This window comes from Streptomyces sp. NPDC048361, from assembly GCF_040651795.1.
GTDB lineage: Bacteria > Actinomycetota > Actinomycetes > Streptomycetales > Streptomycetaceae > Streptomyces.
The window spans coordinates 1-193,510 of the sequence record NZ_JBEZKW010000001.1; the positions used below are offsets into that span (position 1 = coordinate 1).

A 193,510-nucleotide genomic window follows, 5' to 3' on the forward strand; every position below is an offset into this window, starting at 1 on the left:
CGCTCGTCCTCAAGCGCCGGACGGGCTGAAAGGGTGCTCGTCCTCGAACGCCGGGGTGGGCTGAAGGGTGCTCGCCCCTGACGCGCCGGGTGGGGTGAAAGGGGGCTCGCCCCTGACGCGCCGGGTGGGGTGAAAGGGTGCTCGCCCCTGACGCGCCGGGTGGGGTGAAAGGGCGCTCGCCCTTGACGCGCCGGGTGGGGTGAAAGGGCGCTCGCGGGGTGGGGGCGGAGCCCCCGAAGGGCCTCCCCGGTACCGAGTGTCAGTCGGAGGTGGCACGCTTGTCCCGTGACCGAGATTGACGCAAAGATTGATGCTCTCGTCCCCGCCTGGCTCCACCTCCCCGACATCGCGGAGATGCTGGACGTGGAGGTGACGCGCGTACGGCAGCTGGTCAAGGAGGGCCAGCTCATCGCCGTACGCCGTGGTGAGAACAGGACCCTGCAGGTGCCCGCCGCCTTCATCGACACCGACAAGGTGGTCAAGGGCCTCACCGGAACCCTGACGCTCCTGAGGGACGACGGTTTCTCCGACGCGGAGATGCTGGAGTGGCTTTTCACTCCGGACCCGTCCCTGCCCGGCACCCCCGCGCAGGCCCTCAGCGAGAACCGCGGCACGGAGGTGAAGCGCCGCGCCCAGGCGCTCGCCCTGTAGCTGAGTAACCGAGTAACCGAGTAACCGAGCAACCGCATGACCGCGTAACCGCGGGCGAGCCCATCCGACGTTGCCCACGGCCCGCGGGTGTACGGTCCGGTCCACCCGGTCCGCACACCCGCGCCCGGCCCGCGGCACAGCGGGAACGAACACGAACGACCATTACGGGGGACCTTCCATGCCCACGGCCCGTGAGCAGCTCGCCGACGCCCGGCTCTACCTGTGCACCGACGCGCGCAGGCGCCAGGGCGACCTGCCGGAGTTCCTGGACGCCGTCCTGTCCTCGGGCGTGGACATCGTTCAGCTGCGGGACAAGGGCATGGAGGCCGCCGAGGAGCTGGACCACCTGGCCGTCTTCGCCGACGCGTGCCGCAGGCACGGCAAGCTCCTCTCGGTCAACGACCGGGCCGACGTGGCCCACGCCATCGGCGCCGACGTGCTGCACCTCGGCCAGGGCGACCTGCCGGTGCCGGCCGCCCGGGCGATCCTGGGCGCCGACGTGCTGATCGGCCGCTCCACGCACGCCGACGCGGAGGCCGCAGCGGCCTCCGCGGAGCCGGGCGTCGACTACTTCTGCACGGGCCCCTGCTGGCCCACCCCCACCAAGCCGGGCCGCCACGCGCCCGGCCTCGACCTGGTGCGATACACCGCCTCCCTCGGCACCGACCGCCCCTGGTTCGCCATCGGCGGGATCGACGCGGGCAACCTGGACGAGGTCCTGGACGCCGGCGCGGACCGTGTCGTCGTCGTCCGCGCGATCACCGAGGCGTCCGACCCGGCGGCGGCCGCCGCCGACCTGGCCAAGCGGGTCCGCGAGCGGATCGGCTAGCCGCGGCGGCGAGGTCCCCCGGCCTCCACCGGCGGGAGCCTCATCGGCCCCCGCGAAGGCCGCCCCGTGTCCGAGGAGTGGACGGAAATCCGACTATTCGGACAATTTACCCCTGTTCTGTTGGGGGACCGTGCACCCCTGGCTAACCTGCAAGTATGGCCCTTGGCACAGCTTCCACCAGGACTGATCGCGCACGAACCGTGCGCGACATGCTCGCGACCGGCGAGACCACCTACTCCTTCGAGTTCTACGCGCCCAAGACCGAGAAGGGCGACCGGAACCTCTGGAACGCGCTGCGCCGGGTCGAAGCGGTCGCCCCCGACTTCGTCTCCGTGACGTACGGAGCCGGCGGCACCACCCGCACCGGTACCGTCGAGGCCACCCAGCAGATCGCCGAGGACACCACCCTCACCCCGGTCGCCCACCTCACCGCCGTCGGGCACTCCATCGCCGAACTGCGCCACGCGGTGGGCCAGTACGCCGACGCGGGGATCCGCAACATCCTCGCGGTGCGCGGCGACCCGAAGGAAGACCCGATGGGGGAGTGGGTCAAACACCCGCAGGGTGTGACCTACGCGGCCGAACTGGTCTCGCTCATCCGGGAGTCCGGAGACTTCTGCGTCGGCGTCGCCGCCTTCCCCGAGATGCACCCCCGCTCCACCGACTGGGACTCCGACATCCGGAACTTCGTGGACAAGTGCCGCGCGGGCGCCGACTACGCCATCACGCAGATGTTCTTCGAGCCCACGAACTACGCTCGCCTGCGCGACCGCGTCGCGGCGGCCGGCTGCGAGACGCCGATCATTCCCGAGGTCATGCCCGTGACCAGCGTGAAGCAGCTGAACCGACTGCCCCAGCTCAGCAACGCCGTCTTCCCGGCGGACCTGAGGGACCGGATGCTGGCGGCCAAGGACGATCCGGCCGCTGTACGCTCCATGGGCATCGAGTTCGCCACTGAGTTCTGCTCACGGCTGCTCGCCGATGGCGTTCCCGGGTTGCACTTCATTACCCTCAACAACTCCACGGCGACGCTCGAAATCTACGAGAATCTCGGTCTGCACCAGCAGGCGTAGCCGGAAACCGGTACCCGGGGCGGGGGACAGCCGCACCCGGGGCAGGAGAAGAGGGGCGTACATGGGCTGGACGGTCCTCTACATCGCGTTCACGTTCGTCGCGCTGTGGCTGCTCGGCGAAGTGCTGCTCCAGTACAAGGCGCGGCTGCGCTGGCGGCTGCTGGCCTTCACGGGGTTCCTCGGCGTGGTCCTCGGCGTCATGATGTCGTCGGTCCTCGTGATCATCCTGGGTGCGATCGCCTTCGGCGTCGGCCAGGTGTACGTGACGCTCTCCTTCCGGCGCGGCTTCTCCACCGGCTGGGCGCTGGGCGGCAGGCCGGGCGCGAGCCGCCGGCGCAGGGCGGCCCGCAAGGGCGCCCCCGCCGCGGAGCCGGTCCTCGAAGTCACCGGCCTCCAGTACGAGGACGGCACCGGGCCGGACGGCACCGGGCCGGACGGGACCGAGGGCCCCAACGGTGCGGCGCCGCACGGCGATTCGGTCTACGAGCCGCAGCCCATGCCCGACGACACCGGGCGGTACGGCATCTACACCTCGGCGCAGCAGACACAGGCTCCGGCGCAGGGTGAACCGCAGTACGGCGCGTACGACCCGCAGCAGCCCTACGCCGACCCGTACACCGATCCCTATGCCCCGCAGTACGGCGAGAGCGGCGCAGGGCAGCAGCAGTACGCCGCCTACTCCGACCCGTACATCGGCAACAGCGGCCAGGCGTACGGCACCTACGACGGCTACGACAGCTTCGGCGGGCAGCAGCAGCCCTACCCCGACCCGCTCACCGCGCAGTACGGCACCGACACCCCGCCCGGCGGCGTCTGGGTGCCGCAGCAGCGCGACGGGGAGCAGGCGTACGCACCGTACGAGCAGCAGGCCCAGCAGCCCCCGCAGGCGTACGACCCCAACCACCCGAACTACACGTATGACCCGGCCCACCCGGATCTGCCGCCCTACCAGCCCGAGCAGCAGCAGAACTACCGCTACTAGCCTCGCTGCAGGCGCCCGCTGCCACCCCGCAGCCACCCCGCAGCCACGCCCGCCGCGACCGGGGCCGGGACTCACTGCGAGCCCCGGAAGTCCTCCCCCTCGACGATCAGGCCGGCCACCAGCGCGCCGGACATCCCCGCGTGGGCGAGCCCGCCGCCCGGGTGGGACCAACCGCCCGCCAGGTGGAGCCCCGGCAGACCGGTGGTGTTGGCGGGGTGCAGATGTGCGCCCTCGCCGCCGGCGAGCGACGGCGCCGGCACCGAACCGCCCTCCGCGCCGGTCGCCTCGGCCACCTGTACCGGGGTGCGGACCTCGTGCCACAGCAGGCGGTCCCGCAGGCCGGGCACGGCCCGTGCGGCGGCCCCGATCAGCTCGTCCGCGTACCGCCCGGCCAGCGCCCCGTCGCTCCAGTCGACCGGGCCGTGCGGGGCGACGGTCGCCGTCAGGGTCACCGCCTCGTGAGCGTCGTCCGGCCGCACCGCCGGGTCGTCGGGGCGCAGCACCGTGACCGTGGGCGCGGCGATGTGCGGGCCCGCGAAGGCCGCGCGGGCCTCGGCCGTGGCGTCCGCCGAGTGCACCACCGTGCGGTGCGCGGTGTCCGACGGGCGCGCGCCGCGCAACGCGAGCAGCACCGTGAGCCGGCTCGGCCGGGCCGCGCCGCCCGGGCGGACCGTGCCCGGCGCCCACAACTCCCGGCCGGGCAGCATCCGTTGGAGGGCGCGCGGATCCGCGCCGCACACCACCCCGTCCGCCTTCACGACCGTGCCGTCCGCCAGCCCGACGCCCGCCGCACGGCCGTCCTTCTCCGCTACCAGCGTCACCTCGGCGTCGAAGACGAACGCGACCTTCCTGGCCAGGCAGCGCTCGTACAGCGCGCGCGCCAACTCCCGCATGCCGCCGCGCACATACCAACTGCCGAAGGTCTGCTCCATGTACGGCAGCACGGCCGCTGCGGCCGGGGCCGTGCCCGGGTCGAGGCCGTACTCCAGGGCGTAGCTCTCCAGGAGCGCGCCGAGCCGGCCGCCGCCGAGCTCGCGGGCGGCGATCTCGCCGAGCGTGGTGGCCCGGCGGGGCGAGCGGAGCAGACGGCGCTGCTCAAGAGCGGGGTAGGGCTCGCGGGTCAGCACCTCCCAGTTGGGCCACAGCGGCTCTTCTAGAAGCGGCCGGCGCGTGCGGTCCCAGGTCTCCCTCGCCCGGCCGAGGAACGCGCCCCAGCGCTCGCCGGAGCCGTCGCCCAGGGCGGCGTCGAGCGCGGAGACCACGCCGGCGCGCGAGGCGTTGGGCAGCGAGGCCTCGCTGCCGTCGGCGAAGAGGTGGCGCGACGCCGGGTCCACCGGGGCGAGCTCCACGCAGCTCTCCAGTGGCTCCTTGCCGGTCTTCACGAACAGGTCGCGATAGACGGCGGGAAGCCGCAGCAGAGCGGGGCCGGTGTCGAACACGAACCCGTCCCGCTCGAACCGCCCCAGGGCGCCGCCGTACGTCGACGAACGCTCGTACACCGTCACCCGGTGGCCTGCAACGGCCAGCCGGGCGGCAGCCGCCATGGCGCCCGCGCCGGCGCCGATCACCGCAATCCGTGCCATGTCGGCGACTTTATCCGCCGCCACTGACATCTCACTCCGGCGGCCGTACCACCCCGGCCGCGGCCAGCCGCTTCTCCTCACGGCGCTGCGCCCTGCGCCGCCGGAAACGACGGATCTTGCGCCAGAGCACGACGAGTATCACGACCCCGAGCACGAGCAGCGTGCCCGCGATCACGGCCGCCGCGACCGGATGGAAGATCGCAAAACTGATGATCCCGGCGACGCCCAGGTCCTCCGCCGTGCTCAACGCGATGTTGCTGAACGGCTCGGGCGAGGTGTTCACCGCCATCCGCGTGCCGGCCTTCACGAGATGGCTCACCAGCGCGGTGGAACCACCCACCGCCCCGGCGGCGAGAACCGAGAGCGAACCACTCTGCCCGGCGAGCAGCGCGCCGACCACGGCGCCCGCGACGGGCCGGATCACCGTGTGCACGGAGTCCCAGACGGAGTCGACGTACGGAATCTTGTCCGCGACCGCCTCGCAGAGGAACAGCACCCCGGCGACGATCAGCACATCGGGCCGCTGCAACGCCTCGGGCACGTCGTCGGTGAGCCCGGTAGCCCCGAAGATCCCGAGCAGCAGAACCACGGCATAGGCATTGACACCACTGGCCCAGCCACTGGTGAAGACGAGCGGAAGTACGGACACGCCCCAGATCGTAGCCAGTCCCGGCCGCGTGGCTCTGAGGCCGCGTACGGACATCTGAGTACGCGTACTCAGATCGCGAGATGAGTAGCTGAGCGGATGGGTTCCCACCTGGGGAGACGGGAGAGTGGAGACCACGGAAGGGGCGCGGCGCCGGTACCGCCGGCACGGGGCGGCGGAATCGGCGCGGCTCCCCTGACGTGACGGGGATCGGGGGAGACCGGGGGGACGTACGGGGGAAGCGCCGGACCGGCGTGGTTCAGGGGGGACTGAACCGCGCCGGCCCGGCGTGCTTTTCCGGGCGGGTCCGGCCGGTGCGGGTCCGTCAGCGGCCGCCCACGCGGCCGTGGAGGAGCCTTGACAGCGCCGCGTGGACGTCGTCGAGGGAGCGTTCGCTCTGGAACGCCTGCCAGTCGAGCGCGGCCACCAGGACCATGCCGACCAGGGCCGCGGCCGTGAGCGGGATGTCGATCTCCTCGCTCAGTTCGCCCGCCGCCACCGCGTCCCGCAGCACCCCCTCCACGACGGCCACCGCGTCCTGACGCACCACCAGGAGGGTCGACTGCCAGGCGCGGTTGGTGCGCCACAGTTCGGCGACGTACAGCTGGGTGAAGGCCGGGTAGCGGTGGATGAAGCCCAGACCGGCCCGGATCATCGCGTCCAGGGCCTCGATCTTGGTGCCGCCCCGCTCGTCGGTCTCGTCCGCCGCCGCCTGCAACGACGCGGTCAGCAGACCCACGCCATGGCGCAGCAGCTCCTCGAAGAGCTCGGTCTTGCTCTTGAAGTTGTAGTAGACCGTGCCCTTGGCGACCCCGGCCCGCTCGGCGATCTCGTCGACCGTGGTGGCCGAGAAGCCCTGCTCGGCGATGAGGGTCACGGCGGCCTCGTACAGCTTCTGCCGGGTCGCCTGGCGTCTGGTGCTGCTGCTTTCCATGGCGTCGATTCTCACAGGCTCAGCTCGGGGTGCAGCCGGTCGAGCGACCACACCTGCTTGTGCCGGGCGGACAGCGCGGTCAGCGCGAGGGCGCCCGCGGTGAAGGCCGCCAGGACCGCGCAGCCCTGCCACACCACGCCCAGGTCGCCGCCGGTGATGAGCCTGCGCAGGCCGTCCACGACGTAACTCATCGGCAGATACGGGTGGATGGCGTTGAAGAACGCCGGGCTCGTCTGCACGGGGTAGGTGCCGCCCGCCGACGTCAGCTGGAGCATCAGGACGGCGAGCACCAGGATGCGCCCGGCCGCACCGAACTTGGCGTTGAGCCACTGGACGATCGCCGCGAAGCAGCAGGTGGTCAGCGCCAGATAGCCCAGCGTCCCCGCGGTCCGCTGCATTTCGAGCCCGAGCCCGAAGTGCAGCACCGCCATCAGCGCGGCGACCTGGAGCACCCCGACCGCCGCCACCGGCAGCCAGCCCGCGAACGCGATCCGCCAGGCCGAGGCGCCGGCGGCCAGCGCGCGCCGGTTGAGCGGCTGGATCAGCATGTACGCCACCATCGCGCCCACCCACAGGGAGAGCGGGATGAAGTACGGGGCGAAGCCGGTGCCGTAGTTGGGCGCCTTGTGCATCGCCTGCGAGGCGAGCTTGACCGGATCGGCCATCACCTCGGTGCGCTGGTCGCGCTGCTGCTTGTCGTAGTCCGGGATCTTCCCTACGCCGTCGTGCAGACCGTTCGACAGCTGGACGGACCCGTCGGAGAGCTTGACGATGCCGCCGTCGAGCGTGCCCGCGCCGGTCTTCAGCTTGCCGACGCCCGCGTCGAGGTCGGTGGAGCCGGTCTTGGCGGTGCCCAGGCCGGTGTGGATGTCGGCCGCGCCCTTGGCGACGTCGTGCGCGCCCTTGTTGAGCTTGTTGACGTCGGCGACCTTCTTCTCCAGGTCGCTGGAGAGGTGCGGCGCCTTCGCGCTCAGGTCGCGGGCCTTGGTCTGGAGGTCTGCAAGGCTCTTGTCGAGCTTCTTGAAGTCACCCCCCTGGTCCTTGACGAGATTGTTGACGTCCGCGGTAAGGGTCGCGCCGGTGGCCATCGCCTTCTTGGCCTCCTTCAGCTTCGGACAGACCTGGCCCTCGGTGGATGTGTCCACACAGAGTTGCTGATAGAGGGTGTCCAGGTCCTGGGAGGCCTTGCGGGTGCCGGCTGCCGCGGCGGGCGCCAGGTCGATGATGTGCGTGAGCTGGTCGCGCACCGGCTGGATCGAGTCCGCGAGCAGCTTCGCCGCGTCGCCGACCGTCTTGCCGTTGTCCTTGAGGTACGGACGTACCTGGCCGGCCACGCCGTTCACCTGGTCGGCGAGTTGCTGGGTGCCGTCGGCGACCTGCTGGGCGCCGCTCGCCAGGGTGCCCGCGCCGGTGTCGAGCTTGGAGATGCCGCCGGCCAGCTTGCCACTGCCGTTCTTGGCGTCCTTGAGGCCGGAGGCCAGCTGCTGGGAACCGTCCTTGGCCTTGTCGAGCCCGTCCTTGAGGTCGCCCGCCCCCTTGGCGGCCTTCTCGGTCTGGTCGTGGAGGTCACCGAACGAGATGAAGATCTTGTCGAGGAACGACCGCGACGCCTTGGAGGAGGCCGCGGCGCGCACCTCGGAGAAGACCGAGCGCGAGATCGACCCGACGATGTAGTTGTTGGCGTCGTTGGTCCGCACCTGGAGCGCGCCCGTCTCGGGGGAGTCGCCGGAGCTGGACGCGATCCTCTTACTGAAGTCGGCGGGCACGGTCAGGGACAGGTAGTACGTGCCCTTCTCCAGGCCCTCGCGCGCCTCGGCGTCGCTGACCTCGTGCCACTCGAAGGTCTTGCTGTCGCGCAGCTTCGCGCTGAGGTCGTCACCGGCGTGCAGCTTCTGCCCGGCGGCCTCGGCGCCCTTGTCGTCGTTGACCAGGGCGACCGGGATCCGGTCGAGCCGGCCGTAGGGGTCCCAGAACGAGCACAGGTACAGCGCGCCGTAGAGGAGCGGCAGCAGAAGCAGCGCGACCAGGGCGGCCCGCGGCATCCTGCCCCTGCCGAACCGCTTCAGCTCAAGCGCTGCCAGTCGTGGCGAACGCATCGGCCGCCCCCTCCTCGCTCGTGGCCCCGTCCTCGGCGCCGGCCTGTGTCGTCGTCACGGTGGTGTCGGCCTCGGCGGGTGCGTCACCGCACACCGCGAGCACGGTGGTGCCGCCGTCGGCTATGGAGCGCAGCAGCGCCCAGGCGGCGGCGCGTTCGGCCTCCGAGAGCTTCATGTCGGTGTCGTCCACCGCGAGCAGCCGGGGCCGCTGGATCATCGCGAGGGCCACCGTGAGCCGCAGCGCCTCAAGGCGCTCCAGATCCCGTACGGAGGTGCGGTCGCCCTTCGGCAGCGAGGCGAGGTCGAGCCCGGCCGCGGCGAGCGCCTCGTCGATCAGGGCGCGGGACTCGGCCCGGCGCCGCGCCGGGGAGCGGAACAAAGCCCGCACCGAGCCGTCGTAGCGGCGCTGGAGCATCACACGCTCACGCAGGTGCTCGGCGACGGTGAGGGCGGGGTCGAGTTCGCTGACGCCGGGCACCTGGCCCAGCGCGCTGATCCGGCGTACGGCGGCCATCTTGCGGGGCAGTTGGAGGTCGCCCACCCTGGCCCAGCCCTCGGCGGGCTTCATACGGCCGGTGAGGGCGAGCAGCAGGCAGGTGCGGCCGGAGCCGGAGGGCCCGGTGACCGCGACGAGCGAGCCGGGCGCCGCGTCGACGGCGACGCCCCTGAAGGCCCAGCCGCGCGGCCCCTTGAGTCCGAACCCCTCGGCGCGGATCGCCGCGCCGGTCGCTGTCGCTTCCGGTGCGCCGGTTGTCATCGCCGCGTCGGGTCCTGCCGGTGCACCGGTCGTTGTCGCCGTGTCGGTCGCCGTCGCTGCGTCGGTCGTTGCCGCCGCGCCGGTTGTTGTCGAGTGCGGGCTGTCCACATTCCCCCCTGCTCTCGCGTCCCCCGGACCGCATCACCCGGTCCCTTTTGAACTGACTGGTCAGTACAAAAGATAGCCGTACCGGCAACCCGAGGCAAAGCAGCAGGTCAGAGGGGGATTCGGGGGTAATTGTCAGTGGTGCCCCTCACGATGGGCACATACGGCCACAGTGCCGTCACAGACGACAGGAGGTTCGTCATGGCCAGCTCCCACGCAGCAGCTGTACCCCGGCGCCGCGCAAGCAGCCCTGCCCCCTCACTGAACGGTGCCGCGAACGACGTCCACCCCGTCCTGCGCCGGGCCGGCGCACCGCCCGCGGCGCTCGACCTGCTCGCCCAGGCGCGCGGCGGCCTCGACGAGGCGGCGATCCTCGACGCCCCCAACGAGCGGTACGCGACGGCCCATCTGGCCGCCCTGCGCACCGCGGCCGCCGTCCTCGCCGCCCGCGGCCGCCCTGAAGCCGGCCCGCGCCGCCGGCAGCGCATCCGCAGCGCCTGGGACGTGCTCCCGGAGATAGCGCCCGAACTGACGGAGTGGAGCGCCCTGTTCGCCTCGGGGGCGGACCGGCGGGCCCGCGCCGAAGCCGGCATCCAGGGAGCGGCCACCCGGCGGGACGCGGACGATCTGCTCCGGGACGCGGCGATGTTCCTGCGCCTGGTCGAGCGGCTGCTCGTCCTCCAGCCCGTGCTGCCCCAGCCCAGGCCGCGCGAGCCGGAGGAGGAACGCGGGGGTGACCGGGGAAGGCAATAGGGTGGACGGGTCTTCACCCTTCCCACGCCGCGTCCGCGGCGGCACCGCGCCAAGGAGTCAACTGCCGTGTCGGACCCCATGCGCCCCCGCGCCTCCCTTCGTACCGCCGTGGTCTGGGAGGTCCTCAAGGAAGCGCTCGACCGCCGGGTCAAGGCGACCGGGCGCGAGGCCCTTGACGTCCTGGACACCGGTGGCGGCTCCGGCAACTTCGCGGTGCCGCTGGCCACCCTCGGTCACCGCGTCACCGTCGTCGACCCCAGCCCCAACGCGCTCTTCGCCCTGGAGCGCAGGGCCGCGGAGGCCGGGGTGGCCGAGCGGGTGCAGGGCGTCCAGGGTGACGTGCTCGGCCTCTTCGACGTGGTCGAGCGCGGCGGCTACGACGCGGTGCTGTGCCACGGCGTCCTGGAGTACGTCGAGGACCCGGCGGAAGGCGTACGCAACGCGGTGGACGCGCTGCGCCCGGAAGGCGCGCTCAGCCTGCTCGCGGCGGGGCTCGGCGGCGCGGTGCTCTCGCGCGCCCTCGCCGGACACTTCACCGAGGCTCGGCACGCGCTCTCCGACCCGGCCGGCCGCTGGGGCGCGGGCGACCCGGTCCCGCACCGGTTCACCGCGGAGCAGCTCATCGAGCTCGTCGGGGCGGCCGGAGCGAGGGCCGGGGCGGTGCATGGCGTGCGGGTCTTCGCCGACCTGGTCCCCGGCGTCCTGGTGGACACCGAGCCGGGAGCCCTCGACGCACTCCTCAAGCTGGAGGCCGCCGCCGCCGAACTGCCCGCCTTCCACGCGGTCGCCACCCAGCTGCACGTACTGGGTGAGAAGCGCGGCTGACCCCGTACCGGCTCTCCTCGGCTCGTCCCGGCGGGCTGATCAGGGGCGCTGTGCCGCATGGAGTACGCCACAGGCCCCCCGATCGGCGGCTTTGCCCCGTATGATCGGGGGACACCGTCCGGCATGACGGATCGACTCTTGGGGAATTGAATCTCCACAGCCGAGCCGCCGTGGCGGCCCGGCTGGTGAATTGGCGTAGAGGGCGGGTTTCACGGGGGCGATTCCCTGCCTATCCTGAAGGGGCCGCATCCGGTCGCCCCCCGCGACCGACGAGTAGGAGGACTCCGTGCCGCTCTCGGAGCACGAGCAGCGCATGCTCGAGCAGATGGAGCGAGCGCTGTACGCCGAAGATCCCAAGTTCGCGACAGCGCTTGAGGGAAGCGGGCTGCGTACGTACACCCGGCGACGGGTCTACCAAGCGGTCGCCGGCTTCCTGGTGGGTATCGCGCTCCTCATGGCAGGAATGGTCGCGCAGCAGATCTGGATCAGTGTGGTGGGGTTCCTCGTCATGCTCGGATGTGCGGTGCTCGCGGTGACCGGGTGGCGCAAGGCGCCGCGGCCCGGTGAACAGGCCCGCGGAGTGGGTTCCGCCGTGGCTCGGCCGGCTCGGCGCTCCGTCATGGACCGGATTGAGCAGCGCTGGCAGCGGCGGCGCGACGAGAGGCGCTAGCCGCACCCCGCTCCGACCCGAACGACCCGAACCAAGGGGCGGCCACCAGTCGAGGTGGCCGCCCCTCGGCATGCGCCGGACGGACTGAGGATGCCGATGCTGGGCACCCCACCAAGGCCGGCCCACCTAGGGGCGCGGGGAACTGCGCGACCAGCCCTCCACGGTCCGCGCCTTGGAGACGGGCCCCTGGGGCTCCGCCCCCAGACCCCGGTTCGCGCCTGAACGGCGCTCGTCCTCAATCTCCCCAAGGCCTTAAGGGCCAGGGGGACCCCCATGACGGGCTGACTATGCCCATGCGGGCCGGCACCGAGTACCTCGGGGGCGCGGGGAACTGCGCGACCAGCCACGCCCGGCCCGCACCCGCAAGCGAACCCGCGATGCTCAGCCCCCCGACACCGGTTCCGGCGGAGCCGGCTCGTGGCGGGGCCGCATCCGCGCGCGCAGGGTTCGGGCCCGCCCGGCGACACCCTCCCGCACCCGCCCCCAGCGGAGCGACACCGCCCAGATCACCCGGACAGCTGAGCGCGGCGCGAGATTCGCTCGCAGGGTTTCCCAGCGGGTCGCCTGCGCGCGCAACCCGGCCGTCACCCGGGCCACGTCGTCCACCAGGCCGGGTGTGGGCCGCGGGTCCGGGGCGTAGAGGACCTGTTCGACCGCGCCCGCCGCCCGGTGCACGGATGCGGCGGCCGCCCCGTCGAGGCGGCCGAGCAGGATCACCCGCGTCGCCGCCTTGCGGGGCGTCAGGGAGTCGTCGGGCGGGATGCCGTGGTCCCAGGCCGTGTCGGTGATCTCCTGCCAGACCGCGAGCGTACGGGCCACCGCGTCGGCCGGGGTGCGGCCGCCGGAGCCGAGCCGCCCGGCCCGCACCCGCCTGCGCCATAGCAGCGGCAGGAACGGCAGGACGAGCAGCGCGGCCACGCCCAGGACCGTACCGATGAGGGCCGGGGCCGAGGGCCCGCTGTCCGTCGGGCCCGCCACGGCCGCCGCAGCGCTGGGGCCGCAGTCGCCGAGCCGCCGTGCGCTCGGCGGGCAGGAGTCGGCTGCGGAGGGCGCGGCCGACGGCTCGGCCTGGGCGCTCTTCGCCGGCTGGGCCGGGCTGCTCGGGGTGCCCGCCGGGGTCTCCTGCCGGGTGTAGTCGGGTGCGCTGCCCCGCGTGGGCGTCGGCTCGAACCGCGTCCAGCCCACGCCCTCGAAGTACAGCTCGGGCCAGGCGTGCGCGTCGCGCAGCCCCACCGACATCGTGCCGTCCGACCGCGGCTCACCGGGGGTGAAGCCCACCGCGACCCGGGCGGGGATGCCCAGGGTGCGGGCCATCGCGGCCATCGAGAACGAGAAGTGGACGCAGAACCCCTGCTTCTCCTTGAGGAAGTTGGCTATGGCCTCGGTGCCGCTGCCCGACGAGACGTGCGTGTTGTAGGTGAAGCCACCCGTGGTGGAGAACCAGTCCTGGAGCTTGACCGCCCGCTCGTAGTTGTTGGCGGCCCCGTTCGTGACCTGCCGCGCGGTGGCGCCCACCACCGAAGGCAGCGAGTCCGGGACGCGGGTGTACTCCTTGAGGAGGCTCGCGGGCGGCGCCGGGGCCCCGGCCAACTGGGCCGCCGTCGGGCGCACCTGGAGGCTGGAGACGGTGTACCGCGCGCCCCGCGTCGTCTGCTTGCGGTCGCCCACCAGGGTCCGGCCCACCGGCTCGAACCGCCAGTCGCCCTTGATCTTCACCTGGGTCGCGGGGAACGGCATCGGCAGCCAGCTCTGCGCGTACCAGCCGGCCGCCGAGATGCTCGTCTGGATTTCGGTGGTGCCGACCGCGGGGCTGAGCCCGTCCGGCGGGGGCAGCGGATCGGGCACGTCCTTGATGTGCCGCTCCGAGGACTTCCAGGATGCTCCGTCGAACTCGTCGAGCGCGACGATCCGCAGATACATCTCCTCGGTGTCCTGCGCGTTGGTGTTGTACCGCATCACCTCGCGGTCCTCGGGCTGGTTCAGGCTGTTCTGCAGCGACACCAGCGGGTTGACCGCGGAGATGGTCCCGCCGACCCCGTCCCCGCCCGCGCCGTTCACGCCCGGGCCGAGCAGCCCGCTGTCCAGGGCGGGCAGCATCGCCGGGATCACCAGCGCGATGCCGAGCGCGAGCGCCCCGATGCGCCGACCGGTACGGACCGGAGCGAGCGGCGCCGCGTTCTCGAACAGGCCCTCCCTCGGCCGGCTCGGCCGCGCCGAGCCGCTGAAGACCCGCCCCCACTGCGACAACCGGTCGCGGCCCTCGGCGAGCAGGAGCAGCAGATAGCCGGCGGCCGCGAACACGAACCAGAGCCAGCTCGCGCCGCCCGGGGAGAGCCCGGCGGCCACCGAGTACAGGGCGAGCAGCGGCAGACCGGCCGGCGCGGCGCTGCGGAACGTCACCGCGAGCGCGTCCACCGCGAGCCCGATGATCAGCACCCCGCCGACCATCATCAGCCGGATGCCGGGGGTCGCGGGCGCCGGTATCGCGTACTGCCCGACATCCGAACTGCCCTGCTGGAGCAGTGCGTTGAGCTGGGCGAAGGCGTCGGGCCCCGGCAGCACTCCGGCGATCGCCTGCTGCCGGGCGAACACCAGGGTGAGCGTCATGAGCGCCACCACGGCCTGGGCGAGCACGGTGAGCGGCCGGGCCAGCGGCACCCGCCGCGCCAGCGCCCCGACCGCGCTCACGATCGCGAGGAGGAAGGCGGCCTGGACGATCCAGAGCGCCGGGTCGACCAGCGGCAGCATCGAGCACGACGCCATCACCGTGGCCGCGTAGGCGCACAGCGCCAGCCGTCCGCGCCCGCTCATGACCATCCCCCTGCCGTGCCGGCCGCGCCACCGTGCGCCGCTCCCGCGTTCGTACGTTCCCGGCCCGCGAGCCGCCACAGGTCGGCGAGGAGAGCACCGGGCCGCACCGCGAGCGCCGTCCAGCCGCCCTCGCGCAGCAGCCGCAACGACTCCTCGACCGGGCCGGGCTCCGCTGTGTCGTGCGTCCACTCGCCGCTGTCGAGCACGAAGGCGACGGCCGCGCCGCTGCGCCGCCGCATCTTCGCCGCGACCGCCGCCTGCTCCTCGTCGAGGTCGCCGAAGAAGCCGACGAGCAGCCCCTCGTTGCCGCCGCGCAACACGTCGTACGCACGGGACAGACCGCCGCCGTCGGAGTGGTCGACGACCGCGAGGGTGTCCATCATCAGGCCCGCCGCGTCCGACGAGTCCTGGCCGGAGCCCGCGAAACCACCCGAGCCCTCGCCGGGCACCGAGGTGCCGGTGTCGGTCAACAGCCGGACGGAGAAGCCCCGTTCCAGCATGTGCACCAGGGCGGAGGCAGCGCCCGAGACCGCCCACTCGAAGGCCGAGTCGGGACCGGCGCCGGCGTACGCGATGGACCGGGTGTCGAGCAGCACGGTGCACCTGGCCCGCTGCGGCTGCTCCTCTCGGCGCACCATCAGCTCGCCGTAGCGCGCGGTGGAGCGCCAGTGCACCCGGCGCAGATCGTCGCCGTGCCGGTAGCCGCGCGGAATGACGTCGTCCTCGCCGGCGAGCGCGAGCGAGCGGTGCCGCCCGTCGCCGTACCCGGCGGCCTCGCCGGACAGCCGCACCGGCGGCAGGGGTTCGGTGCGCGGGATGACGGTGAGCGTGTCGTACGCGCTGAAGGCGCGGGTCAGCTCGCACATACCGAACGGGTCGGTGAGGCGCAGCTGGAGCGGGCCGAGCGGATAGCGCCCCCGCAGGTCGGAGCGGACCCGGTAGGACACCTCGCGTTTGCCGCCCGCCTCGACCCGGTCGAGTACGAAGCGGGGGCGCGGCCCGAGCACGTACGGCACCCGGTCCTGGAGCATGAGCAGGCCGGTGGGCAGCCGCGAGATGTTGTCGATCCGCAGCTGGACACGGGCCTCGGAGCCGGCCGTGACCCGGCCGGGGGAGAGCCGGCGGCTGCCGGCCACGCGGTAGCGGGTGCGGTAGAGCACCACCGTGCAGACCACCGGCAGCACGGCGAGCAGCAGCCCGACCCGCAGCAGGTCCTCCTGGCCGAGGACGAAGGCGCAGATCGCGGCGGCCACGCCGGCCGCGAGGAAGGAGCGGCCGCGGGTGGTCAGGCCGGAAAGGGCGGCCCAGAGGCCGCCCTTGGTCTGCTCGTCGGCGGACTCGGCGGGGAGCTCCCCGGCCGCCATCACAGCCGCCGGGCGCCGGGCGGCTGCCGGCCGTACAGCGGGTTGCCGGCCTGCGGGACGGGCGTGTGCCCAAGGATCTCCAGGACGACCTGCTCGGCGGTGCGCCGGTTGAGCTGGGCCTGCGCGGTGGGCAGCAGCCGGTGTGCGAGGACGGCCACGGCGAGCGCCTGGACGTCGTCGGGCAGCGCGTACTCCCGCCCGCTGAGGGCGGCGGACGCCTTCGCGGCGCGCAGCAGATGGAGCGTGGCGCGCGGCGAGGCGCCGAGTCTGAGGTCCGGGTGGCTGCGGGTCGCGCCGACCAGCTGCACCGCGTACCGCCGCACCGCGTCGGCCACGTGCACGGCGCGGACCGCGTCGATCAGCTTCACGATCTCGTGGGCGTGCGCCACCGGCTGGAGGTCGTCGAGCGGGGAGACGGCGCCGTGCACGTCGAGCATCTTGAGCTCGGCCTCGGCGCTGGGATAGCCCATCGAGACCCGGGCCATGAACCGGTCGCGCTGGGCTTCGGGGAGGGGGTAGGTGCCCTCCATCTCCACCGGGTTCTGGGTGGCGACCACCATGAAGGGGCTGGGCAGTTCGTAGGTCTGCCCGTCGATGGTGACCTGCCGCTCCTCCATCGACTCAAGGAGCGCGGACTGCGTCTTGGGCGAGGCGCGGTTGATCTCGTCGCCGATCACGATCTGCGCGAAGATCGCGCCCGGTTTGAACTCGAAGTCCCGCCGCTGCTGGTCGTAGATCGACACACCGGTGATGTCCGACGGCAGCAGGTCGGGCGTGAACTGGATGCGCCGCACCGAGCAGTCGATGGACCTGGCCAGTGTTTTGGCCAGCATGGTCTTGCCCACGCCGGGCACGTCCTCGATGAGGAGGTGCCCTTCCGCGAGCAGTACGGTCAGCGAAAGCCGTACGACCTCGGGCTTGCCCTCGATCACGCTCTCCACCGACTCACGGACTCGCTCCGCTGTGGCGGTCAGATCGTTGAGGCTCGCTCGATCGTCATAGGTCGTCACCCGGCCCTCCTCGGCCCTTTCATCCGGGCCGATGCGCAGCAAACGGCCCGGCCCACCCCGACATACGGACACCACGGCCGAACGGTTCGGTCCGATGTCACATCCGCATTCTCGTTGCCGTTGCCGCGTCGTGTCACTTGCCTGTGGACAACCGAGGGGGATCCATGGTGAGTTGTCCCCCTATTTCCGTTCCTGGGCTGCTCCTGAAGCGCTCAGTCGGCCGGGTCGACCTCGCGCAACAGCCCCGTCGACACATCGAAGACGAAGCCCCGCACATCGTCGACGTGCGGCAGGAACGGCGAGGTCCGCACCCGCTGCATGGACTGGCGTACGTCCTGGTCGGCGTCGCGGAACGACTCCACGGCCCAGGCCGGACGCTGGCCGACCTCGACCTCCAGGTCGTGCCGGAACTCCTCGGTGAGCGACTCCATGCCGCATCCGGTGTGGTGCACCAGCATGACGCTGGTGGTTCCGAGCGCGCGCTGGCTGATGGTGAGGGAGCGGATCACGTCGTCGGTGACCACGCCGCCCGCGTTGCGGATGGTGTGGCAGTCGCCGAGTTCGAGCCCGAGTGCGGCGTGCAGGTCGAGCCGGGCGTCCATGCAGGCCACAACGGCGACGTGCAGGACGGGGCGGGCGTCCATGCCGGGATTGCCGAAGGCGGCGGCGTACCGGCGGTTCGCCTCGACCAGCCGGTCGGTCACCGTACCGCCGCTGCGGACGGTGAGGTGCGGACGAGGGGCGGGAGCCTCTGCGGGTATGTGCGCAGGAGTCGACATGTATACGACGGTAGCCGCCGCCGATCTCCCCGTCGCGCCCCGCGGGCGGAAAAAGAGCGTCAACCCGGGCGCCTGTGAGGTACCCCACAGGCCTCACACGGTCTCACCCGAACGAGTGAAAAAAGTGCCTGGCGGCGCGCTGAAGGGTTGATTGACCCGAAGGACGAGTGGACTAAAGTGGCGCGAAGTGGGAGGCGTGACACACGGTCTCCCCGTTTGCGCAACCCCAGCTTCCGGGAAGCACGGCCTCCCGGACCATACGTTTACCCCGCGTGCGCGGCGCACGTACGGCTCGGCCTCCTCCCGCCCTCCGGTCGGCTGACGCCCCTCCACCGGCGCCAGCGGTTCGTCCCCACGGCGGGGCAGAGCGGCCCGGCACGTATGCGCGACGGTGCGCCGGATCCTTGAGAGGGCGGCTTTGAGCCAGCGACACGTCCCGGTGATGCTCCAGCGATGCTTGGACATGTTGGCCCCGGCCCTGACCGAGCCGGGTGCCGTCGTCGTCGACTGCACCCTCGGCCTCGGCGGCCACAGCGAGGCCCTGCTCACCCAGTTCCCCGAAGCGCGCCTGATCGCCCTCGACCGCGACAAGGAGGCCCTGCGTCTCTCCGGCGAGCGCCTCGCCCCCTTCGGGGAGCGCGCCACCCTGGTCCACGCCGTCTACGACGAACTCCCCGAGGTCCTGGAACGGCTCGGCACCCCGCGCGTCCAAGGCGTCCTGTTCGACCTCGGCGTCTCCTCCATGCAGCTCGACGAGGCCGATCGCGGCTTCGCCTACGCCCAGGACGCGCCCCTGGACATGCGCATGGACCAGTCGACCGGCATGAGCGCGGCCGAGGTGCTCAACACCTACCCGCCCGGTGAACTCGTGCGGATCCTGCGGGCGTACGGCGAGGAGAAGCAGGCCAAGCGGATCGTCTCGGCGATCGTCCGCGAGCGCGAGAAGGAGCCGTTCACCAACAGCGCCCGGCTCGTCGAGCTGATCCGCGACGCGCTGCCGCAGGCCGCCAAGCGCACCGGAGGCAACCCCTCCAAGCGCACCTTCCAGGCGCTGCGCATCGAGGTCAACGGCGAACTCGCCAGCGTGGAGCGGGCGATCCCCGCCGCCGTCGAGGCCATCGCGGTCGGCGGCCGGGTCGCCGTGCTCTCCTACCAGTCGCTCGAAGACCGCATCGTCAAGCAGGTGTTCGCGGCCGGCGCCGCCAACACCGCACCGCCCGGCCTTCCGGTGGTGCCCGAGCGCTACCAGCCGCGGCTCAAGCTCCTCACCCGCGGCGCCGAACTGCCCACGGAGGAGGAGGTCGCCGAGAACCGGCGCGCGGCCCCCGCCCGGCTCCGAGGGGTCCAGCGGATCAGGGAGGACGTGTGAGCAAACCGGCCGGGCAGCTGCGCGGCACGGCCGCGCGGCTCGGCAGGCTGATGCCGGCGCAGGGCCCCAACAGCGCCGCCCGCACCCCGTTCGTCCTCCTCGTCGTCGCGCTGCTCGGCGGCGGCCTCATCACCCTCCTGGTGCTGAACTCCGCCCTCAACGCGGGCTCGTTCAAGCTCAGCGAATACCGCAGACAGACCACCGAGCTCACTGACGAACAGCAGGCGCTCCAGCAGGACGTCGACGATCTGTCCGCACCCGACGCCCTGGCCCGCCGGGCCGGCGACCTCGGCATGGTCCCCGGCGGTACCCCCGTCTTCCTCGGCCCCGACGGCACCGTCAAGGGCGTCCCCGCCCTCGCGGGCGAGCCCTCGCCCGCCGAGGCCGCCGAGCCGTCGCCGCTGCCGGCGGCACAGAACCAGGCTCCCGCGCCCCAGCCCAAGCGCCACACCCCGGCCGTCCGGCCCCACAAGCCCGCGAAGAGCTCCCCGACCCCCGGCAGGTGACGCAGTGAGCCCCAAGGAACCCCCGCGCCGCCGGGTGCCCGCGCCGGCCCGCCCCCGGCCGCCCGCCCGCCGGCCCGCCGCGAAGAAGTTCAAACTCGGCAGCCACCGGCCCCGCCTGCGCCTGGTCAGCCTCGGACTCACCCTGGTCATGCTGGCCTTCGTCGTACGCCTGCTCCAGGTGCAGGCCGTCGACGCCAGCGCGTACGCGGCCAAGGCCGACAAGAACCGGTACGCCAGCTACGCGCTGCCCGCCGAACGCGGCAAGATCACCGACCGGGCCGGCATCGCGCTCGCCACCAGCGTCGACGCCTACGACATCACCGCCGACCCCACCCTCTTCACCCCCGAGGCGACCAAGATCCCGGACGCCGCGGATCAGGCGGCCGCGCTGCTCGCGCCGCTGGTCGGCAAGGGCCAGGCGCAGCTCGCCAAGAAGCTCAAGACCCCCAAGACCCGTTACGTGGTGCTCGCCCGCCGGCAGACCCCGCAGGTCTGGAACCAGATCAAGGACCTGAAGAAGGTCTTCACGGAGAAGGCCGCCACCGACCGCGCCAAGGGCGGCCCCGGTGCCAATGTGCTGGCCGGTGTGCTCAACGAGTCCAGCACCAAGCGGGTCTACCCCAACGGCGATCTGGCCGCCGGGATACTGGGCTACGTCAACGCCGAGGGCAAGGGCGGCGGCGGCCTGGAGTCGGCCCTGAACAAGGAGCTGGCCGGCACCGACGGCAAGATCTCCTACGCGCAGTCCGGCGGCCGCCGCGTCCCCACCGCCGGCACCCACGAGACGCCTGCCGTGCCCGGCTCCGACGTCGAACTCACCATCGACCGGGACATCCAGTGGATGGCGCAGAAGGCCATCTCCGACCAGGTCGCCGAGTCCCACGCCGACCGCGGCTACGTCATAGTGCAACGCTCCGACACCGGTGAGGTCCTGGCCATGGCCAACGCGCCGGGCTTCGACCCCAACAACATCGCCCAGGCCAACGCCGCCACCATGGGCAACGCGGCGCTCCAGGACGCCTTCGAGCCGGGATCGACCGCCAAGGTGATGTCCATGGCCGCGGTCCTGGAGGAGGGCGTCGCCACGCCCGAGACCCATGTGGTGGTGCCCAACCGGCTCCAGCGCGGCGACCGCCTCTTCAAGGACGACGTCGACCACGCCACCTGGAACCTGACGCTCAACGGCGTGCTCGCCAAGTCCAGCAACATCGGCACCATCCTCGCCGTCGAGCAGCTCGGCAAGACCGACGCCCAGGCCGACAACGTGCTCTACTCCTACCTGCGCAAGTTCGGCATCGGCTCGCCCAGCGGCCTCGGCTTCCCCGGCGAGACCCCCGGCATCCTCGCCCCGGCGAACAAGTGGTCCACCTCGCAGCAGTACACGGTCCGCTTCGGCCAGGGCCTCTCGCTCAACGCGATGCAGGCGGCCTCGGTGTACTCGACCATCGCCAACGGTGGCGTACGCGTCGAGCCGACCCTGGTGCGCGGCACCAAGGGGCCGGACGGGCGGTTCACGCCGGCGTCCGCGCCCAAGCAGACCCGGGTGGTGAGCGAGAAGACCGCCAAGACCCTCGCCCAGATGCTCGAATCCGTCGTCGGTGACGCCGAGGGCACCGGCACCAAGGCCGCCATCCCCGGCTACCGGGTCGCGGGCAAGACCGGTACCGCCAACCGTGTCGACCCCAAGACCGGCACCTACAAGGGCTACACCGCCTCCTTCGCGGGCTTCGCCCCCGCCGACAACCCCAAGATCACCGTCTACTGCGCCATCCAGAACCCCACCAAGGGCAGCTACTTCGGCGGCCAGATCTGCGGCCCCATCTACAAGCAGGTCATGGAGTTCGCCCTCAAGACCCTCCAGATCCCGCCGAGCGGCGCCCAGCCGCCCAACCTGCCCGTCACCTTCGGCGGCAACGACTGAAATCCGGAAGCCTCAGTGACAACCATCACCCAGGGCCCTGGGAACCAGGACGGGACCCAGGACGACGTGCCCCCCTCTTTTGGCGACCCGGCCGGTCCGCCCGGTACGCTCACCGCCGTGCCACACGCTGATCAGTACCGAACCGCCCCGAAGGACGCCCCCGCGAAGCAGCCGGGAGCGCCCCGACCGGAACAGGCCCGTCCGACCTCGCTCGGGGCGCTGGCCCAGCGCCTGGGGACGAGCGACCCCGGACCTGGAGAGGTCACCGGCATCACGCACGACTCCCGGGCGGTACGCCCCGGAGACCTGTACGCCGCGCTGCCGGGCGCCAACACGCACGGCGCGGACTTCGCCGCCCAGGCCGCGAGCCTCGGCGCGGTCGCCGTCCTCACCGACCCGGCCGGCCGGGAACGCGCCGCCGCGACCGGCCTGCCGGTCCTGGTCGCCGGCGACCCGCGGGGCCGGATGGGCGAACTCGCGGCCGAGATCTACGGCCACCCCGGCCGCGACCTCCTCCAGCTCGGTATCACCGGGACCTCCGGCAAGACGACGACCGCCTACCTCGTCGAGGGCGGACTGCGCGGCGCCGGACACGCGACCGGCCTGATCGGCACGGTCGAGATGCGCATCGGTGACGAACGCATCAAGTCCGAGCGCACCACCCCCGAAGCCACCGATCTCCAGGCCCTGTTCGCGGTCATGCGCGAGCGCGGCGTCGACTCGGTCGCCATGGAGGTCTCCAGCCACGCCCTCGTGCTCGGCCGGGTCGACGGCTGCGTCTTCGACGTCGCCGTCTTCAACAACCTCAGCCCGGAGCACATGGAGTTCCACTCCGGCATGGAGGACTACTTCCAGGCCAAGGCGCAGCTGTTCACGCCGCAGCGCGCCAAGCGCGGCGTCGTCAACTTCGACGACGAGTACGGCCGGCGCCTCGTGAAGGAGGCCGGCATCGAGATCACCACGTTCTCCGCCGAGGGCCACCCCGACGCCGACTGGCGGGCCGAGAACGTCGAGATCCGCCAGGACAGCAGCACCTTCACCGTGGTCGCGCCGGGCGGCGAGCGGATCTCCGCCACCGCCCCGCTGCCCGGCCCGTTCAACGTGGCGAACACCCTCGCCGCGATCGTCACCCTCGCCATCGCGGGCGTCGACCCGCAGAAGGCCGCCGACGGCGTGGCCGCCGTCCCCGGCGTGCCGGGCCGCCTGGAGCGGGTCGACGCGGGCCAGCCCTACCTCGCCGTCGTCGACTACGCCCACAAGACGGACGCCGTCGAATCGGTTCTGCGTTCGCTGCGCAAGGTCACCGAAGGCAAACTGCACATCGTGCTCGGCTGTGGCGGCGACCGCGACACCACCAAGCGGGCCCCGATGGGCGCCGCCGCGGCCCGCCTCGCCGACACCGCCGTACTGACCTCCGACAACCCCCGCTCCGAGGACCCCCTCGCGATCCTCGCCGCGATGCTGGCGGGCGCCGCCGAAGTGCCGGCCCACGAGCGCGGCGAAGTCCAGGTCTTCGAGGACCGCGCCGCCGCCATCGCGTCGGCCGTCGCCCGAGCCGAGCCCGGCGACACCGTGCTCGTCGCGGGCAAGGGCCATGAACAGGGCCAGGACATCCACGGAGTGGTACGCCCCTTCGATGACCGCCTGGTGCTCCGCGCCGCCATCCAGAAAAGTCAGGGATGAAGTTGTGATCGCCCTCTCCCTCGCCGAGATCGCCGCCATCGTCGGCGGGCAGCCGCACGACATACCGGATCCGTCCCGCACGGTCACCGGCCCCGTCGTCATCGACTCCCGCCAGGTGGCGGCCGGTTCGCTCTTCGTGGCCTTCGCGGGTGAAAACGTCGACGGCCACGACTACGCCGAGCGCGCCTTCGCCGCGGGCGCCGTCGCGGTCCTCGCCGCCCGGCCCGTCGGCGTGCCCACGATCGTCGTCGACGACGTGCAGGCCGCCCTCGGCGCGCTCGCCCGTGACGTCGTACGCCGCCTCGGCACCGAAGTCGTCGCGCTCACCGGCTCGTCGGGCAAGACATCGACCAAGGACCTGATCGCGCAGGTGCTCCAGCGCCACGCGCCGACGGTCTTCACGCCGGGCTCCCTCAACAACGAGATCGGTCTGCCGCTGACCGCGCTCACCGCCACCGCCGAGACCAGGCACCTGGTCCTGGAGATGGGTGCGCGCGGGGTCGGTCACATCCGCTACCTCACCGGTCTGACCCCGCCCACGATCGGTCTCGTCCTCAACGTCGGATCCGCCCACATCGGCGAGTTCGGCGGCAAGGAGCAAATCGCCCTGGCCAAGGGCGAGTTGGTGGAGTCGCTGCCCGAGTCGGGCTGCGCCGTCCTGAACGCGGACGACCCGCTGGTACGGGCCATGGCGTCCCGCACCAAGGCGCCCGTGCTGCTCTTCGGTGAGGCCGCCGACGCCGACGTACGCGCCGAGAATGTCCGGCTCACAGACGCCGGACAGCCTTCCTTCAGCCTTCACACACCCTCCGGGTGCGGTGATGTGACGTTGCGCCTGTACGGTGAGCACCACGTGTCGAACGCGCTCGCCGCGGCCGCCGTCGCCCATGAGCTGGGCATGTCCGCAGACGAGATCGCCCGCGCGCTCTCCGAGGCGGGCTCCCTCTCCCGCTGGCGTATGGAGGTCACCGAGCGTCCGGACGGTGTGACGGTCGTCAACGACGCCTACAACGCGAACCCCGAATCCATGCGAGCCGCTCTCCGCGCGCTCGCGGCCATGGGCCGGGCCTCACGGGCCACGGGGGGAAGGACGTGGGCGGTGCTCGGTCCGATGGCCGAGTTGGGTGACGAGTCGCTCGCCGAGCACGACGCGGTCGGACGGCTCGCCGTCCGGCTCAACGTCAGCAAGCTCGTGGCAGTCGGGGGCCGGGAGGCGTCCTGGCTGCAACTGGGCGCATATAACGAGGGTTCGTGGGGTGAGGAGTCGGTGCACGTGTCCGACGCACAGGCGGCCGTCGACCTGCTGCGCAGTGAACTGCGCCCGGGAGACGTCGTGCTGGTGAAGGCATCCAGGTCGATCGGTCTGGAACGGGTGGCGCTCGCGCTGCTCGATGGCGCCGCCGAGGGTGAGGTCGCCGCCCGATGAGGCAGATCCTCTTCGCGGGAGCCATCGGTCTCTTCCTGACCCTGGTCGGAACCCCGCTGCTCATCAAGCTGCTCGCCCGCAAGGGCTACGGCCAGTTCATCCGGGACGACGGGCCGCGCGGCCACGCCGGGAAGAAGGGCACACCCACCATGGGTGGCATCGCCTTCATCCTGGCCACGCTGATCGCGTACGCCCTGACCAAGGTGATCACCAGTGAGGACCCGACGTTCTCGGGCCTGTTGGTGCTCTTCCTGACGGCCGGCATGGGCATGGTCGGCTTCCTCGACGACTACATCAAGATCGTCAAGCAGCGTTCGCTGGGCCTGCGGGCCAAGGCGAAGATGGCCGGACAGCTGATCGTCGGCATCGCCTTCGCGGTGCTCGCGCTCCAGTTCGCGGACAACCGGGGCAACACCCCGGCCTCCACCAAGCTGTCGTTCATCAACGACTTCGGCTGGTCGGTGGGACCGGTCATCTTCGTGGTGTGGGCGCTGTTCATGATCCTCGCCATGTCGAACGGCGTGAACCTGACGGACGGTCTGGACGGCCTGGCCACCGGCGCCTCCGTGATGGTCTTCGGCGCGTACACCTTCATCGGCCTGTGGCAGTTCCAGGAGTCCTGCGCCAACGCGCAGACCCTGACCAACCCCAACGCCTGCTTCGAGGTACGAGATCCGCTCGACCTGGCCGTCGTCGCCTCGGCCCTGATGGGCTCCTGCTTCGGCTTCCTGTGGTGGAACACCTCGCCCGCCAAGATCTTCATGGGCGACACCGGCTCGCTCGCGCTCGGCGGCGCCCTCGCGGGCCTCGCGATCTGCTCCCGCACGGAGTTCCTCATCGCGCTCCTCGGCGGCCTGTTCGTACTGATCACGATGTCCGTGGTCATCCAGGTCGGCTCGTTCAAGATGACCGGCAAGCGCGTCTTCCGCATGGCGCCACTCCAGCACCACTTCGAACTCAAGGGGTGGTCCGAAGTCCTTGTCGTGGTCCGGTTCTGGATCATCCAGGGCATGTGCGTGATCGTGGGTCTGGGTCTCTTCTACGCGGGATGGGCAGCCGACAAGTGAGCACCACCTGGCAGGGCAAGCGTGTGACGGTGGCCGGACTCGGCGTCTCCGGCATGCCGGTGGCCCGGGTCCTGAACGGACTCGGCGCCGTCGTCACGGCGGTCAACGAGGGCGCCGACGAACGCTCGCGCAGCCAGGCCGCTGAGCTGGAGGCGCAGGGCATCACCGTGCGCCTCGGCGACGGCGACACCCTGCCCGAAGGCACCGAACTCGTCGTCACCACCCCCGGCTGGCGGCCCGACAAGCCGCTGTTCAGGGCGGCCGCCGAGGCGGGCGTGCCCGTCTGGGGAGACGTGGAGCTGGCCTGGCGCCTGCGCGACCTGGACGGCCGCACGCCGGCCCCCTGGCTCGCGGTGACCGGCACCAACGGCAAGACCACCACCACCCGCATGCTCGCCTCCATCCTGGAAGCGGCAGGCCTGCGCACCGCCGCCGTCGGCAACATCGGCGTCTCGCTGCTCGACGTGGTCCTCGGCGAGCAGGAGTACGACGTCCTCGCCGTCGAGCTCTCCAGCTACCAGCTGCACTGGGCGCCCTCGCTGCGCGCCCACTCCGCCGCCGTGCTCAACCTGGCGCCGGACCACCTCGACTGGCACGGCTCCATGGAGGCGTACGCCGCCGACAAGGGCCGCATCTACGAGGGCAACACCGTGGCCTGCGTCTACAACGCCGAGGACAAGGCGACCGAGCACCTGGTGCGCGAGGCCGACGTGGCGGAGGGCTGCCGGGCGATCGGCTTCACCCTCGCCACCCCTGGCCCCTCCCAGGTCGGCGTCGTCGACGGCATCCTCGTCGACCGGGCCTTCGTCCAGAACCGGCAGAAGAACGCCCAGGAGCTCGCCGAGGTCGCCGACGTCAATCCGCCGGCCCCGCACAACATCGCCAACGCGCTCGCCGCCGCGGCCCTCGCGCGCGCCTTCGGCGTCGAGCCCAAGGCCGTACGCGACGGACTGCGCGCCTTCCGCCCCGACGCGCACCGCATCGAACACGTCGCGGACGTCGCCGAAGTCGCCTACATCGACGACTCCAAGGCCACCAACACCCATGCCGCCGAGGCCTCCTTGGCCTCGTACGACCCGATCGTCTGGATCGCCGGAGGACTCGCCAAGGGCGCCTCCTTCGACGAGCTCGTCCAGCGCTCCGCCAAGCGGCTGCGCGGCGTCGTCCTGATCGGCGCCGAGCGCCACCTCATCGCCGAAGCCCTGGCGCGACACGCCCCCGAGGTCCCGGTGGTCGACCTCGGCCGGACCGACACTGGGGCGATGTCGGCGGCGGTCCGCGAGGCGGCGGGGCTCGCCCGGCCGGGGGACACCGTCCTGTTGGCCCCGGCCTGCGCCTCGATGGACATGTTCGCGAACTACAACAAGCGCGGCGAGGCCTTCGCGGAAGCGGTCCACGACCTCACCGCAGGGCGCGCCTAGCCGGACCACCCGTTCCGCGGACCGGCCGGCGCCGGGCACGACTGGAGGGGACAGCACACATGGCGGCCGATGTTCTTGGCGGCTCGGGACACCCCGCGCGCGGGGTGTCCGCACGCGCCGGTCTCCTCCTGCGCAGCCGTACCGCGGGCCCCGTGCGGCGCCCGGCCGTCCGCGGCGGCTCCGCCGGCACCCCAAGGCGCTCCGGGCCCCGCGGCCCCCGGCGCCTGGTGGAGCAGGCCAGGAGGGCCTGGGACCGGCCCCTGACGGCGTACTACCTCATTCTCGGCAGCGCCCTGCTCATCACCGTGCTCGGCCTCGTGATGGTCTACTCCGCCTCGATGATCAAGGCGCTGGAACTGTCGCTGCCGGGCTCGTACTTCTTCCGCAAACAGTTCCTCGCCGCCCTCATCGGCGGCGGCCTGATGATCGCCGCGGCCCGGATGCCCGCCAAACTCCACCGGGCGCTCGCCTACCCGATACTGGCCGGCACGGTCTTCCTGCTGATCCTGGTGCAGGTCCCCGGGATAGGGAAATCGGTCAACGGCAACCAGAACTGGATCTACCTGGGCGGGCCCTTCCAGCTCCAGCCCAGTGAGTTCGCCAAGCTCGCCCTGCTCCTGTGGGGCGCCGACCTGCTCGCACGCAAACAGGACAAGCGGCTGCTCACCGAGTGGAAGCACATGCTGGTGCCGCTGGTCCCGGTCGCCTTCCTGCTCCTCGGCCTGATCATGCTCGGTGGTGACATGGGCACCACGATCGTCCTGACCGCGATCCTGTTCGGGCTGCTCTGGCTGGCCGGCGCCCCCACCCGGCTCTTCGCGGGGGTGCTCGCGGTCGCGGGCACGCTCGCCGCGCTCTTCATCAAGATCAGCCCGCACCGGATGGGCCGGCTCAACTGCATCGGCGCCACCGACCCCGGCCCGCAGGACCAGTGCTGGCAGGCGGTGCACGGAATCTACGCGCTCGCCTCGGGCGGCTGGTTCGGATCCGGCCTGGGTGCGAGTGTGGAGAAATGGGGTCAACTCCCCGAGCCCCACACCGACTTCATCTTCGCCGTGACCGGCGAGGAACTGGGTCTGGCGGGGACGCTGTCGGTCGTCGCCCTCTTCGCGGCTCTAGGCTATGCGGGTATCCGCGTGGCCGGACGCACGGAGGACCCCTTCGTGAGGTACGCCGCGGGAGGTGTGACCACCTGGATCGTGGCCCAGGCCGTGATCAACATCGGTGCGGTGCTCGGCCTGCTGCCGATCGCCGGTGTCCCGCTCCCGCTGTTCTCCTACGGAGGGTCCGCGCTGCTGCCGACCATGTTCGCCGTGGGGCTGCTGATCGCGTTCGCGCGGGACGACCCCGCGGCGCGGGCGGCGCTTGCCATGCGGCAGCCTCGGGTGAGTTGGAAGTCGATGAGACGGCGCGTCAAGAAGCGTCCGTCCGGAGAGCGGTGAATTTCGGTGCATGTCGTACTCGCCGGTGGGGGGACCGCCGGCCACATCGAGCCCGCGCTCGCCCTCGCGGATGCCCTGCGCAGGCAGGACCCCACCGTGGGGATCACGGCACTCGGTACCGAGAAGGGTCTGGAGACCCGGCTCGTACCCGAACGCGGCTATGAGCTCGCGCTCATCCCGGCCGTCCCGCTGCCGCGCAAACCCACCCCCGAACTGATCACCGTCCCCGGGCGGCTGCGCGGCACCATCAAGGCCGCCGAGCAGATCCTGGAGCGCACCAAGGCCGACTGTGTCGTCGGCTTCGGCGGCTATGTGGCGCTGCCCGGCTACCTTGCGGCCAAGCGGCTCGGGGTGCCGATCGTGGTCCACGAGGCCAACGCCCGGCCCGGCCTGGCCAACAAGATCGGCTCGCGGTACGCGGCCGGGGTGGCCGTCGCGACCCCGGACAGCAAGCTGCGCAACTCCCGCTACATCGGGATCCCGCTGCGCTACTCCATCGCCACCCTCGACCGGGCCCGGGTCCGCCCCGAGGCGCGCGCCGCGTTCGGCCTCGACCCCGGTCTGCCGACGCTGCTCGTCTCCGGCGGCTCGCAGGGCGCACGCCGCCTCAACGAGGTGATCCAGCAGGCCGCCCCCGTACTCCAGCGCTCCGGCATCCAGATCCTGCACGCGGTCGGCCCGAAGAACGAACTGCCGCGTGTCGAGCACATGCCCGGGATGCCGCCGTACGTCCCGGTACCGTACGTGGACCGGATGGACCTCGCGTACGCCGCGGCCGACATGATGCTCTGCCGCGCGGGCGCGATGACCGTCGCCGAACTCTCCGCCGTCGGGCTGCCCGCCGCCTACGTACCGCTGCCGATCGGCAACGGCGAACAGCGGCTCAACGCCCAGCCGGTGGTCAAGGCCGGCGGCGGCCTGCTCGTCGACGACGCCGAACTCACCCCCGAGTGGGTGCAGGGCAATGTCCTGCCGGTGCTCGCCGACCCGCACCGCCTGTACGAGATGTCGCGCTCCGCCGCCGAGTTCGGGCGCCGCGACGCCGACCAGCTCCTCGTGCAGATGGTGTACGAGGCCATCGCAGGACGCTGATCAACTGACGGAAGGCAGGGACCGTGGCCGGACAGGCGACCGCTCAGCGCGGTGGCGGACAGAACGCGCAGGCGAACTCCGCGAAGTCCGCCCGGTCCGGCCCCCGCCCCGGGCGCGGCGGCCGGCTCCGGCTGCCCCGCCGGCGCGGACTGATCCTGCTCGCCGCCGCGGCGGCCCTGCTCGGGGCCGGCGTCATCTGGATCCTGTACGGCTCTTCCTGGCTCCGCGCCGAGCATGTGAAGACCACCGGGACGCGGGTTCTGACCACGGCCGAGGTCGAATCGGTCGCCGCGGTGCCGGTCGGTTCACCGCTGATTTCCGTCGACACGGGTGCGATTGAGGCGCGACTGCGCCAGAAGCTGCCCCGCATCGACTCCGTCGAGGTCGTCCGTTCATGGCCGCACGGAATCGGTCTCAAAGTGACCGAACGCCGGCCCGTCCTGGTCATGAAGCACGGCGCGAAGTTCGACGAAGTGGACGCGAAGGGTGTGCGTTTCGCCACGGACGCGCAGCCCCTGAAAGGTGTTCCCCAGCTCGAATTGACGGCCTCCCAGTCCCCGAGTCTGCGCCGCTTCGGCGCCGACCGGCTGGTCCTCTCGGCGGTCCGTGTCACGGGCGAACTCCCGGCCGCCGTCGCCCAGGAGACGCGCTCCGTGAAGGTCTCCTCCTTCGACTCCGTCACGCTGGAGTTGAGCGGCGGGCGGAGCGTCCGGTGGGGAAGCGAGGAGGAGGGCGAGCTGAAGGGACGTACCCTCAGTGCACTGATGAAAGCCCGTCCCAAGTCCGTCCACTTCGATGTGAGCGCCCCCACCGCGCCTGCGGTATCGGGTAGTTGACGGACAAATGCGCTGGCCAGCACCCTGGTTGGTCAGCGACACGGGTGATCACATAGGGTGAAAAGAAAAACGGGAGGTTCGGCGTGTTCGTTGAACGTGCGCCACTTGTCGACTTAGTGTCCTGTTCGGAAGAGTCCAGCGAACAGACACACTGGTAACCCTAAACTTCAGCGTTAGGGTTCGGGTCGGCGATACGGACCGTCCCAATCGGCATTCGTCGTCACCTTGCGGCACCCGCGAAGTGACGACCCGTAACTCGAGGCGAGAGGCCTTCGACGTGGCAGCACCGCAGAACTACCTCGCAGTCATCAAGGTCATCGGTGTCGGCGGCGGTGGTGTCAATGCCATCAACCGAATGATCGAGGTCGGTCTCAAGGGCGTCGAGTTCATCGCGATCAACACGGACGCGCAAGCACTGTTGATGAGCGACGCCGACGTCAAGCTCGACGTCGGCCGTGAACTCACCCGCGGCCTCGGGGCCGGAGCCAACCCGGCAGTCGGACGCAAGGCGGCAGAGGACCACCGTGAGGAGATCGAGGAGGTCCTCAAGGGGGCCGACATGGTCTTCGTCACCGCGGGCGAAGGCGGCGGCACCGGCACCGGCGGCGCCCCCGTCGTCGCCAACATCGCCCGCTCGCTCGGCGCCCTGACGATCGGCGTGGTCACCCGCCCGTTCACCTTCGAGGGCCGGCGCCGGGCGAACCAGGCGGAGGACGGCATCGCCGAGCTCCGCGAAGAGGTCGACACCCTCATCGTCATCCCCAATGACCGGCTGCTGTCCATCTCGGACCGCCAGGTCAGCGTGCTCGACGCCTTCAAGTCCGCCGACCAGGTGCTGCTCAGCGGCGTCCAGGGCATCACGGACCTGATCACCACGCCGGGCCTCATCAACCTCGACTTCGCCGACGTCAAGTCGGTCATGTCGGAAGCCGGTTCGGCGCTCATGGGCATCGGCTCGGCCCGCGGCGACGACCGCGCGGTGGCCGCCGCCGAGATGGCGATCTCCTCGCCGCTGCTCGAAGCGTCCATCGACGGCGCCCGCGGCGTGCTGCTCTCCATCTCCGGCGGCTCCGACCTCGGTCTCTTCGAGATCAACGAGGCGGCCCAGCTGGTCAGCGAGGCCGCCCACCCCGAGGCCAACATCATCTTCGGCGCGGTCATCGACGACGCCCTCGGCGACGAGGTACGGGTCACCGTCATCGCGGCCGGTTTCGACGGCGGACAGCCTCCGGCCCGCCGGGACACCGTGCTCGGCGCCGCCTCCACCAAGCGCGACGAGCCCGCTCCTTCGCGCCCGTCCGAGGTCTCCCGTCCGCTCGGCGGTCTCAATACGGTGCCCACCCGCGAGGAGCCCCCGGCCCCGCCGGCCCCGGTCGAGCCCGTCCCGGTCAACGAGGCCCCGGCCCCGTCGGCCATCCCGACGGCGCGTCCCTACCCGGACAGCCAGGCCGAGGAGCTGGACGTGCCGGACTTCCTCAAGTGAGCGACGTCCAGTGAGCGAAGCGTTTCGAAACGAACGTTCGAAGTGATACGAGAGCAGGGCACTGTGAGCGGCGCGCACTTCGCCTTCACCGACCGGTGGGGCGGGGTGAGCGCCGTTCCGTACGAGGAGCTCAACCTCGGCGGTGCGGTGGGCGACGAGCCCGCATCGGTCCGCACCAACCGTGAACTCGCCGCCAAGGAGCTGGGGCTCGACCCGGCCCGGGTGGTCTGGATGAACCAGGTGCACGGGCGTGAGGTCGCCGTCGTAGAGGGCCCCTTCGCCCCGGGCGACCCGGCCGCGGTGGACGCGGTGGTGACGAGCCGCCGGGGAACCGCGCTCGCCGTACTGACCGCGGACTGCACGCCGGTCCTGCTCGCGGACCCGGTGGCGGGGATCGCGGGCGCCGCCCACGCGGGCCGGCCCGGCATGGTGGCGGGCGTGGTGCCCGCCGCGGTCGAGGCGATGGTCTCGCTCGGCGCGGATCCGGCCCGGATCGTCGCCCGTACCGGACCCGCCGTCTGCGGACGCTGTTACGAAGTGCCCGAGCGGATGCGGGCCGAGGTCGCCGCGGTCGAGCCGGCCGCCTGGTCGGAGACCAGCTGGGGCACCCCGGCCGTCGACGTCACCGCCGCGGTGCTCGCGCAGCTCGCCGCCCTCGGCATCACCGACACCGAGGCCTCGCCGATCTGCACGCTCGAATCGCTCGACCACTTCTCGTACCGCCGCGACCGCACTACGGGGCGGCTCGCCGGATATGTCTGGCTGGACTGACGACTCATGACGGATCGCAAGACCGAACTCGCCTCGAACCTGGCCCGGGTGGAGGAACGTATCGCTTCCGCCTGCGCCGCGGCCGGGCGCGAGCGCGCGGACGTGACCCTCATCGTGGTCACCAAGACCTACCCGGCGAGCGATGTGCGCCTGCTGCACGAACTGGGCGTGCGCGAGGTCGCGGAGAACCGTGACCAGGACGCGGCCCCCAAGGCGGCGGCCTGTGTCGACCTCGATCTGACCTGGCACTTCGTGGGCCAGCTCCAGACCAACAAGGTTCGTTCCGTGGCGAGTTATGCCGATATGGTGCAGTCGGTCGACCGGGACAGGCTGATCGCCTCGCTCTCCACGGCGGCGGTCCGCGCCGAACGCGAGCTCGGCTGCCTCATCCAGGTCGCCCTGGACGCGGAGTCGGGTGAGCGCGGTGAGCGCGGCGGCGTCGCTCCGGACGGAATCGAGGAGTTGGCGGCGCTCGTCGCCGAGGCGCCCGGGCTCCGGCTCGACGGTCTGATGACGGTCGCGCCGCTGGCCGGCGAGTACGCCGGAAGGCAACGGGCCGCCTTCGAGCGGCTGCTGGAATTCTCATCCCGCCTGCGCGCGGACCATCCGGCTGCGAACATGGTGTCAGCAGGGATGAGTGCGGACCTCGAAGAGGCCGTTGCGGCCGGAGCGACACATGTACGCGTCGGAACGGCGGTACTCGGAGACCGACCCCGGCTCGGGTAACGTCGCCAAGCAAGTCGGACCACAGCAGAAAATATGGTCATTCCCACTCTTCGGTGGGCAGACCGCGTGGATCGTGGGCCCTTGACGACGCTGCCACTCGGCGACAGGAGCGATCCACCACAGAGCGGAGGAATCTGAGCATGGCCGGCGCGATGCGCAAGATGGCGGTCTACCTCGGCCTCGTGGAGGACGATGGGTACGACGGCCGGGGGTTCGACCCCGACGACGATTTCGAACCCGAGCCCGAACCGGAGCGCGACCGTCGGCGGCACCAGCCCCCGCACCAGGTTCCGCTCCAGGACGAACGGGACGAACCGGTACGAGTAACTCAGCCTCCAGCGCCGAGAGAACCGGTTCAGCTACCGGTAGAAAGCGGACGACCGGCGCGAATTGCACCCGTGGCGTCCATCACACCTGAACGCCCGAGCCTGGAGAAGAACGCACCGGTGATCATGCCCAAGGTCGTGTCCGAGCGGGAGCCGTACCGCATCACCACGCTGCACCCGCGGACCTACAACGAGGCCCGTACCATCGGGGAACACTTCCGCGAGGGCACCCCGGTGATCATGAACCTCACGGAGATGGACGACACCGACGCGAAGCGACTTGTCGACTTTGCCGCCGGTCTCGTCTTCGGTCTGCACGGCAGTATTGAACGCGTGACGCAGAAGGTGTTCCTGCTGTCTCCTGCTAACGTCGATGTCACGGCGGAGGACAAGGCCCGCATCGCAGAGGGCGGATTCTTCAACCAGAGCTGAGAACACGACACCGGGAACGAACCGGCCGACACCAGGCCGGAGCTTTGAAGCAAGGGGAGAGGGAAGCGCGAGATGGGCGTCGCACTACAGGTGGTCTACATCGCGCTGATGTGCTTCCTCATCGTGCTGATCTTCCGGCTCGTCATGGACTACGTCTTCCAGTTCGCCCGTTCATGGCAACCCGGTAAGGCGATGGTGGTCGTTCTTGAGGCCACCTACACTGTCACCGATCCACCGCTCAAGCTTCTGCGGCGGTTCATTCCGCCGCTGCGTCTCGGGGGCGTGGCACTCGACCTGTCCTTCTTCGTTCTGATGATCATCGTCTACATCCTGATCAGCATCGTGGTCAGGTTGTGAACGATTCGGTCCTGCCGACTGCCGACGACTACGTAGAGGTGAAGAAGAGATGCCGCTGACCCCCGAGGACGTGCGGAACAAGCAGTTCACGACGGTCCGCCTCCGAGAAGGCTATGACGAGGACGAGGTCGATGCCTTCCTCGACGAGGTCGAGTCGGAGCTGACCCGACTGCTCCGTGAGAACGAGGATCTGCGCGCCAAGCTGGCTGCCGCCACTCGCGCCGCCGCGCAGAACCAGCAGCAGCAGGGCATGCGCAAGCCGGAGCAGCAGCAGGACGGCCGAGGCCCGGGCGCCCCCGTCCCCGCGGCCATATCCGGTCCGCCGCAGGTCCAGCAGCAGCCGCAGATGGGTCCGCCCCAGCTGCCGAGCGGTGCGCCGCAGCTGCCGGCCGGTCCCGGTGGCCACGGCCCGCAGGGCCAGCACGGCCAGGGCCCCATGGGTCAGGGCCCCATGGGTCAGGGTCCGATGGGCCAGGGCCCCATGGGTCAGGGTCCGATGGGGCAGAACCCGATGGGCCAGAACCACCAGAACCAGATGGGCCAGAACCAGCTGGGTCAGGGCCCCATGGGTCAGAACCAGCTCGGCCAGGGCCCCATGGGCCAGCAGATGGGCGGCCCCATGGGCGGCCACGGTCCGCAGATGGGACAGCCGGCCCAGGCGCCCGGTGGCGACAGCGCCGCCCGTGTGCTCTCCCTCGCGCAGCAGACCGCCGACCAGGCGATCGCGGAGGCCCGTTCCGAGGCCAACAAGATCGTCGGCGAGGCCCGGTCCCGCGCCGAGGGTCTGGAGCGCGACGCCCGTGCCAAGGCGGACGCCCTGGAGCGGGACGCGCAGGAGAAGCACCGCGTCGCGATGGGCTCCCTGGAGTCCGCCCGCGCCACGCTCGAGCGCAAGGTCGAGGACCTGCGGGGCTTCGAGCGCGAGTACCGTACGCGTCTGAAGTCCTACCTGGAGTCGCAGCTGCGCCAGCTGGAGACCCAGGCCGACGACTCGCTCGCGCCGCCGCGCACCCCGGCGACGGCCTCGCTGCCGCCGGCTCCGCAGATGAGCGGCTCCATGGCGTCGGCCGGTGCCGGTTCGATGGGGCACCAGATGGGTGGCCAGCCGTCCATGGGCGGCGGCCAGCAGTCCATGCCGAGCGCGCCGTCCTACGGTGGCCAGCAGCAGATGTCGCCGGCGATGACCCAGCCGATGGCTCCGGTGCGGCCGCAGGGGCCCTCGCCCATGCAGCAGGCGCCGTCGCCGATGCGCGGGTTCCTGATCGACGAGGACGACAACTGACGGGCTCTACGCGCGTGCGCCGCGCGTAGCCGTCGGCAGGCTGCAAGGGCCGGTACCGGGTTTCTCCCGGTACCGGCCCTTCGCCGTGCCGGGCCGGCGGCTGTCGGGGGCGCGGCCCCCGGGGCCGGCGGGCGGCTGTCCGGGGATGCCCCCGACCCCGGGTTTCGGTTGGCGACGCGCACAGGTGCGTATCGGGAGCAGGCCGGGCCCGAGCCGTGACCGGTGTTCAGGCATCGCTCCGGCGGCAGAACGTCGCCTGCAGCAGATCGGTGAAGATGCCGATGGGGTCGTCCCAACCGCCATCGCTCCAGTCGCCGTTGACGTTGGTGGTGACCATCTGTCCGCCGTCGCGAGCGCCGTACGCGTAGGACCACGATCCGAAGAGCGCACCCCCCATGCCCCAGACCGTTTCCCCGCAGGGCAGTCTCACTGAGGAAACGCCGAGGCCGTAGGCGGCCTCGGGGATCCAGTCGCGGGTGGGCACGGTGGTGAACATGGCGCGTTGCTGGTCCGGTGGCAGTATCCGGCCTCCCAGCAGGGCGCGGAAGAACCGGTTGAGGTCACCGGTGGTGGAGATCATGCCGCCGGCTGCCCAGAACATGGATGAATCGAGTTCGGTCGCGTCGTGGACCGGCGCGTCGGGGTCGGTCCGGAACAGCTTCGTGTAGTGCCGGGAGTGCGGTCCGTGAATCGTCGGGTCACTGCCGCGCGGCAGGTACGTACCGGTAAGGCCCCAGGGGCGGGAGATCCGCTCGGTGATCTCCTCGGCAAGCGCGCGGCCGGTGACCCGCTCGATGATCATGCCTGCGAGGACGTAGTTGGTGTTGGAGTACGCCCAGTCCGAACCCGGCGCGAAGGCGGGCGGGTGGGCCAGGGCGATCTGCACCAGCGACTCGGGCGGATGTGTCTCGTAACGGTTCAGCGCTTCCTGGTCGTCGGTGTAGTTGAAGACCCCGCTGGTGTGGTTGAGCAGCATCCTGACGTTCACCCCGGCACTGTCGTCGTGACCGCCATGGACCATGCCGGGCAGCCACTGTTCCGCGGTGTCATCGAGGCTCAGCCTGCCTTCCGCCGCCAGTTGCAGCACGACGGTGGCCACGAACGTCTTGCTGATGCTGCCGATGCGGAACCGGTCCCGCTGTGAACGGCTGCGGCCGGTTCGGGTGTCGGCCACTCCCGCGGTCCCGAACCACTGCCGGTCGCCGTCGTGTATCTCGGCGAGAATGCCGGGAAGGCCGCCTTGAGTCACAGCGTGCTGAAGTAAGCGCCGGACCGCTTCGTGGCCCCCGGCCCCCGAGGCCGGCGCGGAAGCGGATGTCGCGTCCTGCGCGCTGGCCGGCTCGGCGCCCCGCCGGTCGTTGTCCGTATGCGCGCTGTGCTGGTGCATGTGGTCCCCCTTGGCGTAGGTGAGCCGTGGATGACCGCTCGGCCCCTGCCCACGGCGTGATGCACTGCCCACCCGCTCTCACGGGGGGCGTAGTACCCGGCTCGGCGTGCGATCCATCGCGCCCGCCTCAGTGCTCACTGCACATCACGGCCAGGGCACGGCCGCCGGGCGAACCGGCTGGGTCAGCTGATTCCGGTGTCACCGATCCGGCTGGTGAGCGTCTGCCGTACGCGGTCCGCCAGCGCGGCCGGATCGATCCCGGCCAAGGCGAGAGCACGTGGCACGGTGCCGGCCTGAGCCTCCAGGATCCCGAGCAGCAGATGCGCTGACCGCAGGTCCTTCTTGCGGGCGGAGGCGAAGCTCCGCTCCAGGGCGAGTCTGGCGGACGCACCCATCCTGGGCTGCTGGGCAGTGCGGCCCGGCCGGAGCGGGCCATAGGCGGCCGGATCCACTCCCACCACGCTCAGGCTGTGCTCGAACTCCCGGTCCAGTGCGGCGCGGACAGCGGCGCGATCGAGCCCGGCCGAGGCCAGAACCTGCTGAGCGGCGGACCCGTGATCGGCGGCGAGCGACAACAGGAGATGGTGCGCGCCGAACGTCGCCGACCCATCCTCTCGGGCTTCGTCCGTCGCCCGCACGATGACCGCATGCAGGTACGTGTCAAACGCGCTCATCACCGCGCCTCCTCAGCTTGACGCCGGCGGCGATGAGCCGCTTGGCGTGCTTCTTGTGGACGGCTTGGCGGGTGACACCGAGCGCTTCGGAGACCTGCGGCCAGCTCCAGCCCGCCCGCATGGCCTGCTCGACGGCGGCGTCCTCCAGTTGATCGGCAAGGCGACGCAACGCCACGACAGCCGCCAGCGCGTCAGCGGGCTCGGATGGAAGGGAAGGTTCGCCGACAGACATGCAAGCAACTGTAGTTGACTGAGCACGATAGTCAACCCGAGTTGCTCAGGTGTGGGGAGGGTCGGGGGTGGGCCCGCGCGGAGACCTCTTCGACCCCGGGTGGTCTCGGGAAGGGCCGGGCGGGGGACAACAAAGCGGCCCACTCCCCGGCCTGGGGAGTGGGCCGCTCGGGCGAGGTGGGCTACACCTTGCGGAGGCGGAACGTCAGGGACAGGGGCTCGTCCGTGAAGGGCGCCCCGAAGGTGTCGTCACCTTCGCCGGACGCGTAGTCCGTCGCCAGAACCTCGTCCGCGATGAGCGAGGCATGGCCCGTCAGGGCCGAGGAGACCTCCGCGTCCGCCGACGACCACCGCACCGCGATCCGGTCCGCCACATCGAGCCCGCTGTTCTTGCGCGCCTCCTGGATCAGCCGGATCGCGTCACGGGCCAGGCCCGCCAGCCGCAGCTCCGGAGTGATCTCCAGGTCGAGGGCGACCGTCGCACCGGAGTCGGACGCCACCGACCAGCCCTCGCGCGGCGTCTCGGTGATGATGACCTCGTCGGGGGCGAGCGATACGGACTCGCCGTCGACCTCGACCGTCGCCGTGCCCGTGTCGCGCAGGGAGGCCGAAAGGGCCGCCGCGTCGGCCGCGGCCACGGCCTTGGCCACGTCCTGCACGCCCTTGCCGAACCGCTTGCCGAGCGCCCGGAAGTTCGCCTTGGCCGTGGTGTCGACCAGCGAGCCGCCCACCTCGGAGAGGGAGGCGAGCGACGACACGTTCAGTTCTTCCGTGATCTGCGCGTGCAGCTCGGGCGAGAGGGCCTCGAAGCCCGCCACCGCGATCAGGGCCCGCGACAGCGGCTGGCGCGTCTTGACGCCCGACTCCGCGCGCGTGGCGCGGCCCAGCTCGACCAGGCGGCGTACCAGCGTCATCTGCCCCGAAAGCGCCGGGTCGATCGCCGACGTGTCCGCCTTCGGCCAGGTCGAGAGGTGGACGGACTCCGGGGCGTCCGGCGTCACCGGCACCACCATGTCCTGCCAGACCCGCTCGGCGATGAACGGCGTCAGCGGCGCCATCAGCCGGGTGACCGTCTCGACCACGTCGTGCAGGGTGCGCAGCGCGGCCTTGTCGCCCTGCCAGAAGCGGCGGCGCGAACGGCGTACGTACCAGTTGGAGAGGTCGTCGACGAAGGACGACAGGGCCTTGCCCGCCTTCTGCGTGTCGTACGCCTCCAGAGCCGAAGTGACCTGCTCGACCAGCGAGTTGAGCTCACCGAGCAGCCAGCGGTCGAGGACCGTGCGGTCGGCCGGGGCCGGGTCCGCGGCGCTCGGCGCCCAGCTGGACGTGCGGGCGTACAGGGCCTGGAAGGCGACCGTGTTCCAGTAGGTCAGGAGGGTCTTGCGCACCACCTCCTGGATCGTGCCGTGGCCGACCCGGCGGGCGGCCCACGGGGAGCCGCCGGCCGCCATGAACCAGCGCACCGCGTCCGCGCCGTGCTGGTCCATCAGCGGGATCGGGTCCAGGGTGTTGCCGAGGTGCTTGGACATCTTGCGGCCGTCCTCGGCGAGGATGTGGCCCAGGCACACCACGTTTTCGTACGACGACTTGTCGAAGACCAGGGTGCCGACCGCCATCAGCGTGTAGAACCAGCCGCGGGTCTGGTCGATGGCCTCGGAGATGAACTGCGCCGGGTAGCGGCTCTCGAACAGCTCCTTGTTCTGGTGCGGGTAGCCGTACTGCGCGAACGGCATCGAACCCGAGTCGTACCAGGCGTCGATGACCTCGGGCACGCGTACCGCTTCGAGCGAGCAGCCCTCGGCGGTGCAGGTGAAGGTCACCTCGTCGATGTACGGGCGGTGCGGGTCGAGCGCCGACTGGTCGGCGCCGGTCAGCTCGGTCAGCTCCGCGCGCGAGCCGACGCATGTGAGGTGGTTGTCCTCGCAGCGCCAGATGGGCAGCGGGGTGCCCCAGTACCGGTTGCGGGAGAGCGCCCAGTCGATGTTGTTCTTCAGCCAGTCGCCGAAGCGGCCCTCCTTGACCGAGTCGGGGAACCAGTTGGTCTTCTCGTTCTCCCGCAGCATCGCGTCCTTGACGGCGGTGGTGCGGATGTACCAGGACGGCTGCGCGTAGTAGAGCAGCGCGGTGTGGCAGCGCCAGCAGTGCGGGTAGCTGTGCTCGTACGGGACGTGACGGAAGAGGAGGCCGCGCTCCAGCAGGTCCTCGGTCAGCTTCTCGTCGGCCTTCTTGAAGAAGACGCCGCCGACCAGCGGCACGTCCTCCTCGAAGGTGCCGTCGGGGCGGACCGGGTTCACGACCGGAAGGCCGTACGCCTTGCAGACCAGGAGGTCGTCGGCGCCGAACGCGGGGGACTGGTGGACCAGACCCGTACCGTCCTCGGTCGTCACGTACTCGGCGTTGACGACGTAGTGGGCCTCGGCAGGGAACTCGACGAGCTCGAAGGGCCGCTGGTAGCTCCAGCGCTCCATCTCGGCGCCGGTGAAGCGCTGACCGGTCACCGTCCAGCCCTCGCCGAGCGCCTTCTCCAGGAGCGGCTCGGCGACGACCAGCTTCTCCTCGCCGTCGGTCGCGACGACGTAGGTGACCTCGGGATGGGCCGCGACCGCCGTGTTGGACACCAGGGTCCACGGGGTCGTCGTCCACACCAGGAGGGCCGCCTCGCCGGCGAGCGGGCCGCCGGTGAGCGGGAAGCGGACGAAGACCGAGGGGTCGACGACCGTCTCGTAGCCCTGCGCCAGCTCGTGGTCGGAGAGGCCGGTGCCGCAGCGCGGGCACCAGGGGGCGACACGGTGGTCCTGGACGAGGAGGCCCTTGGTGAAGATCTCCTTCAGGGACCACCACACGGACTCGACGTACTGCGGGTCCATCGTGCGGTAGGCGTCGTCCAGGTCGACCCAGTACCCCATGCGCGTGGTGAGGTCGGCGAAGGCGTCGGTGTGGCGGGTCACGGACTCGCGGCACTTGGCGTTGAACTCGGCGATGCCGTACGCCTCGATGTCCTTCTTGCCGGTGAAGCCGAGCTCCTTCTCGACCGCGAGCTCGACGGGCAGGCCGTGGCAGTCCCAGCCGGCCTTGCGGGCCACGTGGTAGCCCTGCATCGTGCGGAAGCGGGGGAAGACGTCCTTGAAGACGCGGGCCTCGATGTGGTGGGCGCCCGGCATGCCGTTGGCGGTGGGCGGGCCCTCGTAGAAGACCCACTCCGGGCGGCCCTCGGACTGTTCGAGGCTCTTGGCGAAGACCTTGGACTGCTCCCAGAAGTCGAGCACGGCGTGCTCCAGGGCGGGCAGGTCTACCTGGGCGGGCACCTGGCGGTACTGCGACATCCGTTCATCCTCCGGCGGATCGTCGTGCGGCTCCGTCGAAGGGACGAGAGCGGGCCCACGTGGGGCGCTCCCGCGGTACCACCCTCCTTGGCGGTGTGCGGAACACCGCCCCCTCATTGGGGCGCGAAGCCGGTTCTACTGAACCCCTGGCGATGAATCGCTGTACGGAGTCGTTCTTCCGGCGGCTCGGGGGTGATCTTCACCGCGCGCTCACCTCCGGGCTCACACCGTCCCCGGATCGCTCTTGGCTGCGTACGCCGCTACTCGTCCCGTCCACGCCTCTCGCTGGGGCCAGTGTACGGGGCCCGGAGAACGGCGGCCCACCGGATTTGGGGCGGGCCGGTCGGGGGTGGCGCGTGACCCGAATGGCCATACGGGCCGCGGCGGGCCCGGGCCCCGCCCGTACGGCGGATTCGCCGGGCCGGGAGCTGGGCACAACCGATGCAGGTTCGCCGCGCGGCCGGTCCGGGGCGGGGCGAACCGGCGGCGTGCCCCGTTGCCGCGGGCCTGGAGTCGATTTATCGTCCCAGCACGATTCGCGAGCAAGATCACAATATGTGAAGGGGCCGCGGCCATGGTGGCGAAGAAGACCGCCGGAGAGACCACAACGGCGTCCAGGAAAGCCGCCGCCGCCGAGAAGACGGCGGCCAAGAAGACGGCAGCCTCGAAGGCGGCGACGACGAAGACGGCCGCCAGGAAGACGGCCGCCACGAGATCAGCGGCCACGAAGGAGTCGGTCACGAAAACGGCGGCCGCGAAGGAGCTGGTCACGAAAACGGCGGCCCCGAAGGAGCCGGTCACGAAGGCGGCGGCCAAGAACGCCGCCAAGAAGAGTTCGGCCAGGAAGGCCGTCGCCAAGAAGACCACGGCCGGCAAGGCAACCGGGACGGCGTCCGCCGCGTCCGACAAGGCGACCGACAAGACGGTGCCGGCGAAGTCGGCCGGGGCGGGCGCCGAGAAGGCCGCGACCGCGGCCGAGGGGGCGGCTGCGGCCGCGGAAGAGACGGGAGCCAACAAGGTGGTTGCGAAGAAGACTGCGGGAGGGGCGACGGCGGCAAGGACCGCCGCGGCGTCGGCGGTGCCGACGGCCCGTGCTGTGGCCACGGCCACCCCGGGCGAGCTTCCGGTCCGGCCGGGCGAGGACCCGTGGACGCCGGAGGAGGTCGCCGAGGCCCGCAACGAGCTGTCCGGCGAGGTGCTGCGGCTGCGCACCGAGATCGAGTCGTCGGAGGCGGCGCTGGCCGGCCTGATGCGCGACTCGGGTGACGGCGCGGGCGACGACGACGCCGACACCGGCACCAAGAACATCACCCGCGAGCACGAGATGGCGCTCGCGGCCAACGCGCGCGAGACCCTGGAACAGACCGAGCACGCCCTGGAACGGCTCGACGCCGGGACGTACGGCTACTGCGAGGCCTGCGGGAAACCGATCGGCAAGGCACGGATGCAGGCGTTCCCGCGCGCCACGCTGTGCGTGGAGGACAAGCAGAAGCAGGAACGGCGGGGCTGACCCCGCACAGGTGTGCCGTACCCTCGTGCTCAGTCAGGCACCTAGCGGTTGAGGGACTCACGTGGCAGAGGCGGAGCGCATCATCGGTACGCCGGATGCGGAAGGGGCCGACGAACAGGCGGCCCCTTCCGAGCAGCCGAAGGGCAAGCGGAAGATCGCCGTGCTGTTCGCGGTGGCGGCCTTCGCCTACCTTCTGGACCTCGGCAGCAAGATGCTCGTGGTGGCCAGGCTCGAACACCACGAGCCGATCAAGCTCATCGGCGATCTGCTGCAGCTGAACGCGATCAGGAACGCGGGCGCCGCCTTCGGGATCGGCGAGGCCTTCACGGTGATCTTCACGATCATCGCGGCGACCGTGATCGTGGTGATCGCCCGGCTCGCGCGCAAGCTCCGCAGCGTGCCCTGGGCGATCGCCCTCGGCCTGCTGCTCGGCGGTGCGCTCGGCAACCTCACCGACCGCGTCTTCCGCTCGCCCGGCATCTTCAAGGGCGAGGTCGTCGACTTCATCGCGCCCCAGGGCTTCGCGGTCTTCAACCTCGCGGACTCGGCGATCGTCTGCGGCGGCATCCTCATCGTGATCCTCTCCTTCCGCGGCCTCGACCCGGACGGCACCGTCCACAAGGACTGAGCCCGCCCAGGGGCCGCTGCGGGGGATGCCCCGGGGCCAGCCGGGGGCCGGCGCGGGGGATGCCGCGGGGCCCGCCCAGGTGCCCGCCCGCCGGACGCGCGGCGGGTGACGCCGGTGCGGCAAGGCATACTCGACGGGTGAGTACGATTCCCGAGATCCGCACCCTGCCCGTTCCCGACGGCCTCGAAGGCGAGCGCGTCGACGCCGCCATCTCCCGCATGTTCGGGTTTTCCCGTACCAAGGCGGCCGAGCTCGCCGCGGCGGGGAAGGTGCAGGTCGACGGCGCCGTGGTCGGCAAGTCCGAGCGGGTGCACGGCGGGGCGTGGCTGGAGGTCGAGATGCCGCAGGCGGCCGCCCCCGTACAGATCGTCGCCGAGCCCGTCGAGGGCATGGAGATCGTCCACGACGACGACGACATTGTCGTGATCATGAAGCCGGTGGGCGTCGCGGCCCACCCGAGCCCCGGCTGGACCGGCACCACCGTCATCGGCGGCCTCGCCGCGGCCGGCTACCGCATCTCCACCTCCGGCGCCGCCGAGCGCCAGGGCATCGTGCACCGCCTCGACGTCGGCACCTCCGGCCTCATGGTCGTCGCCAAGTCCGAGCGCGCCTACACCTCGCTCAAGGCCCAGTTCCGCGAGCGCGTGGTCGACAAGCGCTACCACGCCCTGGTGCAGGGCCACCCGGACCCGATGAGCGGCACCATCGACGCCCCGATCGGGCGCCACCCCACCCACGACTACAAGTGGGCCGTGATCGCCGAGGGCAAGGCGTCCGTCACGCACTACGACCTGATCGAGGCCTTCCGCGCGGCCTCCCTGCTCGACATCAAGCTGGAGACGGGCCGCACCCACCAGATCCGCGTCCACATGTCGGCCCACCGCCACCCCTGCGTCGGCGACCTCACCTACGGCGCCGACCCCACCGTCGCCAAGCGCCTCAAGCTGACCCGCCAGTGGCTGCACGCGGTGCGCCTCGGCTTCGAGCACCCCTCGGACGGCCAGTGGGTCGAGTTCGAGAGCGTCTACCCGGCCGATCTGCAGTACGCCCTGGACGCGATCCGGGCCGAGAGCGAGTGACCGCCTTCACCGTCCGCGTCGCCGAGGAGCCGGCCGACCGCGAGGCCTGCTTCGCGGTGCGCAACGAGGTCTTCGTCGTCGAGCAGCGGGTCCCCGAGGACGTGGAGTACGACACGTACGACGCGATCGCGCTGCACGTCCTTGCGGTGGGAGCCGACGGCCCGCTCGGCACCGGGCGGCTCCTGCACGGCTCCGGGGCGCGGGCCAAGACAGGTGACCCGGGCGTCGGCTCGCTCGGCCGGCTCGCCGTCACCGCGGCGGCCCGCGGCCTCGGCGTGGGCGCCGCCCTGGTGCGCGCCATCGAGGCCGCGGCCTTCGAGCGCGGCCTGACCGCGGTCGACCTGCACGCGCAGACGCATGCACTCGGCTTCTACGAGCGGCTCGGTTACGAGGCGTACGGCCCGGAGTTCCCCGACGCGGGCATCCCGCACCGGGCGATGCGGCGAGCGCTGCCCTAGGGGGTGCCTGGCGGTTTTTCGGAGGCCGCCCCTGGCTCAGCTGGGCCCGCCCCCCGGCACCGCCGCCCGGGCCCTTTGCGCCCCGATGGGCGGTTCGGCCCGGTTGCGTGGCACGCTTGAGGTCTTGATCGTCAAGGCCGTCCAGGCCCGGACCGCCCGGAGGGCATCCCGTGGACCAGCTCGCCCTGCTGCTCGTGCTCCTACTCGGCGCGGTGGTGACGGTCCCGTTGGGGGAGCGCCTCGGGCTGCCCGCCCCGGTGCTCATGACGCTCGGCGGGATCGCCATGGCGCTCCTGCCGTTCGTGCCCAACGTGGAGATCGAGCCGGAGTTCATCCTGCCGCTCGTGCTGCCGCCGCTGCTCTACGCGTCCGTACAGCGCACCTCCTGGCGGCAGTTCACCGCCAACCTCCGGCCGATCTTCCTGCTCGCCGTCGCCCTCGTCTTCGTGACCACCGCCGCGGTCGCCGCCGTCGCCAGCTCCATCGTCCCGGGCCTGCCGATCGCCGCCGCGGTCGCGCTCGGCGCACTCGTGGCGCCGCCCGACCCGGTCGCCGCGACCGCGGTGGCGGGCTCGCTCGGCCTTCCGCGCCGCCTGGTGTCGATCCTGGAGGGCGAGGGCCTGTTCAACGACGTCACCGCGATCGTGCTCTACCACGTGGCCATCACCGCGGCCGTGACCGGGAGCTTCTCCTGGGCGTCGGCGGCGGGCAAACTCGTGCTCTCCGCCGTGGTCGCCGTCGTCGTGGGTCTCGCGCTCGGCTGGCTCGCCAACAAGCTGATGGGGCTGCTCGGCGACCCCACGCTGCAGATCGGCCTCACGCTCCTCGTGCCGTTCGTCGGCTATGTCCTGGCCGAGGAGTTCGGCGGCTCGGGCGTCCTCGCTGTCCTGACGGTGGCGCTCTTCCTCGCCGAGCACACGATGGACGCCGACGACGTGCAGGGCCGGCTCGCCGGAGCCACGTTCTGGCAGATCGTCGACACCCTGGTGACCGGCGTCGCCTTCGGCCTGATCGGGCTCGAACTCCACAACGTGTTCGGCACGGCGACCGGCAGCGAATCGCACATGTTCGGCTGGGCGGCGGCCGTGGTCGGCGTCGTCGTGGGCGTACGGCTGCTGTGGCTGCTCCCGGCGACCTGGCTCGCCAAACGGCTGCACACCAAGCGTGACTACGACGAGGAGATCCCCACGTCGTGGCGGGAGACCATCGTCATGTGGTGGGCCGGGATGCGCGGCGTGGCCTCGGTAGCCCTCGCCCTCGCCATCCCGCTGAAGACGGAGGACGGTGCCCCCTTCCCCGGCCGCGACGAGATCATCTTCATCGCCTTCGCCGTGATCATGACCACCCTGGTCTTCCAGGGACTCACGTTGCCCTGGCTGGTCAAGAGGCTCGGCGTGCGCGCCGACACGGACGCCGAGCGCGTCCTGGAGCGGGACCTGGCGATCCGCGCCGCGAAGGCCGCCAAGCGGCGCCTGAAGGAGATCCAGGACGTCGAGGAGCTGCCCGAGGAGGTCATGGAGCAGCTGCACCGCAGGGCGTACGACGTCGGCGCGAAGATCAGCCCCGACATGGTCGACGAGGAGCGGCGCGCGTCGTACGCGAAGCGGGTGGAGCGGATCCGGGCCGTGCAGCGCATCCAGCGCGAGATGATGTCCGCCGCCCGGCACGAGGTGCTCTCCGCGCGCAATGAGCCGGGCGCGGACCCGGAGATCGTCGACCGGGTGCTGCGCCAGCTGGACGTCCGCAGCCTGCGCTGACCGGCGAGCGCTGGGCCCGCCCCGCGCGGGCTAGCGGCGCTCGTCCTCGATCGCCGGGTGGTCCCGGGGCGTCGGGGGCTGAGCCTCGGTGGTGATCCTCGGCAGCGCGTACGGGTGCTCCTCGTACAGCCAGGCCACCAGCTGCTCGCGGACCGTGACGCGGACCGTCCAGATGTCGTCCGCGTCCTTGGCCGTGACGACCGCACGCACCTGGATCGTGGTCGGCGTCGTGTCGGTCACCGCGAGCGAGAAGTCCCGGCCGTCCCACGCCGGGCACTCCTTGAGGATCAGGGCGAGCCGTTCGCGCATCAGGGGGATCGGCGCCGAGTGGTCCAGGTGGAAATAGACGGTTCCGGTCATCTGGACACCGCCGCGCGACCAGTTCTGGAACGGCTTGCTGGTGAAGTACGACACCGGCATGGTCAGGCGGCGCTCGTCCCAGGTGCGCACCGACAGATAGGTCAGCGTGATCTCCTCGACGACGCCCCACTCGCCCTCGACCACCACGGTGTCGCCGATCCGCACCACGTCGCCGAAGGCGATCTGCAACCCGGCGAAGAGGTTGCCGAGGGTGGACTGGGCCGCCACACCGGCGACGACGCCCACGATGCCCGCCGAGGCCAGCAGGGACGCCCCGGCCGCCCGCATCGCCGGGAAGGTGAGCAGCATCGCCGCGATCGCCACCACGATGACGATGGCGCTGACCACCCGCTGGATGAGCGTGACCTGGGTACGGACCCGGCGGACCCGGGCGGGGTCGCGCGTGGAGGCCGCGTACCGGGTGTAGGAGGACTCCACGACGGCCGTGGCGATCCGCACCACGAGCCAGGAACTCGCGCCGATCAGGATCAGGGTGAGGAACTGGCCGAGACCCGCTTCGTGATCCTGCACGGGCTTCCATTTGATCTCGTCGTAGGAGCCGCGCAGGATCGCGGTGAGCATGACGAGGTTGAGCGGTATGCGGCAGCGGCGCAGGAGGCCCCACAGCGGGGTCTCGCGGTCCCGGGCGTCGGCCCGGCGCAGCAGTCGGTCGGCAAGCCATCCCACAACGAGCGCGAGGACGACCGAGCCGCCGATGACGATCAACGGACGCAGTACGTTCTCCATGCCCCCGACCGTAACTGGCACGATGGCCTCATGAACATCATGCTTTTCCATTCGGTCTACGGTCCGCGTCCCGCCGTACAGGAGGCGGCACAGCGGTTGCGGGCCGCCGGCCACCAGGTGCACGTCCCCGACCTGTACGAAGGCCGCACCGTGGAGACCGTCGAGGAGGGGCGCGACATCAAGGAGAAGATCGGCAAGGACGAACTCCTGAAACGGGCGATTCTGGCCGCCGCCCCCTACTCGGAGCGAGGGCTCGTCTACGCGGGGTTCTCGCTCGGCGGGTCCATCGCGCAGACCTTGGCGCTCGGCGACGCCAAGGCCCGCGGGCTGCTGCTGTTCCACGGCACATCGGACATGGCAGAGAACACGGCCGTGGACGAGCTGCCCGTCCAGCTGCACGTCGCCGACCCCGACCCGTTCGAGTCGGGGGACTGGCTCAACTCCTGGTACCTGCAGATGCAGCGGGCCGGCGCGGACGTGGAGATCTACCGCTATCCGGGCGCCGGCCACCTCTACACCGACCCGCAGCTGCCGGACTACGACGAGGCGGCGGCGGAGCAGACCTGGCGCACGGCGCTCGGCTTCCTCGACGGGCTCGACGGCTAGCCGCCGGCCGGAGAAACCCCGAACGGGCAGTGCGGACCCGGAGGTTCGCACTGCCCGTTCGCGTGTGACCCGCGCGTGTGACCCGCGCGTGTTGCTCACGCGGGCGGCCCGCTCGTCGGCGGGCCGCCGTGATCAGCCGTTGAGCGCCTTGTCGATGGCCGTCGCGTACGTCGCCGCGTCCATCGGGGCGTTGTCCGACTGGCCGTCGGTGATCTTCTTGCCGTCCATCTTCAGCGTGGGCGTGCCCTGGACGCCGCTGCTGTCGAACTTGTCCGACATGGTCAGCGCCCACTTGTCGTAGGTGCCGTCCTTCACGGCCTTCTGGAAGCCCGCGTTGCCCTTGAGGGCCGGGACGGTGCCCGCGATCGTGATCAGATAATTGCGGTCCTTGAACTTGTCCTCGGTCTCCTCGGGGTGGTACTTCGCCGAGTAGAGCGCCGACTTGTAGTCGAGGAACGCCTCGGGGCTGACGTTCAGTGCCGCGCCGAGCGCGCTCAGGGCGGTCTTCGAGCCGACGCCCGGGCTGCCCTTGTCGATGAACGTCGCGCCGATGAACTGGATCTTGTACTTGCCCGCGTCGACGTCCTTCTTGATCGTCGGGCCGACGGTCTGCTCGAACTGCGAGCAGATCGGGCAGCGCGGGTCCTCGTACATTTCGAGGGTCTTCTTGGCGTCCGCCTTGCCGATGACGACGGTCGTGCCGTCCTTGCCCGAGCTGTTGGCGGGCTTCACCAGCGTCTTGTCCTTGGCGGCCGTCCACGCGGAGGGCTTCATGGCCTCCTTGATCAGGTAGCCGGCACCGCCCATGACGGCGAGGGCGGCGACCACGGACACGGCCACGATGACCTGGCGGCGCGCCTTGGCCTTCTTCGCCTCGCGCTCGCGCTCCGCTCGCAGTCGGTCGCGGGCGGCAGCCTTGTTGGCCTGGCTGTTGCGGGAACTCATGATGTCTTTTCTCCGGATGGCAGGTGGGGATGGGGCGGGGGAGTGCGCTGCTGTGCTCAGACCGGGCCGAGCGACCAGCAGGGCGGTCCCCTTCCTGCCACGGAGTGCACCAGGAGCCGGGTGCGCGAGGGGCCGGGGCGGTGGTGCGCGGGCCGCGCGGGCCTGCGGGGGCCGCCGGTCACGGCGCGCACCACGGCGACCGCGACGAGCAGCGGCCGGAAGGTGCGGGCGCCGACCGTGCGCACCAGCCGGGCCAGCGCCGCCTCGCCGCGCCGCAGCCACAGGGCGGCGAGCATGCCGACGCCCAGATGGGCCCCGAGCAGCAGCCAGGGCACGGCGGGCCCGGGGTGGGTGAGCAGAGTGGCCGCGTTGGCCGGGGCGGGCACCGCCCCGAGCGTGCCGCCGCCGCACAGCACGTCGACGCCCACCGCGCGCAGGGCGCCCGCGACGGGGCCGCCCGCCGGGCCGTAACAGACGTGCTGGCCCGTGGTGAACAGGGTGTCGGCAGCCAGTTCGAGCGGGACCAGGGTCCCCGCGATCGCCCAGAACCCGCGCTCGCGGCCGGCCAGGGCGTATGCGATGACGAACACCGCGCAGCCGGCGCCCGCCACCAGGCAGAGCGGCAGTGCGACTCGTGAGAGCAGCACGTGGGACGCGGCGGAGAGCGTCACGACGAGCGCCGTGAAAAGCGCCGCGCGTGCCGCTCTGAGCTGCGTCCCGGATATGTCCATCGCGGGTGAGTGTGCCATGCCCTGCTGTATGCCGCCCCTAAGAGTTCGGTGAGACCGGCGGGCCCGGCGGGATACGGCCGTCGCGACCGGCCGCCGGGTCCCCGAACTCGCCTGCCGTGCCCCGGGTCACGGCTCCCGGGTCACAGCCCCGGGATGCGGCCGTTGCGGAACAGGTCGACGAAGATCTGGTGATCCGCACGGGCCCGCGCCCCGTAGGAGTGCGCGAACTCGACGAGCAGCTCAGCGAAGCCGTCCTCGTCGGCGGCGATCGCCGCGTCGATGGCGCGCTCCGTGGAGAAGGGCACCAGCTCGGAGTGGCCGCTCTCGTCGTCCGCCGCCGCGTGCATGGTGGCGGTGGCCCGGCCGAGGTCGGCGACGACCGCCGCGATCTCGTCCGGGTCGTCGATGTCCGACCAGTCGAGGTCCACCGCGTACGGCGAGACCTCGGCGACCAGCTGGCCCGCACCGTCCAGCTCGGTCCAGCCGAGCCAGGGATCGGCCGCGGCCTGCAACGCCCGCTGCGAGATCACCGTGCGGTGCCCCTCGTGCTGGAAGTAGCCGCGCACCGCCGGGTCCGTGATGTGCCGCGAGACGGCCGGGGTCTGCGCCTGCTTGATGTAGATCACCACATCGTTCTCCAGGGCGTCGCTGTGCCCTTCGAGCAGGATGTTGTACGAGGGAAGACCGGCCGAGCCGATCCCGATGCCGCGCCGCCCCACGACGTCCTTGACGCGGTAGGAGTCCGGGCGCACCAGGCTCTCCTCGGGCAGCGTCTCCAGATAGCCGTCGAAGGCCGCGAGCACCTTGTACCGGGTCGCCGCGTCCAGCTCGATCGAGCCGTCGTCCTCGGTGAACCGGCGCTCGTACTCCCGGATCTCGGTCATCGAGTCGAGCAGCGCGAACCGGGTCCGTGCGCGGGCGTCGCGCAGCGCGCCGAGCAGCGGGCCCTCCGCCGTGTCCAGGGTGAAGGGCGGGACCTCGTCCTCCTTGGCGCCCGAGGCGAGCGCGTGGATGCGGTCGCGGTAGGCGGCGGCGCAGACGCGCACCAGGGAGGTGATCTGCTCGTCGCCGAGCGCCTTGGTGTAGCCGATCAGCGCCAGCGAGGCCGCGAGCCGCTTCAGGTCCCAGGTGAAGGGGCCCACGTACGCCTCGTCGAAGTCGTTGACGTTGAAGATCAGCCGGCCGTTGGCGTCCATGTACGTGCCGAAGTTCTCGGCGTGCAGATCGCCGTGGATCCAGACCCGGCCGGTGCGCTCGTCCAGGTAGGGGCCGCCGTGCCGCTCCTTCTCCAGGTCGGAGTAGAACAGGCAGGCGGTGCCCCGGTAGAAGGCGAACGCGGAGCCGGCCATCTTGCGGAACTTGACCCGGAAGGCGGCCGGGTCGGCGGCCAGGAGCCGGCCGAACGCGGTCTCGAAAACGGCGAGTATCTCTTCGCCGCGGGTCTGCGCGCTGGGCTGCGGGGCCGACATCGCTGGGTGCCTCCTGGTGCGTACTGCCTGGATCACGTGCGGAACGGGGTGTGCTGCCCCTTCCAACGCGCGACCGTACCGCCAAGTGCCCGCACGCCGCGCGCTCCGTCACCGCCCGTCGCCGAGCGGTCTCGCGCGCCGGTTCCTCCTCGGTTGTCGGTCCGGCGACGTAGACTCCGAGGCTGTCCCACCCGCTTCGCCAACCCCCCTTGCCGCTGGAGGCCCCACCCGTGACTGGCACGTCCAAGACACCGTTCACGCACCTTCACGTCCACACCCAGTACTCGCTGCTGGACGGTGCCGCGCGGCTCAAGGACATGTTCGAGGCCTGCAACGAGATGGGCATGACGCACATCGCCATGTCCGACCACGGCAACCTGCACGGCGCCTACGACTTCTTCCATTCGGCGAAGAAGGCGGGCGTCACCCCGATCATCGGCATCGAGGCGTACGTCGCCCCCGAGTCGCGGCGCAACAAGCGCAAGATCCAGTGGGGCCAGCCGCACCAGAAGCGCGACGACGTGTCCGGTTCGGGTGGATACACGCATAAAACGATCTGGGCGGCGAACAAGACCGGTCTGCACAATCTCTTCCGTCTCTCCTCCGACGCCTACGCCGAGGGCTGGCTGCAGAAGTGGCCCCGGATGGACAAGGAGACGATCGCGCAGTGGTCGGAGGGGCTCATCGCCTCCACCGGCTGCCCCTCGGGCGAGGTCCAGACGCGGCTCAGGCTCGGCCAGTTCGACGAGGCGGTGAAGGCGGCCTCCGACTACAAGGACATCTTCGGCGAGGGCCGGTACTTCCTGGAGTTGATGGACCACGGCATCGAGATCGAACGCCGGGTCCGCGACGGTCTGTTGGAGATCGGCAAGAAGCTCGGCATCCCGCCGCTGGTCACCAACGACTCGCACTACACCTACGCCCACGAGGCGACCGCGCACGACGCGCTGCTGTGCATCCAGACCGGCAAGAACCTCTCGGACCCGGACCGCTTCCGCTTCGACGGCACGGGCTACTACCTCAAGTCCACCGACGAGATGTACGCCATCGACTCCTCGGACGCCTGGCAGCAGGGGTGCGCCAACACCCTGCTCGTCGCCGAGCAGATCGACACGAGCGGCATGTTCGAGGCGAAGAACCTCATGCCGAAGTTCGAGATCCCGGACGGCTACACCGAGGTCACCTGGTTCCAGGAGGAAGTCCGGGTCGGCATGGAGCGCCGCTATCCGGGAGGTGTCCCCGAAGACCGCCAGAAGCAGGCGGAGTACGAGATGGACATCATCATCCAGATGGGGTTCCCGGGATACTTCCTGGTCGTCGCCGACTTCATCATGTGGGCCAAGAACAACGGCATCGCGGTGGGCCCCGGCCGTGGTTCGGCGGCCGGTTCGATCGTCGCGTACGCGATGGGCATCACCGACCTCGACCCGATCACGCACGGCCTGATCTTCGAGCGGTTCCTCAACCCCGAGCGTGTCTCCATGCCCGATGTCGACATCGACTTCGACGAGCGCAGGCGCGTCGAGGTGATCCGGTATGTGACGGAGAAGTACGGCTCCGACAAGGTCGCCATGATCGGCACCTACGGAAAGATCAAGGCGAAGAACGCCATCAAGGACTCCGCGCGCGTCCTCGGCTACCCGTACGCGATGGGCGACCGCCTCACCAAGGCGATGCCCGCCGACGTCCTCGGCAAGGGCATCGACCTCTCCGGCATCACCGACCCCAAGCACCCGCGCTACAGCGAGGCCGGCGAGATCCGGGGGATGTACGAGAACGAGCCCGACGTCAAGAAGGTCATCGACACCGCCAAGGGCGTAGAGGGCCTGGTCCGGCAGATGGGCGTGCACGCGGCCGGCGTCATCATGTCCAGCGAGCCGATCGTCGACCACGCGCCGATCTGGGTCCGGCACACCGACGGCGTGACCATCACCCAGTGGGACTACCCGCAGTGCGAGTCGCTCGGCCTGCTGAAGATGGACTTCCTGGGCCTGCGCAACCTGACCATCATGGACGACGCCGTCAAGATGGTGAAGGCCAACAAGGGCGTCGACCTGGAGATGCTCTCGCTCCCGCTCGACGACCCCAAGACCTTCGAACTGCTCTGCCGCGGTGACACCCTCGGCGTCTTCCAGTTCGACGGCGGCCCCATGCGCTCGCTGCTGCGCCAGATGCAGCCCGACAACTTCGAGGACATTTCCGCCGTCTCGGCCCTGTACCGGCCGGGCCCGATGGGCATGAACTCGCACACGAACTACGCCGAGCGCAAGAACGGCCGCCAGGAGATCACCCCGATCCACCCGGAGCTGGAGGAGCCGCTCAAGGAGACCCTGGGCCTCACCTACGGCCTCATCGTCTACCAGGAGCAGGTCCAGAAGGCCGCCCAGATCATCGCCGGCTACTCGCTGGGCGAGGCCGACATCCTGCGCCGTGTGATGGGCAAGAAGAAGCCCGAGGAGCTGGCGAAGAACTTCGTCCTTTTCCAGGGCGGCGCCAAGAAGAAGGGCTACTCGGACGCGGCGATCCAGGCCCTGTGGGACGTGCTGGTCCCGTTCGCCGGATACGCGTTCAACAAGGCGCACTCCTCGGCGTACGGCCTGGTCACCTACTGGACCGCCTACCTCAAGGCCAACTACCCGGCCGAGTACATGGCGGCGCTGCTCACCTCGGTCAAGGACGACAAGGACAAGTCGGCCGTCTACCTCAACGAGTGCCGGCGCATGGGCATCAAGGTGCTGCCGCCCAACGTCAACGAGTCGGTGCACAACTTCGCCGCCCAGGGTGACGACGTGATCCTCTTCGGCCTCGAAGCGGTCCGCAACGTCGGCACCAACGTGGTGGAGTCGATCATCCGGTCGCGCAAGACCAAGGGGAAGTTCAGCTCCTTCCCCGACTACCTCGACAAGGTCGAGGTGGTCGCCTGCAACAAGCGCACCACGGAATCGCTCATCAAAGCGGGCGCCTTCGACACCATGGGCCACACCCGCAAGGGCCTCACCGCACAGTTCGAGCCCATGATCGACAATGTGGTGCAGGTCAAGCGCAAGGAGGCCGAGGGACAGTTCGACCTCTTCGGCGGCATGGACGAGGACAACGCCGAGCCGGGCTTCGGGCTCGACGTCGAGTTCGGCGACGTGGAGTGGGAGAAGTCGTACCTGCTGGCCCAGGAGCGCGAGATGCTCGGCCTGTACGTCTCCGACCACCCGCTCTTCGGCCTGGAGCACGTCCTGTCCGACAAGGCCGACGCGGGCATCGGCCAGCTGACCGGCGGTGACTATTCGGACGGCTCGATCGTCACCATCGGCGGCATCATCTCGGGCCTCCAGCGCAAGATGACCAAGCAGGGCAACGCCTGGGCGATCGCCACCGTCGAGGACCTGGCCGGCTCCATCGAGTGCATGTTCTTCCCGGCCACCTACCAACTGGTGTCGACGCAGCTGGTCGAGGACGCCGTGGTGTTCGTCAAGGGCCGCCTCGACAAGCGCGAGGACATCCCGCGGCTGGTCGCGATGGAGCTGATGGTCCCCGACCTCTCGTCGGCGGGCACCAACGCCCCGGTCGTCCTGACCATCCCGACCGTCAAGGTCACCCCGCCGATGGTCAGCAGGCTCGGCGAGATCCTGGGCCACCACCGGGGCAACACCGAGGTGCGGATCAAGCTCCAGGGCCCGCGCTCGACGACCGTGCTCCGGCTCGACCGGCACCGGGTCCAGGCCGATCCGGCCCTCTTCGGTGACCTGAAGGTGCTGCTCGGCCCGTCCTGTCTGGCCGGCTGAGCCCCGGCGCACCGCAGGCAGCTCCGCATGCACGAGAATGGGACGCACCCCTCGGGGCGCGTCCCCTTCCCGTACGCGGACAGGTCAGTTGTGACCGAAGCGCCGCTGGTGCTTACGGGCAACATCCGCCGGGCTGCCCTGGCCCTGCGACTGCGGCATGGCCTGCGATTCGAAGGCAGTGGACTTGGACTCCTCGTGACCGCGCTCGGCGGCGGTGGAGCGGTCCTGCTGACTGCCCGACTTGCGGTTCTTGTTCTTGGCCATGGTGCTGCCTCCTGTGGGGGACTCGGGGCCAGGGCCGCTGCCAGACTCACACAAAAGGACAAAGGTCGCATTTCGGATCATTACCGTGCGTGACGGAGGGGTGACGCTCCAATCCGCCACGCCGATGATCGAGTTCCGGTGCTCAACCCCCGCACGGTCGGGCAGACTCGAAGGAAACCCGAAGTTCGTTCGCTGATCCCCCGCACCCCGCTCCAGAATTCTTTTTCTTCGGCTTTTCCGTTCCCGAAAGAGGGTGGAACGCATGGACCGCTGCGTCGTCCTGGTGGACGCCGGCTACCTGCTCGGTGCCGCCGCGAGTCTGCTCGCCGGAGAACCGGCCCGTTCCCGCATCACCGTCGACCACGCCGCCCTGATCCAGGGGCTGCGCGAGCGCGCCGAGGCCGATACCCAGCAACCGCTCCTGCGTATCTACTGGTTCGACGGCGCCCCCGACCGGGTCCCGCAGCCCGAGCACCGTCGGCTGCGCGTGATGCCCAGGGTGACGGTCCGCCTCGGCGCCCTGACCCGCAGCGACGGCCGCTGGGCGCAGAAGGGCGTGGACGCGGCGATGCACGCCGAGCTGACCGAACTCGCCCGCAACCGCGCCTGCTCCGACGTGGTCCTGGTGACCGGCGACGGCGATCTGCTGCCGGGCCTGATGTCCGCCAAGGAACACGGCGTCGCCGTACACCTGTGGGCCGTGCAGGCCGCCGACGGCGACTACAACCAGTCCGAGGACCTCGTCGCCGAGGCCGATGAGCGCCGGGTCCTCGACCGTGCCTGGATCACTCGCGCGGTCCGCGCCAGGGACCTCACCGGCATCTGCGCCCCCGCCCCCGCTCCCCGCCCCGAGATCGCCGCGATCCTCTCCGCCCCGCTGCCCGAATCGGCGCTCGCCGCCTCCGCCGAGCGGGCCGCCGAAGCCCAGGCCGCCGCCGGGCGCAACGGGGTGGCGACGCCCGCCGACGCGCCCGGCGAGAACGGCGCCGCGGTGCCCACCCCGGGCGGCGCCAAGGGCGTACCGACGCCGAAGGACCTGGCTTCGCTGCGCGGCCCCGGCAGCGCCCCCGCAGCCCCCGCGCCCGCCTCCGCTACCCTGCGCTGGTCCTCCGACAAGGGCTGGGTGGAGCGGCCCGGCTCCGCACTCGGCGAATCCCCCGAGACGGCCTCCCTGCCCACGCTCGCCCAGCTCACCAGCGCCGAGCAGCGCTGGGCCGACCGCGAAGAGGACATCACCACCGTCGGCGGCGACCCCTACGAAGTGGGCCAGGTCTTCGCGCGCCGCTGGATGGAACGGCTCCCCGAGCCCACCCACGTGCAGAAGCTGTCCACCATGTACCCGCGCATCCCGCACCGCATCGACGGTGAACTCCTGCGCTACGCCGCCCGGTTCGGCCTCCTCGCGCACAAGGACGACCAGATCGACGAGCACGACCGGTACGCGATCCGGGCCGGGTTCTGGCGCGAGATCGACGTACGGGCGGCCGCCGAGCGCCAGCCCGCCGGCGAGTAGCCCGCACCACCGGGGCGGTTCGGGGCCGCCCCCGGGGCAGGGCCGGTCCCTGGACCCCTTAGGCTCGTTCTCCGTGAGTACCGGCACAGCAGCGGCACGGGCCGGCACCGTTTGCACGGTGCGGGGCCTGGTCAAGACGTACCCCGCGGCCCGGGGCGGCCGAGGTGCGCCCGGTACGCCCGAGGTCCGGGCCACCGACGGGATCAGCCTGGATGTGCGGCGCGGCGAGATCTTCGGCCTGCTCGGCCCCAACGGCGCCGGAAAATCCACCCTCGTACGCCAGCTGACCGGATTGATGCGGCCCGACGCCGGCTCGGTCGACGTGCTCGGCCACGACCTGGTCCGCCACCCCGAACGCGCGGCCCGCCTCATCGCCTACCTCGGCCAGGAGTCCACCGCCCTGGACGAGCTGACCGTCGCGCTCGCCGCCGAGACCACCGGCCGGCTGCGCGGGCTCACCCTGCGCGAGGCCCGCGCCGAACGCGACGCCGTCCTCGCCGAGCTGGGCCTCGACGAGATCGCCGGACGCCCGCTCAAGAAGCTCTCCGGCGGCCAGCGGCGCCTGGCCTGTTTCGCCGCCGCCCTCGTCGGCGAGCGCCCCGTCCTCGTCCTCGACGAGCCCACCACCGGCATGGACCCGGTGGCCCGGCGCGCCGTGTGGGCGGCCGTCGACCGGCGCCGGGCCGAACGCGGCGCCACCGTCGTCCTCGTCACCCACAACGTCATCGAGGCGGAGACCGTGCTCGACCGGGTCGCCGTCATCGAACGCGGCAAGGTCATCGCCTGCGACACCCCGGCCGGGCTCAAGGCCCGCGTCGCCGACGAGGTGCGGGTCGAGCTGGTGTGGCGCGACCGCGCCCCCGTCGAGGTCCCCGAGGTCGCGGCGCTGCGCGCATCCGCCCAGGAGTCCGGCCGGCGCTGGACGCTGCGGCTCACTCCCGAGCGGGCCCGCGCCGCCGTCGCCACCGTCACCGGCGGCCCCGCCTTCGCCGCCCTCGACGACTTCACCCTGGCCACGCCGAGCCTGGAAGACGTCTACCTCGCCCTCGGCGGCCGCACGGAAGGGCTGGTGAAGGCGTGAGCGCCATTCCTCTGGAGAGCACCGTCGAGACGGTCGGCGGCCGCGCCCCGGCCAGCGGTACCGCCGAGCGCCCCGAGTCCGTCGACGCCGCCCCGCTCGCGCCCCGCGCCCGGCTCTTCCCGGCGCTCGCCGCCGTCTACCGCGCCCAGCTCTCACGGGCCCGGGTCTCCCGCATCCCGCTCCTGTTCGTCGCCACCTTCCAGTCCGTCGGCATCATGATCCTCATGCGGGGTGTCGTGGACGGTGGCAGCGAGGCCCGCGCGGTGGTCGCCGGATCGAGCGTGCTCGTCGTCGCCTTCGTCGCGCTCAACCTGCTCGCCCAGTACTTCGGCCGGCTGCGCGCCGACGGCGGCCTCGACCACTACGCGACGCTGCCCGTGCCGCCCGCCTCCGTGGTCCTCGGCACCGCCGCCGCGTACGCCTCCTTCACCGTGCCCGGCACCGCCGTCACCGCCGTTTTCGGCTGCCTCCTGTTCGGCCTCCCGATGGGGCACCTGTGGATCCTGGCCGCGGTGATCCCGCTCGCCGGAGCCGCTCTCTCCGGACTCGGCGCGGCCCTCGGGCTTCTCGCGCCCCGCCAGGAACTCGCCACGCTCTTCGGCCAGTTGGGCATGTCGGCGGCGCTGCTGCTCGGCGTCCTGCCGGCCGGCCGGCTGCCTGGGCCCATCGCGTACGCCCGTGACCTGCTGCCCTCCACCTACGGCGTGGAGGCCTTCGCGCACAGCTTCGACGCCCACCCCGACTGGGGTCTGGTCGGGCTCGACCTCGGGGTGTGCGCAGCCGTCGGCGTCGTCTCGCTCGCCGTGGCGGCGTGGGCCTACCGCCGGGCAGCGGTCCGGTGAGGCGGCGCACAGACACGCCTGGCACGATGTCAGGGTGACCGCACCTCTGACACCGCCCCATCAGCAGCCCCCGGGCGACGACCCGTGGCAGACGCCCGCCGGGGGAGCCCACCTCGGAACCGTCGAGGAGGCGCCCACCATGAAGAAGGACGTGCGGGACGCGGTGATCGTCGCCGTCGCGGTGACGGTGGCCGGGGTGGCGCTCGGGCTGCTGTGGCTGTGGCTCGCGCCGAGGGTGCCGCTCATCGCCGACGACAAGGCCGTCTTCCTCAAGGATACCGAGGGGGAGGAGGCGATCGGCGGAGACGGAACGTTCATCCTGATCGCGCTCGGACTTGGCGCGCTGAGCGCCGCCGCGGTCTTCCTGTTCCGCCGCACGGGCGGGATCGCCCTGGTCGCCGGGCTCGCCGTCGGCAGCCTGCTCGGCTCCGTCCTGGCCTGGCGCCTGGGCATCTGGCTCGGGCCCAACCAGGACGTGGTGGCCGCGGCGAAGGCGGCCGGCAAGGGCGTCACCTTCGACGCCCCGCTCAAGCTCGACGCCAAGGGCGCGCTGCTCGCCTGGCCGATCGCCGCGATGGCCGTCCATCTGGGCCTCACGGCCCTGTTCGCGCCCCGCGACCCCGAACCGGCATGGCAGGTCCCCCCGCTGGACGCGGACCCGCAGGGCCCGGGCTCCTCAGGACTCTGAGAGCCCCTGCACGCGGCCGGCCCGCTGAAGCGCTGCACGCGGCCGGCCGGGCAGCCCCCGAGAGCCCCTTGCCAGCCCCCTGTCGAAATCCCCTACCCGCGCCCGATCGGCGCGAGCAGCGCCCCCGTGAGGGCCGCAAGGTCCGCGGGGGACAGCTCGACCTCCAGGCCGCGCCGGCCCGCCGAGACACAGATCGTGGCGTGCGCGGAGGCCGAGTCGTCCAGGACCGTACGGAGCTTCTTGCGCTGGCCGAGCGGCGAGATGCCGCCGCGTACGTAACCCGTGGTGCGCTCGGCGGCCGCAGGGTCGGCCATCGCGGCCCGCTTGCCGCCGACCGCCGAGGCGAGCGCCTTGAGATCGAGCGAGCCCGCGACCGGGACCACCGCCACCGTCAGCTCGCCGTCCACGTCGGCGACCAGCGTCTTGAACACCCGCTCCGCGCTCACCCCGAGCGCCTGCGCCGCCTCCTCGCCGTACGAGGCGGAAGCCGGGTCGTGCTCATAGGCGTGCACGGTGAACGCGGTGCCCGCGGCCGTCAGGGCCACCGTCGCCGGGGTGCCCGCGCTCTGCTGCTTCTTCTTGGCCAAGGCGGCCCTCCCCTGGGTCAGTTGGCGCTCGGTCAGTTGGGGCTGGTCGGGGTGCGCGTCAGGTCCACCGCGGGCAGCGAGGGCAGATGGCGGATGACCGCGGTCTCCGCGCGCAGCAGCTGGAGTTCCTCGCGCAGCCGGGTCGCGGTGTCGGGCGCCTGGAGCAGGCGCTGCTTGGCCGGGACGTCGAGCACCGCGGCCGCGGCGACCAGGAAGGACACCACCGACGGCTCGTCGGGCAGGTCGGCAGTGCCGGCGAGCGAGCGCTCACGGGCGCCCGCGAGCCGCTTCTGGTACGAGCGGAACGCCCGCAGGACGCCCTCGGCGAGCGCGCCCGCCTCCTCGCCCGGCTCCTCGGGCACCTCCTCGTACTCGGCCGTCAGATACGGCCCGCTCGCGTCGACCGACAGGATGCGGATGCGGGTCGTGCCGGTGGCCAGCACCTCGAAGCTGCCGTCGGAGCGCTCCCGGATGGTGGCCGCGTCCGCGATGCAGCCCACCCGGTGGAAGGCCTGGATCGGGTCGGCGCCGAAGCCGGCCGCGGGGCCCTTGTCGGCCTGGGCGGTCTGGTCGGGAAGCCCGGGGGCGGTCGGGGCGACCTCCCGCCCGTCCCGGATCGCCACGACGGCGAAGCGGCGCGGCTCGTCGCCGGCCGCGCCCTCGGGCCCGGGGAGGCCGGATGCGTCGGTGCCGGTCTTCAGCAGATCGCGCATCATGGCGCGATAGCGCTCCTCGAAGATGTTCAGCGGCAGGACGAGCCCGGGGAACAGGACCGAGTTGAGCGGGAAGAGGGGGAGGCGTGCGGTGGTCACAACGCTCAAGCGTAATGGCCGTCGGACCGGGCGCGTCCGGGCTTCTGCCGCTCCCGCCCCCATGGCATGCCCGCGGCGACCTCACAGCGCACGAACTCGCGCAGTTCCAGGAACTGGCCCAGCGGATCCGCGGCCAGATGCAGCCAGGGGAAAGACGTCGCATACGGCCCGATACGCCGGAATTCCTCCAGCGTCTCCGGCCAGCGCCTGCGGACGACGAGGACGTAGGCGAGCAGATTGCGCACCTCGGCCGGCCACGGGTCGCCCGGCTCGTAGGCGGCGGACAGCTCGATGCCGAGGTCGGCCGCCGCGTCGATCCGCTCGTACGGAACGCTGTGCCCGCCGCCCCCCACCATGTACGCGAAGGCGGCCCGGGCCGGCAGCGCGCGGATCAGGGAGCCCGGCAGCGAGTCCTCGGCGGCCCGCTCGGCGAAGTCGAAGCACTCGCGGTGCGAGCCGTACCACTGGGCCGAGAGGTACTGGAGCGCCGCCACATGACAGCCGTAGTGGTGCGAGGAACGCCGTATGGCCTCGCCCCACAACTCCTCGAAGACCGTGTGCGAGGCATGGGTGCCGCGGGCGTGGTCGAGGGCGATCCGCCACGGCACCGGGTCGGCGGGGTCGCCGTCGGCCGCCGAGAGGATCAGGGGCGCGATGTCGCGCAGCCGCTCGGCGCGCGCGGGCGAGCCCCACGCCTCGACGATCGCCAGCTCCGCCTTCACGAGCAGCGCGTCCGGGTCGCGGGGCGCGGCGGCCAGCCAGTCGGCGAGCCACTCCGGTCTGTTCACCGCGAACGCCGCGAGCCGCACCGTGTAGCGGTCGCGGTTCTCCCACTCGGCCAGCTCCCGGGTGGTGGCGAGGAGCTTCGCCGCCGCCTCGTACCCACCGAGCGCGGCGGAGACCAGTGCGGGGGCGAGCCGGGCGTCAGGTGCGTCGAGCAGCACATCCTGGCCGTCGAAGAGCCCGGCCGCGGGAAGGCCGTGGGGCCGCCCCGGCTCGAAGGGAGCCGAAAGCTTGGTCACGTGCCTGGCCCGCCGTGCGGTGCGGATCAGCGCGGATACGAAAGTCATGGTGTGGACCATTGAAATCCGCAGGTGGGGGTGGCGCCAGGGGGCCACTGTGAAGCTTTCGTATCGGTGGTGAGGGTTGTACGACGCGGGGTCAAGGCCCGGCAAATTCAGCCACCTCGCGCCCCACGGGGAACGGGTGAAGACCTCGGGCACAGCCCGCGAAAACGCCGCGGACGGGGACTGGTCGCCCTCGTCCGCCCCAGCTCCCGCACGGCTCCGGGCTCACCTGCGCCGCAGCAGCCGCGAGGCGCCCGCCGCCACGGTCGTCGCCAGAATCCAGCCAAGCAGGATCAGCAGGGTGGCCGCCCACTGCCAGGCCCCGGAGAGCCGCCAGTAGCCGTCCTGGCCCAGGTTGACCACCGGGATGAGCAGATCCAGGGCGTAGAGCGCCGCGTTCCAGTCGGGGTGTTCGTCGGCCTTGATCGGCCGGGGGTCGTAGTGCGAGAAGGCGAGGGTGCCGGCCGCCCACAGGACCGCCATCCACAGCGCGGCCCGGCCCGGCCGGTAGCCGTACGCCACCGTCAGGTCCTGGAGCACGCCCCATGCCTTCCCGGCCAGCGGCAGCGTCTCGCGGCGCCTGCGCTGCTTGGCGAGCAGCACCTCGCGGGCGTCCGCGTCCTCGCCGCTGCCCCGCAGCACGCCCGCGAGCCGCTCATAGGGCTCGGGCCCGTACTCCGGCGTCGCCGCGGTCACCCACTCCAGGCGCTGGGCCAGCGTGAACGTGCCGATCGGGATGAGGTTCTCGTAGGCGAAGCCGTTCATGGTGAGGTGGCCGGGCCCCGGCCAGCTGTCCGCCATGTCGACCAGGTTGACGACCCGCGCCCCGGAGAGCACCACCTTGCCGCGCTCGGCGCGCTGCCCGGTGAAGCGCAGCTCCGGAGTCTGGATGCGGCGCAGCGACAGTTCCTGCGCGTCGCTCAGCACGATGCGGGACTGCGCCAGGTCCACGGCGTCCCCGAACCGCCCGTCGTCCAGGCGGAGCCCGCCCCGGCATTCGAACGGCTGAATAAGGGTGCCCCGCACCGGCGTGTTGGTGTAGTTCGTTCCGTACGACGAGCCGTAGGGCGTCCCGTACGGCGGGGTGGTGCCCGCCTCGTTGCCGCTGGGATAGACGGCCGCGGAGGTCAGGTACAGGGTGCGCTCGACGGTCAACTGGGGCGCGTTGAGCGCCCGCCCGCCGTCCGGGTTGATCAGCCTGCTGCCGCGCAGGCTCAGCGTCACCCCGACCTTCGCGGCGCGCAGACTCACCTCGCCGTACGACTCGATGAGGTCGGCCTGGAGGTCCTGGGCGACCAGGAGCCCGTCCGCCGCGATCGAGCGGCCGTTGCGGTCGGCGTGCACCACGGCCTGGCTGAGCAGCAGGTCGGTGCCGATGTGCGCGTCGGTCAGGCGGATGCCGCCCGCGATCCGGCAGCGCGCCAGATGAAGGTCGCCCTCGGTGGTCAGCCGGGCCGCCTCGACCCGGGGAAGCGCGCAGCTCACCATGCGTACGGTGGTGAAGTGGGCCTCGGGCAGCAGGAGTTCGTTCTCGAACCGGCAGTTGTTCAGCTCCACGTACGGGGTGATCCTGCCGCCCGACAGATTGAGCGTGCCGGTGATCTGCACCCCGGTGAGCTTGAGCGCGGCGACCCGGCCCGGCAGCGCGGGCGGCCCGCTCAGCAGGAGCAGCGCCACGACCCTGGCCCGCACACTGCGCCCGGGACCCCAGGGGCGTACCGCGAACGGGTCGTCACGGACCGGGTTGCGGGTGCGCAGATCGTACGTACTGCCGTTGCGGAAGGCCTGCCACATGCCCAGCTCCGCCGGGCTGAGCCAGTCCGGTGCCTCCCCGAGATCGGGCGCTTCGGTCAATGCCGTCCCCCTCGCCGTCCACCCTGACAGGAGGAACGCTAGTGGCCGGGGGTGACAGCGGGTGACGCCCGTGGCGCGTATCAGCCACTGATACAGGCGTCCAGTCCACTGGAGCGGTCTGAGAGAATTGAATACGTGATCTCCCGAATCGATCTGCGCGGCACCACCCTCCCCGAGGGTGGCGCCCTGCGCGACCTGCTGCCCCGTGCCGAGTTCGACGTGGAAGCCGCCCTGGACAAGGTGCGGCCCATCTGCGAGGACGTGCACCATCGTGGCACGGCGGCGCTGATCGAGTACGCGGAGAAGTTCGACGGTGTGCGCCTCGATCGGGTGCGAGTGCCGGCCGAGGCGCTCAAGGAAGCCCTCGCCGAGCTCGACCCGCGGGTCAGGGCCGCCCTGGAGGAGTCCATCCGGCGCGCCAGGATCGTCCACGGGGAGCAGCGCCGCGCTCCCCACACCACCCAGGTGGTGCCCGGTGGTTCCGTGACCGAGAAGTGGGTGCCGGTCGAGCGCGTGGGCCTGTACGCGCCGGGCGGCCGCTCGGTCTACCCGTCCTCCGTGATCATGAATGTGGTCCCGGCCCAGGAGGCCGGGGTCGGCTCGATCGCGCTCGCCTCCCCGCCGCAGGCCGACTTCGACGGCTTGCCGCACCCCACGATTCTGGCGGCCTGTGCGCTGCTCGGCGTCGACGAGGTGTACGCGGTGGGCGGCGCCCAGGCCGTCGCGATGTTCGCGTACGGCACCGAGGGTCCGGACGGGTGCGCCCCGGCCAACATGGTCACGGGCCCCGGCAACATCTGGGTCGCTGCCGCCAAGCGGTACTTCACCGGACGCATCGGCATCGACACCGAGGCCGGACCGACCGAGATCGCCGTCCTCGCCGACGACACCGCCGACCCGGTGCACGTCGCCGCCGACCTGATCAGCCAGGCGGAGCACGACCCGCTGGCGGCCGCCGTCCTGGTCACCGACTCCCTCGCGCTCGCCGAAGCCGTCGAGAAGGAGCTGGAGCCGCAGGTCGCCGCGACCAAGCACATCGAGGACCGGGTCAAGCCCGCCCTCGCCGGGCGCCAGTCCGCGATCGTCCTCGTCGACTCCCTGGAGGACGGCCTCAAGGTCGTCGACGCGTACGGCGCCGAGCACCTGGAGATCCAGACCGCCGACGCCGCCGCCGTGGCCGACCGGGTCACCAACGCCGGCGCGATCTTCGTCGGACCCTGGGCCCCGGTCTCGCTCGGCGACTACTGCGCGGGCTCCAACCACGTGCTGCCCACCGGCGGCTGCGCCTGCCACTCCTCGGGCCTGTCCGTGCAGTCCTTCCTGCGCGGCATCCACATCGTCGACTACACCCGCGACGCGCTCGCCGAGGTCACCCACCACGTGGTGACCCTCGCCGAGGCCGAGGACCTGCCCGCGCACGGCGCGGCCCTGAAGGCCCGCTTCGGATGGAAGGTGCCGAGCGCATGACCGACACCGACCGCACGACGAAGGCCGACCGCATGGCGAACGCCGACCGCGTGACGAACGCCGACCGCGTGACTGGCATCGACGACCTCCCCGTACGCGACGAGCTGCGCGGCAAGTCCCCATACGGCGCGCCCCAGTTGGACACCCCCGTCCAGCTGAACACCAACGAGAACCCGTACCCGCTGCCCGAGCCGCTCGTCGCGCGGATCGCGGAGCGGGTCGCCGAGGCGGCCCGGGGCCTCAACCGCTACCCGGACCGCGACGCGGTGGAGCTGCGCACCGAACTGGCGCGCTACCTCACCCGCACCGGCAAGCACCCGGTCGCCACCGGGAACGTGTGGGCGGCCAACGGCTCCAACGAGGTCATCCAGCAGCTGCTCCAGACCTTCGGCGGCCCCGGCCGCACCGCGATCGGTTTCGAGCCCTCGTACTCGATGCACGCCCTGATCGCCCGGGGCACCGGCACCGGCTGGATCTCGGGACCGCGCAACGAGGACTTCACCATCGACCTCGCCGCGGCCGAGCAGGCCATCGCCGAGCACACCCCGGACGTCGTCTTCATCACCTCGCCCAACAACCCGACCGGCACCGCGGTCGCCGCCGAGACGGTCCTCGCGCTGTACGAGACGGCCCAGGCGGCGAAGCCGTCGATGGTGATCGTGGACGAGGCGTACGTGGAGTTCAGCCACCGCGACTCGCTGCTCCCGCTCATCGAGGGCCGCCCGAACCTGGTGGTCTCGCGGACCATGTCCAAGGCGTTCGGCGCCGCCGGGCTGCGCCTCGGCTACCTCGCCGCGCACCCCGCGGTGGTCGACGCCGTGCAGCTCGTGCGGCTGCCGTACCACCTGTCGGCGGTCACCCAGGCGACCGCGCTCGCGGCCCTGGAGCACACGGACACGCTGCTCGGCTACGTCGAGCAGCTGAAGGCCGAGCGGGACCGGCTCGTCACCGAGCTGCGCGCGATCGGCTACGAGGTGACCGAGTCGGACGCCAACTTCGTCCAGTTCGGCCGCTTCGACGACAGCCACACCGCGTGGCAGCGGATCCTCGACCGGGGTGTCCTGGTCCGGGACAACGGAGTGCCGGGATGGCTGCGGGTCACCGCGGGCACCCCGGCCGAGAACGACGCGTTCCTCGACGCGGTCCGTCAACTCAAGAAGGAGCAGAGCGCATGAGCCGCGTTGGCAGGGTGGAACGCACCACCAAGGAGACGTCCGTCCTCGTCGAGATCGACCTCGACGGCAGCGGAAAGGTCGATGTGGCGACCGGGGTCGGCTTCTACGACCACATGCTCGACCAGCTCGGCCGCCACGGCCTGTTCGACCTCACGGTCAAGACCGACGGCGACCTGCACATCGACACCCACCACACCATCGAGGACACCGCGCTCGCGCTCGGCGCCGCCTTCAAGCAGGCCCTTGGCGACAAGGTCGGCATCTACCGGTTCGGCAACTGCACCGTGCCGCTCGACGAGTCGCTCGCCCAGGTGACCGTCGACCTGTCGGGCCGCCCCTACCTCGTGCACACCGAGCCCGAGAACATGGCGCCGATGATCGGTGAGTACGACACCACCATGACCCGGCACATCTTCGAGTCCTTCGTGGCCCAGGCGCAGGTCGCGCTGCACATTCACGTACCGTACGGACGCAACGCGCACCACATCGTGGAGTGCCAGTTCAAGGCGCTCGCCCGGGCTCTGCGCTATGCCTCCGAGCGTGACCCGCGCGCTGCCGGAATCCTTCCTTCCACCAAGGGTGCTCTGTAACGCATGACCGGTCTCAACACCATCCTGATCGTGCTCGGCCTCTTCCTGATCGGCGGAATCATCTCCTTCGTCAAGCAGGGGATGCCGAAGAGCCTGATCGTGGTCCTGTCCTTCGGCGCCGTGATGTGCCTGGCCGCCGGCATCCTGCGACTGGACGTCTGGTCATGAGCGCACCCGCCAGGAAGGTCGTCGTCTTCGACTACGGGTTCGGCAACGTCCGCTCCGCCGAGCGGGCCCTGGCCCACGTCGGCGCGGACGTGGAGATCACCCGCGACTACGACCGGGCGATGAACGCCGACGGGCTGCTCGTGCCCGGCGTCGGTGCCTTCTCCGCCTGCATGCAGGGGCTGCGCGACGCCCGCGGCGACTGGATCGTGGGCCGCAGGCTCTCCGGCGGCCGCCCGGTCATGGGCATCTGCGTCGGCATGCAGATCCTCTTCGAGCGCGGCATCGAGCACGGCGTCGAGACCGAGGGCCTCGACGAGTGGCCCGGCGTCGTCGAGCCGCTGAACGCGCCGGTCGTGCCGCACATGGGCTGGAACACCGTCAAGTCGCCCGAGGACAGCGAGCTCTTCGCCGGCCTGGACGCCGAGGCCCGTTTCTACTTCGTGCACTCCTACGCCGTACGCGACTGGAGCCTCGAAGTGACCAACCCCAAGATCCGTGCTCCCAGGGTCAGTTGGGCCACCCACGGCGAGCCGTTCGTGGCCGCGGTGGAGAACGGCGCCCTGTGGGCCACCCAGTTCCACCCCGAGAAGTCCGGCGACGCCGGAGCCCAGCTGCTCACCAACTGGATCGGAACCCTGTGATGGCCCCCACGCTCGAACTCCTCCCCGCCGTCGACGTCCGCGACGGCCAGGCCGTACGCCTCGTCCACGGCGAGTCCGGCTCCGAGACGTCCTACGGCTCGCCCCTCCAGGCGGCCCTCGCCTGGCAGCGCTCCGGCGCCGAGTGGCTCCACCTGGTCGACCTGGACGCGGCGTTCGGCACCGGTGACAATCGCGCGCTGATCGCCGAGGTCGCCGGGAGCCTCGCGGGTGACGGCATCAAGGTCGAGCTGTCCGGCGGCATCCGTGACGACGCCTCCCTGGCGGCCGCCCTCGCCACCGGCTGCACCCGCGTCAACCTCGGCACCGCGGCGCTTGAGACCCCCGAGTGGGTCGCCAAGGTCATCGCCGAGCACGGCGACCAGATCGCGGTCGGCCTCGACGTGCGCGGCACCACGCTGCGCGGCCGCGGCTGGACCCGCGACGGCGGCGACCTGTACGAGACCCTGGCCCGCCTGGACGCCGAGGGCTGCGCGCGGTACGTCGTCACCGACATCGCCAAGGACGGCACGCTGACCGGCCCCAACCTGGAGCTCCTGAGGAACGTCTGCGCGGCCACCGACAAGCCGGTCGTGGCCTCCGGCGGTGTCTCCTCCCTGGACGACCTGCGCGCGATCTCCGAGCTGGTCCCGCTCGGGGTCGAGGGCGCGATCGTCGGCAAGGCCCTGTACGCGAAGGCCTTCACGCTGGAAGAGGCGCTCAAGGCGGTGGCGGCATGAGCGACGAGCTCCGCAGGACCTCCTCCGGCGACGCCTTCGACGAGCGCTTCGGCTCCTCGCGCGTCGTGGAGCTCCCGGGCGGCCTCGTCCTGGTCGGCGGCTGCACGTCGACGGTCAACGGCCGCATCGACGACTCCGGCCCCTACCAGCAGGCGGTCACCGCGTTCGGCGTCGCCATCAAGGCGCTGGAGTCCGTGGGGCTCGGCCGCCAGGACGTGGTGCGCACCCGGATGTACATCTCCCACGCCCGCGACGTCGACGAGGTGGGCCGCGCCCACAAGGAACTCTTCCACGACGTACGACCCGCCACCACGATGCTGATCGTGTCGGGCTTCGTCGACCCGAGCCTGGTCGTCGAGGTCGAGGTCGAGGCGTACCGGGCAGGTGCGGCCGCATGACGCTCGCGGTACGCGTGATCCCCTGCCTGGACGTGGACAACGGCCGCGTCGTCAAGGGCGTCAACTTCCAGAACCTGCGCGACGCCGGCGACCCGGTCGAGATGGCCAAGCTGTACGACGCCGAGGGCGCGGACGAGCTGACGTTCCTGGACATCACGGCGTCCTCGGGCAACCGCGAGACCACCTACGACGTGGTGCGGCGCACGGCGGAGCAGGTCTTCATCCCGCTCACCGTCGGCGGCGGCGTCCGCAGCGCCGACGACGTGGACAAGCTGCTCCGGGCGGGCGCGGACAAGGTGGGGGTGAACACGGCCGCCATCGCACGCCCCGACCTGATCCGCGAGATCGCCGAACGCTTCGGCCGCCAGGTGCTCGTCCTCTCGGTCGACGCCCGCCGCACGGAGTCCGGCTCCTTCGAGGTCACGACGCACGGCGGCCGCAAGGGCACCGGCATCGACGCCGTCGAATGGGCGCACCGCGCGGCCGAGTTGGGGGCGGGCGAGATCCTGCTCAACTCGATGGACGCGGACGGCACGAAGGACGGCTACGACACCGAGATGATCGCGGCGGTCCGCCGCCACGTCACGGTCCCGGTGATCGCCTCGGGCGGCGCGGGCCGCCTGGACCACTTCCCGCCGGCCATCGAGGCAGGCGCGGACGCGGTCCTGGCCGCGTCGGTCTTCCACTTCGGCGACCTGCGCATCGCGGAGGTCAAGAACACCCTGAGAGAAGCGGGCCACCCAGTCCGCTGACCCGGCACCGACTCGCGGACAAGGGCCCGGAGCGACGCTCCGGGCCCTTGTTCATCCGAGGATGCACAGCTTTTATTGCGCAAATATAGTTGCGCAACTTTTCTTTCCTGTCTACGGTGAGTCACATGGCAGACAAGGGCATCCGCAGGATCACCGACGTCGACACGCTCAAGGCGTTCGGCCACCCCTTGCGTATGCGGCTCTACCGCGCGCTCTACATCGCCCGCACGGCCACCGCCTCCCAGTTGGCCGACCAGGTCGACGAGGCGGTCTCCCTCGTCAGCTATCACCTGCGCAAGCTCGCGGATCATGGCCTCATCGAGGAGGCCGAGCCCCAGGGCAGCGACGGGCGCGAGCGGTGGTGGCAATTGGCGTCGGAGAGAATCAGCTACCGCCACGAGGACTTCAGGGACGCCCCCGAGAAGTTGGCGGCCCACACCTCCGTCACCCGTCTCCTGGTCGAGCAGCGCATGGACCTCTACCGCGCCTACCTCGACGAGATGTCCGCCTGGAGCACCGAGTGGACCGGCGCCTCGTTCAGCAGCGAGCACTCCCTCCGCCTGACCCCGGCCGAACTCGCCTATCTTGAGGGTGAGTTGGACGCCGTACTCAAGAAGTACAAGGAGCGCGGCGACGCCGCGACGGCGGACGGCGACACCGAGGATCGCGACAACGTCTCGGTCCACCTGTACGGCTTCCCCTTCCGCGTCTGAGGCTCCGAGAGGTTCGCCGTGACCACCCCCACCCTCATACCGCCCGCGCCTGCCCCCGCCCGCCCGGCCCACCGCGACGGCAACGTCCTGCGCTGGCTCGCCGCGTATACCTTCTCGCTCGTCGGCGACAGCGTGTACTACATGGCGCTGGCCTGGGCCGCCGCCCGCTCGGGGAGCGCCGGGCAGGCCGGACTGGTGCTCGCCGTCGGCGCCGTGCCCAGGGCGTTGCTCATGCTGGGCGGGGGAGTGATCGCCGACCGGTTCGGGCCGCGCCGGGTCGTCATCGGCAGCGACGCCCTGCGCAGCGTGATCATCCTGGGGATGGCCGGGGCGCTGCTCGTCACCGGGTCACACCTGTGGCTCCTGATCGTGCTCGCCCTGGTCTTCGGCGCCGTGGACGCGGTGCTGCTCCCCGCGCTCGGCGCGCTGCCGCCCAGGATCACCGGGCCCGGCGAGCTCGCCAGGGTGCAGGGGCTCAAGGGTCTCGCCTCGCGGGTCGCCAATATCGGCGGGGCGCCCATCGGCGGGCTCGCCGTGGCCCTCGGCGGCACCGCGGCCACCTTCGCGGTGGCCGGCGTCTTGTTCGCCGTCTCGACCGCGCTGCTCGTACGGGTCCGTATCGCCCGGCTGGACGGCGAGGGACAGAAGACGAAGGACCGGGCGCTGCGCGAACTCTCCGACGGGCTGCGCTACATCCGCGGCCACCGGCTGCTCGCCCCTCTGATGCTGGTCATCGCCGTCGGTGAACTGGGCTTCGCGGCCCCGCTCAACATCGGCCTGGCGCTGCTCGCGAAGGAGCGGGCCTGGGGCGCGTCCGGCATGGGCTGGATCGTGGCGGCGTTCGGCGCGGGCGCGGGGGCCGCGTCCCTGCTGCTCTCCGTGCGCGGCCGCGTCCCGCGTGCCGGGCTCGTCCTGCCGCTGGCCCTGCTCGGCGGCACCACGGCCATCGCGGGCCTCGCGTACGCCCCCTCGGTCGTCTTCGCCGCCGTCGCCGGAGTCGTCATCGGTCTGCTCGCCGGGCTGAGCGGCGCCCTGTGCGGAGCGCTGATGCAGACCGCCACGGAGCCGGCCTATCTGGGTCGGGTCACCGCGGTGGCCTCCCTGTTCACGATGGGCATCGCGCCACTCGGCTACCCTCTGGCGGGCGCCGCGATCGGCGCCTGGGGCACCGGGCCGGTCTTCCTGGCCAGCGCGGGCGTCTGCGCGTCGGGCGCGCTGATCGGCCTGGCCTCACGCCACCTGCGCCGCGCGGAACTCCCGAGCTGAGCGCCCGGACCCGGCGGAGCCGGGGCCCGCGCCCGGATGCCCCCGCCGAACCCCCGCGACGCGCCCCCGGGGTGGGATGCCGCGCCGAATCCCCGCGACGCGAACCCCGCCGGGCCCCCGGGGTGACATGCCGCGCCGAGGCCTCGCGACGCGGCCCCGGGGCCGGGCCCGTCTCAGATGCCGAGTTTCGCTTCGATCGCCCGCGTCGCCGCTTCCTTCTCGCCCTCGATCTCGACCCGCGCCGCGTCCTGGCGTCCGTACGCGAAGAGCATCAGCTCGCCCGGGTCGCCGGTGACCGTCACCACCGGGGTGCCCCGGTGCGCGACCGCCGTCTGTCCGTCCGGGCGGCGCAGCACGATGCCCACCGGGGCCTTGCGGCCCATCACCCGGGCCGCCTTCTCCAGACGGGCCCACAGCGCGTCCGAGAAGACCGGGTCGAGCACGCGGGGCGTCCAGTCGGGCTGGGCCCGGCGTACGTCCTCGGCGTGGACGTAGAACTCCACCGCGTTGGCACCCTCGTCGATCTGTTTGAGGCTGTACGGCGAGAACTTCGGCGGACCGGTGCGGATGAGCTGGATCAGTTCCTCGAAGGGCTTCCCGGCGAACTCCGCCTGCACCCGGTCGAGGCGGTTCTTGAGCGCGCCGATCAGGATCCCGCCCGCCGCGTCGAGGCGCCGTTCGCGCACCACGACATGGGCCGCGAGCTCGCGGGCCGTCCAGCCCTCGCACAGGGTCGGAGCCTCGGGGCCCGCCGCCTCCAACAGGTCGGCGAGCAGAAGCCGTTCACGCTTGGCATGGGTCGACATGTCCGCCAGCGTACGGCGGCGGGAGTCGTCCGGACAGTGGACGCACCGTCCGGACGCCCCGCGGGCCACGGCAGAATGGGAACATGACCAGCAATCTCGACCCCGCCATCGCCGCCCGCCTCAAGCGCGGCGCGGATGGTCTGGTCCCGGCCATCGCCCAGCAGTACGACACCGGTGAGGTGCTCATGCTCGGCTGGATGGACGACGAGGCCCTGCACCGCACCCTGACCACCGGCCGCTGCACCTACTGGTCGCGCAGCCGCCAGGAGTACTGGGTCAAGGGCGACACCTCCGGGCACGTCCAGCACGTGAAGTCGGTCGCCCTGGACTGCGACGCGGACACCGTCCTGGTCAAGGTCGACCAGGTGGGCGCGGCCTGTCACACCGGGGACCGCACCTGTTTCGACGCCGACGTACTCGACCTCGGGAAGTAGCCAGCAGTCATGGACCTCGACACCTTCCGCAAGCTCGCCGTCGACCGCCGCGTCATCCCCGTCCACCGCCGCCTCCTCGCGGACGGCGACACCCCGGTCGGCCTCTACCGCAAGCTCGCCGCAGAGCGTCCGGGCACCTTCCTGCTGGAGTCGGCGGAGAACGGGCGTACCTGGTCGCGGTACTCCTTCGTCGGCGTACGCTCCGCCGCCACCCTCACCGTGCGTGACGGCGAGGCCCACTGGATCGGAACGGCCCCCGTCGGTGTCCCCACTTCGGGTGATCCTCTGGCCGCCCTGAAGGCGACCGTCGAAGCGCTGCACACCCCGCGCGACCTGGTCGCCGGGATGCCGCCGTTCACCGGCGGCATGGTCGGCTACCTCGGCTACGACATCGTGCGCCGCCTGGAGAAGATCGGCGAGCACGGCGGCGACGACCTGAAGCTCCCCGAGCTGACCATGCTGCTCACCTCCGACCTCGCGGTGCTCGACCACTGGGACGGCTCGGTCCTGCTCATCGCCAACGCGATCAACCACAACCACCTGGACACCGGGGTGGACGAGGCGTACGCGGACGCCGTGGCCCGGCTCGACGCGATGGAGGCCGACCTCGCGAAGCCCACCGAGTACGCGCCGGTCGCGCTGCCCGCGTCCGAGCTGCCCGAGTACACCGCGCAGTGGGGCGGCGCCCAGTACCAGGGCGCCGTCGAGGACATCAAGGAGCGCATCCGGGCCGGCGAGGCCTTCCAGGTGGTGCCCTCGCAGCGCTTCGAAACCCCGTGCAGCGCAAGCGCGTTGGACGTGTACCGGGTGCTGCGGGCGACCAACCCGTCGCCGTACATGTACCTGTTCCGCTTCGAGGGCTTCGACGTCGTCGGATCGAGCCCCGAGGCGCTCGTCAAGGTCGAGGACGGCCGGGCGATGGTCCACCCGATCGCCGGGACCCGGCCGCGCGGCGCCACCCCGCAGCGCGACCAGGCGCTCGCCGACGAGCTGCTCGCCGACCCCAAGGAGCGCGCCGAGCACCTCATGCTCGTCGACCTCGGCCGCAACGACCTGGGCCGGGTCTGCGAACCCGGCTCGGTGGAGGTCGTGGACTTCATGTCGATCGAGCGGTACTCCCATGTGATGCACATCGTGTCGACCGTGACCGGCCGGGTCGCCGAGGGACGCACCGCGTTCGACGTCCTGACGGCCTGCTTCCCGGCCGGCACGCTCTCCGGGGCCCCCAAGCCGCGCGCGATGCAGATCATCGAGGAGCTGGAGCCCAGCCGCCGCGGACTCTACGGCGGGTGCGTCGGCTACCTCGACTTCGCCGGGGACTCCGACACCGCGATCGCGATCCGTACCGCCCTGCTGCGGGACGGTACGGCGTACGTGCAGGCCGGAGCCGGCGTGGTCGCCGACTCCGACCCGGTCGCGGAGGACGACGAGTGCCGCAACAAGGCGGCCGCCGTCCTGCGCGCGGTCAACACGGCCAACCGCCTCGGCGTCCGGGCTTGAGCCCAGGGCGCCGATTGGGCCGGTCGGGGCCGGTTCAGCCGGTGAACGCGGCGGTTCCGTTCGGGGTGCCGAGCCCCGAAGGACCGTCGTAGCCGCTGCCTCCCTTGCACAGGTAGGCCGGGGAGCAGCTGCCGTTGGAGCCGCTCGTCACATCGTTGAGCGAACCGGTGTGGGCGTACGGGAACGAGGCAGGCGTGGAGCCAGACGACGGGGTGCCCGCGAGCGCGTACACCGCGGCGATCAGCGGCGAGGAGGCGCTGGTGCCGCCGAACACCTCCCAGCCCGGGTCGCCGCCGTAGGTGTCGTACACCGCGACACCGGTGGCCGGGTCGGCGACCGCGGAGACGTCCGCGACGGTCCGCCTCAAGCAGCCGGTGTCCTTCTGCCAGCTCGGCTTCGCGTCGTAGGCAGAGCAGCCGGAACCGGCGCCGCTCCACACGCTCTCGCTCCAACCGCGGCTGTTGGAAGCCGTCTTGAGCGAGGTGCCGCCGACCGCGGTGACATAGCGGGAGGCCGCCGGGTACTCGGTGCCGTAGCCGCCGTCACCGGAGCTCACCGTGATGGCGACGCCCGGGTGGTTGAAGTACTGGCTGTCGTACGAGGAGTCGGCGGAGGACTCGCCGCCGCCGTAGCTGTTGGAGACGTACTTCGCGCCGAGCGAGACCGCCGTGTTCACGGCCGTGCCCAGGTTGGCCATCGAGGCGGACTTGGCCTCGACGAGCAGGATCTTGCAGTTGGGACAGGCCGCGCTGACCATGTCGAGGTCGAGGGATATCTCCTCGGCCCAGCCGGCGTTCGCGCTCGGCAGCGTCGACGTTCCCGTCTGGCCGACCTTCTTGAAGCAGCCGTTGGCGGTGGTGCACGCCGGAAGCCCGTACTGCGAACGGTACGTGGCGAGGTCGGCGGCGGCGTTGGGGTCGTCGTACGCGTCGACGATCGCCACCGTCCGGCCCGAACCGGCCGTCGAGGAGGGCAACTTGTACGCGGACTGGAGCGAGGACGGGCCGAGACCGGACGGCGCGGCTGCGGCCGTCAGATCGCGCTCGGTGTGCGCCGACGCGAGCGTACCGCCGGTCACCTTCAGGGCCTTGCAGGCCATGACGTCCTTGTGCGTGGGGGCCGCACAGGAGCGGACGGTGGTGACGTGCGCCGCGGTCGTCGCGACGGAGGGGCTGGTGGCCGCCTGGGCGAGGGGAGTTGCCAGGGCGAGCGCTGCCGCGGCCAGCGTGGCGGCCAGGGCGGTGGGGGAGAGGGTTCTGCGCAACTTACTGCCTCCGTGAGGTGGGTGTACCAGGAGTCGTGCGGGTGCGCTGTGCCGACCGTTCCGCGTGGTGCGCGGTACGACCGGCGGTGAACCTAGGCTGACTGGGGCATGCCAACAAGAAGCACGCCGGAATCTCTATCGCCGCTTTGCCTTCGAGGGCCGTTCGGGGACAGTTCCCGGGAGGTTCGGGGGAATCCGATGGCCGTTCGATGGCCGATCGCTTGCCCGCTCTTGGTTGCCCGGAGCACCCAGCCGCGCTTGCGTGCAGCCCCGCGCGGGCGGGGTGCGGGCCCCCGTCTGCGGCGTCGGCGGCCCCTCCCTGCCCCTCCCTGCCCCTCCTCGCGCTGCCCGCCCCCGCTCGCCCCGCGCGGCGCCCCCGGCCGGTGTGTGCGGCCCGTCAGGGGAGGCGGCATCGGCCCCCGGGTGCGGCGCCGGGTGGGACGCAGGCGATAGTGGAGTACGTGAGTGCCGCATCCGTACCCAAGACCCGTGCCGAAGCCGCCGCGCCGTCCGCCCGTGGCGGTGGCCTCCGCAGCCTGGCCGCCGCACTGCTCGGGGGCGCCGTCGGCGCCGCCGTCGTCCTCATGGCCTCCAGCCAGACCTGGACGCACGGCAACGCGTCCGTCGGCGGCGGCGCACTGCCCCTGGAGGCCACCGGCGGTGACGTCACCGGCGTGCCCTCCGCCCTCGCGATCGTGGGCCTCGCCGCACTCGTCGCGGTCTTCGCGGTGCGCGGCGCCGGCCGCATCCTGGTTTCCGTACTGCTGACGCTCAGCGGCGCGGGCGCCGCGGTGACCGCCTGGCTCGGAGCCGGCGACAGCGCCGCCCTCGACGAGAAGGCCGCCAAGGCCAGTGGCGACGCCGCTGCCACCGTGGGCGCCCTCACGCACACCGGCTGGCCCTATGTCGCCGTCGCGGGCGGCGCCCTGCTGCTGCTGGCCGGGCTGCTCGCCCTGCGCTTCGGCGCGGTCTGGCCCGCGATGGGCGGCCGCTACGAGCGTGACGGCGCCCCCCGTCCGCGTAAGGCGCGCACCGTTCCCGACCCCGAGCGGCCCGAGGAACTCTGGAAGGCGCTCGACCGCGGCGAGGACCCCACGCGCGAGAGCTGACCCCCGCACTCAGCCACCCTCGGCGGTGCGGGACAATGGCAGCGAGCGTCGGGTCCGACGACAGCGGCAGCGCCGACAACATCACGGAAACACCTACGAGGAGCAACCCCCATGGCGAAGAGCGGCCACGGCCACACCCCGGCAGCATGGACCGGTGTCATCATTGCCTTCATCGGATTCTGTGTGACCTGCGTCTTCATAGTGGCCGCCAACCCGGTGGGCTTCTGGGCCGGCATCGCACTCCTCGGCATCGCCGCGGTCGTGGGCGGGATCATGAAGATGGTGGGCCTCGGTACGCCGAAGGACACCCCGGAGATCCAGCGCATGCGCGAGGACGCCGCCGCCAAGGTCCGCGCCCGCCTCGAAGCGCAGGCCGGCTGAGCCGAGAGCCATCCTTGCGAGGCGCAGCCCCACCGGGCTGCGCCTTTCGACGTGAACGGGGACAATCACCGAGTGGACGCAGCCCAGTCGAACCCCGGCCCGTCGCCGACGAACCCCGCCCCGGCCGGGACGCACCCAGGTCCGGCCCCGGCGCACCCCGGCCCGGCTTCGATGCACCCCGGCCCCGCCCAGCCGCACCCGGCAGGTGCGTCGGGCACTCCCGCCCGCACGACGGCCAACCCCGCCCGCAGGCTCCTGGTGCCGCTCGGCACCCTCGCCGCGGTGGGCTCCGCCTTCGCGTACGTGGGCCTGGTCGACCCGAACCACCCCGGCCACTACCCGGTCTGCCCGCTGTTCGCCCTCACCGGCGTCTACTGCCCGGGCTGCGGCGGGCTGCGCAGCGCGCACGACTTCATCACCGGGCATCTCGCCGCGGCGCTCGGCGCCAACGCGCTCGCCGTCGCCGGCTATCTGGTCTTCGCCGTGTGCTGGGTCCTGTGGGCGGTGCGCTCGGCCCGCGGGCTGCCCCTGCGGATCTCGCTCAGCGACCGGCAGTGGTGGATCGTCGGATCCGTCGTGCTGATCTTCTCCGTGGTCCGGAATCTGCCGTTCGGCTCGGCGCTCGCGCCATGACCTTCGCGGAGAAACCGCAGGTCGCGTCCCACGTGCTGGGATGGGAGTCAACCGGATGTGATCCCTTGGCCCCGGTACGGATACCATCGACATGGCTGACCGTGACCGTTCCGTACGGTCATCCTCGTCCTGACCGACATCACCGTCCCGGAAGGGGGCCGCTCGCGTGAGTGTGCTCGACGAGATCATCGAAGGCGTCCGCGCCGACCTCGCAGAGCGGCAGGCGCGTGTCAGCCTCGACGAGCTGAAGGAGCGCGCCGAGAACGCGCCCCCGGCCCGTGACGGGGTAGCGGCCCTGCGCGGCGACGGCGTGACGGTCATCTGCGAGGTCAAGCGCTCCAGCCCTTCCAAGGGTGCGCTCGCCGCCATCGCGGACCCTGCCGCGCTCGCCGCCGACTACGAGGCGGGCGGCGCGTCCGTCATCTCCGTCCTCACCGAGGAGCGCCGCTTCGGCGGCTCGCTCGCCGATCTGGAAGCCGTGCGCGCCAAGGTCGACATCCCGATCCTGCGCAAGGACTTCATCGTCACGGCCTACCAGCTGTGGGAGGCCCGCGCCCACGGCGCCGACCTCGCGCTGCTCATCGTGGCCGCCCTCGACCAGCCGGCCCTCGTGTCGCTGATCGAGCGCGCCGAATCGATCGGCCTCACCCCGCTGGTCGAGGTGCACGACGAGGACGAGGTCGAGCGGGCGGTCGACGCCGGCGCCAAGATCATCGGTGTCAACGCGCGCAACCTGAAGGACCTCAAGGTCGACCGCACCACGTTCGAGCGGGTCGCCCCGGAGATCCCGAACCACATCGTGAAGATCGCCGAGTCCGGCGTCCGCGGCCCGCACGACCTCATCGCGTACGCCAACGCCGGCGCCGACGCCGTGCTCGTGGGCGAGTCCCTGGTCACCGGCAAGGACCCCCGCGCGGCCGTCGCCGACCTCGTCGCCGCCGGCGCCCACCCCGCGCTGCGCCACGGCCGGAGCTGACCTCCATGTCCATCGCCGTCCGCCTCGCCCCCGGCTGCCGCCCCCGCGGCTGCCGCGCTCCGGCGCGCCGGGTGCACGGACGGCGCGTGCGGTACGTGATCGGCTCGGAGCCCGGCCAGGTCAACGGCATGCGATGGCGCGGCGGCCCGAGCGCCGCCTGAGCAGCGCCCCGCACGGGGCGTACCGAACCGCGCGACCGGCCACGACGGCCGGTGATCGCGCGTTCACCTCCTCACCTGCGGCGCCTGGGCGCATTCCGCCAACCAGCCAACCCAGGACCCGGGGCCGCGACGCCCCAGCGAGGTATCCGCATGTCCCACGAGCACGAGTTCTTCGTACCCGACCCGGACGGTCAAGTCCCCAGCGCCAAGGGCTACTTCGGCGCGTACGGCGGCAAGTTCATCCCCGAGGCGCTGGTCGCCGCGGTCGACGAGGTGGCCGTCGAGTACGAGAAGGCCAAGCACGACCCCGCCTTCGCGGCCGAGCTCAACGAGCTGATGGTCAACTACACCGGCCGCCCGAGCGCGCTGACCGAGGTGCCCCGGTTCGCCGAACACGCGGGCGGCGCCCGGGTGTTCCTCAAGCGCGAGGACCTCAACCACACCGGCTCGCACAAGATCAACAACGTCCTTGGCCAGGCGCTGCTCACCAAGCGCATGGGCAAGACCCGCGTCATCGCCGAGACCGGCGCCGGCCAGCACGGCGTCGCCACCGCGACCGCCTGCGCCCTGTTCGGCCTCGAATGCACCATCTACATGGGCGAGATCGACACCCGGCGCCAGGCGCTCAACGTCGCCCGCATGCGGATGCTCGGCGCCGAGGTCATCCCGGTCGCCTCCGGCAGCCGCACCCTCAAGGACGCCATCAACGAGGCGTTCCGCGACTGGGTCGCCAACGTCGACCGCACCCACTACCTCTTCGGCACGGTCGCGGGACCGCACCCCTTCCCCGCGATGGTCCGCGACTTCCACCGCGTGATCGGCGTCGAGGCCCGCCGCCAGATCCTGGAGCGCGCCGGCCGCCTTCCCGACGCGGCGGTCGCCTGCGTCGGCGGCGGCTCCAACGCCATCGGACTCTTCCACGCCTTCATCCCCGACGCCTCCGTACGCCTCATCGGCTGCGAGCCCGCCGGCCACGGCGTGGAGACCGGCGAGCACGCGGCGACCCTGACCGTGGGCGAGCCCGGCATCCTGCACGGCTCGCGCAGTTACGTCCTCCAGGACGAGGAGGGCCAGATCACCGAGCCCTACTCGATCTCGGCGGGCCTGGACTACCCGGGCATCGGCCCCGAGCACTCCTACCTCAAGGACATCGGGCGCGGCGAGTACCGCGCGGTCACCGACGACGCGGCGATGCAGGCCCTGCGGCTCCTTTCGCGCACCGAGGGCATCATCCCGGCGATCGAGTCGGCACACGCGCTCGCGGGCGCGCTCGACGTGGGCAAGGAACTCGGCAAGGACGGACTGATCGTGATCAACCTGTCCGGCCGGGGCGACAAGGACATGGACACGGCCGCACGCTACTTCGGCCTGTACGGCACCGACGCCGAGGTGGCCGCCGACGCCGCGGGCCTCGCCGAGATCGAGGGAGACGCCAAGTGAGCGGCAACGTGACCCTGCTGGACGCCACCCTGGCCACGGCGAAGGCTGAGGACCGGGCGGCCCTCATCGCCTACCTGCCGGCCGGCTTCCCGACCGTCGACGGCGCCATCGACGCGGTCAAGGCCGTCTTCGAGGGCGGCGCCGACATCGTCGAGGTGGGTCTGCCGCACAGCGACCCGGTCCTCGACGGCCCCGTCATCCAGACCGCCGACGACATCGCCCTCAAGGGCGGGGTGAAGATCGCCGACGTGCTGCGCACCGTCCGCGAGGCCCATGCCGCCACCGGCAAGCCGGTCCTGGTCATGACGTACTGGAACCCCGTCGACCGCTACGGCGTGGAGCGCTTCACCGCCGAGCTCGCCGAAGCCGGCGGCGCGGGCTGCATCCTGCCCGACCTGCCGGTCGAGGAGTCCGGCGTATGGCGCGAGCACGCCGAGAAGCACGGCCTCGGCACGGTCTTCGTCGTCGCCCCCAGCAGCAGGGACGAGCGCCTCGCCACGATCACGGCGGCCGGCTCCGGCTTCGTGTACGCGGCCTCCCTGATGGGCGTCACGGGCACCCGGGAGTCGGTCGGCGCCTCGGCCGAGAACCTGGTGGGCCGTACCCGCGCCACCACGAAGCTCCCGGTCTGTGTCGGCCTCGGCGTCTCCAACGCCGTCCAGGCCAAGGAGGTCGCGGCCTTCGCCGACGGCGTGATCGTGGGCTCCGCCTTCGTCAAGCGCATGCTCGACGCCCCCGACCACGCCGCGGGTCTCGTCGCCGTACGGGAACTGGCGGCCGAGCTCGCCGAAGGCGTTCGCCGGGCGCGGTAGAGCGCTCATCGCACAGCTCACCCGTACGGGTGGAAGTGGGACCGGGGGGGCACGAGCGTGCCTCCCCGGTTCGTTGCTGCGGGTGTGAGTGACAAGAACCCCGAAGCGAAAAGGGCCGCGCGCGACCGGCTCATCAAGGAACGCGAGCAGCAGAAGGCGGGCGAGCGGCGCCGCCGGCAGCTGATCGTGGCGGGCGCCGTGGTGGGCGTGCTCGCCCTGGCCGCGGTGGTCGGCGTGATCGCCGCCAACGCGGGCGGCGGTGACAGCGCCAAGGACAGCAGCACCAGCGGGCCGGCGGTCGCGCCCACCGGAGCCGACGGCAAGGACAAGCTCGCCATCCCCGTCGGCGCGGCCGACGCGCCGTCCACCCTCACGGTGTGGGAGGACTTCCGCTGCCCGGCCTGCGCCGCGTTCGAGAACGGCTTCAGGGCCACCATCCACGAGCTGGAGAAGAGCGGCCAGATCCGCGTCGAGTACCACCTGGCCACGCTCATCGACGACAAGACCCGCGGCGGCGGCTCGCTCCACGCGGCCAACGCGGCGGGCTGCGCGCAGGACGCGGGGAAGTTCACCGCGTACCACGACGTCCTCTACACCAACCAGCCCGACGAGACGGACGACGCGTACGCCGACAACAACAAGCTCCTCGACCTGGCCAAGAAGGTCCCGGGCCTGACCACCCCCGCCTTCACCTCCTGCGTCGAGAACGGCACGCACAACAGCTGGGTCGTGAAGTCCAACGAGGCGTTCCAGGCGGGCAAGTTCAACGGCACACCCACGGTGCAGCTCAACGGCGTGTCCGTCTTCCCGATGAAGGGCAGCGAGCAGATCACCCCGGCCAACCTGAAGAAGTGGGTCGCCCAGGCCAACAAGGGCAAGCCCGCAGGCAAGGCCACGGCTCCCGCGTCCTGAACCTCGGGGTCTCCCGTTACTCATAAGTTGCCGGGCGGGTTGCCGCAGTGCCCGCCCGGCACGGTAGCGTCGACCCTGCCATGAACCTTGCCTTCATCCCCAGCCCGTCGACCGGGGTGCTCCACCTCGGGCCGATCCCGCTGCGCGGCTACGCCTTCTGCATCATCATCGGTGTCTTCGTCGCCGTCTGGTACGGCAACAAGAGGTGGATCGCCCGCGGCGGCCGCTCCGGCACCGTCGCCGACATCGCCGTGTGGGCGGTGCCCTTCGGTCTCGTGGGCGGACGGCTCTACCACGTCATCACCGACTACCAGCTGTACTTCAGCGACGGTGAGGACTGGGTCAACGCCTTCAAGATCTGGGAGGGCGGCCTCGGCATCTGGGGCGCGGTCGCGCTCGGCGCGGTCGGCGCCTGGATCGGCTGCCGCCGCCGGGGCATCCCGCTGCCGGCCTGGGCCGACGCCCTCGCCCCCGGCCTCGCCTTCGCGCAGGCCATCGGGCGCTGGGGCAACTGGTTCAACCAGGAGCTGTACGGCCGCCCGACCGACGTGCCCTGGGCGCTGAAGATCAGCGAGGGCCCGAACCGGATCGCCGGCACCTACCACCCGACGTTCCTGTACGAGTCCCTGTGGTGCCTCGGCGCCGGCTTCCTGATCATCTGGGCCGACCGCCGCTTCAAGCTGGGCCACGGCCGGGCGTTCGCGCTGTACGTCGCCACGTACTGCGTGGGCCGGTTCTGGATCGAGTACATGAGGGTCGACGAGGCCCACCACATCCTTGGTCTCCGCCTCAACGACTGGACGGCCGGCGGGGTCTTCCTGCTCGCGGTCGCCTACATCGTGATCTCGACGAAGCTGCGGCCGGGCCGCGAGGAGATCGTGGAGCCGGGCGCGCAGGACGAGGACGAGCCGGTGTCCCTGGACAAGTCCTCCGGCGAGGCCGAGCCCGAGCCCTCGGACGGATCCGCCGAGCCGAAGAAGGCCGCCGAGGCGAAGAACGCCGCCGAGCCGACCGACCGCCCGAAGGCGGAGTCGGTGGCCGTGGAGCCGGAGCCGGAGAAGGCCTGACCGGACAGGCGCCGGGGGCGCGTCAGCCCCTCCGGCGTTCGAGGAGCGGGGGCTCGGGGTCAGGGCCCCCGCGATACAGGGCACCAGAACCACCCCGGCCGGCCCCGAAGAACAGCCCACCGCCGGACGGCTATCCGTCGATCTCCGACCGGTACGGCATCGACGTAGCCGCGCCCGGCCGCTGGACGGAGAGCGCGGCCGCCGTCGACGCCCAGGTGAGCGCCTCGGTCATCGGGCGTCCCTCGGCCAGAGCCACCGCGAGGGCGCCCACGAAGGTGTCGCCCGCACCGGTCGTGTCCACGGCGGTGACCGGCGGGGCGAGCACCGCCACCGGCTCGGGCTGGGACCGGGACGCGTACAGACATCCCCGAGCGCCGAGTGTGATCACAACTTCGGGCACCTGCGCGAGGAGTGCCCGAGCGGCCCGCTCGGGATCGCCCGAGATGCCGGTCAGTGTCGCCGCCTCGTGCTGGTTGGGCACCAACAGGTCGGTGACGGCGAGGAGTTCGGCCGGCAGAGGCTGTGCGGGGGCCGGGGTGAGGATCGTACGGACGCCATTGCGCCGGGCCGTTTCGGCGCCTTCGAGGACCGCGCTCATCGGCAGCTCCAGCTGGAGCAGGAGTGACTGGGCCTCGGCGATCAGCGCACGGTCGGCGTGGCTGAGCGAGGTGAGCGAGCCGTTGGCGCCGGGGATGACGACGATCGCGTTGCCGCCGTCGCCGTCCACCACGATGTGCGCGGTGCCCGAGGGGCCCTCGGTGGTGCGCAGCAGGTCGATGTCGATGCCCGCGTGTTCCAGCGTGCCGCGCAGCCGGCCGCCGAACTCGTCCGTGCCGACCGCGCCGATCATCGCGACCTCCGCGCCGGCCCGGGCGGCGGCGACCGCCTGGTTGGCGCCCTTCCCGCCGGGAACGGTGCGGAACTCGTGTCCCGTGACGGTCTCGCCGCTGCGGGGCGCGGTCGTGACGTAGGCGACGAGGTCCATGTTGGTGCTGCCGAGCACGGTGATCCGGGTCATGCCGGGATTGTCTCCCGAGGGCGGCCGGTTCGGTGACCGCGCACCTCCCGGCGCGTTCGGCGCAGACCGCCCGAAAACGACCTCGTAACGGGCCCCGACCACCCCCGCAGCCAGGCCTTCCTTACTGAGCGCAGCCTTACTGAGTAAGGCCTTGCTTGCTGGCGCGGCCCTTACGTCGAGCGTAGTTTCGACGGTGTTGAGGGGGCGCGGGACGAGCTGGTGCCCGCTGCTGAGTACAAGGGGATAGCCGTGTCCATCATCGTTACCGACGCCACGCTGCACGAGGCGCACCGCGACAACCACACCCACCGCGATGTCAACGGTGGCTGGCTGCGCCCGGCCGTGTTCGGCGCGATGGACGGTCTCGTCTCCAACCTGGCCCTGATGACGGGTGTCGCCGGCGGGGCCGTCTCGCACCAGACCATCGTCATCACGGGACTCGCGGGCCTCGCGGCCGGCGCCTTCTCGATGGCGGCCGGCGAATACACCTCGGTGGCCTCCCAGCGTGAGCTCGTCGAGGCCGAACTCGACATCGAGCGGCGGGAGTTGCGCAAGCACCCGGCCGACGAGGAGCGCGAGCTCGCCGAGCTGTACATGTCGCGCGGCGTCGAGCCGGACCTCGCCCGCGAGGTGGCACGGCAGCTGTCGCAGGACCCCGAGCAGGCGCTGGAGATCCACGCCCGCGAAGAGCTGGGCATCGACCCCTCCGACCTGCCCTCGCCCACCGTGGCCGCGGTGTCCTCGTTCGCCTCCTTCGCGCTCGGCGCGCTGCTGCCGCTGCTGCCCTACCTGCTCGGCGCGAGCGCGCTGTGGCCGGCGGTGCTGCTCGCCCTGTTCGGCCTCTTCGGGTGCGGCGCGGTGGTCGCGAAGGTGACGGCCCGCTCGTGGTGGTTCAGCGGCACGCGCCAGCTGGTCCTCGGCGGTGTCGCGGCCGCCCTGACCTTCGGGCTCGGCCACCTCTTCGGCGCGGCCATCGGCTGACGCCGCCGAACCCGCCGGGACCTCGCACGGGGCGGAGCCGATCGGCTCCGCCCCGTGTGACATTCGTCCTGCCCGCTTGCGGGCCCCGCGCCGTAGAATGGCGGAGTATGCAGAGGCTCACATAACTAATCGTTACTCGGCGGTTTCGAATCTTTTTCCGCCGGGCATAGGCCGTACACACCCATAACCGCACTCCTGTGCGTCCCCGCGAGCAAGGAAGCTCGCACCCGGGTGTCCGCATGCTGGAATGAACTATCCGGTTCCCGAGATACGTTCCATCATGTAACCTGCACGAAATTTCGCAGAGGGCCAACGTCGTCCCTCGGCTTTGAACATGCCACGACGACGACGGGAGAGCCGATGCGTTCCGACGCCTGGTCGCCCATGGACGGTCGCCCCGCCCAGCAGGGGATGTACGACCCCCGTAACGAGCACGACGCCTGTGGCGTCGGGTTCGTGGCCACCCTCACCGGTGTTGCCAGCCATGAGCTGGTCGAGCAGGCGCTGACCGTACTGCGCAATCTGGAACACCGCGGTGCCACCGGCTCCGAGCCCGACTCCGGGGACGGCGCCGGCATCCTGCTCCAGGTCCCGGACGCGTTCCTGCGCGAGGTCACCGACTTCGAGCTCCCCGAGGCCGGCTCCTACGCCGTCGGTATCGCCTTCCTGCCTCTGGAGGAGACCGCCGAAGCCGTCTCACGGATCGAGACGATCGCCGGCGAAGAGGGCCTCACGGTCCTGGGATGGCGTGAGGTCCCCGTCACCCCCGCACTCCTCGGCAACGGCGCCCGCGCCACCATGCCCGCCTTCCGCCAGCTGTTCGTCGGCGACGGCGGCTCGGCCGGTATCGCGCTCGACCGCAAGGCCTTCGTGCTGCGCAAGCGCGCCGAGCGGGAGGCCGGTGTCTACTTCCCGTCGCTCTCCGCCCGGACCATCGTCTACAAGGGCATGCTGACCACCGGCCAGCTGGAGCCGTTCTTCCCGGACCTCTCCGACCGCCGCTGCGCCACCGCCGTCGCCCTCGTGCACTCGCGGTTCTCCACCAACACCTTCCCCAGCTGGCCGCTGGCCCACCCGTACCGCTTCGTCGCGCACAACGGCGAGATCAACACGGTCAAGGGCAACCGCAACTGGATGGTGGCCCGCGAGTCCCAGCTCGCCTCGAACCTCTTCAACTCCGGCGCCGGCAAGATCGACCGGATCTTCCCCGTCTGCACGCCGGACGCCTCCGACTCCGCGTCCTTCGACGAGGTACTCGAACTCCTCCACCTCGGCGGACGCTCGCTGCCCCACTCGGTCCTGATGATGGTCCCCGAAGCGTGGGAGAACCACGAGTCGATGGACCCGGCACGCCGCGCCTTCTACCAGTTCCACGCCACGATGATGGAGCCCTGGGACGGCCCGGCCTGCGTCACCTTCACCGACGGCGTCCAGGTCGGCGCGGTCCTCGACCGCAACGGTCTGCGCCCCGGCCGCTACTGGGTGACCGACGACGGCCTCGTCGTCCTCTCCTCCGAGGTCGGCGTCCTCGACATCGACCCCGCGAAGGTCGTCCGCAAGGGCCGCCTCCAGCCCGGCAAGATGTTCCTCGTCGACACCGCCGAGCACCGCATCATCGAGGACGACGAGATCAAGGCGTCCCTCGCCGCCGAGAACCCGTACCAGGAGTGGCTGGAAGCCGGCGAGATCGAGCTGGAGGACCTGCCCGAGCGTGAGCACATCGTGCACACCCACGCCTCGGTCACCCGCCGCCAGCAGACCTTCGGCTACACCGAGGAAGAGCTCCGCGTCATCCTCGCGCCGATGGCCCGCACCGCCGGCGAGCCGCTCGGCTCCATGGGCACCGACTCGCCGATCGCCGCGCTGTCCGCGCGCCCCCGGCTGCTCTTCGACTACTTCACGCAGCTGTTCGCGCAGGTCACCAACCCGCCGCTGGACGCGATCCGCGAAGAGCTCGTCACCAGCCTGCGCTCCACGCTCGGCCCCCAGGGCAACCTCCTGGAGCCCACCGCGGCCTCCTGCCGCAGCGTCACGCTGCCCTTCCCGGTCATCGACAACGATGAGCTGGCGAAGCTGATACACATCAACGCCGACGGCGACATGCCGGGCATGAAGGCCGCCACGCTCTCCGGTCTGTACCGGGTCTCCGGCGGTGGCGACGCGCTCGCCGCCCGCATCGAGGCCATCTGCCAGGAGACGGACGCCGCGATCGAGGCCGGCGCCCGCATGATCGTCCTGTCCGACCGGCACTCCGACGCCGAGCACGCGCCGATCCCCTCGCTGCTGCTCACCGCCGCCGTCCACCACCACCTCATCCGCACCAAGCAGCGCACCCAGGTGGGTCTGCTCGTCGAGGCCGGTGACGTCCGCGAGGTCCACCACGTCGCGCTGCTCATCGGGTACGGCGCCGCCGCGGTCAACCCGTACCTCGCGATGGAGTCCGTCGAGGACCTGGTCCGCGCCGGGACGTTCATCGAGGGCCTGGAGCCCGAGCAGGCCATCCGCAACCTGATCTACGCGCTCGGCAAGGGTGTCCTGAAGGTCATGTCCAAGATGGGCATCTCCACGGTCGCCTCCTACCGCGGCGCCCAGGTCTTCGAGGCCGTCGGTCTCGAAGAGGCCTTCGTGCAGAAGTACTTCATCGGTACCGCCACCAAGATCGGCGGGGCCGGGCTCGACGTCGTCGCCAAGGAGGTCGCCGCCCGCCACGCCAAGGCCTACCCGGCCTCCGGCGTCCCCTCGGCGCACCGCGCCCTGGAAATCGGCGGCGAGTACCAGTGGCGCCGCGAGGGCGAGCCGCACCTGTTCGACCCGGAGACGGTCTTCCGCCTCCAGCACGCCACCCGCACCAAGCGGTACGACATCTTCAAGCAGTACACCGGCCGCGTGAACGAGCAGTCCGAGCGGTTGATGACGCTGCGCGGCCTGTTCGGCTTCACCTCGCAGCGCGAGCCGATCCCGCTCGACGAGGTCGAGCCCGTCTCCGAGATCGTCAAGCGCTTCTCCACCGGCGCCATGTCGTACGGCTCCATCTCGCGCGAGGCGCACGAGACGCTGGCCATCGCCATGAACCAGCTGGGCGGCAAGTCCAACACCGGTGAGGGCGGCGAGGACGCGGACCGCCTGTACGACCCGGCGCGCCGCTCCTCCATCAAGCAGGTCGCCTCCGGCCGCTTCGGTGTGACCAGCGAGTACCTGGTCAACGCGGACGACATCCAGATCAAGATGGCGCAGGGCGCCAAGCCCGGCGAGGGCGGCCAGCTGCCCGGCCACAAGGTGTACCCGTGGGTCGCCAAGACCCGGCACTCCACCCCGGGCGTCGGCCTCATCTCGCCGCCGCCGCACCACGACATCTACTCCATCGAGGACCTGGCTCAGCTGATCCACGACCTCAAGAACGCCAACCCGGCCGCGCGCATCCACGTGAAGCTCGTGTCCGAGGTCGGCGTCGGGACCGTCGCCGCGGGTGTCTCCAAGGCGCACGCGGACGTCGTCCTCATCTCCGGCCACGACGGCGGAACGGGCGCATCCCCGCTCACCAGCCTCAAGCACGCGGGCGGCCCCTGGGAGCTCGGCCTCGCCGAGACCCAGCAGACCCTGCTGCTCAACGGTCTGCGCGACCGCATCGTCGTGCAGACCGACGGCCAGCTCAAGACCGGCCGCGACGTGATCATCGCCGCGCTGCTCGGTGCCGAGGAGTTCGGTTTCGCGACCGCGCCGCTCGTCGTCTCCGGCTGCGTCATGATGCGCGTCTGTCACCTGGACACCTGCCCGGTCGGCATCGCCACCCAGAACCCGGTCCTGCGCGACCGCTTCTCGGGCAAGCCCGAATTCGTCGTGAACTTCTTCGAGTTCATCGCCGAAGAGGTCCGCGAGATCCTCGCCGAGCTCGGCTTCCGTACGATCGAGGAGGCCGTCGGCCACGCCGAACTCCTCGACACCGACCGGGCCGTCACCCACTGGAAGGCCCAGGGCCTCGACCTCGCGCCGCTGTTCTACGTGCCCGAGCTGCCCGAGGGCGCCGTACGCCACGCGGTGATCGAGCAGGACCACGGCCTGGCGAAGGCGCTCGACAACGAGCTCATCAAGCTCGCCGCCGACGCCCTCGAAGCCGAGACCCCCGAGGCCGCCCAGCCGGTCCGCGCGCAGATCGCGATCCGCAACATCAACCGGACCGTGGGCACCATGCTCGGTCACGCGGTGACGAAGAAGTTCGGCGGTGCGGGCCTGCCCGACGACACCATCGACATCACCTTCACCGGCTCGGCGGGCCAGTCCTTCGGCGCGTTCCTGCCGCGCGGCGTGACCCTGCGCCTGGAGGGCGACGCCAACGACTACGTCGGCAAGGGCCTCTCCGGCGGTCGCGTCATCGTCCGCCCGGACCGCGGCGCCGACCACCTCGCCGAGTACTCGACGATCGCGGGCAACACCATCGCGTACGGTGCGACCGGCGGCGAGCTCTTCCTGCGCGGCCGCACCGGCGAGCGCTTCTGCGTCCGCAACTCCGGTGCCACCGTCGTCTCGGAAGGCGTGGGCGACCACGGCTGCGAGTACATGACCGGCGGCAACGCGGTGGTCCTCGGCGAGACGGGGCGCAACTTCGCGGCCGGCATGTCCGGCGGCATCGCGTACGTCATCGACCTGGACCGGGACAACGTCAACTCCGGGAACCTGGGCGCCATCGAGGCCCTCAGCGACACCGACAAGCAGTGGCTGCACGACGTCGTGCGCCGCCACTTCGAGGAGACCGCGTCCACGGTCGCCGAGAAGCTGCTCGCCGACTGGTCCGTAAACGTGGACCGCTTCAGCAAGATCATCCCGACCACGTACAAGGCAGTGCTCGCCGCCAAGGACGCCGCTGAGCTCGCCGGTCTCTCCGAGCAGGAGACCACCGAGAAGATGATGGAGGCGGCGACCAATGGCTGACCCCAAGGGCTTCCTGACCACCGGCCGCGAGGTCGCCAAGACCCGCCCGGTGGACGAGCGCCTCAAGGACTGGAACGAGGTCTACGTCCCCGGTTCGCTGCTGCCGATCATCAGCAAGCAGGCCGGGCGCTGCATGGACTGCGGCATCCCGTTCTGCCACAACGGCTGTCCGCTCGGGAACCTGATCCCCGAGTGGAACGACTACGCCTACCGCGAGGACTGGCAGGCCGCCTCCGAGCGCCTGCACGCCACCAACAACTTCCCGGAGTTCACCGGGCGGCTGTGCCCGGCGCCCTGCGAGTCGGCGTGCGTGCTCGGCATCAACCAGCCGGCCGTCACCATCAAGAACGTCGAAGTCTCCATCATCGACAAGGCGTGGGACACGGGCGACGTCCGGCCGCAGGCGCCGGAGCGTCTCTCCGGCAAGACCGTCGCGGTCATCGGCTCGGGCCCGGCGGGCCTGGCCGCCGCCCAGCAGCTGACCCGGGCGGGGCACACGGTCGCCGTGTACGAGCGGGCCGACCGCATCGGCGGCCTGCTGCGCTACGGCATCCCCGAGTTCAAGATGGAGAAGGTGCACATCAACCGCCGCATCGAGCAGATGCGCGCGGAGGGCACCAAGTTCCGTACCGAGGTGGAGATCGGCCGTGACATCGACGCGGCGAAGCTGCGCAAGCGCTACGACGCGGTCGTCATCGCGGCCGGCGCCACCGTCTCGCGCGACCTGCCGGTCCCGGGCCGCGAGCTGAACGGCATCCACTTCGCGATGGAGTACCTGCCGCTCTCGAACAAGGTGCAGGAGGGCGACTTCGTCACTCCGCCGATCACCGCCGAGGGAAAGCACGTCGTGGTCATCGGCGGCGGCGATACGGGTGCGGACTGCGTGGGCACCGCGCACCGTCAGGGCGCGGCCTCCGTCACCCAGCTGGAGATCATGCCGAGGCCGGGCGACGAGCGGAACCCGGGCCAGCCCTGGCCGACGTTCCCCATGCTCTACAAGGTGACCTCCGCGCACGAGGAGGGCGGCGAGCGGGTCTACTCCGTCTCGACCACCCACTTCGAGGGCGACGAGGACGGCAACGTGCAGTCGCTGCACCTCACCGAGGTCGAGTTCATCGACGGCAAGCTGACCCCGAAGCCCGGCACGGAGCGGTCGATCCCCGCGCAGCTGGTCACCCTCGCCATGGGCTTCACCGGCACCGACCAGGCCAACGGCCTCGTCCAGCAGTTCGGCCTCGAACTGGACGCGCGCGGCAACGTGGCCCGTGACGCGGAGTTCGCGACCAACGTCGACGGTGTGTTCGTCGCCGGTGACGCGGGCCGCGGCCAGTCCCTGATCGTCTGGGCGATCGCCGAAGGCCGTTCCGCGGCCCGCGGTGTCGACCGCTACCTGACCGGCGCGAGCGACCTGCCCGCCCCGATCCGCCCCACGGACCGCGCTCTGATGGTCTGACCCCACATCGTCCCGCACAACGACGTGCGGAACTGACCGGCGCCCGCCCCACTGTCCCCGACCGGACGACTGGGCGGGCGTCGCGGCATGTCCGGCCGGTCCGCGCCCCATGTATTGACTATTAGTCAATAACGCTGCACCCTCGGGACGAGCCGCCGTCCGCCGTCGGGAGGTCCCGTGAGCAACGAAGCGCTGTCGCACCTGAGTACGGAACTGGGGGCGCCGCCACCCCCCTCGCTGGCCCATCTGGCAGACCATCAACTAATGGTCCTGGCCACCGCGTTGAGCAAGGAACGCGAGCGCCGCGCCGCCGGACTCGGCGAGGCCGCCGAAGCCGCCCTGGGCCTGGTGCCCGCCCTCGCCCGCGGCCCCGTGCGCCGCATCCTCTTCAAGTGAGGCCGGTGACCCGCATGGACACCCGAGACAGGCTCCGTACCCGCGCCGAGACCGACAAGCTCGCGGCCCTGCTCGACATGGCCCCCGAAGAGCTGGGTTTCCTCGCGACGCTGCCCGCCGACGACGTACGCACCCTGCGCGAACAGGCCGCCGCCTCGCTGTTCGACGGCGCCCCCGACATGCTGGACCGCATCGCCCGCGCCACCAAGCTCGTCCCCGCCGCAGTCGCCGCCGCCATCTCGCAGAAGGCCCTCGGCCCCCGGCTCGCCGCAGCCGTGGCGGGCCGCCTGGAACCTGCCCGGGCAGCCGACATCATCGACAAGCTCCCGGTCGCCTTCACCGCCGCGTCCTGCGCCCACCTGGACCCGCGCCGCATCGCGGGCATCGTCGACCGACTCGACGAGCACCTGCTCGTACGGATCTCGGTCGCCCTCGCCGAACGCGGCGACCACCTCACGATGGGCCGCTTCGTCGGCCACCTGCGCGACTCGGCGCTCACCCGCATTCTGCCGCAGGTCGCCGACGCGGTGGTGCTGCGTACCGGGTACGCCATGGACCAGCCCCAACGACTGGGCAGAGTCATCGAGTTGATGGGCGAGGAACGCCTGGCCCGGGTCATCGCCTCGGCCGCCGACGGCCTGTGGCCGCAGGCTTTGGCGATCGCCGGCATGGCACCGCCCGAGCAACGCGCCCGCATCGCTACCCTGACCGCCCGCCAGCCGGCGGCCCGTCTGGACACCCTGGTGCGCACGGTGGCCGAGCAGAACCTGTGGGAGTCCCTCCTGCCGCTGGTGGCCCTGCTGTCGGACGAAGACCGCCGCGCCCTGGCCCAACTGCCGTCCCTGGGTGACCCGGAGACCGTCACCGGCATCGTCCCCGCGGTCGTGGCGACAGCCCTGTGGGCGGATTTCCTCCCCTTGGTGGAACTGCTCCCCGGCCCGTCCCGCCAGGCGATCGCGAACGCGGCGGCCACCCTGACCGACACCGAACTGGACGCTCTGGCCCGCGAGGTGGACAAGCAGAACCTGTGGGACCTGGTCCTGCCCCTGGTCGAGCTGATGGACGACCCGTCCAAGGAACGCATCTTCGCCCTGCCGTCCTTCCAGGACCAGGATGTGGTCTGAGCGGGCGAACATGGCCGCGGCGATGGCAGAGTGGTGACGACATGACGAGGAGGCAGTCGGGTCCTGACTGCTCATCAAAGGGGTGTCGCCACATGAGTGTTGAGTTCGTCATCACCGCGTTCATCATCGTCGTCTCGCCGGGAACGGGAGCCGTCTACACCATCGGCACGGGCCTGACGCGGGGGTTCCGCATGTCGGTCGTGGCGGCGTTCGGCTGCACCCTCGGCATCGTGCCGCACCTCGCCGCCGCGATCGCGGGTCTCGCCGCCGTCCTGCACACCAGCGCCGTGGCCTTCGCGAGCTTCAAATGGGCCGGCGTCGCCTATCTGCTCTTCCTGGCCTGGCAGACCTTGCGCGAGAAGGGCGCCATGAAGATCGAGGCCGAGAGCGGGACCGAGCCGCAGGAGCGCTCGTCGGCACAGATCACCTGGACCGCCGTCCTGATCAACTTCCTCAACCCGAAGCTGTCCATGTTCTTCCTGGCGTTCCTGCCCCAGTTCGTCCCCGCGGGCAGCACCGACTCCCTGCCGCGCATGCTCGAACTCTCCGCCGTCTTCATGCTCATGACGTTCATCGTGTTCGTGGTCTACGGAGCCTTCGCGGCCGGCGTGCGCGACCACATCGTCTCCCGCCCCAAGGTCATGGCCTGGATGCGCCGTACCTTCGCCGTGGCCTTCGTGGGCCTCGGCCTGAAACTGGCCGACGCGAGCCGCTGACCAGCACCCGCACCCACCACCCGCGTGGTGGCGTACCCTCGTCACCCACGCCCCCCGACCCTCGGACGCCGAGCCAACGGAGACGAGCGCCGCATGCCCGCACTGTCCCTCCAGCGCGTGGAGGAGCGTGCCCCCGCGCTCGTGTCCCTCTACAAGAGCGCCGCGGAGTCCCTGGAAAAGCACGGGCTCGACGACGAGACCGCCGCCGTCCACCTCGTCGTCGACCACCCCGGGTCCGACCCGCACAGCCACCAGTTCGACTTCCTGCGCAGGCTGGACGAGCCGGCCGTCCCCGCATACCGGCGCGTCGACAACGCGGGGTACTTCGCCGCCGGAGGCGAACCGCGCCGGATGACCGACGCCCAGCTGTACGACCGGCTGCCCGGCGAGTTCCCGAACCGGCTGCGATCGGCGCGCGTGGCGGGGATCGTACGGTGAAGGTGTTGCGGGCCGCCGACCGGGTGGCCGTGCCCTGGAAGAACGGCGGCGGGGTGACCCGCGGCGTCGCCGCGCACCCCGAGGGCGCCGGGACCGCCGACTTCGCGTGGCGCGTCAGCCTCGCCGACGTCGTCGAGGACGGCCCGTTCTCCGGCTTCCCCGGCGTCGACCGGATCCTCACCGTCGTCGAAGGCACCGGAATGGACCTCACGGTGGACGGCCGACGCCGCCTGGTGGACCAGCGGTTCGTGCCCCAGCACTTCACCGGCGACGCTCCCACCGACTGCCGGCTTCTCGCCGGCCCCGTGGTCAACTTCAACGTGATGTACCGACGAGGCCACCCCGCGCCCTCGGTCGCCGTCGTGCGGGGCGAGCTGCGCGTCGACGGACCGGCCCTGATCGTCGCCCTCGACGCCCCCGCCCGCGCAGGCGGCGTGCACCTCGCTCCGTACGACGCGGTGCTCACCGGCGAGGGAAGCACACCCGTGCGCGCCGAGGGACACACAGCCGTCGTCACTGTTCCACTTCTGCCATCCGCACCGACGAGACCCGGTATCTGAGGTTTCCTGGGAGCCATGGCGACGGGAGAGACGTCGTGACGACGAAGGAGAACGCGTGACAGGCGAGCACACACCCACCACCGCCATGGGCTGGACGCGGTTCAGGGAGACCGAGACCGCGTTCGCGTCCGCCGTCCAGGCGCGGTTCGCGCAGTACAAGCACCATGTCCTGGCGACCCTGCGCAAGGACGGCTCGCCCCGGGTGACCGGGATCGAGGTGGAGTTCCAGGGCGGCGAGCTGTGGCTCGGCATGATGGCGGGCTCGATGAAGGCCCACGACCTGCGCCGCGACCCGCGCTTCGCGGTGCAGGCCAACCCCGGCCCGGACGCCGAGATGGCCGACGGTGACGTGCGGATCAGCGGGCGCGCCGTGGAGGTCACCGACCCCGCGGTGATGGCACGGTTCGCCTCGCTCGTGGAGCCACCCGAGCCGTTCCACCTCTTCCGCGCCGAGCTGACCGAGGTCGTGCGCACCGGCGTCGAGAACGACGAACTGGTCGTACGGGTATGGCGGCCCGGCGCCGCCCTGCGCACCCTGCGGCGCGGCAACGGCGACGACGGAGTCCGCGAGGACGCCTGAGCCGTCACAGGCCCGCGGGCTAGAGTCGCCTGGTCATGCAACGCATGTGAGGATCCAGGGGAGTTCATGAACAGCGAACACGACAGCGGCGCGGTCACTCTTGTCACCGGCGGGGCGACCGGCATCGGCGCCGCCACCGTCGGACGGCTCATCGGCGCCGGCCACCGGGTCGCCGTCACCGGCCGCGACCAAGGCAGGCTCGACTCCTTCGCGACCGAACTGGGCGTGGGGGACCGGCTGTTGGCTGTGGCCGCCGACCCCACCGACTTCGCGTCGATCGGCGCGGCGGTCCAGGCGACGGTCAAGACGTTCGGACGGCTCGACCACGTCGTCGCCAACGCCGGGTTCTCCACCCACGACAACCTCGCCGACGGCGACCCCGAGCACTGGCGCGAGATGCTCCTGGTCAACGTGCTCGGCCCCGCCGTCCTGGTGAAGGCGGCGCTGCCCGCGCTCACCGAGAGCGGTGGCCGCGTCGTGATGGTGGGCAGCACCGCGGGGATCAAGAACACCCCGGGGAACATGTACTCGGTCAGCAAGTCCGCGCTGACCTCGCTCGCCGAGAACACCCGTGTCCTGGTCACGGGCTCCGGCGTGGGTGTGACGCTCATCGCGCCGGGCCGCGTGGACACCCCCTTCTGGTCGAGCCACCCCACCGGCGTCGTCCCCGGCGGCCCCGCGATGACCCCCGACCACATCGCCGAGGCCATCGTCTGGGCGCTCGCACAGCCCGCCGGGGTCGAGGTCAACCAGGTGGTGATCCGCCCCACCGGCCAGGTCCACTGAGGCCCCGCCCGTGAGGACCGGCGCCGGGCCCTTGGGGGCTCATCCCGCCAGGACCAGAGCCCTGCACTCGCCGGGCGTACCCCAGGCGTCCCTGAGCGGCCGCGCCTTGCGCAGCCAGAGCGACAGATCGAGTTCCTGGGTGTAGCCCACCGCGCCGTGCAGTTGCAGCGCGGCGCGGGCGGCGGCGTACGCGGCCTCACCGGCGGTCACCTTCGCGGCGGCCACATCGCCCGGAGTCAGCGAGAGCGCGGCCCCGTAGAGGAGCGGCCGGGCGAACTCCACCGCGACCAGCGTGTCCGCGAGCCGGTGCTTGACCGCCTGGAAGGAGCCGATGGGCGCCCCGAACTGGGTACGCTGCTTGACGTACGCCACCGTCCGGTCGAGCAGGGCCCGGGCGAGCCCGAGACACTGCGCGGCCGCCGCGAGCCGCGCCCACAGGGTGGCGTACGCGACGGCCTCGTCCAACTCGGCTGCGGACGCGAGGAGTTCACCCCCGGGCAGCGGACGGGACAGGCGCCGTGCCGGATCGGCGGAGACCTGGACCGGGCCGTGCCCGGGGGCGAGCCGCAGCTCTGGGCCCGGCTGGTCCGACTGCTCCGACTGCTCCGACTGGTCCGACTGGTCCGACTGGTCTGTCTGCTCCGACTGGTCTGTCTGGTCCGACTGGCCCGGCCGGGCCGAGTGCCCCGACTCACCCGAGCGGCTCGCACGGTCCGATACGACGAGGACGGCGTCGGCGGCGTCCGCGTCGAGCGCGTAGGGGCGCGCCCCGGGGAACAGCACGCTCGCCATGCAGGCCCCCGACACGACCGGGGGCAGCAGCCGCTTGGCCGGCCCCGGCTCGCCGAGCTCTGCCAGGCGGGTGAGCAGGGCGGCCGCCGCCACCGTCTCCACGAACGGCCCCGGCGCCGCGTGCCGCCCCAACTCCAGGCAGGCCAGGGTAAGTTCGACCGGCCTCGGCCCGACACCGTCGTACGCATCGGGCGCCACCAGCGCGAAGATCCCGGCGTCGGCGGCGCGGGACCACAGGGCCCGGCCGGGCCCCGGGTCCCCCGCACCCCAGGCCCGTACGGCAGACGGCGTGTCGGCGGCGGTCAGCATCGCGTCGAGGGAGCGCGTGAAGTCGAGTTGTTCCGAGGTGAGCAGGAACCTCATCGGCGGCCCTTCGGGAGGCCGAGCAGGCGCTCGGCGATGATGTCGCGCTGGATCTCGTTGGTCCCCGCGTAGATGGGGCCGGCCAGCGAGAAGACGTAGTTCTCCGCCCAACTCCCGTGCGCGGGCGCCTCGTCGGCGTCGTCGGACAACTCGCCGTACGGCCCGAGCAGATCGAGCGCGCACTCGTGCAGGGCGATGTCGTACCCCGACCAGAACACCTTGTTCAGGCTGGACTCGGCGCCGATGGGCTCTCCCGCGGCGAAGCGGGAGGCGTTGGCCGCCGTGAAGAGCTGATAGGCGCGCGCCCCGATCACCGCGTCCGCGACCCGGTCGCGCAGCGCGGTGTCCGCGGGGTCGCCCGCCGTGCGCCACAGTTCCACGAGCCGCGCGGCCGAGGCGAGGAAACGGCCGGGGGAGCGCAGCATCAGACCGCGCTCGTTGCCGGTCGTCGACATGGCGATCCGCCAGCCCGCCCCAGCCTCGCCGATGAGGTCCTCATCGGGCACGAAGACGTCGTCGAGGAAGAGCTCGGCGAAGGCGGGTTTGCCGTCGAGGCGGCCGATGGGGCGGACCGTCACACCGGGCGCCCGCAGGTCGAACATCAGATAGGTGAGACCGTGGTGCGGCTTGGCCGCCGCCGGGTCCGTACGGAAGATGCCGAAGGCGCGGTCGGCGAACGCGGCCCGCGACGACCAGGTCTTCTGCCCCGAGAGCAGCCAACCCCCCTCCGTACGCACGGCCTTGGAGCGCAGGGACGCGAGATCGGACCCCGCCTCCGGCTCGGACCAGGCCTGCGCCCAGATCGTCGCGCCGCTCGCCATGTCCGGCAGGATGCGGGCGCGCTGTTCGGGCGTGGCGTGATCGAACAGGGTGGGCGCCAGCAAGTTGATGCCGTTCTGCGAGACACGTCCGGGCCCGTCCGCCGCGAAGTACTCCTCCTCGAAGATGAGCCACTGGAAGATGTCGGCGCCCCGGCCCCCGTACTCCTCGGGCCACGACACCACCGACCAGCGGTCACCGGCCAGCAGCGCCTCCCACTCCCGGTGCGCGGCGAAGCCTGCCGCGGTCTCCAGGGAGGGGAGCGGCGTGGTGGGGACGTGCGCGGCGAGCCAGGCGCGCGCCTCGGCGCGGAAGGCCTCCTGGCCGGGCGTGGGATCCAGGTCCATGGGTGCGGCACACCATCCTTCCCTAACAAGTGTTTGGTAGGTTAACGTGGCGCCGTGACGGACAACAAGGCTCAGTACGTGCCGGGCCACGGCCTCCTCGACGGCCGCACCGCCGTCGTCACCGCGGCGGCCGGCGCCGGGATCGGCGGGGCCACCGCCCGCAGGCTCCTCGAAGAGGGCGCCCGCATCGTCATCGGCGACACCCACACCCGCCGTCTGAAAGAAGCCGAGCAGACCCTCGCCGCCGAGTTCGGCGCGCACCGCGTCGCCGCGCTGCCCTGCGACGTGACAGACGAAGACCAGGTCGCCAGCCTCTTCGCGCTCGCCGCCCGCGAACACGGCGGCCTCGACATCGTGGTCAACAACGCGGGCCTCGGCGGCACTTGCTCCCTCGTCGACATGAGCGACGAAGCGTGGGCCAAGGTCCTCGACGTCACCCTGAACGGCACGTTCCGCTGCACCCGGGCGGCCCTGCGCGCCTTCAAGGAGACCGGCCGCGACGGCGTGATCGTCAACAACGCCTCCGTCGTCGGCTGGCGCGCCCAGGCAGGCCAGGCCCATTACGCCGCCGCGAAGGCCGGCGTCATGGCGCTCACCCGGTGCGCGGCCGTCGAGGCCGCCGCATACGGGGTGCGCGTCAACGCGGTCGCGCCCAGCCTCGCCATGCACCCGCACCTGGTGAAGGTGACCTCCGCCGAACTCCTCGAAGAGCTCACCGCACGTGAGGCGTTCGGCCGCCACGCCGAACCCTGGGAGGTCGCCAACGTCATCGTCTTCCTGGCCAGCCGCTACTCCTCGTATCTGACCGGCGAGGTCGTCTCCGTCAGCAGCCAGCATGCCTAGGATCTCCCGGCCGGACGAGTCCGGCATGCCCAGCACGTCCGGCATGCCCAGCACGCCAGGTGTGATCCCGGCGAGAGGCCCCGGCCGGAGCAGCACAATGGACGAGTGCCGACGAACCAGAAGAAGACGCAGGTGACCGCCGCGCCCGAGCGGCGGCGTGAACTCCTCGCCACCGCCGCCGAGGTGTTCGCCTCCCAGGGGTACAACGCCACCACGGTCCGCCGGATCGCCGACGAGGCGGGGCTGCTCGCGGGCAGCCTCTACTACCACTTCGACTCCAAGGAGTCGATGCTCGACGAGATCCTCTCGACCTTCCTGAACGAGCTCTGGGAGGGGTACGACGCCGTGCTCGCCGCCCAGCTCGGCCCACGGGAGACCATCGAGGCCCTGGTCACCGAGTCCTTCCGGGAGATCGACCGGCACCGCGCCGCCGTCGCGATCTACCAGAAGGAGTCCCGGCACCTGGCCGCGCAGCCCCGCTTCCACTACCTGGCCGACTCGCAGCAGAAGTTCGAGAAGGCATGGCTGGGCACGCTGGAGCGCGGGGTCGCGGCCCGGGTCTTCCGCGCCGACCTGGACATCCGCCTCACCTACCGCTTCGTGCGCGACACGGTGTGGGTGGCCGCGTCCTGGTACCGCCCCGGCGGCTTGCACAGCCCGGAGGAGATCGCCCGCCAGTACCTCTCGATGGTCCTGGACGGAATCGCCGTACGCGCATAACGCGCATAACGCGCATTCGTACAAGGGGAGTTGGCATGGCCGAGGCCTACATAGTCGAAGCGGTACGCACCCCGGTGGGCCGGCGGGGCGGCGGGCTCGCCGGCGTCCACCCCGCCGACCTGGGCGCCCATGTACTCAAGGCCCTCGTCGAGCGCAGCGGGATCGATCCGGCCGCCGTCGAGGACGTCGTCTTCGGCTGCCTCGACACGGTCGGCCCGCAGGCCGGCGACATCGCCCGCACCTCCTGGCTGGCGGCCGGCCTGCCCGAAGAGGTCCCCGGCGTCACCGTCGACCGCCAGTGCGGCTCGTCCCAGCAGGCTCTCCACTTCGCCGCGCAGGGCGTGCTCTCCGGCACCCAGGACCTGGTCGTGGCCGGCGGCACCCAGAACATGTCGATGATCCCCATCGCCTTCGCCTCCCGGCAGGCCGCAGAGCCGCTCGGCCTGACCGACGGCCCCTTCCTCGGCAGCGAGGGATGGCGCGCCCGCTACGGCGACGCACCCGTCAACCAGTTCCACGGGGCGCAGCTCATCGCCGAGAAGTGGGCCATCACGCGCCGCGACATGGAGGAGTTCGCCCTGCGCTCGCACCAGCGGGCCATCCGTGCCATCGACGAGGGTCGCTTCGCGCGCGAGACCGTGGCCTGCGGCGACGTCACCACCGACGAGGGCCCGCGCCGGGACACCACCCTCGCCAAGATGGCCGGCCTCAAGCCGGTCATGGAGGGCGGCACGATCACCGCGGCCTGCTCGTCGCAGGTCTCCGACGGCGCGGCCGCCCTGCTCATCGCATCCGAACGTGCCGTCGCCGAACACGGCCTGACCCCGCGCGCCCGCATCCACCACCTGTCGGTACGCGGCGAGGACCCGATCCGCATGCTGTCCGCGCCGATCCCCGCGACCGCGTACGCCCTGAAGAAGGCCGGCATGACCATCGACGACATCGACCTCGTCGAGATCAATGAGGCCTTCGCGCCGGTCGCGCTCGCCTGGCTGAAGGAGACCGGCGCCGACCCCGCCCGAGTCAATGTCAACGGCGGCGCGATCGCACTCGGCCACCCGCTCGGCGCGACGGGCGCGAAGCTGATGACGACGCTCCTGCACGAGCTGGAGCGCACGGGTGGGCGGTACGGCCTCCAGACGATGTGCGAGGGCGGTGGCCAGGCCAACGTGACCATCGTCGAGCGGCTCTGCTGAGAGGACCACCGTCGAGCGGCCAGCGACGTACCTATGGGTGAGTGGGCGCGACGTACCCGTCGGCGAGGGCTCTGAGGGGGAATGACAGTCACCACCGGGGGGCGCGGGTGTAACACGGCCCACAAAGACGCCCCGCACAGGGGCGTGCTATCGTGGTGGCTGTTGCAGTTTTGGTACCCATATACTTTATGTGCGCCTGACGGGAATGATCCTCAGGCGCATTATTTGTTTCCGGGGTTTCTCCGGATGGGCTCAATGCGGCGACGAGGAATCCGTAAATCCGCGGATTTCCGGAACTGCCCCTGTCTTAGGAGAAATGACATGGCTACTGGCACCGTGAAGTGGTTCAACTCGGAAAAGGGCTTCGGCTTCATCGAGCAGGACGGCGGCGGCCCCGACGTCTTCGCCCACTACTCCAACATCGCCTCCTCCGGCTTCCGTGAGCTCCTTGAGGGCCAGAAGGTCTCCTTCGAGGTCACCCAGGGCCAGAAGGGCCTGCAGGCGGAGAACATTCTCCCCGCCTAATCGCCGACGAGGCGTATTTTGCAGCCGCGGAATTAGCGGCTCGCGAATTTCGCAGCCGGGGCCCGCACCCTCAGGTGCGGGTCCCGGCTTGTGCTGTCTTGTCCCAGGAGGCAAAACCGTATGACGCGCACGACCAGCAAGCGCTTCGGCGCAGGTTCCGGTGCCGCCGCCGGCTCACGTTCCGGTTCCGGTGCCCGCCAGGGGTCCGGACGGCCCGCAGCGAAGTCCCCCAAGCCCGCCAAGTCCGCCAAGGGCAGGAGCACGGGCGCTCCGCAGGGCGAATTCAAGCTGCCGGAAACCCTCACCCCCGCGCTGCCCGCCGTCGAGGCCTTCGCCGACCTGGACATGCCTGCCGCGCTCCTCAAGACGCTCGACGCGCAGGGCGTGACCGAGCCGTTCCCGATCCAGGGCGCCACCCTTCCGAACTCGCTGGCCGGCCGCGACATCCTCGGCCGAGGCCGCACCGGCTCCGGCAAGACCCTCGCCTTCGGCCTCGCCCTGCTCGCCCGCACCGCGGGCCGGCGCGCCGAGCCCACCGCGCCCCTCGCGCTCGTCCTGGTCCCCACCCGGGAACTGGCCCAGCAGGTCACCGATGCGCTCACGCCGTACGCGACCGCGGTCAACCTCCGCCTCACCACCGTCGTCGGCGGGCTCTCCCTCACCAAGCAGGCCAACGCGCTGCGCCGCGGCGCCGAGGTCGTCGTGGCGACGCCGGGCCGGCTCAAGGACCTCATAGAGCGAGGTGACTGCTCGCTGGAGAACGTGGGCATCACCGTCCTCGACGAGGCCGACCAGATGGCCGACATGGGCTTCATGCCGCAGGTCACCGCGCTCCTCAAGCAGGTCGAACCGGACGGGCAGCGGATGCTGTTCTCGGCGACCCTCGACGCCAACATCGACCGCCTGGTCCGGATGTTCCTCACCGACCCGGTGGTGCACTCCGTCGACCCGTCGGCCGGCGCGGTCACCACGATGGAACACCACGTGCTGTACGTGATGGACGAGACCGACAAGAAGGCCGTCACCACGCGGATCGCCGCGCGCGACGGCCGCGTGATCATGTTCCTGGACACCAAGCGCTCCGTGGACCGGCTGGTCAAGCGGCTCCTGGCGAGCGGTGTGCGGGCGGCCGGGCTGCACGGCGGACGTTCCCAGCCGCAGCGCAACCGCACGCTCGACCAGTTCAAGAACGGGCATGTCACGGCGCTCGTCGCGACGAACGTGGCGGCTCGCGGCATTCACGTCGACGACCTCGACCTCGTCGTCAACGTCGACCCGCCGACCGACCACAAGGACTACCTCCACCGCGGTGGGCGCACCGCGCGTGCGGGCGAGTCGGGCAGTGTCGTCACGCTGGTCCTGCCGGACGAGAAGCGCGAGATGACCCAGCTCATGTCGTTCGCGGGGATCCGCCCCCGCACGGCGGAGATCAAGTCGAGCTCCGATGAGCTCGTACGCCTCACGGGCGCGCGCGAGCCGTCGGGCGTGCCGGTGGTCATCGAGATCCCGGCCCAGCCGGAACCCAAGCGGGCCGCGTCCGGCGGCGGCCGCAGCCGGGGCCGCCGCGGCGGCCAGGGCACCCGCGGCACGGCCCCGGCCGCCACGCCCCGCGCTCAGTCCGCCACGCCCCGTGCTCAGTCCGCCACGCCCCGCGCTCAGTCCGCCACGCCCCGCGCTCAGTCCGCCACGCCCCGCGCTCAGTCCGCCGCGTCCCGCACACAGGGCGCCGGCGGCCGTACCCAGGGTGGCGCTGCCCGTTCGCAGGGCGGTGCCGCTCGCACGCAGGCGGGCGCATCGCGTACGCAGGGTGGTGCTGCTGCTCGCACGCAGGGCGGCGCGGGCCGTACCCAGGGCACGCGGACCCAGGGCTCCGGCCAGGGCGGCCGGGGCGCATCGTCTCGCTCCCCCCAGGCCGGCCGAGGCCGCGGCCAGTCCGGCACGGGGCGGTCGGGGGCCTGAGCTTTTCCGCGCAGCCCTCCGTCTCGTCACTCAACGGGTTTGGGCGGTCTCGTACTGAGGGTTAGGGTGCCCAGCGCATGCTGATCATCAGGGGGGACCGCACGTGAGCGACGACAAGCTGCCCGAACCGTCTCAACTGCCGCTCACGCCCGAGGAGTTGGACAAACACCACGCTCCCTGGGCGGCCGGCACGACGGTAGCGCCTTCTGCTGACAGTTACGCCGATCCGTTGGCCGTCCGGCCGCTACAGCCGAACCCGGTTCAGCAACCGTCTCCGTTCCTGAAGCCGGCTCCTCAGGCCGGACGGCGCCAGGAAGGCGAGCGGCTGAAGATCGAGCCGTCAATCCTGACGGGGGCCGCGGGAAGGGCGGACGAGATCCATACCGCATTCACCAAACCCGCCGCAGCGCTGGAAGCCCCGGCGCTGGCCGCAGCCTCGGCCATGGAGGGCTGGGAGACGGCGTTGGCACTGAAGACCGCTCACACACACTGGGAGACCCAGGCCGGCACGGTGGCCGGCTGGCTTGCGCAGATCGCGGCGAGTCTGCGCGCGGGGGCTAAGGACTACACCAAGACCGATGCGGCCATTGATGAGGCCTTCAGGGGTGTCAAGAGTCCTCGATCGCCGTTCGAGAGGTACTGATGTCTTCGTTCTACCAGGAGATACTGGACACTGATCTCGGGCCGCTCCATAAGCTCGCCACTCAGTGGCGTACCTCGCACCGCGAGATCGGGAAACTCGGCAAGCGAGTCCATGACGAGATACTCCAGCCGTTGCGGAACAAGGGGTACTGGGAGGGTGCCGCGGCCCCCTACGCGTGGCGCATGATCGACGACATCGAGCGCCAACTCGAAAACGCCACCAAGGTCGCGGCGGCCGTGGTGGGCGTGTTGGACGACGCTCTGGGCGAGTTGGAGTCGGTGCGAGCGGATCTGCACGCCGCGATCGGCCGGGCGAGCGCCTCGGGGCTTCACGTCGCTGCCGACGGGACCGTATCCACGACGGTGGTCCATGGGCAGTGCATACCCATCGACAAGGACTCCGATGAGGACAAGGCGATCCAGAACGCTCAGCGCGAGCTCGTGGACATCGTGAAACGAGGGATTGCCGCCGACCAGAACCTGTCGTTCAGCCTCATGTCGGACATAGGAGTCGACCCGTGGTTCAACGGCAATCCCCAGCACAGCAACATCGACACCACCAACACCATCGGCTATGACGAGTACAACGCCCTCAACCGAGCGATGCAGGGCAAGTCGCCCTATCCCGTGGCCTCCAAGGACGATCCATACGACCTGGGTTTCGGATGGCTTCTGGGCGAGGGTCCGCGGGAGCGGGACTACAACGCCGGGGACACCATGACGGAACTGATCCGTGCGAGCGAGAGCATGGAGCAGCTCCGGGCCGACACGGCCGATCAGTGGCGCAAGGAGGGGAACGCCCAGGGGACCGTGCAGTACTCCATCTCCGCCGGCGGGAAGGTAGGCGCCCTCGAGAAGCTGATCACGACGGACCTTCCGGCGATTGCGACCGATGACCCGAAGCACCTCGGCGAGGCGTTCGTCGGATCCTATTCGCTGGACTATCAGATTCGCGGGCAGGACCCCGACGGTTCTCTGGTCGTGCAGTACAAGTTGAAGAACGCGACCAGCAATGAATCCTTCCTGCACTACATCGGCTACTACGACTGGCTCAAGAAGACCAATCGAGATGAGGGTGTTCTCTCTACCGTGCGCCAGGAAATCACTTGGACCGAGCGCATCCCGGCCGGCAGAAAGTAAAGCTATGAGCTGCTCTCTGCGTATGGCCGCGATAGCTGCGACCCTCCCATTGTTGGCTCTCGGGCTTACGGGCTGCGGGGCGACCGAGCGCTGTGTCCCGGCGGGGAGTTCGGCCGTGGGCACCGGGGATCTGGCCGGGACGTACCGGGGGGTTTACGAGGCGCGGGGAGCCGTTCTCACGCTGTCGTCCGTCCCGGGGTGGAGCGGGGGCACCCTCACGGTCGAGGGCTGGCCCACGGGCTCGACTTACCGTGCGGAGCTGGGCAAGACGTTCAAGGGCTCCGGCACGTGGGAGCTCGACGCCGGGTCCCAGGGCGGTCCGCTGGTCCGGCTCTCCTTCACGCAGCCGCACGACTGGATCTCGGGTGACACGGTCGATCGGCTCGCGATCGCGGCGGATTCGTCGAGGACGGTGCTGTACGAGAACTCCGACCCGGACACATGCCCCGACTTCCGCCTGGACCGCCCCTGACACCCCGGCTCCGCGGCGGTGGGCGGGGGCGGAGGCTGCGGCTCCGGGGCACCTACTAGGGGCGCGGGGAACTGCGCGGATGCCCCAGCACGGTCTGCACTCGAAGTCCGGGGGTTCCTGGGGCTCCGCCCAAGACCCCGGGGGATGCCCCACCCCACCCCACCCCTTCCCGAAACCCTCCGGGGGCGGGAAAGGGGGCTGGGGTTCAGGACCTGGGGCTCTGCCCCAGGCCCCGTTCGCGCCCGAAAGGCGCTCGTTCTGCCGAGATCAAGCGCGCCCTGCCTAGGATGAGGGATGCCAATGCCGGGGCCCTGGCAAGGGGGAGGGACGCCAGTGCCGGGCGTCCTGGCAAGGTTGACCTAGCCAGGGGCGCGGGGAACTGCGCGGGCGGGTACCCGCGGGCCGTGATCTGTTGTCGGGCTCAGGGGACCAGGTGGGTGCGGAGGGCCGTCAGGTCCTTCAGGGTCAGACCCAGGCCCCGCGTGAGGTAGCCGTACAGGTCGCCGTACTGGGAAGAGAGTTGGGCGAGTGCCGCGTTCAAGTAGTCGCTCCGGACCTCCTGGAGCGGGATCAGCAGGTCCGGGTTCTGCATGATCCCCGCCTGCTTCAGCCCCGCCCGCACCCCCGCGTCCGCCGCCGCGCGGAACCCGTTGGACGCCAGATAGTCCTGCTCCGCCGTCGCCGCCGGGACCCCCACCGCGCGCAGGAGCACGTAACTCTCCCACCCCGTACGGTCCTTGCCCGACGTGCAGTGGAAGAGCACCGGCCCCCGGGACGTCGCCAAGTCCTTCAGCGTCGCCCCGAACTGGACCCGCGCCGCCGGATCGGAAACGAAGGCCTGGTACTCGGTGCGCATCAGCGCCTCCGCCCTGCCGTGACCCAGCATCACGTCCTGCGTCGCCGGATCCTTGGACCCGATCGCGGACAGCATCTGCGCGTACAGGCCGCTGTCGGTGACCGGGCGGGACGTCGGGGCCGCCCCGGCCGGCAGCCGGTCGGGGCCGTCGTACTGGAGCTCAAGCGGCACCCGGAAGTCGACCACCTCGCGCAGGCCGAGCCGCGCCAGCGTCGAGAGGTCCGGGTCCGTCGCCTTGTTCAGGGCGTCGGCGCGGTAGGCGAGGCCGTAGCGGACCTGGGCGCCGTCGTAGGTCCGGTACCCGCCCAGGTCACGTACGTTCACCGCGCCCTGGAGCACGACCTGGTGGATGGGGGAGACGGACCGTTGGGACGCGCCCGCGCGGGGTGGCGCCGACGCCGACGTTGACGCCGACGCGTTCGCCGCCGCGGGCAGGAGGCCCACCGTCAGGCCGGCGACGGCGACCGCCGCGATCGCCACGGAACTGGCACGTGTCACCGGCTGACGGTGGAGGCGGGGGCGGGGGTGAGGCTTCATGGGTCAGCAACTCCCTGCTGGAAAAGGGGGGTTCACTCCACCGACGGCAGAGCGCCGAGCACCTGCGCCGCCTCGGCCATCACCCGGGTGACGAGTTCCCCGCAACTGGGGAGGTCCTCGATCACCCCGGCGACCTGGCCCGAGGCCATCACTCCGAGATCCGTACGACCCTCGACCATGGACGCCCTCAGCAGCATCGGGGTGTTCGCCGCCAGCAGGGTCTGACTCCAGGTCAGGTTCTTGCCGTGTTTCATTGCCAGGCCGTCCCGGACGAGTTGGGCCCAGCTCAGACCGGAGATCTTCCGGAAACCCGAGGCCCGGCGTATCGCGTGGGTCAGCGCCCGGACGCGACCCGCCGTCTCCAGGGTCGTGACGAGGTCCGTGCGGAGCATGCGGTGCGGCAGTCCGTCCACGGCCGTGGTCACCGTGACGTCCTTCACCGTGGCCTTCAGGTACGCGGCCTTCACCGCGTCGGGGACCGTCGAGTCGGAGGTCAGCAGGAAACGGGTGCCCATGGCCACGCCCGCCGCGCCGTAGGCGAGCGCCGCCACCAGGCCCCGCCCGTCGTGGAAACCGCCCGCCGCGATCACCGGAATGTCCACGGCGTCGACGACCTGCGGCAGCAGCACGGTGGTCGCCACCTCGCCCGTGTGGCCGCCGCCCTCGCCGCCCTGCACGATCACCGCGTCCGCGCCCCACGCCGCGACTTTCTCGGCGTGCCGCCTGGCGCCGATGGACGGGATCACGACGACGCCCGCGTCCTTCAGCTCGGCGATGAGTTCGCGGGACGGGGCGAGCGCGAAGGACGCCACCCGCACCCCCTCGTCGATGATGATCCGCACCCGCTCGCGGGCATCGGCGGCGTCCGCCCGCAGATTGACCCCGAACGGCGCCGCGGTACGGGACGCGACCTCCCGGACCGCGCGCCTCAGCTCGGGAACCGTCATCGTGGCGGACGCCAGGATGCCGAGGGCGCCCGCGTTCGCGGTGGCCGAGACCAGGCGGGGGCCGGCCACCCAGCCCATGCCGGTCTGCACGATCGGATGCCGGACGCCCACCAGCTCGGTCAGCGCCGTTTCGATGCGGGGCCCATTGCGTGGCTCGATAGGTGGCTCGACACGAGGCCCATTGCGTAGCTTGATAACCGCCTCATTGCATGGCTCGATACGTGGCTCGATGCCTGGCTCGACAGGTGGCTCCATCCCTCTACGGGGGCCGACACCGGCGGGCTCTGCGTGCTGCCCGGCGTCGGGCCCCGCGGGGTCGGGCGTCACGGCCTGACCTCGCGTTCGCGCAACCCGTCCGGGTCGATGACCTCGCGGATCAGGCGCAGCTCGTCGGCGGTGGGCTCGCGGGTGCACATCGGTTCGTCGAGGCCGTACAGCTCGAACGCCGTCGCCCCGCGCACCTCCTCGACCGTGACCCCGGGATGCAGCGACACCAGCCGCATGGCGTGGTCCGGTGTCGCGAAGTCGAAGACGCCGAGATCGCTCACCACGCGGGGGATGCGGTGGAAGCGGGTCGCCGAGGGGCCGGCGGCCGCCGCGCTGTCGTAGCCGACGCCGCAGACCATGTCGACCTTCGGCACGAAGACCCGGGTCGAGTGCTTCGGCACCCAGTAACTCACCGGATTGTTCAGGGTGTTGACGGGCGCGCCGCGCACCCCGAGGAGCTGGCGGGCCGGCCGGGACCAGTCGCCGATGCAGGAGATGTTCTGGTTGCCGAACCGGTCGATCTGGCTCGCGCCCATCATGACGTGCCGCCGGCCACCGGTCACCATGGTCAGATGCCGGCGGTAGGGCAACCACCCCTCGGGTTCGCCGTCGAGCCCGACGAGCATCGCCTCGCCGTCGGTGAGCAGCAGGTCGGGCGAGAAGGTGCGCCGGGCGAGGCGGGCGCCGATCGAGGGGATCAGGCCCATGGGACTCGCGAGGACCTCCCCGTTGTCGCGCCAGGCCTCGGCGCAGGCGATCACGCAGTACTCGGCGCGCGTCACCCGCGCGGCGCTGATCGTCATGGCCGCTCCTCGTCGTGCCAGTTCTCCACCGCCGACTGGTAGGACTTCTCGTCGGGGCCGGCCAGGAAGCGTGCGGCGAACTCGGCCCAGGGGGTGGTCGCGTACAGCTTCTGGAAGGGCTCGTCCCGGCCGTAGTCGGGGGCGCAGGAGGTGAAGTGGGCGCCGCCCGGGCACTCCACGACGCCGGTGACCGTGTGCCGTCCGACGAGCAGGGACTGCGGCACGGCGCCCTCGAAGCCGTCCGCGATCCGCTCGCACGAGAGGTACGCGCTGTCGGCGGCCTCGCAGAACAGGTCGTCGAAGTACGGGTCGGGGCCGAGGTACTGGCCGTTGCCGAGCCGGTCGGCGCGGTTGAGGTGGACGAGCGCCGCGTCCATGCGCAGGGCCGGCATCGCGACGAACGTCTCGCCGTCCTCGTACGGTGAAGTGACCGTACGCAGTGCCGGGTTGACCCGCATCACGTCCGAGCCGATGCCGGCACGGACCGGCAGGAACGGCAGCCGGTTCGCGGCGGCGTGCAGGCCCCACATGAACATCGCCTCGTCGATCTCCATCAGCTCGAACGCGGCCGCCTGGCGGGCCGCGCGGAAGTGCGGCTCAAGGGGGACCGAATCGAGGGTGACGAAGGGCGCGACCAGCTTGCGGATCCGGCCTGCGGCGGCGAGCAGGCCCACATCGGGGCCGCCGTACGAGATCACCGTGAGGTCGGTGACGGGGGAGCGCAGCAGGGCCCGCACCAGGGCCATGGGTTTGCGGCGCGCGCCCCAGCCGCCGATGCCGAGGGTCATGCCGCTGCTCAGGCGCGCGACGACGTCCTCGGGCGTCATGGTCTTGTCGGTCACCGCTGTCCCTCCTCGCTGGACGTCCTGTCGGTTTCCGCCGCGGCGGCCCCCGGCGGCGTCCCGAACGTGTCGCGCACGCGGTCCGCGACGCCGCTGAGGGCCGCCTCGAAGGTGAAGCCCTGCTCGAAGCGGTAGCTGCGGCGTACGTCGACGGGGTCGATGCCGTTGATGGCGGCCTTGGCGAGCCGGATCAGCGTGCCGTTTTTACGGGCGATCTCCTGCGCCAACTCCATGGCCGCGCACAGCAGTTGGTCCCGCGGAACGACCTTCCACACCGAGCCGTGGGCGTGCAGCTCGGCGGCGGTCGCGGTGCGCGAGGTGTAGTAGAGGGCGCGCATGAGGTGCTGGGGGACCAGGCGGGCCAGGTGGGTGGCGGCGCCCAGCGCGCCCCGGTCGAGTTCGGGCAGGCCGAAGACGGCGTCCTCGCTCGCCACGATCGCGTCCGCGTTGCCGGCCAGGCCGATCCCGCCCCCGAGGCAGAACCCGCCGACCGCCGCCACCACCGGCACCTCGCACTCGTACACCGCGGCGAACGCCTCGTAGCAGCCGCGGTTCGCGCCGATGAGGGACGTGTGGCCGGGGTCGCGCTGCATCTCCTTGATGTCGACGCCCGCGTTGAAGCCGCGGCCCTCGGCGGCGAGCACCACGCAGCGGGTCCCGGGTTCGCGACCGGCGGCGCGCACCGCGTCGGCGAGCTCGTACCAGCCTTTGACGGGCAGGGCGTTGACGGGCGGGAAGTCGACCGTGACGAGGCAGATCCCGTCGGCGGGGCTTGAGGTGGAGACACCCATGGGCGGATCAGCTACCTTTCCACCAAACATTTGTTAGGTGAGGAAGGTAGCGCGGATGGAGCTGACCGGGAAGGCAGTCGTCGTCACCGGTGGCACCCGGGGCGTGGGCGCGGGGATCGCGAAGGCGTTCCTCGGGGCGGGCGCCGACGTCGTCGTGTGCGCCCGCAGACCGCCCGACCAGCCGGTCGAACGCGACGGCCGCACCGCCGCGTTCCGCCCCCTCGACCTGCGCGAACCCGACGCCGTACGGAACTTCTTCGCGGAGGTCGCCGCCGACTACGGGCATCTTGACGTCCTGGTCAACAACGCGGGCGGCACCCCCTACCGGCTGCTGGGCGAGGGCGAGGCGGAGCGCCACGAACGGGTCGTCGAGCTGAACCTGGCGGCCCCCCTGCGGGCCTCCCTCGCGGCCCGTCCGTACCTGCGGGACGCACACGGGTCGGTCGTGATGATCGGGAGCGTCAGCGGGGTGCGGCCCTCGCCGGGGACGGCCGCGTACGGCGCCGCGAAGGCGGGCCTGGAGAGCCTCGCCCGCTCGATGGCGGTCGAGTGGGCACCCGAAATGCGCGTCAACACGCTGGTCCTCGGCATGGTCCGCACCGAACTGAGCGACCTGCACTACGGCGACGCGGAAGGCGTCGCGCGGGTCGGGGAGACCGTGCCGCTCGGCCGGCTCGCCGAGCCCGGGGAGATCGGGGCGGCCGCCGTCTTCCTCGCCTCCGCGAACGCGTCCTACATCAGCGGCGCGTCCCTCCTCGTCCACGGCGGCGGCGAACGCCCCGCGTTCCTGGATGCGGCAACGGTCGACCGACGTGCCAACAAGCCCGAAGGAGACGGAAGATGAACGGATTGTGCGAAGGGCGGGTCGTGCTCGTGACCGGCGCGGGACGGGGGCTCGGGCGCGCCCACGCGCTGGCCTTCGCCGAACAGGGCGCGCGGGTCGTCGTCAACGACCTGGGCGTGGGCCCCGACGGGGCGGGATCCTCGCGCGGCCCGGCCCAGGAGGTGGTGGAGGAGATCCGCGCGGCCGGCGGCGAGGCGGTGGCACACGGCGGCGACATCGCCACGACCCAGGGCGCCGCCTCGCTGATCGCTACCGCCCTCGACGCGTTCGGCGCGCTGCACACCCTGGTCAACAACGCGGGGTTCCTGCGCGACCGGACACTGGTCAACCTGGACGAGGACGACTGGGACGCCGTCATGCGGGTCCACCTCAAGGGCCACTTCCTGCCCCTGCGGCACGCCGCAGCGCACTGGCGCGCCGAGGCCAAGGCGGGCCGCGAGATCGCCGCGCGCGTCGTCAACACCGGCTCCGGAGCGGGCCTGTTGGGCTCGGTCGGGCAGGGCAACTACAGCGCCGCGAAGGCCGGCATCGTGGGCCTGACCCTGGTGGCGGCGGCCGAAATGGGCCGGTACGGCGTCCAGGTCAACGCGATCGCCCCGGCGGCCCGCACCCGGATGACCGAGGGAACCTTCGCGGAGGCGATGGCCGCGCCCAAGGACGCGGGCGCCTTCGACGCGATGGCCCCCGAGAACGTCTCGCCCCTGGTGGTGTGGCTGGGTTCGGCCGCGAGCGAGGGCGTCACCGGCCGGGTCTTCGAGGCGGAGGCGGGCCGCATCACCGTCATGGAAGGCTGGCGGCCCGGCCCGACCAGCGACAAGGGCGCCCGCTGGACGCCGCGCGAGGCGGGAGAGGCAGCCCTGAAACTCCTCGCGCAGGCCGAGGCTCCGGGGGTGGTGTACGGGTCACGGTAGGGGAGCCCGGCGTTCCCGGGTTGCGTACGGCTTAACCCGCCGTGGCCCTTCCATTACACAGAGGGCGGGCCGGGTTAACAGGTAGAAAAATCAACCGAGTTGGCGTTGACGGCCGCCACTCTACGCGCGTCATCATGGTGCGCATGAGCATCCCCCCACGCTTCAAAGCCATCAGCGGCGCCCTCGCCGTGGCCGCCGCTCTCCTCGCAGGCCCCACCGCCGCCACCGCATCGGCCACCCCCACGGCCCACCTCACCACCGCCTCCGCGTCCATCAAGTCGGTCGGCAGCGTCTGCTATTCGGCGCTGCCCTCCCAGGCCCACGACACCCTCGACCTCATCGCCCGGGGCGGCCCGTTCCCGTACTCCCAGGACGGCGTCGTCTTTCAGAACCGCGAGGGTGTCCTGCCGAAGCAGAGCAGCGCCTACTACCACGAGTACACGGTGATCACCCCGGGCGCGCCGACGCGCGGCACCCGCCGGATCATCACGGGCGAGCGGTCCCAGGAGGACTACTACACCGCCGACCACTACGTCACGTTCCGCCTGGTCGACTTCGTCTGCTGAACCGGCAGTTCCCGCGGGGCGTGCCGACGACCCCACGACCAGGTCCGCCCCGCCCCGCCCTGCGGGGTGGGGCGGACCTTCACGCGGACCCGGCCGCGCGGCCGGGACCGATGGCTCACTCCTCGCCCAACCGCCGGCCCAGCGCGCCGCCCGCCGTCGAGTTGTGCACCGTGAACGCCACCGTGCCCGGCAGATAGCGGTCCTCGGACCACTCCACCGGGGTGCCCGCCGGGTCGGTGGAGCGGCGGCGTTCCCGCAGGAGCGCGTCGCCGGGCCGGCAGCCGAGCAGCGCCGCGTCGTCCGCGTCCGCGTGACCCACGTCGATGGTGTGCTGCGCGTCCGTGAACAGGACGCCGTGCAGCTCCAATTGGCGCGAGTGCGACACCTCGTCGACCGCCATGGCGGCCACCAGACGCCCGACCCGCACCGGGTACGTCGAGCGTTCCACCATCACCGGCGCGCCCGACAAGGTGCGTACGCGACGGACCCGGAACACGGCGCTCCCGCAGGGCAGTTGGAGATGGTGGGCCTCCTCCTCCGTGGCCTCGGCCGGTTCCACCGCCACCGTGCGGCCCCCCGGCTCCTCGCCGAGTGAGCGGGCCCAACGGGCGAAGGAGCGCAGCTCCGAGAAGCTCTGCAACCGGGCCGCGCCGCCGAGCACCACCCGGCGGGCGCCGCGCCGCGACGTCACCAGGCCGTCCGCGCGCAACGACGCCAGAGCCTGGCGGACCGTGCCCCGGGACACGCCGTAGCGACGGGCGAGTTGGTCCTCGGCGGGCAGCCGCGCACCCGAGCCGTACTCACCCGCCGCTATCGCGGTCCGCAGATCCCCGGCCACTTTCCGGTAGAGCGGCGACTTGCTGGACACCCCGGCCCCCTCAACTGCCGATCAGCGAGCGGAGCATGGTCAGGTCCGCCTCCTCCAGACTAGCCACCACTGTGCGGCCCTCGGCGGGCGCGATGGGCTCCACCGACGGCACCGCGAGCACCACACAGCCCGCCGCCTCCGCCGACGCCACACCCGTCGCGGTGTCCTCGACCGCGACACAGCGCGCCGGGTCCGCGCCGAGCGCCGCGGCCGCCGCCAGATACGGATCGGGCGCCGGCTTGGTGCGCGCGGTGTCCTCGGCCCCGTACACGGCGTCGAAGCGGTGGCCGTCGAGCGATGTCGCCACCCTGTGCACGATCGCGCGCGGCGACGCCGACACCAGAGCGGTCGGCACCCCCGACTCCCGCAGCGCGCGCAGCAGTTGCAGCGCGCCGGGGCGCGGCTCGGCGCCGTCCGCGAGGCGCGCCGTGAAGCCGGCGCCCAGCTCCGCCGCCACCTCCTCACGCGGGGCGCCGAGCGACACGTACAGCAGTGATGCGGTGTCCTGCACCGAGCGGCCGTACACCGAGCGGCGCTCGTCACCCACCAGCGGGTGCCCGTGGCGGGCCGCGACCTGCTCCACCACCTCCACCCACGCCTCCTCGGTGTCGACGAGGGTGCCGTCCATGTCGAACAGGACCGCCCGCAGCCCGCTCACGCCGCCTCACCGGCCGCGAGTACGGGGCGCGGCTGCGGGCGCACGGTGACACTCGCGCCCGCGCCGAACGACCCCGCGGCGTGCGAGGGCAGGTCGGCCTTGACCTCGGTGCCGTCCGCGAGACGCACGCTCAGCCGGGTGCTGGCGCCGTGGAAGGCCGAGGCCGTCACCGTGTCGGGCCCGCCCTCCGTCACCTCCAGAGCCTCCGGCCGCAGGAGGAACACCGAGCCCTCGGCCGGTCCGTCGACCGGCAGGCGCACTCCGAGCACCTCGGCGAGACCGTCGGAGGCGATCGTGCCGGGCACGCGGTTCATCGTCCCCACGAACGACGCCACGAACGCGGTCGCCGGACGGTCGTACAACTCGGCCGGGGCCGCGCACTGTTCGAGCCGTCCGCCGCGCATCACCGCGACCTTGTCGGCCATGGAGAGGGCCTCCTCCTGGTCGTGGGTGACGAAGACGGTGGTGATGCCGAGCTCCAGCTGGAGGCGGCGGATCTCCTCACGCAGCTGCACGCGGACCTTGGCGTCGAGGGCGGAAAGCGGCTCGTCCAGGAGCAGCAGCCTCGGCTGGAGGGCCAGCGCGCGGGCGAGCGCGACGCGCTGCTGCTGGCCGCCGGAGAGCTGGTGCGGGAACCGGCCGCCATGCTCGGGCAGGCCCACCAGTTCCATCAACTCCGCCGCGCGAGCCCGGCGTTGGGGCGCGGCGACCTTGCGCATCCGCATGCCGAACGCCACGTTGTCGGCCGCGTTGAGATGCGGGAAGAGGCTGTAGGACTGGAAGACCATTCCGGTGTCGCGCCGGTTGGCCGGCACCGGCACGATGTCCTCGCCGTCGAGCAGCACCTCGCCCGCATCGGGCCGCTCGAACCCCGCGAGGACCCGCAGGGCGGTGGTCTTGCCGCAGCCCGACGGGCCCAGCAGCGCCAGGAGTTCACCCGGCGCGACGTCGAGGTCGAGCCCGTCGAGGGCCACGGCGGACCCGAAGGTGCGGCGCAGGCCCCGGATGGTGAGGGCGGTGCCGGTGCGCGGCGGTGCGATGGTCGTCATCAGACGGCTTCCTTCTTACGAAACGTACGCGTCATACCACTGCCGCGAGCCGAACCGCCGCCGCGGTTGCCGCGGCTCCCGCGGGTGCGGGCGAGGCCGGTCACCACGAGCAGCAGCCCCCAGGTGAGCAGCAGACTGAGCAGCGAAACCGCCACCGACAGCTGGGCGTTGGCGCCGGATGCCTGCACGATCCACACCGCGAACGGCTGGAACCCGAGCAGCGAGGCCACCGTGAACTCGCCGAGCACCAGGGCGAGCGCCAGGAACGAGGCGTTGAGCAGCGCGGTGCGCAGATTGGGCAGGACGACCGCGAACAGCGCCCGCGGCCAGGACGCGCCGAGATCGCGGGCCGCCTCCACCAGGGTGCGCACATCGACGGCCCGCAGCCCCGCGTCGAGGGAGCGGTACACGAACGGCAGCGCCATCACGACATACGCGAAGACCAGGACCAGCGGGAACGACGGGTTCTGGATCGCGACGAACGTCTGGTACAGCGGGGTCGTCTCCAGATGGTCGGGGCCCCACTTGAGGACCGTGCCCAACCCCGCGACGAGCGCGACCGGCGGCACCACCAGCGGCAGTGTGCACACCACTTCGAGGACCGCCCGCAGCCGTCCCGAACCGGACAGCCGTACCGCGAGCGCGGCCGGCACCGTCAGGAGCAGGGCGAGCGCCACCGTCGCCAGGGCCAGGCCCATCGACCGGAGGAGGGCCCCGGTGAACCCGTCGGCGCCGAAGATCTGCGTGTACGAGTCCAGGGTGAAGCCCTGCCCCGGCACATCCACCGTGAACACGAGCGAGGCGAGCAGCGGCACCGCGAAATAGGCGCCGGCGACGAGCAGGACCGCGCCGCGCCAGGGGCGCAGCGGATGCGTCAGGCGAGCCATCGGGCGCTCCTTCGCTGAAGCGGCAGATGCACGGCCATCACCAGGAGGGCGACGATCACCATGTCGAGGCTGAGCGCGAGCGCCACGTTCTCCTGGCCGACCAGGACGTTGCCGGAGAGCGCGTCCGCGATCTGCAGGGTGACGAGCGGCACCGAACTCCCCACCATCGAGGCGGCCGTCGCGTACGCGGCGAACGCGCTGCCGAAGAGCAGCACGAAGCCGCCGAGCAGGGTGGGAAGCAGCACCGGGATCCCGACGTGACGCCAGTACTGCCAGACGCTCGCCCCGCTGTTCTGGGCCGCCTCGCGCCACTGTGGGCGCAGCCCGTCCAGGGCCGGCGCCACGGTGAGCACCATCAGCGGAACGAGGAAGTACAGATAGGTCAGGGCCAGGCCCCAGAAGCTGTAGAGGCTCCAGCCGTGATCGGCGAGGCCCAGTTCGGTGGTGAGGACGCCCGCGTTGCCGAGGGTGGCGACGAAGGCGAACGCGAGCGGGACACCGCCGAAGTTGGCGAGTACCCCCGACGCGGTGAGCACGGCCTCGCGCAGCGCCTTGCCGCGCGAGGTGACGACGGCTTGCGCGAGCAGCAGGCCGAGCACGGCCGCGATGGCGGCGGTGGTGGCGGACAGCTTCACGCTGCCGAGCAGCGCGGTCCAGTACGCGCCGTGCACGGACTGCCTCATGTTGCCCAGGCCGTACGAGCCGTCGACGGACAGCGCGCCGTTCAGCATGGCGAGGGCCGGCAGGCCGAAGGCGAGCGCGACGAAGGCGAGCAGCGGGACGGCGGCGAGCCAGGCGCCGGGGCGGCTGCGGCCCCGGCGTTCCTTCGGCCGCTCAACTGCCGCTGCTGCGACGGGTGTTGAGGTGGTGGTGGCGACAGTCATGACGGTGTGATCAGCCCGAGATCGCCTTGGCCCAGCCATTGGCCAGAACCGTCTTGGCCTTGGTGTTCTGCGCCTCGGTGGGGAAGGTGGGGGTGCCGGCGACCTGCGGCAGCTTGCCGGCGGCGGCCTTGTCGAGCGTGCCGTCCTTGTCCATGGCCGGCATGAGCGCCGGACGGGCGTACCCCTTCAGCCACAGGTTCTGGCCCTCGGCGGAGTACAGGTACTCCTGCCACAGGCGGGCGGCCGCCGGGTGCGGGGCGTCCTTGTTGACGGCCTGCGAGTAGTACTGGGCGTAGACGCCGTCGGAGGGGACCGCGGTCTTCCAGTCGAGGCCCTTGCCCTTGAACTGGTCGGCGTAGCCGGCGTTCAGGTAGTCCCAGTCGATCGAGATCGGGGTCTCACCCTTCTCGACCGTGGCCGGGGTCGACTCCACCGGGTTGTAGTTGCCGGCCTTCTTCAGCTTGGCGAAGAAGTCGAGACCGGGCTGGATGTCGTCGAGCGAACCGCCGTTGGCGAGGGACGCCGCGTACACCCCGGCGAAGGCCGAACCGGACTTGGTGGGGTTGCCGTTGAGCGCGACCTGGCCCTTGTACTCGGGCTTGAGGAGATCGGCGAAGGTCGTCGGGCACACCTTGACACGCCCCGCGTCGCAGCCGATGGAGACGTAGCCGCCGTAGTCGTTGAACCAGCGGCCCTGAGCGTCCTTCTGCGCCGCGGGGATCTTGTCGAAGCCCTCGACCTTGTACGGGGCGGTCAGGCCCTGGTCGCCCGCGGACTGCGCGAAGGAGGAGCCGAGGTCGAGGACGTCGGGGGCGCGGTCCTGGCCCTTGCGGGTCTTGACCGCGTTGATCTCGTCGGCGCTGGAGCCGTCGGGGTTGTCGACGGCGACCTTGATGCCGTACTTCTTCGTGAAGCCGTCGATGAGGGCGCCGTAGTTCGCCCAGTCGCGCGGGATGGCTATCGCGTTGAGCGCGCCCTCCTTCTTGGCGGCGGCGATCAGCGCGTCCATGCCGCCGGCGTCCTTCGCGGAGGTGGCGGCCGCGGGGCTCTTGCCGCCCTTGCCGCCGTCGGCCGCGCTGGTGGAGGCGTCGGACTTGGCGCCGCAGGCGGCGAGGGCGAACGCGGAGGTGGCCAGGGTGATGGCGAGGGCGGCGGTGCGCATGCGTGGGGCGATCACGGGGGCTCCAAGTTGTACGGACAACTGTTGTACAGACAACTCCATTACGGAGGGGGTGGGTGTCGGACCGGTGAACGGCGGGCAGCCGGGGCGATGCGGTTGCCGTACGGATCCGGTCAGCGCATTCGAGCCATCCCTTTCCACCTGCCCGCCCGTGCGGCTACTTGAGGGTGCAGCTCCCTGGGGCTCCGCCCCGGACCCCGTTCGCGCCTGAAGGGCGCTCTTCGCCGGACGGGCTGAGGCTGCCCATGCGGGCCCGCACCGAGTAGTCAGGGGCGCGGGGAACTGCGCGGGACGTGGGCACGGTCTGCGGACGAAAGCGGGTTCCAGGGGCGCGGAAAACTGCGCGGGATGGCCGTACAGCCCGCCCCCCCACGGGCCTACGTGTCGCAGTCGAGGACCGCCCCGCACACCCCGCACCGCACCCGGACCTGTCCCCGCACCCCCACCCGGATCCGCTGGCAGCAGGTCGGGCAGGGGAAGGACACCCGCAATCCGGCGGGGCCGGGCTCGAAGGAGTAGAGGGGGGTGGGGGAGCCGGGCGCGGCCGGGGCGGTGCCGTGCTCCTGGGCGTACCGGCGGTCCTTCGCGTAGCGGCGCCGCCCCGCCCACCCCGCCGCCGCCAGCGGGGGCTGCCGCGTGTCCCGCCCCGCGAGACCCGCGCCCGCCGTGTACGCGGGGTACGCCTGCGGGCTGGTGAACCAGGGCGAGGCATCCTCGCCGAACAGCGCGGCCCGCTTGGCCAGGACGTACCCGAACTCCTCCGGCGTGAGATAGCCCAGCTTCTGGCTGGAGACCCCGTCCTCACGGAACGCGTCGAGCAGCAGCCAGCCCGCACCCAGGTACGTCGTCGCCGTGTCGGTGAGGATCTCGTTGTCGCGCGTTCCGGGGAACGTCAGGTCCAGGCGGTGCAGCAGCACATGGGTGATCTCGTGCGCGAGCGCCGCCCCGATGTCCCTGCGGTGGGTACGGAAGCGGTCGTTCAGCTCGATGAAGTACTCCGGCCCCGCGGCCAGTTCGACGTTCGCGGCGTGCTGCATCTCGCGGAAGCCCACGATCATCCGGGCCTCGGGAAGGCGCAGATGCTGCACCAGCGCGCGGGCCACCCGCTGGGCGCCCAGGTGCAGGTCGTCGTGGTCGGCGAAGGCGACATCCGCGGGGGCCACGCTGACCGCGTACGCCTGGAGCCCCTCGTAGGACAGCCGCTTGTGCAGCGCGGTGATGGCCGCGCGCACCGTGGCGAGATGCGGATAGCCGTGCACGACCGGGCTCGACGCGCCCACGCAGTCACCCCCGTTCCGAACCGCGGACCGGCTTCCACTGTAAGCGCGCCGGGCCGCCGCCGGACCCTCGCCGGCCGCCACCGAGTCCGCCCCCGCTCTGGCCGGAAAGTGGCCCTTGTGAGGGGCGGGGGAGCCTCCCCATAATCCCCGCAACGCATTGACGCGCCCATGACAGAACCAGCTCCGTGATCCCGTCAGCGCGCTCGTCCGTGTGGACCGACAGCCAACCCCCCACGAGAGGCAGTCAGTTGAAGAAGATCATGCGAGCGCTGCGCAGATGCCTGGCCGTCACGGCCGTCCTCGCCGCCGCGGTCAGCCTGCCCGCCACCGACGCCTTCGCCTCGCCCTCCCCCGTCGCCCCGCTCGGCCCGTCGGCCTCGCCGCAGCCGGTGGTCGGCGGCACCCGGGCCGCGCAGGGCGAGTTCCCGTTCATGGTCCGGCTCTCCATGGGGTGCGGCGGCGCGCTCTACACCCAGCAGATCGTCCTGACCGCCGCCCACTGCGTCGACGGCAGCGGCACCAACACCTCGATCACCGCCACCGGCGGCGTCGTCGACCTGCAGAGCTCCAGCGCGGTCAAGGTCAAGTCCACCAAGGTGCTCCAGGCCCCCGGCTACAACGGCAAGGGCAAGGACTGGGCGCTGATCAAGCTCGCCAAGCCCATCAACCAGCCCACCCTCAAGATCGCCACCACCACCGCGTACAACAGCGGCATCTTCACCATCGCCGGCTGGGGTGCTCGCAGTGAGGGCGGCGGCCAGCAGCGCTACCTCTACAAGGCGACCGTCCCCTTCGTCTCCGACGCCCAGTGCCAGCAGGCATACGGCAGCGACCTCGTCCCGAGCGACGAGATCTGCGCCGGCTATGTCGCCCAGGGCGGCGTCGACACCTGCCAGGGTGACTCCGGCGGCCCCATGTTCCGCAAGGACGACGCGGGCGCCTGGATCCAGGTCGGCATCGTCAGCTGGGGCAACGGATGCGCCGAGCCCGGCTACCCCGGCGTCTACTCCGAGGTCTCGACCTTCGCCTCCGCCATAGCCCAGGCCGCCGCGACGCTGTAGCGCCCCACATCTCACCCGGGGCCCGCGCCCCGGCCCGGCCGGGCGCCGCGCGTTTGCGAACGCCCGGCCAAACCTGCTCAGATAGGGGCATGTCGATCAGAGTGGTCATCGCGGACGACCAGGAAATGGTCAGGACCGGCTTCCGCATGATCCTGGAGAGCAGGGACGACATCGAGGTCGTCGCCGACGTCGTCGACGGGAACGCCGCCCTCGAAGCCGTCGAGCGCCTCCAGCCCGACGTACTGCTCCTCGACATCCGCATGCCCGGCCTGGACGGACTGGAGGTCACCCGTCGCCTGGCCGGCCGCGACCGGCCCCACATCGTCATCTGCACCACCTTCGACCTCGACGAATACGTCCACGCCGCCCTGCACGGCGGCGCCTCCGGCTTCCTCCTCAAGGACGCGAGCCCCGAAATGCTCGTCGAAGCGGTACGCGCCGCGGCCGCCGGGGACTCGCTCGTCTCGCCCGCGATCACCGTGCGCCTCCTGAAGGAACTGGCATCGGCCCGCCCCGCGGGCGGCGTACGCACCCCCGTCGAGCCGCTCACCGAACGCGAACGCGACGTGGTGCGCTGCCTGGCCCGCGGCGCCACCAACGCCGAGATCGCCGGCGAGCTGTACGTCTCGCTGTCCACCGTCAAGACCCACCTCGCCAACGTCCAGGGCAAACTCGGCGCGCGCAACCGCGTGGAGATCGCCGCCTGGGCCTGGGAGAGCGGACTAGCCGCGAACGCGGCGTGAGCCGCGCATGAGCCCCGTACGCAGCTGGGTCCGGCGCCATCCGCGGGCCGCGGCCGCCGCCCGCCCGCTGCTCGCCGCCGTCCTCGTCGCCCTCGTCACCTACGAAGGTGTGGCGCTGGCCCGCCAGCCCACCCGGCCGCACGCCATCGTGTGGTGCGCCGGCGTCGCGGTCTGCCTGTGCGCGGTGCCCTGGCCGAGGATCCCGCTCGTGCCGCGGGCCTGGACCGCGGCCGCCCTCACCTGGACCGCGACCGTCCTGCTCCTCCTCGACCGGCCCGAGATCGTCTGGGGTATGGGTGAGGCGATCGCGCTCCTGGTCCTGCTCTCCTCCGTCCTCCTCTACGCGCCCGCCCGCACCGCGGCGCTCCTCGGGCCGGTCCTCGGCCTCGGCTGCGTGGCCGTACCGGTGCGCGACGCCGACCCCGGCCGGTTCACCCTGCTCTTCGCCGTCCTCGCGGTCGTGGTCAGCGCGTACTCGCTGCTCATGCGCGCCCAGTCCGGCCAGCGGATCCGCGACCTCCAGGCCGTCCGCACCGCCGAACGCCTCGAACTCGCCCGCGAGCTCCATGATTTGGTCGCCCACCATGTCACCGGCATCGTCGTGCAGGCGCAGGCCGCCCGCTTCACCGCCGTCTCGGGGGAGCGTGCCGCGGAGTCCTTCGCACGCATCGAGGAGGCAGGCAGCGAGGCGCTCGGCGCGATGCGCCGTCTGGTACGGGTGCTGCGCGAGGGTGACCCGAAGACCGAGCCGGTGGCCGGCATCGCCCAGATCCGCGAACTCACCACCCGCTTCTCCCAGGCGGGGCCCCCGGCCGTCCTCCACGTGGAGCCCGGCCTGGAGGAACGCCTGCCGGGCGACGCGGCCGCCCTCGCCCACCGGGTGGTGCGCGAATCCCTCACGAACGTGCGCAAGCACGCGGCGGACGCGACGGTGGTGCGGGTCGCTCTTCGCGCCACTGCGGGCGGCCTCGACGTGCGCGTCATGGACGACGGCTCGCACGCCGTCCCCCTCACCGAACAGGCCCGCGGCGGCGGCTTCGGTCTCGCCGGCCTGACGGAGCGGGTGTCCGCGATGGGGGGCGAGCTTGCGGCGGGGCCGGGGGAGGGGGGCTGGCAGGTGACCATGCGCCTCCCCTTGCACCCCCTGTAGCCCCGGCCCATATCGCGCAGTTCCCCGCGCCCCTGGCGGTGTCGGACCTCGGCAGTGTGGCCGATCGAGGCCACCTCAGCCCATCCTGGGGGGTCCTCCCTGGCCCTTATGGCCTTGGGGGGTTTGAGGGCGAGCGCCCTGAAGGCGCGAACGGGGGCTGGGGCGGAGCCCCAGCAACCCCGCTCTCGTCTGCGGACCGTGCCCGCGTCCCGCGCAGTTCCCCGCGCCCCCAGGTGGGTCGGCCTTGGCGGAATGCCCAGCAGAGGCGACCCCAGCCCGTCATGGGTGTGGGGCGGAGCCCCAGGGAGGCGAGGTCGGGGAACCGTTAGTCCAAGACGTACCCCCGCTTTGTCCATGGGCACACCCGCATCCAGCGGAACAACGTGGTGCGCACCCAACGCCCCCACGACAAGGAGCGCGCGCGTGAACCCCGAACAGCACGGCCCGAACCGGAGGACCGTCGTCGCGGTCACCGCCCTCACCGGAGCCGGCGCAGCCCTCGGCATCCCCTCACCGGCACGCGCCGCCGGCCAGAACGCCGGGGAGACAATCCTGCGCTCCGCCGGCCTCGACGTCCGCGTCGCCACCACCTTCCCCCGCATCGTGGCGTACACCGACCGCGCCACCGGCGCCGTCCTCCACGGCCAGGAGGACACCGTCACCGAGGTGCTCATCGACGGCACCCCCCACACCCCCCGGGTGACGTCGCGCCCGGCCCGCGACCGCATCACGTACACCCTCTCCTTCGACGGCGGCACCCGCATCACCGCCGAGATCCGCGCCGACGGACACCGCGTCGACTGGCGCGTCACCCGCATCGACGACACCCCGGCCCTGCGCGTCGGCACCCTCCAGATCCCCGGCCTCGCCCTGCTGTCCGTCCGCAGCGACCAGCCCGGAGTCCAACTCCTCGCCGCCCAGCTCCAGTTGGACAAGGCCAAGAGCGGTGACACCCTCGTCGCGCCCACCGCCACGACCGCCCCCGACGCCCAGCCCATCGGCTGCGCCTACGCCGTCCTCGCCCACCACACGCTCGGCGGCGCCATCGAGACCAACACCGTCTACGACAACCCCGCCGGCACCCCCGGCGCCACCTGGGAGAACGGCCGGCTGTGGCGCCAGACGCTGCGACGGGACGGCTACGTCAAGACACAGCTCGCCCCGGGCCAGTGGACGTACCGCGCCGCGACCGCGCCCACCGGCGCCACCGAGCCCCTGCCGTACGCCACCGTCATCGTCACCGGCGACCGCAACAACGACGGCGTCGTCGACTGGCAGGACGCCGCCATCGCGTTCCGCGACATCATGGTCGAGCCGCTCGGCGCCGACGCCCAGCACCTGCGGGTCGTCCCGCACATCCCCTACAACTTCGCCTCGCAGGCCACCAACCCGTTCCTCGCCACCCTCGACAACGTCAAGCGCATCTCGCTCGCCACCGACGGGCTGCGCCAGTACACCCTGCTCAAGGGTTACCAGTCGGAGGGCCACGACTCCGCCCACCCCGACTACGCAGGCAACTACAACAAGCGCGCCGGCGGCCTCACCGACCTCAACTCCCTTGTGCGTGAAGGCAAGAAGTGGAACAGCGACTTCGCCGTCCACGTCAACGCCACCGAGTCCTACCCCGTCGCCCACGCCTTCTCCGACACCCTCGTCGACAAGAACAACCCGCAGTGGGACTGGCTCGACCAGTCCTACCGCATCGACCAGCGCCGCGACCTGGTCTCCGGCGACATCATCAAGCGCTTCGCCGACCTGCGCCACGACACCGACCCCGCACTCGACGGCCTCTACATCGACGTGTTCCGCGAATCGGGCTGGACCTCCGACCGGCTCCAGCGCGCCCTGCGCGACCAGGGCTGGCTCGTCGCCTCCGAATGGGGCCACGGCCTGGAGCGCTCCTCCCTGTGGTCGCACTGGGCCAACGAGACGGATTACGGCCCCGACACCTCGCGCGGCATCAACTCCCAGCTCATCCGCTTCATCCGGCACCACCAGAAGGACGTCTTCGCCAACAAGTGGCCCACCCTGCTCGGCCACGCCCACATGGGCAACTTCGAGGGCTGGACCGGCAAGACGGACTGGCAGGCGTTCTACGACCTGATCTGGACCGAGTCGCTGCCCGCGAAGTACCTTCAGGCCCACCCCATCGAACGGTGGACCGAGCACGAGGTCACCTTCGCCGGCCCGGCCGGCACCTCGGTCAGCGACGCCACCGGCGCGCGCCGCATCACCACCGACGGCCGTCTCGTCTACGACGCCGGCACCTACCTCCTGCCGTGGGAGCCCCGCAACGCCACCGACCCGGCGAAGCTCTACCACTACAACCCGGCCGGTGGCACGACCAGTTGGCGTCTGCCGCGCGGCTGGTCCGGCCTGCGTACGGTGGTCCTCCACCGGCTCACCGACCAGGGCCGGGTGTACGTAGCCGACCTCCCCGTCCGCGCGGGCGGCGTGACGATCCCCGACGCGGACCCCGGACAGCCCTACGTCGTCCACCGCACCCGGCCCCGCACCCAAGGCGACCCGGCCTGGGGCCGGTTCACCCCGGTGCACGATCCCGGATTCAACTCCGGGACGCTCCACGGATGGCAGGTGACCGGCGCCGCGAAGGTCGCCCGCAACCCGCTCGGCGACTACGAACTCGTCCTGCCCGGCGGCGACGCGGCCACCGTCGGCCAGCGCCTCGCCCGCCTCGCACCCGGCACGTACCGCGCATCGGTGCAGGTCGAGGTCGGCGAGAAGGCGGGGGAGCGGCGCCTGGCCGCACTCGACATCCGTACCGCCGACGGCGTCACCGCCACCAACTGGACCGACACCTCCACCGCCGTCAACTACGTGGCCGCCGACCGCAAGCACGACACCCGCTTCCAGCGCATGACCGTCCCCTTCACGGTGCCGGCGGGCGGCGGCCCCGTCACCCTCACGCTGCGGGCCGGCGCGGGCGCGGCCCGGATCCGCTTCGACTCCGTACGCGTCGTACCGGCCGAGCCGACCGCCAAGCCCGGCACGATCGCGTACGAGGACTTCCAAAGCGTGCCGTCCGGCTGGGGCCCCTTCGTCAAGGGCGACGCGGGCGGCTCCACCGACCCCCGCACCCACATCGCGCAGCGGCACGCCCCGTTCACCCAGCGGGGCTGGAACGGCAAGGTGATCGACGACGTCGTCGACGGTACGGAGTCGCTGAAGTCGCGCGGCGAGAACGACGGGTTGGTGTACCGCACGGTCGACCACACCGTGCGCTTCGTGGCGGGGCGGCGCTACCGGGTGTCCTTCCGGTACGAGAACGAGAAGGCCGGGCAGTACGCGTGGATCACCGGGGTCGACGAGCCGGCACCGCATGAGCTGAGCCGGGTCGCGCTGCCGGTCGCGACGGAGCCGGCGGTGTTCAGCTACGAGTTCACCGCGCCGGCGGTGGGGGTGGCCTGGGTCGGCCTGAGGAAGGTCGGGGACGACGGGGTGGCCGAATTCACCCTGGACACGTTCGAGGTACGCGAGCTGTAGGCGCCCCGGGGCGGACCCCCAGCCAACCCTGGGGCTCCGCCCCGGACCCCGTCCGCGCCTGAAAGGCGCTCGTCCTCAAACTCCCCCAACCGCACAGAAGCAAGCCGCGCCCGCAAGGAACGTCGCCGGGCTCAGCCGGCCAGCGTCACCTCGCCCACCCCCTCCGCGCCCGCAAGCTCAAGCACCCACACCTCGTTGCCCTCCGCCCGCAGCACCGCCCCCGGCACGTACAGCGCCCGCTGCGGCCCCACCCCCCAGTAGCGCCCCACACAGAACCCGTTCACCCACACGAACCCCCGCCCCCACCCGGGCAGCCGCAGCCACGCGAACCAGTCCCCGCCCACCCCGCCCACCCCGGGCTCCCCGGCCGGCAGGTCGAGCCGGCCCCGGTGCAGACCGGTCGTACCGGGCGGCGGCACCACCTCGCCCAAGGGGAGCTTCTCCACCGCCCCCGGGACGGAGAACGCGTCCAAGCGCAGACCCCGCGCCCGCACGCCGTGCAGATACTGCCGCTCGTGCAGCACTCCGCCCGTGATCCCCTTCGTCTCCCCGCCGCGCGGCCCGTAGTTGACCCGGCCCAGTGACTCCACCCACAGCTCGACCGCCGCCCCGCCCGGCACCGGATCCGCCAGCGTCGCGTCCTCGCCGTCCAGGACCCCCGCGTGCACCCCGTCGACGTACACCGTCGCCACATCACGCAACCCCAGCACACCCAGCGGGTACGGCTGCCGTCCCGTGGGGACGTCCACGCGGTAGCGGACCACGCCCCGGTCGACGTCGAGCTCCTCGAACGTGGGCGGCACCGGCGACTCGCTCTCCTCGCCCCCCAGCACGTCCATCACATCGGAAAGGGAGGACCAGGCCTCCCAGGTCGCCGCGGACGAACCTCTCAACGGACGTGGCTCCGGCGGCAGTTGAGGGAGTGCGGCAGCCCCGTCCGCCTGGTGCGCCGCGAGCACCTCGCGAAAGCGCCAGAACTTCTCCGTGGGCCGGCCCGCCTCGTCGATCGGCGCGTCATAGTCGTACGACGTCGCCGTCGGCTCCAGCGCCCCCACATGCAGCTCCCCGGCCCGGTTCGCACCCGACCAGCCCGCGAAGTTGGTCCCGCCGTGCACCATGTACAGGTTGACCGACGCCCCGCACTCCAGGATCTCGCGCAGCGTCGCCGCCGCGTCGCCCGCGTCCCGCACCACATGCTCCGCACCCCAGTGGTCGAACCAGCCGCACCAGAACTCCATGCACATCAACGGCCCCGAGGGCTGATGGCGGCGCAACACCTCGAAGGCCTCGCGCGCCCCGCTGCCGAAGTTCGCCGTGGCGAGGACACCCGGCAGCGAGCCCCCCGTCAGCATGTGGTCCTCGGGGCCGTCCGAGGTGAACAGCGGCACCGTGATCCCGCAGTCGTGCAGCAGATCGGCGAGATGACGCAAGTAGCCCCGGTCGGTGCCGTAACTGCCGTACTCGTTCTCCACCTGCACCATCACCACCGGACCACCCCGGTCGATCTGCCGCTCGGCGACCTGGGGGAGCAGCGCGTGGAACCACCGGTTCACATGCACCAGATACTCCGGATCGTCCGTACGCGCCCGGCGCCCCAGCCGGCCCGTCAGCCAGTGCGGAAGCCCGCCGTTCTCCCACTCGGCGCAGATGTAGGGCCCCGGCCGCACGATCGCCCACAGGCCCGCCTCCCGCGCCGCGTCCAGGAACCGGCCGAGCGCCCCCACGTCCCGGTAATGGCCGAGGAACGGCTCGTGCAGGTTCCACGGCACATACGTCTCGACACAGTTCAGGCCCATCGCCCGCAGCATCGCGAGGCGGTGCCCCCACTGCGCCTCGTGCACCCGGAAATAGTGCAGCGCCCCCGAGAGGAGCCGCACCGGCCGCCCGTCGAGCAGAAAGTCCGCGTCCCCCACCGTGAAGTCGGCCACCGCTCAGCCCCGCCCATCTCTCTCGATCGCTACGCGGGCCACTCTCGCCCCCTGGCGCGGCACGGGTCCATGGACAAAGATCGGCGCTGATTGGACACAAGGGGGACCGGCAGAGAGCGGAAAGCGGCATGTATCACACCTGGATGCGGTATTTCACCCCGAGTCCGGCCCACCACCGCCTCGGCCTGGTCTGCCTCGGCGTGGGACTGCAACACGGCACGCTGCCCACCGTCGGACCCCGCACCCTCGACCACCACGTCGCCGTCGTCATCGGCGCCGGCGGCGGCTGGTTCCGCGGCCCCGACGGCCGCCGCGTCCCCGTCACCGCACCCGCCCTGATCTGGCTCACCCCCGGCGTGCCCCACCACTACGGCGCCGACCCCGTCACCGGCTGGGACGAATCCTTCGTCGACTTCGCCGGCCCCGCCACCACCACGTACACCGAACTCGGCTACATCGACCCCGACCGGCCCGTCGTCCCCCTCAGCGACACCGTCGGGGCGCACGCCGCCGTCGGCCGCATCGCCAGGGCCGCCCGCCGCGGCAACCCCCTCCTGGAAGTCGAAACCGCTGCAGCCGTTCACGAACTGCTCGTCGCACTGCGCCGCTCCCGCGCCGACGTCGCACCCGACGGCGACCCCGTACTCGACTCCCTCGCCCGCGACGCCTTCCAGCCCCTGTCCGTCGCCGAACACGCCGCCCGCCACGGCATGACCCCCGCCGAGCTGCGCACCGCCGTGCGCAGAGCCGCCGGATGCAGCCCCAAGGACTACCTCCTCGGCATCCGCCTCGGCCGCGCCAAAGAACTCCTCGCCGCCACCGAACTCCCCGTCGCCGCCATCGCCCGCCGCATCGGATACGACGACCCCGCCTACTTCTCCCGCCTCTTCACCCGCCGTGTCGGCATCGCACCCGTACGCTTCCGCGAGCAACAGGGCCGAGCCGTCCCCGGCGGCTGGAGCAGCCGGATCCCGGATCCTGAACACCCGCCGACCATCGTCGGCCACGCCACGTAAGCTCGCTGACCATGACCACGATCGACCCCTCCGTGCAAGCAGAGCTCTCCCGGCTCCGCGACAGCATCGACAACATCGACGCCGCCGTCGTGCACATGCTGGCCGAACGCTTCAAATGCACCCAGCAGGTCGGCCACCTCAAGGCCGAGCACCGGCTCCCCCCGGCCGACCCCTCTCGCGAAGCCGAACAGATCGCCCGCCTGCGCCGCCTCGCCGAAAGCGCCAAACTCGACCCCGCCTTCGCCGAGAAACTCCTCAATTTCATCATCGCCGAGGTCATCCGCCACCACGAGACCATCGCCAACTCCAGCTGACCGCACGGGCGTTCACGGAGTCGATCGGCCGGGCAGGCAGCCCGGCCGCCCCTCGTACTTCGTACGAGCGAAACGACGCACGCTTCGAGGCCGCGACGCACACGCGCCGCTACCGTGGAAGCCATGACCACCAGAGTCCCCATTCGTCAGCTCCAGCAGCACGCGAGCGAACTCATCGAACGAGTCGCCGCCGGCGAAAGAGTCGAAATCACGCGCAACGGCCGGCTCGTCGCGGTCCTCGGCCCACCGGACCCCGAGCAACGGGTCATGGAGGACCTCGAACGCACCGGCACCGTGGACCCGGACAACGCGGCCTCAGCACGCGGCCTCGCCGACTGGCAACCCCTACCGGCCCGGACCGGGCAGCCCGGCCCGCTCTCCGCAGTGCTGCACTCCCTGCGCGACGAGGAAGAACGATGATCTACCTCGACTCGTGCGCCCTGCTCAAACTGCTGCTTCCCGAACCCGAGACACCGGCGCTGCGCACCTTCTTGACCGCACACGCAGCCGAGGGCCACGTGACGTCGGCACTCACCCAGACCGAGGTCGCCCGCACCCTGGTACGCGCCGCCGCCGACCCCGAACTTGGCGACGCCGCCGAGGAGATGCTGGACCGAGTGCTACGCATCCGCCTCACCGATCAGATCCTGCGAGCCGCCGGCCAATTCCCGCAACGGCATCTGCGCAGCCCGGACGCGATCCACTTGGCCTGCGCCGAACACCTCGAACATGCGCTGACCGCGTTCGTCACGTATGACAAGAGGCTCGCCGCGGCAGCCGCCGAACGAGACCTCCCCGTCCGGGCTCCCGGCGCCTGACGCCCCCGGCCCCACCCCCGAGGCGCCGGCGCGCAGAGAGTGCCCACGCCCATCCGCGCACCGGACGACGACGCCAAAGCCCCGAACCCCCACCCCGGCCCGTCCGCACGCTGGGCGCCCCCGCCCGCATCAGGCAGCATGGGCCCATGTCCGTACTGACGCGCGACGAAGCGCAGACCCGAGCCCTCCTCCTCGACGTCCAGCGATATGCGATCGAGCTCGATCTCACCACCGGCGACGACACGTTCGACTCCCGCACCACCCTCCACTTCACCACCCGCGCCGCCGGGGACACCTTCGTCGAGCTCAAACCCGCCACCCTGCGCTCGGCCACCCTCGACGGCGCCCCCCTCGACCCCGAAACCCTCGTCGAGAACCGGCTCCCGCTGACCGCCCTCACCGCCGGCCCGCACGAACTGCACATCGACGCCGCCATGGCGTACTCCCACACCGGCGAAGGACTGCACCGCTTCACCGACCCCGCCGACGCCGAGACATACGTCTACACCCAGCTCTTCATGGACGACGTCCAGCGCGTCTTCGCCGCCTTCGACCAGCCCGACCTCAAAGCCGTCATCGACCTCACCGTCACCGCCCCCGACACCTGGACCGTCCTCGCCAACGGCATCACCACCCAGCAGGACGACGGCCGCTGGAAAGCCACCACCACCCCCCTCATCTCCACCTACCTCGTCGCCGTCGCCGCAGGCCCCTGGCACTCCGTGACCACCCAACACGCCGGCCTCCCCTTCGGCCTGCACTGCCGCCGCTCCCTCGCACCCCACCTCGACGCCGACGCCGACGAACTCTTCGAGATCACCCGGCAGTGCTACGACCGCTACCACGAGAAGTTCGACGAGCCCTACCCCTTCGACTCCTACGACCAGGCGTTCGTCCCCGAATTCAACGCCGGCGCCATGGAAAACCCCGGCCTCGTCACCTTCCGCGACGAATTCGTCTACCGCTCCGCCGTCACCGACACCCAGCGCCAGATCCGCGCCATGGTCATCGCCCACGAGATGGCCCACATGTGGTTCGGCGACCTCGTCACCCTCCAATGGTGGGACGACATCTGGCTCAACGAGTCCTTCGCCGAATACATGGGCTACCAGACCCTCAACGAAGTCGCCCTCGGGGGCCCTGCGGGGTGGACCCCCAGGTGGAGGGGCGCCGACACCTGGGTCGAATTCGCCATCACCCGCAAATCCTGGGGCTACGACGCCGACCAGCGGCCCTCCACCCACCCCGTCGCCCCCGCACCCGACGCCGTCCCCGACACCGCCTCCGCCCTCCTCAACTTCGACGGCATCTCCTACGCCAAGGGCGCCTCCGCCCTACGCCAACTCGTCGCCTGGCTCGGCGAGAAGGACTTCCTCGCAGGCATCAACACCCACTTCGCCCGTCACAAATTCGCCAACGCCACCCTCGCCGACTTCATCGACTCCCTCGCGAGCGCCACCGACCGCGACGTCCACGCCTGGGCCGAACAATGGCTCGGCACCACCGGAGTCGACACCCTCACTCCCACCGTGGCCGAAAGCGACGGACAGTGGCACCTCACCACCACCCGCCAAGGACACCGCCCCCACCGCCTCACCGTCGGCACCTACGACCGCGACCCCCACGACGGCCGCACCCTCGTCCTGCGCGACCGGTTCGACATCGACGTCCCGCACACCGCCCCCGTCACCCGACCCGGCCCGCGTCCCGCCCTGCTGGTCCTCAACGACCAGGACCTCTCCTACGCCAAGGTCCGCCTCGACGAAACCTCCACCGAAGCCGCCCTGCGCTCCCTGTCCGGCGTCCCCGACGCCCTCACCCGCGCCGTCCTGTGGAACACCCTGCGCGACATGGTCCGCGACGGCGAACTCGCACCCAGCGACTACCTGGAAACCGCTCGCGCCCACCTCTGCGACGAAACCGACCTCGCCATCGTCCAAGGCGTCCTGACCTTCGCCGCCACCCACATCACCGACCGCTACCTCACCCCCACCGACCGCCCCGCCGCCCTCACCCTCCTCACCGACCTCACCCGCGACCTGATCCGCCGCACCGAAGACGGCACCCACCCCGGCCTGCGCCTCATCGCCGTACGCCACTTCATCGACGCCGCCACCCAACCCGACACCCTGCGCGCCTGGCTCCAGGACGGCCACGTACCCGGCGGCCCCGAACTCGACCCCGAACTGCGCTGGCGCATCCTCACCCGCCTCGCCGTACTCGGCGCCACCGACGACAAGGAAATCGCCGCCCACCTCGCCGACGACCCCAGCGCCACCGGCGAAGAAGGCGCCGCCCGCTGCCGCGCCGCCCTCCCCACCCCCACCGCCAAGGAAACCGCCTGGAACGCCATGTTCCACAGCGACACCCTCTCCAACTACCTCTTCACCGCCACCGCCCAAGGCTTCTGGCAACCCGAACAGGCCGACCTCCTCAAGCCCTACATCGCCCGCTACTACGAGGACACCGTCCCCTTCGCCACCCGCCGGGGCCCCGCCATGGCCCAGGCCGCCGGCCAGTACGCCTTCCCGCTGCCCGCCGTCGACGAAGAAGCCCTGCGCCTGGGCGAGACCTGCCTGACCCGCGACGACCTCACACCCGCCCTGCGCCGCCGCCTCGCCGACCAGGTCGACGACCTGCGCCGAGCCCTGCGCGTCCGCGGCTGACCACCGGGCCCGTGCGGATCACCGCGCTGAGCGGGCCTTACGCCCCGCCTCGCGGGCCGGGCGCGACACCTCGCGAGCCTTACGCCCTACCTCGCGGGCCGGGCCGCGACACCGGGCGCCCGGGCCCGCGATACGGGGCGGCCCGGTCCGCGATACGGGGTGGGCCGGTCCGCGATACGGGGTGGGCCGGGCGCCGCACCTCGCGCGCCGGGCGCCGCACCGCGCGGGCGGACCCGCCATACCAGCAACCACCCACCCCAACTCGCCCCCACCGCAAGGCAATACCACTTTCGGGTTGAGATCGTTGTTCACAGCGGCTTCACCGGCCGGCACAGGACCACGCTGGTGAAGTCGCTGCCCACACCCCCGAAGGAACCCCATGCACCATCCGCCCCTCGCCGGAGGCACCGCAGGGCCCGCAGCCCTGCGCCCCCTCCTCGACGTCGTACTCGACGCCCTCGAACAAGGGGCGAAAACCCGAGGCGGCCCGCTCCCCGCAGGCGGACCCCAAACCGTCACCGACCGCCTCCACCACGCCACCCACCCCCTCCTGCCCGCCCACGGCACCGGCGCCGAAGAAGCCCTCACCACCGTCGTACGCGCCCTCGCCGAAGGCACCGCCGACCCCGCCGAACCCCTCTGCGCCGCCCACCTCCACACCCCGCCACTCGCCCTCGCGGCCGCCGCCGACCTCGCCGCGTCCGCACTCAACCCCTCCCTCGACTCCTGGGACCAGGCCCCCGCCGCCTCCGCCCTCGAAGCCCTCCTCACCCGCACCATCGCCCAAGAGATCTGGCCCCACGGCGACGCCCTCATCACCACCGGCGGCACCGAGTCCAACCAACTCGCCCTCCTCCTCGCCCGCGAAGACCACGACCACGTGCACATCGTGTGCGGCGCCCACACCCACCACTCCATCCAGCGAGCCGCCTGGCTCCTCGGCCTGCCCCGGCCCATCGTCGTCCCCGCCCCCACCGGCACCACCGACCCCGCCGCCCTCGACACCGCCCTCACCACCCTCGACGGGACCGCGCTCGTCGTCGCCACGGCCGGCACCACCGACACCGGCGCCATCGACGACCTCCCCGCCATCGCCGCCCTCTGCGCCCGCCACCACGCCCGCCTCCACGTGGACGCCGCCTACGGCGGACCCCTCCTCTTCAGCGAACGCCACCGCCCCCAACTCGCCGGCCTCCACCACGCCGACACCGTCACCCTCGACCTGCACAAACTCGGCTGGCAACCCGTAGCCGCCGGCCTCCTCGCCGTCGCCGACCCCACCCACCTCGCACCCCTCGCCCACACCGCCGACTACCTCAACGCCGACGACGACACCCACCACGGCCTACCCGACCTCCTCGGCCGCTCCCTGCGCACCACCCGCCGCCCCGACGCCCTCAAAATCGCCGTCACCCTGCGCGCCCTCGGCCGCGACGGTCTCGCCCACCTCATCGACCGCGTCTGCGCCCACGCCACCCAACTCGCCCAACTCATCACCCAGCAACCCGAATTGGAGCTCTACCGCGCCCCCACCATCTCCACCGTCCTCTTCCGCCCCCGCCACGCCCCCGACGCCACCGTCGCCCACATCCGCCGCACCCTGCTCACCCACGGCACCGCCGTCCTCGGCCGCGCCCACGCGGAGGGCCGCCTCTGGCTCAAAGCCACCCTCCTCAACCCCCACCTCACCCACGACGACCTCACCACCCTCCTCACCACCACCCTCGAAGCCCTCGAAGCGACCTCTTTCGAAGCCACCGCAGCCGCCCCTATCGAAACCACCCCCACCCCACCCCCCACGGAAGGCGCCCCGCAATGACATCGCACCCCGAAGACCAACCCCACGACGTCGTCGGCATCGGCATCGGCCCCTTCAACCTCTCCCTCGCCGCCCTCGCCCACGGCGTACCCGGCGGACTCGACACCGTCTTCTACGAACAGCGCCCCGCCTTCCACTGGCACCCCGGCATCCTCATCGAAGGCACCACCCTCCAAGTCCCCTTCCTCGCCGACCTCGTCACCCTCGCCGACCCCACCAACCCCTGGACCTTCCTCAACTACCTCAAGCATCACGGACGGCTCTTCCCGTTCTACTTCGCCGAAAAGTTCCACATCCAGCGCACCGAATACGACGCCTACTGCCGCTGGGTCAGCGAAAACCTCACCAACCTCCACTTCTCCCACCAAGTCGACGCCGTCCGCTGGAACGCCGAACGCGCCCTCTTCGAAATCGACTACACCCACCTCGACCTCAACGGCGAAGCCCAAGCCCTCGGCCGCGCCCACACCCGCCACCTCGCCATCGGCATCGGCACCCAACCCCACGTACCCGAACCACTCAAACCCCTCGTCGACGCCCCCACCGTCCCCGTCCTGCACTCCTCCGACTACCTCGACCACCGCGCACGCCTGCTCACCGCCGACCACATCACCGTCATCGGCTCAGGCCAATCAGGCGCCGAAGTCTTCCTCGACCTCCTGCGCAACCGCCCCCAAGGCGCCGAGAAACTCACCTGGCTCACCCGCACCGAAGCCTTCGCGCCCATGGAGTACTCCAAGCTCGGCCTCGAACACTTCACCCCCGACTACACCCACTACTTCCACGCCCTGCCCGAAGCCGTACGCGACCAGCTCCTGCCCCGCCAATGGCAACTGCACAAGGGCATCGACGCCGACACCATGGCCGCCATCCACGACGAGCTCTACCGCCGCACCCAGCACGGCGGCTGGCCCGACATCACCATGACCCCCGGCGTGAGCGTACGGACCGCCGGCCGCGTCGCCACCACCAAAGTCGAGCTCCACCTCGAACACACCCAGCAAGGCGCCCGCTCCCGCCTCACCACCGACGCCGTCGTCCTCGCCACCGGCTACCGCGAACGCCCCCTCGGCCGCATCCTCGCCGGACTCGACCCCTACATGCGCTACGACGCCTCCGAACGGCCCCGCGTCGACGCCGAGTTCAAACTCGTACTCGACCCCTCCGTCACCGGACACGTCCACGTCCAGAACGCCGAACAGCACACCCACGGCGTCGGCGCCCCCGACCTCGGCCTCGCCGCCTGGCGCAGCGCCACCATCCTCAACTCCCTCACCGGCAAAGAGCCCTACCCGCAGCCGGCCCGTACCGCCTTCACCACCTTCGGGCTCGACAAAAAAAACCAGGCCCGCCCGGCACACCACCCGGGGGACCTGGTTCCACTCGTCGAACAGCCGTGACGTTTCGCCTACCGACGGCACAGAACCCGATCGCACTCACCGACAGCACAGAACACCGACGGCACAGAGCACCGACGGCACAGAACGCCGACCGCTCAGAACGCCGACCGTTCAGAACGCCGACCGCTCAGAACACCGGACGGCTCACACGGCCGACCGCTCAGAACACCGCGACACCGTTCTGCGTCAGCTTCCAGTCCACCGAAGCGAACTCCGCCTGATCGATGACACCCTTCGCCTTCACCCACGCGATCATCGTGTTACGGATCTCGTCGGAGTTCGCCCACAGCTGCTTGGCGGTGGCCACCCCGGGGAAGTTGCCGCCACCATTGGCCCGGTAATTGTTCACCGCGAGCACGAACTGCGCCGCATCGTCCAACGGCTTCCCGTCGAACATCACCTTCGACACCCGCGAACCCGCCGGCTTCGCGATGTCCACCTCGTACGACACACCACTGACCACGTCGTAGTTGTAGTCCGGCGTATTGTTCGCGTTCGTGATCTTCGCCGGGTCCACCGCACCCGTCGTCTGCACGTAATAGTTGGCCGAGAACTCGATGTACGCCCGTACCTGAGCGCCCGTCAGAAGCCGTGCCTCCAAGGTGTTCTCGTACACATAAAGACCCGCGACATCCTTGATCGTCACCTTGCCCGCAGGGATGACCGCCGACCGCGAGAAACACGCCGCCTGCGACAACACCGGCAGCGACGCATACGCCGTGGACGCCAGCGCCGCCTTCACCGTCTCCGCCTGAATGTGGTTGATCAGATCGATGATCGGCACATCCTTGAACGGAGCCTGATCCGACTTCATCTCCGCCGTGTTGGTGCCCACCACCTGATTCACATACGCCACGACCTTGTCGTGCTCCGCCTTCACCAGGCGCTTCACCACCGGGTCCTCGGCCACCGCGTTGGCGTTGCGCACATCCGCCGTCACCGACGCGACATGCCAGCGGCCCCGCGAGAACTCCAGCTCGAAGTCGAAGACACTCAGCCGCATCCCCCACATGTACGGCTCGGACAGCACCACCGACTTACCGGTCTCCTTGTTGACCACCGTCCGCGACGCCACCTCCTTGTGCGTGTGACCCACCAGAATCGCGTCGATCCCCGGCACCTGCTCCGCCACCAACGACGACGCGTTCTCCGGATACGGCAGCGCGTCCCCGTACGACGTACCCCCGTCAAGACCCGAGTGGTCCGTACAGATCACCACGTCACACCCGAGCGCCCGCAGCTTCGGCACATAGATCTTCGCCTGCTCCACCAGACCCGGGAACGTCATCTTGCCCTGCACGTTCGCCTTGTCCCAGATCGCGATCCCCGGGTTGGTCAGCCCCAGGATCCCCACCTTCACATCCGGCCCGTGCGGCACCTTCAACCGCCGCACCGTGTACGGAGGAAACGCCGGCTTCAACGTCTTCGCGTCCAGAGCGTTCGCACCCAGCAGCGGGAAGTCCAACTGGTCCTGGAAGGCGCGCAGCGTCGGAATGCCATAGTTGAACTCGTGGTTGCCGAGCGCCGCCGCGTCGTAGCGCATGTGGTTCATCGCCAACGCCATCGGGTGCTCGGGCCCGCGCTTGCCACCGGACCCCGTGATCGGCTCCACCCGCGCGTAGTAGTACGACAGCTGAGTGCCCTGGATGATGTCACCCGCGTCGATCAACAGCGTGTTGTGACGGCCCTTCTCCTTACGGACCTGATCCACCAGCGTCGAGATCTTCGCCAGACCCACATCGTTGTGCGCCGCGTCGTCGTACTCCGCGTCCGTGAAGTAGTCCCAGTTGAAGACATGGCCGTGCAGATCCGTCGTCCCCATCACCGAGAACGCGTACCGCTTCGGCTCACGCCCGTGACCATGACCCAGATCCTGGCCCTGCGGCGCGGCCTCGGCGGGCGACGCGACACCCCCGGCCACGGCCACACCGGCACCGGCGGCGGCCGTAGAGCCAAGGAACGTCCTGCGGTTCAGCGGCATGCTCTCTCCCTGAAGTCGTGTGACGCGCGTAGAAGTTGAGCGGACGGCGACGCGCGTAGACCCACGGATTCTGACGCACAACCCCCCCCCGCAACACCCACAGAAGGTTGCGATCTGATGACCGGCCCCTGACAGAACACCCCCCTGCCGGGCACCGCCCACCCCTGCCGGGTTACCCCGCGCGCCCCCTGCCGGGCATCGCCCGCCCATGCCCCGCCCAAGCCCCCCGTCCACACCCCCGCCAATGCCACAGTGGACCCATGACCGACACCCAGCCCTACGGAACCCCCGACCAACCCCGCCTCGCCGTCCACGGCGAAGCCCACCTCGAAGTCGACCCCGAACTCGCCGGCATCACCATCACCATCACCACCCGCGGCACCGACCGCCGCGCCACCCTCGACGACCTCACCCGCCGCAACACCCACGTCATCGACCTCATCAAGACCTACGGCACCGCCATCGACACACTCGAAACCGGCGCCTTCACCCTCACCCCCCAACTCACCCGCCACGGCCGCGGCGAACGCGTCCGCACCTACCACGGCAACGTCCGCATCACCACCCAACTCACCGACTTCACCGCACTCGGCGAACTCACCACCCGCCTCGCCGACCTCGAACTCACCCGCGTCGACGGCCCCTGGTGGTCCCTGCGCCACGACTCACCCGCATACAGCGACGTACGCCGCCGCGCCGTCCAACAAGCCGTCACACGCGCCCGCGAATACGCCGACGCCCTCGACACCACCCTCGCCGCCCTCGTCGAACTCTCCGACCCCGGCGCCGACAACCCCGCACCCGGCTACAGCGGCCCCTTCGGCGGCTCCCGGTCCTTCGCCGCACCCGCACCCGGTGGCGCCCCCGAACCCACCCCCGCCCTCGACCTCGAACCCCAACGCCAAACCCTCCACGCCCGCGTCAACGCCCGCTTCATCATGACCCCGCCCAGCCTCTGAAGCGCAGACGCAACCCCCGGCACGAACACACCCGGGGGCGCGCCGAACTGCTCATCGGAGCGCCCCCACGCACACTTCAATACTTGTCAACCACCCTTCACCCAAAGGTTGTTGAGCAGTAACCCACGACCGAATACCTACCCGACGGTAAGCCCCTAGGCTCACACCATGCGCCGAGCCAAAATCGTCTGCACCCTAGGGCCCGCCACCGACACATACGACCAGATCAAAGCCCTGGTCGAAGCCGGAATGGACGTAGCCCGCTTCAACCTCAGCCACGGCACCTACGCCGAACACGAAGAGCGCTACCACCACGTCCGCAAAGCCTCCGACGAAACCGGCCACAACGTCGGCATCCTCGCCGACCTTCAAGGCCCGAAGATCCGCCTCGGCCGCTTCACCGAAGGCCCCGTACTCCTTGAACGCGGCGACGAATTCACCATCACCGTCGAACCCGACACCCAAGGCGACCGCCACCTCTGCGGCACCACCTACCCCGGCCTCGCCACCGACGTCACCACCGGCGAACGCATCCTCGTCGACGACGGCAAAGTCACCCTCCAAGTCACCCGCGTCGACGGACCCCACGTCCACACCCTCGTCATCGAAGGAGGCATGGTCTCCGACCACAAAGGCCTCAACCTCCCCGGCGTCGCCGTCTCCGTCCCCGCCCTCTCCGACAAAGACCAAGAAGACCTCCGCTGGGCCCTGCGCACCGGCGCCGACATCATCGCCCTCTCCTTCGTCCGCACCGGCCGCGACATCGAAGACGTCCACCGCATCATGGACGAAGAAGGCCGACGCCTCCCCGTCATCGCCAAAATCGAAAAACCCCAAGCCGTCGACAACATCGACGACATCGTCGCCGCCTTCGACGGCATCATGGTCGCCCGCGGCGACCTCGGCGTCGAAATGCCCCTGGAACAAGTCCCCATCGTCCAAAAGCGCGCCATCAAACTGGCGAAACGCAACGCCAAGCCGGTCATCGTCGCCACCCAGATGCTCGACTCGATGATCGACAACGCCCGCCCCACCCGAGCCGAAGCCAGCGACGTCGCCAACGCCATCATCGACGGCACCGACGCCGTCATGCTCTCCGGCGAGACCAGCATCGGCAAACACCCCATCGAAACCGTCAAAACGATGGGCCGCATCGTCGAAGCGGCAGAAGAAGACGTCCTCGCCAAGGGCCTCCCACCCCTCACCGACCGCAACAAACCCCGCACCCAAGGTGGCGCCGTCGCCCGAGCCGCCGCCGAAATGGGCGACTTCCTCGGTGCCAAATTCCTCGTCGCCTTCACCCAATCCGGCGACACCGTCAAACGCCTGTCCCGCTACCGCTCCCCGATCCCTCTCCTCGCCTTCACCCCGGTCCCGGCCACCCGCTCCCAGCTCAACCTCACCTGGGGCGTGGAGACTTACCTTGGCCCGCACGTCGAATCCACCGACGAGATGGTCGCGCAGGTCGACGAGATGCTGCTCAAGTTCGGCCGCTGCCAGAAGGGCGACGTGGTCGTCATCACGGCGGGCTCCCCACCGGGAGTGGCCGGCTCGACGAACCTGGTCCGCGTCCACCACATCGGCGAGGACGACAGCCCCAAGTAACCCTGGGCCACGGCCCCTTGCGCCACCCCTTGCAGGGGGCCCCGCGTCAGTACTTTGGGCCTATGTGCTCGTCCATCAAGGTGACGGAGTTCCCCTTCGCGACGGATATGTTGTACGGCTTGCCTTGGCGAGTGCAGTGGCGCCACTCGATGCCCAGCCGGTCAAGGGTGTCCGTGTACAGCTGCCGGATGTCATCGGACACATTGGTGAACCAGTAGCGCGGGTACTCGTAGCGCTTCTTCTCTCCGCCGACGATGCGAGTGGTCCAGTTGTTGGCGCGACAGCCGTCGGAATGGATGAGACCGCGGACGAACTCCCAGGGGTGGGCGTCGACGATGGCCTGCTGCCAGGGTTCGAGTGCGATGCGGCGCTCGTGCTTCTTGCCGGGGCCGTGCTGAGGGAACATGCAAGTCCAGTGCTGTGAAAAGGACTTGACCTCCACGCATCCCTGCCGCTGTCTTCTGTTCGTGCGGGGCAACGGCATCACCGAACGCATCGCCTGTTCCGCGGCATCGATCAGACCGGTCTGGGCGGCGTTGCAGAAAATGGACAGGTGGTGCTGCTTGGGCTTGGAGATGATGTGCCCGTCACCCAGGTAGAGGCCCAGCAAATAGGCGTACGCCACGTGATTGAAGGTGCGGTCCGTGCAGCGCGGGCAATCAGTGGGCAGCTCATAGATCTCGCCCCTGCGTCGGCGGTCCTCGTGGCGCCACCAGCCGACCGTGCCGCGGGGCACATCGAGATGCTCGGCCACCGCTCTGTTGGTCATGCCTTGCCGCAGCAGCGTGAGAGCTTTCTGTCGCATGTCTGTGCCGTGAAGGTCCATACGAATAACCCTGGGTGGCCGACCGTTGCTCTGGGTAGCAAAAGGCGGAGGATCACCCGAAGGTGATCCTCCGCCTTGCAGAGTGCCCGGTGTGGGATTCGAACCCACATGCCGTTAGGCACGGTGGTTTGAGCACCGCGAGTCTGACCAGTTCCTCCAACCGGGCAAGCACTCGGGAGTCTACCGGGTCGAAGGAGCGGGTTGCAGCTAGGTAGGCTCTTGGCAGCAGTAGCTGCCCCGCACCGAGGAGCCCCCGTGACCGCCCCCGAGTCGCCCCAGCCCGTCGCAGACGACGACGCGTCGCACGTCCCCCCGCTGACGACCCGTGTCGTCATCGCTGAGGACGAGGCCCTCATCCGCCTCGATCTCAAGGAGATGCTCGAAGAAGAGGGCTACGCGGTCGTGGGTGAGGCCGGTGACGGGCAGCGGGCCGTCGAGCTCGCCCGTGAGCACCGGCCGGATCTGGTGATCCTGGATGTGAAGATGCCGGTCCTGGATGGGATCTCGGCGGCGGAGCTGATCGCGAAGGAGTCGATCGCTCCGGTGCTGATGCTGACGGCGTTCAGTCAGCGGGATCTGGTGGAGCGGGCGCGGGATGCCGGTGCGATGGCGTATCTGGTGAAGCCGTTCTCGAAGAGCGATGTGGTGCCGGCGATCGAGATGGCGGTGTCGCGGTTTACGGAGTTGAAGGCGCTGGAGCGGGAGGTCGCGGACCTGTCGCAGCGTTTGGAGACGCGGAAGTTGGTGGACCGGGCGAAGTCGGTGTTGCAGACGCAGTACGGGTTGTCGGAGCCGGCGGCGTTCCGGTGGATTCAGAAGACGTCGATGGATCGGCGGATGTCGATGCAGCAGGTGGCTGAGGCGGTTATTGAGGACGCCGAGGAGAAGAAGGCGGCGAAGGGGGAGTAGCCCCGCTGTCTTACGCGTACGTGAGTGGCCCGCACCCTGGCGAATCCGGGTGCGGGCCACTCTTGCATTTCCCGGGGCTCAGTCTTCGCCGAGGTAGGCCTTGCGCACTGATTCGTCGTGGAGGAGGTCCTGTCCGGTTCCGGAGAGGACTATTTTGCCGATTTCCATGACGTGTCCTTGGTCGGCGAGGGAGAGCGCGGCTTGGGCGTTCTGTTCGACGAGGAGGATGGTGGTGCCTTGGGCTTTGAGTTCGGTGATGGTGGCCATGATTTTCTGCATCATGATGGGGGAGAGGCCCATGGAGGGTTCGTCCAGCATGAGGAGTTTGGGCTGGGACATGAGGGCGCGGCCCATGGCGAGCATTTGTTGTTCGCCGCCGGAGAGGGTGCCTGCGGCTTGCTTTCGGCGTTCTCCGAGGATGGGGAAGAGGTCGTAGGCGCGCTGAATGTCTTTTTCGATGCCGGCTTTGTCGTCGCGGAGGTAGGCGCCGAGGCGGAGGTTGTCTTCAATGGTCATGCGGGGGAAGATGTGGCGGCCTTCGGGGGAGTGGGCCATGCCGAGGGCGACGATTTTGTGTGCGGGGACGTTTTTGAGGGGTTTGCCGTCGAATTTGATCTGTCCGGCGAGGGGTTCCAGGAGTCCTGAGAGTGTGCGCAGGGTGGTGGTTTTTCCGGCGCCGTTGGTGCCGATGAGGGTGACGACTTGGCCTGCTTCGACGCTGAAGGAGATGCCTTTGACGGCTTCGATTTTGCCGTAGGCGACCCGGAGGTCCTCGACTTCGAGGAGTGCGGTCACGGGGTGTCTCCTTCGGTGCGGGTGGTGCTCTGCGCCGTTTCGGCTGCTTCTACTTCGGCGATTTCCTCGTCTCCGGGTGCGCCTTCGAAGGGGGTGCCGAGGTAGGCGGCGATGACGCGTTCGTCGGCCTGGACGGTTTCGGGGGTGCCTTCGAGGAGTTTCTGTCCTTGGACGAGGACGGAGACGCGGTCGCAGAGGTTCATGATGAACCGCATGTCGTGTTCGATGACGAGGACGGCGATGCCTTGGTCGCGGATGGCGAAGATGAGTTCTTCGGCGGCGCGGGTTTCTTGGGGGTTCATGCCGGCGGTGGGCTCGTCGAGGAGGAGGAGTCCGGGTTCGCTGGCGAGTGCGCGGGCGATTTCGAGCTTGCGTTGTTCGCCGTAGGGGAGGTTGCGGGAGAGGTGGTCGGCTTTTGCGGCGAGTCCGGTGAACTCGAGGAGTTCCATGGCTCGTTCGCGGGATGCGTCTTCGGCTTTTTTGAATCCGGGGAGGCGTAGGAGTGCGGACCAGAGGCCTTCTTTGGTGCGGGTGTGGCGGCCGACGAGGACGTTTTCCAGGACGGTCATGTTGGGGAAGAGGCGGATGTTCTGGAAGGTGCGTGCGACGCCGGCTTGGGTGACGAGGTGGGGTTTGGGGGGGAGGGTGGTGCCTTTGTAGGTGACTTTTCCTTCGGTGGGGATGTACAGGCCGGTGAGGCAGTTGAAGAAGGTGGTTTTGCCTGCGCCGTTGGGTCCGATGAGGCCGACGATTTCGCCGCTGCTGACGGTGAGGTCGACGTTTTGTACGGCGGTGAGTCCGCCGAAGCGCATGGTGACGCCGCTGGCGTGGAGGACGGTGTCGGTGGTGGTGGTCATGGTGGTCACGCCCCCGCCTTGGTGACGCCGACGGGTGTGTCGGTGAGGGTGGTGTCTGGTGTGTCGAGTTGGCCGGTCTCGTGGAATTCGAGCTTTTTCCTGCGGTCGGCGACGATGCCTTCGGGGCGCAGGCGCATGAGGACGATGAGGGCGACTCCGAAGAGGAGGAGCTGGTAGTCCTGCATGAATTGGAGTTTGGCCGGGATGAGGTAGAGCAGGGCGGCGCCGATGAGGGGTCCGCTCATGGTTCCCATGCCGCCGAGGATGACGGCGGCGAGGAGGAAGGCGGAGTTGGGGGGTACGGAGCCGGCGAATTGGTACTGCTCGGGGGTGACGGTGCTGGTGAGGTGGCCTTGTACGGTGCCGGCGAGTCCGGCAAGGGTGGCGCCGAGTGCGAAGGCGATGAGTTTGACGCGGAAGCCGTTGATGCCCATGGCGGTGGCGGCGGTTTCGTCTTCGCGGATGGCGACCCAGGCGCGGCCGATGCGGGAGTCGGCGCTGCGTCGGAAGACGGTGACGACGATGAGGGTGATGACGAGCATCAGGAGGTAGTAGTTGCCGGGTTTGCCGAGGGTGAAGCCGGCGATGTCGTGGCTGATGCCGAGGTCGTATCCGAAGATCGTGATGTCGGGGATGGCGGGGATGCCGCGGGAGCCGTTGGTGACGTTGGGTCCGCTGTTCCCGTTGAGGTTGTTCATGGTGATGCGGAAGATTTCGCCGAAGCCGAGGGTGACGATGGCGAGGTAGTCGCCGCGTAGGCGCAGGGTGGGGGCGCCGATGAGGACGCCGAAGATGAGGGATGCGCCGGCGCCGACGAGGATGGCGGCCCAGAAGGGGAAGTGGACGCCGAGGCTTGAGGTGCTTGCGCCGGAGACGAGGGCTGCGGCGTAGGCGCCGACGCCGAGGAAGGCGACGTAGCCGAGGTCGAGGAGGCCGGCGAGGCCGACGACGACGTTGAGGCCGAGGGCGACGGTGGCGAAGATGAGGATGTTGGCGCCGATGAGGGCGTATTCGTCGCTGGATTGTGTGAAGGGGAAGCAGATCGCGGCGACGAAGGCGGCGCTGAGGGTGATGGTGCGGTGGTGTGCGGTGAGTTGGGAGAGGCGGGTGAGGAGGCCTGCTTGGGTGATGGCGGCGAACGTGAATACGGCGGTGATGAGGAAGCCGATGAACAGTTCGGTGTAGGCGGTGTCGATGCCGTATGCGAAGACGTAGAGGCCGATGGCGAAGGCGGCGACGATGATGAGGATGCCGGCCCAGTCGGGGATGGTGCGGCTCTTGGGCAGGGGCCGGGTGTTGCGGCCGAGCCTGAGTGCACGGTATGCCGCGTAGATGGCGATTCCTACGATGATGGCCAGGAACCAGTTCCACTTGGGAAGGCTGTCTTTGGTGCGTCGTTCGAGGGGCTGGCTGAGTGCTCCGATGAGGGTGAGCAGGCTGGCGGCTGCGGCGAGGTAGCCGCCGGGTTCGAGGTTGACGACGCCGCCGAGTTCGTCGGCGATGGCGATGAGGGTGTACCAGGTGGCGCCCAGTGTGCCGAGCGCGAGCAGTGCCGTCGGGTTGTTGCTTTGGGTGGGGTTGAGCCAGCGCAGCCCGGGGAGTTGGTAGCCGGTGAGGGCGTACAGCAGAGTGAGGGTTGCGCCGAGCAGGGTGAGGACTTGCAGGCCGCCGGGGTAGCCGGTGACGGTGAGGTCGCCGGGGAAGTCGCTGGTCCAGGTCCAGGCGAGGAACGTGGAGATGATGGTGAGCGCGGCGCCGGCGGTGGTGAGGGCGCGCGCGGTGGTCGCGGGGAGCGCGATGAGGGGGGTGGTTTCGCTGGTGTTGGTCATGGTGTTCACGCCCTGTCCGCGACGCGTTCGCCGAGCAGGCCTTGGGGTCGCACGAGGAGGACGACGATGAGGAGGACGAAGGCCCATACGTCCTTCCAGGCGCCGCCGCCGAAGAGTTCCATGCTGGGGATGTTGCCGACGTAGCCGACGGCGAGTGCTTCGGCGAGGCCGAGGACGATGCCGCCGAGCATGGCTCCGTAGATGTTGCCGATGCCGCCGAGTACGGCTGCGGTGAAGGCTTTGAGGCCCATGATGAAGCCCATGCGGAAGCCGACTTGGCCGTTGTGGAGGCCGTAGCCGACGGCGGCGACGGCGGCGAACGCGGCGCCGATGGCGAAGGCCATGACGATGATGCGGTCGGTGTTGATGCCCATGAGTTTGGCGGTGTCGGGGTCCTGGGCGGTGGCCTGCATGCCGCGGCCGGTGCGGGTCTTGTTGACGTAGATGCCGAGGGCGATCATGCAGACGGGGGCGGCGATGAGGATGAAGAGGTCGCCGCGTTGGATGTTGGCGCCGAGGACGTGGAAGGGGCTGCCGTCGAACTGGGGGAAGGAGCGGTCCTTCTTGGCGTCGGGGTACCACTTCCATACGGCCTGCTGGAGGGCGAGGGAGAGGCCGATCGCGGTGATGAGCGGGGCGAGGCGGGGTGCGTTGCGCAGGGGCCGGTAGGCGAAGCGCTCTGCTGCGGTGGCCACGAGCACGGAGACGATGACGCCGCCGATGATCATGAGCGGGATGGCGGCGAGGAGCGAGAAGCCTGAGGGGAGTGCGAGGAAGACGGTGAGAGCCCCGAAGCCCCCGACCATGAATATCTCGCCGTGGGCGAAGTTGATGAGCTGGACAATGCCGTAGACCATCGTGTAGCCGATCGCGATGAGTCCGTACATCGCGCCGAGGATGAGTCCATTGGCCAGCTGTTGCGGCAGTTCGTGCACCGCGGGGCCTCCGTGAATGTGAGCGGATATGGCACCGCGCGGGAGCGCTGGTGGCGCTCCCGCGCGGTCCTTGGGTTGCGGCGTGGCGGGATTCGCCGGGTTACGGCTTGTAGGCCTCGCTGAGCTCGGGCTTCCAGGCGCCGTCGGTGACCTTGTAGGCGGTCATCATGGTGTTGGTGGTGTCGCCGTATTCGTCGAAGGAGACGGGGCCGGTGACTCCGTCGAACTTGACCTTGCCGACGGCGTCGAGGACCTTGGCGCGCAGGTCGCTGTCGGGGAGCTTGCCGTTGTTGGCGGTGACGACGTCCTTGACGGCCTGGATGATGGCCCAGGTGGCGTCGTAGGTGCCGCCCCCGTAGGCCTCGTAGGCGTCCTTGTAGTTGGCGGCCTTGTAGTTCGCGATGAAGTTCTTCGCGGAGTCGAGCTGTTCGACGGGCTTGCCGACGGAGGTGGCGAGGTCGCCGGTGGCCTTCTTGTTGAGCTTGATGAAGTCGGCGCTGTAGATGCCGTCGCCGCCCATGAGCGGGATGTTGGTGCCGCTGTCCTTGAGCTGCTGGGACAGGGGGCCGGCGGCGGGGTATTCGCCGCCGTAGTAGAGGGCCTTGGCGCCGGTGGTCTTGACCTTGGCGACGATGGCGTTGAAGTCGCGGTCGTCGGGGTTGATGTGGTCGCTTCCGACGATCTTGCCGCCGAGCTTGGTGAAGGTGTCCTTGAAGGACGCGGCGAGGCCGGCGCCGTAGGTCTTCTGGTCGTCGATGAGGTAGACCGAGTTGATCTTGGCGTTGTTGAACAGGTACTTGGCGGCGAAGGCGCCCTGGACCTGGTCGGTGGTGGCGGTGCGGAAGAAGGTCTTGTAGGGGCGCTTCTTCGTGCCGGTCTTCCAGCCGTCGCCCTGGGTCAGCTCGGTGCCCGTGTTGGCGGGGGATATCTGGGTGAGGCCGGCGTCGTTGAGCGGTTTCTGCATGGACTGCGAGACGCTGGAGTTCAGGGGGCCGACGACGCCGACGACGGTTTTGTCGCCGATGAACTTGGTGGCGTTCTGCTGGCCGACGGAGGGCTGGGCCTGGTCGTCGAGCGGCTGGGTCTTGAACTCGACGCCGGGGACGAGGTTCTGCTTGTTGGCCGTCTGGGCGGCGAGGTCGGCGGAGTTCTTGATGCCGAGGCCGAGGGCGGACAGGTCACCCGTGAGGGGTGCGTCGACGCCTATGACGACGGTCTGCTTCTTGCCGCTGCTGTCGTCGCCGCCTTTGTCGCGCGAGCCGCAGGCGGTGAGGGTGAGTGCGCCTGTGGTGAGCACTGTGGTGAGGATGAGCAAGGAACGGTGTCGCACGATGGGTCCTTTCCCTGGCGCGGCCTCCTCGTGAGTGAGGTGCCGTGTCGTTCGCCGGGCCGTACTGGGTGGTAAGGGCCGTGCAGCAGTCGCACCCGGCGGCGCGGTGACTGGCCGTGACTCTAAGCGCAGCTGGGGAGGGTGGGGAGCGGCCGGGACAGGATGTGACTTTCTTGTTATGCCAAGGCCAAACCTTGATGGCACAGTGCGGACAATTTGTACATTTCAGGACTCTGGGATTTCTCGCATGATGAGAACGCCCAGTTCCGCTAAGGGGCTTGAGGGGATCATGGTGCTGACATGGCGCCGGGTGTCCGGAAGGCGGTCGCTGGCCGGGAAGGGGGCGTCCGGCGGCCGGAACGCGCTCTTTCCGCCCCGGCTCGCCGTTACACAGCGTTACGCCGATCCGGACGGGGTGGGCAGTTTCGTCTGGGCCCAAGGGTCCGTCGTGGGGGCGCCGTTGCGATAGCGCTCGGCGCAACCGCGCTGCGCACGCTCCTCGATGAGCCGGTCACCTGCGGCGCTGCCGTGCGCGGCGCGCTCCTGGCGTGCGGCGGCCAGCGTGGCCAGGAGGATCTCGTTCTGCCCGTCGGACAGCCCCTTCTCCTGATAGTCGAGGCCGGAGCCCTGGCCCTCGTCCAGCTCCTGCTGCGCCCAGTAGGTGATCAGATGGGTGCAGAGTTCAGCGGGTGAAGTGACGTGTGGGGAGGGGGAGTTGGACGGCGACGCGGCCTCGGGGGTGACGCCGCGCGGGGAGGGGGCGCCGGTGGTCGAGCAGCCCGCCAGGGCGAGGGATGCGGCGAGCGCCGCCACCAGGGTCAGCCCTGCTCGTGCCCGTGGCCGCGCTCGGCTCCTCATGACACGACGGTAGGACGCGGGCCGGGACGTGACAATGGCCGGTGAGCCATCAACTCACCGGCCACTAAACGGAGTTGGGGGATCCGGTGCGCGGATGCGACGCCTCGTCCCGGTCCGGTGAAGGGTCAGCCCTTGAGGCCCTCGGCGTCGCGCAGCAGGCACGTCAGCCGGGCCGAGCAGACTCGCTTGTCCTGTTCGTCGGTGATGACGATCTCGTACGTGGCCGTCGAGCGGCCGCGGTGCACGGGGGTGGCGACGCCGGTGACCAGGCCGCTCTTCACGCCGCGGTGGTGGGTGCAGTTCAGGTCCACCCCGACGGCGACCTTGGTGAGGCCGCCGTGCAGCATCGAGCCGACCGAGCCGAGCGTTTCGGCCAGGACGGCGGAGGCGCCGCCGTGCAGGAGTCCGTACGGCTGGGTGTTGCCCTCGACGGGCATGGTGCCCACGACGCGCTCCGCGGAGGCCTCGATGATCTGCACGCCCATGCGGGTGCCCAGATGGCCGGCGGAGAACATCGCATGCAGGTCGACGCCGAGGGCCGCGTACTCGTCGACGACTTCCTGCGGGAACTTCACGCTGCTCTGCTCGCCCATGGGCCACGGCTCCGTTCATCTGCGGTTACTGCGCTGTCCGCACCGTCATACCAGATGGCTGAGCAAACGCTTAGGGCGCAGCTCTCATTCCCCGGCCCGGCTCGCATTCCCTGGCCCGGTCCGGCTCGTATTCCCCGGCCCGGTCCAGCCCTCATTCCCCGGCTCGGCCTTCCTGCTCCGTACGCTCGAAGCGCACCACCACCGACTTGCTGGCCGGGGTGTTGCTGACGTCGGCCGTGGAGCCGAGGGGGACCAGGACGTTGGTCTCGGGGTAGTAGGCGGCGGCGCAGCCGCGGGCTGTGGGGTAGTGGACGACGCGGAAGCCCGGTGCGCGCCGCTCCACGCCGTCCTTCCACTCGCTGACCAGGTCCGTGTACGTCCCGTCGGCCAGGCCCAGTTCGGCCGCGTCGGCGGGGTTGACCAGGACGACGCGGCGGCCGCCCTTGATGCCGCGGTAGCGGTCGTCGAGGCCGTAGATGGTGGTGTTGTACTGGTCGTGCGAGCGCAGGGTCTGGAGCAGCAGCCGGCCTTCGGGGAGCTCGGGGAATTCGACGGGTGCGGCGGTGAAGTTGGCCTTGCCGGTGGCGGTGGGGAAGCGCCGCTCGTCGCGTGGGGCGTGCGGCAGCTGGAAGCCGCCGGGGTGGGCGACCTTGGTGTTGAAGTCCTCGAAGCCGGGCACGACGCGTGCGATGCGGTCGCGGATGGTGGCGTAGTCGTGCTCGAACTCCGCCCAGTCGATCACGGAGGTGGCGCCGAGGGTGGCGCGGGCCATGCGGGCCACGATGGCCGGCTCGGAGAGCAGATGGCGGCTTGCGGGGGTGAGGTTGCCGCGGGAGGCGTGGACCATGCCCATGGAGTCCTCGACGGTCACGAACTGCCGGCCGCTCTTCTGTACGTCCTTGTCGGTGCGGCCGAGGGTGGGCAGGATCAGGGCGCGCCGGCCGGTCACCGCGTGGGAGCGGTTGAGTTTGGTGGAGACGTGCACGGTGAGCGAGGCCTGGCGCATGGCGGCTTCGGTGACGTCGGTGTCGGGGGTGGCGCTCACGAAGTTGCCGCCCATGGCGAAGAACACCTTCGCCTTGCCGTCGCGCAGCGCTTCGATGGACCGTACGACGTCGTAGCCGTGGTGGCGGGGCGGGGCGAAGCCGAACTCTTTCTCCAGGGCGTCGAGGAGGGCCGGTGCGGGCCGTTCGAAGATGCCCATGGTGCGGTCGCCCTGCACGTTGGAGTGGCCGCGGACGGGGCAGACGCCGGCGCCGGTTCGGCCGATGTTGCCGCGCAGGAGGAGGAAGTTGACGACTTCGCGGATGGTCGGCACGGAGTGCTTGTGCTGGGTGAGGCCCATGGCCCAGCACACGATGGTGCGCTGGGAGGCGAGGACCATCGCGAGGGCCTGCTCGATCTCGGTGCGGGTGAGGCCGGTCGCGGCGAGGGTGCGCTCCCAGTCCGCTTCACGTGCGGTGGCCTTGAACTCCTCGAAGCCGTGGGTGTGTTCGCGTACGAACAGCTCGTCGACGGCGCCTTCGGTTTCCAGGATCAGTTTGTTGAGGAGGCGGAAGAGGGCCTGGTCGCCGCCGATGCGGATCTGGAGGAACAGGTCGGTGAGGGCGGCGCCCTTGATCATGCCCTGGGGGGTCTGCGGGTTCTTGAACTTCTCCAGGCCCGCCTCCGGCAGCGGGTTCACCGAGATGATCTTGGCTCCGGCGTTCTTCGCCTTTTCCAGGGCGGAGAGCATGCGGGGGTGGTTGGTGCCGGGGTTCTGGCCGGCGATCACGATGAGGTCGGCCTGGTGGAGGTCTTCGAGGGAGACGCTTCCCTTGCCGATGCCGATGGTCTCGGTGAGTGCGGAACCGGACGACTCGTGGCACATGTTGGAGCAGTCCGGCAGATTGTTGGTGCCGAACTCGCGGGCGAAGAGCTGGAGCAGGAACGCGGCTTCGTTGCTGGTGCGGCCCGAGGTGTAGAAGAGCGCCTCGTCGGGGGAGTCGAGCGCGGTGAGTTCCTCGGCGATGATCTCGAAGGCCCGCTCCCAGGTGATGGCCTGGTAGCGGTCGGCGCCTTCGGGCAGATACATGGGCTGGGTGATGCGGCCCTGCTGGCCGAGCCAGTACCCGCTGCGGGTGGCGAGGTCGGCGAGGGGGTGGGCGGCGAAGAAGTCGGGGGTGACGCGTCGTAGCGTCGCCTCTTCCGCGACGGCTTTCGCGCCGTTCTCGCAGAACTCGGCGGTGTGCCGTTTGTCGCCTTCGGGCCAGGCGCAGCCCGGGCAGTCGAAGCCGTCCTTCTGGTTGACCTTGAGGAGGGTCTGCGCGGTGCGGCGCACGCCCATCTGCTGCTGGGCCATGAGCAGGGTGTGACCGATGGCGGGGAGGCCGGCGGCGGCGTGCTTGGGCGCGGCGACCTGCGGCGCGTCCTGGACCGGATCACCTGCGGGCGGCTTGCTGGCCATGGCGCTGCTCCCCTTCGAGCGGACACGAGATGCGTACATCTTCGATCCTGTCACGCGCCACTGACAGTCGCGGGCCGGGACCTGGACTGGCCGGGATTGTCAGTGGGGCGTGGCAGGATCGTGGGCATGGCTGAGACAGCATCGAAGAAGTCCCCGGACAACCGACCGCGCCTGCTCCTCATGGACGGGCACTCCCTGGCGTACCGGGCGTTCTTCGCGCTGCCCGCGGAGAACTTCACAACCGCGACGGGCCAGCCGACCAATGCGGTCTACGGCTTCATGTCCATGCTCGCGAACACCCTGCGTGACGAGGCGCCCACGCACTTCGCGGTGGCGTTCGACGTGTCCCGTAAGACGTGGCGTTCGACGGAGTTTCCCGAGTACAAGGCGAATCGGTCGAAGACGCCGGACGAGTTCAAGGGCCAGGTCGAGCTGATCGGTGAGCTGCTCGACGCGATGCACGTCGACCGGTTCGCGACCGACGGGTTCGAGGCGGACGACATCATCGCGACGCTGGCCACGCAGGCCGAGGCGGCGGGTTTTGACGTGCTGATCGTCACGGGTGACCGTGACTCCTTCCAGCTGGTCTCCGACCATGTGACCGTTCTCTATCCGACCAAGGGTGTCTCGGAGCTGACGCGGTTCACGCCGGCGAAGGTCGAGGAGAAGTACGGCTTGACTCCGGCGCAGTATCCGGACTTCGCGGCGCTGCGCGGCGATCCGTCGGACAATCTGCCGGGCATCCCGGGTGTGGGGGAGAAGACCGCCGCGAAGTGGATCAACCAGTTCGGTTCGTTCGCGGAGCTCGTGGAGCGCGCCGAGGAGGTCAAGGGGAAGGCCGGGCAGAACTTCCGGGATCATCTCGACGCGGTGAAGCTCAACCGCCGCCTCACCGAGATGATCAAGGATGTGGAGCTGCCGAAGGGCCCGGCCGAGCTGGAGCGCGCCGCATACGACCGTGCCGCGGTGACCGGCGTCCTGGACGTCCTGGAGATCCGCAACCCGTCGCTGCGGGAGCGTCTGTTCGCCGTCGACCCGGGTGCGGGTGAGGAGCAGGCGCCTGAGCCGGCCGCCGGTGTCGACATCGAGGGCACGGTTCTGGGCGCGGGCCAGCTCGCTCCGTGGCTGGCCGAGCACGGTGGGCAGCCGCTGGGTGTGGCCACGGTCGACACCTGGGCGCTCGGCACCGGAAGCGTCACCGAGATCGCGCTGGCCGCGGCGGACGGGGCGGCCGGCTGGTTCGACCCGGCGCTGATCGACGAGGGTGACGAGCGGGCTTTCGCGGCCTGGATCGCCGACGCCGCCCAGCCCAAGATCATGCACAACGCCAAGGCGGCCATGCGGGTCTTCCCCGAGCATGGCTGGAGCATCGCCGGTGTCGCCATGGACACCGCGCTCGCCGCCTACCTCGTCAAGCCGGGCCGCCGTTCCTTCGCCCTGGACGCCCTGTCGATCGAGTACCTGGGCCGTGAACTGGCCCCGGCGGGCGCCGCCGACGGGCAGCTCGCGTTCGGCGCGGACGACGAGGCGGAGGCCGCCGCCCTGATGCGGCAGGCGCGGGCCGTCCTCGACCTGGGCGGCGCGTTCACCGAGCGCCTCAAGGAGGTCGGCGCCACCGACCTGCTGCACGACGTGGAACTGCCCACCTCGCTCCTACTGGCCCGTATGGAGCGGTACGGCATCGCCGCCGACCGCGCCCATCTGGAGGCGATGGAGCAGCAGTTCGCGGGTGCGGTCCAGCAGGCCGTCAAGGAGGCGCACGCCTCGGTGGGTCACGAGTTCAACCTGGGCTCGCCCAAGCAGCTCCAGGAAGTCCTCTTCGGCGAGCTGGCCCTGCCCAAGACGAAGAAGACCAAGACGGGTTACACCACGGACGCCGACGCGCTGGCCTGGCTCGCGGCGCAGACCGAGCACGAGCTGCCCGTCGTCATGCTGCGCCACCGCGAGCAGGCGAAGCTGCGGGTCACCGTCGAGGGCCTGGTCAAGACGGTCGCGGCGGACGGCCGCATCCACACCACGTTCAACCAGACCGTCGCCGCGACGGGCCGTCTGTCCTCCACCGACCCGAACCTGCAGAACATCCCCGTGCGCACCGACGAGGGCCGCGCGATCCGGCGGGGCTTCGTCGTGGGCGAGGGCTACGAGTCGCTGCTCACCGCGGACTACAGCCAGATCGAACTGCGCGTGATGGCCCACCTGTCCGAGGACGCGGGCCTCATCGAGGCGTTCACCTCCGGTGAGGACCTGCACACCACGGTCGCCTCGCAGGTCTTCGGCGTCGCCAAGTCCCAGGTCGACCCGGAGATGCGGCGCAAGATCAAGGCGATGTCGTACGGCCTGGCCTACGGTCTGTCGGCGTTCGGCCTGTCGCAGCAGCTGAACATCGAGGCCGGCGAGGCGCGCGGCCTGATGGACACGTTCTTCGAGCGTTTCGGCGGTGTACGGGAGTACCTGCAGCGCGCTGTCGAGGAGGCCCGGGCGACGGGCTACACGGAGACGATGCTGGGCCGGCGCCGCTACCTGCCGGACCTCAACAGCGACAACCGGCAGCGCCGTGAGATGGCCGAGCGGATGGCGCTCAACGCCCCGATCCAGGGCACCGCGGCGGACATCGTGAAGGTCGCGATGCTGAACGTGGACCGCGCCCTGACCGAAGCGGGCCTCACCTCCCGTCTGTTGCTCCAGGTCCACGACGAAATCGTGCTGGAGGTCGCGCCGGGCGAGCGCAAGCAGGTCGAGGCGCTGGTCCGCCGTGAGATGGCGGGGGCCGTGGAGCTGCGGGCGCCGCTGGACGTGTCGGTGGGATCGGGCAACGACTGGGAGTCCGCGGCGCACTGAGACGACGGACCCGGGGGCCGGCTTGACGAGGCCACGGCTGGTGGATGTGTTCCACCGGCCGTGGCCTTCGCGTTAGCCGTCCGTTAGCCGGGAGCCGTTGGATGGCCTGTGTCACCGGCTGCCATGTGCCGGTATGGCGCACGTGGCGAATCAGTGAAAAACGGTCGGCTCGCGGTGCCACGGCACCACTGGTTGCCGTAGTGTCACCTGAGTTCACGCGCCGGGGAGCGCGAACAGCCGAGTACCGGGGAGGGACTTGACGTATGGCACCGCACATGGGCCGACGACTGCGCAAGGGAGCGGGGACCACGGCGGTGGCCGCGCTGGCGGTGGCGGCGCTTTCCGCGTCGCAGGCGCCGGGGATCGTGCATGCGAGCAGCCCGACCGACCAGGCGGCCTCGGACGGCACGCCGACGCCCACGCCGAACGCCCCGGCCTCCGGCAACTCCCCGTACTACACCGACCTGCCGCCCCTCACGTCGCCGACGCCGCCGCCCGCCGCGACGAACCCGCCGGTGGGGCAGCTTCCCGCCGGTGACCAGCAGGGCATACCGGCGACGGTCCTCGACGCGTACCAGAAGGCGCAGGCGGCTCTCGCGCGGGACAGGCCCAACTGCCACCTCCCCTGGCAACTGCTCGGCGGCATCGGCAAGGTCGAGTCGGGCCATGCCAACGGCGGGCGCGTCAATGCCAACGGCACCACGCTGACCCCGATCCTCGGCCCGGTGCTCAACGGCGCCGGCTTCGCCAACATCACCGACACCGACCACGGCGCGTACGACGGTGACAGCGTGCACGACCGGGCGGTCGGGCCCATGCAGTTCATCCCGTCGACCTGGGCATCGTCCGGCCGTGACGGCAACGGCGACGGGGTCAAGGACCCGAACAACGTCTACGACGCGGCGCTCGCCGCCGGCTTCTACCTGTGCGGCAACGGCCGCGACCTCGCGGTCAAGGCCGATCTGGACAAGGCGATCCTGAGCTACAACCAGTCGCAGGAGTACCTGACGACGGTCACGACGTGGTTCGACTTCTACCGGCGCGGCACGCACGAGGTTCCCGACGGCGCGGGCTCGCTGCCCGGCCGCCGCAGCGACCAGAACGCGGGCGGGCAGACGGCGCCGACGACGAAGCCCACCACCCCGGCGTCCAAGCCGAGCGGGCAGCCGCCCTCCAAGCCCACGACGAAGCCGACCGCGCCCTCGACGCCGCCCACGCCTCCGGCCAAGCCCACGGTCCCGCCGGCCAAGCCCGGCGGCGATACGACGCCCACGCCGGTACCGAGGCCCAAGACGCTTGAGGCCACCGGCGCCAAGGAACTGACGGCGTTCGCAGGTGGCGGGTTCTCCGGCCGGCCGACGGTGCGAGTCACGTCCGACTCCGGCAAGGCGATGGCGCAGGTGAGCGTGAAGTTCGAGCTCGTCGGCGACACGGACACCCGCTTCGCCGGCGGCGCGACCACGGCAAGTGTGCCGACCGCGGCCGACGGCACGGTGGCGGCTCCCGAGCTGAAGGCCGGCGAGAAGACCGGCACGTTCACGGTGCGCGCCACGGTCCTCACGTCCCCTCTGCCCGCCGTCGAATGGAAGGCGACTGTTGTCGCCCGGCAGGCCGACGGGCTCAAGCGCGACGATGCGAAGGAGCTGACGGCGGCGCCCGGCGCCGAGTTCGCCAACGTCGTGTCGCTCAAGGCGACCTACAAGGGCGCCGTGGCCTCCGGTGTCGCGGCCACCGCCGCCATGATCGAGACCCCGGCCGCGGGCGCCGACCCGAAGGCCGCGCCCAAGGCCAACGACAAGGGCCCGTACTTCAAGGACACCAAGGGCAACCCGGTCCGCGAACTCAAGGACCTGAAGACCGACGCCAAGGGTGACCTGGTCCTGCCGAAGATGTACGCGGACGGCCAGAGCGGCACGTTCCTGCTGCGCGTCACCACCGCAGGCGGCGCCACGCTCACCGTCGAACTCAAGGTGGCCGCCGCCTCCTGACGGCCGTCCCGGTCCCCTCCTCCCCAGCAGCCCCTCTGCCGCCCCGCGGCAGAGGGGCTGTTCGACGTGTTCTCATCTCGGCCGGGCGTTGCTACCGTGCCCACTCCTGACGACCCATCAGTTCAACGGAGGCCGAGCATGCGCGCCGTCATAGCTGCCGCGATCGGGCTGGCCGCCGCCCTCGCCCTCGTCCTGACCGTCTCCGCCATCGGTGGCCCCGAGGGCAAGACCTCACCGAAGCCTCTGCTCACCACCGTGCCCAGCGCCCCCGGGAAGATCACCCAGGCCAAGTAGCAGGCCACCGCACCCAGTTGAGGGAGAGCAGGTCCATGCGACGCAAAGCCAGTCTCGTCCTGCTCGCCCTAGCCGTCTTCTTCGCCGCCCTGTCGCCCCTGCTGCGCTGGTACGCCTTCCCGCGCCTCGCGAAGATCCCGCCCAGCCAGTACCAGGAAGCGGTCCTCGAAGCGAAGAACGCCACCCTCATCGACTACGCCACCATGCAGTCCAGGACGGTCCCCAAGGTGACGGTCGTCCAGACGCTGAAGGGCAACGTGGAGGCGGCCAAGGAGATCGAGAAGAGCGCCGGCAGGGACGTCGTCGTGTGGGACACCCTCTCCTATGTGCAGGGGCCCGACGGCAAGATGGTCTCCCAAATACCCGAGCGCTACATCTTCGACGCCCACACCCAGGCACCCGTCCACGCCACCGGCGAGATGGTCGACGGCGACGCGGTCCAGCGCAAGGGCATCGAGTTCAAATGGCCGTTCCTGACCGAGAAACGGGATTACGAGTACTTCGACTTCCAGGCCCGCACCTCCGCACCCATCCACTACAAGGGCACCCAGAAGTTCCACGGCCTCGACGTCTACTACTTCGAGCAGACCATCCCCTGGACCAAGGTGCCCTACCCGAAGAAGATGCCCCTGCCCGGCATCGACTCCAGCACCCTGGAGAAGACCACCGGCACCTCCCTCTGGTACACCACCACCCGCAAGTTCTGGATCGACCCGGTCACCGGCGCCCCGGTCAACGGCGAGGAGATGAACCAGGAGGAGATGCGCGGCGGCACCCTCCTGGGCGGCCGCGACAAGGTCACCGTCTTCGCCGGCGACGTCAAGATGCGCCCCGACTACGTCGACTACACCGTCGACCTGGTCAAGAAGAACCGCGTCCTGGTCCTGCTGCTCACCTCCTACCTCCCCTGGGGATTCCTCGGTCTCGCCTTCGTCCTGCTCGCCCTCTCCCTCTGGCTCGAAGCGCGCAGCCGCCACCCCGGACGCCCGCCCACCGGTGTGACGGAACCACGCGAACCCGCCATGACGTGAGCGCCCCTCGAACCCGCCGTGTCGTGAGCGCTCCTCGAACCGTGACGACGTGAGCGCTCCTCGATCTGTGCTGACGTGAGCGCGCCACTCGTACGTTCATGACGTGCGCCGCACTCGAACCGTCCCGATCCGAGCCCAGCGCGAGCCGTCTTGGCTAGAGCCACGCCCGACCCGACCCGACCCGTCACGACCCGAGCCGCGCCTTCGTGAACCGCGTCGCCTGTGCCTGGGTCGGATCCTCCGGCCACGGATGCTTGGGGTAGCGGCCGCGCAGCTCGGCCCGCACGGCGCGGTACCCCTCGCGCCAGAAGTTCGCGAGGTCGGCGGTGACGGCTGCCGGGCGGCCCGCGGGGGAGAGCAGATGGACCAGGACGGGCACCCCGGCCACCTCCGGTGTGCCGTCCAGGCCGAACATCTCCTGCAACTTGACGGCCAGGACCGGCTGTTCACCCCCGTACTCCACCCGTATCCGGGACCCGCTGGGCACGAGGATCCGCTCGGGCGCCAGCTCGTCCAGGCGGGCCGCCTCCCCGGTCGCCCACGGCAGGAGCCGGTGGAGAGCCGCGCCCGCCTCGATCCGGCCGAGGTCGGCCCGGCGCCGGGCCCGCGACAGCTCGGGTTCCAGCCACGCCTCGGCCCGGGCGAGCAGTGCCGCGTCGGCCACATCCGGCCAGGGCTGTCCGAGCACCCGGTGCAGGAAGGCCAGCCGCTCCCGCAGATTCTCCGCGTCACGGGTCCAGCGCAGCAGACCGAGCCCGTCCCGCGCGAGCCCGTCGAGCAGAGCGTCCCGCACGAGCGACGCGTCCGGGTTCTTCATCGGGCGAACGGTCAGCTCGACCGCGCCGAGCCTGGCCACCCGGCGGGCCACGACGTCCCCGGCCTCCCAGTGCACCTCCTCGCCCTCGGCCAGCAGATGCCCCGCCGCGAGCCGGGCGGTCTCCTCGTCGATGACGCAGGCAAGCCGTACCCGGGCGGACGCCGCCTGCACCGGACGGTCCGCGACAGCCACCGCGAGCCACCCCGCTGAACCAAGCCCCGACCCCGCGGCCACCTCGGCGCCGGTGCCCGACACCATCAGGAACGAGCCGCCCCCACGTGCCCGCGCCACCCGTTCGGGAAACGCCAGCGCCGCGACGAGCCCGGCGGCCGCCTCGGCGGAACCCCGCTCGGGATGGCTCCCGGCGAACGTGGTGAGGCGACGCACCTCCTGCAGCCAGCGCGCCCCGTACCCGTCGCCGCCCCGGCGCGCGGTGCGCCAGGCCGCCGCCAAGTCGTCCCCGTACTCCCGGGGAGGCTCCTCGCTGAGCAGCGCCACCACCTCGGCGGCCCGCCGGCCACCGACCTCCAAAGCCCCGTCGAGGAGGGCCCGGGCGAGCCGGGGGTGCAGCCCGAGCCGCGACATCCGGGCGCCCCGGCCGGTGGCGCGGCCCTGCTCGTCCACCGCCCCGATCGCCGAAAGGACGGCGCGGGCCGCAGCCATCGCACCCGCAGGCGGTGCGTCGAGCAGAGCCAGGCCCTCGGCCGACGGATCGCCCCAGCAGGCGGCCTGCAGGGCGAAAGCGGCAAGGTCGGCGACCTTGATCTCGGGGGCGGGGAAGCGCGGCAGCCGGCTGTTCTCCGCCTCGCTCCAGCAGCGGTAGACCGCGCCCGGGGCCTCGCGCCCGGCCCGGCCGGCGCGCTGACGGGCCGCCGCCTGCGAGGCCCGGACCGTGGTCAGGGCGCCCAGGCCCCTGGCGTGGTCGACCCGCGGCTCGCGTGCCAGGCCGCAGTCCACCACCACCCGCACGCCCGGCACGGTCAGCGACGACTCGGCGACCGAGGTCGTGAGGACGACGCGCCGCCCGGTCGACCCGGCGAGCACCGCGTCCTGCACGGCCGCCGGGGCGCGGCCGTGGACCTGGAGGATCTCGATGCCGGGCAGATCTCCCAACTGGCGTGCCACGCGGGCGATTTCCCCCACGCCGGGCAGGAAGCAGAGCACATCGCCGTCCCGCTCGGCCAGCGCCCTGCGCACGGTGGCGGCCACATGGGAGAGCAGCGCCGGGTCCACGCGCATGCCGTGCGGCGGGCGCACCGGCTGGGCAGCCGGCGCCCACACCACCTCCACCGGGTGCGCCACACCGGCCGCCTCGACGACCGGGGCGTCGCCGAGCAGCCGGGCCCAGCCCTCGGCGTCCGTCGTCGCCGACGCGGCCACCAGGCGCAGCTCCGGCCGGAGCGCCGCCCGCACGTCGAGGAGGAAGGCGGCGACGGTGTCCGCGTCGAGATGGCGCTCATGGCACTCGTCGAGGACGACGACGTCGACGCCCGCCAACTCCTGGTCGCGCTGCAGGCGTTGCAGGAGCACCCCCGTGGTGACGACCTCGACGACGGTGTCGGGCCCGACGGACCGCTCGCCGCGCACGGTGAACCCGATCCGGCCGCCTGTCCGCTCCCCGAGCAGCCACGCCATCCGGCGCGCGGCGGCCCTGGCCGCTATGCGGCGGGGCTCGGCCACCACGACCCGGCGCACCGGGCCGTCGCCGATGAGCCCCGCGAGGACCAGCGGTACCAGAGTGGTCTTGCCGGTGCCGGGCGGGGCGCACAGCACGGCCGTCCCGTGCCCGTCGAGTGCGGCGAGCAGCTCGGGCACGGCCTCGCGTACGGGGAGGGCGTCGAGTGCGTCGGTTCGGATCATGCGCTCAGTGTTGTACGTCCCGCCGAACCGTGCGGCGCTCTGTCCACAGGGACGGTGGGCTTGTACGACTAACCGTGCCGGAGGGGGCTCGGGGCTTCCCTTGGTCCCGGACGCCCGCGTCAGGCCGTGCGCCCGCCGCAGTGCCTGGCGCCCGTGTCATCCGTACGCCCGCCGCAGTCCCGTGCGCCCGCGTCACTCCCTGACGCGCACGTCAGTCCCGTACGCACACGAAGATCGCGGTCCCGGGGATCAGATTGCCGCGGAGCGGGGACCAGCCGCCCCACTCCTGGGAGTTCCAGGCCGGCCACTCAGGTTCGACGAGGTCCGTGAGCTGGAAGCCGCCGGCGACCACGTCCCGCACGCGGTCGCCGAGCGTGCGGTGGTGCTCCACATATACGGCGCGGCCGCTCTCGTCCTGCTCGACGTAGGGCGTCCGGTCGAAATAGGAGGCGGCGACGGACAGGCCCTCGGGACCGGGCTCGTCGGGGAAGGCCCAGCGGATGGGATGCGTGACCGAGAAGACCCAGCGGCCGCCGGGCCGCAGCACGCGTCGCACCTCGCGGAAGACCTGCACCGGGTCGGCCACGAAGGGAACCGCTCCGTAGGCCGAGCACGCCAGGTCGAAGGAGCCGGCCGCGAACGGCAGCGCGCCCGCGTCCGCTTCGATCAGCGGGAACGTACCGCCGTCGATGCGCAGCGCGTGCTGGAGCTGGCGGTGCGAGAGGTCCAGGGCCACCGGGCGCGCGCCCTGGGCGGCCAGCCACCGAGAACACTGGGCGGCGCCCGCGCCGATCTCCAGGACGTCGAGACCCTTCAGGGACTCCGTCGGGCCGAGAAGGCGGGCGTCCGCCTCGTCCATGCCCTCCGGACCCCACACGAAGCGGTCGTCGCCGAGGAACGCCCCGTGGTCGGTCTGGTACTCGTCGGCGTTCCGGTCCCACCAGCCGCGGCTTGCCCGGCTGCTCTCCGTGTCCCCGGCGACACGACGCGTGGCGTCCGGCTCGGAATCGGTCGGGTGCTCCGCGCCCTCTGCGTGCCTCGGCTTTTCGGACTCGTACGCTTGGATCTCTTGGCTCATCGTGTCCGTCGTTGTAGTTTGCGCTGAACGCGGCCTCGTGCTCGTGAAGGCCTTCGAAAGAGGTGTCCGGAGCCCATCCTGGCCTCGGGGAACCTTAGTTGTGCCGGGATTGCGGGCATCCGCCCCGGGTGTGCGCCTTCGCGCATTGACCCTGTCCGGCTGCCCCCGTATGCTACAAGTTGCGCTGCGAGCCTGCGCACCTCAGACCTAGCAGGCGCGCCTCCATCTGTTGCATGTCCCCTCGGTTTGTCGAGGCACCATCCGGACCGACCCGGATAGGTGCTTCCCTGGCTGTCCGGCTTCTGCAGAGGCGATACGGGCTTACGGCGTGGCAGTACCTACGACTTTCTGTCCGTACCGGAGCCCTTTCCCACATGACGAGCAGCACCGAGACCACCTCTACCACTCCGCAGGTAGCGGTCAACGACATCGGTAACGAGGAAGCCTTCCTCGCCGCGATCGACGAGACGATCAAGTACTTCAACGACGGCGACATCGTCGACGGCGTCATCGTGAAGGTCGACCGGGACGAGGTCCTGCTCGACATCGGTTACAAGACCGAAGGCGTGATCCCGAGCCGTGAGCTCTCGATCAAGCACGACGTCGACCCGAACGAGGTCGTCAAGGTCGGCGACGAGATCGAGGCCCTGGTTCTCCAGAAGGAGGACAAGGAAGGCCGTCTGATCCTGTCCAAGAAGCGCGCTCAGTACGAGCGTGCCTGGGGCACGATCGAGAAGATCAAGGAAGAAGACGGCATCGTCACCGGTACCGTCATCGAGGTCGTCAAGGGTGGTCTCATCCTCGACATCGGCCTCCGTGGCTTCCTGCCGGCTTCCCTCGTCGAGATGCGCCGCGTCCGCGACCTCCAGCCCTACGTGGGCAAGGAGCTCGAGGCGAAGATCATCGAGCTGGACAAGAACCGCAACAACGTGGTCCTGTCCCGCCGCGCCTGGCTCGAGCAGACCCAGTCCGAGGTTCGCCAGACGTTCCTCACCACCCTGCAGAAGGGTCAGGTCCGCTCCGGCGTCGTCTCCTCGATCGTCAACTTCGGTGCCTTCGTGGACCTGGGTGGCGTCGACGGTCTCGTCCACGTCTCCGAGCTGTCCTGGAAGCACATCGACCACCCGTCCGAGGTTGTCGAGGTCGGCCAGGAAGTCACCGTCGAGGTCCTCGACGTCGACATGGACCGCGAGCGTGTCTCCCTGTCGCTGAAGGCGACGCAGGAAGACCCGTGGCAGCAGTTCGCCCGTACGCACCAGATCGGGCAGGTCGTCCCCGGTAAGGTCACCAAGCTCGTTCCGTTCGGTGCGTTCGTGCGCGTCGACGAGGGCATCGAGGGCCTGGTCCACATCTCCGAGCTGGCCGAGCGTCACGTGGAGATCCCGGAGCAGGTCGTCCAGGTCAACGACGAGATCTTCGTCAAGGTCATCGACATCGACCTCGAGCGTCGCCGGATCTCGCTGTCCCTGAAGCAGGCCAACGAGTCCTTCGGTGCCGACCCGGCGTCGGTCGAGTTCGACCCGACCCTGTACGGCATGGCCGCGTCCTACGACGACCAGGGCAACTACATCTACCCCGAGGGCTTCGACCCCGAGACCAACGACTGGCTCGAGGGCTACGAGACCCAGCGCGAGGCGTGGGAGGGTCAGTACGCCGAGGCGCAGTCGCGCTTCGAGCAGCACCAGGCCCAGGTCATCAAGTCCCGCGAGGCCGACGAGGCCGCCGCTGCCGAGGGCGCTGCCGCTCCGGCCGGTGCCCCGGCGGGCGTCTCCGGTGGTTCGTACTCCTCGGAGTCGGACGACAACTCCGGCGCCCTGGCGTCGGACGAGGCGCTGGCTGCCCTGCGCGAGAAGCTGGCGGGCGGCCAGAGCTGACGCTCCGACCACCGGCTGGTAGATAGCTGACAGCAAGGCCCGTTCCCCTCTGGGGGAGCGGGCCTTGCTTCATGTCGGACGCCGTCAACCCGTCCCTCCCACAACCGAGTTGACCGCCCCTCCGGGAGGACGCCGTTGGCCGTGCGCCGGGCGGCGGGGGACCGGCGGGGCGGAGTCCCGGCACCACGTGCGGGTTTCCGTAAAAGCGGCACGGGCGGGAATGTCCACGTCCTGACGGTCGTTCTTCCTGGTGAACACGAGGAGGAGCGGTAATCGTGCTTGATCCGCAGGATTTGTACGAATGGGAGCCGAAGGGCCTCGCCGTCGTCGACATGGCGCTCGCGCAGGAGTCGGCCGGCCTGGTCATGCTGTACCACTTCGACGGCTACATCGACGCGGGTGAGACCGGCGAGCAGATCGTCGAGAAGCTGCTCGACACGCTGCCCCACCAAGTGGTGGCGCGCTTCGACCACGACCGGCTCGTGGACTACCGTGCCCGCCGGCCGCTGCTGACGTTCCGGCGCGACCGCTGGACCGAGTTCGAAGTCCCCTCGCTGGAAGTCCGCCTGGTACAGGACGCCACGGGCGCGCCCTTCCTGCTGCTGTCCGGCCCCGAACCGGACGTCGAGTGGGAGCGCTTCGCGCTCGCCGTCCGCCAGATCGTCGAACGCCTCGGCGTTCGCCTCGCCGTCAATTTCCACGGCATCCCCATGGGCGTGCCGCACACCCGGCCCGTGGGCCTCACCCCGCACGGAAACCGCACCGACCTGATGCCGGGCCACCGTTCGCCCTTCGACGAGGCCCAGGTGCCGGGCAGCGCCGAGTCGCTGGTCGAGTACCGGCTGATGGAGGCCGGACACGACGTCCTGGGCGTCGCCGCGCACGTCCCGCACTACGTGGCGCGCTCGTCCTACCCGGACGCGGCACTGACCGCCCTGGAGGCCGTCACGGCCGCCACAGGCCTGGTCCTGCCGAGCGTCGCGCACGGCCTCCGTACGGAGGCGCAGCGCACCCAGACCGAGATCGACCGCCAGATCGGCGAGGGCGACGAGGAACTGGTCAGCCTCGTGCAGGGACTTGAGCACCAGTACGACGCGGTCGCGGGCGCCGAATCACGTGGCAACCTGGTCGCCGAACCGGCGGACCTCCCGTCGGCGGAGGAGCTGGGCCTGGAGTTCGAACGCTTTCTCGCCGAGCGGGAGGGCGACCTCTAGACGCGGGCGCCTCGCGAGGTGCCGTGCCAGACGCCCCGCTCCCGGTCATGGTCCGTCGGACACCCCCTAAGCTTCGGCTCATGCTGAAGGTGGGCCTGACCGGCGGTATCGGCGCCGGCAAGAGCGAAGTGTCACGGCTGCTCGTCTCCTACGGAGCCGTACTCATCGACGCGGACAGGATCGCGCGGGAGGTCGTCGAGCCCGGAACAGCGGGCCTGGCGGCCGTGGTCGAGGCGTTCGGTCCCGCCATCCTGTCCGCGGACGGCACCCTCGACCGCCCCAAGCTGGGCGGCATCGTCTTCTCCGACCCCGAGAAGCTCGCGGCCCTGAACAAGATCGTGCATCCACTGGTCGGTGCGCGATCGGTGGCACTCGAATCGGCCGCGGGCCCCGACTCGGTCGTCATCCACGACGTACCCCTCCTGACGGAGAACGGCCTGGCGGCCCTGTACGACCTGGTCGTCGTCGTCGATGCCACGCCCGAGACCCAGCTCGACCGGCTCGTACGGCTGCGCGGCATGACGCCCGACGAAGCCCGCGCCCGCATGGCAGCGCAGACGGACCGCGCCCAGCGGCTGGCCGTCGCCGACCTCGTCATCGACAACGACGGGCCCCTCGCGGCGCTTGAGCCACAGGTGCGGAAGGTGTGGGCGGAGCTGATGGAGCGGGCGGGGAGCTGAGGGGGCGGAGCAGCTGAGGGGGCAGGGCAGCTGAGGGGGGAAGCCGGCCCGCTCGGGGCGCCTGCTCGGCAGGGGAGCGTGCATCCGGCGTACTCCTGTGGTCCGGCGTGCTCGCGTGGTCCGGCGCGCGGTGCCGGCGCGGCGCGCAGTTCTGCCGGGCGTGCGGTGTGATGCGGAGCCGAGATGTATCGGGCCCGTATGAATTCCCTCATCATGCTGGGTTTCCCGGGCTTGGGGCGCCGTCCGCCGGCCGCCCGGCCTACGATCCGGCCTGTGCTCTTCGTACTGGCGGGTTTCACTGTCCTCGGCGGCCTCGTAGCACTGCTCGCCGGGGCGTACGGGCTACGGGAGACCCGGCGCGTCGAGCGGGCGGGCGCGCTCGCATGGGCGCTGGTGAAGCCCGCGCCGCAAGGCTCCGAGCGGCCGCGTCTCCAGTTCGAGACGGTCGACGGCGATGTCCTCGAACTGCCCTCGCCCGTCCCGCCGAGCCGCCGCGAACCTCTCCCCGCAGGCTCCAGCGTCCGGGTGTCCTACGATCCGGAAGACCCCCGCACCGTCGTCGTCCTGGGCCGTGAACGCACCGTCGTGGACCGGGCGTTCATCGCGGCAGGCGCGGCCATCGTGCTCCTGGGGCTGACCCTGGCCGCCGCGTCGCTCTGAGCCGCGTGCCGCGCGACGTTGTGCCCGCGTCCGGTCTTGCGTACGCACGCGCCGGCACGCATCACGCATACGGAATAGCGGAGCCGGGCATGGCGTTGACATCGCGCAGCGAGCGAAAGGAATAGGCACGTGGGCGAGAACACCCCCGAGACGCACGTCATCGACTTCCGGGCCGCCGAGCACCTTTTGGCCGCCCGGGACCCGCGTGGCGCCGTCAAACTTCTCGACTCGGTCGTATCGGCCCACCCCGAGAACACCGCGGCCCGCCTGCTCAGGGCCCGTGCGTTCTTCGCATCGGCCCAACTGCGTTCCGCGGAGCTGGAGTTCCAGCTGGTCCTGGAGCGTGAGCCGGACAACGCCTTCGCCCACTTCGCTCTGGCCCGCACTTACGAGCGCCAGGCCCGCCCCGACCAGGCCAAGCGCCACTTCCGTCTGGCGGCGGCCCTCGACCCCAAGCCGGACTATCTGGCGGCGGCGCGCTTCGAGGACGAGGCGGAGTAGCGGCGCCTGGGCACCGCGTCAGCGCGTGCGCGGCGGCTCGTACGGCGGGATGTCGCGGCCCGGCTGGTAATGCGGGCCCTGCCGCATATGGCGAATGATCATGACGAGGTCGACGACGATCACCGCGGCCAGGACCGCGCAAGCGGCCATCCACCCCGGCCGGCCCTCGATGGCGAACCCCACCGTGCCTCCGACGGCCCAGATCAGGCCCCAGATGCTCAGCCAGAGCCGCATCCGCAGGGGGCTGCGGGCGGTGATCGGTTCGTTACCGGTGCGCGGCATGGTGATCGCCTCCCTAGAGGTGTACCCGCTGAGGCCGAGGTGAAAGCCGGTGAGCACGGTGAATCGCGGCGCGCTCAGGAGTGGGGGACGGGCGGGGTGAGGTGGGTGGGTCGGCTCGGGGGCGCCGGGGGGGGGGTGAGCCGGGGCGACGGATGCGCGTTGGGCTTTGGCTGCGCGCGGCGCGGACTGCGTGGCTAGGGTGGCGCGCATGCTGCTCCTCGACGAACTGCCCGAGACGCTGCTCGACCTCGCCGTACCGCACGAGGACATCAACGAACTGACCGCGCTGGCCGCCCGGTTCGCCGCCGAACCCGAGCTGGCCGACCTCCTGGAGCGGTCCGTCCTGGCCCTCGTCGAGCGCATCGGCACAGTCGGCGTCCAGCCCGAACTCCCGCCCCCGCCCGCGGGGTCGGGCGAGCTGGAACGCTGGTTTCCGGTGTACGTAGCCCTCGCCGCGCTGCCGTACACCAAGGCGTACCACCGCGAGCGTGGCATCCCGGACGACATCGCCCGCCGCACCCTCGCCGACCTTGGGCGGCATATCGCGCTGCACCACAGGCGGCGTGGAAAGGGCGGCCTCAACGCGCCCCGCTGGCTACGGCTGCACCTTCGCGGGGAGATCTACCAGCTCGGAAGGCTCCAGTTCCAGCGCGCGAGACTCGGGGAACGCACGAGCCGGGCCGCCCGCGCGGCAGGCGTCGACGCCGAGCCCGGCGACCCGTGTCTGAACCTGCACATTCCCGATTGCCTCGGCCCCCTGACGCCACAGGCGTGTGCCGACTCCATCGCGCGGGCCAAATCGTTCTTCGCCCGCCACTTTCCCGAAGAATGCCACCGCGTGGCGACGTGCCACTCGTGGCTGCTCGACGAGCAGCTGCGGGACCACCTTCCGGAGAACTCCAACATTCTCGGCTTCCAAGGTTTGTTCCGGACCGCCTACAGAAGCGATGAGCCGGCCGACCGTGAACCCGTCGGCTTCGTCTTCGGCGATCCCGAACTGCCCGTGGCGGACCTCCCGCAGCGCACCTCGCTGCAGCGCGCCGTCGCGCAACACCTGCTGAGCGGTGGCCATTGGTACCTGGGCCACGGCTGGTTCGCTCTCTAAGGGCAGGGCAGGGCAGGGCAGGGCAGGGCAGGGCAGGGCAGGGCAGGGCAGGGCAGGGCAGGTCGGCGCTCGGAGCGCCGCAGATTCAGTGCACGAAGCTGTAGCTGCGCCAAGGCGGGGCCTGCGGAGCGACATTATTGGTGAGCCTGCTGCCGATGTACGTCGTGTCCTTGCCGGTGCAGTCGGGCGTCCGGTACATGATCATGTCGACCAGCGTGTTGTTGAAGACCTCGCTGGTGCCCGTCGGCAGCACCCGGTGGCAGCCCCTCACCTTCGGGCTGGTCAGCGAGATGGCGTGGTCCGGACCCACCGGATAGCTGACGGTGCCTACAGCCGTCCGCCCGAGGCTGGAGCAGGCGGTGGTGGCGAGGGTGAGCAGCACGGCCCCGGCAACGATCCGCGTGCGGCGACGGCGGCGTGAGGCAGGGGCGGGGGACTGGGACGCGGTCACGGACATGAGTGGTCCTCGTCTGTACGGCATGGCTGCGGCGGTCAGTGTCGCCAGCCTGCCCCGAGTCGCTGCGCGCGGCATCCGGTGTGCCCCGCGGATAGCCCGCCCGGGCGACCGGGGCCCGTTCCCCGGCGGCCTCGGTGGCGGCGGCCCGTCCCTGGCGGCCAACCCGGCGGCCCTTACGACGGCTGCCAGGGTGGCCTCCGTAACGGCCTCCGTAACGGCATCCGTAACGGCTTCCGTGATGCCCTCTGTTAGGGAGCGCCGTCCGGTACCTGCCCCGGCCCGCCACGTCCTGGGGCTCTACACCGGGCGGGCGGCCGGGGTACGAGAGATTGCGGTGCCCGCAGCCGGGCACGCGGTCACTGTCGAATGCCCCAGAGATTCGGCGCGGCACTGCTCTAAACCTCGTCGGAAGGCGCGCGAACCTGATGGAACCCATCCGTACGACCCACCAGGGAGCGGTGCGAGGGCGGCTCGTCGCCGACGATGTGGCCGCCTTCCTGGGCATCCCGTTCGCCGCACCCCCCTTCGGGGAGGCACGCTTTCGGGCTCCGGCACCGGCCGTCCCCTGGGACGGCGTACGCGAGGCGCTCTCCTACGGGGCGAGCATGCCCCGGGCCCCCTACGCGCCGCCCTTCGACGCGCTCATCGCGGACGAGGGGCCGCAGGGCGAGGACTGCCTGAACCTGAACATCTGGACCCCGCATCCGGCCCCGGGCGGCGGCCTCCCCGTCATGGTGTGGATCCACGGCGGCGCCTTCGCCAACGGCTCGGGCTCCGCTTCCTCCTACGACGGCAGCGCCTTCGCGCGCGACGGCGTCGTCTACGTCAGCATCAACTACCGGCTCGGCGCGGACGGCTTCCTGAAGCTGCCCGACCGTCCCGACAACCGCGGACTGCTCGACCAGATCGCCGCCCTCGAATGGGTGCGTGACAACATCGAGGCCTTCGGCGGCGACCCCGGACAGGTGACCGTGTTCGGCGAGTCGGCGGGCGCCATGAGCATCGGCGCGCTGCTCTCCCTGCCGCGCGCCCGCGGCCTGTTCCGGCGCGCGATCCTGCAGAGCGGCGCCGCCCACCACTTCCTGCGCCCCTCGTCCGCCGACCTGATCACGGCCCGCCTCGCCGAGAAGCTCGGCATCGAGGCGAGCGCCGAGGCGTTCGCCGATGTCCCCCTGGAGACGCTGCTGCGCGCCCAGGCCGAGCTGCGCGGCGAGATCGGGGCACGCCCGGACCCCGCGCTGTGGGGCGAGGCGGCGCTCAACATGATGCCGTTCGAACCCGTCCTCGACGACTTCGCGCTCCCCGCGCAGGACTGCGGGGTGGAGTTCCTGGTGGGCAGCAACCGCGAGGAGTACCGCCTGTTCCTCGTGCCCACCGAACGCCTCGACGTCCTGTCGCAGGACAGGCTCCGCCTGGCGACGGCCGCGTACGGGCTCGACCCGGACAAGGCGCTGCCCGTGTACGCCGAGCGCCGCCCGGGCGCCGTGCCCGGCGAGCTGTTCGACGCGGTCACCACCGACTGGTTCTACCGGATCCCGGCCCTGCGCATCGCGGAGGCGGTGCCGAACTCGTACGTGTACGAGTTCGCCCGGCGCTCCCCGGCCTGCGACGGCCAGCTCGGTGCCTGTCACGCCTCGGAGCTCGCCTACGTCTTCGACCGCCTCGACGACCCGGCCTACGCCCCGATGATCGGCCCGAACCCGCCGCGGTCCTTGGCGGACGCGATGCACGGGGCATGGGTGGCCTTCGCGAAGACGGGGGAACCGGGCTGGGCGCCGTACGACTCGGAGCACCGCACCACCAAGGTCTTCGACACCGTCCCGAGCGTCGAACGCGACCTGCGCGGCGAGGAACGTGCCTTGTGGGAGGGGGTGCGCTGAGGGCGCGGGGGCCCATTGTCAGACCTCGCCCGTAAGGTCGTAGATCAGTCGCACACCACGCGACGGACCATGACCGTGCGGACGAAGGGAGGTGACCGGCGATGGACCGGCCGACACCGATGCGGCACGGCGAGCGGGAGCCGGTTGCCTCAGGGCAGGCCCCGCCCGCCTGGCGCCACCACCCCGACCGCCGGCCCGAGCGCACCGAGGACGACGCCGGCCCCTACGGCGTCTCGGTGGCGCGGGCCGGGACCGGCGGCGCCGAGCACGCGCCCCGCGCCTGGCCGGGGGTGACGGCGGCCGCCGTGTTCCTGCCCGCCGGACTGCCCCGCGAGGGCAAGGTCGCGTTCTGGAACCCGGACCAGGGGCCCCTGCCGCAAGGAGCCGACGGCCCGGCGGGAGAGGTGGCCGAGCTGACCGTGGTGCGCCGCCACGGCGGGGGCGCCCGCAGCCGCAAGGTCGCCGCCCTTCTCGTTCCGGTCGCCGAATCCCTTCCGCTCCTGATCGAGGCCCGGCGCCACCCTGCCGCCCACCCGGCAGCGGCGTGCTGGGGCGCCGCCGCGCTGCACGCCCTGCACCTCGTCGCGCGCGGCAGACTGCTGCCCGGCCTCACCCCGACCCAGCACGACGCCTGGCGGGCCGGCCCGCTCGACGCGGACGACATCGCCCAGCTGCGCGCCATCGCCGCTGCCATGCCCTACGAGGCGTACGGCGTGCCCGTCCCCGGCCGCGGCGCGCTTCAGCTGCCCGAGCCGGAAGCCCTGGTGCGCGCCTTCCTGGACGCCGTCGCCGACACCCTGCCGCGTACCCCGGCCGCGGCCCACGCCGCCGGGGCGCCCTTCGCCGCGCCCACCGCGCAGCATCTGCCGGCCGCCCGGGCCTGGGCGGCGGAGGCGGCCGCAGGCATGGACGCGGGCGTCCGGGTCTCGCTGCGTCTCGACCTCGCCGGGTACGAGCTCTTCGACACGCCGGCCGAAGAGGAAGGTGAGCCGCGGCGCGCGGGCTCGGCGATCGTCCAGGTCCACAGCCTCGCCGACCCGACACTTGTCGTCGACGCCGGCCGCCTCTGGTCGGACGAAGTCACCGCAAGCGCCACCGCCACCGGACGCGGATCCGCCACCACGTCCCCAACGGCTGCTACCGGAAGCGGAGTTGACGCCTTCGGTCCCCGGGCGCGGATCGACGCGCTGCTCGCCCTGCGCCGCGCCGCCCGCGTCTGGCCACCGCTCGGGCTGCTCCTGGAGCGCAGTGTCCCCGACGTCCTGCCGCTCACCGAGACCGAGTTGTACGAGCTGCTCGGTGCGGCGTCGGCGCGGCTGGCCGCGGCGGGCGTCACCGTCCACTGGCCGCGCGAGCTGGCTCGCACGCTCAGCGCCACCGCCGTCGTACGCCCGGCACCCGGCTCGGCCACCGACGGCACCTCGTTCTTCGACGCCGGGGAACTCCTCGCCTTCAACTGGCAGCTGGCGCTCGGCGGTGAACGGCTCACCGACGCCGAGATGGACGTGCTCGCCGAGTCCCATCGCCCCATCGTGCGGCTGCGCGACCAGTGGGTGGTCGCCGATCCCGAGCTCGTCCGCAAGGCCAGAAAGCGCGACCTGGGCCTGCTCGACCCGGTGGACGCCCTGTCCGTCGCCCTCACCGGCACCGCCGAGGTCGACGGCGAGACCGTCGAAGCGGTCCCGGCCGGAGCGCTCGCGGTGCTGCGCGACCGCCTCCTGGAAGGGCCCGCGACAGCCGAACAGCCCGCGGGGCTCGACGCGACGCTGCGCGACTACCAACTGCGCGGCCTGGCCTGGCTGTCCATGATGACCTCCATGGGCCTCGGCGGCTGCCTCGCCGACGACATGGGCCTCGGCAAGACGATCACCGTGATCGCTCTGCATCTGCGCCGCGCCCGCCCCGAGCCCACCTTGGTGATCTGCCCGGCGTCCCTGCTCGGCAACTGGCAGCGCGAGATCGCCCGCTTCGCGCCCGGCGTCCCGGTGCACCGCTTCCACGGCAGCAGCCGCACCCTGGGGACGGAGAGCGGCGAAGGCGGTTTTGTGCTCACCACGTACGCCACCATGCGCACCAGCGCACCCCAACTGGCCGCCCGCGCCTGGAACATGGTGATCGCCGACGAGGCGCAGCACGTCAAGAACCCGTTCTCGGCCACCGCCAAAGCGCTGCGCACCATCCCTGCCCCCGCCCGGGTCGCGCTCACCGGCACCCCGGTGGAAAACAACCTCTCCGAGCTGTGGGCGCTGCTCGACTGGACGACCCCCGGCCTGCTCGGCCCGCTCAAGGCATTCCGGGCCCGGCACGCCCGCCTGGTGGAGAACGGCGAGGACGACGGCGCGGCGGAGCGTCTCGCCCGTCTGGTCCGGCCCTTCCTCCTCAGGAGGAAGAAGTCCGACCCGGGCATCGTGCCCGAGCTGCCCCCCAAGACGCAGACCGACCATCCCGTGCCGCTGACACGCGAACAGGCCGCCCTCTACGAGGCCGTCGTCCGCGAGGTGATGGCCGCCGTCGAGGCCGCGGAAGGCATCGCCCGGCGCGCCCAGGTCATGAAATTGCTGACCGCTCTCAAGCAGATCTGCAACCATCCCGCGCAGTACCTGAAGGAGGACTCCCCGCGCCTCGCGGCCCGCTCGGGCAAGCTGGCCCTGCTCGACGAACTCGTGGACACCATCCTCAGCGAGGACGGCTCGGTCCTGGTCTTCACCCAGTACGTCGCGATGGCCCGGCTGCTCTCCCGCCACCTCACCGCACGGGGCGTGCCCTCCCAACTGCTGCACGGCGGCACCCCGGTGGCCGAGCGGGACCGCCTTGTCGACGCCTTCCAGGCCGGCGAGGTGCCCGTGTTCATCCTCTCCCTCAAAGCCGCGGGCACCGGCCTCAACCTCACCCGCGCCGGCCATGTCATCCACTACGACCGCTGGTGGAACCCGGCGGTGGAGGAACAGGCCACCGACCGCGCGTACCGCATCGGCCAGACCCAGCCGGTGCAGGTCCACCGCCTGATCGCCGAAGGCACCGTGGAGGAGCGCATCGCCGAGATGCTGGACCAGAAGCGGCGCCTGGCCGACGCCGTCCTGGGATCCGGAGAAAGCGCCCTGACCGAACTCACCGACCGGGAACTGGCCGACCTGATCTCCCTGCGGAGAGCCTCATGACCGCCGCCCGCCCCTCCCCGCGCACCACGCGCCACGACGACCGCCGGCGCACCTACCCCGCGCTCGGCGCCCGCTCCGAACGGACCGGCACCTGGTGGGGCGACGCCTGGGTGGAGGCCATGGAGGAGCTGGCTCTGGACGCCGCCCGGCTGGCGCGCGGCCACGCCTACGCGCAGGGTGGTCACGTCGACGCGATCACCGTCACGCCCGGCCGCATCACCGCCTACGTCCACGGCTCCCGCCCCCGCCCGTACCGTACGGAACTGCGGCTGCGCACGCTGCCCGACGGGGCGTGGGAGGAGTTCCTCGACACCGCTGCCCAGGAACCGGCCCACATCGCCGCGCTCCTGGACAAGGATCTGCCCCACGCGCTGGCCGACGAGGCGGCGCTGCTGCCCGCATCCGGCGACCTGATCCCCGACTGCTCGTGCCCCGACGACGGCTACCCCTGCAAGCACGCTGCGGCCCTCTGCTACCAGGTGGCCCGCCTCCTGGACGAGGACCCGTTCGTGCTGCTCCTGATGCGCGGGCGCGGCGAGCAGGAGGTCCTCGCCGCTCTCACCCGGCGCAACGCCACCCGCATGGCCGTGGAGCGGACGGACCCGCAGCCTCAACTCCCCACCACCCAGGCTCCGTTGGCGGTACAGCCGCGCACCCGGCCGCCGCTGCCGCCGCCGTTCCCCACACCGTCGAGGCCAGGACACCCCCCGGCCTTCCCCGACGTGCACGGCGGCCCCGACCCGCTCTCGCTCGACCTCCTCGCCACGGAGGCGGCGATCCGCGCCCACACCCTGCTCGTCACCGGGCAGGACCCGATCGCCCCGCTCACCACCTGGCAGGACGCGGTGCGCCTGGCCGCGGCGCACCCCGGCTCCGGGCTCACCTCCGCCACCCGGGCCCTCTACACCGCCCTGACCCGGGCCACCGACCGCACCCCCACGGATTTGGCGCGCGCCGTGGCCGCCTGGCGCCAGGGCGGCCTCGAAGCGCTCGCCGTCCTCGAAACCCCCTGGGACCCGCCGGCCGGCCCCTTCGACCGGGCCCGCCCCGCCCTGAGCGCCGCCGGCTTCCCCGACTTCCGGCCCGGCCGCAACCGCCTCTCCACCCCCACCACCCAGCTCCGCTACGGCCGTGACGGCCTCTGGTACGGCTACGAGTCGGACCCCGGCCGCGACGACTGGTGGCCCCGGGGCGTCCCGGACACGGACCCGGTGGGGGCCCTCACCGCCCGCCTCGGCGGCTGACGTCGCGGCGGTCCCGTCGGCGGACGAGGCGGCGGACGCGGGGGCGTCACCGAGACCGCGCCGACCGGGTGGGTGCCGGCCGGCGACGGCGGGCCGCGCCATCGCGCCCGGCGGCGATGCCACCGGTCACGGGTGCCTCAGGCCTCCGTGACCGGTGTCACCGCCTTGCGCTGCGTCACCCGGGGCCGCTCCAGGCGGGTCACCACATGGGAGTGGAACACGTCCACCGCCGCGTCGACACCACGGATGAACCCGGTCTCGGCGTTTCCGCGGGCATGACCCACGCTCTTGGAGAGCGACAGGCGGAATCCAGTGATCCCCTCCGGGCCCTTCGGGAGCAGGTCACCGGGCTCTGGGCGCAGCTTCTCCAGGGTGCCGCGCGGCCCGGCCCCGCCCCCGGCGAGCAGGGTCTGCACATGCAGGTCGGCCGGCGCCTCGGCGAGTTGCCGCATCAGGCGCTTCACCCAGGACAGCGGATACCCCTGCTCGGGGGCCGGGATCTCGATGGACGTCCTGAGCCGCCCCATTCGCAGGTCGGCGATGACACCCAGCACCCCGGGCGTCCCCTCCACCCGGATCTCGGCCCGCAGCTGCCCGTCCACACAGAGGCGGTGCGCCAGTTCGGCCCGGCGTGTCTGCGGGTCGGTGCCACGCTTGACCCGGTGCACGGGCGCCACCTTCGCGCCGAGTTCACCGCCGAGCCGCAGACAGACCTGGCGAATCAGCCGCTCCCAGCTCTCGACGACCTGCACGGAACGCGGGTCGCCGGGCGTCAGGGTCTCCTCGTCGATGCCGTTGCGCACCGGCACCCACGCCGGGCCCATGTTCTGGAAGCCGTGGCAGCCGGAGTTGTCGTGCTGGAGGTAGTGCAGCAGTTCCTGGAGCAGCCAGGCGTGCGCCTCATTGCGTACGCCCTCGTGGCGGATGAGGAGCTGCGCCTGTTGGGTCACCTCGGCCCAGGACAGGTGCCACAGGGCGACCTTGTGCTTGCGTCGCCCGTCGGTCTTCACGTCGACCAGGGAACTTCCCTCCAGGGCGACATCGTTGGAGAGGGTGATGACCGCCTCGTAGCCCCGCCGGGCGGCAATGTCCATGTAGGCCTGGATCTGTTCGCTCTTGAGCGCATTGCCATTGGTCTTGGTCTCGACGAGGGCCGTCCACAGTTTTCCGGCACGCTCCACGCGGATGACGCCGTCGGGCCGCCTGGGGCTGTCACCGTGAGGGAGCGAGACCTCCGTGAAGGTCTCCATGCGCCCGGCGGGCGCGCCGAACGCGGCGGTGAGCCGTCGCCCGAACTCGGGCACCTGGGTCATCACGGCCAGCAGCACGGATGTCGCCCGCATCTCGCGTTCCCGGTCGCTCTTCAGCGTGGAGGCCGGGAACAGCCGCGCGGCGCGCCACGCGTCGTTCTCCGCGAGCGAGTCCTTGGGCGCCTTGGGCAGCGTGACCTTCTTCTTGGCCGTACGCAGCCGACGCGGGGCGGCGGCAGCGATCGCGGCCGGCTCCGCTACGACCGGCACGGTGCTGCGCTGGATGGGCACCTCGACGACGGTCGGGATGGGGCCCTCAACTGCCGTATGGGATGCGGGGGTCGGAGCGACGGACCCGACGGCGACTCCATTGACGGCGCCGGAGGCGCCGGCCTCGCCGACATCGCTGGTCTTGCTGCCTCCGCTGAATTCACAACCCCCGTTGCCCTCGCCGGGGTCGCCGCCCTCGCCACCCTCGCCGGCCCCGCCGAACTCGCCGGACTCGGCCGATTCGGCGGAGAGGCCGTCGCTCTCGCTCTCGCTGTCCTGGTCGTCGTCCTCGTCGATCTCGATTCCGTAGTCGGTGGCGAGTCCGGCGAGCCCGGAGTCGTACCCCTGGCCGATGGCCCGGAATTTCCACGCGTTCTCGCGCCGGTAGACCTCGCCGAAGACGAACGCGCTCTCCGTGCTCGCTCCGTCGATGGAGAAGCCGAGCAGCCCGTCGCCCGAGCCGTCCGCCACCACCAGGCGGATGTTCTCCAACTCCCCGAAGTGGGCCCGGCGATGGCGGCTGGCGGCGACGATGACACGGTCGACATCGCCCGGAATCGCGGCCAGGTCGAGCCTGATCCTGTCCTCGCTGCCGTTCTCGGACGGTGTCACGCCCAGGAGTTGCACCGTGCCGTCGGCCGCGGCCGGGTTGTTGTAGAAGAAGAAGTCCGCGTTGTCGCGCACTCTGCCGTTCGGGCCGAGCAGCAGTACGGAGACATCGGCGTCGCCCTCGCCGTTCGGGCTGTTCCAGCTCAGGCTGACGATGACAGAGTCGGCGTTCTCGCTCAGCGCCGACAGGCCGACGTTGGCACCCTTGATCATTTCATGCATTCGAACTCCCCCCACGGGATGGAGGGCTGCGCGGGCATGGCCGAACTGCCCTCTGTACACGGAAAGTTAATGCTCTCCCCAAGAGCGGTTCAGCCTACTGGTCGCGGTGGCCGGCGCTCAGGGTAATCGGCGCTCTTCGGGCCGGGCCGTTGTCGCCCACTGGGTCAGCGTGCTGAAATCCGCCTCCCGCAGCCCCCGTCGCGGGTGCACGCGCACCAGCAGTGCGGGCGCGTCATGGTGGTCGCGCACATAGGTCTCGTCCAGATCGGTGATCATGTCGTCGACCCAGGCGAACGGGCGTCCCGCCGCCCACTTCAGCAGGGGCCTGGTCTTCCAGTACAGGCCGTCCGGGTCGGTGGCGAACAGTTCGGGCCACGCGATGAACGGGAGGTCGGGCGGGAGGCCTATGACGGGGGCGATCATCTCGTTCGCCTCGTTCATCCAAGTGGTGGCCCAGGCGAGTTCATAGGGCAGCGAACGGAGCCGGGCGCCGTGTGCCGCATTGAGCCGGACGCGCAGGCCCCGGCGGTGGGGACGGGAGCCCGGGGTCTGGCGGGCGAGCCAGACCGACGGGTGGAGCCGGTGGGCGCGGTAGCCGCGAAGGCGGGCCAGGCGGGCGGCGTACGGATTGAGGGGACCGTCCACGTCGAGGAGCAGCAGAGGACGGTCCGGCACAGTCGTCATGCGGAAGGGATACCCACGGCCGCCCCGTCAGCCTCCTGAAGTCGTCACCGACTCCCGCGTCTCCGGGGCCCACGCCAGCGAAACCAGCATGCCGGCGAGGAGAACCGCGGCCAGCCAGTACATCGAGCCGCTCAGCCCGAGGTGTTCCAGACTGACCGGCAGGATGAACGTGCCGACGGCCGAGGCGATGCGGCTCGTACCGTTGAGGAAACCCACGCCGGTGGCGCGCAGATGCGTCGGGTAGAGCTCGGCGGGATACACCTGCGTGAGGTTTGAAGCGCCGGCCATCACAAAGGTGTAGATGAGGAACGGAATCATGAGGGCGATCGTCGAGGCATGGGCGAAGGCCCCCATCAAGGCGAGCGCCGCCGTCATGATGCCGAACGTGGCGATCGTCAAAGGCCGTCGGCCGGTCTTCTGCAGAAACCAGAGCCCGATGACGCCACCGGCGAGCAGGAAGATGTTGAGCAGCAGATTCTGCAGGTCCGGGTCGGGAACGTCCAGGGCGGCCAGGATGGTCGGCATGAACGTGTAGATCGCGAAATAGGGCAGCACCTGTGCGCTGTAGAACACCGTGCCGAACCAGGTGCGCCGGGCCTGGCCGGGGGAGAAGAGCTCCCGGTACGCGGCGGTCGCCCCCGCGTGGTGCTGCTGGGCCGGCGCGGCCTCGGCGGGGCCGAGCTCCGACTTCAGGTACCTCCTCGCGATGGCCCGCGCCTCCTCGATCCTGCCCTGGCTGATCAGCCAGCTCGGCGACTCGGGCGTACCGATGCGCAGGAGCAGCACCAGGAGCGCGGGTACGGCGCCGGATGCGAGCAGCAGATAGGCGGCGCCCTCGGACTTGCCGAGGTAGGTGCCGAGGACGCCTGCGATCACGTAACCGACGGTCCACATCACGGTGAGGGAGCCCAGGAGGACGCCCCGGAGCCTGCGGGGTGCGAACTCCGACAGCATCGTCGGGCCCACCGCGTAGTCGGCGCCGAGCCCGAAGCCGATGAGCAGGCGCAGCGTGAACAGGAGCGCGGGATCGCGGGCCCAGAGCTGGAGCACCGACGCGATGGTGATCAGGACGAAGTTGTAGATGTACAGCTTCTGCCGGCCGATGATGTCGCCGACGCGGCCGAGCACGATGCTGCCGAAGAAGAGACCGATCAGCGCGGACGCGCCGAGGAGGCCCTGCCAGACGCCGGAGAGGTGCCGGGCGTCGGTGAGGGTGGCCAGGACCGCGCCGATCATGCCGAGCGCGTAGCCGTCGGAGAAGTTCGCCCCGAACGTCGTCGCCGTCACCCGCAGGTGAAAGGGGCGCAGGGGCGCCTCGTCGAGCGACGGGGCGAGCCGCTCGGGTGCGTCGGTTTCCGCGGTGGCCGGCTTCGGCATCGGCATTACCTCGCCTTGGGCGTGGGCCCGCCTGGGGGCGGCGGGGACGGGCAGCTTGAGTCGAGCGCAGCCATCCTGCCTGCCCGAGCCCCGGAAGGGAATCTTTCTATGCGAAAGAAGTGTGAGTGAATGGAATTCTTACGCAAGGGGAAGCTCATCTTCCGCGACCCTGGAGGCTACCTTGCCGGGCCCGGGTGGGGCGGCTGACCTGGAGTGTGCGGAGGTCGCGGACGACCTGCGTGGCGCGGAAGAGCCGGGAGGCGCGGACGGGTCGGAGACGGAGGGCGCGGAGGGGTCGGAGGGGGCTTCCGGTGCCGAGCGGGCGGAGGGAGCTTCCGGGGTCGAGGGCTTCGGGGGCGCCGCAGGCTTTCGGGGGTCCGGGGGCGTCGAGGACTCCTGCGGCGTCGAGGATGCCGGCTGCGGCAGCGACCATGCGGCCAGGACGGTGTCGATCGCGGCGGCGACCCTGGCCCGCGCCCGGTTGTGCGGCACCCGAGCCATGAGCAGCGCGTCGTACACCGTGTCCAGATGGCGGACCGAGGCACGGACGGCCAACGTCACCGCCGTCTCGTCCAGCGCCCTTCCCGCGGCCGAGCGCCCCACTCGCCCGCTGCCGCGCACTGAGGCATGCTCGGCGATGCCGCGAGCACGCCCCGGCGGGCAGCGCGGGAAGAGCCGCAGGATCTCTTCGGTCATGGCCGCGGTGAACCGTACGTCCTCGGCGGCCCGCCGCTCGGCGTCGCGGGCGCGCCGCCGGGCGCGTGCCTCGCCGTCGGCAAGGCAGGCGGCCTCCGCCGTGGCCAGGGCGCCCTCTTCGACGAACACACCCTGACGCTCGTAGCGGCGTCGACGCCGGTTGAAGCGGACCACGACGGCCGAGAGCGAACCGGCGGCCCGCGCGCGGCGGGTGAGCGCGGTGTTCCCGCGCGGCAGGAAGACCAGATGTCCCAGGTCCGAGCAGTCAAGACAGCGCGGCGAGCCGGACTCCAGGACGAGATGGCGCAACGGCCCGCGATCGCACGCGGTGCAACGGTGATGGCGCCGGGGTTCTATGACGAGAATGGCGACGGCCCTCCTTGCCTGCGCCCCCCTTGGTCGGCCTTGCCTGCGCCCCCATGCACGCGTTGCCTCCCCTTCCTCTCCCTGATTCCCCGCTCAACGCCCCCTGGAACAGGCCGCTCAGGCGACCGGCGCCGCAGCGTTCCGCAGCGTGACGTTGGCGGGGCTCTCCTGGGAACTCTGGGCGATCACGCGGGCCGAGCACCGAAGTTGATCGAGCACCGAACGTGATCGAGCACCGAACGTGATCGCGCGCCAAGCATGATGGGGTCGTGCGATTCGAAGCGATCACCTGGGAACGGCTGACCGACGCCCTCGCGGAACGGGCTGCGCATCTGAAGCCCGCCGACGGTGGCCCGTGGCTGCGCGTAGGCATCGACGGCGCGCCCGCGGCCCGCACCGGAGAGCTCGCGCGACGCCTCGCGGAATCACTCCGGCTGCGCGGCAGATCCGTGCTCGCCGTCTCCACCGAGGGCTTCCTGCGGCCCGCGTCGCTCCGCTACGAATTCGGCCGCCAGGACCCGGACGCGTACTACGACGGCTGGTTCGACACCGGCGCGCTGTGGCGGGAGGTCTTCGGGCCACTGGATCCGGGCGGCACCGGACGGGTACTGCCGGATCTGTGGGACCCGGTGAGAGATCGGGCGACCCGGAGCCCCTACCAACTCCTGCCGGAAGGAGGCGTGCTGATCGTGCACGGCCCCCTGCTGCTGGGCCGCTGGTTCCCCTTCGACCTCACGGTGCACCTGCGCCTCTCGCCCCACGCGTTGCGCCGCCGAACGGAGGAGAGCTCCCGCTGGACGCTCAGCGCGTTCGAGCGGTACGAGTCCGAGGTGCGGCCGACGGACGCGGCCGATGTCGTGGTGCGGGTCGACGACCCCCGCCATCCGGCGTGGGAGGCGACGGAGGACGAGTAGAGCGAGAAGGCCGAGAAGGCCGAGAAGGATGGGTAGGCCGAGTCGGGCGTGAGAGGTGTGTGCGGGGCGCATGGGCGGCCGTCGTGGGGCGCAAAGGGCGGCCGTCGTCCTCTACCCCAGCGCCGGCGGCCGTCCTCCCACCATGGCCACCGCCTGTGCCCCGGCCCGGCAGCCCGCCGCCGCTGCCTCCGCGGGGGACGCACCCAGCAGCCGGGCGGCGAGGAAGCCGCCAGTGAAGGCGTCGCCCGCACCCGTGGAGTCAAGGGCCTCGGCCGTCGGCGCCGGTACCCTCGCGACGACCTCCCCGGCGGCGGCCGCCAGCGCGCCGGCCGGCCCGAGCGTGACCGCGACCAAGGGGAACACCCGGCTCAACTTGGCCGCCGCCTCGGCGGGTTCGGGCAGACCGGTCAGATATGTAGCCTCGTCCGCGTTGGGGAGCAGCACGTCCACTCCTTCGGCCATCGCCAGGAACCGTTCGACGCCGAGGTCGGCGAGGAAGCCGGAGGACGCCGGGTCGAGGCTCACGGTGACACCCTTCTGGTCGGCTGCATCCCTTGCCAGTAGGGCGAGTTGGCGGCTCCGGTCGGCGAACAGGAGGTACCCGGACAGGTGGAGGTGGGCGACGCCGTCGAGGAGGGCGGGTGACCAGTCGGCGGGGCCCATGTGGTGCACGGCACCGCTGTCGGTGAGGAAGGTGCGCTCCGCCGTCGCCGCGTCGACCAGGGAGATCACGGTCGCGGTCGGCGCATCCGCGTCGGCGATCAGCAGGGGGCGTACGCCCGCGCGGCGCAATTGGAGCTCGTGCCAGGCGGCCGCGTCCCGGCCGGCCCGGGCGAGCAGCCGCACATCCGGGCAGCCCGAATGAGCTGCCCAGCAGGCCGCGTTGGCGCCCGCGCCGCCCGGCACCGTACGGATGTCGGCCGCCGTGTCCGTGGCGGTGCTGAGGGGCCCCCGATACCGGGCGACGACGTCGGTGACGACATCCCCGACCACCAGGAGCCCACCCCGAGCCGCCTCGCCCCTTGAGAGGCCGTCCCCGGCAAGGCTGCCCCCGGCTGGGTGGCTTCCGGGAAGGCCGCCTGCGGGGAGGCCGCCTCCGGCCGGGTGGCCCCCGGGGAGTCCGCCTCCGGCCAAGCCGCCTCCCGCCCTGGCGACTCCGGCCAAGCCGCCTCCGGCGAGGTCGCCCTCTTCTCCGGCGCCGCCGACCGCCTTCACAGCGCCGTCGCGATCTCCGCCGCGAGCCGCACATTGCCGCGTACGGCCGCCACGTTGGCCTCCAGGGAGGCACCCCGCGTGTGGTCGACGAGGTAGGTGAGCAGGAAGGGCGTGACCGCCTGCCCCGTGACGCCTTCGGCGCGGCAGGCGGCGAGGCCTGCCGCGAGCACCTCGTCGTGCAGCCGGGGATCGAGCTGTTCGGACTCCGGTACGGGGTTGGCCAGGATCACGGCCGAGCCGAGCGCGAGCGAGCGATGGGCCCGCAGAACGTCCGCCGCCTCCCGTGGCGTCCACACCGTCCAGTCGACGGGCTCGCCCGAACTGGACAGGTAGAACCCGGGGAAGCGATCGGTGCCGTAGCCGACCACGGGGACCCCGAGCGTCTCCAGGCGCTGCAACGTGGCCGGAACGTCGAGGATCGACTTGACGCCCGCGCACACCACCGCGATCGGCGTCCTGGCGAGCAGCCGCAGATCCGCCGACTCGTCCTGCGTCCGGTCCCACTCACGGTGTACGCCGCCGAGCCCGCCCGTCGCGAAGACGCGCAACCCGGCCCGCTCCGCCAGGAAGGCGGTGGCCGATACCGTGGTCGCCCCGCTTGCCCCCGTCGCCAGGGCCATCGGCAGGTCACGGTGGCCGAGCTTGCGCAGCTCGTCGTTGGCGACGCGCTCCAACTGCCCCTTGTCCAGGCCCACTCGGGGGCGTCCATCCAGGACGGCGACCGTCGCGGGGACGGCTCCCGCCGCCCGTACCAGCTCCTCCAGCTCTTGGGCGACCCGCAGATTGCGTGGCCGGGGAAGGCCGTGCGAAATGATCGTCGACTCCAGGGCCACGACGGGGCGGCCCTCTTGGAGGGCGGTCCGTACTTCCTCCGAGATCTCGGAGGCGCCGGTGATCTCGCTCGCGTCACGTACGTCGTCACAGGACATGTCCCATCCCTGGCGCGGCGTGGGGCCGGATAAACGCCCCCGGTGCGGCCACCGGGACACGCTCGACAGTGTGTCGCGCGGGAAGGCCAGGAGCTCGCCGCACTGTCGCTCGAAGCCCCGCCCCCGCGCGGATAGGTTGAGCGGCCATGAGCACCATGGACGACGCCACCGCCCCCGCCGGCCGAAGCCCCCTTGGACCTGCCTCCTTCGCCGTGCGCGTGTCCGACGCGGAACTGGAACCCGAGCCGCTGGACCCGGCCCAGATCGTCTCCGGAGCCCCCGAGGTGACCGGGAAGGTGCTCTGGGAGTCGCCGGACGGCAAGCAGGTCCGGGGCATCTGGCAGATCACCCCGGGCGTCGTCACCGACACCGAGGCGGACGAACTCTTCGTGGTGGTCAGCGGCCGCGCCACCGTCGAGGTGACGGGCGGCGCCACCCTGCAGCTCGGCCCCGGTGACGTCTGCGTACTGCGGGAAGGCGATCGCACGACCTGGACCGTGCACGAGACGCTCCGCAAGGCCTACCAGGTCAGCCTGTAGGCCCCTGGTACAGCCCGTACACGAACCCGCTGAGGCGGGAGCCGGCGCCCCGCCGAGGGAGGGCCGTACTGCCTGGGCGTGCCGTACTGCCTGGGCACGCCGCCCCGCCGGAGAGCGCCGCCGCGGCAGCTCAGAACAGTGGCTGCGGCAGAACCCCTTCGAGCGCGAGCAGCTGCCGCTTGGTCTCCAGGCCACCGCCGAAACCGCCGAGCCCGCCGTCGCTCTCCACCACCCGGTGACAGGGCACCACCAAGGGCAGCGGGTTGGCCCCCATGGCCGCCCCCACGGCCTGTGCCGCCCTCGGCTGTCCGACCCGGCCGGCCAGATCGCCGTAACCCACCACCGTGCCGTACGAGACCCCGGCGGCGAGCTCGCGCAGTACCTGCCGGTTGAATCCGGACGCCAGTGACCAGTCGAGCGGCAGCGTGAAGTCGCGCAGCCGGCCGTCGAAGTAGGCCCCGATCTGGCGTATGGGCTCCTCCAAGGGGCCCGCTCGGCCGGGCACGGCCGGCGCCGGCTCGATGCCGAACCGGGCGGCCAGGCCACGCATGGCGCGGTCACGTACCGCCTCGCCGGCGTGGAACACCACGTTCACCAGGCCCTGGCCCGTCGCGGCCAGGAGCAGCGGACCGATGGCGCTGTCGACCACGGTCCACTCGACGAACTGCGCGTTGCTGTCCATGCCGACCACGGTACGGCCGCCCACTGACAACGCGGTCCGGTCCGCTCAGGAAGGGAGAAACGGGGCGCCAAAGCGAACAGATCCGCCCAGAGGGGAACGCCCCAAGCGCCCGGAGTCGATAAATTGCCCGGAAAATGTTTGCCTGTCGCGCAGCGAGCCCTAATGTCGCCCCGAAACCAGGGCCGCAACAGGAGTAGGGCCTCTTCAGTCGGTACGGGGTGAAGGGCACACGAGTATGCACGGGACGGTCGACGGATTCAGCTATGGCCTGGTGACGCCGGTGGCGGCGTTCATCATGGCCTGTCTAGGCGGCGCACTCGGGCTGCGCTGCACCGCGCGGTCCGTGCTGAGCGGGCGCTCCTTCAAGGCCGCCTGGCTCGCACTGGGTGCCACGTCCATAGGTTCGGGCATCTGGACGATGCACTTCATCGCGATGATGGGCTTCAGCGTCCACGAGGCGCCGTTGGGCTACGACCGCGGCATCACCTTCGCCAGCCTCGTCGTGGCGATCGTGATGGTCGGCATCGGCATCTTCATCGTCGGCTACCGGGGTGCCACACCCATGGCGCTGGTCACCGGCGGCACCATCACCGGGCTCGGCGTGGCCACCATGCACTACCTCGGTATGGCCGGGATCAAGATGAACGGGGAGTTCGAGTACAACACCTTCGTCGTCGGCGTCTCGGTCGTGATCGCCGTGGTGGCGGCCACCGCCGCGCTGTGGGCTGCGGTCTCCGTGCACGGGTTCATGGCGAGCCTGGTGGCCAGCCTCGTCATGGGGGTCGCGGTCAGCGGCATGCACTACACCGGCATGGCCGCGCTCACCGTCCAGCTGCACGGCGGCGCCGCCGGTACCTCCGGCGGCGGGGAGTCGCCGGCCGCCCTGCTCGCCCCCATGCTGATCGGGCCGGTCGCTTTCCTGGTCCTGGCCGGGGTGGTCGTGATGTTCGACCCCTTGGTGGTGATGGGCAAGCCGGAGTGGCAGAAGCGCCCGCCACGTCAGATCCCCACGCCGAGGCACCGCCCGTCCTTCCCGGAACGCACCAGCTGGGCGGCGTCCGAGCCGCCGCGCGAGGGCTCCGCGTCGCCGCACGACTGGTGACCGGAACGCGATCGGACCGCGGTTGTCAGTGGCGGGTCGTACGGTGGTTGCATGCGGCCCGTTTCCAAGATCGAACGTACGGTGGCGCCCTTCGAGGTCGTCAGTCCCTACCAGCCCAGCGGTGACCAGCCGGCGGCCATCGCCGAGCTGGAGAAGCGCATCCGTGCAGGTGAGAAGGATGTCGTCCTGCTCGGCGCCACCGGCACCGGAAAGTCGGCGACGACCGCCTGGATGATCGAGAAGCTCCAGCGCCCCACGCTCGTCATGGCGCCGAACAAGACGCTCGCCGCCCAGCTGGCCAACGAGTTCCGTGAGCTGCTGCCCAACAACGCCGTCGAGTACTTCGTGTCGTACTACGACTACTACCAGCCCGAGGCGTACGTCCCGCAATCGGACACCTACATCGAGAAGGACTCCTCGATCAACGAGGAGGTCGAGCGGCTGCGCCACTCGGCGACCAACTCGCTGCTGACCCGGCGGGACGTGATCGTGGTCGCGTCGGTCTCCTGCATCTACGGTCTGGGCACCCCGCAGGAGTACGTCGACCGCATGGTGCAGCTGAAGGTCGGCGACGAGATCGACCGCGACCAGCTGCTGCGCCGCTTCGTCGACATCCAGTACACCCGCAACGACATGGCGTTCGCCCGCGGCACCTTCCGGGTACGCGGCGACACCATCGAGATCTTCCCGGTCTACGAGGAACTGGCCGTCCGCATCGAGATGTTCGGGGACGAGATCGAGGCCCTGTCCACCCTCCACCCGATCACCGGCGAGATCATCAGCGAGGACCAGTCGCTCTACGTCTTCCCCGCCAGCCACTATGTGGCGGGCCCGGAGCGCATGGAGAAGGCCGTCACCGGCATCGAGAAGGAGTTGGAGCAGCGCCTGGCGGAGCTGGAGAAGCAGGGCAAGCTCCTGGAGGCGCAGCGGCTGCGCATGCGCACCACGTACGACCTGGAGATGCTCCGCCAGATCGGCAGCTGCTCGGGCGTCGAGAACTATTCGATGCACTTCGACGGCCGCGACCCCGGCACCGCGCCCAACACCCTCATCGACTACTTCCCCGAGGACTTCCTGCTGGTCCTCGACGAGTCGCACGTCACCGTGCCGCAGATCGGCGCGATGTACGAGGGCGACGCCTCCCGCAAGCGCACCCTCGTCGACCACGGCTTCCGGTTGCCCTCCGCGCTGGACAACCGGCCGCTCAAGTGGGAGGAGTTCCTGGGCCGTGTCGGCCAGACCGTCTACCTGTCGGCAACACCCGGCAAGTACGAGCTCTCCCGCGGCGACGGTTTCGTGGAGCAGATCATCCGCCCGACCGGCCTGGTCGACCCGGAGGTCGTGGTCAAGCCCACCGAGGGGCAGATCGACGACCTGGTGCACGAGATCCGGCAGCGCACCGAGAAGGACGAGCGCGTCCTGGTCACCACCTTGACCAAGAAGATGGCCGAGGACCTCACCGACTACTTCCTCGAACTGGGCATCCAGGTGCGCTACTTGCACAGTGACGTGGACACCCTGCGCCGCATCGAGCTGCTGCGCGAACTGCGGGCCGGTGAGTACGACGTGCTGGTCGGCATCAACCTGCTGCGTGAGGGCCTCGACCTGCCCGAGGTCTCCCTGGTGGCGATCCTCGACGCCGACAAGGAGGGCTTCCTGCGTTCGGGCACCTCCCTGATCCAGACCATCGGTCGTGCGGCACGAAACGTCTCCGGCCAGGTCCACATGTACGCCGACCGCGTCACCCCGGCGATGGAGAAGGCCATCGAGGAGACCAACAGGCGCCGTGAGAAGCAGATCGCCTACAACACGGAGAGGGGTATCGACCCGCAGCCCCTTCGCAAGAAGATCAGCGACATCGCCGCGAGCATCGCGCGCGAAGAGGTCGACACCGAGCAGCTGCTCGGCACCGGATACCGCCAGGGCAAGGAGGGGAAGGCCGCCAAGGCGCCGGTTCCCTCCCTCGGCGGCAAGGCGGCGAAGGCCGCCAAGGGCGCCAAGAAGGAGCTCACCGACCGGCCGGCGGCCGAACTGGCGGGAATCATCGAGGAGATGACCGACCGGATGCGGGCCGCGGCCGCGGACCTGCAGTTCGAGGTGGCGGCCCGGCTGCGCGACGAGGTCGGCGAACTGAAGAAGGAGCTCCGTCAGATGAGGGAGGCGGGGCTCGCCTGACCGGCGGGGCGCGGGGACGGGAACGGGCGTGTGGCGGTGTGTTGCAACACCGCCACAAAAAGCGCGCGCGTAGTGGCGTGGGGTGCGTCACTGCGTAGGGTCGGGCCCGAGAACGAACAACAACGCAAAGCATGTCAAGAACGACACATGGGGAGAGGGGACAGCGCGTGACGGTCAATCTGTCCAAGGGTCAGGCCATCAGCCTGGAGAAGCAGGGTGGCGGCACCCTGACCGCGGTGCGGATGGGGCTCGGCTGGCAGGCGGCCCCGCGCCGGGGCCTGTTCGGCAAGCGGACGCAGGAGATCGACCTGGACGCCTCGGCGGTGCTCTTCGCCGACAAGCAGCCCGTGGACGTGGTCTTCTTCCGCCACCTCGTCAGCGACGACGGCTCGGTGCGGCACACCGGGGACAATCTCGTGGGCGGTGCGGGCCAGGGCGGTGACGACGAGTCGATCCTCGTCGACCTCGCCCGTGTGCCGGTCCACATCGACCAGATCGTCTTCACGGTGAACTCGTTCACCGGCCAGACGTTCCAGGAGGTGCAGAACGCGTTCTGTCGCCTCGTCGACGAGACCAACGGCCAGGAGCTGGCCCGCTACACGCTGGACGGCGGCGGTCAGTACACGGCGCAGATCATGGCCAAGGTGCACCGCGCGGGCAGCGGCTGGCAGATGACGGCCATCGGCAACCCGGCCAACGGCCGCACCTTCCAGGACCTGATGCCGGCGATCCTTCCCCACCTCTGACCGCTTCGGGGTACGGACGCAGCGGCCTGAACACAGCAGTACTGAACACAGCAGTACCGAAGACCGCAGCTGCCGCATACCGCAGCACGAAACACCGCAGCTCCCGGAGGCACGCCGCCGCCGGGAGCTGCACCACAACCACGACGCGCCGCCGCGCACGACCGCACACGCACCACCATCAACTCGACGAGGGGACAGAGGCGATGACGGCCGAGCTGGTACGGGGACAGAACCATCCCCTGCCCCAGACCCGACTGGAAATCCGGGTGTCGGCCGGTACCCGGCTCGTGGCGGGCGCGACGCTCGGCGACGAGCAGGGAAAGGTGCGGGCCGCAGAGCGGGTCGCCCACCCGGGCTCGCCGGCCCTGCCCGGCGTCGAGGTCTCCCGGCAGGCCGCCGCCGATCACCGCCTCGCCGTGGACCTGGAAGCCGTGGGCGAGGGTGTGCACCGCGTCGGCGTGCTCCTCGCGCTGCCGCTCGGGACACCGGGGCCCGTCCGGTTCGCCGCCGTCGCCGCGCCCTTCGTGGCCGTCACCGGACTCGACGGCACGGAGATCGCCAGCTACACGATCACCGGCCTGGGCGAGGAATCCGCGGTCGTCGCGATCGAGCTCTACCGCCGCCAGGGCGCCTGGAAGGTTCGTGCCGTCGGCCAGGGGTATGCGGGCGGCCTCGCCGAGCTGCTGGCCGACCACGGCCTGTCCGGGGCCGGGCAGCTGGCCGCCGCCATCCAGGAAGCGATCGCGGTAGGCGTCTCCCGTTCGGTGGCGGCGCCTACGCCACGTACGAGCGGCGCCCGCGTGCGCGCCACCGGAGCGTCGCCGGCCGGCGGGTCCGCGCAGGCCGCCATCGAGCCGCCCGCCACAGAGCCGCCCGCCACAGAGCCGCCCGCCCGGGGCCTCGCGCAGCCCGCCCAGGCTCCGGCCACCGAGGGCGCCTGTGCCCCCGAGGCCCCGCCCGCCGCGGATGCCCATACCCCCGCCGCTCCGGCCGCCGCGGGTGCGGGCGCCGCCGGGCCATCGTCCGCGGTGCCGCAGCAGGCGGTCGGCGACAACGGCCCCATCAGCTACACGCATCCGCGCCGCCGGACCGGCACACCGCCGCCACCGCCCCCCGCCGCGCCGGCCGCCGCCCCCGGCGAGCCCGCTCGCCCGGTCGCGGGCGACGCAAGCGGCTGGTCCCTGGACGAGCGGCTCTACAACCAGGTGTGGGGCATGTTCGAGGATCTGGCGCGTGCTGTCGCCGCCTACCGCAGCGCCGTCGACTTCGCGGATTCGCGCGAGGAGCAGGAGCTCGACCGGGCCCTGTCCGACCCGCGCGGCCGCCTGGGTTCCGCCGGGGAGCAGGCGCGCGAACAGGCACGCGCCAAGCGGGAGGACCTCGTCGCCCGGGCCAGGGAAGTGCTCGACCGGGACCTCGCGCAGCTGACCGCCGAGTCCGAAGTCGTCGAGCCCGCGCTGCCGCCGGCGTACGCCCGCTGGGACAACCCCGTCTGGCATGCCTACCGGGTGCCGATGGAGCTCCCCATGGCTCTGCGGCTCGGCGACGTCCGGCTGCCCGAGCAGCCGGAATTGCGCATTCCGATGCTGGTCAGGCTGCCGTTGGAGCGGGGTCTGTGGATCGACGCCGGCCGCGTCGGCTCCGAGGCGGCCGCGTTCATGGATTCCGCCCAGATCAAGGGCCTCGCGGTGGACACAGCCGTGGCGATCGCGGCCCGGCTGCTCGCGGTCTACCCGGCCCACGAGTTCACCGTCCATGTCATCGATCCGGCGGGCTCGGCCGCGGCCCGGCTGGCCCCGCTCACCCGGGCCGGGGTGCTGGCCGCGCCTCCCGCCGCGGGCGCCGCGGGGGTGAGCCAGGTGCTGGCCCGCTTGACCGAGCGGGTGGACCTGGTGCAGATGGCTGTCCGGGGCGGCGCGGGCGCCGACGCCCTGCCGCCCACTCTGGACACCTCCGAGCAGCTTCTGATCGTCAACGACTTTCCGCACGGCTTCGACGACCGCGCCCTGAACCAGCTGCGCTACCTCGCCGACGAGGGGCCCTCGGTGGGCGTCCACCTCCTGCTCGTCGCGGACCGCGATGACGCGAGTGAGTACGGACCGGTGCTGCAGCCGCTGTGGCGCTCGCTGCTGCGGCTGACCCCGGTCCCCGAGGACCACCTCGCCGACCCGTGGGTGGGGCACGCCTGGACGTACGAGCCGCCGCTGGCGCCGCCGAGCAGCCGGATCGTGGAGCAGGTGCTCGGCCAGGTCGGCGAGGCACGCGAGGCGTGGCCTCGTTAGCCCACCGACCGCACCCACCTGGGGACTTGGCTTCCCTTTACCAATCTCTTTACCTTTTCTTGGGTATTCGGGTAGGCTTCCTCTCAGCGGAGGGGAGTACTCCCGACTGCGGCGTTCCCGTCAATACGGACCCACGGGACGGGTCCCGGGGCGCCGGCCCGCGGCGCGAGGGAAGGCGCCCGGGTGGAAGAGACCTCCGGCAGCGACGACGCTGATCAGTAGCCGTACGACGCCGGAGGCGCAGTGGACGTTTCAATGACCCTGTGGGTACTGACCATCCTTGGTCTGTGTGCCCTGATCGCGGCCGACTTCTTCATCGGGCGCAAGCCCCATGACGTGTCGGTCAAGGAAGCCGGCATCTGGACCGTGGTCTGGATCGTGCTGGCCGCGCTCTTCGGCGTGGGCCTGCTGATCTTCGGCACCAGCCAGGCGTCGGGCGAGTTCTTCGCCGGCTTCATCACCGAGAAGTCGCTCTCCGTCGACAACCTCTTCGTCTTCATCCTGATCATGGCGAAGTTCTCGGTCCCCTCCCACCTGCAGCAACGGGTGTTGCTCTTCGGCGTGTTGATCGCCCTCGTACTGCGCGCCCTGTTCATCGCGGCCGGCGCGGCGGTCATTGCCAACTTCTCGTGGGTCTTCTACATCTTCGGCGCGTTCCTGATCTACACCGCCTGGAAGCTCATCCAGGAGGCGCGCTCCGGTGGCGAGGAGGAGGAGTTCGAGGAGAACCGCCTCCTGAAGTCCGTCGAGAAGAAGTTCGGTGTCGCCGACAGGTACCACGGCACCAAGCTGTTCGTGGCGAAGAACGGCAAGAAGATCATGACGCCGCTGATGGTCGTCATGCTCGCCATCGGCACCACCGACGTGCTCTTCGCGATGGACTCGATCCCGGCGATCTTCGGCCTCACCCAGGACCCGTACATCGTCTTCACCGCCAACGCCTTCGCGCTGATGGGTCTGCGCCAGCTGTACTTCCTGATCGGCGGGCTGCTCAAGAAGCTGGTCCACCTCAGCTACGGCCTCTCGGTGATCCTCGGCTTCATCGGCGTGAAGCTGGTGCTGCACGCCCTGCACGAGAACGGGGTGAATGTCCCGGAGATCTCTATCCCGGTCTCCCTCGGCGTCATCTGCGGCGTGCTGATCATCACCACGATCACCAGCCTCGTCGCGGTCAGGAAGCAGACGGCGCACGAGGCTCCGGAGAAGGACAGCATCGGCGCCTGACCGGATGGATCGAGACGGCTCCCTGCGCGGGGGTCGTCTCCGATTCCGCCCCGGTTCTCTGCGCGGGGGGTCGTCTCCGATTCCGCCCCGGTTCTCTGCGCGGGGGGTCGTCTCCGATTCCGCCCCGGTTCTCTGCGCGGGGGGTCGTCTCCGATTCCGC

170 protein-coding genes, 1 tRNA gene and 1 pseudogene are annotated in these 193,510 nt (G+C 71.0%); 110 read left to right on the top strand and 62 right to left on the bottom strand.

Annotated elements, in window-relative coordinates; genetic code table 11:
* The first annotated feature begins 285 nt into the window (after positions 1-285).
* The 4 genes from AB0D31_RS00005 (at position 286) to AB0D31_RS00020 (ending at position 3,535) form a co-directional block, all read left to right on the top strand.
* Positions 286-651 (top strand): Rv2175c family DNA-binding protein, encoded by a 366-nt coding sequence (locus AB0D31_RS00005; protein WP_362714655.1) that lies wholly within the window; start codon positions 286-288, stop codon positions 649-651.
* A gap of 178 nt (positions 652-829) precedes the next feature.
* On the top strand, positions 830-1,480 hold the full coding sequence (gene thiE, locus AB0D31_RS00010; protein WP_362714657.1) for a thiamine phosphate synthase: 651 nt from the start codon (positions 830-832) through the stop codon (positions 1,478-1,480).
* 155 nt (positions 1,481-1,635) lie between these two features.
* On the top strand, positions 1,636-2,553 hold the full coding sequence (gene metF, locus AB0D31_RS00015; protein ID WP_362714659.1) for a methylenetetrahydrofolate reductase [NAD(P)H]: 918 nt from the start codon (positions 1,636-1,638) through the stop codon (positions 2,551-2,553).
* A 61-nt stretch (positions 2,554-2,614) separates the two neighbouring features.
* Positions 2,615-3,535, top strand: coding sequence for a hypothetical protein (locus AB0D31_RS00020; protein ID WP_362714662.1), 921 nt, complete (start codon positions 2,615-2,617; stop codon positions 3,533-3,535).
* Between the two features lie 71 nt (positions 3,536-3,606).
* Here AB0D31_RS00020 and AB0D31_RS00025 read toward each other — a convergent pair whose 3' ends face one another.
* The 5 genes from AB0D31_RS00025 to AB0D31_RS00045 all read right to left on the bottom strand — a co-directional run bounded on the left by AB0D31_RS00025 (position 3,607) and on the right by AB0D31_RS00045 (position 9,551).
* Positions 3,607-5,118: an NAD(P)/FAD-dependent oxidoreductase gene (locus AB0D31_RS00025; RefSeq protein ID WP_362714665.1), complete on the bottom strand. Its 1,512-nt coding sequence runs from the start codon at positions 5,116-5,118 to the stop codon at positions 3,607-3,609.
* Between the two features lie 31 nt (positions 5,119-5,149).
* On the bottom strand, positions 5,150-5,767 hold the full coding sequence (locus tag AB0D31_RS00030) for a DUF4126 domain-containing protein (RefSeq protein WP_362714667.1): 618 nt from the start codon (positions 5,765-5,767) through the stop codon (positions 5,150-5,152).
* A 322-nt stretch (positions 5,768-6,089) separates the two neighbouring features.
* Complete coding sequence (locus AB0D31_RS00035; RefSeq protein ID WP_362714669.1) at positions 6,090-6,698, bottom strand: TetR/AcrR family transcriptional regulator; 609 nt, start codon at positions 6,696-6,698, stop codon at positions 6,090-6,092.
* Positions 6,699-6,709: 11 nt separating this feature from the next.
* Complete coding sequence (locus AB0D31_RS00040) at positions 6,710-8,794, bottom strand: YhgE/Pip domain-containing protein (RefSeq protein WP_362714672.1); 2,085 nt, start codon at positions 8,792-8,794, stop codon at positions 6,710-6,712.
* On the bottom strand, positions 8,766-9,551 hold the full coding sequence (locus AB0D31_RS00045; protein WP_362714675.1) for an ATP-binding cassette domain-containing protein: 786 nt from the start codon (positions 9,549-9,551) through the stop codon (positions 8,766-8,768). Before AB0D31_RS00045 ends, AB0D31_RS00040 begins: the two co-directional genes overlap by 29 nt.
* Before the next feature lie 306 nt (positions 9,552-9,857).
* Here AB0D31_RS00045 and AB0D31_RS00050 point away from each other — a divergent pair, with 306 nt between their 5' ends.
* From AB0D31_RS00050 to AB0D31_RS00060, 3 genes are all read left to right on the top strand, one after another.
* A complete protein-coding gene (locus AB0D31_RS00050; RefSeq protein ID WP_362714678.1) occupies positions 9,858-10,409 on the top strand; it encodes an SAV_6107 family HEPN domain-containing protein in 552 nt (183 codons plus the stop codon).
* Positions 10,410-10,475: 66 nt separating this feature from the next.
* The gene (locus tag AB0D31_RS00055; RefSeq protein WP_362714680.1) at positions 10,476-11,234 is read left to right on the top strand and encodes a methyltransferase; all 759 of its coding nucleotides are present in this window, start codon (positions 10,476-10,478) and stop codon (positions 11,232-11,234) included.
* A gap of 286 nt (positions 11,235-11,520) precedes the next feature.
* The gene (locus AB0D31_RS00060; RefSeq protein ID WP_362714683.1) at positions 11,521-11,904 is read left to right on the top strand and encodes a DUF3040 domain-containing protein; all 384 of its coding nucleotides are present in this window, start codon (positions 11,521-11,523) and stop codon (positions 11,902-11,904) included.
* A gap of 381 nt (positions 11,905-12,285) precedes the next feature.
* Here the strand turns inward: AB0D31_RS00060 and AB0D31_RS00065 are convergent, their stop codons facing one another.
* The 4 genes from AB0D31_RS00065 to AB0D31_RS00080 all read right to left on the bottom strand — a co-directional run bounded on the left by AB0D31_RS00065 (position 12,286) and on the right by AB0D31_RS00080 (position 17,868).
* Positions 12,286-14,715 carry a DUF3488 and transglutaminase-like domain-containing protein gene (locus AB0D31_RS00065; protein ID WP_362714684.1) on the bottom strand — a complete coding sequence of 810 codons (2,430 nt, stop codon included), beginning with the start codon at positions 14,713-14,715 and terminating at the stop codon, positions 12,286-12,288.
* On the bottom strand, positions 14,712-16,079 hold the full coding sequence (locus AB0D31_RS00070) for a DUF58 domain-containing protein (protein ID WP_362714687.1): 1,368 nt from the start codon (positions 16,077-16,079) through the stop codon (positions 14,712-14,714). Before AB0D31_RS00070 ends, AB0D31_RS00065 begins: the two co-directional genes overlap by 4 nt.
* On the bottom strand, positions 16,079-17,089 hold the full coding sequence (locus AB0D31_RS00075) for a MoxR family ATPase (RefSeq protein ID WP_362714689.1): 1,011 nt from the start codon (positions 17,087-17,089) through the stop codon (positions 16,079-16,081). Before AB0D31_RS00075 ends, AB0D31_RS00070 begins: the two co-directional genes overlap by 1 nt.
* Before the next feature lie 212 nt (positions 17,090-17,301).
* Entirely contained in the window at positions 17,302-17,868 is a 567-nt protein-coding gene (locus AB0D31_RS00080; protein ID WP_362714692.1) for a carbonic anhydrase, read from the bottom strand.
* Between the two features lie 418 nt (positions 17,869-18,286).
* Here AB0D31_RS00080 and rsmH point away from each other — a divergent pair, with 418 nt between their 5' ends.
* From rsmH to AB0D31_RS00160, 16 genes are all read left to right on the top strand, one after another.
* Positions 18,287-19,237 carry a 16S rRNA (cytosine(1402)-N(4))-methyltransferase RsmH gene (gene rsmH / locus AB0D31_RS00085; RefSeq protein WP_362714694.1) on the top strand — a complete coding sequence of 317 codons (951 nt, stop codon included), beginning with the start codon at positions 18,287-18,289 and terminating at the stop codon, positions 19,235-19,237.
* Entirely contained in the window at positions 19,234-19,743 is a 510-nt protein-coding gene (locus AB0D31_RS00090) for a septum formation initiator (RefSeq protein WP_362714696.1), read from the top strand. Before rsmH ends, AB0D31_RS00090 begins: the two co-directional genes overlap by 4 nt.
* Before the next feature lie 4 nt (positions 19,744-19,747).
* Positions 19,748-21,664, top strand: coding sequence for a penicillin-binding protein 2 (locus AB0D31_RS00095; protein WP_362714698.1), 1,917 nt, complete (start codon positions 19,748-19,750; stop codon positions 21,662-21,664).
* A 66-nt stretch (positions 21,665-21,730) separates the two neighbouring features.
* A complete protein-coding gene (locus AB0D31_RS00100) occupies positions 21,731-23,347 on the top strand; it encodes a UDP-N-acetylmuramoyl-L-alanyl-D-glutamate--2,6-diaminopimelate ligase (RefSeq protein ID WP_362714701.1) in 1,617 nt (538 codons plus the stop codon).
* 4 nt (positions 23,348-23,351) lie between these two features.
* Positions 23,352-24,773 (top strand): UDP-N-acetylmuramoyl-tripeptide--D-alanyl-D-alanine ligase, encoded by a 1,422-nt coding sequence (murF, locus tag AB0D31_RS00105; protein WP_362714703.1) that lies wholly within the window; start codon positions 23,352-23,354, stop codon positions 24,771-24,773.
* Positions 24,770-25,840 carry a phospho-N-acetylmuramoyl-pentapeptide-transferase gene (gene mraY, locus AB0D31_RS00110; RefSeq protein ID WP_362714706.1) on the top strand — a complete coding sequence of 357 codons (1,071 nt, stop codon included), beginning with the start codon at positions 24,770-24,772 and terminating at the stop codon, positions 25,838-25,840. Before murF ends, mraY begins: the two co-directional genes overlap by 4 nt.
* Entirely contained in the window at positions 25,822-27,261 is a 1,440-nt protein-coding gene (murD, locus tag AB0D31_RS00115; protein WP_362714709.1) for a UDP-N-acetylmuramoyl-L-alanine--D-glutamate ligase, read from the top strand. Before mraY ends, murD begins: the two co-directional genes overlap by 19 nt.
* A gap of 59 nt (positions 27,262-27,320) precedes the next feature.
* Positions 27,321-28,703 (top strand): putative lipid II flippase FtsW, encoded by a 1,383-nt coding sequence (gene ftsW, locus AB0D31_RS00120; protein ID WP_362714712.1) that lies wholly within the window; start codon positions 27,321-27,323, stop codon positions 28,701-28,703.
* 6 nt (positions 28,704-28,709) lie between these two features.
* Positions 28,710-29,795, top strand: coding sequence for an undecaprenyldiphospho-muramoylpentapeptide beta-N-acetylglucosaminyltransferase (gene murG, locus AB0D31_RS00125; RefSeq protein ID WP_362714713.1), 1,086 nt, complete (start codon positions 28,710-28,712; stop codon positions 29,793-29,795).
* Positions 29,796-29,818: 23 nt separating this feature from the next.
* A complete protein-coding gene (locus AB0D31_RS00130) occupies positions 29,819-30,631 on the top strand; it encodes an FtsQ-type POTRA domain-containing protein (protein WP_362714716.1) in 813 nt (270 codons plus the stop codon).
* 277 nt (positions 30,632-30,908) lie between these two features.
* Positions 30,909-32,114, top strand: coding sequence for a cell division protein FtsZ (ftsZ, locus tag AB0D31_RS00135; RefSeq protein WP_362714718.1), 1,206 nt, complete (start codon positions 30,909-30,911; stop codon positions 32,112-32,114).
* A 42-nt stretch (positions 32,115-32,156) separates the two neighbouring features.
* The gene (gene pgeF, locus AB0D31_RS00140) at positions 32,157-32,885 is read left to right on the top strand and encodes a peptidoglycan editing factor PgeF (RefSeq protein WP_362714720.1); all 729 of its coding nucleotides are present in this window, start codon (positions 32,157-32,159) and stop codon (positions 32,883-32,885) included.
* Positions 32,886-32,891: 6 nt separating this feature from the next.
* A complete protein-coding gene (locus AB0D31_RS00145; protein ID WP_362714723.1) occupies positions 32,892-33,611 on the top strand; it encodes a YggS family pyridoxal phosphate-dependent enzyme in 720 nt (239 codons plus the stop codon).
* Positions 33,612-33,751: 140 nt separating this feature from the next.
* Positions 33,752-34,369 carry a cell division protein SepF gene (gene sepF, locus AB0D31_RS00150; RefSeq protein WP_362714725.1) on the top strand — a complete coding sequence of 206 codons (618 nt, stop codon included), beginning with the start codon at positions 33,752-33,754 and terminating at the stop codon, positions 34,367-34,369.
* Positions 34,370-34,441: 72 nt separating this feature from the next.
* Positions 34,442-34,726: a YggT family protein gene (locus AB0D31_RS00155; protein ID WP_114035728.1), complete on the top strand. Its 285-nt coding sequence runs from the start codon at positions 34,442-34,444 to the stop codon at positions 34,724-34,726.
* 49 nt (positions 34,727-34,775) lie between these two features.
* Positions 34,776-36,008 (top strand): DivIVA domain-containing protein, encoded by a 1,233-nt coding sequence (locus AB0D31_RS00160; RefSeq protein ID WP_362714728.1) that lies wholly within the window; start codon positions 34,776-34,778, stop codon positions 36,006-36,008.
* A 226-nt stretch (positions 36,009-36,234) separates the two neighbouring features.
* Here AB0D31_RS00160 and AB0D31_RS00165 read toward each other — a convergent pair whose 3' ends face one another.
* From AB0D31_RS00165 to ileS, 4 genes are all read right to left on the bottom strand, one after another.
* The gene (locus tag AB0D31_RS00165) at positions 36,235-37,395 is read right to left on the bottom strand and encodes a serine hydrolase domain-containing protein (RefSeq protein WP_362714731.1); all 1,161 of its coding nucleotides are present in this window, start codon (positions 37,393-37,395) and stop codon (positions 36,235-36,237) included.
* Between the two features lie 182 nt (positions 37,396-37,577).
* Complete coding sequence (locus tag AB0D31_RS00170; protein ID WP_362714734.1) at positions 37,578-38,069, bottom strand: Clp protease N-terminal domain-containing protein; 492 nt, start codon at positions 38,067-38,069, stop codon at positions 37,578-37,580.
* Positions 38,056-38,301: a hypothetical protein gene (locus AB0D31_RS00175; RefSeq protein WP_362714736.1), complete on the bottom strand. Its 246-nt coding sequence runs from the start codon at positions 38,299-38,301 to the stop codon at positions 38,056-38,058. Before AB0D31_RS00175 ends, AB0D31_RS00170 begins: the two co-directional genes overlap by 14 nt.
* Before the next feature lie 181 nt (positions 38,302-38,482).
* Complete coding sequence (gene ileS / locus AB0D31_RS00180; RefSeq protein ID WP_362714738.1) at positions 38,483-41,623, bottom strand: isoleucine--tRNA ligase; 3,141 nt, start codon at positions 41,621-41,623, stop codon at positions 38,483-38,485.
* A gap of 574 nt (positions 41,624-42,197) precedes the next feature.
* On the opposite strand from ileS, the gene AB0D31_RS00185 reads away from it, so the two are divergent.
* From AB0D31_RS00185 to AB0D31_RS00205, 5 genes are all read left to right on the top strand, one after another.
* Positions 42,198-43,133, top strand: coding sequence for a TraR/DksA C4-type zinc finger protein (locus AB0D31_RS00185; RefSeq protein ID WP_362714741.1), 936 nt, complete (start codon positions 42,198-42,200; stop codon positions 43,131-43,133).
* A gap of 61 nt (positions 43,134-43,194) precedes the next feature.
* Complete coding sequence (gene lspA / locus AB0D31_RS00190) at positions 43,195-43,761, top strand: signal peptidase II (protein ID WP_362714744.1); 567 nt, start codon at positions 43,195-43,197, stop codon at positions 43,759-43,761.
* A gap of 137 nt (positions 43,762-43,898) precedes the next feature.
* A complete protein-coding gene (locus AB0D31_RS00195) occupies positions 43,899-44,840 on the top strand; it encodes an RluA family pseudouridine synthase (RefSeq protein WP_362714746.1) in 942 nt (313 codons plus the stop codon).
* Entirely contained in the window at positions 44,837-45,298 is a 462-nt protein-coding gene (locus tag AB0D31_RS00200; protein ID WP_362714748.1) for a GNAT family N-acetyltransferase, read from the top strand. The genes AB0D31_RS00195 and AB0D31_RS00200 overlap by 4 nt, the downstream gene beginning before the upstream one ends.
* A 170-nt stretch (positions 45,299-45,468) precedes the next feature.
* Positions 45,469-47,055, top strand: coding sequence for a Na+/H+ antiporter (locus tag AB0D31_RS00205; RefSeq protein ID WP_362714750.1), 1,587 nt, complete (start codon positions 45,469-45,471; stop codon positions 47,053-47,055).
* A 30-nt stretch (positions 47,056-47,085) separates the two neighbouring features.
* Here the strand turns inward: AB0D31_RS00205 and AB0D31_RS00210 are convergent, their stop codons facing one another.
* The gene (locus tag AB0D31_RS00210; protein ID WP_362714753.1) at positions 47,086-48,162 is read right to left on the bottom strand and encodes a mechanosensitive ion channel domain-containing protein; all 1,077 of its coding nucleotides are present in this window, start codon (positions 48,160-48,162) and stop codon (positions 47,086-47,088) included.
* Positions 48,163-48,192: 30 nt separating this feature from the next.
* Between AB0D31_RS00210 and AB0D31_RS00215 the strand changes: the two genes are divergently transcribed.
* On the top strand, positions 48,193-48,768 hold the full coding sequence (locus tag AB0D31_RS00215; RefSeq protein WP_362714755.1) for a dienelactone hydrolase family protein: 576 nt from the start codon (positions 48,193-48,195) through the stop codon (positions 48,766-48,768).
* A 132-nt stretch (positions 48,769-48,900) separates the two neighbouring features.
* On the opposite strand, the gene AB0D31_RS00220 is transcribed toward AB0D31_RS00215, so the two are convergent.
* The 3 genes from AB0D31_RS00220 to AB0D31_RS00230 all read right to left on the bottom strand — a co-directional run bounded on the left by AB0D31_RS00220 (position 48,901) and on the right by AB0D31_RS00230 (position 51,913).
* Positions 48,901-49,713: a thioredoxin domain-containing protein gene (locus tag AB0D31_RS00220; RefSeq protein ID WP_362714758.1), complete on the bottom strand. Its 813-nt coding sequence runs from the start codon at positions 49,711-49,713 to the stop codon at positions 48,901-48,903.
* A gap of 56 nt (positions 49,714-49,769) precedes the next feature.
* Complete coding sequence (locus AB0D31_RS00225) at positions 49,770-50,444, bottom strand: hypothetical protein (protein ID WP_362715221.1); 675 nt, start codon at positions 50,442-50,444, stop codon at positions 49,770-49,772.
* A gap of 140 nt (positions 50,445-50,584) precedes the next feature.
* The gene (locus tag AB0D31_RS00230; RefSeq protein ID WP_362714761.1) at positions 50,585-51,913 is read right to left on the bottom strand and encodes a DUF2252 domain-containing protein; all 1,329 of its coding nucleotides are present in this window, start codon (positions 51,911-51,913) and stop codon (positions 50,585-50,587) included.
* A gap of 230 nt (positions 51,914-52,143) precedes the next feature.
* Between AB0D31_RS00230 and dnaE the strand changes: the two genes are divergently transcribed.
* Positions 52,144-55,689 (top strand): DNA polymerase III subunit alpha, encoded by a 3,546-nt coding sequence (gene dnaE, locus AB0D31_RS00235; protein ID WP_362714764.1) that lies wholly within the window; start codon positions 52,144-52,146, stop codon positions 55,687-55,689.
* A gap of 84 nt (positions 55,690-55,773) precedes the next feature.
* Here the strand turns inward: dnaE and AB0D31_RS00240 are convergent, their stop codons facing one another.
* Positions 55,774-55,953, bottom strand: a complete 180-nt coding sequence (locus AB0D31_RS00240; RefSeq protein WP_362714766.1) for a hypothetical protein — start codon at positions 55,951-55,953, stop codon at positions 55,774-55,776.
* A gap of 262 nt (positions 55,954-56,215) precedes the next feature.
* Here AB0D31_RS00240 and AB0D31_RS00245 point away from each other — a divergent pair, with 262 nt between their 5' ends.
* The 4 genes from AB0D31_RS00245 to AB0D31_RS00260 all read left to right on the top strand — a co-directional run bounded on the left by AB0D31_RS00245 (position 56,216) and on the right by AB0D31_RS00260 (position 60,077).
* Positions 56,216-57,466 carry an NYN domain-containing protein gene (locus AB0D31_RS00245; RefSeq protein WP_362714769.1) on the top strand — a complete coding sequence of 417 codons (1,251 nt, stop codon included), beginning with the start codon at positions 56,216-56,218 and terminating at the stop codon, positions 57,464-57,466.
* A 73-nt stretch (positions 57,467-57,539) separates the two neighbouring features.
* A complete protein-coding gene (locus AB0D31_RS00250; RefSeq protein ID WP_362714772.1) occupies positions 57,540-58,547 on the top strand; it encodes an ABC transporter ATP-binding protein in 1,008 nt (335 codons plus the stop codon).
* A complete protein-coding gene (locus tag AB0D31_RS00255) occupies positions 58,544-59,389 on the top strand; it encodes an ABC transporter permease (RefSeq protein WP_362714774.1) in 846 nt (281 codons plus the stop codon). Before AB0D31_RS00250 ends, AB0D31_RS00255 begins: the two co-directional genes overlap by 4 nt.
* 34 nt (positions 59,390-59,423) lie before the next feature.
* Entirely contained in the window at positions 59,424-60,077 is a 654-nt protein-coding gene (locus tag AB0D31_RS00260; RefSeq protein WP_362714777.1) for a hypothetical protein, read from the top strand.
* Positions 60,078-60,169: 92 nt separating this feature from the next.
* Here the strand turns inward: AB0D31_RS00260 and ybaK are convergent, their stop codons facing one another.
* The 4 genes from ybaK to AB0D31_RS00280 form a co-directional block, all read right to left on the bottom strand.
* Positions 60,170-60,664 carry a Cys-tRNA(Pro) deacylase gene (ybaK, locus tag AB0D31_RS00265; protein ID WP_362714779.1) on the bottom strand — a complete coding sequence of 165 codons (495 nt, stop codon included), beginning with the start codon at positions 60,662-60,664 and terminating at the stop codon, positions 60,170-60,172.
* Between the two features lie 32 nt (positions 60,665-60,696).
* Positions 60,697-61,476, bottom strand: a complete 780-nt coding sequence (locus AB0D31_RS00270; protein WP_362714781.1) for an LON peptidase substrate-binding domain-containing protein — start codon at positions 61,474-61,476, stop codon at positions 60,697-60,699.
* A gap of 5 nt (positions 61,477-61,481) precedes the next feature.
* Positions 61,482-62,558, bottom strand: coding sequence for a hypothetical protein (locus AB0D31_RS00275; RefSeq protein WP_362714784.1), 1,077 nt, complete (start codon positions 62,556-62,558; stop codon positions 61,482-61,484).
* 210 nt (positions 62,559-62,768) lie between these two features.
* Entirely contained in the window at positions 62,769-64,397 is a 1,629-nt protein-coding gene (locus AB0D31_RS00280; RefSeq protein WP_362714786.1) for an oxidoreductase, read from the bottom strand.
* Positions 64,398-64,532: 135 nt separating this feature from the next.
* Here AB0D31_RS00280 and hisD point away from each other — a divergent pair, with 135 nt between their 5' ends.
* From hisD to AB0D31_RS00330, 10 genes are all read left to right on the top strand, one after another.
* On the top strand, positions 64,533-65,864 hold the full coding sequence (hisD, locus tag AB0D31_RS00285; protein ID WP_362714789.1) for a histidinol dehydrogenase: 1,332 nt from the start codon (positions 64,533-64,535) through the stop codon (positions 65,862-65,864).
* A gap of 32 nt (positions 65,865-65,896) precedes the next feature.
* Complete coding sequence (locus AB0D31_RS00290) at positions 65,897-67,039, top strand: histidinol-phosphate transaminase (protein WP_362715224.1); 1,143 nt, start codon at positions 65,897-65,899, stop codon at positions 67,037-67,039.
* The gene (gene hisB / locus AB0D31_RS00295) at positions 67,036-67,629 is read left to right on the top strand and encodes an imidazoleglycerol-phosphate dehydratase HisB (RefSeq protein WP_362714792.1); all 594 of its coding nucleotides are present in this window, start codon (positions 67,036-67,038) and stop codon (positions 67,627-67,629) included. Before AB0D31_RS00290 ends, hisB begins: the two co-directional genes overlap by 4 nt.
* A gap of 3 nt (positions 67,630-67,632) precedes the next feature.
* Positions 67,633-67,797, top strand: a complete 165-nt coding sequence (locus AB0D31_RS00300) for a hypothetical protein (RefSeq protein WP_362714794.1) — start codon at positions 67,633-67,635, stop codon at positions 67,795-67,797.
* Entirely contained in the window at positions 67,794-68,438 is a 645-nt protein-coding gene (hisH, locus tag AB0D31_RS00305) for an imidazole glycerol phosphate synthase subunit HisH (protein ID WP_362714797.1), read from the top strand. Before AB0D31_RS00300 ends, hisH begins: the two co-directional genes overlap by 4 nt.
* On the top strand, positions 68,438-69,175 hold the full coding sequence (gene priA, locus AB0D31_RS00310) for a bifunctional 1-(5-phosphoribosyl)-5-((5-phosphoribosylamino)methylideneamino)imidazole-4-carboxamide isomerase/phosphoribosylanthranilate isomerase PriA (protein WP_362714800.1): 738 nt from the start codon (positions 68,438-68,440) through the stop codon (positions 69,173-69,175). The genes hisH and priA overlap by 1 nt, the downstream gene beginning before the upstream one ends.
* Complete coding sequence (locus AB0D31_RS00315; protein ID WP_362714802.1) at positions 69,172-69,573, top strand: Rid family hydrolase; 402 nt, start codon at positions 69,172-69,174, stop codon at positions 69,571-69,573. Before priA ends, AB0D31_RS00315 begins: the two co-directional genes overlap by 4 nt.
* Entirely contained in the window at positions 69,570-70,325 is a 756-nt protein-coding gene (gene hisF, locus AB0D31_RS00320; RefSeq protein WP_362714805.1) for an imidazole glycerol phosphate synthase subunit HisF, read from the top strand. Before AB0D31_RS00315 ends, hisF begins: the two co-directional genes overlap by 4 nt.
* A gap of 125 nt (positions 70,326-70,450) precedes the next feature.
* Entirely contained in the window at positions 70,451-71,038 is a 588-nt protein-coding gene (locus AB0D31_RS00325) for a helix-turn-helix domain-containing protein (RefSeq protein ID WP_362714808.1), read from the top strand.
* A gap of 18 nt (positions 71,039-71,056) precedes the next feature.
* Complete coding sequence (locus AB0D31_RS00330; protein WP_362714811.1) at positions 71,057-72,304, top strand: MFS transporter; 1,248 nt, start codon at positions 71,057-71,059, stop codon at positions 72,302-72,304.
* 173 nt (positions 72,305-72,477) lie between these two features.
* Here the strand turns inward: AB0D31_RS00330 and AB0D31_RS00335 are convergent, their stop codons facing one another.
* Entirely contained in the window at positions 72,478-73,110 is a 633-nt protein-coding gene (locus AB0D31_RS00335; RefSeq protein WP_362714814.1) for a TIGR03085 family metal-binding protein, read from the bottom strand.
* Between the two features lie 83 nt (positions 73,111-73,193).
* Between AB0D31_RS00335 and hisI the strand changes: the two genes are divergently transcribed.
* Positions 73,194-73,544 carry a phosphoribosyl-AMP cyclohydrolase gene (hisI, locus tag AB0D31_RS00340; RefSeq protein ID WP_100574534.1) on the top strand — a complete coding sequence of 117 codons (351 nt, stop codon included), beginning with the start codon at positions 73,194-73,196 and terminating at the stop codon, positions 73,542-73,544.
* A 9-nt stretch (positions 73,545-73,553) separates the two neighbouring features.
* Positions 73,554-75,044, top strand: coding sequence for an anthranilate synthase component I (locus tag AB0D31_RS00345; protein ID WP_362714816.1), 1,491 nt, complete (start codon positions 73,554-73,556; stop codon positions 75,042-75,044).
* Between the two features lie 34 nt (positions 75,045-75,078).
* On the opposite strand, the gene AB0D31_RS00350 is transcribed toward AB0D31_RS00345, so the two are convergent.
* Complete coding sequence (locus AB0D31_RS00350; RefSeq protein ID WP_362715227.1) at positions 75,079-76,248, bottom strand: S53 family peptidase; 1,170 nt, start codon at positions 76,246-76,248, stop codon at positions 75,079-75,081.
* A 512-nt stretch (positions 76,249-76,760) separates the two neighbouring features.
* Between AB0D31_RS00350 and AB0D31_RS00355 the strand changes: the two genes are divergently transcribed.
* The 9 genes from AB0D31_RS00355 (at position 76,761) to lgt (ending at position 83,799) form a co-directional block, all read left to right on the top strand.
* Positions 76,761-77,417: a TIGR02234 family membrane protein gene (locus tag AB0D31_RS00355; RefSeq protein ID WP_362714819.1), complete on the top strand. Its 657-nt coding sequence runs from the start codon at positions 76,761-76,763 to the stop codon at positions 77,415-77,417.
* 111 nt (positions 77,418-77,528) lie between these two features.
* The gene (locus tag AB0D31_RS00360; RefSeq protein WP_362714822.1) at positions 77,529-77,798 is read left to right on the top strand and encodes an HGxxPAAW family protein; all 270 of its coding nucleotides are present in this window, start codon (positions 77,529-77,531) and stop codon (positions 77,796-77,798) included.
* Between the two features lie 72 nt (positions 77,799-77,870).
* The gene (locus tag AB0D31_RS00365; protein ID WP_362714826.1) at positions 77,871-78,431 is read left to right on the top strand and encodes a DUF2752 domain-containing protein; all 561 of its coding nucleotides are present in this window, start codon (positions 77,871-77,873) and stop codon (positions 78,429-78,431) included.
* Between the two features lie 166 nt (positions 78,432-78,597).
* The gene (trpC, locus tag AB0D31_RS00370) at positions 78,598-79,407 is read left to right on the top strand and encodes an indole-3-glycerol phosphate synthase TrpC (RefSeq protein ID WP_362714829.1); all 810 of its coding nucleotides are present in this window, start codon (positions 78,598-78,600) and stop codon (positions 79,405-79,407) included.
* 5 nt (positions 79,408-79,412) lie between these two features.
* Positions 79,413-79,568 carry a hypothetical protein gene (locus tag AB0D31_RS00375; protein WP_362714832.1) on the top strand — a complete coding sequence of 52 codons (156 nt, stop codon included), beginning with the start codon at positions 79,413-79,415 and terminating at the stop codon, positions 79,566-79,568.
* Between the two features lie 150 nt (positions 79,569-79,718).
* Positions 79,719-81,008, top strand: a complete 1,290-nt coding sequence (gene trpB / locus AB0D31_RS00380) for a tryptophan synthase subunit beta (RefSeq protein WP_362714834.1) — start codon at positions 79,719-79,721, stop codon at positions 81,006-81,008.
* Entirely contained in the window at positions 81,005-81,820 is an 816-nt protein-coding gene (gene trpA, locus AB0D31_RS00385; RefSeq protein ID WP_362714837.1) for a tryptophan synthase subunit alpha, read from the top strand. Before trpB ends, trpA begins: the two co-directional genes overlap by 4 nt.
* Positions 81,821-81,904: 84 nt before the next feature.
* Positions 81,905-82,732, top strand: a complete 828-nt coding sequence (locus AB0D31_RS00390; protein ID WP_362714840.1) for a thioredoxin domain-containing protein — start codon at positions 81,905-81,907, stop codon at positions 82,730-82,732.
* A gap of 80 nt (positions 82,733-82,812) precedes the next feature.
* Complete coding sequence (lgt, locus tag AB0D31_RS00395; protein ID WP_362714843.1) at positions 82,813-83,799, top strand: prolipoprotein diacylglyceryl transferase; 987 nt, start codon at positions 82,813-82,815, stop codon at positions 83,797-83,799.
* A gap of 130 nt (positions 83,800-83,929) precedes the next feature.
* Here lgt and rbsK read toward each other — a convergent pair whose 3' ends face one another.
* Positions 83,930-84,817 (bottom strand): ribokinase, encoded by an 888-nt coding sequence (rbsK, locus tag AB0D31_RS00400; RefSeq protein ID WP_362714845.1) that lies wholly within the window; start codon positions 84,815-84,817, stop codon positions 83,930-83,932.
* 249 nt (positions 84,818-85,066) lie between these two features.
* Between rbsK and AB0D31_RS00405 the strand changes: the two genes are divergently transcribed.
* The 10 genes from AB0D31_RS00405 (at position 85,067) to AB0D31_RS00450 (ending at position 96,777) form a co-directional block, all read left to right on the top strand.
* Entirely contained in the window at positions 85,067-85,798 is a 732-nt protein-coding gene (locus tag AB0D31_RS00405; RefSeq protein ID WP_362714848.1) for a VIT1/CCC1 transporter family protein, read from the top strand.
* A 360-nt stretch (positions 85,799-86,158) separates the two neighbouring features.
* Positions 86,159-90,724 carry a glutamate synthase large subunit gene (gltB, locus tag AB0D31_RS00410; protein WP_362714851.1) on the top strand — a complete coding sequence of 1,522 codons (4,566 nt, stop codon included), beginning with the start codon at positions 86,159-86,161 and terminating at the stop codon, positions 90,722-90,724.
* Positions 90,717-92,177, top strand: coding sequence for a glutamate synthase subunit beta (locus AB0D31_RS00415; protein ID WP_362714854.1), 1,461 nt, complete (start codon positions 90,717-90,719; stop codon positions 92,175-92,177). Before gltB ends, AB0D31_RS00415 begins: the two co-directional genes overlap by 8 nt.
* 177 nt (positions 92,178-92,354) lie before the next feature.
* Positions 92,355-92,573 (top strand): hypothetical protein, encoded by a 219-nt coding sequence (locus tag AB0D31_RS00420; protein WP_362714857.1) that lies wholly within the window; start codon positions 92,355-92,357, stop codon positions 92,571-92,573.
* Positions 92,574-92,587: 14 nt separating this feature from the next.
* On the top strand, positions 92,588-93,697 hold the full coding sequence (locus AB0D31_RS00425) for a hypothetical protein (RefSeq protein WP_362714860.1): 1,110 nt from the start codon (positions 92,588-92,590) through the stop codon (positions 93,695-93,697).
* 92 nt (positions 93,698-93,789) lie between these two features.
* Positions 93,790-94,413, top strand: a complete 624-nt coding sequence (locus tag AB0D31_RS00430) for a LysE family translocator (protein WP_362714863.1) — start codon at positions 93,790-93,792, stop codon at positions 94,411-94,413.
* 93 nt (positions 94,414-94,506) lie between these two features.
* Positions 94,507-94,851: a VWA domain-containing protein gene (locus AB0D31_RS00435; RefSeq protein WP_362714866.1), complete on the top strand. Its 345-nt coding sequence runs from the start codon at positions 94,507-94,509 to the stop codon at positions 94,849-94,851.
* Positions 94,848-95,411: a HutD family protein gene (locus AB0D31_RS00440; RefSeq protein ID WP_362714868.1), complete on the top strand. Its 564-nt coding sequence runs from the start codon at positions 94,848-94,850 to the stop codon at positions 95,409-95,411. Before AB0D31_RS00435 ends, AB0D31_RS00440 begins: the two co-directional genes overlap by 4 nt.
* 85 nt (positions 95,412-95,496) lie before the next feature.
* The gene (locus tag AB0D31_RS00445) at positions 95,497-95,991 is read left to right on the top strand and encodes a pyridoxamine 5'-phosphate oxidase family protein (protein WP_362715230.1); all 495 of its coding nucleotides are present in this window, start codon (positions 95,497-95,499) and stop codon (positions 95,989-95,991) included.
* Between the two features lie 66 nt (positions 95,992-96,057).
* Positions 96,058-96,777, top strand: a complete 720-nt coding sequence (locus AB0D31_RS00450) for an SDR family oxidoreductase (protein WP_362714871.1) — start codon at positions 96,058-96,060, stop codon at positions 96,775-96,777.
* A 39-nt stretch (positions 96,778-96,816) separates the two neighbouring features.
* On the opposite strand, the gene AB0D31_RS00455 is transcribed toward AB0D31_RS00450, so the two are convergent.
* Entirely contained in the window at positions 96,817-97,932 is a 1,116-nt protein-coding gene (locus AB0D31_RS00455; protein WP_362714874.1) for an acyl-CoA dehydrogenase, read from the bottom strand.
* Positions 97,929-99,098 (bottom strand): acyl-CoA dehydrogenase family protein, encoded by a 1,170-nt coding sequence (locus tag AB0D31_RS00460; protein ID WP_362714876.1) that lies wholly within the window; start codon positions 99,096-99,098, stop codon positions 97,929-97,931. Before AB0D31_RS00460 ends, AB0D31_RS00455 begins: the two co-directional genes overlap by 4 nt.
* A 54-nt stretch (positions 99,099-99,152) precedes the next feature.
* On the opposite strand from AB0D31_RS00460, the gene AB0D31_RS00465 reads away from it, so the two are divergent.
* The 8 genes from AB0D31_RS00465 to AB0D31_RS00500 all read left to right on the top strand — a co-directional run bounded on the left by AB0D31_RS00465 (position 99,153) and on the right by AB0D31_RS00500 (position 106,595).
* On the top strand, positions 99,153-99,941 hold the full coding sequence (locus AB0D31_RS00465) for an SDR family oxidoreductase (RefSeq protein WP_362714879.1): 789 nt from the start codon (positions 99,153-99,155) through the stop codon (positions 99,939-99,941).
* A gap of 105 nt (positions 99,942-100,046) precedes the next feature.
* A complete protein-coding gene (locus tag AB0D31_RS00470) occupies positions 100,047-100,661 on the top strand; it encodes a TetR/AcrR family transcriptional regulator (RefSeq protein ID WP_362714881.1) in 615 nt (204 codons plus the stop codon).
* Between the two features lie 35 nt (positions 100,662-100,696).
* Positions 100,697-101,857, top strand: a complete 1,161-nt coding sequence (locus tag AB0D31_RS00475; RefSeq protein WP_362714884.1) for an acetyl-CoA C-acetyltransferase — start codon at positions 100,697-100,699, stop codon at positions 101,855-101,857.
* Positions 101,858-102,178: 321 nt separating this feature from the next.
* Positions 102,179-102,382, top strand: coding sequence for a cold-shock protein (locus AB0D31_RS00480; protein ID WP_053727847.1), 204 nt, complete (start codon positions 102,179-102,181; stop codon positions 102,380-102,382).
* A 120-nt stretch (positions 102,383-102,502) separates the two neighbouring features.
* Complete coding sequence (locus tag AB0D31_RS00485) at positions 102,503-104,341, top strand: DEAD/DEAH box helicase (protein ID WP_362714887.1); 1,839 nt, start codon at positions 102,503-102,505, stop codon at positions 104,339-104,341.
* A gap of 103 nt (positions 104,342-104,444) precedes the next feature.
* On the top strand, positions 104,445-104,984 hold the full coding sequence (locus AB0D31_RS00490) for a hypothetical protein (RefSeq protein WP_362714890.1): 540 nt from the start codon (positions 104,445-104,447) through the stop codon (positions 104,982-104,984).
* The gene (locus AB0D31_RS00495; protein WP_362714893.1) at positions 104,984-106,123 is read left to right on the top strand and encodes a hypothetical protein; all 1,140 of its coding nucleotides are present in this window, start codon (positions 104,984-104,986) and stop codon (positions 106,121-106,123) included. The genes AB0D31_RS00490 and AB0D31_RS00495 overlap by 1 nt, the downstream gene beginning before the upstream one ends.
* A gap of 115 nt (positions 106,124-106,238) precedes the next feature.
* Positions 106,239-106,595, top strand: a complete 357-nt coding sequence (locus AB0D31_RS00500) for a hypothetical protein (RefSeq protein ID WP_362714895.1) — start codon at positions 106,239-106,241, stop codon at positions 106,593-106,595.
* Between the two features lie 421 nt (positions 106,596-107,016).
* On the opposite strand, the gene AB0D31_RS00505 is transcribed toward AB0D31_RS00500, so the two are convergent.
* The 5 genes from AB0D31_RS00505 to AB0D31_RS00525 form a co-directional block, all read right to left on the bottom strand.
* Positions 107,017-107,949 carry a tyrosine-protein phosphatase gene (locus tag AB0D31_RS00505; RefSeq protein ID WP_362714898.1) on the bottom strand — a complete coding sequence of 311 codons (933 nt, stop codon included), beginning with the start codon at positions 107,947-107,949 and terminating at the stop codon, positions 107,017-107,019.
* Positions 107,950-108,020: 71 nt separating this feature from the next.
* The gene (locus tag AB0D31_RS00510; RefSeq protein WP_362715233.1) at positions 108,021-109,070 is read right to left on the bottom strand and encodes a nitronate monooxygenase; all 1,050 of its coding nucleotides are present in this window, start codon (positions 109,068-109,070) and stop codon (positions 108,021-108,023) included.
* A gap of 188 nt (positions 109,071-109,258) precedes the next feature.
* Entirely contained in the window at positions 109,259-110,005 is a 747-nt protein-coding gene (locus AB0D31_RS00515) for a CoA-transferase (RefSeq protein WP_362714901.1), read from the bottom strand.
* The gene (locus AB0D31_RS00520; RefSeq protein ID WP_362714904.1) at positions 110,002-110,847 is read right to left on the bottom strand and encodes a CoA-transferase; all 846 of its coding nucleotides are present in this window, start codon (positions 110,845-110,847) and stop codon (positions 110,002-110,004) included. The genes AB0D31_RS00515 and AB0D31_RS00520 overlap by 4 nt, the downstream gene beginning before the upstream one ends.
* A complete protein-coding gene (locus tag AB0D31_RS00525; protein ID WP_362714907.1) occupies positions 110,844-111,638 on the bottom strand; it encodes an enoyl-CoA hydratase family protein in 795 nt (264 codons plus the stop codon). Before AB0D31_RS00525 ends, AB0D31_RS00520 begins: the two co-directional genes overlap by 4 nt.
* A 55-nt stretch (positions 111,639-111,693) precedes the next feature.
* Between AB0D31_RS00525 and AB0D31_RS00530 the strand changes: the two genes are divergently transcribed.
* The 3 genes from AB0D31_RS00530 to AB0D31_RS00540 all read left to right on the top strand — a co-directional run bounded on the left by AB0D31_RS00530 (position 111,694) and on the right by AB0D31_RS00540 (position 113,959).
* Entirely contained in the window at positions 111,694-112,482 is a 789-nt protein-coding gene (locus AB0D31_RS00530; RefSeq protein WP_362715236.1) for an SDR family oxidoreductase, read from the top strand.
* Complete coding sequence (locus tag AB0D31_RS00535; RefSeq protein WP_362714909.1) at positions 112,479-113,393, top strand: SDR family oxidoreductase; 915 nt, start codon at positions 112,479-112,481, stop codon at positions 113,391-113,393. The genes AB0D31_RS00530 and AB0D31_RS00535 overlap by 4 nt, the downstream gene beginning before the upstream one ends.
* 143 nt (positions 113,394-113,536) lie before the next feature.
* Positions 113,537-113,959, top strand: a complete 423-nt coding sequence (locus tag AB0D31_RS00540) for a ribonuclease (protein ID WP_362714911.1) — start codon at positions 113,537-113,539, stop codon at positions 113,957-113,959.
* A gap of 115 nt (positions 113,960-114,074) precedes the next feature.
* Here AB0D31_RS00540 and AB0D31_RS00545 read toward each other — a convergent pair whose 3' ends face one another.
* The 7 genes from AB0D31_RS00545 to AB0D31_RS00575 all read right to left on the bottom strand — a co-directional run bounded on the left by AB0D31_RS00545 (position 114,075) and on the right by AB0D31_RS00575 (position 120,765).
* Complete coding sequence (locus AB0D31_RS00545; protein WP_362714913.1) at positions 114,075-114,827, bottom strand: GntR family transcriptional regulator; 753 nt, start codon at positions 114,825-114,827, stop codon at positions 114,075-114,077.
* A gap of 10 nt (positions 114,828-114,837) precedes the next feature.
* Positions 114,838-115,485 (bottom strand): HAD family phosphatase, encoded by a 648-nt coding sequence (locus AB0D31_RS00550; protein WP_362714916.1) that lies wholly within the window; start codon positions 115,483-115,485, stop codon positions 114,838-114,840.
* Positions 115,482-116,534, bottom strand: coding sequence for an ABC transporter ATP-binding protein (locus tag AB0D31_RS00555; RefSeq protein ID WP_362714919.1), 1,053 nt, complete (start codon positions 116,532-116,534; stop codon positions 115,482-115,484). Before AB0D31_RS00555 ends, AB0D31_RS00550 begins: the two co-directional genes overlap by 4 nt.
* On the bottom strand, positions 116,534-117,421 hold the full coding sequence (locus tag AB0D31_RS00560; protein WP_362714922.1) for an ABC transporter permease subunit: 888 nt from the start codon (positions 117,419-117,421) through the stop codon (positions 116,534-116,536). The genes AB0D31_RS00555 and AB0D31_RS00560 overlap by 1 nt, the downstream gene beginning before the upstream one ends.
* Positions 117,409-118,305 carry an ABC transporter permease subunit gene (locus AB0D31_RS00565; protein ID WP_362714925.1) on the bottom strand — a complete coding sequence of 299 codons (897 nt, stop codon included), beginning with the start codon at positions 118,303-118,305 and terminating at the stop codon, positions 117,409-117,411. The genes AB0D31_RS00560 and AB0D31_RS00565 overlap by 13 nt, the downstream gene beginning before the upstream one ends.
* A gap of 10 nt (positions 118,306-118,315) precedes the next feature.
* A complete protein-coding gene (locus AB0D31_RS00570; protein ID WP_362715239.1) occupies positions 118,316-119,467 on the bottom strand; it encodes an extracellular solute-binding protein in 1,152 nt (383 codons plus the stop codon).
* Between the two features lie 395 nt (positions 119,468-119,862).
* Positions 119,863-120,765, bottom strand: coding sequence for a hypothetical protein (locus AB0D31_RS00575; protein WP_362714928.1), 903 nt, complete (start codon positions 120,763-120,765; stop codon positions 119,863-119,865).
* 248 nt (positions 120,766-121,013) lie between these two features.
* On the opposite strand from AB0D31_RS00575, the gene AB0D31_RS00580 reads away from it, so the two are divergent.
* The 4 genes from AB0D31_RS00580 (at position 121,014) to AB0D31_RS00595 (ending at position 127,223) form a co-directional block, all read left to right on the top strand.
* Complete coding sequence (locus AB0D31_RS00580; protein WP_362714931.1) at positions 121,014-121,826, top strand: serine protease; 813 nt, start codon at positions 121,014-121,016, stop codon at positions 121,824-121,826.
* Between the two features lie 89 nt (positions 121,827-121,915).
* Positions 121,916-122,569 carry a response regulator transcription factor gene (locus AB0D31_RS00585; protein WP_362714934.1) on the top strand — a complete coding sequence of 218 codons (654 nt, stop codon included), beginning with the start codon at positions 121,916-121,918 and terminating at the stop codon, positions 122,567-122,569.
* A 7-nt stretch (positions 122,570-122,576) separates the two neighbouring features.
* Positions 122,577-123,719, top strand: a complete 1,143-nt coding sequence (locus AB0D31_RS00590; protein ID WP_362714937.1) for a histidine kinase — start codon at positions 122,577-122,579, stop codon at positions 123,717-123,719.
* A gap of 423 nt (positions 123,720-124,142) precedes the next feature.
* Positions 124,143-127,223 (top strand): endo-alpha-N-acetylgalactosaminidase family protein, encoded by a 3,081-nt coding sequence (locus AB0D31_RS00595; RefSeq protein WP_362714940.1) that lies wholly within the window; start codon positions 124,143-124,145, stop codon positions 127,221-127,223.
* Between the two features lie 131 nt (positions 127,224-127,354).
* Here the strand turns inward: AB0D31_RS00595 and AB0D31_RS00600 are convergent, their stop codons facing one another.
* Positions 127,355-129,151, bottom strand: a complete 1,797-nt coding sequence (locus tag AB0D31_RS00600; protein WP_362714943.1) for a beta-galactosidase family protein — start codon at positions 129,149-129,151, stop codon at positions 127,355-127,357.
* A gap of 128 nt (positions 129,152-129,279) precedes the next feature.
* On the opposite strand from AB0D31_RS00600, the gene AB0D31_RS00605 reads away from it, so the two are divergent.
* The 7 genes from AB0D31_RS00605 to AB0D31_RS00635 all read left to right on the top strand — a co-directional run bounded on the left by AB0D31_RS00605 (position 129,280) and on the right by AB0D31_RS00635 (position 137,184).
* Complete coding sequence (locus AB0D31_RS00605) at positions 129,280-130,167, top strand: AraC family transcriptional regulator (RefSeq protein WP_362714945.1); 888 nt, start codon at positions 129,280-129,282, stop codon at positions 130,165-130,167.
* A gap of 11 nt (positions 130,168-130,178) precedes the next feature.
* Complete coding sequence (locus AB0D31_RS00610) at positions 130,179-130,481, top strand: chorismate mutase (protein ID WP_362714947.1); 303 nt, start codon at positions 130,179-130,181, stop codon at positions 130,479-130,481.
* Positions 130,482-130,604: 123 nt separating this feature from the next.
* A complete protein-coding gene (locus tag AB0D31_RS00615) occupies positions 130,605-130,901 on the top strand; it encodes a type II toxin-antitoxin system prevent-host-death family antitoxin (RefSeq protein WP_362714950.1) in 297 nt (98 codons plus the stop codon).
* Positions 130,898-131,299 carry a type II toxin-antitoxin system VapC family toxin gene (locus AB0D31_RS00620; RefSeq protein WP_362714953.1) on the top strand — a complete coding sequence of 134 codons (402 nt, stop codon included), beginning with the start codon at positions 130,898-130,900 and terminating at the stop codon, positions 131,297-131,299. Before AB0D31_RS00615 ends, AB0D31_RS00620 begins: the two co-directional genes overlap by 4 nt.
* 146 nt (positions 131,300-131,445) lie before the next feature.
* Entirely contained in the window at positions 131,446-133,965 is a 2,520-nt protein-coding gene (gene pepN, locus AB0D31_RS00625; RefSeq protein ID WP_362714956.1) for an aminopeptidase N, read from the top strand.
* 379 nt (positions 133,966-134,344) lie between these two features.
* Positions 134,345-135,784, top strand: coding sequence for an aminotransferase class V-fold PLP-dependent enzyme (locus tag AB0D31_RS00630; protein WP_362714959.1), 1,440 nt, complete (start codon positions 134,345-134,347; stop codon positions 135,782-135,784).
* Entirely contained in the window at positions 135,781-137,184 is a 1,404-nt protein-coding gene (locus tag AB0D31_RS00635) for a SidA/IucD/PvdA family monooxygenase (RefSeq protein ID WP_362714961.1), read from the top strand. Before AB0D31_RS00630 ends, AB0D31_RS00635 begins: the two co-directional genes overlap by 4 nt.
* Positions 137,185-137,344: 160 nt before the next feature.
* Here the strand turns inward: AB0D31_RS00635 and AB0D31_RS00640 are convergent, their stop codons facing one another.
* Positions 137,345-139,165, bottom strand: a complete 1,821-nt coding sequence (locus AB0D31_RS00640; RefSeq protein ID WP_362714965.1) for a 5'-nucleotidase C-terminal domain-containing protein — start codon at positions 139,163-139,165, stop codon at positions 137,345-137,347.
* 260 nt (positions 139,166-139,425) lie between these two features.
* On the opposite strand from AB0D31_RS00640, the gene AB0D31_RS00645 reads away from it, so the two are divergent.
* The gene (locus AB0D31_RS00645) at positions 139,426-140,124 is read left to right on the top strand and encodes an SIMPL domain-containing protein (protein ID WP_362714968.1); all 699 of its coding nucleotides are present in this window, start codon (positions 139,426-139,428) and stop codon (positions 140,122-140,124) included.
* Positions 140,125-140,292: 168 nt separating this feature from the next.
* On the top strand, positions 140,293-141,729 hold the full coding sequence (pyk, locus tag AB0D31_RS00650; RefSeq protein ID WP_362714971.1) for a pyruvate kinase: 1,437 nt from the start codon (positions 140,293-140,295) through the stop codon (positions 141,727-141,729).
* 46 nt (positions 141,730-141,775) lie between these two features.
* Here the strand turns inward: pyk and AB0D31_RS00655 are convergent, their stop codons facing one another.
* Positions 141,776-142,555, bottom strand: a complete 780-nt coding sequence (locus AB0D31_RS00655) for a helix-turn-helix domain-containing protein (protein WP_362714974.1) — start codon at positions 142,553-142,555, stop codon at positions 141,776-141,778.
* A gap of 83 nt (positions 142,556-142,638) precedes the next feature.
* Positions 142,639-142,721, bottom strand: a tRNA-Leu gene (locus tag AB0D31_RS00660).
* 89 nt (positions 142,722-142,810) lie between these two features.
* Between AB0D31_RS00660 and AB0D31_RS00665 the strand changes: the two genes are divergently transcribed.
* Positions 142,811-143,464, top strand: coding sequence for a response regulator (locus tag AB0D31_RS00665; protein ID WP_362714977.1), 654 nt, complete (start codon positions 142,811-142,813; stop codon positions 143,462-143,464).
* Positions 143,465-143,542: 78 nt separating this feature from the next.
* On the opposite strand, the gene AB0D31_RS00670 is transcribed toward AB0D31_RS00665, so the two are convergent.
* The 8 genes from AB0D31_RS00670 to AB0D31_RS00705 all read right to left on the bottom strand — a co-directional run bounded on the left by AB0D31_RS00670 (position 143,543) and on the right by AB0D31_RS00705 (position 153,107).
* Positions 143,543-144,259: an ABC transporter ATP-binding protein gene (locus AB0D31_RS00670; protein WP_362714980.1), complete on the bottom strand. Its 717-nt coding sequence runs from the start codon at positions 144,257-144,259 to the stop codon at positions 143,543-143,545.
* Positions 144,256-145,125 (bottom strand): ABC transporter ATP-binding protein, encoded by an 870-nt coding sequence (locus tag AB0D31_RS00675; protein WP_362714982.1) that lies wholly within the window; start codon positions 145,123-145,125, stop codon positions 144,256-144,258. The genes AB0D31_RS00670 and AB0D31_RS00675 overlap by 4 nt, the downstream gene beginning before the upstream one ends.
* On the bottom strand, positions 145,122-146,945 hold the full coding sequence (locus AB0D31_RS00680) for a branched-chain amino acid ABC transporter permease (protein WP_362714985.1): 1,824 nt from the start codon (positions 146,943-146,945) through the stop codon (positions 145,122-145,124). The genes AB0D31_RS00675 and AB0D31_RS00680 overlap by 4 nt, the downstream gene beginning before the upstream one ends.
* Before the next feature lie 5 nt (positions 146,946-146,950).
* On the bottom strand, positions 146,951-147,880 hold the full coding sequence (locus AB0D31_RS00685) for a branched-chain amino acid ABC transporter permease (protein ID WP_362714987.1): 930 nt from the start codon (positions 147,878-147,880) through the stop codon (positions 146,951-146,953).
* 100 nt (positions 147,881-147,980) lie between these two features.
* Positions 147,981-149,195, bottom strand: a complete 1,215-nt coding sequence (locus AB0D31_RS00690) for a branched-chain amino acid ABC transporter substrate-binding protein (protein ID WP_362715242.1) — start codon at positions 149,193-149,195, stop codon at positions 147,981-147,983.
* A 411-nt stretch (positions 149,196-149,606) separates the two neighbouring features.
* Complete coding sequence (locus AB0D31_RS00695; protein ID WP_362714990.1) at positions 149,607-150,068, bottom strand: hypothetical protein; 462 nt, start codon at positions 150,066-150,068, stop codon at positions 149,607-149,609.
* A gap of 125 nt (positions 150,069-150,193) precedes the next feature.
* Positions 150,194-150,661 carry a hotdog fold thioesterase gene (locus tag AB0D31_RS00700; protein ID WP_362714993.1) on the bottom strand — a complete coding sequence of 156 codons (468 nt, stop codon included), beginning with the start codon at positions 150,659-150,661 and terminating at the stop codon, positions 150,194-150,196.
* Between the two features lie 151 nt (positions 150,662-150,812).
* A complete protein-coding gene (locus tag AB0D31_RS00705; protein ID WP_362714995.1) occupies positions 150,813-153,107 on the bottom strand; it encodes an FdhF/YdeP family oxidoreductase in 2,295 nt (764 codons plus the stop codon).
* Between the two features lie 126 nt (positions 153,108-153,233).
* Between AB0D31_RS00705 and polA the strand changes: the two genes are divergently transcribed.
* From polA to AB0D31_RS00725, 4 genes are all read left to right on the top strand, one after another.
* Positions 153,234-155,945: a DNA polymerase I gene (polA, locus tag AB0D31_RS00710; protein WP_362714998.1), complete on the top strand. Its 2,712-nt coding sequence runs from the start codon at positions 153,234-153,236 to the stop codon at positions 155,943-155,945.
* A 263-nt stretch (positions 155,946-156,208) separates the two neighbouring features.
* Complete coding sequence (locus AB0D31_RS00715; RefSeq protein ID WP_362715001.1) at positions 156,209-157,933, top strand: lytic transglycosylase domain-containing protein; 1,725 nt, start codon at positions 156,209-156,211, stop codon at positions 157,931-157,933.
* Positions 157,934-158,071: 138 nt separating this feature from the next.
* A complete protein-coding gene (locus AB0D31_RS00720; RefSeq protein WP_362715004.1) occupies positions 158,072-158,227 on the top strand; it encodes an SPW_0924 family protein in 156 nt (51 codons plus the stop codon).
* 35 nt (positions 158,228-158,262) lie between these two features.
* Positions 158,263-159,258 carry a DUF3068 domain-containing protein gene (locus tag AB0D31_RS00725; RefSeq protein ID WP_362715007.1) on the top strand — a complete coding sequence of 332 codons (996 nt, stop codon included), beginning with the start codon at positions 158,263-158,265 and terminating at the stop codon, positions 159,256-159,258.
* A 184-nt stretch (positions 159,259-159,442) separates the two neighbouring features.
* Here the strand turns inward: AB0D31_RS00725 and hrpB are convergent, their stop codons facing one another.
* The gene (gene hrpB, locus AB0D31_RS00730) at positions 159,443-161,935 is read right to left on the bottom strand and encodes an ATP-dependent helicase HrpB (protein WP_362715010.1); all 2,493 of its coding nucleotides are present in this window, start codon (positions 161,933-161,935) and stop codon (positions 159,443-159,445) included.
* A 211-nt stretch (positions 161,936-162,146) separates the two neighbouring features.
* Complete coding sequence (locus AB0D31_RS00735) at positions 162,147-163,013, bottom strand: class I SAM-dependent methyltransferase (protein WP_362715013.1); 867 nt, start codon at positions 163,011-163,013, stop codon at positions 162,147-162,149.
* A 374-nt stretch (positions 163,014-163,387) separates the two neighbouring features.
* On the opposite strand from AB0D31_RS00735, the gene rpsA reads away from it, so the two are divergent.
* The 5 genes from rpsA (at position 163,388) to AB0D31_RS00760 (ending at position 167,942) form a co-directional block, all read left to right on the top strand.
* Positions 163,388-164,887: a 30S ribosomal protein S1 gene (gene rpsA / locus AB0D31_RS00740; RefSeq protein WP_053729297.1), complete on the top strand. Its 1,500-nt coding sequence runs from the start codon at positions 163,388-163,390 to the stop codon at positions 164,885-164,887.
* 275 nt (positions 164,888-165,162) lie between these two features.
* Positions 165,163-166,101: a PAC2 family protein gene (locus AB0D31_RS00745; RefSeq protein ID WP_362715016.1), complete on the top strand. Its 939-nt coding sequence runs from the start codon at positions 165,163-165,165 to the stop codon at positions 166,099-166,101.
* An 80-nt stretch (positions 166,102-166,181) separates the two neighbouring features.
* Positions 166,182-166,781, top strand: a complete 600-nt coding sequence (gene coaE / locus AB0D31_RS00750; RefSeq protein ID WP_362715019.1) for a dephospho-CoA kinase — start codon at positions 166,182-166,184, stop codon at positions 166,779-166,781.
* Between the two features lie 273 nt (positions 166,782-167,054).
* Positions 167,055-167,441, top strand: coding sequence for a DUF3592 domain-containing protein (locus AB0D31_RS00755; protein ID WP_362715022.1), 387 nt, complete (start codon positions 167,055-167,057; stop codon positions 167,439-167,441).
* Between the two features lie 129 nt (positions 167,442-167,570).
* Positions 167,571-167,942, top strand: coding sequence for a tetratricopeptide repeat protein (locus AB0D31_RS00760; RefSeq protein ID WP_362715024.1), 372 nt, complete (start codon positions 167,571-167,573; stop codon positions 167,940-167,942).
* Positions 167,943-167,960: 18 nt separating this feature from the next.
* Here the strand turns inward: AB0D31_RS00760 and AB0D31_RS00765 are convergent, their stop codons facing one another.
* A complete protein-coding gene (locus tag AB0D31_RS00765) occupies positions 167,961-168,224 on the bottom strand; it encodes a DUF6343 family protein (RefSeq protein ID WP_362715027.1) in 264 nt (87 codons plus the stop codon).
* A 208-nt stretch (positions 168,225-168,432) separates the two neighbouring features.
* Between AB0D31_RS00765 and AB0D31_RS00770 the strand changes: the two genes are divergently transcribed.
* A complete protein-coding gene (locus tag AB0D31_RS00770) occupies positions 168,433-169,329 on the top strand; it encodes an acyltransferase domain-containing protein (RefSeq protein ID WP_362715030.1) in 897 nt (298 codons plus the stop codon).
* A gap of 85 nt (positions 169,330-169,414) precedes the next feature.
* On the opposite strand, the gene AB0D31_RS00775 is transcribed toward AB0D31_RS00770, so the two are convergent.
* Positions 169,415-169,786 carry a hypothetical protein gene (locus tag AB0D31_RS00775; protein WP_362715032.1) on the bottom strand — a complete coding sequence of 124 codons (372 nt, stop codon included), beginning with the start codon at positions 169,784-169,786 and terminating at the stop codon, positions 169,415-169,417.
* Positions 169,787-170,211: 425 nt separating this feature from the next.
* Here AB0D31_RS00775 and AB0D31_RS00780 point away from each other — a divergent pair, with 425 nt between their 5' ends.
* The 3 genes from AB0D31_RS00780 to AB0D31_RS00790 all read left to right on the top strand — a co-directional run bounded on the left by AB0D31_RS00780 (position 170,212) and on the right by AB0D31_RS00790 (position 176,068).
* Positions 170,212-171,666, top strand: a complete 1,455-nt coding sequence (locus AB0D31_RS00780) for a carboxylesterase family protein (RefSeq protein WP_362715035.1) — start codon at positions 170,212-170,214, stop codon at positions 171,664-171,666.
* Positions 171,667-171,767: 101 nt separating this feature from the next.
* Entirely contained in the window at positions 171,768-174,824 is a 3,057-nt protein-coding gene (locus AB0D31_RS00785) for a DEAD/DEAH box helicase (protein ID WP_362715038.1), read from the top strand.
* Positions 174,821-176,068: an SWIM zinc finger family protein gene (locus AB0D31_RS00790; protein WP_362715041.1), complete on the top strand. Its 1,248-nt coding sequence runs from the start codon at positions 174,821-174,823 to the stop codon at positions 176,066-176,068. Before AB0D31_RS00785 ends, AB0D31_RS00790 begins: the two co-directional genes overlap by 4 nt.
* 137 nt (positions 176,069-176,205) lie before the next feature.
* Here AB0D31_RS00790 and AB0D31_RS00795 read toward each other — a convergent pair whose 3' ends face one another.
* From AB0D31_RS00795 to AB0D31_RS00810, 4 genes and pseudogenes are all read right to left on the bottom strand, one after another.
* The gene (locus AB0D31_RS00795) at positions 176,206-178,419 is read right to left on the bottom strand and encodes a TerD family protein (protein WP_362715044.1); all 2,214 of its coding nucleotides are present in this window, start codon (positions 178,417-178,419) and stop codon (positions 176,206-176,208) included.
* Positions 178,420-178,536: 117 nt separating this feature from the next.
* Entirely contained in the window at positions 178,537-179,094 is a 558-nt protein-coding gene (locus tag AB0D31_RS00800) for a hypothetical protein (RefSeq protein ID WP_362715245.1), read from the bottom strand.
* A 36-nt stretch (positions 179,095-179,130) separates the two neighbouring features.
* The gene (locus AB0D31_RS00805) at positions 179,131-180,480 is read right to left on the bottom strand and encodes an MFS transporter (protein ID WP_362715248.1); all 1,350 of its coding nucleotides are present in this window, start codon (positions 180,478-180,480) and stop codon (positions 179,131-179,133) included.
* A 429-nt stretch (positions 180,481-180,909) separates the two neighbouring features.
* Positions 180,910-181,542: pseudogene (locus AB0D31_RS00810) on the bottom strand (DUF2293 domain-containing protein); the annotation flags it as partial.
* A gap of 269 nt (positions 181,543-181,811) precedes the next feature.
* Between AB0D31_RS00810 and AB0D31_RS00815 the strand changes: the two are divergent.
* The gene (locus tag AB0D31_RS00815) at positions 181,812-182,456 is read left to right on the top strand and encodes a uridine kinase (protein WP_362715047.1); all 645 of its coding nucleotides are present in this window, start codon (positions 181,812-181,814) and stop codon (positions 182,454-182,456) included.
* A gap of 111 nt (positions 182,457-182,567) precedes the next feature.
* Here the strand turns inward: AB0D31_RS00815 and AB0D31_RS00820 are convergent, their stop codons facing one another.
* Positions 182,568-183,452: a PfkB family carbohydrate kinase gene (locus tag AB0D31_RS00820; protein WP_362715251.1), complete on the bottom strand. Its 885-nt coding sequence runs from the start codon at positions 183,450-183,452 to the stop codon at positions 182,568-182,570.
* A gap of 215 nt (positions 183,453-183,667) precedes the next feature.
* Positions 183,668-184,600 carry a pseudouridine-5'-phosphate glycosidase gene (locus AB0D31_RS00825; RefSeq protein ID WP_362715050.1) on the bottom strand — a complete coding sequence of 311 codons (933 nt, stop codon included), beginning with the start codon at positions 184,598-184,600 and terminating at the stop codon, positions 183,668-183,670.
* 146 nt (positions 184,601-184,746) lie between these two features.
* Here AB0D31_RS00825 and AB0D31_RS00830 point away from each other — a divergent pair, with 146 nt between their 5' ends.
* Positions 184,747-185,139 (top strand): cupin domain-containing protein, encoded by a 393-nt coding sequence (locus AB0D31_RS00830; RefSeq protein ID WP_362715053.1) that lies wholly within the window; start codon positions 184,747-184,749, stop codon positions 185,137-185,139.
* Between the two features lie 130 nt (positions 185,140-185,269).
* Here the strand turns inward: AB0D31_RS00830 and AB0D31_RS00835 are convergent, their stop codons facing one another.
* On the bottom strand, positions 185,270-185,821 hold the full coding sequence (locus AB0D31_RS00835; RefSeq protein ID WP_362715056.1) for a methylated-DNA--[protein]-cysteine S-methyltransferase: 552 nt from the start codon (positions 185,819-185,821) through the stop codon (positions 185,270-185,272).
* Between the two features lie 235 nt (positions 185,822-186,056).
* Here AB0D31_RS00835 and AB0D31_RS00840 point away from each other — a divergent pair, with 235 nt between their 5' ends.
* The 5 genes from AB0D31_RS00840 to AB0D31_RS00860 all read left to right on the top strand — a co-directional run bounded on the left by AB0D31_RS00840 (position 186,057) and on the right by AB0D31_RS00860 (position 193,350).
* Positions 186,057-186,923, top strand: a complete 867-nt coding sequence (locus AB0D31_RS00840; RefSeq protein WP_362715059.1) for an MHYT domain-containing protein — start codon at positions 186,057-186,059, stop codon at positions 186,921-186,923.
* Positions 186,924-186,974: 51 nt separating this feature from the next.
* On the top strand, positions 186,975-189,098 hold the full coding sequence (gene uvrB / locus AB0D31_RS00845; protein WP_362715062.1) for an excinuclease ABC subunit UvrB: 2,124 nt from the start codon (positions 186,975-186,977) through the stop codon (positions 189,096-189,098).
* 167 nt (positions 189,099-189,265) lie between these two features.
* A complete protein-coding gene (locus AB0D31_RS00850; protein WP_362715065.1) occupies positions 189,266-189,844 on the top strand; it encodes a TerD family protein in 579 nt (192 codons plus the stop codon).
* Positions 189,845-190,047: 203 nt separating this feature from the next.
* Positions 190,048-192,126, top strand: a complete 2,079-nt coding sequence (locus AB0D31_RS00855) for a TerD family protein (protein ID WP_362715068.1) — start codon at positions 190,048-190,050, stop codon at positions 192,124-192,126.
* 243 nt (positions 192,127-192,369) lie between these two features.
* Positions 192,370-193,350: a TerC family protein gene (locus AB0D31_RS00860; protein WP_362715070.1), complete on the top strand. Its 981-nt coding sequence runs from the start codon at positions 192,370-192,372 to the stop codon at positions 193,348-193,350.
* The last annotated feature ends 160 nt before the right edge of the window (positions 193,351-193,510 follow it).

What these genes read in the sequence shown, in the direction of transcription:
- AB0D31_RS00145 (WP_362714723.1), top strand. Translation starts at nt 32,892, where the DNA reads ATGACGGATCGCAAGACCGAACTCGCCTCGAACCTGGCCCGGGTGGAG.
- AB0D31_RS00570 (WP_362715239.1), bottom strand. Translation starts at nt 119,467, where the DNA reads ATGCGCACCGCCGCCCTCGCCATCACCCTGGCCACCTCCGCGTTCGCC.
- AB0D31_RS00225 (WP_362715221.1), bottom strand. Translation starts at nt 50,444, where the DNA reads ATGGACATATCCGGGACGCAGCTCAGAGCGGCACGCGCGGCGCTTTTC.
- AB0D31_RS00720 (WP_362715004.1), top strand. Translation starts at nt 158,072, where the DNA reads ATGCGCGCCGTCATAGCTGCCGCGATCGGGCTGGCCGCCGCCCTCGCC.
- AB0D31_RS00315 (WP_362714802.1), top strand. Translation starts at nt 69,172, where the DNA reads ATGAGCGACGAGCTCCGCAGGACCTCCTCCGGCGACGCCTTCGACGAG.
- AB0D31_RS00070 (WP_362714687.1), bottom strand. Translation starts at nt 16,079, where the DNA reads ATGGCGGCCGGGGAGCTCCCCGCCGAGTCCGCCGACGAGCAGACCAAG.
- hisI (WP_100574534.1), top strand. Translation starts at nt 73,194, where the DNA reads ATGACCAGCAATCTCGACCCCGCCATCGCCGCCCGCCTCAAGCGCGGC.
- AB0D31_RS00655 (WP_362714974.1), bottom strand. Translation starts at nt 142,555, where the DNA reads ATGGACCTTCACGGCACAGACATGCGACAGAAAGCTCTCACGCTGCTG.
- AB0D31_RS00635 (WP_362714961.1), top strand. Translation starts at nt 135,781, where the DNA reads ATGACATCGCACCCCGAAGACCAACCCCACGACGTCGTCGGCATCGGC.
- AB0D31_RS00555 (WP_362714919.1), bottom strand. Translation starts at nt 116,534, where the DNA reads ATGACGACCATCGCACCGCCGCGCACCGGCACCGCCCTCACCATCCGG.
- AB0D31_RS00855 (WP_362715068.1), top strand. Translation starts at nt 190,048, where the DNA reads ATGACGGCCGAGCTGGTACGGGGACAGAACCATCCCCTGCCCCAGACC.
- AB0D31_RS00790 (WP_362715041.1), top strand. Translation starts at nt 174,821, where the DNA reads ATGACCGCCGCCCGCCCCTCCCCGCGCACCACGCGCCACGACGACCGC.
- hisB (WP_362714792.1), top strand. Translation starts at nt 67,036, where the DNA reads ATGAGCCGCGTTGGCAGGGTGGAACGCACCACCAAGGAGACGTCCGTC.
- AB0D31_RS00515 (WP_362714901.1), bottom strand. Translation starts at nt 110,005, where the DNA reads ATGACGATCAGCGCCGCGCGGGTGACGCGCGCCGAGTACTGCGTGATC.
- hisF (WP_362714805.1), top strand. Translation starts at nt 69,570, where the DNA reads ATGACGCTCGCGGTACGCGTGATCCCCTGCCTGGACGTGGACAACGGC.
- AB0D31_RS00610 (WP_362714947.1), top strand. Translation starts at nt 130,179, where the DNA reads ATGACCACGATCGACCCCTCCGTGCAAGCAGAGCTCTCCCGGCTCCGC.
- AB0D31_RS00590 (WP_362714937.1), top strand. Translation starts at nt 122,577, where the DNA reads ATGAGCCCCGTACGCAGCTGGGTCCGGCGCCATCCGCGGGCCGCGGCC.
- AB0D31_RS00460 (WP_362714876.1), bottom strand. Translation starts at nt 99,098, where the DNA reads ATGGACCTGGATCCCACGCCCGGCCAGGAGGCCTTCCGCGCCGAGGCG.
- AB0D31_RS00765 (WP_362715027.1), bottom strand. Translation starts at nt 168,224, where the DNA reads ATGCCGCGCACCGGTAACGAACCGATCACCGCCCGCAGCCCCCTGCGG.
- metF (WP_362714659.1), top strand. Translation starts at nt 1,636, where the DNA reads ATGGCCCTTGGCACAGCTTCCACCAGGACTGATCGCGCACGAACCGTG.
- polA (WP_362714998.1), top strand. Translation starts at nt 153,234, where the DNA reads ATGGCTGAGACAGCATCGAAGAAGTCCCCGGACAACCGACCGCGCCTG.
- AB0D31_RS00475 (WP_362714884.1), top strand. Translation starts at nt 100,697, where the DNA reads ATGGCCGAGGCCTACATAGTCGAAGCGGTACGCACCCCGGTGGGCCGG.
- ileS (WP_362714738.1), bottom strand. Translation starts at nt 41,623, where the DNA reads ATGTCGCAGTACCGCCAGGTGCCCGCCCAGGTAGACCTGCCCGCCCTG.
- coaE (WP_362715019.1), top strand. Translation starts at nt 166,182, where the DNA reads ATGCTGAAGGTGGGCCTGACCGGCGGTATCGGCGCCGGCAAGAGCGAA.
- thiE (WP_362714657.1), top strand. Translation starts at nt 830, where the DNA reads ATGCCCACGGCCCGTGAGCAGCTCGCCGACGCCCGGCTCTACCTGTGC.
- AB0D31_RS00175 (WP_362714736.1), bottom strand. Translation starts at nt 38,301, where the DNA reads ATGTCTGTCGGCGAACCTTCCCTTCCATCCGAGCCCGCTGACGCGCTG.
- AB0D31_RS00480 (WP_053727847.1), top strand. Translation starts at nt 102,179, where the DNA reads ATGGCTACTGGCACCGTGAAGTGGTTCAACTCGGAAAAGGGCTTCGGC.
- pyk (WP_362714971.1), top strand. Translation starts at nt 140,293, where the DNA reads ATGCGCCGAGCCAAAATCGTCTGCACCCTAGGGCCCGCCACCGACACA.
- priA (WP_362714800.1), top strand. Translation starts at nt 68,438, where the DNA reads ATGGCCCCCACGCTCGAACTCCTCCCCGCCGTCGACGTCCGCGACGGC.
- AB0D31_RS00725 (WP_362715007.1), top strand. Translation starts at nt 158,263, where the DNA reads ATGCGACGCAAAGCCAGTCTCGTCCTGCTCGCCCTAGCCGTCTTCTTC.
- AB0D31_RS00155 (WP_114035728.1), top strand. Translation starts at nt 34,442, where the DNA reads ATGGGCGTCGCACTACAGGTGGTCTACATCGCGCTGATGTGCTTCCTC.
- AB0D31_RS00290 (WP_362715224.1), top strand. Translation starts at nt 65,897, where the DNA reads ATGGCGAACGCCGACCGCGTGACGAACGCCGACCGCGTGACTGGCATC.
- AB0D31_RS00530 (WP_362715236.1), top strand. Translation starts at nt 111,694, where the DNA reads ATGGAGCTGACCGGGAAGGCAGTCGTCGTCACCGGTGGCACCCGGGGC.
- AB0D31_RS00795 (WP_362715044.1), bottom strand. Translation starts at nt 178,419, where the DNA reads ATGCATGAAATGATCAAGGGTGCCAACGTCGGCCTGTCGGCGCTGAGC.
- AB0D31_RS00080 (WP_362714692.1), bottom strand. Translation starts at nt 17,868, where the DNA reads ATGTCGACTCCTGCGCACATACCCGCAGAGGCTCCCGCCCCTCGTCCG.
- AB0D31_RS00185 (WP_362714741.1), top strand. Translation starts at nt 42,198, where the DNA reads ATGGTGGCGAAGAAGACCGCCGGAGAGACCACAACGGCGTCCAGGAAA.
- lgt (WP_362714843.1), top strand. Translation starts at nt 82,813, where the DNA reads ATGAACCTTGCCTTCATCCCCAGCCCGTCGACCGGGGTGCTCCACCTC.
- AB0D31_RS00025 (WP_362714665.1), bottom strand. Translation starts at nt 5,118, where the DNA reads ATGGCACGGATTGCGGTGATCGGCGCCGGCGCGGGCGCCATGGCGGCT.
- AB0D31_RS00830 (WP_362715053.1), top strand. Translation starts at nt 184,747, where the DNA reads ATGAGCACCATGGACGACGCCACCGCCCCCGCCGGCCGAAGCCCCCTT.
- AB0D31_RS00170 (WP_362714734.1), bottom strand. Translation starts at nt 38,069, where the DNA reads ATGAGCGCGTTTGACACGTACCTGCATGCGGTCATCGTGCGGGCGACG.
- AB0D31_RS00160 (WP_362714728.1), top strand. Translation starts at nt 34,776, where the DNA reads ATGCCGCTGACCCCCGAGGACGTGCGGAACAAGCAGTTCACGACGGTC.
- AB0D31_RS00050 (WP_362714678.1), top strand. Translation starts at nt 9,858, where the DNA reads ATGGCCAGCTCCCACGCAGCAGCTGTACCCCGGCGCCGCGCAAGCAGC.
- AB0D31_RS00335 (WP_362714814.1), bottom strand. Translation starts at nt 73,110, where the DNA reads ATGTCGACCCATGCCAAGCGTGAACGGCTTCTGCTCGCCGACCTGTTG.
- AB0D31_RS00425 (WP_362714860.1), top strand. Translation starts at nt 92,588, where the DNA reads ATGGACACCCGAGACAGGCTCCGTACCCGCGCCGAGACCGACAAGCTC.
- AB0D31_RS00360 (WP_362714822.1), top strand. Translation starts at nt 77,529, where the DNA reads ATGGCGAAGAGCGGCCACGGCCACACCCCGGCAGCATGGACCGGTGTC.
- AB0D31_RS00715 (WP_362715001.1), top strand. Translation starts at nt 156,209, where the DNA reads ATGGCACCGCACATGGGCCGACGACTGCGCAAGGGAGCGGGGACCACG.
- hisH (WP_362714797.1), top strand. Translation starts at nt 67,794, where the DNA reads ATGAGCGCACCCGCCAGGAAGGTCGTCGTCTTCGACTACGGGTTCGGC.
- murD (WP_362714709.1), top strand. Translation starts at nt 25,822, where the DNA reads ATGGGCAGCCGACAAGTGAGCACCACCTGGCAGGGCAAGCGTGTGACG.
- AB0D31_RS00705 (WP_362714995.1), bottom strand. Translation starts at nt 153,107, where the DNA reads ATGGCCAGCAAGCCGCCCGCAGGTGATCCGGTCCAGGACGCGCCGCAG.
- AB0D31_RS00680 (WP_362714985.1), bottom strand. Translation starts at nt 146,945, where the DNA reads ATGACCAACACCAGCGAAACCACCCCCCTCATCGCGCTCCCCGCGACC.
- AB0D31_RS00445 (WP_362715230.1), top strand. Translation starts at nt 95,497, where the DNA reads ATGGGCTGGACGCGGTTCAGGGAGACCGAGACCGCGTTCGCGTCCGCC.
- rpsA (WP_053729297.1), top strand. Translation starts at nt 163,388, where the DNA reads ATGACGAGCAGCACCGAGACCACCTCTACCACTCCGCAGGTAGCGGTC.
- AB0D31_RS00735 (WP_362715013.1), bottom strand. Translation starts at nt 163,013, where the DNA reads ATGAGCCAAGAGATCCAAGCGTACGAGTCCGAAAAGCCGAGGCACGCA.
- AB0D31_RS00045 (WP_362714675.1), bottom strand. Translation starts at nt 9,551, where the DNA reads ATGACAACCGGCGCACCGGAAGCGACAGCGACCGGCGCGGCGATCCGC.
- AB0D31_RS00835 (WP_362715056.1), bottom strand. Translation starts at nt 185,821, where the DNA reads ATGGACAGCAACGCGCAGTTCGTCGAGTGGACCGTGGTCGACAGCGCC.
- AB0D31_RS00040 (WP_362714672.1), bottom strand. Translation starts at nt 8,794, where the DNA reads ATGCGTTCGCCACGACTGGCAGCGCTTGAGCTGAAGCGGTTCGGCAGG.
- rbsK (WP_362714845.1), bottom strand. Translation starts at nt 84,817, where the DNA reads ATGACCCGGATCACCGTGCTCGGCAGCACCAACATGGACCTCGTCGCC.
- AB0D31_RS00620 (WP_362714953.1), top strand. Translation starts at nt 130,898, where the DNA reads ATGATCTACCTCGACTCGTGCGCCCTGCTCAAACTGCTGCTTCCCGAA.
- AB0D31_RS00485 (WP_362714887.1), top strand. Translation starts at nt 102,503, where the DNA reads ATGACGCGCACGACCAGCAAGCGCTTCGGCGCAGGTTCCGGTGCCGCC.
- AB0D31_RS00300 (WP_362714794.1), top strand. Translation starts at nt 67,633, where the DNA reads ATGACCGGTCTCAACACCATCCTGATCGTGCTCGGCCTCTTCCTGATC.
- sepF (WP_362714725.1), top strand. Translation starts at nt 33,752, where the DNA reads ATGGCCGGCGCGATGCGCAAGATGGCGGTCTACCTCGGCCTCGTGGAG.
- AB0D31_RS00450 (WP_362714871.1), top strand. Translation starts at nt 96,058, where the DNA reads ATGAACAGCGAACACGACAGCGGCGCGGTCACTCTTGTCACCGGCGGG.
- AB0D31_RS00210 (WP_362714753.1), bottom strand. Translation starts at nt 48,162, where the DNA reads ATGGAGAACGTACTGCGTCCGTTGATCGTCATCGGCGGCTCGGTCGTC.
- AB0D31_RS00345 (WP_362714816.1), top strand. Translation starts at nt 73,554, where the DNA reads ATGGACCTCGACACCTTCCGCAAGCTCGCCGTCGACCGCCGCGTCATC.
- AB0D31_RS00700 (WP_362714993.1), bottom strand. Translation starts at nt 150,661, where the DNA reads ATGGGCGAGCAGAGCAGCGTGAAGTTCCCGCAGGAAGTCGTCGACGAG.
- AB0D31_RS00220 (WP_362714758.1), bottom strand. Translation starts at nt 49,713, where the DNA reads ATGAGTTCCCGCAACAGCCAGGCCAACAAGGCTGCCGCCCGCGACCGA.
- AB0D31_RS00805 (WP_362715248.1), bottom strand. Translation starts at nt 180,480, where the DNA reads ATGCCGAAGCCGGCCACCGCGGAAACCGACGCACCCGAGCGGCTCGCC.
- AB0D31_RS00840 (WP_362715059.1), top strand. Translation starts at nt 186,057, where the DNA reads ATGCACGGGACGGTCGACGGATTCAGCTATGGCCTGGTGACGCCGGTG.
- uvrB (WP_362715062.1), top strand. Translation starts at nt 186,975, where the DNA reads ATGCGGCCCGTTTCCAAGATCGAACGTACGGTGGCGCCCTTCGAGGTC.
- AB0D31_RS00035 (WP_362714669.1), bottom strand. Translation starts at nt 6,698, where the DNA reads ATGGAAAGCAGCAGCACCAGACGCCAGGCGACCCGGCAGAAGCTGTAC.
- AB0D31_RS00275 (WP_362714784.1), bottom strand. Translation starts at nt 62,558, where the DNA reads ATGGTCCACACCATGACTTTCGTATCCGCGCTGATCCGCACCGCACGG.
- mraY (WP_362714706.1), top strand. Translation starts at nt 24,770, where the DNA reads ATGAGGCAGATCCTCTTCGCGGGAGCCATCGGTCTCTTCCTGACCCTG.
- pepN (WP_362714956.1), top strand. Translation starts at nt 131,446, where the DNA reads ATGTCCGTACTGACGCGCGACGAAGCGCAGACCCGAGCCCTCCTCCTC.
- hrpB (WP_362715010.1), bottom strand. Translation starts at nt 161,935, where the DNA reads ATGATCCGAACCGACGCACTCGACGCCCTCCCCGTACGCGAGGCCGTG.
- AB0D31_RS00065 (WP_362714684.1), bottom strand. Translation starts at nt 14,715, where the DNA reads ATGAGCGGGCGCGGACGGCTGGCGCTGTGCGCCTACGCGGCCACGGTG.
- AB0D31_RS00775 (WP_362715032.1), bottom strand. Translation starts at nt 169,786, where the DNA reads ATGTCCGTGACCGCGTCCCAGTCCCCCGCCCCTGCCTCACGCCGCCGT.
- AB0D31_RS00240 (WP_362714766.1), bottom strand. Translation starts at nt 55,953, where the DNA reads ATGGCCAAGAACAAGAACCGCAAGTCGGGCAGTCAGCAGGACCGCTCC.
- AB0D31_RS00375 (WP_362714832.1), top strand. Translation starts at nt 79,413, where the DNA reads ATGTCCATCGCCGTCCGCCTCGCCCCCGGCTGCCGCCCCCGCGGCTGC.
- AB0D31_RS00535 (WP_362714909.1), top strand. Translation starts at nt 112,479, where the DNA reads ATGAACGGATTGTGCGAAGGGCGGGTCGTGCTCGTGACCGGCGCGGGA.
- AB0D31_RS00605 (WP_362714945.1), top strand. Translation starts at nt 129,280, where the DNA reads ATGTATCACACCTGGATGCGGTATTTCACCCCGAGTCCGGCCCACCAC.
- AB0D31_RS00525 (WP_362714907.1), bottom strand. Translation starts at nt 111,638, where the DNA reads ATGGGTGTCTCCACCTCAAGCCCCGCCGACGGGATCTGCCTCGTCACG.
- AB0D31_RS00455 (WP_362714874.1), bottom strand. Translation starts at nt 97,932, where the DNA reads ATGAGGTTCCTGCTCACCTCGGAACAACTCGACTTCACGCGCTCCCTC.
- AB0D31_RS00435 (WP_362714866.1), top strand. Translation starts at nt 94,507, where the DNA reads ATGCCCGCACTGTCCCTCCAGCGCGTGGAGGAGCGTGCCCCCGCGCTC.
- ftsW (WP_362714712.1), top strand. Translation starts at nt 27,321, where the DNA reads ATGGCGGCCGATGTTCTTGGCGGCTCGGGACACCCCGCGCGCGGGGTG.
- trpB (WP_362714834.1), top strand. Translation starts at nt 79,719, where the DNA reads ATGTCCCACGAGCACGAGTTCTTCGTACCCGACCCGGACGGTCAAGTC.
- AB0D31_RS00325 (WP_362714808.1), top strand. Translation starts at nt 70,451, where the DNA reads ATGGCAGACAAGGGCATCCGCAGGATCACCGACGTCGACACGCTCAAG.
- AB0D31_RS00640 (WP_362714965.1), bottom strand. Translation starts at nt 139,165, where the DNA reads ATGCCGCTGAACCGCAGGACGTTCCTTGGCTCTACGGCCGCCGCCGGT.
- AB0D31_RS00585 (WP_362714934.1), top strand. Translation starts at nt 121,916, where the DNA reads ATGTCGATCAGAGTGGTCATCGCGGACGACCAGGAAATGGTCAGGACC.
- AB0D31_RS00020 (WP_362714662.1), top strand. Translation starts at nt 2,615, where the DNA reads ATGGGCTGGACGGTCCTCTACATCGCGTTCACGTTCGTCGCGCTGTGG.
- AB0D31_RS00645 (WP_362714968.1), top strand. Translation starts at nt 139,426, where the DNA reads ATGACCGACACCCAGCCCTACGGAACCCCCGACCAACCCCGCCTCGCC.
- AB0D31_RS00430 (WP_362714863.1), top strand. Translation starts at nt 93,790, where the DNA reads ATGAGTGTTGAGTTCGTCATCACCGCGTTCATCATCGTCGTCTCGCCG.
- gltB (WP_362714851.1), top strand. Translation starts at nt 86,159, where the DNA reads ATGCGTTCCGACGCCTGGTCGCCCATGGACGGTCGCCCCGCCCAGCAG.
- AB0D31_RS00785 (WP_362715038.1), top strand. Translation starts at nt 171,768, where the DNA reads ATGGACCGGCCGACACCGATGCGGCACGGCGAGCGGGAGCCGGTTGCC.
- AB0D31_RS00770 (WP_362715030.1), top strand. Translation starts at nt 168,433, where the DNA reads ATGCTGCTCCTCGACGAACTGCCCGAGACGCTGCTCGACCTCGCCGTA.
- AB0D31_RS00565 (WP_362714925.1), bottom strand. Translation starts at nt 118,305, where the DNA reads ATGACTGTCGCCACCACCACCTCAACACCCGTCGCAGCAGCGGCAGTT.
- AB0D31_RS00560 (WP_362714922.1), bottom strand. Translation starts at nt 117,421, where the DNA reads ATGGCTCGCCTGACGCATCCGCTGCGCCCCTGGCGCGGCGCGGTCCTG.
- AB0D31_RS00695 (WP_362714990.1), bottom strand. Translation starts at nt 150,068, where the DNA reads ATGAGGAGCCGAGCGCGGCCACGGGCACGAGCAGGGCTGACCCTGGTG.
- AB0D31_RS00615 (WP_362714950.1), top strand. Translation starts at nt 130,605, where the DNA reads ATGACCACCAGAGTCCCCATTCGTCAGCTCCAGCAGCACGCGAGCGAA.
- AB0D31_RS00230 (WP_362714761.1), bottom strand. Translation starts at nt 51,913, where the DNA reads ATGTCGGCCCCGCAGCCCAGCGCGCAGACCCGCGGCGAAGAGATACTC.
- AB0D31_RS00165 (WP_362714731.1), bottom strand. Translation starts at nt 37,395, where the DNA reads ATGCACCAGCACAGCGCGCATACGGACAACGACCGGCGGGGCGCCGAG.
- AB0D31_RS00415 (WP_362714854.1), top strand. Translation starts at nt 90,717, where the DNA reads ATGGCTGACCCCAAGGGCTTCCTGACCACCGGCCGCGAGGTCGCCAAG.
- AB0D31_RS00540 (WP_362714911.1), top strand. Translation starts at nt 113,537, where the DNA reads ATGAGCATCCCCCCACGCTTCAAAGCCATCAGCGGCGCCCTCGCCGTG.
- AB0D31_RS00495 (WP_362714893.1), top strand. Translation starts at nt 104,984, where the DNA reads ATGTCTTCGTTCTACCAGGAGATACTGGACACTGATCTCGGGCCGCTC.
- AB0D31_RS00780 (WP_362715035.1), top strand. Translation starts at nt 170,212, where the DNA reads ATGGAACCCATCCGTACGACCCACCAGGGAGCGGTGCGAGGGCGGCTC.
- AB0D31_RS00245 (WP_362714769.1), top strand. Translation starts at nt 56,216, where the DNA reads ATGGACCGCTGCGTCGTCCTGGTGGACGCCGGCTACCTGCTCGGTGCC.
- AB0D31_RS00825 (WP_362715050.1), bottom strand. Translation starts at nt 184,600, where the DNA reads ATGTCCTGTGACGACGTACGTGACGCGAGCGAGATCACCGGCGCCTCC.
- AB0D31_RS00215 (WP_362714755.1), top strand. Translation starts at nt 48,193, where the DNA reads ATGAACATCATGCTTTTCCATTCGGTCTACGGTCCGCGTCCCGCCGTA.
- AB0D31_RS00630 (WP_362714959.1), top strand. Translation starts at nt 134,345, where the DNA reads ATGCACCATCCGCCCCTCGCCGGAGGCACCGCAGGGCCCGCAGCCCTG.